Below are 230,686 nucleotides of genomic sequence, written 5' to 3' on the forward strand. Positions count from 1 at the left end.
TCAGGTCGTCCAGCCACTCGGCATTGTTCAGCATCAACGCGGCATCGGTCCCGTCGCCGTAATCGAGATACTTGGCGAAGACGCCTTTCATGCCGTCGATATTGGCGTCGATCTGCTCGGGCCCGAGCAGCGGGCGTTCATCCGACCGGAAGCTCGGATCGCCCACCTTCGTGGTGCCGCCGCCCATCAAAGTGATCGGCTTGTGCCCCGTCTTCTGCAGCCACCGCAGCATCATGATGTTGAGCAGATGGCCCACATGCAGCGACCGGGCGGTCGCGTCATAGCCGATATAGGCGGGCACGGTGCCCGCGGTCATGGCGGCGTCAAGCCCTTCGTAGTCGGTGCAATCGGCCAGGTAGCCGCGCGCGATCATCACCTGAAGGAAGTCGGATTTCGGCTGGTAGGTCATCGGATTTCGTTCCATCCTTCGCGGGCAGGTCTCCGTATATCGGGGGCTTGGTAGAAGGGAAAGCCATGTTGAAAGCTGCATTGAAAGCGGGGCCGGTCTGGGCGCTCGGCGCGATGTCCGGCACGTCGCTGGACGGAGTGGACGCGGCGATGGTGCTGACCGACGGGGCCCGGATCTTCCAGTTCGGGGCCAGCGACTATCGGCCGTATTCGAGCGATGAACGCAAGGTGTTGCGCGCTGCGATGGGCGGCTGGGACGATCTCGACGAGCCTGCCGCGGTCGTCGAGACCGCCCATGCCGAGCTTCTGTCGCAGATGACCGGTGCGCAGGTGATCGGTTTCCACGGACAGACGACGGCCCACGATCCGGGCGGTCGCGGCACCTGCCAGATCGGAGACGGGCGCATCCTGGCGCATGTGCTGGATTGCCCGGTCGTCTGGGATTTCCGCAGCGCGGATGTCGAGATGGGCGGGCAGGGCGCACCGCTTGCGCCGTTCTTCCACCATGCCTGCGCGCGGTGGATGAAGGCCGATGCGCCGCTGGCGTTCCTGAACCTCGGCGGCGTCGGCAACCTGACCTGGGTCGATCCCAGTATCGAAAGCCCGGCCGATCCGGGGGCCTGCCTGGCGTTCGACACGGGCCCCGCGAACGCGCCGCTCAATGACCTGATGCAGGCGCGTCTGGGGCGCGACATGGACGAGGATGGCGCATTGGCGTCTCAGGGATCCCCGAATGCAGCGGTGCTGGAGCGTCTGGCGGGCCACGCGTGGTTTCACAAGATGCCGCCCAAATCGCTGGACCGGGACGCGTTTTCGTGGCTGACCGACGCGGTGGCGGACCTGTCCGATGCCGATGCCGCGGCGACGCTGACCGCGGCGGCCGCGGCCTCGGTGGCGCTGGGGCTCGAGCATTGCCCGTCGCCGCCAGCGCGTGTCCTGGTGACGGGCGGTGGAAGGCTCAACCCGGTGCTGATGGAAATGCTGGCGGCGGGCTGCACGTGCCCGGTCGAGCCGGTCGAAACCGTGGGCCTGGACGGCGACATGCTGGAAGCCCAGGCCTTTGGCTACCTCGCCGTGCGCGTGGCGCGGGGCTGGCCGACCTCGGCGCCTGGCACGACCGGCGTCGTCGCTCCCGTGGGCGGCGGCGTGCTGTCGATGCCGGGGGACGCGGCGCGGATGCTCGGCGAGGCGTCCTGAACACGCGCATTGCGCTGCGTATGAATTGGGTATGCCACGTCGCTCTGACTACGGTCGTCGGGTTCAACTTTCGACGGTCGGGCTCGAAAATACGGGGCAGGGCAGGATACGGACACTGGTCAACGGCCGAGCGGCGCGATTGCTTCATTCAGCCCTGAACAGCATCACTATCGTTCTGCATCGGGATTTTGCATGGGTCGTCGATGTGCTCTGACCAGACGTCACTGCTTTGCCGTGGTCGATCGGGACTTATTGCTGCGCAGCAGCGCTTGTCCATCCTAGATCCGACAGACGATCCGGCCTTGGATTATTCGACGACGGTGGCCGTGGTCAGGGTCATCGCCAGCTCGACGCCTTCGGCATAGATGATGTGCGCGGCATCGAAGACCAGTTGGAACGTGCGCAGGGCCGATGGCGTGGCCGCTTGGCGGATGTGCTCGCCGTCGGCGATGCGGGAAGCGGGAACCAACGCGCTTTCGGCGCCGTAGAGCGCGCGGGCTTTCCAGCCACGCACGAGGATGTGCTGATCGGGCCCGACGACGATATCCTGTTCGGGACGGTCATGGGCCAGGACCGATGCGCTGATCGTCACGGCGCTCAGGGCCACGTGATTGGTCACCTTGATCCCGCGCAGAACGCTGACGCCGCCATCGCGCGTCACGATCCGGTCGCCCGGCGTCAGGAATTCGACCGGAATCATGCCATCGAGCGTCATGACCCGGGTTCCGGTGACCAAACCTGCCTCGGTCGTATCGAGCTTGGCGTGGCGTTGGGCGCTGTGGGCGGGCTGCTGATGGGACATGGTTCTGCCTTCTCGCTGTCGGTCCCCCTTCCTTGCGGCCAAATGTGTCAAAAGTTCGTTAGCAAACGGGATTTCTGTGCCTTTTTTGCAAGTCTCGCCCCTGTATTTTGGCCTCGCATCCCCGTCGCCGCTTTGCTAGGAAGGCGCGAATTTTCGGGGGTGGCCAGCGGTTGCCCCTTCGCTTTGCGGGTGTGGCGGAACTGGTAGACGCACTTGGTTTAGGTCCAAGCGCCGCAAGGCGTGGGGGTTCGAGTCCCTTCACCCGCACCAGAGAGATGAGAAGGAAGAACGGCATGCAGGTCAACGAGACCCTGAACGACGGCCTCAAGCGTGGCTACCACATCACGGTGACGGCCGATGAGTTGAACGCCAAGGTCGACGAGAAGCTGAAAGAAGCCCAGCCCGGGGTCGAGATGAAGGGCTTTCGCAAGGGCAAGGTGCCGATGGCGCTTCTGAAGAAGCAATTCGGGCAGCGCCTGATGGGCGAAGCGATGCAGGAAGCCGTCGATGGCGCCATGCAGCAGCATTTCGAAGACAGCGGCGATCGCCCGGCGATGCAGCCCGACATCAAGATGACCAACGAGAATTGGAAGGAAGGCGACGATATCGAGGTCGAGATGACCTACGAAGCGCTGCCCGAGATCCCGGATCTGGATGCCTCGAGCCTGACGCTGGAAAAGATGGTCGTCACCCCCGACGAATCCGCGGTGGACGAAGCGCTGGAAAAGCTGGCCGAGAGCGCGCAGACCTTCGCGACGAAGAAGGGCAAGGCGGCCGATGGCGACCAGGTCGTGATCGATTTCTCGGGGTCGATCGACGGCGAAAAGTTCGACGGCGGCACCGCCGAGGATTATCCGCTGGTCCTGGGCTCGAACAGTTTCATTCCCGGTTTCGAAGACCAGCTGAAAGGCGCGAAAGCCGGTGAAGAAGTCGAGGTGAAGGTGAACTTCCCCGAAGACTACCAGGCCGATCATCTGGCCGGGAAGGAAGCCGTCTTCGCCTGCACCGTCAAGGAAGTCAAAAAGCCCGCCAAGGCGGAGCTCAACGACGAGCTGGCCAAGCAGTTCGGGGCCGAGGATCTGGAAAGCCTGAAGGGCCAGATCCGCGAGCGCCTGAGCGCCGAATACGGCCAGGCCGCGCGCGCGGTGATGAAGCGCCAGCTTCTGGACCAGCTCGACAAGAAGGTCAGCTTCGATCTGCCGCCTTCGCTGGTCGAGGCCGAGGCAAGCCAGATCGCGCACCAGCTGTGGCATGAGGACAACCCGGACGTGCAGGGCCACGATCACGACAAGATCGAGCCCACCGAAGAGCACAAGACGCTGGCCGAGCGCCGCGTGCGCCTGGGTCTTCTGCTGGCCGAGCTGGGCCGCAAGAACGAGATCCAGGTGACCGACGCCGAGATGACGCAAGCGGTGATGAACCAGGCGCGCCAGTATCCCGGCCAGGAGCGCCAGTTCTTCGAATTCGTCCAGAACAACCCGCAGGCCCGCCAGCAGCTGCAGGCGCCGCTGTTCGAGGACAAGGTCGTGGACCACGTCTTCGACAGCGCCGAGGTCACCGAGAAGGAAGTGACCAAGGAGCAGCTGCAGGAAGCGGTCGAAAAGCTGGAAGAGGACGAAGCCGTCTGAGCGGACGGGCCTTCGGACTCAGAAAAACGCGCCTTCCGGGCGCGTTTTTTTTTGTGGCTCACCAGGCGGGAACTTGGCTGCGGTTTGAACACGGGGTCCGTGAAAGAAGCCGCCCATGTTTGCTATCGGGATTGCAGAAAAGCTTCCGATGAACGCGTTACGGCCAATGCCTGAGCGAATTGGTGTTGAGCTCGGGGCAGGCCCGGTCCCGGCAGCCCATAAAAAAGGACCGCACGGTCACACCATGCGGTCCTTTTTTCGATGTTTTGGACTGTCGACTAGTCTTCGTCGTCCGACAGGCGATCATCTAGTTCGGTCTTGTCCAGTGTCGCGGGCTGAGCGGTCTCTTGCTCGTCGACGGTTTCGAGCTCGTCCAGCTGGGCGGCACCGATATCGTCGAACAGCTCCTGGATCTCGAACTCGGCGGCGGCTTCTTCTTCCGCGGCCAGTTCCTGGATCGACTTGCCCTGGGCCTGAAGCTCGGCTTCTTCCTGGGACCGTGCCACGTTCAGCTGGATCGTGACGTCGACCTCGGGGTGCAGCGTGATGATCACGTCGTGCAGCCCCAACTCCTTGATCGGAGCGGCCAGCGCGACCTGCTTGCGGTCCACGTCGAAGCCGTTTTCGTGGGCGGCATCGGCCGCGTCCCGGGTCGAGACCGAGCCATAGAGCGCACCGCCGTCCGAAGCCGAACGAATCACGATGAACTGTTGGCCTTCCAGGCGGCTTGCCAGATCTTCGGACTCTTTCTTGGTCTCAAGATTGCGGGCTTCTAGCTGGGCCTTCTGGTCCTCGAAGGCCGCGACATTGGCCTTCGACGCCCAAAGCGCCTTTTTCTGGGGCAGCAGATAGTTGCGCGCGTAGCCTTCCTTGACGGACACGACATCGCCCATCTGGCCCAGCTTCGCCACGCGTTCGAGAAGAATAACGTCCATGGTCTTCCTCCTTATTTCACGGCGTAGGGCAGCAGGGCCAGGAAGCGGGCGCGCTTGATGGCGCGGGCCAGCTCGCGCTGCTTCTTGGCCGATACGGCGGTGATGCGGGACGGCACGATCTTGCCACGCTCGGAGATGTAGCGTTGCAGCAGGCGCGTGTCCTTGTAGTCGATGGCAGGTGCATTGTCGCCCGAGAAGGGGCAGACCTTGCGGCGGCGGAAGAACGGTTTTGCAGCCATTTGTCTATTCCTTTCGTGGGCTTAGCGGCGGGGGCGACGGTCGTCGCGTTCGTCGCGCTTCTGCATCTGGATGGACGGGCCTTCGGCGTGCTCGTCGACCTTGATGGTCAGCACGCGCATGACGTCGTCGTGAAGGCGCATCAGGCGCTCCATCTCTTGCACGGCGTCGGCGGGGGCATCGGTGCGCAGATAGGCGTAGTGGCCCTTGCGGTTCTTGTTGATCTTGTAGGCCATCGTCTTGACGCCCCAGTATTCCTGATCAACCAGCTTGCCGCCGTTGTCGGACAGCACGGTGCCGAAATGTTCGATGAGTCCCTCGGCCTGCGTGTTCGACAGGTCCTGACGGGAAATGAAGACATGCTCGTAAAGCGGCATGGGCATTCCAGTTCTGTTTCAGGGCGCATTTCAAAGACAGGGCATTATGGCTTCCGCGGCCCTGTCACGAGAGGCTGCGCCGTTCATCGTTCTTCGCGGAAGTCGTGTGGCTATAGAAGCAGATGGCGATGGACGCAAGCGGACCGTCGCCCCTTCACGCAAACGCGCCAAACCAGCCCCATTTCGGCCCGCTTTCGCAAGAATAGTCGCCTGGCACAGCACAGCGGAGTTTCCGGCCATGTCGTTCCCCCGGCTCAAACGTCTTACACGCCCCCTGACGCAAACGGCGCTGCGCGTCCGGGAAGAGGGCGCATGCACCTATTTCTACCGCGACACGCCGCTGGCGCGCCACGCAAGCCTGATCGAAGGCGCTCTTTGGATGGGAGCCCTTATCCTGGTCGCCTGGGCGGTCAGCTTGTGGACCACCCCGCGCGCCGGGATCGAGCCGGTGATCCTGCCGTTGAAGGTCGCGTTCAGCGCTGCCCTTCTGCTGGCCGCGACCTGCCTGGGCCGGGCGGCCGCGCAGGGCATGCGGATCGAGTTGCGGATCGATCGCGATGCCGGAACCTTGCAATGTCATCAATCCACGGCTGGCGGCAGCAGCCGCCAGGTCTTCGAGTGCCCGCTCGACCTGGTTGGCAGCTTTTACATCATGCGCGTGCCGGGGCCGCACAGCGCGTCACATTTCTACGCGCGCCTGACCGATGGCAGCGACGCGGTCTATCTGGGGTCGGACGACGATCGAAAGCTCGAACGCCTGCTGGACCGTCTGCGCAACCGCGACAGGCAAAGCGCCGCGGCACTGACGCGGGAACTGGTGGGACTGGCGCAGGTGAAGCGGCGCGGTCCGTCGGCGGCCTGACGCACGCAACTGTGTATCAGCGAGCAGACCCTGTTCGACCGTAAGCAATTGAGCGGCCTGTGCGGTGGGCTAGTTGTCTGATCGCAAGACAACATATCCTATCCGTAATCAGGAGATTTCGAATGTACCGCACGCTTATTCCCGCCGCGATGGTCCTTGGCCTGAGCGCCCCCGCGTTCGCCGAGCCGGTGACCTATAACCTGGATCCCAACCACACCGAGATCCTGTTCACCTGGACCCACGGCGGCTTTTCGACCACCCGTGGCATCTTCTTCGGCGCGGACGGCCAGTTCACCTTCGACGAAGAAGCCCCCGAAACCTCGTCGGTCAGCATCTCGGTCCCGACCGAGTCGATGCAGATCAACGCCGGGCTGAAAGAGCACCTGGCGAGCGGCGATTTCTTCGGCGAAAACTTCGCCAATGACATCACCTTCGCCAGCACGGCCATCAACGTGACGGGCGAAAACACCGCCGAGATCACGGGCGATCTGACCGTGAACGGCGTGACCAACGAAGTCGTGCTCGACGCCATGCTGAACAAGACCGGTGACGGGCCGCAGGGCGATCCGGTCGCGGGTTTCGCCGCCACCACGACGCTGCTGCGCAGCGACTACAACCTGGGCGCCTTCGCACCCTTCGTCAGCGATGAGGTCGAAGTTCAGATCTCGGTCGAGGGCTCGCCCGTCGAGGGATAAGGTCGACACTCCAAGACCAGCAAGACAGGCGCGGCCCGGTGGGTCGCGCCTTTTCGTTTCAGGCTCTGCGCCTAGCCCCCGACGCGCGTTGCCGTCAGGTCGATGGACGCGTCGACCTCGAAGCCAAGGGTCGACGGATCGCTCTGTCCTTCACCGATGCCGTAGTTTCGCCGGTCCAGCGTCGTCGACCCCTGCATTCGGGCGGTGTCGCCGTCGATTTGCAGCGTGAAGGGAAGCGACACATCGGAAGTCTGGCCCGCCAGCGACAGGGTGCCTTGGGCAAGATACCCGGTTTCGGCGGGCAGGATCGTTGCCTCGTAAGTTGAAACCGGGTGGTTCTCGGCGTCGAAATACTGCGCCGACATGGCTTGGTCGGTAACCGAGCCAAGCGTCAGGCTCGGGATCTCGATCGTGACGGTGACCGAGCCGTGGCTGCCATCCGTCGGCTCTTCGTCGAAGGTGATCTCGGCGCTCCATTCGGCGAAGCGACCTTCGATGGCCGATCCCATCTGTTGCACGGTGATCGCGATCTCGCCCTGCTCGACCTGCCAGTTTCCGCCAGTCCGCTCCGCCTGCCGTGGCCCGACCGCGGCTTCGGTCGGATCGTAGCTGAAGTAGATCACCGCCACGCCGCCGAAGACGTAGATGGCCGCGGCCAGAAGGGCGCCCGCCCCCTTGGGTTCCGCATGCGGCCGTGGATCCGCGCCCCCGCGCCCGAACCACATCCGCGCAAGCGTCCCGTCGCGGTCGATGAAGGCGTGCTTGAGCGCGCCCAGGATGTGCAGGATCAGCGATCCGATCAGCACGTTCGTAAAGACCCAGTGGGTCAGGAAGGCGGCGTGTTCGACCTCGGGCGATTTCGGCACGAAGGGCAGGCTGTCGGCGAAGGGAAGGTAGATCGGCGCGAAGCCCTCGGCCGCCGAATGCCCGATCCAGCCCGACAGCGGAACGACGATCAGCGCGCTGTAAAGGCACCAGTGGACGGCTTCGGCCAGGAACGTCTCGGCCTGTCGTTCGGGATGGACGGGGACGGGCTTGGGCTGGGTCAGCGCCCACGCGATGCGCAGGAGGGCCACGAAAAAGATCGTCACGCCAAGCGTCTTGTGGATCGAATAGACAAGCGCTTTCACCGCCACCTGGTCCGAGGTTTCCTGCGGCAATTCCTCGCCGATCAGCGCCAGCGGTATGGCGGTCAGGATCAGCAGCGCGGTCAGCCAGTGGAAGCTTTTCGTGATCGTGCCATATCTTGACGCGGAATTGGTCAGGGCCATGGGTGCGCTTTCGGTCGTTACGTGATGCCGCTGATCTAGATTTGTCGGTGTAAAGAACAATGGCGCGCTTTCATTGCGCCGCCGGGGCGATTTGGCTATGCCCCTGAAAAATGACACAACGATGGAGGCCGGCATGGGCTTGGCGCTGGTATTTCCCGGACAGGGCGCGCAGACGATCGGAATGGGGCGCGATCTGGCCGAGAGCTACCCCGAAGCGCGTGCCGTGTACGACGAGGTCGACGACGCCCTTGGCGAGCCGTTGAGCGCCTTGATCTGGGACGGGGACGCCGACACGCTGACGCTGACGGCCAATGCGCAACCCGCGCTGATGGCGACGTCGCTGGCCGCCTTTCGCGCGCTGCAATCCGAAGGCTTCGACACCGGCCGGATGCAGATGGTCGCGGGCCATTCGCTGGGCGAATACTCGGCACTGGCGGCGGCGGGGACCTTGTCCCTGGGCGATGCTGCGCGTCTGCTGCGGCTTCGCGGCCAGGTGATGCAGGACGCCGTGCCGGTCGGCGTCGGCGCGATGGCGGCGCTGCTCGGGCTGGACTTCGACACGGCGCAGGATGTGGCGCGACGGGCGGCGGGCGACCAGGTCTGCCAGGCGGCCAACGACAACGATCCCAGCCAGGTCGTGATCTCGGGGCACAAGGAAGCGGTCGAGCGCGCGGTCGAATTGGCCAAGGAGGCCGGTGCGAAACGCGCGATGCTGCTTCCGGTCTCTGCCCCGTTCCACTGCGAATTGATGGCGCCCGCGGCGGACGCGATGAAAAGGGCGCTGGCCGATGTCGAGTTGAAGGCGCCCGCCGTGCCGGTCATGGCCAATGTCACGGCCGCGCCCGTGCAGGATCCAGACGAGATCCGCAGGCTGCTGGTCGAGCAGGTCACAGGCTCGGTCCGGTGGCGCGAAAGCGTGGCCAACATGGCCGCGGCAGGCATCGACGAAATCTGGGAGGTCGGCGCGGGCAGGGCGCTGTCGGGCATGATCCGGCGCATCGACAAGACCATCACGACGCGCCAGGTCGGTACCGCCGACGATGTGCGCGCCGCGATGGAAGCATAGGGAGAGACGCCATGTTCGATCTGAGTGGGAAGGCCGCGTTGGTCACGGGTGCGTCGGGCGGGATCGGCGGTGATATCGCGCGAACCCTGCACAGGGCCGGGGCAAAGGTGGGATTGTCGGGCACACGCCGCGATCCGCTGAACGCGCTGGCCGAAGAGCTTGGCGACGGGGCGTATCCGCTGCCCTGCGATCTGAGCGACGACGACGCCATCAAGCAGCTGCCCAAGGACGCGGCCGACGCGATGGGATCCATGGATATCCTGGTCAACAATGCGGGCATCACCCGCGACGGGCTGATGATGCGGATGAGCGACGAGGATTGGGACGCGGTGCTCGACGTCAACCTGACGGCGGTGATGAAGCTGACGCGCGCAAGCCTGCGCGGCATGATGAAGGCGCGCTGGGGGCGGATCGTGAATATCTCGTCCATCGTGGGCGCGACCGGCAATCCCGGCCAGGTGAATTATGCCGCCGCGAAGGCCGGAATGGTCGGCATGTCGAAATCCCTGGCTCAGGAAGTCGCGACCCGTGGTATCACGGTGAACTGCGTCGCACCCGGCTTCATCGAGACGGCGATGACCGAGAAACTGACCGATCAGCAGCGCGAGGCGATGCTGGAGCAGATCCCGGCCGGGCGCATGGGTGCCCCCGACGAGATCGCGGCGGCCGTTCTTTACCTTGCCAGTCCCGAGGCCGGCTATGTGACAGGAGCCACCTTGCATGTGAACGGCGGGATGGCCATGCTCTGAGAAGAACGCGGGGACGAGCCCGGGCTTTTCGCAGTTGTTTGCCTTCACAAAGCTGTGTGTTATAGGCGGCGCAATTTTTCCATCCGACTCGCTCGGGCGGAAGTGAGAGTGGCCCAGAAAGGGTCGAACGAAGATCGGGCCGCGGCCCGAAACACATATAAGGACACGAGCATGAGCGAAGGCGATATTAAGGAACGCGTCAGGAAGATCGTCGTAGAGCATCTGGGCGTCGACGAAGAAAAGGTCGTCGATAACGCGTCCTTCATTGATGATCTGGGCGCCGACAGCCTGGACACCGTCGAGTTGGTCATGGCGTTCGAAGAAGAGTTCGGCATCGAGATTCCCGACGACGCCGCCGAGACGATCCAGACCTTCGGCGATGCCGTGAACTTCATCAAGGGCGCCGTCTGATCGCCTGAAGCGATCGGCAAGATGCCATGAAAAGCGCTTCGGACCCGGGTCCGAAGCGCTTTTTTATTCTGGCCTGCGGATTTAGGCCTCTGACAGATGGGCCTCGCGGCGCATCCGCTTTTGGGCGTCGCGTTCGGCCTTGGCCTGCCGCACCAGATCGCGAACCTGCCCGGCGTCAAGGCTGTCCTCGAAGCGCAGACCGATCGCGGCCTCGGACGCCCAGATCACGATCGAGCCCAGATCCAGCCCACCGACCCGAAGGCTCAGGCGATCGGCGGTATCGAACGCGGCTTCGCCGACGGCGATCTTGCAGCCGCCCTCGGACAGGTCGATCATCCGCGCCGTCACGATGCGGTCGCCAGTGCCGAGCAATTGGCAATCGATGCCGCAGGTGTGGCGTTTGTGGCGTCTGGCCAGCACAGCCGTGAAGCGAAAAGCCGCGATCAGGGCGGCGACTGCCGCGGCCACCGAGATCCCGACCGCGATCCGTTCGACCGTTTTGCGGGTCAGAAAGCTCTCGCTCTCGCGGCGCGCGTAGATCCGGCCGTCGTCGGAATTGGCACCGCCATCGCGCGTCGCCGGACCCGAGCTTCGGCGCAGGTTCGTGGACCCCACGCCACAGGCCACGCGACCCACGGCCAACGAAGCCTGGCTTGCGGACCACCGCAATTGGGGATCCACGACGTAGAAGGTCGCTTCGCTTCGCGCGCGCACCGTGCTCAGGAAATCGGTGACGGTCTTCAGCTCTGATGGCGACAGGCTGGCCTGCAGGTCGGCGCTGACATCGGCGGGCGCGAAGCGATGGCTCAGCCGATGAAGCCGGGATTGCGCGCCGGGATTGCGATGCGGGTCGCGCTGGGCGGCTTCGGCCACGGCCATGACCCAGCCCAGCGTTCCGCAGGACGTGACCTGCGCTTGCGCGACCACGGGCCATGTCATCAAGAACGCAAGCGCCACGCGCCGCCGGATTGCCGCAAACAGGGTCATCCCTTCGTGCTAGGCGATCAGCGTGAATTTTCCTTTACCATGCCATCTGTCCAGCGCACCCTTTCCACCCGGGGCGCGGCGGTGTATCGGTCGGCGACCTTGGCGGAACTTAAGGAAAAGGTGTCGGAATGCGGCGAGTTGTGGTCACCGGACTAGGAATGGTCAGCCCCCTGGCGTCTGGCGTCGATGCGACGTGGACGCGTCTGCTCGACGGCCGCTCGGGTGCGGGCACGATCCAAAGCTTTGACGCGTCGCACCTGGCCACCGATTACGCCTGCGAAGTGCCGCGCGGCAACGGCAGCGATGACAGCTTCGACGCCGACGCCTGGATGGAGCCCAAGGAACAGCGCAAGGTCGACGATTTCATCCTGTTCGGCATGGCCGCCGCCGACATGGCCATCGCGGATGCGGGCCTTGGCGATGCGACGGACGAGGACAAGCTGAAAATCGGCGTGATGATCGGATCGGGGATCGGCGGTCTTGGCTCGATCGCCGAGACGGCCGTGCTGCTGAAGGAACGCGGTCCGCGCCGGGTGTCGCCGTTCTTCATCCCGGGCGCGCTGATCAACCTGGTTTCGGGCCAGGTCAGCATCAAGCACGGCTTCAAGGGGCCGAACCACGCGGTGGTCACAGCCTGCTCGACCGGGGCGCACGCCATCGGTGACGCGGCGCGGCTGATCCAGTGGGGCGACGCGGACGTGATGATCGCGGGCGGCACCGAAAGCCCGATCACCGAGATCGGCGTCGCGGGCTTCAATGCCTGCAAGGCCTTGAGCACCCAGCACAAGGACGACCCCACCAAGGCCAGCCGCCCCTGGGATGCCGACCGCGACGGTTTCGTCATGGGCGAGGGCGCGGGCGTCGTGGTGCTGGAAGACTACGAGCGCGCCAAGGCTCGCGGCGCGCATATCTACGCCGAGATCATCGGCTACGGGCTGTCGGGCGACGCCCACCACATCACCGCGCCCCCGCCCAACCACGAGGGCGCCGAGCGGGCCATGCGGGCCGCCGTTGCGCGGGCCGGGATCGAGACCTCCGAGATCGATTACGTCAACGCCCACGGCACCAGCACCATGGCCGACACCATCGAGATGGGCGCCGTCCAGCGTCTGCTGGGCAACGCGTCGGCCAAGGCCACGATGTCGTCGACCAAGTCCGCCACCGGTCACCTGCTGGGCGCCGCGGGCGCGATCGAGGCGATCTTCTGCATCCTGGCGATCCGCGACCAGGTCGCGCCACCGACGCTGAACCTGGAGACCCCGCCCGAGGATGCGATCATCGACCTTGCGCCCTTGAAGAAGGTCGAACGCAAGATCGACATCGCGCTGTCCAACAGCTTCGGCTTCGGGGGCACCAACGCGGCCCTTCTGATGCGAAGGGTCACCGACTGATGTGGAAGCATATTGCGGCAAACGGCATTTCGCTGCTGATCGTTCTGCTGATCGCCGTGGGCGGCATGATCGCCTGGGGCAAAGCTCAGTACGAGGCCCCCGGACCGCTGGCCCAGGCGATCTGCCTCAGGGTCGAATCCGGCAGCAACCTGCGCCGTGTCAGCGAAGAGCTCGCAGGCCGCGACGCGGTCAAATACCCGCAAATCCTGCGGATGGGCGCGGATTACACCGACCGGTCGGACAAGCTGAAGGCGGGCAGTTTCCTGATCGAGGAAGGCAGCTCGATGCAGGATATCGTCGCGCTGCTGACCGGCGACGGCCAATCCACCTGTGGCACCGAGGTCGTGTATCGCATCGGCGTGACCGGCCAGGAAATGCGCGTGCGCGAGCTTGATCCGGCGACGAACCGCTTCGAAGTCGTGACCGAGTTCGACCCGCTGGCGGGGGCGGCGCCCGACCTTTACGCCGATCTTCGCAGCCTGTCGGACACGCGCTACCGCATCGCTGTGGCCGAGGGCGTGACCTCGTGGCAGGTGGTCGAGGCGCTGAAGGGCGCGGACTTCCTGGCCGGGGACGTGGCCGATGTGCCGCCCGAGGGGCTGCTGGCGCCCAACAGCTACGAGGTTGAGCCGGGAACGCTGCGGCAGGACCTGCTGGGGCACATGCAGGAAATGCAGGGCGCGCGGCTGGCCGAGGCGTGGGACAACCGCGCCGACGGGCTGCCCTATGACACGCCCGAAGAGGCGCTGATCATGGCGTCCATCGTCGAGAAGGAAACCGGCGTGCCCGAAGAACGGCGCCAGGTGGCCAGCGTCTTCGTCAACCGCCTGCGCGAGGGGATGCGGCTGCAGACCGATCCCACGGTGATCTACGGCATCACCAACGGGCAAGGCGTGCTGGGCCGTGGCCTGCGGCGCAGCGAATTGCAGCGCGCCACGCCCTACAACACCTACGAGATCGACGGCCTGCCTCCGACGCCGATCGCCAATCCGGGCCTGGCCAGCATCGAGGCCGCGCTGAACCCCGACAGCACCGACTTCCTGTTCTTCGTCGCCGACGGGTCAGGCGGGCACGCATTCGCGCAGACGCTGGCCGAGCACAACGACAACGTCGCCAGGTGGCGCGCGATCGAGGCCGAGCAGGAGACGTCGTCGAATTAACGAAATCCGTGCGCAACGGTAAGGTGCGGGCAATGCATCGGGCGTAAGCTCAACCACAGCTGGACAGAATGAGAAGCGGTAAAGGGACGCACCCTTTGCCGCTTTTTTCATGTCGCGGGCATAGCTTTTGAAATGAGGCAACGATGGCGCGAAGCGATGACCAGAAAATTAGTCGGGACAAGGCGAAGAGGGCGGACAAGCTCTTCGAGATCGCCGTGTCGAATTACGAGGACGTCCTTCTCGAGTTGCACGAAATGAAAAAGGCCGTGCGCGCCTGCGAGAAATACTCGGAAGCCGAGGCCAAGCGCATCGTCTCCATGGTCAACAGGACCATCCAGAACATCTATACCGAAAGGACCCGGCTCGATGAATTCCGCAAGAAGCAAGATGGCGAAAGCGCCGCGACCGAGCTGGACTTCGATGCAGTGCGCACTGAAATCAGGCGCCGACTTGATGAGCTCCGGGCCGCGCGAGGCCCAAGAGAAATTCCTGACGGGGCTGAGTGACGACCAGCTTCTGGCGCTGCCTTATCTCTTCGACTTCTGGGCGCTCGATCACCAGCTCCCGCCCCAGGGCGCTTGGCGCAGCTGGGTGATCCTGGGCGGGCGCGGCGCGGGCAAGACGCGCGCGGGCGCCGAATGGGTGCGCGCGCAAGTCGAAGGTCCGCGGCCCGGCGATCCGGGCCGCGCGCGGCGCATGGCGCTGGTGGGCGAGACCTTCGACCAGGTGCGCGACGTGATGATCTTCGGCGACAGCGGCATCCTGGCCTGCGCGCCGCCCGACAGGGCGCCGGAATGGCAGGCCAGCAAGCGCCGCCTGGTCTGGCCCAACGGGGCGCAGGCGCAGGCGTTTTCGGCCCACGAGCCCGAGGCTTTGCGCGGTCCGCAATTCGACGCCGCCTGGGTGGACGAGCTTGCCAAATGGAAACGGGGTCAGGATGTCTGGGACATGCTGCAATTCTGCCTGCGGCTTGGCGATGATCCGCGCCAATGCGTCACCACCACGCCGCGCAACGTGGACGTGCTGAAACAGCTTTTGGACAATGACAGCACCGTCGTCACCCGCGCCACGACCTTCGACAACCGCGCGCACCTGTCGGCCACCTTCCTGGAAGAGGTCGTGAAGCGCTACGGCCAGTCCCGACTTGGCCAGCAGGAGCTGGAAGGCAAATTGTTGCAGGACGTGGACGGAGCGCTCTGGACCCATGCGCTGCTGGACGGGAACCGTCTGCGCGATAAGCCCGACCTGGCGCGCGTGGTGGTGGCGGTGGACCCGCCCGCATCGGACGGCAAATCCGCCGATACCTGCGGCATCGTCGTGGCGGGCGTCACGCCCGATGGCGTCGGCGTCGTGCTCGAGGATTGCTCGGTGCAGGGCCTGTCGCCCAGCGGTTGGGCGCAGGCGGCGATCGCGGCCTTCCATCGCCACGACGCGGATCGCCTGATCGCCGAGGTCAACCAGGGCGGCAACATGGTCGAGCAGATCATCCGCCAGCACGACCGTACGGTGAGTTACCGCGCCGTTCACGCCTCCCGGGGTAAGTCTGTTCGTGCAGAGCCGGTGGCCGCCCTTTACGAACAGGGCCGCGTGAAACACCTGGGCCTCTTCGACAAACTGGAGCCGCAGATGACGCAGATGGCCGTTCATGGATACCAGGGCACCGGCAGCCCCGACCGCGTGGACGCGCTGGTCTGGGCGCTGTCCGAGCTGATGCTGGGCAAGGCCGCGCGCCCCAACGTGCGGCGCCTCTAGTCCAGAAAGACGACCGGCGATCCCCGAAGGGGACCGCACCCGACCTCACCACGAGCATCGTTCGCGCCCCGCCTCGCGGGACCGGGAAAGATGTGTCCGACGACGTTTCGCAAGGAGCAGGCATGTTCAAATTCCGCAAGACCAGGGACGCAGGTCCGACCGAGCAGAAGGCCTCGGCCACGGGGCCGCTGACCACGCCCGCCATCGCCTATGGCGCGGCCGGGCGCGTCGCCTGGACGCCGCGCGACACGGTTTCGATGACGCGCAACGGCTTCCAGGGCAACCCGGTGGGCTTTCGTTGCGTGAAGATGATCGCCGAAGCCGCCGCGTCGCTGCCGCTGGCGCTGTTCGGTGCGGACGGGCGCTTCGAGACGCACCCGGTCCTGCAGCTGGTCCGCAGGCCGAACGCCGCGCAGGGACGCGCGGAGCTGCTCGAGGCGCTGTTCGGCCAATTGCTGCTGTCGGGTGACGGATATCTCGAGGCCGTGGGCGATGGCGGACTGCCGCTGGAGCTGCACGTGCTGCGTTCGGACCGGATGAGCGTGATCCCCGGTGCCGATGGCTGGCCGGTGGCCTATGACTACGCGGTGGGGGGGCGCAAGCACCGCTTCCAGGTGGTCGATGGCGTGTCGCCTGTCTGCCATGTGAAATCGTTCCACCCGCAGGACGACCATTACGGCCTGTCGCCCATGCAGGCGGCGGCGACGGCGCTGGACGTGCACAACTCGGCCTCGCGCTGGTCGAAGGCGCTGCTGGACAACGCCGCGCGGCCGTCGGGGGCCATCGTCTACCAGGGCGGCGACGGGATGCTCGCGCCCGACCAGTACGACCGGCTGGTGGCCGAGATGGAGGCGCATCACCAGGGCGCGCGCAATGCCGGACGCCCGATGCTGCTGGAGGGCGGGCTGGACTGGAAGCCCATGGGATTCTCGCCTTCGGACATGGAGTTCCAGAAGACCAAGGATGCCGCGTCGCGCGAGATCGCGCTGGCCTTCGGGGTGCCGCCGATGCTGTTGGGCATCCCCGGCGATGCCACTTACGCCAATTACGCCGAAGCCAATCGCGCGTTCTTCCGGCTGACGGTTCTGCCGTTGGCCAACCGGGTCGCGGCGGCCATGAGCCACTGGCTGTCGGGCTTTGCGGGCGAAGAGTCCGAGCTGCGCGTGGACATGGATCACGTGCCCGCCCTGGCGCTGGAACGCGACGCTCAATGGCGCCGCATCGCCGAGGCAGACTTCCTGAGCAACGACGAAAAGCGCGCCATCCTGGGGTTGGCCAGTGAATAACGAAGGGGACCAAGCAATGGATCTGGAACGGAAATTCTGCGCTGTCGAGGGCGATCTGAGCCTGACCGACGGCAGCGTGATCGAAGGCTACGCGTCGCTCTTCGGCGCGCGCGACCAGGGCGGCGACACGGTCGAGCCCGGGGCCTATGCGGCGTCGCTCGACGCGCTGAAAGCGCGCGGTGGGCGGATCAAGATGCTGTGGCAGCACGATCCCGCCCAGCCCATCGGCGTGTGGGACGAGGTGCGCGAGGACGCGACCGGTCTTTACGTCAAGGGCCGGATCCTGACGGACATCGACCGGGGCCGCGAGGCCGCGTCGCTGATCGCGGCGGGCGCCATCGACGGGCTGTCCATCGGCTACCGGACCCGGCGCGCGGTGAAGGATGGCAAGGGCCGCAGGCTCTTGTCGGAACTGGAGCTTTGGGAAGTGTCGCTTGTCACCTTCCCGATGCTTCCCGAGGCGCGCCTGGGGGGCGCGAAGGCGGCCGACGCCGACACCGACCCCTTGCGCGAAATGGCGGCCATCTTCCGGACCGCCGCCCGAGAGCTGGCGGGCGGCTGAAGCCCGGCACAACCAACGCAACCACGAAGGAAATGCGAATGAGCACGACCGAGACCAAGGGATCGGGCGATGGCAGCGCCATGCCTGACGCAACCGACGAGATGCGCGCCGCCATGGCCGATTTCGTCGCCGACCTGAAGGGATTTCAGGCCGGGATCAACGACCAGATGCAACAACAGGAAAAGCGAATGACCATGCTCGATCGGAAATCACGGATCGCGGGCCGCCCCGCGCTGGCCACCTCGGCCGAAATGGAAGTCCCCCACCAGAAGGCGTTCGAGGCCTATGTGCGCTCGGGCGACGACGACGCGCTGCGCGGCCTGGTGCTGGAAGGCAAGGCGCTGAACACGGCCGTCGCCGGTGACGGCGGCTACCTGGTCGACCCGCAGACCAGCGAAACGGTTCAGTCCGTGCTGCGCTCGACCGCGTCGATCCGCCGGGTCGCCAATGTCGTGAACGTCGAAGCGACGTCCTACGACGTGCTGATCGACACCACCGATATCGGTGCGGGCTGGTCGTCCGAGACCGGCAGCGAGGCCGAGACGGGCACCCCCCAGATCGACCGGATCAGCATCCCGCTGCACGAGCTCTCGGCCCTGCCGAAAGCGTCGCAGCGCCTGCTGGACGACGCGGCCTTCGACATCGAAGGCTGGCTGGCCGGTCGCATCGCCGACAAGTTCGCCCGCGCCGAAGCGGCGGCCTTCGTCAACGGCGACGGCATCGACAAGCCGCGCGGCATACTGAACCACCCCAGCGTCGACAATGACAGCTGGACCTGGGATTCGCTGGGCTACATCGCGACGGGCGCCGATGGCGATTTCGTCGACGCGGACGCTCTGGTCGACCTGGTCTACGCGCTGGGCGCCCAGTACCGCGCCAACGGCACCTTCGTGATGAACTCGAAGACCGCCGGTGTCGTGCGCCGCATGAAGGATGCCGACGGCCGCTTCCTGTGGTCCGACGGCCTGGCCGCCGCCGAGCCCGCGCGCCTGCTGGGCTACCCGGTGCTGATCGCCGAGGACATGCCCGACATCGCGACCGGCGCCACCGCCATCGCCTTCGGTGACTTTGCCAGCGGCTACACCGTGGCCGAGCGCCCGGACCTGCGCATCCTGCGCGATCCGTTCAGCGCCAAGCCCCACGTGCTGTTCTATGCCACCAAGCGCGTCGGCGGCGACGTGAGCGATTTCGCGGCGATCAAGCTGCTGAAGTTCTCGGTGTCGTAAGGACTTCGCCGCCCGCGCGCGACCCTTGGGCGCGCGGGCGCCGTCCCCAACCATCCGCAAAGAAGAACGACCCCCGCCCGAGGAGGCAAACCGATGTTTCTGACCGAACAGACGCCCATCGCGTCCGAGGACTTGCCGATCCAGGCATTCAAAGCCCACCTGCGCCTGGGCACCGGCTTTTCCGACGACGACGTGCAGGACGCGCTGCTCGATCGGTTGCTGCGCGGTGCCATCGGGCAGGTGGAAAACCTGTGCGCCAAGGCCTTGCTGATGCGCGGGTTCACCCTGACCGTCCATGCCTGGCGCGACCTGGGCCGACAGATCCTGCCGCGCGCGCCGCTGGCGACGGTCACGCAATTTGCCATCATCGACCTGGGCGGCACGCCCAAGGTGATCGCGCCCGAGCGGTTCCACGTCGAGCGCGACGCGCAGCGCCCGTCGATCGTGGCGCGCGGCTTCACGCTGCCGCAGATCCCCGTGGGCGGCCACGCCGAGATCGCTTTCACCGCCGGCTATGGCGCGAGCTGGGACGACGTGCCCGCGGACCTCGCCAACTCGGTTCTGGCGCTGGCCGCGCTGCAGTACGAGGACCGCACCGAGCTGGGCACCATTCCGCCGAACGTGCAGACGATGCTGGCACGTTACCGGCAGCCGCGTTTGCTGGGGGGCTTCTAGGATGGCGCTTCCCGAACTGAACCGCTGCCTGAAGCTCGAAGCGCCGCTGCGCGTCGCCGACGGGCAGGGCGGCTATACCCAAGGCTGGGAAACGCTCGGCACGATCTGGGCCGAGATCGCCCCGCGCACCGGGCGCTCGGTCTCGGGGCTCGAAGTCAGCCTGTCGCGCATGAGCTACCGCATCACCGTGCGGGCCGCGCCGCAGGGCGCACCATCGCGTCCCAAGCCCGGTCAGCGTCTTCTGGACGGCGCGCGGGTGTTCGACATCCAGGCCGTGACCGAGTCTCGGGCGGGCGTGAAATACCTGGACTGCTTCGCGGAAGAGGAGCTGGCGCAATGACCTATGCCGTCTCCGAGCCGCTGCAGGCGGCGCTGTTTCAACGCCTGTCCACCGATGCCGCGCTGGCCGAGGTGGTGGGCGACGCGATCTACGACGCCGTGCCCTCGGGCAGCGTGCCATCCGTTTACGTCGTCTTGGGCGAGGAACGCGTGCGCGACCGGTCCGACAAGGACGCGGGCGGCGCATGGCACGACTTCACCGTGTCGGTGGTGTCGGATCAGCCCGGTTTCCAGACCGCGAAACGCGCGGCCGGCGCCGTGTCGGACGCGCTGCTGCAAGCGCCGCTCACCCTGTCACGCGGCAGCGTCACCGGGCTGTGGTTCCAGCGCGCGCAGGCCAGCCGCGTCGGCACCGGCGATCAAAGACGCATCGATCTGCGCTTCCGGGCGCAGGTCCAGGACGATCAACTCTGACAAGGAGCACCACCATGGCTGCACAAAACGGCAAGGACCTTCTCATCAAGCTCGACCAGACCGGGGACGAGCAGTTCGAAACCATCGCGGGGCTTCGCGCCACGCGGCTGTCGCTAAACTCGGAAAGCGTTGACGTGACCAGCATCGACAGCCCCGGCGGCTGGCGCGAGCTTCTGGGCAATGCGGGCGTGAAGACGGCGCAGATCTCGGGATCGGGCATCTTCAAGGACGCCAATACCGACGAACGCGCGCGGCAGATCTTCTTCAACGGCCTGACGCCCCGCTTCCAGGTCATCGTGCCCGACTTCGGCATCCTGGAAGGGCCGTTCCAGATCACGTCCGTCGAATATTCCGGCACCCATGACGGCGAAGCGACCTACGAGCTGTCGATGGCGTCCGCCGGGCAACTGGACTTCACGGCGCTCTGATGGCCAACCCGTACCAGGGCGAAGTGGCGCTGACACTGGATGGCGAGCGGCACGTGGCCAAGCTGACGCTTGGCGCGCTGGCCGAGCTCGAGGCGCAGCTGGGCGAAGACACGCTGGTGTCGCTGGTGACGCGCTTCGAAAGCGGCGCGTTTTCCACCCGCGACACGCTGGCCCTGATCGTCGCGGGATTGCGCGGCGGGGGTTGGCGGGGCGAGCTGGCAGATCTGCTGAGCGTCGAGATCGCGGGCGGCCCGATGGAGGCGGCGCGCGTGGCGGGCCAGCTGCTCGCCCGCGCCTTCGCCGAGCCGCGATGAGTGCGGCCGCCTTCGACTGGGCGTCCATGATGCGGGCCGGGATCAACGGCCTGGGCCTGCGCCCGACCGAGTTCTGGGCGCTGACGCCCGCGGAATTCCTGATGATGCTGGGGCGCGGCGGTGGGACCGCGCCCCTGGGACGCGACCGGCTGGCCGAGCTGGAAGCGGGCTTTCCTGACACGCGAAAGGACACGACACCATGAGCGATCCCGATTTCGACCTGCTTGAAGCCGACCTGTCGGCCTTCGAGCAAACGCTGGGTGCGACCCGCGTCGTGCTGGACGCCTTCGATGCCGAGGTGCGGGCCATGGGCTCGACCGTGGCGGATACGGGCCGCGAGGTGGGCGTGCTGTCGCGCGGGATCTCGCGCGGGCTGAAGCGCAGTTTCGAAGGGCTGGTCTTCGACGGCATGAAGCTGAGCGACGCCTTGCAGGGCGTGGCGCAATCCATGCTCGATGCCACCTACAATGCCGCGATCAACCCGGTCGCCAGGCATTTCGGCGGCGTGTTGGCCACGGGTGTGCAATCGGCGATGCAGGGCTTCCTGCCCTTCGCAGATGGCGGCGCGTTCACGCAAGGCCGCGTCATGCCTTTCGCCAAGGGCGGCGTCGTCAGCCAGGCCACGTCCTTTCCCATGCGGGGCGGCACCGGGCTGATGGGCGAAGCGGGCCCCGAGGCGATCATGCCGCTGGCGCGTGGGGCCGATGGCAAGCTCGGGGTGCAGGCGGGCGGCGGACGGCCCGTTCAGGTGGTGATGAACATCACCACGCCCGACGTGGAAGGCTTCCGCCGCTCGCAAAGCCAGATCGCCGCGCAGATGGGCCGGGCGCTGGCGCGCGGCCAGCGCAACCGCTGACCCGTTGCGCACCGTTCAAAGGCTGCGCGCGGTGGCGTGAGACGACCGTAACCCCGGTCGGGCGATGACACAGCAAGACATTCCGGGCGCCCAGGGCGCCCCAGATCCGAAAGGACCCGCCATGGCGTTTCACGAAGAGCGATTTCCCGTCAACCTGAGCTTCGGCGCGCTGGGCGGGCCCGAGCGGCGCACCCAGATCGTGACGCTGGCCAACGGCCACGAAGAGCGCAACACGCCCTGGCAGCATTCGCGCCGCCGCTACGACGCGGGGCTGGGCCTGCGCTCGCTCGACGACATGGAAAAGGTCGTCGCTTTCTTCGAGGCGCGGCGCGGCCCGCTGCACGCGTTTCGCTGGAAGGACTGGGCCGACTACAAATCGTCCCGCCCCAGCGAAGACCTGAACCACATGGACCAGGATATCGCCATCGCGGACGGCCAGACCGCCAGTTTCCAGCTGTCCAAGACCTATGGCCTGGGCCCGACCGCCTATTCCCGCCCTATCCTGAAGCCCGTCGAAGGCACCGTGACCATCGGGGTCGAGGGGGATCTGCTGCGCGAAGAGACCGATTTCACGCTCGACCTGACCACGGGGATCGTGACCCTGAATTTCGTGCCCGTCGCGGGTGCGGCGATCAGTGCAGGGTTCGAATTCGACGTGCCCGCGCGGTTCGATACCGACCGGATATCGACATCCGTGGCGACCTTCCAGGCGGGCGAGATCCCGGACATTCCCGTGGTCGAGGTGCGGCTGTGATGCAGATCCCCGCACCGCTTCTTCAGCACCTCGAGACCGGCGTCACGACGCTCTGCCGTTGCTGGCGCGTCACCCGGCGCGACGGCCGCGTCTACGGCTTCACCGACCACGACCTGGGCGTCACCTTCGATGGCACGAGCTTTCGCGCCGATGACGGTCTGAGCGCCCGCACGCTGGAGCAGAGCACCGGCCTTTCGGTGGACAACTCCGAAGCGCTCGGCGTTCTCAGCGCGGCGGGCGTGACCGAAGGCGACATCCTGGCGGGCCGTTTCGACGGTGCGAAGGTCGAGTCGTGGCTGGTGAACTGGTCCGACCCCGCGCAGCGCACGCTGCTGTTCACCGGCGAGATGGGCGAAATCCAGCGCGCGGGCGGCGCCTTCAAGGCCGAACTGCGCGGGCTGACCGAGGCGCTCAACCAGCCTCAGGGACGCACCTACCAGGAACCCTGCGCGGCCGTTCTGGGCGATGAAAGCTGCCAGGTGGACCTGGGTTTGCCGCAATTCTTCGTCGAACGCGATATCGTGGACGTGGTGGGCGGGCGCATCTTCGATCTGGGGGATCTGTCCGACTTCGACGCGCGCTGGTTCGAGCGGGGGCGGCTCGTGGTGCTGACCGGCAATTGCGCGGGCGACGTTCGGATCATCAAGTCCGACGAGCTGACCGGGGCCGACCGCCGTATCGCGCTTTGGGACACGGTGCGCGGCACGATTGCCCCCGGCGATCGGGTGCGGATCGAGGCCGGTTGCGACAAGCGCGTGGAAACCTGCCGGATGAAGTTCGCCAATATCCTGAACTTCCAGGGCTTTCCGCATCTTCCGGGCGAGGACTTCCTGATGGCGTACCCGATCAAAGGACAGGAAGGCTCAAAATGACCGATCGTATCGTTGCCGCTGCGCGGGCCTGGATCGGCACGCCCTATGTCCATCAGGCCAGCGTCCGGGGTGCGGGCACCGACTGCTTGGGCCTTGTGCGCGGGGTCTGGCGCGAAGTGGTGGGCGACGAGCCCGTCGTGCCGCCCGCTTACACCCCCGACTGGTCCGAGCCGCAGCGCGACGAGCAACTTCTGCGCGAGGCCATGCGCCACCTGCGACACGTGCCGGACGGGCCGATCCGTGCCGGGCAGGTCCTGTTGTTCCGGATGCGCGACGGGGCGGTGGCCAAGCATCTGGGCATCGTCGGCACCGGCGACCCCGCTCCCAGCGTGATCCATGCCTATTCGGGGCACGGCGTCGTCGAATCCCCCCTGAGCCGTCCCTGGCTGCGCCGCGTCATCGCGCGGTTCGAATTCCCCTAACTCGGAGACCCCTCACATGGCGACGATCATTCTTGCAGCCGCCGGAGCGGCAGCGGGCGCTTCCCTTGGGGGCGGCGTCCTGGGTCTCAGCTCGGTCGTGATCGGCCGGGCCATCGGTGCCACGGTCGGCCGCGTCATCGACCAGGCGATCATGGGCTCGGGCAGCGATCCGGTCGAAACCGGGCGCGTCGATCGCTTTCGGCTGACCAGCGCGGGGGCAGGCAGTCCCATCGCGCAGATCCATGGCCGGATGCGGATCGGCGCCCAGGTGATCTGGGCGTCCGATTTCGTCGAAGAGGTCTCGCGCTCGGGCGGTGGCGGCAAGGGGCAACCGCGCCAGCCCGAAATCCGCGAATACAGCTATTCGATCTCGCTGGCGCTGGGCCTGTGTGAGGGCGTGATCGGGCGGGTTGGCCGCGTCTGGGCCGACGGGCGAGAGATCGACCCGACCACGCTGGATCTGCGGGTCTATGACGGCGCGCCCGACCAGCAGCCCGATCCGCTGATCGAAGCCCATGAAGGGCAGGGACAGGTGCCCGCCTATCGCGGTCTGGCTTACGTGGTGATCGAGAACCTGCAGCTTGGCGACTTCGGCAACCGGGTGCCGCAATTTACCTTCGAAGTCATCCGCACGGAACAGGACTCCACCGACAAAAACCTGGTGGATATGAGCGAGCAGGTCCAGGCCGTCGCCATGCTGCCGGGAACCGGCGAATACGTCTTGGCGACAACGCCGGTGCGCCTGGGCGCGGCCGAGGGCGAAGACGCCTACATCAACGTCAACACGCCGCTCGGAAAGACCGATTTCGCCGTTTCGCTCGACGCGCTGACGGGCGAGCTTCCGCGCTGCGGGGCGACGTCGCTGATCGTGTCGTGGTTCGGCAGTGACCTGCGGTGCGGCACGTGCGACATCCGGCCGAAGGTCGAGCAAACGGCCATCGACGGCAAGGAAATGAAGTGGCGCGCGGGCGGCATCGCGCGCAGCCAGGCGCAGCCGGTCGCACGCTCGGACGGGCGCGTGGTCTATGGCGGCACGCCCGCCGACGGATCGGTGATCGAAGCCATCCGCGCGATGAACGACGCGGGACAGAAGGTGATGTTCTACCCGTTCATCCTGATGGACCAGCTGGACGGCAATACCTTGCCCGACCCCTACAGCGACAGCCCGAGCCAGCCCGCGCTGCCCTGGCGCGGCCGGATCACGCTGGACCAGGCGCCCGGGCGCCCGGGCAGCCCGGACGGCACCGCCGGGGCCGACGCGCAGGTCGCCGCGTTCTTCGGCGATGCGCAGGCCGACGACTTCTCGACCTCGAAGGGGCGGATCGTCTTCGACGGTCCGGACGGCTGGGGTTACCGCCGCTTCATCCTGCACAACGCCCATCTGTGCGCGTTGGCGGGCGGCGTGGACGCCTTCTGCATCGGCTCGGAAATGCGTGGCCTGACCACCATCCGGGGTGCCGCGGGCTTTCCGGCCGTGGCCGCCCTGCGCCAGCTGGCGGCGGACGTGCGGGCCATCCTGGGGCCCGATACGAAGATCAGCTACGCGGCGGACTGGACCGAGTATTTCGGCTACCAGCCGCAGGACGGCTCGGGGGATCTCTATTTCCACCTCGACCCGCTCTGGGCCGACGCCAACATCGACTTCATCGGCATCGACAACTACATGCCCCTGTCGGACTGGCGCGATCAGCCGGACGAGGCGGACGCGGCATACGGTGCGATCTACAACCTGGACTACCTCAAGGCCAACATCCTCGGCGGGGAAGGCTACGACTGGTACTACCCGTCGCCCGAGGCCGAGGCCCTGCAGATCCGCGCGCCCATCACCGACGGCGCCCATGGCGAGCCTTGGGTCTATCGTTACAAGGACCTGACCAACTGGTGGCGGCTGTCGCATCACGAACGCATCGGCGGCGAGCGGCAGAACACGCCCACCCCCTGGATCGCGCAAAGCAAGCCCATCTGGTTCACCGAACTCGGCTGCGCGGCCATCGACAAGGGTACCAACCAGCCCAATAAATTCCTGGACCCCAAGTCGTCGGAATCCGGTCTGCCGAAATATTCCGATGGCAGCCGCGACGACTTCATGCAGCTTCAATACCTGCGCGCGATGCACGAATTCTGGGGCGACACCGCGAACAATCCCGTGTCGGTCCAGTATGGCGGGCCGATGGTCGACATGGGCCGCGCCCATGTCTGGGCCTGGGACGCGCGGCCCTATCCCTGGTTTCCCGGCAACCCGGACCTGTGGGACGACGCCGAGAACTACAATCGCGGCCACTGGATCACCGGTCGCGCGACATCGCGCGCGCTGGCCGCCGTGGTGCGGGAAATCTGCGGCCGCTCGGGTGTCTCCGAGCTGGATACGGATGCGCTGTTCGGCGTCTTGCGCGGCTACACGATTACCGAGATCGGCGACGCCCGCCGCGCGCTGCAGCCGCTGATGCTGGCCTTCGGCTTCGACGCGATCGAACGGGGCGGCAAACTGGTGTTCCGCTCCCGCACCGGCGATCCGGATCACGCGCTCGACGCCGAGCGGGTCGCCGTCACCGACGACCTGGACGGCGATATCGTCGCGGTGCGCGCGCCCGACGCCGAGCGGGTGGGTCGCCTGAAGATCACCTTCGTGGGCGCCGATGGCGATTTCGAAACCCAAAGCGCCGAGGCGATCTTCCCCGACGCGCGCAGCCATGGCCTGTCGCAAAGCGAACTGCCGATCCTGCTGTCGCGCGGTGAGGCGCGCGAGATCGCCGAGCGCTGGCTGGCCGAGGCCCGCGTCGCGCGCGACCGGCTGCGCTTTGCCCTGCCGCCCTCGGATCTGCCGGTGGGCGCGGGCGACGTGGTCGACATCAAGGATGGACGCTACCGGGTCGATCACGTCGAGCAGGGCGAGATGCAGCTGATCGACGCCGTGCGGATCGAAAGCTCGGTCTACGATCCCGCGCGCCGTGTCGAGGGGCCGATCGAAATGCCACGCTATCGCGCGCCCACACCGCCCGTGATCGTGTTTCTCGACCTGCCGATCCTGGCCGTCGATGCCAAGCCGCATGCGCCCTATATCGCGGCTTCGGGGCGGCCGTGGGACGGCTCGGTGAACGTGCTTTCGTTGCCCGAGCGGGCGGATTACCGGCTCAACACCGTCATCGATGCGCCCACGACCCTGGGGGTGACGGAAAATTCGATGCTCGCGGCCCGACCCAGCCTGCCGGATCGCGGCCCCGCCCTGCGCGTGCGGCTTTTGCGCGGGGATCTCAGCGCCATATCGCAGGCCGCCCTTTTCGCAGGTGCCAACGCCATGGCCATCGGCCGCGACGACAGCGACACCTGGGAGATCTTTCAGTTCCGCGATGCCCAGCTTGTCGCACCGCGCACCTACGATCTGAGCTACCGTCTGCGCGGGCAGCTGGGCACGGACGGCGTGATGCCCGCGATCTGGCCGGAAGGATCGCGCGTCGTGCTGCTGGATCGGCAATTGCGCCAGATCGACATGAACCTGAACGAGCGGGGGCTGGAAAAGAGTTACCTGATCGGGCCTGCCGCGAAACCATCCAGCGATCCGTCCTACGTCGAAACCACGCGGGCGTTCGACGGGATCGGACTGCGGCCCTTCGCTCCCGTGCACCTGCGGGCCCGGCGGCAGGACGGCGACGTGCGGCTCGACTGGATCCGGCGCACCCGCATCGACGGCGACAGCTGGCAAGGCGTGGACGTTCCGCTGGGCGAGGATGTCGAAAGCTACACGATCCGCGTTCTGCAGGCCGGTGCGCAGGTCCGATCGGCCCAGTCGAGCGCACCCCGCTGGGTCTATTCGGCGGTCGACCAGGCCGCGGACGGGATCGGCGGGACCTTCGACGTGGAAGTCGCGCAGAACTCGGTCAGTTTCGGTCCCGGTCTCTTCCGCCGCCTGACCGTGACGGTCTAGTCCCCGCGCGGATCATCGCCATCGGTGATGATCCGCGCATGAAGAAGTCATTTCCAGATCGGGTCGGTCACCCTATATGATGGGCACTGACCCGCGAAGGAGATGCCGCGATGAGCGTCAAACCCAAGCCGCTGAGAACCATAGACCCGGTGTGGCAACAGATCCGCGCCGAGGCCGAAGACGCCACGCGGACCGAGCCGCTGCTGGGCGGATTGTTCCATTCGTCGATCCTGCACCATGCGTCGATGGCCAATGCGCTGGCCTTCCGCATGTCGATGAAGCTGAGCTCGGGCGAGATGTCCGAGCAGATCCTGCGCGAGATCGCCGACGACGCCTATGCCGATCAACCCGAACTGACCGATGCCGCCCGCGCCGACCTGGTCGCAACCTACGAGCGGGACCCGACCTGCCACCGGTTCCTGCAACCCTTGCTGTATTTCAAGGGCTTCCAGGCGGTCCAGGCCTATCGGATCGGCCATTGGCTGTGGCAGAAGGGCCGCTTCGATCTGGCCTATTTCATCCAGATGCGCGTCTCGGAGGTCTACGGCGTCGATATCCACCCGGCCGCCAGGATCGGCAAGGGCATCATGATCGATCACGCCCATTCCATCGTCATCGGCGAGACGGCGACCGTGGGCGACAACGTGTCGATGCTGCACTCGGTCACGCTGGGCGGGACCGGCAAGGAAGAAGAGGATCGCCACCCCAAGATCGGCGACGGCGTGCTGATCGGCGCGGGCGCGCATGTGCTGGGCAATATCCGCGTCGGACATTGCTCGCGGATTGCCGCCGGGTCGGTCGTGCTGCAGGAAGTGCCACCGATGAAGACCGTCGCGGGCGTGCCCGCCAAGATCGTGGGCGAGGCCGGATGCGCCCAGCCTTCGGTGGTGATGGACCAGCTCTTCGCCATGCGCACGGGGCGCGATCCGCTCAGCGAATGATGACCTCGTCGCTGCGCATCATCCCCAGGATGTCGCGCGCCTGTTCGTCCAACAGATCCAGGTCTAGGTAGCGGTCGGACAGGCGGCGGGTCTTGTTGCGCATCTGCGCGACCTCGTGCTTCACGACCGTCAGATCCGCCTGCAATCTCTGCCGCTCGGCCTGGATCTCCATGCGCCGCAGCAGGCCGTAATTGCCCTGCACCGACGCGAAGGCGAAATACAGCCCCAGCACCGTGGTAAGCGCAATATACGCGATCAGCCCCAAAGCCGGATATTTGCGGGGTTGTGCCATCGTCTGCCTCACACATGGCGTCCTCTGACGGGACGCCTTGCGGCGGACGATGGCACAAAGCGATTCGCTTGTGAATCCCCCGCAAGGGAAATCAGGCGCCGTTCTTGTAGATATCGACCAATTTGTCGAACATCGCCATGGCCTCGGACTTTTCCCGCTGGAAGCTGTTGCGTCCGATGATCGACCCGTTGCCGCCGCCGTCGCGAATGGCGCGCGCGTCGTCGAAGACCGCATCCTCGCCCTTCTTCGCGCCGCCCGAGAACACCACGATCCGCCGACCGTTGAAGGCCGAGCGCATGCATTCGGCCACCCGTGCGGCCTGGGTCGAGATGTCGATCTTCTGCTCCTCGAACACCTTCTTGGCCTCGGGCACTTCCAGGTGGTCGGTGCTGAGCTTGATCTTGATGACATGCGCCCCGATCAGCGCCGCGATCTGCGCGGCATAGGCGGCCACGTCGATGGCGGTCTCGCCGTCCTTGCTGATCGCCTCGCCGCGCGGATAGGACCAGATGACGGTGGGAATGCCCACGCTCGCGGCCTCGCGGCGCAGCTCGACGATCTCCTCGAACATGCCCAGCTGCGCGTCCGAGCCGGGATAGATCGTGAAGCCGATCGCCGCACAGCCCAGCCGCAGCGCGTCGTCGACGCCCGCGGTCACCGCCTGGTCCTTGCCCGCCGTGGCCGACATCAGCGAATTGGCCGAGTTCATCTTCAGGATCGTCGGGATCTGGCCCGCGAAGGTATCGGCGCCCGCTTCCAGCATTCCCAGCGGCGCGGCAAAGGCGTTGAGGCCCGCATCGATGGCCAGCTGGTAGTGATAATGCGGGTCATAGGCGGGCGCATTGGGCGCATAGGTGCGGGCCGGGCCGTGCTCGAAGCCCTGGTCCACCGGCAGGATGATCATCTTGCCGGTGCCCTTCAGCCGACCTTCCATGAGCATCCGGCACAGGTTGCCTTTCACGCCGGGGCTGTCGCCCTCGTAGTTGGACAGGATCTTCTGGACTTTGCGCGACGCCTTCATGGCACTCTCCCTTGTTTCGATTTGCGCCCATGACTAGGCCCCCGCGCGCGCCACGGCAACTCTCTCGCGCCGCGTCATCGCCGATCTGGGCCGTCATCCTTCATCTTTTTTTCAAATATCCCGGGGGGTGCGGGGGGCTGGCGCCCCGCTCACCGCTCGCCCGTGCGCGCCGCCCGTCCGCCGCGGCGCTTCTTCAGGCGGGGCGCGCGCTCGGGAAGCGCGCCCATGATCGCGGCGCGCGCGTCGTGGCTCATCCGCGACCAGGTGGTGATCTCTTCAATCGTGCGCAGGCATCCCGTGCAGATCCGCTCGGTGGGATGGATCACGCAGATGTTGATGCAGGGCGACGCGATCTGGTCGCGCGTCCAGACGGGGGGCTGATCTGTCATGGTGTATCTTTCAGGTGGCGCAGCCGGTCCAGCGCGCCTTGCAGGATGTAGCTGGCGGCGACATGGTCGATGACCTCGGCGCGGCGGCGGCGGGACGTGTCGGCCTCGAGCAGCGCGCGCTCGGCGGCGACGGTGGACAGACGCTCGTCCCAGAACGTCAGCGGCAGATCGGTCAGCCGCGCCAGGTTGCGCGCGAACGCCCGCGTCGACTGCGCGCGCGGACCTTCGCTGCCGTCCATGTTGCGCGGCAGGCCCAGCACAACGCCGCCGATCTCGCGCGCGCCCAGGATCGCCAGAAGTGCGGCGGCGTCCTTGGTGAACTTGCTGCGCTTGATCGTCTCCAGCGGGGTGGCCACGGACAAGAGCCCGTCCGACACCGCCACGCCGATCGTCACCGTGCCCAGGTCCAGACCCGCCAGCGCGCGGCGCGGCGGCAGGGACTCGGCGAAGTCGGCGATGTCGTCGTGGATCATTCGCCAAGCCCTGCGCGCTCGGCCGCCTCGTCGATACGGGCCAGGTCGCCTGCGCTTTCGGCGAAGACCTGGCGCGCCTCGCCCAGGATGGCTTGCGCGCGTTCGGTTTCGCCCAGGACGCCCAGCGCCACGATCAGCTGCGCCCAGTCGGACGACGGTCCGCCCTCGGTCGCCAGACGCTGCGACAGGCCCGAGACCATGTTGCCGATCATCGCCGCGCGGTCTTCGGCCGACATGGCGGCGGCCGCGTCCACATCCTCTGCCGACGGACCCCGCGCCGGGGCGGGCGGGTCGTACCGCACGCCCGCGCGCGTCGCCAGGTCGCCGATCTGCTGGCGGATGGGCGCGACCCAGGGCGCCGTTTCGGGGCCGCGTTCCAGCAGGCCGCGCCACAGCGCGAAGGCCTGGTCCGCGCGCCCGATCTGCGCCAGCGACAGACCCTTGTAATAGAGCGCGCGGCCGTTGGCCGGATCGGCTGTCAACGCCCGGTCGATGACGCTTTCGGCCTCGTTGGTGACGAAGCCGCCCGCCGCAAGCACCATCAGTTCGGCCAGCACGGCAAGGTCTTCGGGCTGCGCGTCGTCGCCCAGAAGGCTGACCAGACGTTCCTGGGCCGCGCGCGCGGCGCGGAAATTACCCGCGGCCGCTTCGTTCCGGGCCAGCAGGCGGAAGCCGTCCGTGTCGTCGGGGCGCTGTTCCATCACCTGCCGCAGGTCGGCCATCAGCTGGGCGAATTCGGGCTCCAGCTCGGCGGGGGGCGGCATCAGCGGCGCGGCCTGCTCCTCGGCCGCCTGCTGCGACGGGCGGCGTTCGCGCGTGTCCTCGGCCAGGGCGATGCGGGTCTTCAGCGGCAGGTCGCGATACCCCGGCGCGCCGATCGCCAGGTAGATCGCCAGCGCGCCGCCGCCCACGACCAGCGTGGCCAACCCGGCCAGGCCGTAGCGCGCCCAAGGTGGCGCGCGGCGCGGCGCGTCGTGCGCGGCGCGGTCGGCTTCCAGCAGGCGGCGCTGAACTTCGAGCCGCGTGCGCTCGGCTTCGTCTTCGGCAAGCAATCCGCGGTCCAGGTCGCGGTCGATCTCGGCAAGCTGGTCGCGATAGATCGCAAGGTCGGCATCCGCCGCGCCCGCGCCGTCGCCACGGACCAGCGCCACCACGATGGGCAGCAGCACCAGCAACGCCAGACCTGTCGCGATCGCCCAGAACATCCCTTGGTCCCCAAAACTTACGGGGCCTTCCTAGCCAAGCCGCGCGCGCAGCGAAACCCGCATTGCGCCCGCAGGCCCGCCCTTCACAGACCTTTCATGTATTCGATCAGCGCGAAGCGATCCTCGTCCGTCAGGGCTGCGTTGCCGTAGTCGTGGCCCGCGTTGGAATTGCCGGGAATGATGTTGCCCGCCGTATCGCGCACGGTGAAGATCCAGTCGTCCGCGCCGCCGCTGGCCATCACGCCGACCTTTTCGGTATCGATCAGGCCGGTGCCCACCGCGAAGGATTCGCTGCGGAACGGTCCGGTCGGCCCGGGCAGGGAAGGGAAGAATTGCGGATCGGGCTGGAAGTTGCGCGCCACGGGCGGCAGCAGAAGGTCGTAAAGGGTGGGCACCGATCCGTTGTGCAGGTAGGGCGCAGTGGCCCAGATGCCGTTCAGGGGCCGCGACTTGTAGGCCAGCAGATCGCTGTCGGCGTTCAGGCAGCGTTCGGCGCGGCGCTTCTTTTCGGGGTCCACGACGCCCGGCAGCACTTCGCCGGGCACGCCGTTGACCATGGCCATGGCCATCATCCCTTCCTCGGGCTCGGGTTCGATCTGTTCGAACAGCGACGATACCAGCTCGTCGAACTTGCCGAATATCGCGCCCACGGCGGCGTTGACCAGCATCAGGTGGGTCGAATCCTCGCTGCGGATCTTGTCGCCCACGAAGCCGAAGGTGCGCTGGCCGCGCATGTTGCCCGCCGCGGTGCGCCGCAGGTAGGTGTTGCAAGCCAGGAAGACGTCGGTGCCCGCGCGGTTCAGCGACATCATCCGGTCGTTGGCGGGGGTGCGGATGTCGGTGGGCGCCAGGTGCGCGTGACAGCTGCGGCATTTCTGCTCGAACAATTCGCCACCGCGCGCCGCCAGTTCGGTGTCGATCGGGCCCAGCACGTCCTCGGGCCATTGCGGCGATTGCAGCGACGACAGCAAGCGCTCCAGCCCGATCATCTCGCGGACCCGGACGCTGCTGTCATAGCCCAGCCCCGCATAGCCGCGATTGGCGTCGATATGGGCGAAGACGCCGATCACCTCGGATGTATTGCGCACCAGCGCGCCGATATCGGTGACGTTGCCCCGGATCGGGATCTTGATGACCTCGCCCGCGATGCCGTTCCACTGCAGCTTGCCCTGCTGGTAGGTGTTCCAGATGAACGGATAGCTCGCGGGCGCGTCCGACGCGAAGGCGGTCGACGGATCATCGGCGCCGTTGATGGCCGACACCTTGGTCAGGATATGGCCCTGCGCGTCCAGCCGGGCGGGACCGGGCGCCACGTCGCCGTGGTTGATCCTGCGCAGCTTCTCCATCCAGTCGATCTGCTCGGACATCTGCACGGCAAGCGAGCTCGTCCGCTCCCAGTCCTCGGTGCTGCCGATGACCTCGCGCGCGAAGGCCGAAAAGCGGTCGACATCGTCCAGCGTAGCGCGCAGGGCGTTCTCGGTGCCCACGACGAGCGCGTTGAAATCGGCGGCGGCGGGCGCGCCGTCGATGCGCAGCGTGCGGCCGTCATGGGTGACCTCGGCGGTGTGACAGGCCGAGCAGTTCAGGCCCAGCCACGGCTCGCGCATGGTGCGCGAGCGGCAGGTTTCCGGGAAGGTGTCGCACATCAAATCGGCGCTGCGGCGGGGATCGTGATCCACCACGAAGCCGACGGGCAGCCCATCGGGATTGTCCTGGGACACCGGATTGGCAAGATACCCGAGCAATTGCAGGTGCGGCTGGCCGAACATGGCGCCTTGCCCGTCGGCGGTCTTCAGCGCCAGCGCCCAACTGAGCGGCAAAAGCCGCGAGCCCTGGGACGTCGTGTACCACCACGACCGCTGGTTGTCGGCCCAGCCCTGGTCGAGGCAAAGCAAATCGCCCGACGCGCAGGCCGTCGCGGTTTCGGGCAGCGGTTGTGACCAGGCTGCCGACCCCACCGCCAGCGCCAGGAAAGCGACGCTGCACTCGGTAACAGTCCTAAAGGTTTTGGTCATAAAAAGAGGCATTGTGAGGATCCTCCGGCAACCTGGTCTGACACCAGGCTGGCATGAAAGGTTTCGACCGAAATCACCCATCCGGGGTATCGCGGGTCACAAATTGCGCGCCGATATGCGACGCGCGGCGGATAAACTGGGTTCTGTTGGCGCAATTCGCCTTGGAGAGCAGAGACTTCACCTGCGTGTTGATCGTGTCGACCGAACGCTCGCGGATGTCGGCGATCTGCCGGTTGGTCAGCCCGTCGGCCATCAGGCCGACCAGCGCGGCTTCGGACGCGGTCAGGCCCATCACCTTCTCGACCATGCCGACATCCAGGTCCCACGAGCGCGACGTATCGAGCCCGTAGACCATGTAGCCGTCGAGCCGCGCCTCGCCGAAGGCATTTTGCGAGCGCAGGGGCGCGACCTCGACCGCAACCGCACGGTCCGCGGCGGCCTGCGCGCCCAGGGCTTCCTTGCGGGGCCGCGCGCCGAACTTCCCGTGATTGCGGGCATCATTGGTCATCTGGGCAAACCAAGCGCGATCTTCGGGCGCGGTCGGCTCCAGCCGACCGTTCGGCGTGCGGCGAAACACCCGCAGGGCGTCGATCTGGCGACGGAATTCGTCGTTCATCGCCACGATCGCGCCATCGTGGCGGATCAGGCAGACGCCCAGCTTCAACCGATCCATCGCTTCTGCCAGATACCGGCCCTTCCGTTCCAGCTGGCGGACGGGCAGGGCGATCTCGGCCGCCTTGGCCATGTGCGGCAGGATCCGGGCCAGGATCTGCAGGTCGGCCGGGCCCAGCGGCCCGTGTCCGCGCGAAAACTGCACCGAGAAGCGGTCGCGCAGCGGCTGGTCCTTGCTCAGAAGCGCGCCCGCGCGATGCCAGATGCCTTGCTCGGCCATGGCGCGCGCGTTGGGCCGCGCCGCCAGCGCCTGCGGGCTCTCTGCCAGCACGCTGTCCGGGATGGCCTGGATGGCGTCGCCGGCCGCCGAGTGGCGCGCAAAGATCTTCTGGTCCTCGATCTCGAGCGACGAAAACGCGTTCAGGTATTGGGCGACAGCTTTGCGGTCGTAGTTCGACGACAGATGCGTCGCGTTCAGGTTCGGGGCACCGTCGGCATCGGTGTCGAGGTCGAACATGATGCAGCCGCTGGCTCCCACGGCTTCGGCCACGCTGTCCAGGACGGCGGGCCACGTGTCGGGCTCGACGACGGTGTCGTAAATCCTTAGCAGCAGGTCTTGCTCGCGTCCCATGGGGAACCTTATCGCGAATCGCTTTTCAGACAAGCGCGCGGGTCCGGTGGGACGCGTCGGTCAGTCGGCGGGTGGGCCCAGCGATCCGCGCAACATGACCTCGGTCCGAAGCTCGGTGCTGGCCGGATGGGTCCCGTTTTCCAGGATGTCGATGAGATCCCGCGCGCAGGCGCGTCCCATGTCGCGATGCGGGACGTGGACGGTGGTCAGAAGCGGGTCGAGCACGCGGGCGATCTCGATGTCGTCGAAGCCGGTGACCGACACGTCGCCGGGCACCCGCAGCCCCTTGGCGCGGGCCGCGGCGATGGCGCCGGCGGCCAGGATGTCGTTGCCGCAGATCACCGCCGTGGGCCGCGGCGTGTCGCCCATCAGCAGGTCCATCTGCGCGGCGCCGTTGTCGAAGGAATAGGGTGTTTCGACAACGCGCAGGGTGTCGGGGTCCAGCCCCGCCTCGGCCGCGGCGGCGCGCACCCCCGCCAGGCGCTCGCGGGCGCGGTCGTTCTGGGCGATCGGCGCGGTCAGCACGGCCACGCGCCGGTGACCCCGCGCGAAGACTTCGGACGCCAGCGCGCGCATCGCTTCGCGGTTGTCGAACCCCACCGACAGCGCCTTGGCGTCCGCGTCATAGGCCCAGGCGATGACATGGGGCACCGCGCGGGCTTCCAGCCATTCGGTGATGGCGGGCGCGCGGTCGAAGCCGATCAGCAGCAGCGCGTCGGCGCCGCGCGCGACAAGGGTGCGGATCTGGTCCGCCTCGCGCTCGGGCGAGTAGGACGAGCTGGCCACCAGCAGGGTGTAGCCGTGCAGCCCGAGCTCTTCCTGGAAGGCCTGCAGACCACGCGCGAAGATCGCGTTTTCCATGGTCGGCACGATGGCCCCGATGGTCCGCGTGCGCTTGGCCGCCAGCGCCCGCGCGCCGAAATTCGGCGAATAACCCAGCTCCGCGACGACCTTCAGCACGCGGGTCCGCGTGGCTTCGCCCACCTTGGCGGGCATGTTCAGGCAGCGCGACACCGTCGCGGTCGACACCCCGGCCGCGCGGGCGACGTCCTCGACGGTTGGGGCTGAGCGCTTCACCACCGCGGGGTCGGGCTGAAACTCGGGGTCGGCCAATTGTCAGAGTCCTTTAACAATGGAATTATCCTCATTTCCTTGGCAAAAATAGACGATTGCATATTAAACTGACGCTGCGTCAAAATTTTCTTGCCGAAATTAATGTAAGCGCTTACAGTTTTCGGTGACAAGTCGGTTAAGGGGGGAGCCTGAACCGTGTTCCTATATATCGCCGCCGCGCTGTTCGGGGCATTCGTCGTGAATGTCGTCCTGGGAGCCTACGCCCAAGCCAATTTCGTTGGGGACGTGGGCGAGATGGTGATCTTGTTCGCCGCATCCATTTCCTTCACCGCCGCGATCCTGCGCCGCGAGGCTGATCGCAAGGCGCGTGGCAAGGATCCAAAGGATCCCGATGAGGATCTGCACATAACCAAAACGTTCTAGGGAGGAACATACATGTCTGACACACGCGAACTCGCGTCGGCCGAGCGCCGCAATTTCCTGAAGCTCGTCGGGGGCGGCAGCTTCACCGCCGCCATGGTCGCCGGCGGCGCGGGACTGCTGTGGTCCGAAAAGGCCGCCGCGCAGACCGCCCAGGAAGAGCAGCAACGCCAGAAGGACGCCGAGTTCCAGATGACGCTGGCCACGGCCTATGTCCTGGGCGCGTCGCGCAGCTACCCGATCATGCAGCTCGACCTGAAGGAAAACATCCAGAACGCCACCAACGGCCGCGTCTACGTGAAGCTGGCACCGGGTGGACAGCTGGGTGCGGGCGGTGCTCTGGCGCAGGCGGTGCAGGGCGGCACGATCCAGTGCGCGCAGCATTCCCTGTCGAATTTCGCGCCCTATGCCAGTGCCGTGGACCTGATCAACCTGCCGTATTTCTGTGGTTCGAACCAGCGCTTCACCAACCTGGTGAATTCCGACGCGTGGAAGTCGGAAGTCCATCCCAAGATCGAAAGCTCGGGCTTCAAGGCGCTGTTCTACGTCGTCATCGACCCGCGCGTCGTTGCCGTGCGCAAGGGCGGCTCCGGACCCGTCCTGTCGCCCTCGGATCTGAGCGGCGTGAAGTTCCGCGTTCCCGGCTCGCAGATGCTGCAGCAATATTACCGCATGGTCGGTGCGAACCCGACGCCCGTGGCCTGGGGTGAAACCCCGTCGGCCATCAAGCAGGGTGTCGCGGACGCGCTGGATCCGTCGGTGGGCGCGCTCTACGTGTTCGGCTTCGCCGATATCCTGAGCCACGTCACCTTCACCCAGGCCGTGCCGGACAGCCAGGTCTATTCGGTGAACCTGGAATGGTTCGAGTCGCTGCCCGAAGACGTGCAAGGCCAGATCGAATTCGCGGGCGAAATGACCGCGCACCAGAACCTGGCCAAGGTGCCGTCGGCGCGGGCCTATGCCATGTCCGAGCTCGCCAAGGCGGGCGTCGAGTTCCACACGCTCACCGACGACCAGCTGGCCGTATGGAAAGAGACCGGCGGCTACCAACTGCCCGACTGGGACAACTTCAAGACGGAACTTGCGGGTTCCATGGAAACCTTCGCCAAGCTCGAAGAAGCTGCCGGCACCATGGGCCGCTATTACGTGCACGACGCTTAAGCGCGTCGGGACCGGCGCCCATGCGCCGGTCCGCTTATTCAAACGGACAAATGTAATCAGCACCGATCGGCTGGGGCATGACGCTTGCCAGCCCAAGGGAGGCGTGCATGAAATTCCTGAATGCCCTGAACAAGAACGGAGAACGATGGGCGCTGCTCGTGTTCTACGTCATGCTCGTGACGACGATGTTCATCGAAGTCCTGCGGCGGGAACTCTTTTCCTACTCGTCGATCTGGGGCGAGGAAATCGTTCGGTATTCCTTCATTTACCTGGCCTGGATCGGCGCGGCGGCAGCGGTCAAAGAGCGCGGTCACATCCGCATCGACGTCATCATGGAATATGTCGGGCCGCGGCCGAAGGCGATCCTGTACATCTTCGGCGACCTCATCATGTTCGTGGTGTCGATCATCGCGTTCTACTGGTCGCTCGAGTCCGTCTTGGTGTCCGCGAAATTCGGGTCGGTGACCCATGGACTTCGCATCAGCCAGGTCTGGTTCCTGTCGGCAGTTCCCATCGGCTTCGCCCTGGTTCTGCTGCGACTGGTCCAATCGTTCCTTCGTGACATCCAAGATCTTCGAGCCGGGCGACCGGTCTTCGAAGGCGACAAGCTGTTTGATTGAGGATCTGAAAAATGCTTTGGAATCAGCTTAATCAAACCATCGAGCTCGGCTGGGACTTCTACGGACCGGTGCTCATCTTCGTGGCGCTCGTAGCCCTGGCGGTGCCGGTCTGGGCGGCCATCGGGGCGTCGGCCATCCTGCTTCTCATGTGGTCCGGGGCGCTGCCACTCAGCCTGGTGGGCGAAAGCCTGTTCCACGGGATCGACCACTTCGCGCTGACGGCCGTGCCGCTCTTCATCCTGACCGGAGACGTTCTGGTGCGCACCGGCCTGAGCCGCAAGTTCCTGGACGTGGCCGAGGCGCTGACCCAGTTCGCCAAGGGCGGGTTCGGATCGGCCACCGTTCTGGTCTGCGGCATGTTCGCCGCGATCTCGGGCTCGGACGCCGCGGGCGCGGCGGCGGTGGGTCGCATGACCATCGGCCGCCTGGTCGAAGCGGGCTATCCGCGCCCCTATGCCTGTGCGCTGGTCGCCGCGGGTGCCTGTACCGGCATCCTGATCCCGCCCTCGATCGCCTACATCATCATCGGCCTGGTGCTGGGGATCTCGGCCTCGACCCTGTTCCTGGCGGCTGTCATTCCCGGCCTCGCGATCCTGGTGTCGATCCTGATCACCAACATCGTCATGAACCGGCTTTATGGCTGGGAAGGTGGCGGCAACATGCCCATGGGCGAGTATTTCTCGAACCTGGGCAGCGCGCTGAAATCCGGCTGGTACGCCTTCATCGTGCCCGGCATTATCTTCTACGGCATCTTCTCGGGTCGGCTGACGCCCACCGAGGCGGGCGCCACCGCCGTGGTCGTCACCATCATCATGGGCTTCATCCTGCGCACCCTCAGCTTCGCGGATTTCCCGGCGATGCTGGTCAGCTCGGCCAAGGTCAACGGTGTCATCCTGCCGATCATCGCCTTCTCGTTGCCGCTGGCGCAGGCGCTGGCGATCATGGGCGTGCCGCAGGGCTTCGTGGCGGCCGCCACCGGCGTCAGCGACGAGCCCTGGGTCCTGATCCTGATGATGGTCGGCATCCTGATCGCGGCGGGCTGCGTCATGGAGACGACGCCCAACATCGTGATCCTGGCGCCGATCCTGAAGCCGCTGGCCGACAATATCGGCATGAACGAAATCCAGTTCTGCATCATGATGATCACGGCGCTGGGCGTGGGCTTCATCACCCCGCCGCTGGGCCTGAACCTGTTCGTGGTGGCGGGGATCACCGGCGAATCGATCCTGAAGATCGCCTACCGCGCCATTCCGTTCGTGTTCTTCATGCTGATCGTCACGCTGATGATCGCTTACTTCCCGTCGATCTCGACCACATTCCTTCCCGAAATCTATAAATAGGAGACGGCCCCGATGGCACTCGAATACCTCAAGAAAGCGACCCTGACCGCCCAGAGCGATGCTGGCGAAACCCAGGCCATCGTCCGGGGCATCCTGAACGACATCGAGGCGGGCGGCGACCAGTCGGCACTGGAATACGCCAAGAAGTTCGACAAGTACGAAGGCAACGTGCTGCTGACCCAGGATGAAATCGACGCCGCCATCGACCAGGTGCCCGAGAAGCTGAAGAAGGACATCCAGTTCAGCCACGCCAACGTGAAGAAATTCGCCGAGGCCCAGAAGGCCACGGTCGCAAATTTCGAGGTCGAGATCCTGCCGGGCCTGACCGCGGGGCAAAAGGCGATCCCGGTGCAGGCGGCGGGCTGCTACGTGCCCGGCGGGCGCTACAGCCACATCGCGTCCGCGATCATGACCGTGACCACCGCCAAGGTGGCGGGCTGCAAGCACATCGTGGCCTGCTCGCCGCCGCGTCCCGGCGTGGGCGTGGCCCCTGCGATCATCTACGCCGCCCATGTCTGCGGCGCCGACAGGATCCTGGCCATGGGCGGCGTGCAGGGCGTGGCGGCGATGACCTTCGGGCTCTTCGGTCTGCCCAAGGCCAACATCCTGGTGGGCCCGGGCAACCAGTTCGTGGCCGAAGCCAAGCGCATCCTGTTCGGCCGCGTGGGCATCGACATGTTCGCGGGCCCCACCGACAGCCTTGTGCTGGCCGACAAGACCGCCGATCCCGAAGTGGTCGCCGTCGACCTGGTGGGCCAGGCCGAGCATGGCTACAACTCGCCCGTCTGGCTGGTCACCGACGACCGCGGCATCGCCGAGACGGTGATGAACCGCGTCCCCGAGCTGATCGAGGAGCTGCCCGAGCTGAACCGCGACAACGCCCGCGCCGCCTGGCGCGACTACGCCGAGGTGATCCTGTGCGCCGACCGCGACGAAATGGCGGCGACATCCGACGCCTACGCGCCCGAGCACCTGACCGTGCAGGCGCAGGACCTGGACTGGTGGCTGAACCGGCTGGAATGCTACGGCTCGCTGTTCCTGGGTGAAGAAACCACCGTGGCCTTCGGCGACAAGGCGTCGGGAACCAACCACGTGCTGCCGACCTCGGGTGCCGCGAACTACACGGGCGGGCTGTCGGTCCACAAGTACATGAAGATCGTGACCTGGCAGCGGTCCACCAAGGAAGGTGCCAAGCCCGTGGCCGAAGCCACCGCCCGGATTTCCCGTCTGGAAGGGATGGAAGGCCACGCCCGCACCGCCGACATCCGACTGAAGAAATACTTCCCCGACGAGACCTTCGATCTGACCGCCGATGCCTGATGGCGGATCCCTTCCGGGTCTGTTCGACCTGACGGGCCGGGTGGCCTGCGTGACCGGGGCCTCGTCGGGGCTTGGTCGGCGCGCGGCCACCGTGCTGGCCCGGGCGGGCGCGCAGGTGGTGGGCGTCGCCCGCCGCGCCGACGCGCTGGAGGCCTGGGCGGCCGAGGCGGGCGGGCAAACCGCGTCGGTCGCGGCCGACCTGTCGGACCGGGGCGCCATCACCGACCTTGCCGCCGAAGTGGCACAGCCCTTCGGGGCGCCAGACATCGTCGTGCACGCGGCGGGGATCAACACCCGCGAGCCTGCCGATGACGTGACGCGCGAGGGCTGGGACAAGACGCTCTGGCTGAACCTGTCGGCGCCTTTCTTCCTGTCCCAGGCGCTGGTCCCCGCCATGGCCGCGAAGGGCTGGGGCAGGGTGGTCAATTTCGCATCGCTCCAGTCGCACCGGGCCTTTCCGGGCGGCATCGCCTATGGCGCCTCGAAGGGCGGCGTGGCGCAACTGACCCGCGCCATGGCCGAGGCGTGGTCGTCCAAGGGAATCAACGCCAACGCCATCGGTCCGGGGTTCTTCCGGACCGAGCTGACGCAGGCCGTCTTCGCCGACCCCGAGCGGGCCGCGCGCAATGCCGCGCAGACCTGCATCGGACGCAACGGCGAGCCCGAGGATATCGACGGCCCGGTCCTGTTCCTGGCCTCGAAAGCGTCCGATTATGTCACCGGCCAGATCCTGATGGTCGACGGAGGATTCACCGCGAAATGAAAGCCTTGGTTTACACTGGGCCCGAGCATCTCGAAATGCGCGACGTGGCCGATCCCGCCCCGGGCGCGGGCGAGATCCGCGTGCGGGTGCGCAGCTCGGGGATTTGCGGGTCGGACATGCATGCCTTCCTGGGCCACGACGATCGGCGGCCCGCCCCCCTGACGCTGGGCCACGAGGTCGCGGGCACCACCGATGCGGGCATGCGGGTGACGGTCAATCCGCTCAACGCGTGCGGGCAATGCCCGGCCTGCCTTGCGGGCCGCGACAACCTGTGCCCGAAGCGCCAGATCATCTCGATGCCGCCGCGCGAGGGCGGGTTCGCCGAGTACATCACGCTGCCGCCGGTCAACGCCATCGCGATCCCCGACGCCATGCACACCGACCAGGCCGCCCTGGCAGAACCCATCGCCTGCGGCTGGCACGCGGTGCGGCTGGCGCTGGCGGCGGGCGGCACCGGCCCTGCGCTCGTCATCGGGGGTGGGGCCATCGGCGTCGGTGCGGCGCTGTCGCTGGTGGCCCAAGGCGTGTCCGATGTCGCCATCGTCGAGCCGTCGCAGGCGCGCCGCGACTACCTGGACGCGCGCGGCTTCGCGATGCGCGCGCCCGACACGCTGCGCGCGGGCGACCAGTTCGGCGTGGTTATCGACGCCGTGGGCATCGCGCCCACCCGCGCGCAGGCGTCGGCCCACGCGCGTCCCGGCGGCATCATCGCCCATATCGGGCTGGGATCCAGCGAAGGCGGACTGGATATCCGGCGCATGACCCTGCAGGAAATCACCTTCATCGGCACCTACACCTATACCGCGCCGGACTTCCGCGCGACGGTCGCGGCCATGGCGGACGGGCGGTTGGGGCCGCTCGACTGGACCGAGACGCGGCCCCTGACCGAAGGCGCGCGCGCCTTCGCCGATATCCGGGCAGGCAAAGTCGCCGCGCCGAAAATCATTCTGAAACCCTAAAAAAGGAGAGACAAATGGCTGAAATTCCACACCTTCTGGTCCACGAGCACGATGACAACGTGGGCGTCGTCGTCGTCGAGGGGCTGACCAAGGGCACCGACATGCTGTGCTGCGTCACCCATGACAATTCGACCTTCCGCCTGAAATCCGAGGCCGACGTGCCCATCGGTCACAAGATCGCGCTGAAGGACCTGAAGGAGGGGGACACCGCCATCAAATACGGCGAGGACATCGGCAAGATCATCGCCGACATTCCCAAGGGCCACCACGTCCACACCCACAATTGCAAAACGAAGCGCTGGTAAGGAGCCACTGAAATGGCATCGAAATATTCCAACATCACCGTCCAGGCCTACCGCCGCGAAAACGGCCGCGTGGGCGTGCGCAACCACGTCGTCATTCTGCCCGTCGACGACATCTCGAACGCCGCCTGCGAAGCGGTCGCCAACAACGTGAAGGGCACGATGGCGATCCCTCACGCCTATGGCCGCCTGCAGTTCGGCGAGGATCTCGAGGTCCATTTCCGCACCATCATCGGCGCGGGCGCCAATCCCAACGTCGCCGCCGTCGTCGTCATCGGGATCGAGCCGGGCTGGACCAAGCGCATCGCCGACGGCATCCGCGAGACCGGCAAGCCCGTGGCCGAGTTCAGCATCGAGCAGAAGGGCGATTTCGAGACGATCCGCGCAGCCAGCTGGGCCGCCAAGGACTTCGTCCACCAGGCGACCGAGATGCAGCGCGAGGAATGTTCGATCTCCGAACTGTGGGTGTCCACCAAGTGCGGCGAATCCGACACGACCACGGGCCTGGGCTCGTGCCCCACGGTCGGCAACATGTACGACAAGCTGCTGCCCGAGGGCATCACCGGCTTCTTCGGCGAGACGTCCGAGATCACCGGCGCCGAGCATATCTGCCAGAAGCGCGCCATCAACGAAGAGGTGGGCGAGCGGTGGTACAAGATGTGGAAGGCCTATTCCGAGGACGTGATCTTCGCGCACCAGACGGATGACCTGTCCGACAGCCAGCCCACCAAGGGCAACATCGAAGGCGGCCTGACCACCATCGAGGAAAAGGCGCTGGGCAACCTGGAAAAGATCGGCCGCACGTCGCAATATATTGACATCCTTGAGCCGGCCGAGGCGCCGAAATCGGGCAATGGCCTTTATTTCATGGATTCATCCTCCGCCGCGGCCGAATGCGTGACGCTCATGGCCGCCGGTGGCGCCGTGATCCACACCTTCCCCACCGGGCAGGGCAACGTGGTCGGTAACCCCATCGTGCCGGTCATCAAGATCACCGCGAACCCGCGCACCGTGCGCACCATGTCCGAGCATGTGGACGTGGACGTGTCGGGCATCCTGCGGCGCGAGATGACCATCGACGAGGCCGGTGACGAGCTGATCGAATGCATCCGCCGCACCGCCAATGGCCGCTACACGGCCGCCGAGGCGTTGGGTCACCGCGAATTCTCGATGACGAAGCTTTATCGCAGCGCCTGATTCTGGTCCCGATCGCCCCTTCGCGGGGGCGATCCACCCAACTGGAAACTCCATGCCCGAAACAGAACGCCTGAGCCTTGACGAGGCCACCGACCTGCTGACCCGCGTCTTCGCGAAATGCGGCGCGGGCGATTCCGCCGCCGCGTCCGTCGCGCGCGCGCTGGTCGCCGCCGAAGCCGAAGGCCAGTCCGGCCACGGCTTTTCGCGGGTGTCCGATTACGCGGCGCAGGCGGCGACCGGCAAGGTCGTCGCGGACGCCGTGCCCGAACTGGTCGTGTCGGAGGGCACGGCGCTGGAAATCGACGCAGGCTTCGGCTTCGCCTACCCGGCGCTGGATCTCGCCATCGACAGCGTGATCGCCGCCGCCAAGGCCCACGGCACCGCGTCCGTCGCCATCCGCCGCTCGCACCATTGCGGCGCGCTGTCGGTGCAGGTGGAAAAGATCGCGCAGGCGGGGCTGGTGGGCCTGATGGTCGCCAACGCGCCCGCCGCCATTGCGCCCTGGGGCGCGCGGATGCCGGTCTTCGGCACCAATCCCATCGCGTTTGCCGCACCGCGCAAGGGCGCGGCCCCGTTGGTCATCGATTTGTCGCTGTCGAAGGTGGCGCGCGGCAAGGTGATGCATGCCAAAAAATCCGGCCAGCCCATCCCCGAAGGCTGGGCCTTCGACGGCCAAGGAAACCCCACCACCGACGCCGAGGCCGCGCTGAAGGGCACCATGGCGCCCATCGGCGGCGCCAAGGGCACCGCGCTGGCGCTGATGGTCGAGATCCTGGCCGCCACCCTGACCGGCGCCCATGCCAGCCGCGAGGCAGGGTCGTTCTTCACCGCCGATGGCCCCCGGCCCGGCACCGGGCAATTCCTTCTGGCACTTCGCCCCGGCGACGCCGACGGCTTCGCCGCACGGCTGGAATCGCTTTTGGGCACCATCGCCGCGCTGGAAGGCGCGCGCCTTCCCGGCACCCGCCGTTTCGCCGCGCTGGCCCGCGCCACGGAACAGGGCATCGACGTGCCTGCCCAATACCTGCAAGCCGCCAGGGACCTGGCCGGAGAGTCATGACCGACGCCCCAGCACGCACTGCGCCGGACCGGATGGGCCACGCCAAGTCGCTGATCCCCGGACTGCTGATCGTCACCGTGATCGCGTTGGCCAGCAGCTTCGTGGCCGAGCATTACGGCGCGCCCGCCATGCTGCTGGCGTTGCTTTTCGGGATCGCCATGAACTTCCTGTCCGAAGATCCGCGATCGCGTCCCGGGATCGAGTTCGGCGCCAAAACCGTGCTCAGGATCGGCGTGGCGCTGCTGGGCGTGCGGATCAGCGCCGATGTGCTCGGCTCGCTTGGCTGGGCCGTGGTGGCGCTGGTCGTGGTCGCGACGGCGCTGACCATCGGCTTCGGCTTCGCCGTCTCGCGGCTCTTCGGCTTCAAGAACCGCTTCGCCTTCCTGTCTGCGGGTGCGGTCGCAATCTGTGGCGCGTCGGCCGCCATGGCCATCGCCGCGATCCTGCCCAAGGACGACAGGTCCGACGAGCGGCTGATCTTTACCGTCGTGGGCGTCACCGTGCTGTCGACGCTGGCCATGGTGATCTATCCGGTCTTGACCGGGGGTTTCGGATGGGACGACCGGCAGGCGGGCATGTTCATCGGCGCCACCGTGCATGACGTGGCGCAGGTGGTCGGCGCGGGCTACTCGATCTCGGACGAGGCAGGGGTGACGGCGACACTGGTGAAGCTTCTGCGCGTGTTGATGCTGGCACCCGTGGTGGTGATCGCGGGCCTGGTGATCCGGGCCCGCAATGTCGAGCCCGACCCCGAGGGCGGCCGTCCGCCGCTGGTGCCCACCTTCGTGGCGGGCTTCGTGGGGCTGGCCGTGCTCAATTCGCTGGGGTTGCTGCCCAGCTTCGTCGTCGCCCCGGCCTCGGCCGCGTCGGGCTGGGCGCTGCTGGCGGCCATCGCCGCCGTGGGCCTGCGCACCGTGCCGCAGCAGATCCTGAACGTGGGACCGAAAGCCGTGGGCATCCTGGCCGCCGAAACCGTGTTTCTTGCCGTCTTCATCGGGCTCGGGCTGACTTTCGCCGCGTGAGTCCGGAATAGACCGGCGGCGGTCTGTTCCGGAACATCTGTCGCGCTAGCTTGTTTCCATACTGAACCGATGTCGGCGCGCGGCCCGAAGGCCCTGCGCCCATCGCGTTGAAATCAACCCGTCAGGAGGGACACCATGGCTTTCGAACTTCCCGATCTTCCGTATTCGCACGACGCGCTGGCCGACAAGGGCATGAGCCGCGAGACGCTGGAATACCACCACGACATTCACCACAAGGCCTATGCCGACAAGACCGCCGAGATGGTCAAGGGATCCCAGTGGGAAGGCAAATCCATCGAGGAGATCATCGCCGGCACCTACGACAAGGGCGCCGTGGCGCAGTCGGGGCTGTTCAACAACGCCTCGCAATACTGGAACCACTGCCAGTTCTGGGAAATGATGAGCGGCGAGGACAGCAAGATGCCGTCCGAGGTCGAAAAGGCGCTGACCGACAGCTTCGGGTCGGTCCAGAAATTCAAGGACGACTTCGCCGCGGCCGGCGGCGGACAGTTCGGATCGGGCTGGGCCTGGCTCGTCAAGGATACCGATGGCAGCCTGAAGGTCACGTCGACCGAGAACGGCGTGAACCCGGTCTGCTTCGGCCAGACCGCGCTTCTGGGCTGTGATGTGTGGGAGCACGCCTATTACATCGACTTCCGCAACAAGCGGCCCGGTTACCTGACCAACTTCCTGGACAACCTGGTGAACTGGGAAAACGTCGCGTCGCGCATGTAGGGCGCGAATTTTCGGCGAAAATTCGGGGCGCGCCTGATGGGCGGGCCCCGCTTCGTTTCGCGGAACATATGACTGAAGGCCCGTGTTGAGCCTTTGAATCACAAGAACGAGGAGACAGGCCATGGCCGAGCGTCAACGATCCAAGGACGGCGTCAAGGAAACCGAGAAATTCACCGACGAGGCCGCGGCACCGTCGCATCAGGGCCGCTCGGACGGCGCGCTGGAGCGCAAGGTCGGCACGCGCGACCTGGAAAACACAGCCAAGCACGGCGAGGGCGCGACCCGCGTCACCAAGTCGGACGAGAAGGGCGAAGGCAACCTGGGTGGCCATCATGGCACCGGCGGGGACGACTAGTATGGCCAAGCTGACCCAAGGCACCTGGGTGCTGATCGCCGACGGTGAAAAGGCGCTGATCCTGGAAAACCAGACCGATCACGAGAACCCGTACCTGACCGTCCTGACCAAGGAAGAGCAGGAAAATCCGCCCGACCGCGAGCAATCGGCGAACCGCCGCGGCCGCATGGCCGATGGCGCGGGCGGCGCCGAGAACGCGGGCCAGCGCTCGGCCTTTGACGACACCGATTGGCACGAATTGCAAAAAGAGCGGTTCGCCAGCGACCTGGCCGACATGCTCTACAAGCGGGCCCATCGCGGCGCCTTCGACAGCATCGTTCTGGTCGCCGGGCCGAACATCTTGGGCGAGCTGCGCGACAACCTGCACCAGGAGGTCAGCAGCAAGGTCATCGCCGAGATCGACAAGACGCTGACCAATCACTCGATCGACGACATCGAGAAGATCGTGAAAGAGGAACTGGATCACGCCTGACCGGCGTGCCGCCGAAAGGTGGATATTTCCAAGAACAAAGACGGGGCAGGGCGCGCGACGCTCTGCCCTTTTCGCGTCAATCCTGGCCGCGATAGGGTGGGACGTATTGCATCGCCATGTCCCAGGGAAAGAAGATCCAGGTGTCCTGGCTGACTTCGGTGACGAAGGTATCGACCTGCTGGCGGCCGCTGGGCTTGGCGTAGACCGTCGCGAAATGGGCGTTGGGATAGAGCGCGCGCACCAGCTCCAGCGTCTTGCCGCTGTCCACAAGGTCATCGATGATCAGGATGCCGGTGCCGTCGCCCATCATCTTTGCATCTGGGGATTTCAGCACATGCGCCTCGGATTGCGCCTGGTGGTCGTAGCTTTTCACGCTGATCGTGTCGACGGTGCGGATGTCGAGCTCGCGCGCGACGATCATCGCGGGCGCCATGCCGCCGCGGGTGATCGCCACCACCGCGCGCCACCCGCCGCCCTGTTCGCCCGCCTCGCCGTCGGGCCCGAGCCCATCCAGCCGCCACGCCAGCGCGCGCGCATCGCGGTGGATCTGGTCCCACGAGACGTGAAAGCCCTTCTCATGCGGCAGCCGGTCGGTCATGGCGTTTCCCTCTTATCAGCCTGCCGCGACTTTTGCCCCCAGCGCGGCAAGGAGTCCACCGAATGTCCGGTCCAAGGCCGTCTTTGCCGAGGCATAGGCCCGCTGGGCGCGGGGCAGTGAGAACGCCCAGGCCACGACCAGGTACCAGGCGGTTTCGACCCAAAGCACGTTGACGAGGATCGCCGCCTTTTCCCAAGGCAGCGCCGTGACGGGCACGAGGCCCACGAAAACGGCGCCGAAGAAGATCGCGGGCTTGGGGTTTGCCAGCATGGCGGCGGCGCCCAGTTGCACGGCACCGAGCGTGCCGAGTGGCACCGCAGCCTCGTCGATCCGCGGCAGGGGCGCGCGGGCGTGGCGCCACATGGTGATCCCCAGATAGACCAGGAACAGCCCGCCCGCGACCTTCAACGCGATGAAGACCGGCGGCACCCGGTCGAACAGCAGCGACAGACCCGCAAGGGCCGCGAAGGCCCAGAGCGTGGCTGCCATCCCGTAGCCAAGCGCCAGCCCCGCGGCCGGGCGGAACCCTTCCGAGACCGCCGTGCGCACACTCAGAACGAAGGCCGGGCCGGGACTGATCGCCGCCAGAAGATGGGCCAGCGCGATGACCACGAAGGGCCACAGACCCACCCGGTCAGTCCTTGCTCATGTCGGGCGCGTCGACGGCCTTCATGCCCACCACGTGATAGCCCGCATCCACGTGCAGAACCTCGCCCGTGGTGCCCGAGCCCAAATCGCTGAGAAGATACAAAGCCGAGCCGCCCACGTCGTCGATGCTGACATTGCGGCGCAGGGGCGAGTTGTACTCGTTCCACTTCATGATGTAGCGGAAATCGCCGATCCCGCTGGCCGCGAGCGTCTTGATCGGTCCCGCGCTGATGGCGTTGACGCGGATGCCGTCCTTGCCCAGGTCCTCGGCCAGGTAGCGCACCGATGCTTCCAGCGCGGCCTTGGCGACGCCCATGACGTTGTAATGCGGCATGACCCGCTCGGCGCCGTAATAGGTCATGGTCAGCGCCGATCCGCCCTTGGTCATCAGCTTCTCGGCGCGCTGCATCACGGCGGTGAAGGAATAGACCGAGATGTCCATGGACATGCGGAAATTCTCGCGGCTGGTGTCGACGTAGCGTCCGCGCAGCTCCTCCTTGTCGGAAAAGCCGATGGCGTGGACGACGAAATCAAGGCTGCCCCAGCGCTCGGCAATGGCGTCGAAGGTGGCGTCGATGCTGTCCATCTCGGCCACGTTGCAGGGCACCACGAAGTCCGAGCCCAGCTTTTCGGCCAGCGGGACCACCCGCTTTTTCAACGCGTCGCCCTGGTACGAGAACGCCAGTTCGGCGCCCGCATCCGCCAGGGCCTTGGCGATGCCCCAGGCGATGGACTTGTCATTGGCCAAGCCCATGATCAGCCCGCGCTTGCCCGCCATCAAAGTGTTTGACATCCCGCTTCCCTTTGGCAATTACCTTAACTTCACTAGGGCTTAGGCCATTCGACGAATTGCTTCAAGTCACCGAGAAGGGCGCCAAGCCATGACCGCGACCGACAGCATTTTCGACGCGTCCGATCCGTTTCAGTTGACACGCGACTGGATGGCGGACGCCGAGCGGACCGAGCCCAACGACCCCAACGCCATCGCGCTGTCCACCGTCGATGCGGACGGGATGCCCAATGTGCGCATCGTGCTTCTGAAGGAAATCGCGGACGACGCCTTTGTCTTCTACACCAATTACGGATCGCAAAAGGGTGTTGAACTGGGCCATAGCGGCAAGGCAGCCTTCGTGCTACATTGGAAGACGACACGTCGGCAGGTGCGTGTAAGGGGTCTTGTCAGCCGCCAGGACGATGCTCGGGCCGATGCCTATTTCGCTTCGCGCGACCTTGGGTCCCGCTTGGGCGCCTGGGCATCACGCCAGTCGCATCCGCTTGAAGATCGTGAAACGCTCGAAGCGCGGATCGAACAGGCACGAGAACGCTTCGGCGAAGATCCGCCGCGTCCGCCCCATTGGGGCGGGTTTCGCATTCGGCCGATCGAGTTCGAGTTCTGGGCGGACGGAAAGCATCGTCTTCACGACCGGGAAAAATGGGTGAAACCTGAACATTTGGTCAGGTGGACCGCGCAACGCCTTTTCCCGTAGCGCCCTCTGCGTAAAGCTGGGGGAACAATTCCATTAGTGGTGCCGGGCTGTTCGCCCACCGAAGATCACAGTGGGACGGGCGTAAGGCCCGGTTGATTCGTATGGCCGACAAGATACACGCGGATGGGGAAATCGTCACCGGTCGGGTGAAGTGGTTCGACTCGATCAAGGGGTTCGGTTTCGTAACCTGCGATACGGTGTCGGGCGACATCCTTCTGCACGCGAATGTCCTGCGGAATTTCGGGCAGAGCTCGGTATCGGACGGCTCGCAGATCCGGATGCGCATCGTCGAAACCCACCGCGGCCACCAGGCCACCGAGATCCTGGACGTCGAAGCCGCCCCGCCCGAAGACCACGGTCACGCCGAGGGGGATCTTCCCTTCGATCACTCGCTCGAAGGCGGCCCCCTGCAGCCCGCCCGCGTCAAATGGTTCGACCGGGCCAAGGGCTTTGGGTTTGCCAATGTGTTTGGTGACAGCGAAGATGTCTTCATCCATATCGAAGTTCTGCGCCGCTCGGCGCTGGCGGATCTGCAACCGGGCGAAGCGGTGGCGATCCGCGTGGCCGAGGGCGAGCGTGGACGGTTGGCGACGCAGGTGAGTGTATGGGAAAGTGCCTATTCCGCGGATGGCTCGTCCGAGCCGTCGTCGGACTGAGTCTTGTCGGCGGCGCAGCCAGCGCCGCCTGCCGCGATGACGCGGTCGAGCTGCGCGGGGATTTCGGCCAGGCGCGCTTCCGCATCGACCTGGCCGACGATCCCGCCGAGCGCGCGCAAGGCCTGATGTTCGTCGAGGACATGCCCGCGGGGCAGGGGATGCTGTTTGTCTACGAGCGCTCCCAGCCGGTGTCTTTCTGGATGCGCAACACGCTGATTCCGCTGGACATGATCTTCATGGATGCGTCCGGAACGGTGCAGAAGGTGCACGAAAACGCCGTGCCCGGGGACCTGACGTCGATCCCGGGGGGCGACGACATCCTGGCGGTGCTGGAAATCAACGGCGGGCTGGCGCGCCAGGTGGGGATCGTCCCGGGCACCGAGCTGCGCCACCCCGCGCTGCCGCAGGATGTGGCGGCCTGGCCCTGTGACGGTGCCAAGCCCTAAGCGGGGTTTGCCAAAGCCGCGCCCCCGGTCTAAAGGGGCGCAGTCGGGGCGTGGCGCAGCCTGGTAGCGCGGCGGTTTTGGGTACCGTAGGTCGTAGGTTCGAATCCTATCGCCCCGACCATTCGTCACCCAGATTTAGCGTTGCGCACAAATTCAGCCGCAAACTGTAGATTTGCCCACAGCGTGTCGGGCCTGCATCTTTCGCACCCGCAGCATTTTTCGGACCGGCGGCGCGACCGGTAATTCGCGGACCGGCAGGATTCCGCTGATTCATAAGCCTTTTTCGGGACACGCCTCGCAGCACTTGAATTCCGGGCGGGCGACCGGATCTCCCGCCACCTCAGATTGCTGTGGAAAAGTGAAATTTCCGTGTTGACCGAATCCCGCCGAATGCGCCACCTTGTGTTGGCAAGGCAGGCGAACACCAGATATAGTGGCGCTACCTAGGGGCCGGGGTTTTCTCCCTCTCCGGCCAATGGCGCCCTTACGGTCTGCGCTCGACCGCCTTGCACGACATTTAGCGCGAAACGCGCCGTACAAACTTTGACGATGGGGCAGCTCTTATGAAAATCGACCGCAGATTCACCAAGGCCGGGCAGGACGCCTATGCCGATCTGGACTTCACGACCACCGTGTCCGAGATCCGCAATCCTGACGGCACGGTCGTCTTTCGCAACGACGCGGTCGAAGTCCCCTCCAGCTGGAGCCAGGTTGCCAGCGACGTCATCGCCCAGAAATATTTCCGCAAGGCGGGTGTCCCGTCGAACCTGAAGCGCGTGAAGGAAAAGGGCGTGCCCGAGTTCCTGTGGCGCTCGGTCCCCGAAGAGGGCGCCGTCATGGGCGGCGAGACCTCGTCGAAGCAGGTCTTCGACCGGCTGGCGGGTGCCTGGGCCTATTGGGGCTGGAAGGGCGGCTATTTCACCACCGAAGCCGACGCCCGCGCCTATTACGACGAAATGCGCTTCATGCTGGCCACCCAGAAGGCCGCGCCGAACTCGCCCCAGTGGTTCAACACCGGCCTGCACTGGGCCTACGGCATCGACGGCCCGGCCCAGGGCCACCACTATGTCGACTACAAGACCGGCAAGCTCACGAAGTCCAAGTCCTCCTACGAGCACCCGCAGCCCCATGCCTGCTTCATCCAGTCGGTCAGCGACGACCTGGTGAACGACGGCGGCATCATGGACCTCTGGGTCCGCGAGGCGCGGCTGTTCAAGTACGGCTCGGGCACCGGCACCAACTTCTCGTCCCTGCGGGCCGAGGGCGAGGCGCTGTCGGGCGGCGGCAAGTCGTCGGGCCTCATGGGATTTCTCAAGATCGGCGACCGGGCGGCCGGCGCGATCAAATCAGGCGGCACAACCCGTCGAGCAGCGAAGATGGTGATCGTGGACGCCGATCACCCCGACATCGAAGCCTTCATCGACTGGAAGGTGCTGGAAGAACAGAAAGTCGCCAGCATCGTTGCCGGATCGAAGATGCACGAGAAGTACCTCAACGACATCTTCGCCGCGTTCAAGGCCTGGGACGGGATCGAAGCCGATGCATACGACCCCAAGAAGAACGAGACCCTGAAAGCGGCGATCCGCGCCGCCAAGAAGGTGTCCATCCCCGAGACCTACATCAAGCGCGTGCTGGATTACGGCAAGCAGGGTTACGAGTCGATCGAGTTCCCGACCTACGACACGGATTGGGACTCTGAGGCCTACAACTCGGTCTCGGGGCAGAATTCCAACAACTCGATCCGCGTGACCGATGCCTTCCTGAAGGCGGTGGAAACCGACGGCGACTGGGATCTCATCAACCGCACCAGCGGCAAGGTCGCCAAGACCGTCAAGGCGCGCGACCTGTGGGAAAAGGTCGGCCACGCCGCCTGGGCCTGCGCCGATCCCGGTATCCAGTACCACGACACCGTCAACGCCTGGCACACCTGCCCCGAAGACGGCGCGATCCGCGGGTCGAACCCGTGCTCCGAGTACATGTTCCTGGACGACACCGCCTGCAACCTGGCATCCATGAACCTGCTGACTTTCCTGAAGGACGGCCAGTTCCAGTCCGACGACTACATGCACGCCACGCGGCTCTGGACCGTGACGCTGGAGATCAGCGTGCTGATGGCGCAATTCCCGTCCAAGGAAATCGCCCAGCGCAGCTATGACTTCCGCACGCTGGGCCTGGGTTACGCCAATATCGGCGGCCTGCTGATGAACATGGGCTACGGCTACGACAGCGACGAGGGCCGTGCGCTTTGCGGTGCCCTGACCGCGCTGATGACGGGCGTTTCCTACGCCACCTCGGCCGAGATGGCGGGCGAGCTGGGCGCGTTTCCCGGTTACGCCAAGAACGCCGAGCACATGCTGCGCGTCATCCGCAACCACCGCACCGCGGCCCAGGGCAAAGCGTCCGGCTACGATGCGCTGGACGTGAAGCCGGTGCCGCTGGACCACGACAACTGCCCCGACGCGTCGCTGGTGGACCTGGCGACGGCCGCCTGGGACGAGGCGCTGGCGCTGGGCGAAAAGCACGGGTTCCGCAACGCGCAGGTCAGCGTGATCGCGCCCACCGGCACCATCGGGCTGGTCATGGATTGCGACACCACCGGGATCGAGCCTGACTTCGCCCTAGTGAAGTTCAAGAAGCTCGCCGGTGGCGGCTATTTCAAGATCATCAACCAGTCCGTGCCCGCAGCACTGGAAAACCTTGGTTACGGCAGCGCCCAGATCTCCGAGATCGTCAGCCACGCCGTGGGCCACGGTACGCTGGGCAACGCGCCCGGCATCAACCACCAGGCGCTGATCGGTCACGGCTTCGGCCAGGCCGAGATCGACAGGATCGAAACCGCGCTGCCCTCGGCCTTCGACATCCGCTTCGTGATGAACCAGTGGACGCTGGGCGAAGAGTTCTGCCGCGAAACGCTGGGCATCCCGGCCGCCAAGCTGAACGATCCCGCCTTCGATCTGCTGCGGCACCTGGGCTTCACCCGCGCCGATATCGACCGCGCCAACGACCACGTCTGCGGGACCATGACGCTGGAAAACGCGCCGCACCTGAAGGTCGAGCACTACCACATCTTCGACTGTGCCAATCCCTGCGGCAAGACCGGCAAGCGGTATCTCAGCGTCGACAGCCACATCCACATGATGGCCGCCGCGCAGTCCTTCATCTCGGGCGCGATCTCCAAGACGATCAACATGCCCAACGATGCCACCATCGAGGACTGCCAGCGCGCCTACGAGCTGTCGTGGTCGCTGGGGGTGAAGGCCAACGCGCTCTACCGCGACGGCTCGAAACTCAGCCAGCCGCTGGCCTCGGCGCTGGTCGAGGATGACGAGGAAGCCGAGGAAATCCTCGCCACCGGCTCGGCGCAGGAAAAGGCGACCGTCCTGGCCGAAAAGATCGTCGAGCGGGTCGTGATGAAAGAGGTCGAAAAGGCCCGCGGCCGCGACAAGCTGCCCGAGCGTCGGCGCGGCTATACCCAGAAGGCCATCGTCGGCGGCCACAAGGTGTATCTGCGCACCGGCGAATACCGCGACGGCAAGCTGGGCGAGATCTTCATCGACATGCACAAGGAAGGTGCCGGCTTCCGCGCCATGATGAACAACTTCGCCATCGCGGTGTCGGTGGGCCTGCAATACGGCGTGCCGCTGGAAGAATTCGTCGACGCCTTCACCTTCACCCGGTTCGAGCCGGCCGGCATGGTCCAGGGCAACGAGACGATCAAGAACGCCACGTCGATCCTGGACTACATCTTCCGCGAGCTGGCGGTCAGCTACCTGGACCGCAGCGACCTGGCCCATGTGAAGCCCGAAGGCCAGTCCTTCGACGATCTCGGCCGGGGCGAGGAAGAGGGCAAGCGCAACTTCGCGGACGTGCCCGACAGCACCGGCACGTCGCCGCTGGACGTGCTGCGCCAGGTCGCGTCCACCGGCTTCCTGCGCAACCGCCCGCCGCAAGAGTTCCTGGTCATGCAGGGCGGCGCGATGGAACGCGTGATCTCGGACGTGGCCGAAGTGGTCGCGGCCAGCAGCGAAACGGCGCTCGCCACCGGCACCGTCACGATGGATGCCCGCGCCAAGGCCAAGATGCAGGGCTACGAGGGCGATCCCTGCGGCGAATGCGGCAACTACACGCTGGTGCGCAACGGCACCTGCATGAAGTGCAACACCTGCGGTGGGACGTCGGGGTGCAGCTAGGAAATACGGGCGTCGGGTCGAGATGGCCCGACGCCCGGAACGGTCACGGAGTAGGTGAGCCTACTCTGGGCGTGGATCAGGCCGCAGGCAGAAAATAAAATCGAGCGGTAACAGAATGAGCCTGATCGACGAAACTCACGGGGTCCCTTCGGGGGCCCCTTTTTACGCGTCGTCGTCCTTGGGAAAGGCGATGAAGAATTCGTAGGCGCAGAGCGCCGCCATCCCGCCCACGATCACCGCCCAGCCGTGATTGCCCTGCCACAGCTCGAACGCCGTCCAGAGCATGCAGAACCCCGTGATCGCCACGCGCCGCCAGAGCGGGCGATAGAACGGGTGACGGGTGTCGACGATCTTCATTCCGGATACATCCCCGGCACCACCTGGTCGAAATCCACGCACGCCCCGGTCATCACGCCCGCCTCGTGGCTCAGCAGGTAGGACGCCAGCCCCGCCACGTGTTCGGGCTTGACCAGCTGGCCCATGGGCCGCGACGCCTCGGCCCGCTCCAGCCAGTCGTCGCCCGCGCCGTGGAACTTGCGCTGCACCGCGTCCTCGCCCGGCGTGTCCATCCAGCCCACGTTGATCCCGTTCACCCGGATCCGGTCGGGCGCCAGCGTATGGCCCGCGTTCTTCGTCACATGCGCCAGCGCGGCTTTCGACGCGGCATAGGGCGACAGGAAGGACTGGCCGCCATGCACCACGATGGACAGGATGTTCACCACCGCCGCCGGGTGGCCCGCGGCCTTGGCCAGTTGCGCGAAGCGTTGCAGCGCGAAATAGGGCGAGCGCAGGTTGATCGTCATGATCCGGTCGAAAAGCTCGGGCGTGGTGTCCAGGATCGTGCCCCGGTCCGTCGTCGCCCCGGCCACCACCAGCGCGTCCAGCCGCCCCAGGTCGCGCGCCGCGTCCTCGACAACGCGCACCGTGTCGTCGGTGTCGATCAGGTCCGACGCGACGAAGCGTGCGCCGACGCGCGCGGCGGCCTGCGCGCCTTTCGCCTCATCCCGCCCCGTCAGCACCAGGCGCGTGCAGCCGTCGTCGCGCAGCCGCTCGGCGATGGCCAGGCCGACGCCCTGCGTTCCGCCCAGGATCAGCGCCCGCGTCTCGTCGTGTCGGCCCATGCTATCCCCCCTCGCGCAACCCAGCCCCGAGTCTAGGAAACCGCCGCCGCCGCGCAAGCTGGAAAGACGGTTGATCCTGCGTCCCGCCACGCCACATGGTCGCGCAACGCAGTCCCAAGGAGCATCCCCCGTGAGCGTCACCAAGATCGCCATCATGGGCGTGGGCAAGATCGCCCGCGACCAGCATATCCCCGCCATCGCCGCGCGCGATGATTTCGAACTGGCCGCCACGGTCAGCGGATCGGGCGGGGTGGACGGGATCGAGAACCACGACACCCTTGCCGACCTGCTGGACGCGCGCCCCGATATCTCGGCCATCGCCATGACCATGCCGCCGATGCCCCGCTTCGACGCCGCGCGCCGGGCCATCGCCGCCGGACGCCACGTGATGCTGGAAAAGCCGCCCGGCGCCACGACCAGCGAGGTGCGGCAGCTGATCGACATGGCGCGCGCCGCGGGCGTCACCTTGCACGGCACCTGGCATTCGCGCCACGCCGACGCGGTCGCGTCAGTGCGCCAGTGGCTTGCGACCCGCACGATCACCGGCGGCCATATCCTGTGGAAAGAGAACGTGCGCGAATGGCACCCGGGACAGCAATGGATATGGCAGCCCGGCGGCATGGGCGTCTTCGACACCGGCATCAACGCGCTGTCGATCCTGACCGAGATCCTTCCGGTCGATCTGCGCGTGCGGACCTCGGTGCTGTCGTTCCCCGCCAACCGCGACGCGCCCATCGCCGCCGATCTGGTCTTCGCGGGGCCCGACGGGGTCACTATAACCGCGGATATGGACTGGCGCTACGCCGACACCGCGCGCTGGGAGCAGACGATAAAGACCGAAGACGGAACAGTGAAACTGCTTGAAGGCGGTGCGCGCTGGACGCTCGATGGGGTCAAGCAGAAAGCCGAGGGCCCGGGCGAATATCCCGGTGTCTATGCGCGCTTCGCCGAGTTGCTGTCGCGCGGCGAAAGCGACGTGGACGACCGGCCGCTGCGCCACGTGGCCGACGCCTTTCTGCTGGCCAAGCACATCTCCGTCGACCCGTTCCACGACGACGCATGAACCCCTTGGGGCAGGCCAGCCGATCCCACCGGCGAGAGCCAGGGAAACCGGGCTGCCCGGACCGGCATCGGCGCAATCCCGCTGAGCGCGGCGATCCCGAAGAACCCGATGGTCGGTCCGCACGTTACGGAGTCATCACCTTTGCAATGGAGCCGAACATGCGGACTTATCTGATGACAGTGGCGGCGATCGCCGCTCTGATCGCCCCTGCCAGCGCGCAGGTCATGCCCGAAGGCAGCGTCACGGCGGGCGCCATCACCGGCGGCTCGGTCTATCAATCGGGACCCAGCGTCAGCCTGACGCCCGGCGCCACGCAGGACGCGATTTCGTCCGACTGGAACCAGATCGGCACGATCAGCGATGTCGTCCTGTCGAGCGGGGGTGAGCTGATCGGGATCCTCGCCACGCTGGAAATGGGCGAGGTCTTCCTGCCGGTCGAAAGCGCCAACCTGGTCGCGGCACCGGGGCAGGATTTCGCCTTCGTCACCGACCTGACCCTGGAAGAGCTGCAGGGACAGGCGCAGTAACCTCAGGCCCCGCGCGGGATATCGAATCCGGGCGGGGCCAGCTCGAACCCGGCGAAGTCGAATGCGGGGCTGACCGTGCAGCCCGCGAGCGTCCAGTCACCGGTGCTGCGGGCCATCTGCCAGTGATGCGCGCGCACGATGATCTGCGGTGACTGGCCCGCCGCCAGGTCCGCGCCAAGCACCACGTCGCGCGCGGGCCCATCCCGGGATTCGCTGAGCGACAGGGTCAGCGGTGCGCCGCTGTAGAAATGCCAGATCTCGGTGGCATCCACCCGGTGCCAATGACTGACCTCGTCGGCTGCGAGCAGGAAGTAGATGCAGGTGCCCGCGGTCCGGCCCGTTCCGGGCGCGATCCAGGTCTGGCGGTAATGCCCACCCTCGGGATGGGGCTGCAGGCCAAGCTGCGCGATGATCTGGTCCGCGGTCATGGCAGGGCGTCCGCCAGCGCGTTGAAGTCGGTGGCGTTGGCATCCCACGCGGCGTCGGGCTCCAGGTCGGTGACCTGGCCCGCCCCGTGCTCGGTCGGGCGGGCCACGAAGGCGGTGCGCAACCCGGCCGCGCGCGCGGCGTGCAGGTCGTCATTGTGGGCCGCGACCATCATCACCCGGTCCGGCGACAGGCGCAGGGCCGCGCAGGCGGCCAGGTAGACCTGCGGCTTCGGCTTATAGTCGCGGGCGATCTCGGCGCCGAGGATGCAGTCCCACGGAAGGCCCGCGTGGCGCGCAAGCCGCGTCATCAGCGCGATCGAGCCGTTGGAGCAGGGTGCGACGATCCGCTTTTCCCGCATCGCGGCCAGGCCGGGCACGGTGTCGGGCCACGGCGCGAGCCGCTCCCAGGCGCGGGCCAGCTGCGCGGGATCGGGACAGGTCACGCCGAAGCGGTCCAACACGATTTCCAGGTTTTCGCGGTGCAAATCGTCCAGCGCCACGTAGCCGCGCCCGCCCGAGCGGATCCGCTCCATCGCGGGCTGATACTCGGCCCGCCAGGCGTCGGCGAAGGCGAACGCGTCCACCGACGGGATCGCCACCGCCACCTCGCGCGCGACCGAGCCGCGCCAATCCACGCAGGTGCCGAACACGTCGAAGATCAGCGCGCCCAACTCCATCAGAGCATCGGAACGGCGGGCGCGGCTGCTTCGTCCAGAACCCCCATCGCGCGCGGATCCGGGAACAAGCGCACTTCGCGCCGCTCTGCGCGAAAGCCGTTCTTCAGGTAGAAGGGCAACGCCTTCGGTGCATCCAGGGTGCAGGTGTTCAGCCGGATGGTTCGTGCCCCCTGGCTGGCCATCATGTTCTGGACCTGCGCCATCAGCCAGGTGCCGATCCCGCGCCCGATGGCCGGGGGTGTCAGCCCGAAGAACGCGATCTGCGGATCGTCGCGGTCGCGGAAATCCAGCTCGACCATGCCCAGGGGTCCGTTGTCGCCGGTCAGCACGTAAAGCTCGACATCGGGGTCGAAGATGATCGCCATCAGGTCATCATCGCCCAGCATCAGCCGCGAGGTCCAAAGCCAGTCGCGCCCGATCAACTTGAAGAGATCGCGGTAAGTCGCTGTGGGCATACGGGTTTCGCGTTTCAGCACCACGCCGTCCGGGGCCGGTACGGGCGCCATGGGACGCTCGCAGACCAGGTGCGTGACGACGACGGCCAGAAGCCCGTGCGGGATGTCGTAGTGGCCTTCCTGCAGCCTCACCGCAGGATCGACTTTCCGGCGTAGATCGCCGTCTCGCCCAGGATTTCCTCGATCCGGATCAGCTGGTTGTATTTCGCCAGCCGGTCCGAGCGCGCCAGAGACCCGGTCTTGATCTGCCCACAATTGGTCGCCACGGCCAGGTCGGCGATGGTGGCGTCCTCGGTCTCGCCCGAGCGGTGCGACATGACGTTGGTGAAGCGCGCGCGATGGGCCATGTCGACGGCCTTCAGCGTCTCGGACAGGGTGCCGATCTGGTTGACCTTCACCAGCATCGAGTTCGCGCTGCCCCGCTCGATCCCCTCGGCCAAGCGCTTGGGGTTGGTGACGAACAGGTCGTCGCCCACGAGCTGCACCCGGTCGCCCAGCGCGTCGGTCAACATCTTCCAGCCGTCCCAGTCGTCTTCGGACATGCCGTCCTCGATCGACAGGATCGGGTAATCGGCCACCAGCTTTTCCAGGTAGGCTACGTTTTCTTCCGACGACAGCGACACGCCTTCGCCCTTCAGCTCGTACTTGCCGTTCTCGTAATACTCGGTCGCCGCGCAATCCATCGCCAGCATGATGTCGTCACCGGGGGTGTAGCCCGCCTTTTCCACCGATTTCAGGATGAAATCCAGCGCGTCGCGGGTGCTGCCGAGCTCGGGCGCGAAGCCGCCTTCGTCGCCGAGGCCGGTGGACATGCCCGCCGCCGACAGCTCTTTCTTCAGGGTGTGGAACACCTCGGCGCCCATGCGGACGGCGTCGCGGATATTGCCCGCGCTGACGGGCATGATCATGAATTCCTGGATGTCGATCGGATTGTCGGCATGTTCTCCGCCATTGATGATGTTCATCATCGGGACGGGCAGGGTGCGCGCGGACGTGCCACCCACGTAGCGGAACAGCGGCTGGCCGCAGAACTCGGCCGCGGCCTTGGCCGTGGCGAGCGACACGCCCAGGATCGCGTTGGCGCCAAGTCGGCCCTTGTTGTCGGTGCCGTCCATTTCGATCATCGTGGCGTCGATGGCTTCCTGTTCGGTCGCGTCCATGCCCACGAGGCCCTCGGCCAGCTCGCCGTTGACAGAGGCCACGGCCTGCAACACGCCCTTGCCCATGTAGCGGGCCTTGTCGCCGTCGCGCTTTTCCACCGCCTCGTGCTGGCCGGTGGACGCGCCCGAGGGCACGGCGGCCCGGCCCATGGTGCCGTCCTCCAGGGTCACGTCGACCTCGACCGTCGGATTGCCCCGGCTGTCCAGGATTTCGCGTGCCATGATGTCGATGATCGTGCTCATTGGTCCCTCCTTGCCTTCATTTGCGCTGAACCTAGCGCGTCGATCGGGCAGGGGGAAGGGATTGCGCTAACAGCCCGCCACCCGCGCATCCCGCCGCTCGCGCAGGACGGTGTAGATGCCGGTCACGACCACCAGCGCGGCGCCCAGCAGCGTGCGCATGGACGGGCTTTCGCCCAGCACGATGATCCCCAGACCCATCGCGAAGATCAGCCGCGTGTAGCGGAAGGGGATCACCGCGCTGACCTCGCCCAGCCGCATGGCGGCGGTCAGGCCCCAGTAGCCGAACGCACCGACCAGCGCGCCGAAGGCGACCGCGATCAGGGTCGTCGCGTCGGGGGCCACCAAGCGCGGGTCGAAGGGGACCAAAAGCGCGCCCGAGACGAAGAAGGCGCAATATCCCCAGAAGCTCAGCTGGTGGGACGGGATGCGGCCCGGGATCCGGCGCGTCGCGAGATCGCGCATCATCAGGCCCACGACGCCCAGCACGGCGAACAGCGCCTCGGGGCGGAAATCCGCGCCGGTCGGGTCTAGGATGATCAGGATGCCGCAGAGCCCCAGCACCACCGCGGCCCAACGCCGCCAGCCCACCCGCTCGCCCAAGAACAGCGCGGCCCCCGCGGTCAGGGCAAGGGGTGTGGCCTGCAGGATCGCGGTCGCCAACGACAGCGGCACCAGCGCCAGGGCGGTGACAAACCCGCAAGAGCCGACGATATCGCCCAGGTTGCGCAGGATCACCAGCGGATGCAGGAAGTCCGGCCCGAACAAGGGCAGGCCGCGCCGTCGGCAGATCGCGCCGAACAGCACCAGCCCGACGCCGCCCAGCAGCCAGAAGATCTGCCAGACCGGCAGCGTCTGGGCCAGGATCTTGATGACCAGGTCCTCGACGGCGAAACACGCCATCGCTGCGCACATGAGCGCGATGGCGCGCAGGTTGTCCATCGGCTCAGTCCTTCAGCGGAACGCCGTAAAGCTCAAGCCGGTGCCCTTTCAGCCGGTATCCAAGCCGCCGGGCGATCCGCTCCTGCAGCTCTTCGATCTCGGGGTCGACGAATTCGATCACCCGGCCCGAATGCATGTCGATCAGGTGGTCGTGGTGGTCGCGCTCGGCATCCTCGTAACGCGCGCGCCCGTCGCCGAATTCGTGCTTTTCCAGGATGCCGGTTTCTTCGAACAGCTTCACCGTCCGGTACACTGTCGCGATCGAGATGTTGGGGTCGCGCTCGGCGGCGCGGGCGTAAAGCGTGTCCACGTCGGGGTGATCGTCGCTGTCCTGCAGGACCAGCGCGATGGTGCGGCGCTGGTCGGTCATGCGCAGCCCCTGGGCGGTGCAGCGATCCAGGATCGTATCGGACATGTCTTCCCCCCGCGCGTGATGCCGCGTCCGGTCTAGCGTCCGGGGCAGGGCCGGGCCAGAGCGAATTCAGACCAGAAGCCTGCCTTCCATGACGCGCACGGCCTGCCCGCTGATCCGCACGTGATCCGCGCGCGCTTCGATCCCGATGCGCGACGGGCGACCCATGGCGACACCCTGCGAGATCTGCAGGTCCAGGTCGCGCCCCTCGGCCGCGCGCAGATGCGCGCCGAGCGCCGCCGCCGCGCTGCCGGTCGCGGGATCCTCGGGGATGTTGTCGAGCGGTGCGAACATCCGCGCTTCGATGGCATCGCCGTCGCGGGTATAGGCCAGGACGGCGAAATCGAAATCGCTGGGATAGGCGGTCTGGGCGCGGCGGAAGGCATCGGTATTGACCCATATGGCATCCAGGCACTGGGGCGAGCCGAGCTCGGCCAGACAGAACGGCAACCCGACCGACGCCATCACGGCACCCGTCACCGAATGCGGCGGCAGGCCAAGGCAGCGGGCCACCAGCGACGGGTCCGGCCGGTGCAGGATTTCAAGCGGCCTGTCGCGCAGGAAGGATGCGCGCCCGTCTTCGGCTTGCGCTCGCACCGTGCCGCCCGGCAGCGACAACGACATCTCGGCCGCCGCCCCGTCATCGGCCAGGGCGACCGCCGCGCCGATCAGGGGGTGGCCCGCGAACGGAACCTCTTGCGTCGGGGTGAAGATCCGCAGCCGTGCGGCGTGGTCGGGATCGTCGAAGAGGAACACGGTCTCCGAAAAGTTGAATTCGCGCGCGATCGACTGAAGCGCGCCCTGATCCAGCCCGTCGGCCTGAGGGAAGACGGCCAGCGGATTGCCCCCGAAGGGGCGATCCGTGAACACGTCATAGACGTAGTACCGCGCCAAGGATCAGAGCGTGTAAAGCGGCGGCTTGCCGTGCGCTGCGTGGATGTCGTTGACTTGCGCCTGGTTGATCTTCAGCGCTTGCGCCAATTGATCCAGGAAGATCGCTTCGGGGCGGTTGTCGGGCTCGATGGCCAGGACGGCGGCGGTATAGACCTCGATCTCGTGGCCCTCGGGCGTGTCATGCGCCAGCGCGACCGGATCCACCGACGCGGTCATCTGCGCCTGGATGAACGCGGTTTCCTGCGGATCGCTGTCGCCAAGGATGGCCAGCAGGCTCTCGCGCTCGGCGGGGTCGATTTCGCCATCGGCGCGCGCGGCCTGGATCATGGCGCGGATCATCAGACCCGACACCTGCTCTTCCTCGGCCGTGTCCGGCGGCGTCTCGCGTGTCGTATCCAGCAAGCCTTTCATCTTTCCGGCCCCCGCCGCGCCCGCCGATGCGCCGGCCAGGCCGCCCAGCAGACCGCCCAGCGATCCCGAGCCCATGCTGCCCGATTGCTGCGGTCCGCCCACGCCCAGCGCGCCCAGCAGGCCGCCGATGCCCCCCGCGCCGCCGATCTGGCCGGACGCGCCGCCCGAGCCTTGCTGCTGCGCGGCCAGCTTGCGTTTCACGCCTTCCAGCCCGCCCGCGTCGCGGAAAGCCTGCACGCCCTTGGCGGCGGCGAAGGCCAGTGCCATTTTGACGGCCATGTTCTTGAGCGACATCGTCACATCTCCGATACGTTGAATTCGTGCCGAGCCTACACCTTTCCGCGCCACTGTCACGGGGTGTGGGGGCCGCGTCCGCTTGACCGCCGCCGCGTTCGGCGACAGCCTGCCGGTGGCATGGGAAACGGGGGCGGGCGATGATCGAAAGCTGGCGCTGGTACGGCGAGATCGACCCGATTTCGCTGGACGAAATCGCGCAGACCGGTGCCAGCGGCATCGTCAGCGCCTTGCACCAGATCCCCTATGGCGCGGTCTGGCCGCGCGATGCCATCGCCGCGCGGCGCGCAAGGATCCGTGGGGCAGGATTTGACTGGGTGGTGGTCGAAAGCCTGCCGGTGCATGAGCGTATCAAGCAGGGCGCGGGCGACCTGGCCCCGCTTTTCGCCAATTACCGGCAATCCATGGCCAACCTCGCCGCGGAAGGCGTGCGGACGATCTGCTACAATTTTATGCCGCTGCTCGACTGGACCCGGACCGACCTGGCCGCGCCCGTGCCCGGCGGCGCCACTTGCCTGCGCTTCGATGCGGTCCGCATGGCCGCCTTCGACATCCACCTGCTGCTCAGGCCCGATGCCGAGGCTGACTGGCCCGACGCCACCTGCGCGCAGGCGCGAGCGTGGATCGGCGCTGGCAGCCCCGCCGAGCGAGAGGCGCTCTGTGCCGCGATCATGTCGGGAATGCCGGGCGCGGTGGATCGCTACGACACAGACGGGCTGCGCCGGGCGCTTGCGGACTATGACGGCATCGACGCCGCCGCCTTGCGCGCGAACCTGAAGCGCTTCCTGGCCGAAGTGGTGCCCACGGCAGATGAGCTCGGGCTGCGACTGTGCATCCATCCCGACGATCCGCCCCGCGACATCCTTGGCCTGCCGCGCGTCGTGTCGACCGCGTCCGATCTGGACTGGGTGATGGGCGCCGAGGACAGCCCGGCCAACGGCCTGACGCTCTGCTCGGGCTCGCTCGGCGCGCATCCCGATGCCGACTTGCCCGCCATCGCCGCGCGGTTCGCGCCGCGCATCCATTTCGCCCATCTGCGCAACGTCCGAAAAGAGCCCGATGGCAGCTTCGAAGAGGCCGCGCATCTGGACGGCGATACCGACATGGTGGCGCTGATCGCCGTGCTCCTGGCCGAGCGGTCCCGCCGCCGCGCCGAAGGGCGGCCGGATGCCGATATCCCGTTCCGGCCCGACCACGGCCACCACATGCTCAGCGACCGTTCGCGCGATCTGATCCCGGGCTATCCGCTGATCGGTCGCCTGCGCGGCCTGGCCGAGCTGCGCGGCGTCATCCGGGCGCTGGAGCATGGGGGATTGGAGCGGGTGAAGGGAATCGAACCCTCGTCTTAAGCTTGGGAAGCTCCTGCTCTACCATTGAGCTACACCCGCCTTGGCCGCCTGACTAAGGCGCAACGCCGTGCCTCGTCAAGCATTGCCACGCGCGATCGGACCCTAGCTGCGCTTGCGCCGTCGCTGGCGGCCGCCCTCCTGGCCCGCCTGGTTGAAGCTGACATCGGGCAGGGTGACGATCTTCGACAGTTCGGGGAACGGATCGCTGGCATGGGGCAGGGCGTTGGCGGCCACGAAATGGTCCTGGAAGCGCGGCTCGATGGCCGTTTCGACCTTCTGGATGCGGGTCACCGTCTCTTCGATCTCGGCCCGCGCGGCGCGGTTCAGAAGCGCGATGCGCGCCCCCGTGCCCGCGGCGTTGCCCGCGCTCGAGACGTCCTCAAGCCGCGCGTCGGGGATCATGCCCAGCACCATGGCGTGCAGCGGGCTGATATGCGCACCGAAGGCGCCTGCCAGCACGATCCGCTCGACCCGGTCCACGCCGCGCGCGTCCATCAGCAGGCGCGCGCCCGCATAGAGCGCCGATTTCGCCAGCTGGATCGCGCGGATGTCGCCTTGGGTGACGGTGATGCGTCGGTCGCCGTCGTCGTAGATGACGTAGACCTGCGTGCGTCCCTCGGGCTGCAACCGCGGCGTGCCCGCCTGCTCGGCACTGCCGATCAGGCCCGAGGCGTCCACCAGCCCCGCCATGCGCATCTCGGCCACGGCCTCGATGATGCCCGAGCCGCAGATACCGGTGATGCCCGTCGCCTTGGTGGCCGCGTCGAACCCGTCCTCGTCGGACCACAGATCGCAGCCGATCACGCGGAAACGGGGCTCTTTCGTGTCGGGGTCGATGCGGATCGCTTCGATCGCGCCGGGGGCGGCCCGCTGGCCGGAACTGATCTGCGCGCCCTCGAAGGCCGGGCCCGTGGGCGACGAGCAGGCCAGGACCTTCGTGCGGTCGCCCAGCAGGATCTCGGCGTTGGTGCCCACATCGACGACCAGCGTCAGCGCCTCCTGCTGGCCCGGCGCTTCGCTAAGCGCGACCGCGGCGGCATCGGCCCCCACATGGCCCGCGATGCAGGGCAACAAGTAGGCGCGTGCGGCGGGGTTGAGCGCGGTCAGCTCCAGCTCTTGCATGGCCAGCGACAGCGCCGAGGACGTGGCCAGCGCAAAGGGCGCCTGTCCCAACTCGACCGGGTCGATGCCCAGCAGCAGGTGGTGCATGACCGGGTTGCAGACGATGACGGCCTCGACGACGGCGCGCGGCTCGAGCTTTGCATCGGCGATCAGCTCTTCGATCAGGACATTCAGCGCCTCGCGCACCGCCCGCGTCATCTCCACGTCGCCGCCGGGGTTCATCATCGCGTAGCTGACCCGGCTCATCAGGTCTTCGCCGAAGCGGATCTGCGGGTTCATGATGCCCGAGCTCAGCACGACCTCGCCCGTCTGCAGGTTGCACAGATGCGCGGCGATCGTGGTCGAGCCCAGGTCGATGGCCAGCCCGTAGATCCCGCCTTCGTAGAACCCGGGCCAGACGTCCACCAGCCGCGGTGTGTCGCGGTGGTCGTGGTGGATGGCGACGGTGACGCTCCAGTCGCCCTTGCGCAACGCGCCTTGCAGCTTGGCCAGGACCGGAAGCGGCGCGGTGACACCGTCGAGGTTCCATTGCGCCTTGAGCGCACGGTTCAGACGCTCCAGGTCGCCGGTGGGCGTGTGCATGTCGGGCTCGTCGACGCTGACCAGCATCAGCCGCGTGGCGGCGTCCAGCGTGATCTCGCGGGCGGTGGCGTCCTTGCGCACGACCTGGCGGTGGACCTGCGAGCCTTCGGGCACGTCGATGACGACATCCTTCTGGATCGTCGCCTGGCAGCCAAGGCGGCGGCCCGGCTTCAAGCCGCGCTTTTCGTCGTAGCGGGCCTCGACCGCGTTCCAGGGGCTGAGCGCGTCCTCGGTGACGGTCAGGCCGAGCTTGGGAAAGCTGCCGATGCCGGGGCTGACCTGACATTTCGAGCAGATGCCGCGCCCGCCGCAGACCGAATCGAGATCCACGCCAAGGCGGCGCGCGGCCGTCAGGACCGGCGTGCCCACGGGGAAGTGGCCGCGCTTGCCGGACGGCATGAAGACGACCAGCGGATCAGCCACGATGCGACCGCGGGCGATTTTTCGACGAAAAATCGTCAGACGAATTTTCGGCGAAAATTCGTCTCAGCAGACCAGGCGGACGGGGCCGGGATTGCAGATGATGACGAACTGGCCGCCCGCCTCGAACAGGTGAAAGCCGCGCGCGCGCACCGCGTCGATCAGGGCATCGCGCCCGATCTCGGCCTCGACCCACCCAATCGAGCGGCGCACCACGCCCCCCTTCAGGACGGCCTGCGCCGAGAAGATCGCGCGCAACCAGCGGTCGCGATCGGGATGTGGAAAACCCGAAGTCATCCGGCAAGGCGTAGCAAAAGATGGTGAACACGACCTTAACCCCGCCGCCGACGGCGCCCCCCGCGCGAGCCGCCCTCTGCCATCTGCGCGCGCGACGCCTCGGCGAAGCTCTCGCCGCCCTGGACCGCGTCGAGGATGCGGCTGAACTTGATCCATTCGTAGCCGTTGTCGTCGTGGTTCATCAGGAAATTGGCGGCGCGGATCGCTTCCATCTCGACCGAGCGGATCGGGTTCATGATGGCGCTGGTCATCCCCGCGCCGATCGCCATGGGCAGGAAAGCGGCGTTGATGCCGTGGCGATGGGGCAGGCCGAAGCTGATATTGCTGGCGCCGCAGGTGGTGTTGACGCCCAGCTCGTCGCGCAGGCGGCGCACCAGCGTGAAGACCTGCTGCCCGGCGCTCGCCATTGCGCCCACGGGCATGACTAGCGGATCGACCACGATGTCATGCGCCGGGATGCCGAAATCGGCGGCCCGCTCGACGATCTTCTTGGCGACCGCGAACCGCACTTCGGGGTCTTCGCTGATGCCGGTATCGTCGTTGGAAATCGCCACGACCGGCACGTTGTATTTCTTGACAAGCGGCAGCACGAGTTCCAACCGCTCTTCTTCGCCGGTGACCGAGTTCAGCAGCGGGCGGCCTTCCGCGGCCTCCAGCCCGTTTTCCAGCGCGCCGGGCACCGAGCTGTCGATGCAGAGCGGCACGTCCACCAGCGCCTGGACGCGGCGGATGAGCTCGGGCATCAGCATCGGCTCGACGAAGTTGTTGTCGGCATAGCGCGGGTCGTCGGCCATCTTGTTGGTGAAGACCGCGCCCGAGTTCACGTCCAGCACCATGGCCCCGCAGGCGACCTGTTCCAGCGCATCCCGCTCGACGGTCGAAAAGTCGTCCATCTCGAGCTCGGCCGCCAGCTTCTTGCGGCCGGTGGGGTTGATCCGCTCGCCGATCACGCAGAACGGCTCGTCAAAGCCGATGGTGACGGTTTTCGTCTTCGATTCCAGGACCGTGCGGGTCATTCTTACCTCAATTCGCGGCGGCGCGGCGGCCGCTCATGTCCAGCGCCCATTGCGCACTCGTGGTGATGCCGCCCAGCGGGAAGAGATGGACGCTTTCGATGTTGAACTCGGGATCGGCCTGCTTGTGCGCGGCCAGGTCGGCCACGAACTCGGTGGGCTCGTAGGGCAGCAGCAGCTTGGTCACGTCCAGCGCGCGTTTTTGCAGAACGCGCAGCGACGGGCCGACGCCGCAGGCAATGGCGAACTTGATCAGCGTCTGCAGCTTGGCGGGACCGGCCACGCCGATATGGACGGGCAGATCCACGCCCGCTTCCTTGATGGCATTGGCCCACGCGATGACCGGCGCGGCCTCGAAGCAGAACTGCGTGGCGATGGCCATCTTCGCATCCGTGGTTTGCGAAAATTTCTGTTTCCAAAGAAGCGCCTGTTCGACGTTCTTGAAGCTACCATCCGCGTCGATGTCGCGGTTCCCCTCGGGGTGACCCGCCACGTGCAGGCGCTCGAAATCGCCGAACGCGCCGCTTTCCAGAAGCTGCATCGAGTCGATGAAGTCACCTTTCGGTTCGGTCACGCCGCCCGCCAGGAGCAGCGCCTGGCGCACGTCGGCTTCGCCGCGGTAGCGCGCGATCCAATCGTCCAGCGTGGCGCGATCCTTGATGATCCGGGCCGGAAAATGCGGCATGACCGGGAAGCCCGCGTCGTTCAGCCGCCTGGCCGTGGCCACCATGTCGTCGATGGGCGTGCCGTCGATATGGGCGATGTAGACCCGGGTGCCCGCGGGCAGCAGCGCGCGGAAATCCTCGACCTTCTCGGCGGTGCGCGGCATCACCTCGATCGAGAAATCGCTGAGGAAATCCTGCATGCCGGGATGCGCGACGCGGGCAGCAGGGGCAGGGCGCTTGAAGCTCAGAAGGGACATGAAGCTCTCCAGGTGGCGTTTGAGAAAGGCGGAATGGGTCACGCCCAACCGTCATTTGCGATCAGTGTCTTGATCCGGTCGGTGTCGTATTCCGCCGCCAGCCGCGCCGCTTCGGCGCGCGCCACGGCATCGTCGTCACCTTCCACCGCATAGGGCGCGGCCTTGCGCCACTCGGCCAGGTAATCGTCGGTCCCCGCCGCGCCCGACTTCATCGCGGCGCGGTCGATGGCCTGCTCGAACCGCTCGGGCAGCGGCACCTTGGTGCCACGGCGTCCCTTGCCGACGATGACCTGGGCCGGGATATCGCGCCAGTAGACGATCGTGACTTGGGCCATGTGGCGCGATTCCCCTTGCGTTGTCTTCTCATACGCGCCGCCGACCCGACGATTGTGCCGGTTTTCGACATTCAGGCCAACGGACGCGACTTCATTTAGGCGCGCGGCGGTCGCGGGGCCAGTCCGCGCGACTGTCAAACTTCTCATCATCAAGATGAATGCCCGGCGATTTCGGTGGCTGCGACGCTCAGAGCGCTTGCGCCGTGGCACCGGCCCCCGTAGTCTCGGGATAACTTCATAGGAGGGCGGCGACATGGCGCCCAAGCGTCCCATCGGTGCGGGCGTGTTCCCGAAACCGGTCGAGCCGCGGCGCACCCGACAACCTGATCCCGAGCAGCTTTACGCCGCTCTGGACCTCGGCACGAATTCGTGCCGCATGCTGATCGCCCAGCCCAAGGGCAATCAGTTTCATGTGGTTGATTCATTTGCCAAATCCGTGCAGCTTGGCCACGGGCTGGAAGCGTCGGGGCGGTTGTGCCGCGCGTCCATGGGGCGCACGATCCATGCGCTCAGGATCTGTCAGTCGAAGCTGCAGAAGCACAATGTCACCCGGATGCGCCTGGTGGCCACGGAAGCGTGTCGGCGGGCGTCGAACGCGGCCGATTTCATCCACATGGTGCAGCGCGAGACCGGGCTGCAACTGAACATCATCGAACCGGAAGAAGAGGCGCGGCTGGCGGTCATCTCCTGCGCGCCGCTGGTCAGCACCAAGACCGAGCAGCTGCTGGTCGTCGATATCGGCGGCGGCTCGACCGAGCTGGTCTGGATCGACCTGACCCGGGTGCCCAAGGTCGAGCGGCCGCGCGCGATCATGCGGCTGCACGCGGGCTTCAAGCCGGAAGACGGCTCGCCGTTTCCCGCGGCGCGCGTGGTGGACTGGATCAGCGTGCCGCTGGGCGTGGCGACGCTGCGCCAGCAATTCGACGACGTGAAGAACGACGCGGCCCGCTTCGCCCTGATGAGCTGGTTCTTCGAAGAAAACCTGGTGAATTTCGCGCCCTACGCCAAGGAGCAGAAGCGCGAGGGATTCCAGATCATCGGCACCTCGGGCACCGTGACCACAGTCGCGGCAAGCCACCTGGGGCTGCGCCGCTACGACCGCAACCGGGTGGACGGGTTGCGGATGACCAGCGACCAGATCGACGCCGTGATCCGGGACTACCTGACGCTGGGCCCAGACGGGCGGCGCAACGATCCGCGGATCGGGCGCGATCGTCACGCGCTCATCATGTCGGGCGCGGCGATCCTGCAGGCATTGCTCAGGGTCTGGCCCACCGATCGGCTGAGCGTGGCCGATCGCGGCCTGCGCGAGGGGCTGCTTTACGCGCAGATGTCGGCGGATGGCGTGTTGGAGGACGGACCCTACTAAGACGATCTGGGGCGGGTGGCTTCCCGCGCGTCCCGATCCAGCCTATGTGACGGTCAAGGAGATCATCCATGGCGAAGAAACCCGGAAACACCAGCGGACGCGGCGCTCGCGATCTGACCGTCAGGGTCAAGACCGCGCGCGGGCGACGCTCATCGTCGACCCGCTGGCTGCAACGCCAGCTGAACGATCCCTACGTCAAGCGCGCCCAGGCCGAAGGCTACCGTGGGCGCGCCGCGTTCAAGATCATGGAGCTGGATGACAAGTACCGCTTCCTCGTGCCCGGCGCCCGCGTGGTGGACCTGGGCTGCGCGCCGGGTGGCTGGATGCAGGTGGCGATCCCGCGTGTGAACGCGCTCGGCGAAAAGCCCGGCAAGGCGGTGGGCCGCGTGCTGGGCATCGATTTGCAGGAGGTCGAGCCGCTGGCGGGCGCCGAGATCCACCAGATGGATTTCATGGACGAAGGCGCCGACGAGCGGATCCGCGAGCTTGCCGGCGGTAAGGTGGATGTCGTCATGTCGGACATGGCGGCATCCTCTTCGGGCCACAAGCAGACCGACCACCTGCGCATCATTGCCCTTTGCGAAGCGGCCGCATACCTGGCCTTCGACATGCTGGACGAGGGCGGCACCTTCGTGGCCAAGGTGCTGGCGGGCGGGGCCGAGGGCGATCTTCAGAAGCTGCTGAAGCAACGCTTCACGAAGGTCTTTCACATGAAACCGCCCAGCAGCCGCTCGGACAGCTCCGAGAAATTCGTCGTGGCGCAGGGTTTCCGCGGCTGAACCGCCCGTCCCCCCGATTTCTGTCGCAGCGGCACAGTGGGACAGATTTCCGGCCTAAGGGCCCACCTTCGCCAGTGCGACACCAGCTTCGAGAAGATCGGAATAGTCGCGGTTCGACAGCGCCCCGTTGCCAAGGCGCCGCGCGGCCCGCGCCGCCAGGTCCGGCCGCTCCAGCGAATTGGCGGTCAGGATGACCAGTCCGTAGGCGGCGCGGCCTTCCCTCGTTCCCATCGTGTCTCGGGCCAGCACGTCCTCGACCGTCGCTATTATCCAGTCCCGCTGCGCCGCATCGGGCGCGTTGCGCGCAAAGCGGCTGGCGACCAGCGCCCTGAGCCGCAAGTGCTGCTCGGGGTCCAGCGCCTGTTCCGCCGCCGCCAGCAGGACCGGCAGCGCGGCGAGTGGCACGTCTTCGGGCAGTGCGTCCTGCCATGCCTGATAGGGGGCGTCGATGCCCTCCATCAGCCCCGTGGCGGCGTTGAGATCCCCGAGTGCGATCAGGATGCGGGCCAGGTCGTAGTGAGCCTGGCGGCCGATCCCGGACCCGCCCCAGGTATAGACCCCGCCGACAAGCCCGAACCCCACGGCGGTGTTCCCGCTTTCGGGGAAATCCGCGAGGGCCAGACCGATGCTGTCGCGGATCTCGGGTTCCGGTGCGCCTGCGGCTTGCAACGCCTCGGCCGCGTGAATGTGGGGAAAGACAGGGAATGGGCCGCCATTTGTGCGCGCGAGACGATCCATCCTGCGCGCCAGATCAAAAGCGCGGTCGTCGTATCCGAGTGCTGCCGCCTGGCGGACGACCCGAAGCAGGTGCGAAGAATCGGGCCACGGGCCGTCGGTGGCATAGATCGTGAAGGCCCGGTCCAGCCACGCTTCGGCGCGGGGGGCGTCATGGGTGACGCGGGCTGACTGCAGGTATTTTGGTGCCTTGCCGTAGGGCCGGTCGGTTGGAAAGTAGCGCAAGAGCAACTCCGGACCGAGCAGGCGCGCCAGGGCATCATTCGTTCCTTGCTCGGTCGCGCCTGCCGCCTCCCGTAGCCGGTCGAGATAGGCAAGCGCGCCATCGCGGTCGCCCGCCTCGGCCATCATTTCCGCCGCCGCGACCAGGTTGCTTGCGCGCGCTCTGGGTGTTTCCCCTCCGAAGGCGGACAGGACAGCGGCGAAGTCGGCCGCCTGGTCGGGGGTGAGTGCGCCGCCGACACTGGACTGACGCAGATAAATGGCCGCCGTTTCGATCTGCCTGCCTGTCCAGACGCCCGGCGTCTGGACCACGGCCGCCGCGACGGAAAGACCGCTGCGGATGGCAGCGGCGATGCGATGACTTGCCAGATACCGGTCGATCTTGGCGGGGATCGCGTCCGGCGCGATGCCTTCCGCGGCCCAGATCCGGGACAGGATATCCGCGGCATCGTCGATCCGCCCGGTCTCGACAAGGCCCTGGACCGCAGGGCTGTAGGTCGGCGCCACGGCGCGGATCATCGCAACCTCCACTCCCAGGTCCAGCAGGCACTGCGAGGTCATGGCCGCACGGCAGGTCTTGAAGGCCTGCGCGCCGGGTCCCGCGGCAGGGGCGAAGCGCGAGGACAGGTAGACGCCGCCGAGGACAAGAAACCCCAGGAGCAGGGCGGCTTTTGTCGCGGTGCGCATCCGTTGCCCCCTAACGTCCCAGCACGATATCGGCGCGCAGGCCGCCCAGCCGCTCGGACGCGTCGAGCCGCAGGATGCCGCCGTGCTGGCGCGCGATATCCATGGCAATGCTCAGCCCCAGTCCCACGCTGCCGCCCACGTTTTGATTGCGCGCCTCATCCAGCCGGGCGAAGGGCTTCATCGCCCGCTCCCGCGCGTCCTCGGGGATGCCGGGGCCATCATCCTCGACCGTGAAGACCACGGCGCGCGGCGTGATCGACAGCGACAACTCGGCGCGCGTCCCGTGGCGCACCGCGTTGCCCACAAGGTTTTCCAGCGCGCGCGTGATCGACAGCGGTTGCAGCGACGCGGTGCCATCGCCCGTGATCTGCCTGACCGACACGTCGTGCCCGGCGCGCTGCGCGTTCTGGGCCACGTGGGACAGGATCTCGGCCGGATCGACATCGGCGAAGTCGTCCAGCGCCCCATCGCGGGCGAAATCGAGAAACGCGTCCAGCATGCCCTGCATGTCGTCCACGTCGCGCAACAACTCGGACGCCTCGGGATCGTCGGACATGGACAAGGCGAGCCGCATCCGCGTCAGCGGCGTGCGCAGATCGTGGCTGACGCCGGACAGCATCAGGGTGCGCTGCTCCATCTGCCGCTCGATCCGCTGGCGCATGTCCATGAAGGCGGCGCCGGCCTGGCGCACCTCTGTCGCGCCCGTGGGACGGTAGCGGATCACGCGACCCCGTCCGAACGCCTGCGCCGCATCCGACAGCCGCTTGATCGGGCGCAGCTGGTTCTTCAGGAAAAGATAGGCGATCACCGTCATCAGCACCGACGCCAGCACCATGATGACCAGCAATTGGTGGGGGTTCTTGGCCGATACCCGCTCGCGCGCGACGGTCAATCCCAGGGGGCCCTTGTCCGTCTCGACGCTCATCCGGACGCGGTTGTCGTCGCTGGCAAGATCGATCCCGCTCAGGCCCGGCAGCGCCTCGCGCAGGGTCGGCAGCACCAGCCGCCCCGACAAGTCGTAGATCAAGCGCGAATCCCCCGTCACCGGATCCGGATCGGGCAGGGCCACGTCGATCCGGAGCGCGCGCGCCAGCGGGGTGATCTGCGCCAAAGCGGTCGCGGCATCCGGTGCCGCTTCGACCTGGTCCACCAGCCGCGCCAGTTCCAACCCTACATTGCCCGTCATCTGGACGGTCACATCCTCGAACAGCCGCTGGATGAAGACGATCGACACGACAAGCTGGATCGTGATCACCGGCAAGAGCAGGATCAGCGCGGCGCGGGCATAGAGCGACCGCGGGGCATAGCGTTTCAGCCAGTCGAATGTCATGAACGGGACGCTATCGTTTGGGCCGGGAAGGAGGAAGTGCCATGTCGACCGCCACGACGCTCGAGCCCGGTCTGCGCGTGCTGCGCGCCCCGAACCCGTCGCCCATGACCCATACGGGCACGAACACCTATCTTCTGGGCGACGGCCCCGTCGCGGTGATCGATCCCGGTCCCGACAGCGCGGCGCATCTGGGCGCGATCCTCGCCGCCGCCACCTCGGGCATCAGTCATATCCTGGTGACCCACGCGCATCTCGACCACTCGCCGCTGGCACGCGCCCTGTCATCGCGGACCGGCGCCCCGGTCCTGGCCTTCGGGGATGCGCGGGCGGGCCGGGCGATGTCCCGCGACGACCTGCCCGACATTGGCGGTGGCGAAGGGGTCGACCACGCCTTCGCGCCCGACCACGCGCTGTCGGACGGCGACGAGGTGGCCGGTTCCGGCTGGACGCTGCGCGCCCTCTGGACCCCCGGTCATTTCGGCAATCACCTGAGCTTCGCCTGGGGCGATACGGTCTTCACCGGGGACCTGGTGATGGGCTGGGCCTCGACCATGGTGTCGCCGCCCGACGGCGACCTGGGCCAATTCATGGCGTCCTGCGAGCGCCTGGCGCGCAGTGATTGGAGGCGCTTCTTCCCCGGCCACGGCGATCCGATCGACACCCCGCTCGCGCGGCTCGATTGGCTGCTGAAGCACCGGCGCGGGCGCGAGGCCGAGATCCTCGCCTGCCTCGAGGCTCGATCGGTGACGCCCATGGCCATCACCACGCGGATCTACGACGATATCTCCCCCGCTCTCAGGCCCGCCGCCCTTCGCAACGTCCTGGCGCATCTCATTGATCTCGAAGCCAGAAAAGTGATAGCGTGGCAAGGATCGCCCGGACCCGACACCCACGTCGCGCTCCGCTGAGATTTTCGACCCCGATCCCCTTGCAGCACCCGACCCCCCTTGCTATAGGCACAATCGTGTTCCGGCGTAGCTCAGCGGTAGAGCAGTTGACTGTTAATCAATTGGTCGTAGGTTCGATCCCTACCGCCGGAGCCAAATTCCATCAAAGCACTGAAATCAGGATAGCCGCTTCGGCTTCGTCGGCGGGCGTGTTGACGCGCGTTTTCGAAGACGATCTCGCATATGGGTCGATATACCCGCGCTAAGCCTTGATGGCCTCGAACCTTGTTCGGAGCGGCGCCATGGTCGGCGTCGCACATCCGGCTTCCTCGAAAACGGGTTTTCTGCTTCCTTCGCTTCGGAATGAGTCCCCCGCAACGCGTGCATCGGACACGCTCGGAATGCTGCTGACCGCGGGTCAGATCAAGGGGGAAGGGCTGCTTAGGGCGCGCCGATGGTAGCTGGAAAGCACGGACTGTTTGCAGCGACGCAGAAGATATCAGTATTTAAAGGCGAGTGTTGGTCGACTGCCGGTATAGGCCACTCAGACACCCCCTTTCGCCCGAACGGCGAACCTATTTCTATGCAATCACCCTCTGTGTCTTCGAATGAGGGGTCGTGTAGGCGCTCGGATCATCGAGTAGTGGATCGTGATCGCATTCACGGTCAATTGCGAAAGAAAGACTATCCAGCCCACTTAGCTTTTGCGACTGTCGAAAAGCTCGAAGATGGTCAATCACCCGTCCTGCGAAACAAGTACCTCGCCAACGGCGCTGCCATGATTACGGCGACAAGGGAAAAGCCGCCAAATGCGAAATAGATTTGTTCAGGCCCGACCAAGAAGCTGTTAAACTCCGTGTGCAGGAAGGCGACAAACAGCAGGAAGAGGAAGGTCGCCAAGGCTTCCTTGTCGATGCATGTCATGTACGGCACTCTGGGCGTATCCTGAGAGATCACGAATCTGACTGCGATCGTCGCCAACAACAGCGAGCCAACTATCCCGAGCGCCGAGCCATTGTCTTCGCCAGAAATTCCGAAGGTCACTACGGAAAACAACATGATTATGGCCATAGAAAGGGTCGATGAGATAAAGTAGTACCAGGGACGCCTTTTGATGAGAACTTTGTAATTGCACCTGACATTTTTTTCCGCGCTTCCCATCGAGTCTCGATCAAGCCCAAATTCGCCGACATTGAAATCAGGGAGGTCGAGACGATCGCCTCCCGGCGACTGATTCTTGGCCGACGAAACCGACCAATCTCGTTGGAAGTCCGCTTCATTCGCGCACCACAGGACGAAGTCGATCGTCAATTCGTCTGCTTCGTATGGGAATTTGCGAAGATCGAAGACCTGCTTGAAGCGCTCCTCGTAGACCTGTTCAAGCACCAAAGCTCCTTCCGATTGCCCGGCCTCGTGAAACAGTAATCCCTTTTCGGGTTGCCCGGCGTAGAAATTGGTCGGAACAATCCCGCCCGTCAGCCGATTGATGATTTCAATTGCTTGACCGGGCAGATGCTCTGCCATGTCGCTTGGTCGATAATAGGTTCGATTGCCTGCCGTCTTGAACGGCTCCGGAAGGTTCTGGACATCGACATTGAAGCGGAAAATCAGGCGAACCTTTGCGCCAAATGATGATTCTTCCACATTCACGCTATGTAGCGAGATCAACCAGGCGCCAAGCTCGGTATGATGATGATCGGTCTGGGGAGCGCTATTCTGAGAAACCTCGCCATTATCGCTATCGGTCATCTCTTTCCTCTTCAATTACAGAGCTTCTATCGATTTCCACTACAGAACAAGATTGAGCCCTTCAAGTTGAGGCTCGCCAGAGGCAGAGCAAAATCAGGTCCAGATGCTGTCAATCTTGATCAGTCGAGGTCCCTGTAATACGTGTCTCTTGGTGTCGAGTTGAGTGAGGTTTGCCGCCATGCGCCACGCTGCAAAGATGGTGAAGCCGACCGAATTTCCGCAGCGCTGCCTCAAGCGAGTATCGGGCAGTCGGCGCAGATTTGCGGCTGCGGCCCTTCCCATTGCGGGCACCCGCAACTCGGTCCGGTCAGGTCTTTGCCACCTGTTCGAGTGCAATGCTGGCGCGCGGCGAGGAATGCCGTGAGACGCAGTCCCCGCAGCTATACCGCGCTCGAGGATCTGGGCCGTGTGCGGCTGTCGCGCCATTTCCACCTGCGCGAGTTCCTGTATTCCGAAATCGCGGGGTTCTACGGCCGCACCAACATCCCCGAGGATCCGGACCTGATGATCGCCGCCGGGACCCGGCTGTGCGAAGAGTTGCTGGATCCGCTGGTCGAGACGTTCGGCCCGCTTCATATCCGGTCGTCCTACCGCGCGCCCGATCTGAACCATTTCGGCGCGACCGAAGTCCGGCCGCAGAAATGCTCGCGCAACGCCGTCAACCAAGCGGGCCACATCTGGGATCGCCGCGACGACGCGGGCCGGATGGGGGCCACGGCCTGCATCGTGGTGCCGTGGTTCGCCGATCAATACGCAAGGGGGCGCGACTGGCGGGATCTTGCGTGGTGGATCCACGACCATCTGCCCTATTCCGAGCAATACTATTTCCCCAAGCTGGCCGCGCTGAATCTGACCTGGCGCGAAGATCCGGCCCGCACGATCTCAAGCTACATCGCGCCGCGCGGCAAGCTGCTGGCCGCGGGCGCCACACCGTCCGAACCCCCGGATCAGCGCCGCGCCCGCTATGCCGATTTTCCGCCGTTCCGCGCCATCCGCTATCCACGGGTGGGCCCGTGAGCCTGCCGCGCGTCGCCGCGCCGGTCGCTGGAAAGTCCGAGGACGGCCGGGGCGCGGATCCATCACTTAGGCTGGTCCCCGTGCAAAATGTTCCCTTTGGCTGTCCTGCGAATATGCTAAGTCCCACGCAACGTCTTCTGGACGCAGATCCTGACGGCCCTGAAGTAAGGAAACACACACCGTGACCGAGCTGCCGACCACCATCCGCTATGGCGAGCTGATCGCCCGCAGCACTGCGCCCATCGACGCGCATATCCCCGGCTCGGACCAACGCCAGACCTTCGCCATCATCGGCGGCTTGTCGGGATCAGCCGACCAGCAAGCGCCTATTGCCTCGCCGCACGGTTTCAGCCTCCGGGCCGCGGGCCAGCCGCCGCGTGTGCGCAACGCGCTGCATGCCCACCGCACGGAACAGGTGCTCTTCGTCCTGTCGGGCCGCTGGCGCTTCTTCTGGGGCCTGCACGGCGACGCGGGCGACGTGATCCTGGAACGCGGCGACATCCTCAAGGTCCCGACCGGTCTCTTCCGCGGGTTCGAGAATGTGGGCGAAGACGACGCGATGATCATGGAGGTCTTGGGCGGCGGCGACGCGGGCGGCGATGTCATCTGGGCGCCGCAGGTGATCGAGGATGCGAAGGCGCACGGCCTGGTGCTGGGCGAGAACGGCAGGCTCTACGACAGCAAGAATGGCGAAAGCCTGCCCGACGGCGTCAAGCCGGTGTCACCGCTGACAGGGGACGACTTGAAGGCGTTCGCGGATCTCAGCCCCATGCAGGTCGTGGGCCAGGGTGTGCGCCGCTATAACGACATGGCAGCGCTGGCCAGGACCCGGGCCTGCAAGGTCATCGGCGAGACGGGAATCATCCGCGACGCACCGGGCTTCGAGGTCGATCTGCTCACGCGGTCCTCGGCGAAAGAGGCGATGCACGAGCACGACCGTCCGTCGGTGCTGATCCCCGTCTTCGGCCATTGGCGTGTGAACTGGCCCGGCGGGTCCGAGGTGATCGGCCCGGGCGACACCATGTCAGTGCCATCCGACCTGCCGCACAATGCGCTTCCGTCCATGCCGGGCGAGGCGGCGCTGTATCACATCATCGCCACGGACGATGCGGCCGAACCCAGCCCGCGGTAGGATGCCAGGCAACAGGGCGGACCGACCGGGTGGGCGCGCCGATCCGGGCGGCAGGCACCGGATCTCGGCCTCTGAAAACGCGCGCGCGCAGACTGTGGATGTCGATCCCAAGATCGGTTTGGCGAAACTTGGCGCCGTTTCGGCGGATGCCCGCGCAAGTCAGTGATCTGGCGACAGGATCGCGTGGGCGGATGGGACCGGAACACCAGGATTGACGCAGTCGCCCGGGCTTTCGGATGTGCGCCGAAACGGCGTATTTCCATAATCTTACGCCGCATTCATGAACCAGCTTTCTAGCGCCGAAGGACTTGCTGTTCCGGCTCACTTCAACCTTTGAAGGCCGCCGGCTCTGGATGGATCCTCGATTGGCATGATTTTGCCTATCGTCGTCGGGTCCCTGGATCGCTGCGCGGCGGTTTTATCCACAGGCGCGGCCTTAGGTGTGACGGAAAGTTCCAAAGAGAAATCGAAAAAAATATATACTTAACAGGGTGATATTGGTGACTTTTAAGAAGAAAAGAAAGTTACCGAAAAACGTTGTGACAGGTGGGCCTCCACCCTAAGCTGAACTCACATAAAATTGACGATGCCGATGGTTGCCTGTCTTTTTGCAGGCGTACGAGAATCAAGATTTACAAGTATCTTTTGTTTTCAGTGATTTGGGTGCCATCGTCGTCGCGGTCCGAGGGAGATTGATGATGGCATGTCCATTCGATTCCGGCGCTGAGCGTCGGCATAAGCGGGCTCACGCCGATTCGGCGCAAAACTTCTCCTGGTTCGACGATCTGCGCAGCGGACGCTTCCGGCGCACCAAGCGGAAATTGGCCAGTGGCGGGCCGCTGGGCCTGAAGATGGAGGCCATCGAGCCGCGCTTCCTGCTGTCAGCCGACCCCGCACCGTTCCTGGCCGACATGGACGGTCCCGACGGCAGCGATTACCTGCTGCGCTACGAGGCACTGACCCAATCCATCAACCTTTACGACAAGCAGGCGAACACCCTCATCGCCCAGCGCGTCGTGCAGGAAGTCAGCTACGTCCGCATCACCGGCACCGACCAAGACGACACGCTCGAGCTGGATTTCAGCGACGGCTTCGTGTCGCCGGTCGACATCCGGTTTGACGGCGGCGCGGGCGCGGACAGTGTGTCGATCTCGGGCGCGACGCTGGATTCGGTGTCGCTGGCGGTGACCGGCGACGGCGCGGGCACGCTCGAGATGACCGACGGCGCGCAGATCGTCACGCTGGCACTGACCGGTGCGGAAGCCGTCAGCGACCAGAACGCCGCGACCGACCGGCTGTATTCCGACGCGACCGCGTCGGGGCAGAACCTGCGGATCCAGGACAATTCCGGCGCCAGTGATGACGAAATCGGCACCATCACGGGCGACGGGCTGATCGCCTACAGCTTCACCGCGCCCACCGGCACCGTGACCGTGGACGCGGGTGAGGGCGACGACGACCTGCTCATCGAAGCCGTGGATTCCGGCCTTGCGGGCCGCGTCCTTCTGAGCGGCGGGGCGGGCACGGATGCCGTTACCGGACCACCGCGGGACCTGACGTGGAATATCACCGGCGACGGCGCCGGTGACGTTGCCGACGTGTCCTTCGTCGCGGTCGAGAACCTTCTGGGTCAGGCCGACACCGAGGACACGTTCGTCGTTTCCGAGGCGGGGCACCTGTCGGGCATCATGGATGGCGGCGCGGATGGCTTCGACAGCCTGGTGCTGGACGGCGGCACCTTCGAGCGGGTCGATTACGTGGCCTTCGACGCCCATTCAGGAACCATCACGCGCGATGGCGCGACGCTGACTTATGCCGGTCTCGAGCCGATCACCGACAGCTCGACCACCGACACCCGCAGCTTCGATCTGTCGTCCGTGTCGGACACCGCCGAGATCACCCAGGACGGCGACGGGCTGAAGATCACGTCGAAACTGCCCCTCGGCCCCGACATCCCGGCGATCCTGCCCGACACCGTGACCTTCGAGTCGATCACCATCACCAACCTTCCGGCCACGTCGCTGACCATCAACTTGGGCGAAAGCGCCGATCTGGACGGCGATGCGGTACCGTTCCTGTCGCGCGACCTGGTGACCATCTCGGGCACCGTCGATCTGGGCACCACCGACCTGATCATCGACGGCCAGGACGACAAGGATGTCGTGTCCATCGAGGGCGATCTGACCGTCGGCAATCTGACCGTCAATGCCGAGATCATCGGCGTCACCGGCACCATCACCGCGTCGGGCAATGTCGTGCTCAATGCCGATGCCGAAGACGACAGCGTGGTGATCGACGCGGACTCGCCGTCCTTCCTGCAGGGGTTGGGCCTGGAAGGCTTGTTCATCGCCGCCACCGAGGCGTCGGTGACCGTCTCGGGCACCATCACCGCCGATAGCGGCGACATCACCATGACCGCCGACGGCGTCGTCGCGGTCTCGGCCACGCCGGGCGACCTGGCGGGCGCGGGCTTTCTGGACATCACCGCCATCGCCGCCGTGCCCAACGTGGCCGTTACCCTGAGCGGCGCGACGCTAAGCGCCAACACCGTGACCGGCACCGCAACGGTCGATATCACCGCAGGCTTCGCCGACAATGCCGATGCCGGTGACGCGGCGGGCAGCACCGCTTCGGACGCCGCCGTGACCGTCGTCGTCGTGCTGGGCAGCAGCACCATGACGGTCGACGGCGCCACCGCGATCACCGCGGCGGGCAACGTCGCGCTGGGTGCCATCAGCACGCTCGACATCGACAGCAAGGCCGACGGCTCGACCGAGGCGGGCGCCAAGGGCGCGACCCTGGCCGTCACCGAGGTGGGGCTGACCACGTCGACCAGCATCGGCGGTAGCGCCGCGATCGCCGCGACCGGCGGTGACATCACCCTGTCGGCGGCCACCACCGCCGACGTGAAAACCGACGCGATTTCCACAGCCGAGGGAGCCGACCAGTCCGACGACGGCTCGAACCAGTCCGAGCAGCGGCTGCAAGACCCCAACCAGGATGGCGACACGACCGACCAGGCCGCCGCGCAGGAAGGCGCGGGCGGAAAGGTCAACTTCGCGGGCGCCGTGGTGGTGTCCGATTACCGCCCGACCACGTCCGTGTCCGTGTCGACCTCGGGCGCGATCACCACCGATCGGGCGCTGACGATCCGCGCCCAAAGCACGGATTCCGTTCAGGCCAAGGCCGACGGATCGACCACCGGCGGCACAGGCACCGGCGTCGGCGTGGCCGTGGCCCTCGGCGTGATCGAGCCCACCGTCAGCGTCGTGCTGAACGGTGGCAACCTGGATGCCGACGGCGGCATTGCGCTGGCCGCGATCATGGATGCCGATGACACCTTCACGGTGGAAGCCGTGTCGGGCGTGGGCGACGGCTCGAAAACCGGTGTCGCGGGCTCGCTCGCGATCCACGTGGCGCTGGCCCGGGTCGAAGCCACCGTGTCGGGCGCGGTTCAGCTGAACGGATCCGACCTGAGCATCACCGCCACCTCGAACACCCAAACCACCACCAGCGCGTCCCCGAACGAGGACGGCGCGACCGGCGAAAGCCTGGGCATCGGCGCTTCGGTCGCACTGGCCATCGTCGACCACTCGACGCTGGCCACCATCGCCGACGGGGCCACCGTGACCGGCGGCGCGGCGCTCACCATGGCCGCCACCAGCACCCACGGCGTGGACACCACCGCGACCGGCGGCGCGTCGGGCGCATCGGGGGCCACCGTGGTCGTGCCGGTCGCCGCGATCTCGCTGGTGTTCAGCGACACCGAGACGCGGATCGGCGCCGGCGACGCGCTCAGCTTCGCGGGCGCCATCGGCCTGAACGCGACCCACGACGCCGACATCGCCACCAAGGGCGAAGGCGATGCCGAGGGCGGCAGCACCGCGATCGGCATCTCGGTCGGCCTGACGGTGGACGAACAGACATCCTTCGTGCGGCTGCTGCGGGACCTCACGACGACGGCGGGCGCCATCGCGCTCGGCTCGACGGGCGTGCTGCGCGCGCGCACCGATGCCAAGGCCGCCGCGGCGGGCGCCGAGCAGGAAGACAGCGGCACCGCGTCCGACGGCGTGGACCAGACGGCGCAGGGACAGGCAGGCTTCGCCAACAGCCAGGCGCAGGACCGCACCGGCCAGCAATCGTCATCCAGCCAGGGACAGACGCCGCCCAGCGCGTCCAACAGCAGCGGTTCGCTGTCGGTCGCCGCTGCGCTGGCCATCAACGTCCAGGTCACCGAGATCGGCGTCGAGCTGGGCGACGCGATCACCGTCGATGCCGACGACACGCTGAGCTTGGCCGCGACCTCCAACGCCGACAGCTGGGCCAAGGGCGACGGCAGCGCGGCGAAAGGAACGGGCACGACCATCGGCGCCGCGGCATCGCTGAACTACGCGCGCACCACGACGTCCACGCAGTCCGGCACGGCGACCCTGCTTGGCGACGGCATCACCATCGAGGCGGGCAGGGCCACGCGCGAAATGGACCTGACCGCCGCCAGCGGTCCGACGGTGGATACCGGCGACGATACGATCCTTGTGGGCAAGGGCGCCGGGCTGCAAACCGGGGACGAGGTCGTCTATGCGGCGGGCGACGGCGGCTCGGCCATCGATGGCCTGACCGACGGACAGACCTACAAGGTGGTCGATCAGGGCGACGGCAAGATCAAGCTGGCGCTGCAAGCCACGGACGTGACGGTCGACAACCCCGACACCATCGACCTGACCTCGCAGGGCAGCGGCGATGCGCACACCCTGACCAAGGGCACAGACGATCCGATCACCTTCGATCCCGACAAGGATCTGCACACGCTGGACAGCGACGCCAAGGACAGCCTGCGCACCGGCGACGAGGTGATCTACGGCAATGGTGGCGGCACCGATATCGGCGGGCTGACCGATGGTAAAACCTATTTCGTCATCATCGACGAATTCGGCGATCTGCAACTGGCCGAAACCCGCGACAAGGCCGTCGCGGGCGACGCCATCGAGATCACCGATACCGGCGCGGGCGGCACGCACACGCTGACCGAAACCACCAGCCGCGCCGCGGCCGACGCGACCTCGGGCGCCAGCGCGGGCGATCTGTCCATCGCGGGGTCGCTGGCGATCAACGTGGCCGAGATCGAAACCACGGCGACCCACAGCGCGGGCGCGACCGCCACCCTGAACGATGGCTCGGACGCCGACACCGACACGGGCGCGCTGACGATCCGCGCCGCAAGCGACAGCTTCGCGGGCGTCGATGCGGGCGCCCAGCAAGAGAAGTCCGAGGCCACGGGTGTCGGTTTCTCGTTCGGGCTGAACATCGCGGATCGCACCACCTCGGCCAGCTACGAGACCGGCGCGCTGCTGAGCGCGGGGGCGCAGGACATCGCGCTCGAAGCCGACGGCAAGCACGGGATGCGTACCGACGTGACCGGCGGCGCCGAATCCACCGGCGGCACCGGCGTGACGCCGGTTCTGGGCATCTCGGTCGCGCTGAACGAAACCTCGGCGCTGGTGCATACCGGCGACGCGCTGGCCATCGGGGGCGACCTGTCGGCCACCGCGACCCACGTGGCCGAGACCGTGACCACGGCCAAGGGCGACACCAAGGGCGCAGACGCGGCCGTCGGCATCTCGTTCGGGCTGACCGTCGCCGAGGATGACGCGATCGTGCGGCTTTTGCGCGACGTGACCTCGACCGGCGGTGGCGTCACGCTACTGGCACAGGGTGCGGCGGCCAGCCGGACCGAGACCGAGGCCAGCGCCACCGGCGCGCCGCAGGACAGCAGCGGCCAGAACGTCAACGATCAGACCGCCAGCCAGTCGAACCAGGCCACCAGCCAGACCCAAAGCCGCACCAGCAGCGGCGCGACACCCGGGTCGGCCTCGACCGGGCAATCCCAATCCAGCGCGTCCAACAACGGCCAGGCCCTGACCGTCGCGGCAGCGATCAGCCTGAACATCGCCGACCTGGACGTGATCGCGACCGTCGATGGCGGGGCCACGCTGAACGTGCAGGACGCGGTTTCGGTGACGGCGCAGGGCAATCTGGACGCCGCGGCCTCGGCCGATGGCAGCGCCACGACGATCCCCGCCAGCGGCCAGAACAGCACCAATATCGGCGCTGCGGTGGCGCTGAACTGGGGCTCGGCCGATATCGACGCGGGTCTCGGCGATGCCGACGTGACCGCGGGGGGCCTGAGCGTCGCGGCCGGGATGTTCGCGCGCGGCGACGACGACACCCACAGCTTCGGCGCCTCGGCCACCTCGGGCGCGTCGGGTGGCTCGACCGGCGTGGCGGGCTCGTTCGCGCTGAACCTGCCGAGCGTCACGACCTCGGCCACGCTGTCGGACGCGGCGTCGGCGACGATCACCGGCGGCGGCGACGTGTCCGTGACGGCCGCTTCGAAGACCGACACCCAGACCGATGCGGGTGCGGCGACCGAGGCCAAGAAGGCGCAGTCAAGCGGCTCGGGCACCGGGTCAAGCGGCACCGGCACGACCGGTAGCGGCACCGGTTCGACCGGTACCGGCTCGAGCTCGACCCGCTCGGGCAGCACCATCGGCGTTGGCGTGTCCATCGGCATCGCTGTCACCGACATGCTGACCGAGGCCAGCTTGGGCGGGCAATCGGCGCTGACCGGCGCCAACGACCTGACGGTGACGGCTACGGGCACGCACGCCATTGCCACCGACGTGCAGGGCGGCGCTTCGGCGCCCGGCGGCACGGCGGTCACACCGGTCATCGGCATCAGCGTGGCCCAGAACGCCGTCACGGCCGAACTGCCTTCGGGCAGCGCGCTGAGCATCGCTGGCGACCTGGCTCTGAAGGCCACGCTCGATGCCGACACGGCGACCACCGCGAAAGGCAGCGCCGACGGCACCAAGGCCGCCATCGGCGCGTCGCTGGGCCTGACGGTCACCTTCGACAGCGCCAGCGCCGTGCTGGCGCGGTCGCTGACGGCGGGCGGCGACATCCTGGTATCGTCCAAGGCGCTCGCGACCAGCCGTACCGATGCCCGCGCGGCCGCCAAGGGCGCGCAGCAGGCCAACAGCAACGGAACGGCCCAGAACCGCAACAGCGTGCAGTCGCAGACCGACAGCCAGGTCGGCGAGGCCAACACGCGCACCGCGTCCACCGGCGGCACCAACAGCGCGACCAGCCCGTCGTCGCGCCAAAGCACCAATTCAGGCACTCTGACCGTCGCCGCAGCCATCGGCATCAACATCGCCGATACCGACACCCGCGCCGAAATCGCGGGCGCCGACGGTGCGCCGATCGCCGTCACGGCCCAGGGCGGCGCGGTCACGGTGCTGTCCGAGGCTAACGCCGACGCCAACGCACGCGCGGATGGCAAGGCGACGTTCAAGAAATCCAACACCGGCTCGAGCACGGGCGGCACGGGGACCGGTAGCGGCACCGGCTCTGGCACGGGAACGGGCAGCGGCTCGGGCGACACCACCATCGGCGCGGCCATCGCGGTCAATGTCGCCGATATCGACAACACCGCCCGCGTCGACGACGTGGCGCTCAGCGGCCAGGGCATCACCGTCGAAGCCAAGATGGCCACGCGCGAGATCGAGATCGAGGCGAGCGAGCTCGACACCGTGGTCGCCGACGACGACACCATCTTCGTGGGCGAGCCCGAAACCGCCTTCACCAGCGGCGAAAAGGTCACCTACAACGCAGGCGGCGGCACCGCCATCGATGAGCTGACCGACGGCAGCGACTACTACGTGATCCTGGGCGACAACGGCCGCATCCAGCTGGCCGAAAGCGCGACCGACGCCAACGCGGGCAATGCCATCGACCTGAAGGACCAGGGCGCGGGCGACGCGCACGAGCTGGTCCGCACGGAAGCCAGCGCCGACACCATCACCTTCGATCCCGATGACACCCGCACCGAGATCGTTTTCGACACTCCCGGCGGTTTGCAGACGGGCGAGGCGGTCGTCTACGCGACCGACGGCGCCGCGATCGGCGGTCTCACCGATGGCGAAACCTACTTCGCCATCGTCGAGGCGGACGGCAGGCTGAAGCTGGCCGAATCCCGAGACAAGGCCCTGTCGGGCGAGGCGATCGGCCTGACCGCCGCCGCGTCCTCGGCGGCGCACAAGCTGACGGAAGCCAGCCACGGCACGGGCGCCACGGCGATCTCGGGCGCGTCGGGCGGCAAGACCAGCGTGGCCGGATCGGTCGGGCTGAACTTCTCGTTCGGAACCGCGACGGCGGAATACGGCGAAGACGCCGCGCTCAGCGTAACAGGCGGCAGCGCCAGCGCCGTGACGGCGGAAAGCGCCACCTACAGCCTGGCCCGCGCGCTGCCCAGCACGACCACGGCGGGCACGTCGACCGGTGTCGGGCTGTCCTTCGCCTTTGGCCTGTCGGACCACGACGTCGCGGCCACCGTGGCGGGCGGGGCGTCGCTGGCCGATTTCGGGGATCTGATCGTCACCGCGACCGGCACCCACGTGGAAGTCGCATCCGCCAAGGCGGGCGCGCAGACCACGGCGCAGGATGGCACGTCGGTCGGCGGCTCGCTGGCGCTGGTCGTGTCGTTGAACAACACCGACGCCAGGATACCGGCCGGGGCCACCGGCCTTTCGGTCGACGGCGATCTGAAGGTGCAGGCCACCGGAAATCTGGACCTGCTGATCACGTCGGATGCCGACACCAAGGGTGGCCAGACCGGCGTGGGCATCGCGCTGGCGATGGTCTGGGCCGAAGACGACACCAGCGCGCTTCTGGCGCGCGATGTCTCGGTCACGGGCAACACCGCCGATGACGTCACCGTCGGCGCGGCCAGCACGATCACGTCGAAGGTCGTGGCCACCGGCAGCTCGGAAGGCGCCAAGAAGCAAAAGACGACCGGGGACGGCTCGACGGCAAACGAGCAAAGCCAAAGCGGCACCGGCTACGCCAATACCCAGTCCGGCTCGACCCTCAGCAACCCGCAACCGGGCAGCCAGGTCGCGGGCGCCAACAACCAGGCCGGGACGCAGACCGCCAATCCGAACGGGCAGGGCGGCAACGCGCAGCAGGGCTCGACCCGTACCAGCGGTGGCTCGGTCCGCGTCGCGGGTGCGCTGGGCATCGCGGTGATCCGCCCGGATGTCAGCGCCGAGATTGCAGACGGCGTGACCATCCGCGCCACCGGCGATATGGAGGTCAGCGCCCAGTCCCAGGCCGATTCCACGATCGAGGCGATCGGCCTGGCGCTGAACCTGACCGACGGCAAGACCGGCGTCGGCGCGGCGGTGGCCTTCAACTTCGCCGAAATGGACACGATCGCCCGGATCGGTGCGAATACCGATATCACCACCGGATCGCTGCGCGTCGCAGCTGGCACGCCGGATGGCGAACAGAGCGATTTCAAGACCCTCGCGCTGGCAGGTGCCGGTGTTAACCAGAAGTCGTCCGGCTCCACCGGCAACAGCTCGCAGGACACCACGGGCGGACTGGCCATCGCGGGGGCCGCGGGCATCAACGTGGTCATCTCCGATACCCGTGCCGAAATCGGCACCGACGCGAGCGTGACCGCCACCACCGGTGACCTGAGCGTGGCGGCAAACGATGTGTTTGGCCTGCAGAACATCGCGGGCGGCGGCTCGCTGCTGCTGAACAGCAGCGGCACCAGCGTCGGCGCCGCCATTGCGGTGAACGTGGTCACGACCGACACGACGGCCGCGATCGGCGGTGGCAGCAGCCTGACCGCCACGGCGGGTGCCATCGGCGTCACGGCCAATTTCGAAGTCAAGCCGCTGGAAATCGTGGTGCCCATCCTCGAGGATACCGGCATCGACATCACGTCCCTGGCGGCGGGTGCGGCCATCGGCTCGGGCGGCGGGCAGAACGGATCGGGCGGGGCAGGCTCGGGCGGCTCCAGCGGGTCGGGTAGCTCCGGCGCGGATGCGGGCGCAGGGTCCGGTATCGTCAATATCTTCCTGAACACCACTCGCGCCGAGGTCGGTGCGAAATCCGACCTGAAAGCCGGGACCGATGTGGCGGTCGTCGCCACGTCCAAGCTGACGATCCTGGACTTCGCAGGGGGCATCGCGCTGTCGAAGGACGGCAAGGGCGTCGGCATCGGACTGGACGTGACCGTCCACACCGGCACCACCGAGGCCATCGTCGCAGGCTCGGACGATCCGCTGGACCCCACCGTCATCGAGGCGGGCGGCAACATCACCGTCGAGGCCGACGCCGAAGAGCGGATCTTCCAGCTGACGGTCAATGTGGGCGCGGGCGACAGCACGTCCGGCGCGGGTGCGCTGAATGTTCTGGTCAACATCACGTCCACCAAGGCGCTGGTGAACGGCGACGTCTATGACCCGGTCACGCCCCCGAGCGCCACCCACGCGACGCTGGACGCCACCGGCTCGATCGAGATCGCGGCGGATTCGAAGACCGACCTGGAAACCTATGCGGGCAGCGCCGGTATCTCGCTGAGCGAATCGTCCGTGGGCATTTCGGTCGGCGTGATCGTCGATCTCGACGACACCCACGCGGTGATCGGCGACGGCGCGGACGTGACGGCGCGGGGCAATGGCGACGCGATCGACATTCGGGACGGGATCTTCGACGACGACGGCAACCAGGGCTCGGACTCCGTCCGCGGCCTGGCCGTCACGGCCACGAGCTACGACGATATCTTCCAGCTGGCCATCGCCGCGTCAGCGTCCCTGGGCCAGGATTCCAGCGGCAATTCGGGATCGGGATCGGGCGGCAGCCAAGGCTCGACCGGCGGCGGCACGGATGTGAGCATCGCGGGCGCGGTCAGCGTCGCGGTCCTGAATGGCGATACCAAGGCGATCCTGGGTGTCGACGTGGACGTGAACGACGACAACATCGGCGCCAATGCCGATCAGGGCATCCGCGTCAGCGCGGCCGACGAGACGAATGTCGAGCAGAACCTGGGCGGCCTCAGCTTCGCGCTGAACGAAGATGCGGGCGTCACGGGGTCAGTCGCCGTGGCGGTGATCACCCAGGACAACTGGGCCCTCGCGCTGGGTCAGAACACGCTGCGCAGCCGTGACGGCGGCGTGGCCTTCGACACGCACGGCGCGACCAATATCGACACGCTGGTCATCGCCGTCGCCGGCGTCATGAAAACCGGCAGCCAGTCCACCAACAACAACGGCGGCGGTGGCGGCAGCGTGATCTTCGCGGTCGCGGGTGCGGTCACCGTCAATGTGGTCACCAACACGAACCTGGCCGAAATCGGCGCGGGCAGCCTGGTGGATACGGACGGACTTCTGCGGCTGGACGCCACCGACGCGTCCAAGATCACCTCGGATGCGGGCGGCGTGTCCTTCGCGGTCTCGACGTCGAACACCGATGGCAAGACGTCGGGCTCGGTCGGGGCCTCGATCGCCGTCAACGATCTGACCCAGACGGTCCGGGCCACCGCCACCGACACGACGATCTTGGCAGGCGCCGTCGACATCGACGCGACCAACGCCGCCAATATCGACACGCTGACCATCGCGGGCTCGGCCGCGGTGTCGAAGGGCTCCAATGCGCTTGGCGGCGCGGGATCGGGATCGGGCAACTACATCAACGCCACCACCGTGGCCGCGATCCTCAATCCCAGCGCGATCCGCGTGGTCAATGCGGGTGCGGGCGACGTGTCGGTCACCGCGTCCGACACCTCGCGGGTCAAGGCCGATGCGGGCGCGGGCGCGCTGGCCGTCGCGACCAAGGGCAGCGGCAGCAGCAGCCTGGGCGCCATCGCGGTCGGTGCCGCGGCGGCCGAGAACAAGATCACAAAGTCGACCACCGCCAGCATCACGGACGCCGCCGTGACGTCGGGCGCCTTCACGGTCGAGGCGCTTTCGACGTCGGATATCGACGCCTTTACGCTGGGTATCGCCGGAACGCTGAGCACGGGCGGCACGCTGGCGCTGTCGGCGGCAGGGTCCGGTTCGGGCAACTTCGTGACCTCGAACGTCGCGGCGTCGGTGCTGGGCAGCTCGGTTGACGCCAGCGGTCCGATCCTTCTGAACGCGTCGGACGCAAGCCAGATCGACGCGCTTGCGGGCGCTGCCGCCGTGTCGATCAATGTCGGCAGCAGCGACGGCAACAACGTCGCCGTGAACCTGGGCCTTGCAATCGCGGTTAACGAAATCACCAGCAGCGCCATCGCCCTGGCCGAGGATACGACGCTGGCTTCGACCGGCCTGGTCAGCGTGACCGCCGCCAACAGCGCATCGATCGACGCCACCGCCTTCGGCGTGTCTCTGAGCGTATCCACCTCGAGCAACGGCATCGCGGTCAGTGCCAACGCCAACATCGCGGTCACGCTGAACGACATCTCTCTGACGACCCGCGCGGTCCTGTCGGATCTGGTGGACACCCCGGCCGCAGGTGGCGATCTGAACAAGGTCATCGCGGGCGGCGGACTGATCGTCCGCGCAACCGATAGCGGCAACATCGCGGCCGATGCGACCTCGGTCGGACTGGCCGTGTCCTCGTCGAGCGGCAGCCTGAGCGTGTCGGGCAACGTGAATGTCTCGGTCGCCGACAACACGATCCTCTCGACCACCGAAGCACTAATCGACAATGTCGATGCGGAAATCATCGGCAGCGTGGACATGGACGCGTCGTCGACCAAGGCGATCTCGGCCGTCGTCACGTCGGCGTCGCTCGGGGTCAGCATTGGCAGCGGCAGCGGCGCGTCGGTTTCGCTCAACGGCGGCGGCACGCGCTCCTACAATACCACCACCAACAGCGTGAACGCGATCATCCGCGACGCCCTGGTCGAGGCGACGTCCGACGTGACGCTCGACGCCGTGGACACGACCACCATCAGCGCGACGCTGGTGTCGGTGGCCGCATCCGTCGGCGTCAGCGGCGGCAGCGGGGCGTCCGCGAACCTGACTGTGACCGTCAGCGATGCGCAGAACACCATCACCAATAGCACGCGCGCGGTGGTCGAAGGTACCTCGACCGTGGATGCCGGGGGCGATCTGAGCCTCGCAGCATCGTCGGACGGTGCGATCACCGCTACGGCGGTCGCCGCGTCCATCGGCGTGGGCGTCGGCGGCGGCTCGGTGTCGCTGGGCGGCGCGGGCGCGGGGGCCAATGCGCGCAACACGATCACCAACACCGTCGAGGCGGGCGTGATCGACGGCTCGACGGCCATCGCTGACGGCGATCTGGATATCTTCGCAACCGACGTGGCGACCGTGACGGCCACCGTCGCCACCGCTGCAGTCTCGGCCAATATCGGATCGGGCTCGGCGACGATCTCGCTGGCCGCGGCGGTGTCGCTGGCCAAGAACACGATCACCAACACCGTCAGTGCCCACACGGTGGGCGCGACGCTGCAGATCGGCGGCGACACCGCGATCGTGGCCGATTCCTCGAAGACCATCACCGCGACCCAAGTGGCCGTGGCGGTGTCGGTCAGCGTTTCCTCGGGCGGCGTGTCGCTGGGCGGCGCTTTCGGCGTGGCGCAGGTCGAAAACGTGATCGGCGGCGCGACAACGGCGGGCATCTTCGGCGGCAACCTTGCCGACCTTGACGGCAGTCTTACCATCGGCGCACGTGGCGGCAGCTCCATAAAGGCAACGCTGGTGGCCGTCACGGCGTCGGTGTCCGTGGGCAGCGGCGGTGTGTCGCTGGGCATGTCGGCGGCCGTGGCGCTGGCGTCGAACACGATCACCAGCACCGTCGATGCCACGATCCGAAACGCGAGCCTCGTCGATGCCGAGGGCCTTGTTTCCGTTGCCGCGCTGAATACGAGCGAGATCGAGGCGATCTCGGTGGGCGTGGCCATCTCGGTCACCGCGGCGTCGAACGGTGTGGCGATCTCGGCCGCGCTGGCGCTGGCCCAGTCGAAGAACATCATCACCGGCAACACGAACGCGCTGATCACGAACAGCGTTGTCAGCGCCAATGGCTCCGTGGAGGTTTCGCTCGGCGACACCTCGCAGATCCTCGCCGACACAGTGGCGGCGTCGGTGTCGGTGTCGCTGTCAGGCGGAGGCGTCTCGGGCAGCCTAGCGGTGGCGGTGTCGCTGTCGGAAAACGTGATCGGCGGTACGGGCCGGGCGGCGATCGACGCTGCAACGGTTCGAGCCGAGGCGGGCGACGTGTTCGTACGGGCGTCGTCGATCAAGTCCATCGTATCCACCGGCGTGGCCGCTGCGGTCAGCGTGTCGGCCAGCGGATCGCTTGCGCTGTCGGGCGCGGGCTCGGGTGCGGATGCGCGCAACGTCATTTCCAACATTTTCGGCGCCGAGATCGTGGATGCGCCCCTGGTCGAGGCCAGCGGCCAGATCGAGGTCGGCGCCCGCGATACGTCCATCATCGTCGCGCGGCTGGTATCCGCTTCGGTCGCGGTGTCGGTGGGCGGCAGCGCGTCCATCGCGGGCGCGGTCGCGATCACTCTTGCCGAAAACGTCCTGTCGGGCGAGCTGAACGCGACCATTGCGGGTTCGAAGGTCGACGCGAAGGGCGGCGACGTTACGGTTGCGGCGCGCGCGCAGAACACAATCGATGCCAGCGCGGTCGCGGTCGGCCTGTCCGTCGGCGGCTCGGGCGGCTTCGGCGTCGCGGGCGCGGTCGCAGGCACGATCGCCACCAATTCCATGACCAACAAGGTCTCGGCCACTGTTCAAGCGAACGGGGCCGGTATCGCCAGCGACGTGGACGCGGCGGGCGCGGTGCTGGTCAGTGCCACCGACAGCTCAACCATCAAGGCCGATACCTCGGCCGCGTCGGCAGCCATCGCGTTCGGGTCCAGTGCCGCGGTGTCGGTCGCCATCGCCATCCCGATCGCCAATAACAGCATTTCCAGCGTCACGCTGGCCAGCATCGCCGACAGCACCGTCGACGGCGACAGCGTGTCCGTCACATCGCTGCGCAACGGCAGCATCCGGGCCATCGGCGCGGCCGTGTCGGTCGCCTTCTCGGGCTCGGGGTCGTTCAGCCTGGCCGCGTCGGGCGCGGGGGCCGTGGCCACCAACGTCATCGGCGGCGGCGGCGAGGCCTCGATCCGGCGCAGCACCGTGACATCCGATGTCGGCGGCATCACCGTCGAGGCGGATGACACCAACCTGATCGACTCGAAGCTGGTCGCGGTTGCGGCCTCGATCTCGGGCAGCGGTGCCGCGGCGATCAGCCTGGCGATTTCGGCCACCGTGGCCACCAACGAGCTGACGGGCACGACGCTTGCGACCATCGATAGCTCGATCATCGACGCAAAGACGCTTCTGAAGGTCGATGCGCGCAACCAGAACACCATCAACTCGCTGGCCGTTGCGGCCGCGATTTCGGTCAGTGCCGGCAGCGTGGGCATCGCGGGCGCAGGCGCGGGCGCCGTTTCGAAAAGCACGATGAGCAACTCGGTCGAGGCCTCAATCATCTCGTCCGACGATGTCGATGCGGGCACCGGTGTCGATATCGACGCCATGGACGAATCCGTCATCGACACCAAGACCGCGGCCGCGGCCCTCAGCGTCGGTGTGGGCGGGGCAGGCGGCGCGATCGCCGTCGCCGTGTCGCTGGTCGAGGTGAATTACGACACCTCCGTGACTGCCCTGATTTCGGATTCGGACGTGCAGACGAAAACTGGCGACGTCGATCTGAAGGCTATCACGACCGGCCTGATCAAGACCGAAGGCTACGGCGTGGGCGTGTCCGTCAGCGGCGGGTCGGTCGGCATCTCGGGCGCCGGTGTCGGTGTCGTCACCAAGGTCACGGCCGCAAGCGTCGTCACGGCGTCGATCACGGCCAGATCGGACGTGCGCGCCCTGGCCGGATCGGTGAAGGTCGACGCGCTGGAAGAAACCATGGTCTTCGTCGACGCGCTTGGCGTCAGCCTGTCCGTCAGCGCCGGTACCGTGTCCTTCTCGGGGGCCGTTACCGTCATCATCGCCGAAACCGACCTGTCGGGCACCATCGAAGCGTCGATCAAGGACAGCACCGTCGCCGCGTCGGGCGGCGATGTCATCGTCCGCGCGAAATCCGCGACCATTTCCAAACTGGAAGCCAACGGCATCGCGCTGTCCGCGTCGGCAAGTGGCGTCTTCGCGGGTAGCCTTGCGGTTGCCGCAGGCGTGGTGCGCAACGAGCTGGGCCAGTCGGTCCTGGCCCTGATCGAGGATGCCGAGCAGACGCCTGATCCCGCGACCACCCAGTCGGTGGGCGCCAGCGGCAGGGTGGAAGTGACGGCCCAGGATTCGGTGACGCTGAAATCGGTCGCCCGGGCCGTGTCGGGTGCTGTATCCGCATCGGCGGGCGCGTCGCTGGCCATCGCAGTGTCGTCCGCGATCGCGACGAACACGTTGAAGGGATCGACCATCGCGCGGGTCAAGAACGCGCGGGTGGACGCCGATGGCGGGCAGGTGCTGGTCAAGGCATTGTCGACCAGCGCGCTCGACACCCAGCCCATCGCCGTGGCGGTGTCGGCCGCGATCTCTCCCGCGTCCTTCTCGGCCGCCGGATCCGGTGCCGTCGGGCAGAACACGGTCACGCGTATGGTCTCGGCCACGGTCGAAGACAGCGCGGACGTCACCGCGTCAAGCTCGGTCTCGGTCGTGGCGCAGGACAATCTGACGGCCTTCGTCGAAGTGGGCTCGGTCGCCGTTACGGCGGGGGTCACCGGCCTTGCGATCAGCGTGGCCATCGGCAAGAACGTGATCGGCACCGAAGTGGTCGCCGCCATCGACGACAGCACGGTGACCGCCGAAAATGGCGGCATCCTGGTCGACGCGGACTCGATCCATGGCGATCCGTCAGTTGCCGCGACGCTCGGCAATGTCGAAACCATCGTCCGGGTCGTGGCCATTTCGGCCGCCATCGGCGGGGCCGGTGCGGGCGGCGAGGCGGTCGCGGTGCTCGAGACGGACGTCACCGCGCGGGTGCGCAACAGCGAGCTGACGGCGCAGGGCACCGGGGCGACCGTCGATATCGATGCGGACAGCGTGGATTACGCGCCCACCGAGATCATCTCGGCGGCCGGATCCGTGGGATTTGCCGTCTCGGCGCTGGTCTCGACCGCTATCGTCGAAGGGGCCACGCGCGCGTTCATCGACGGCAACAGTTCGGTCGACGCGCAGGGCCCGCTCGACGTGACTGCCGACAGCGTCGCCAAGGCGCTGCCCAACGGCACCTCGATCGCCGTGGGAGGCATTGCGGGCGCGGTGACGATCATGGACGCGCAGGTGAACCGCGTGACCGAAGCCTATGTGGGCAGCCAGGTCACGCCAGGCCTGGTCGTCGACACCCGGTTCGACCGGATCGCCCTGGCCGATCAGGACATCCCGTTGGCCGATGGCGAAATCATCACCTATATGTCGAACGGCGGCCAGGTCATCGGCGGGCTGATCAGCGGCCAGCAGTACTACGTGCTCGCTGGCGAGAACGGGCGCTTCCAACTCGCGGCCAAGCGCGACAGCGAAAGCCTGGTCGACCTGGCCGACAACTCGATCGCAGTGGGCGAGCAGGCCACGCCGCTCGTCGTGGGCGAAGCGTTGGTTTACACGTCGCTTCTTGACGACGACATGGTGCCCCTGCCGAACTCCGAGATCGGCGGGCTGACCAGTGGTCAGACCTATTACGTGGTCGATATCGACGACGGCCGGATCAAGCTGGCCACATCGCCGGGCGGCAGCGTCATCAATCTGACCTCGACCGGCGCAGCGGGTACCCACACGCTGGCACGCACCAGCGCGTCCGACATCACATTCGACCCGATCACCGTGACGTCCGACCAGGACTTCCTGTCGCGCACCGCCATCGACCTGACGTCGACGGGCACCGGCGCCAATCACTCGTTCCAACGTAGCGCGGTGGCGACCATCACGGGCTGGGATGCGGCCAAGACGCCAGACCAGCTGAGCGTCGATACGGGCGGGGTTGCCTTCCAGACCGGCGAGCTTGTGCGATACGACACCACCGGCACCGCCATTGGCGGGCTGGCCGACGGGGCGACCTACATCGTCCTGGCGCTGGATGACGGCTCGGTCAAACTGGCCGAACTTGCGCCATCGGGCGATGCCGTGCGCCTGTCCACCGACCGGATTTTCGTGGGCGACCCCGAGGTCGCCTTCGAGGATGGCGAAGTCATCACCTATGACGCCAATGGCGGCACCGCCATCGGCGGGCTGATCGATGGTGCGGATTACATGGTGATCGCGTCAGACGGCGGATACATCCAGCTCGCCCAGATCCTGCCCGAAACGGGGCTGGTCGATGCCTCTGCCGACACCATCGACCTGGGCACGCCTGCCAACCCGTTCACGACCGGCGAAGAGGTCGTTTATTCCAACGGAAGCGACGCCGACCGCGTCGCGATCAACGGCCTGGGCGATGGCGAAACATATTACGTGATCGACCTCGGCGGCGGAGTGATCCAGCTGGCGATCTCGCTCGACGATGCCGACAACGGCATCGCCATCGACCTGGCCGATAACGGCTTCGGTTCGGGCCACGAACTGGACCGAAGCGCCGCGGGCTTTGCCAGCGTCGTCTTCGACCCGCTGACCCAGCGCGCCGATCAGAACGTCATCGACGGCACCCAGATCGACCTGACCGGCACCGGCGCAGGCGGACCGCATATCCTGAAGCGCAGCGTCGCCGACGACCTGACGCTGGAGCTGACGATCCAGGTCGACCAGGCCTATTACCTTGAAACCGGTCGCACGATCGACCTGAGCAGCGCGGGCAGCGGCAGTCACAGCCTGACCCGCCTTGGCATCGTCGATGTCGGTTTCGCGCCTTCGGCCCAGACGGGCACCGATGATGTCGCGCCCGACGCGACCCAGCTCGACCTGATGGGGGCGGCGCTGAACATCAAGGCGCAGTCGAGCTACGAGGCGCGCGCCGACAGCCTGGCGGGCGGCTTCGGCCTGCTTGCGGGCGCGACGGTGACCAAATCCGTCGCCAGCATCATCGGCGACACGCTCGCCTATGTGGGCGAAAGCACGCAGGTCGACGCGGGCCAGCTGGACATCGACGCCGTGTCGAACGACGACGCCCGGTCGCTTAACGAATTCTACGCCATCGGCGGTGCGCTGTCGGTCAACGTGACCATAGCGGACGCCACCATCGACAGCCGCACCGAGGCCTTCACCGGAACCCGGGCGGGCGAGACCCCGGCCGACGGATCGACCACCCAGATCACCCTGACCGATGGCACCGGCGTCAACGGGCGCGCCACGATCCATGCAGATGGCCAGCAATATGCCCTGGCCAGCGCCGAAGGGATCGGCGCGTCCTTCGGCATCGCCGTCAACGTCCTGCTGCCCACCGCCGACGCGTCGGGCGAAATCTGGGGCTACGTGGGCGAGACCACCGTTCTGGTCGCCGACCGGCTGGAGGTGACCGCCGACGGCACCGACCTGACGGCCGAAGCCGAAGTGCGCTCGGGCACGATCTCGGGCTTCGCGTCGGTCAGCGTGCTGCAATCGCTGGCGAAGGTGACCGGCACTGTCGAAGCCTTCATCGGCGCGCAGAACGATCGCGGCGCCACCGCGGGGCGCGAGCCATCGCTGACCATCGCCGGGACCGATACCGGCGACGGCGTGGTGCGCGTCGATGCCGATGCGTCGATGCGCTCGGTCGCCGACAGCGTATTGGTCGGGGCCAGCTTCGGTCTGACTGTCAGCGTCGCCAAGCCGCGCGCCGAGGTCAGCGGCACGACCCGCGCTTATGTGCGCGACGGCGTCGACATGACCGCCGCGTCCCTTGCTATCGAGGCAGGGACCAGCGCAAATCCTGTGGACTACACCGCCACCGCCACGACGACCCTGCTGACGCTGGCGGGTCTGGCGTCGATTTCGGTGCTGCAGTCCGAATCCGTTGTCGATGGCACAGTCGAGGCTTACCTGGGCGCGCCTTTCGATGGCCCGGTGACCGGCGACAGCGGCGTGGTCGCGATCTCGAGCGACGTGACCGTCGATGCCTGGTCGGACATGGATGCCACGTCCGGCCTGGACGATCCGACCTCGGACGCGGACACCGACACCGACAACGACATCACGATCGGCGGCCTGGCGGGCATCAGTATCTTCAACACGCTGACCGACGTGGCGGGCACGACCCGCGCCTTCGTGGGACAGGGCGGCTGGCTGACGGCCAACAGCCTGACGGTGGTCGCGGATGGCGACTACGATTCGCGCTCGAACACGCTGTCCTTCACTCTGGCGGGCGTCGTTGCGGCGTCCGACATCACAGCCGACGCGCGCATCAGCGGCACGGTCGACGCGCATGTGGGCTCGGCCGCGGGCGCGACGCCCTCCGCCGGCAATATCGGCATCGTCAATATCGCGGGCCAGGTCGACATCACGGCCACCGGCCGCATGCTGGCCATGCCCACGGTCCTGTCGGCGGGCATGTCGCTGGTGACGCTGTCCTTCATCCAGCAAAGCGCGATCGTGTCCGGCGCGGTGCGGGCTTACGTGGGCCAGGGCATCGACCTGGACGCGGGCGGCCTGTCAATCCTGGCCGACGCGCCCGAGATGAAGGCCGAAGTGCAGGGCACCAGCATCAACGTGGCGGGCCTTGTGGACGCCAGCGACGTGACCTCGGTGGCCACGGTCAGCGGCACGGTCGAAGCCTTCATCGGCGCGGGCAGCGGCCAGGTCGCAAGCGACGTGACCACGGATGTGAACGTCGCGGACGGGGCCATCACGGTGGTGGCCGACAGCGACATGCACGCCATCGCCAACCTGCTGGGATTCGGCTTCGGCGGTCTGGCGTCGGTCGGCCTGTACGAGCCGACGGCGACCGTGTCGGGGGCGACCTCGGCCTTCGTGCGCGACGGTGTGAATCTGCTGGCGCAAACGTTGGATGTCAGCGCCGGTCGCCTGCCGAACGTGCCGACCGACCCGGCCGACTACGTCGAGAACAGGGCCGACGCGAAGGTGGTCAGCACCAATATCTCGTTCGTGGCGGTGCAGGACCTAACCTCGACCGCCATCACCACCGGCGTGATCGAGGCCTATATCGGTGCGGCGGACGGCATTGCCGCGGGCGGCGCCGACGATGCGAAGGTCACGGTGACCGGTGCGGCAAACAGCCTGAACGTCGAGGCTCGTGGCGATATCGACGCCGTGGCGCGGGCCGAGGGCGGCGCCGGGTCGCTGCTCGTCACCGTCGCCTTCTACAAGCCCACCGCCATCGCGGGCGGGACGACCCGCGCCTTCGTGGGTAACGGCGCCACGGTGCGCAGCAGCGATCTGAACCTCGACGCCGCGGGCGATGTGCTGGCCGACGCGCGGCTCGACAACGTGTCGCTGTCGGCGGGCGTGACCGTCACCGGGCTGTCGCCGACCGCGCTGACCTCGAACCTGGTGGACGCCTATGTTGGCCGCAGCGCCGGGATCGCCACGTCGCCGCTGGCCGTGATCGACCTGCGCAGCGTCGACGAGACGCAGCGCGGAACGCTGGACATCACCGCCACCGGAACATCCGAGGCGCGCGCCGAAAGCCGGGGCTTCAGCTTCTCGGGGCTGGTCGACGTGTCGCTGACCACCGCCATCGCCGACATGCAGGGCAAGACCCGCGCCTATATCGGCGACTACACCGATCTTTATGCCGGCGCGGTGAACTTGAAGGCGTCCGAAGCCGCCGCGGCCGCAAACGCGACCGTCACATCGACCGGGTTCGGCGTGCTGGCGGACGTGGACGATCTGGAAGCGCGGGCGACCGCCAGCCGCGTGACCGAAACCTTTGTCGGCGACAATTCCAAGGTCGATCTGGGGAACTTTGCCCTCGTTGGTGAGGCGACGACCCAGACCGGTGCGGCCATGGCCAACGCGACCGTCACCGCCACCGGCGGCTCGCTGGGCGTGTCGGCCAGCAACATCCGCACGGTCGCCATCGTCGGGGGCCCGGACGAGCTGGACGGCACGCCGCGCTCGACGACCCGCGCCTATATCGGCAACGCCACCGAGTTCGACGCGGGCGCGGTCACGCTGACCGCGACCTCGGATGTGTCGGTTAAGGCCGATATCACCTCGGCCAAGGCGGGAGGGATCGCCGCCGTGTTGATCAGCGACATCAAGGCCCGCGCCGATCACGATACGGAAGTCTTCATCGGCGACGGCTCGACAGTCACGCTGACCGGACTTCTGGCGATGACGGCGACCGGCACGTCGACCGCCGTACCGCAATCCAACAGCACCGGCATCGCCGGGGGCGTCGCGCTCGCCGAAAGCACCGTCAGCACCGAGATCGGAAGCGACACGCGCGGCTATATCGGCGAGGGCGGTTTCACCCAGGCGACAGGTATCTCGATCCAGGCGATCGGCACGAACACGGCCACCGCGGCGGCACTGAACTTCGGCGGCGCGATCCTGGCGACCGTTGACAGCCTGGACGCGCGCGCGCTGGACGAAGGCAAGGCCGAAATCCGCCTTGGTGCCGAGCAAGCCGACGGCACCCAGGGCACCACGATCATCAAGACCACCTCGGGTGGGATCGACCTGGACGCGGCGCTGACCTCGAACGTGACGGCGACGGCCAAGTCCACCGGCGTCAGCCTGGCCGTCGACAGCGGCACCACGATAACCCGCGCCGAAAACAAGGCGATCGTGACCGGACGTATCGGCGGCAATGTCCAGGTGACATCCGCTGCGGGCTTCGACATGCAGGCCAAGCTGCTCGGCAAGGCGGTCGGTACGGCAACCACCGTTTCGGTCAGCGGCGTTGCGCTGAGCAGGGCCGACACCGACGTGGATTTTGACGCCCAGGTGAATTTCACCACGGGTCGAGGCGGCTTCATCAACGCGGCCCAAAGCGTCAACCTGGCAGCCCTTCTGAACCACGATGGATCGAACTTCAAACGCACCAGCGACGGCTTCGGCGCGATCGGATCGGCCAACAACGTGACCGGTGGCCTGATCGCGTCCGGCAGGTCGGTCATCGACGTCAATTCGGGCTCGACGGCCACACTGAGCGTCGCGCGCGATCTGTCGATGACCTCGACTGCGGGCACGGTGAACCTGTCGCTGCGCCACACCAACGAAGCGTTCGGTGCGGCCAGCAACGCGGGCGGCGGCCTGGTGCGGGTTGCCAATATCGACTCGCTCGTCACGACCACGGGCGCGTCCACGCTGTCCTTCGAAGGCGACGTGGGCGATGGCACCACGGACGGTGCGGTGGGCCTGAATCTCGACGCCATCGTGATTTCGGCCACGCTGTCGACCATGTCGGCCAATGGCGGCGGGCTCGGCAACTTCTCGAACGGCCAGGCCGATGCGAACACGTCCCACACGCTGACCGCCACCTTCGGCGGCACCGGCAGCACGATGAAGGTCGAGAACGACATCACTGGCCTCGCCAAGCTGACGACCGACTCGGACAGCGCGGGACGCTCCAGCGGCGGCGGCGCCATCTCGGACAGCAGCGTCAGGACGTCGGCCAACGCGTCCGGCACGGTCAACTTCACCGTGGGCAACACCCAGTCCGTCGTCGCGGGCAACGCGATCAACCTGACCGCCCAGCACGGCGGCGAGGGCGCGGATGTCTCGGACGGCACCATCCAAAGCTTCGACGCAGGCGGTGATTTCATCGAGTTCGGCAAGCCGCACCTGCTGTCCGACGGCGCCACGGTCACCTTCACCGGCGACAGCGCGGGCGGACTGGTCCAGAACAAGGAATACACGGTCGTCACCCGCAACGCCACGTCGGTGCAGCTGGGCTCGACCTTCGGCAGCGGCGCCATCAACACGGCGCGCGACACGATCACCATCCCCGGACACGCCTTCGTGGACGGCGACAGGATCGTGTACAACTCGGGCGACAGCGACGTGGTCAACGGGCTGGTCAACGGCCAGACCTACCAGGTCAAGGTCATCGACATCGACACGATCAAGCTGCAGGCCGACGGGTTCACCGAGGTGACCGACACCTTCACGCGCGGGACCATCGACGACGCGAACAACCGGATCCTGGACGCCAGCACCCCGTTCCAGAACGGTGACGTCGTCACCTACCGTCCGGCCGAGCCGCGTCAGTTCCTGTCGTCCTTCGTCGATGCGAACGTCACGCTGGACAATCCGGACACTGACGCGAACGAATTCTCGGCCACCCAGGACTTCGCGACTTTCGGGCGCATCTTCCTGGAAAACCACGGCTTCCAGAACGGCGACGCGGTGATCTATCGCGCGCTGGATGGCGTCGAGGTGCCGGGCCTGACGAACGGGGCGACCTACTACGTCATCAACGGCGGCTCGTCCAAGGGCAGCAACGTGCTGGGCGTCGCCTACAATGCCGATGCCAACTACATCCGCCTGGCCGCCAGCGCCAACAACGCGATAGGCCGCGATCTCGACCCCGATCCCGACGAGTTCGACTACCAGGGGCCGATCATCATCGGCGTGAGCTACGAGAATTCGTTCAGCGGCCACTCGATCGAGGGCGTGGGCGAGGCCCCCTTGAGCACCCTGATCGCGGGCCAGGCCTATTACGTCGTCAACAAGAACGCGTCTGGATACCAGCTGTCCACCAGCGCGGGCGGCGCCGCCGTGGCGCTGAACCTGAACGGCAACAGCGCCGGGGGCACCCACAAGCTGGTGCAGGAAGGCAAGGATCTGCAGGATGGCGGCCCGGCGAGCGGGCAGACGCTGCTCTTCGATCTGACATCGGACCCCAACGCCGACCCCATCTCGGGCGTCTTCGATGGCGTCGGTGGGGCTGCGGCCTTCGCGGTGCCGTCCTCGGCGGACGGGATCGTCAACAGTTCGGCCGGCGGCGAAAGCATTGGTGTGGCCTGGAACAACGGCAACGCCCGGACCTCTGCCACGCAGACCGCGGCGACCAATCTCACCGTCGCGGGCGGGGCGTCGCTGAGCGCCAAGAACATAACCCTGAAGACCGAAAGCAGCATCGGCGCGGTTGCCGTTGCCGATGGCGGCGGCGGCGGATTCATTTCGCTGGACGGCGCGAATGCGACGGCCACCGGCACCAACACGTCGCTGATCAAGATCAACACCAACGCGATGATCGACGCGACCGAGACGCTGAAGATCCAGGGCAACACCACGTCCTACGTGTCGTCCGTGGCCGAGTCGTCCAGCGCCGGCCTGGGGGCCGGGACCAACGGCATCGCGTCCTCGACCCTGAACTTCGGCGTCAAGCAGATCATCGACGGCGATCTGACCGCGGGCACGGTGCTGCTGGTCGAAAACCAGATCGACAACAACGCAAACGCCAGGGCCCAGGCCTTCGGTGGCGGCCTTGGCGTGGACACCAACGTCACGGCGACGTCGACCGTGAGGGACGCGCCCACCATCGACACCGTGAACTACCTGGGCTCCGAGATCGTGCTGCAGGACGATGCCGATCTGCGCGCCGACTTCATCACCGTCAATTCCGAGGTGACGCGCAACCGCTCGAGCGCCTCGACCAACACCACTGCCGGGGGCGCCGGCGGCGTGGCAAGGGCCAATTCCACGTCGTCCATCGACAGCGCGAACGAGGTGGTGATCGAGGACGGCGTCTTCATCAAGGGCGACGAGTCCGTCCTGATCGAAGCCGCCTATACCAACACCAACAACCGCGCCACGTCGAAGGCCCGGCTCTATGCCATCGGCGGATCGACGACCGCGAATTCGACCAACTCGCTGACCCAGGACGTCAAGATTGAAGGCTACTGGGAATCGATCATCGAAACCGCGGACCTGGACGTGCGCGCCGTGGACACCAATACGTCCAACACGGCCAGACGCGATCCGGGCGGCGTCTATATCGGTCCGAAGAATCGCGGCGGCAGCAGTCCGACGACGCTGACCCGCGACATCTTCTGGGAAGCCCACGTCATCCTGGTCGGCGAGCCCGAGCCCTATCTCGAGATCAACGAGGAAGGCCGCATCGTCAAGCTGACCAACATCGAGTTCCTGGGCGTCAACAAGGACAAGACGCTCGGCAGCCTTCTGGTCGCCAAGGATCCCACGGACAAGCAGGTGGTGCTCGACGACATCATCTTCGATCGCGCCGGGCGGGCGACCTTCTATGCCAGCGACGACGCCACCTACAACTCGGTCGGACGGATCTGGGGCAACGAGGGCCTGATCGAAAGCCAGCGCTCCTGGGACAGCGTCACCATCATCAACCGCTCCGATTTCGACCTGGTCATCAACCATATCGACGCCATCGACGGTGGCGCGGTGGTCGAAGTGCAGGTCGATACGATCTATTACGACGGCGACAATTCGTCCAACAACGTCACGCTCGATGCCGACACCATCGGCGGCACCACCACCGCTGCCGACCGGACCTTCGAATTCCGTCTCAACCTGTTCTACCCGCAGACCGGCGTCGTGATCCGCAACGAAGAAGCCGTCGACGCCACGGGCGACGCGATCGCGGCCAGCGACATCATCCTGCTGGGCGGCATCGAAAACACCTTCGGATCGACCACGATCCAGAACGAGCGCGGCAATATCCGCGTGGACGAGCCCGACTTGGTGGTTGCGGATTCCGACTTCCCGACGGGCAACGCCAACCCGATCACCACGCCGATCTACGAAGAAGGACTGATCCGAACCAACACGCTGCTGGTCGAAGCGTCAGGCGATATCGGCAACCAGGATGCCACCGCGGGCCGCAAGGGCTTGGCGGTCGAGCTGCTGCGGATCGAGCACGCGGTGCTCGTGGGCGACCCGCTGGAGACCAAGGAAGTGTCGCTGGTGGCCGATGCCGGTGGCGACGCGGTGCTCGACATCACGTTCCACGATCGCTCGCGCGATCCGGCCGAAGGCACGTTGCTGACCGTCGAGATCGAGAAGATCAACGCGGGCGACGATGTGGATGTCGTCATCAACGACAGCAAGGCGGGCACGCTGCCCGGCACGCTGGAAGGCGTCACTGTGCGGACCTATGATCCGCCCAACCTGAACACCACGAAAGCCCGCACCGGCAGCTTCTTCCGCTACTGGAGCGGCGACGAAGACGGCGGCGTGGCCTATTACGGCTTCCTGGCCCGCACCCTTGGCACGGCCGCGGACCCGGTCGACTCGACCTACATCTTCGTGGAAACCCGCGCGGGCGACGACATCGATATCGGTCACGTGACCACCACCGATACGTATACCGGTGCCGACAACCGCAGCTACCGCACCACGACCATCGGCGGCACGCCCTATGGCAACCAACTGACTGCGGCGGCGGGGACCACGACCGTCAACCTGATCGCCTTCACCGATGTCGATCGCGCCAGCGGCAACAACGGCGTCGACGAAGAAGATGGCGGCGCGCAGATCTTCCTGACCACCAACGGTTTCATCACCGCGCAGGAACTGGCGGGCGACATGCTTGTGGGCCATATCCACTCGACCGACGGCGACGTCACGCTCTACTCGGGCGCGCGGATCCTCGATGCCGACGGCATCGATACCGTGGACGTCTCGGGCGTCAACATCACCCTTTATTCCGGCGTCGCGACCGGCGCGTTCAACGATCTGCTTGGCGCCGATGACGGCCTCACGGTCGGCGGGATCACCGGTGCCGGACTGGCCATTCCGAACGGTGTCGCGATCCCGGCGACGGGCGGAATCGGTCTGTCGAACGACTTCCTCGAAACGAATGTCGACGTGAAGGGGACTGACCCGGCCAAGGGCAACAACCTGGACGCCGATGACGTTTCGGCCGGGACCAATGGCGGGATCTACCTGGACGAACTGACGGGCGACATGCGCGTGGGCCTCGTGCAGACGGGCGGCGACGTGTCGCTGCGCACGGTGTCGGGCTCGATCGTGGACCGCGCCGAAGCGGATGCGGATCTGGCCCCCGGCGCACCCGAGGAGGCGACCGCGGCCGACGTGATCGGCAAAAGCATCAACCTTGACGCCAACGGCATGGGGTCGAGCATCGGCGAGCTGGGCAACGACCTGGATATCGATTCCAACAACGGCAACGCCGAGGTCGATTTCTACGACGCCGCCGCGCGCGATGCCTCCCTGAACGATCCGTCGCTGAGCGATGTGGCGCTCGAGGCGTATGCCAACATCTTCCTCGGCGAAACCGACGGTGCGCTGCGCCTGGCGCTGGCGCACGCACTGTACGGCACCATCCGGCTGACCGTGCGCGAAACCGCGGCCAAGGACGAACACCTTTACCTGATCGACAGCGGGACCGCCAATTTCGCGGAATCCGACCTGCGCGGGCCGGATCTGCAGAACGACCAGAGCCGGGCGATCCCCAACGGCACCATCTTCGCCGAGCGCGGATCGGTCACGCTGCGCGTGGGCGACAACATCGCCTTCGACGCCAATGCCGATCTCATCGCGGCCCGGGGCATCATGATCTACGGCGATGCGAATTTCGTCGATGACGGTGCCAGCGGCGCAGATCCCGACAGCGCGGGCGCCGACGATTTCGGCACCACCATCGTACTGCGCGGCCGCGTGATCGCGGGGGCCGACGTCACGACCTATGTCAACGACGGCCAGAACAGCGCCACCGACAGCGAGCTGGGCTCGGCGGTCGCGAGCTATGGCGCGCCGCAGCACCGGACGCTGATCTTCGGCAACGATGGCGTGGACCTGATCCAGTTCGGCGATCTCGGCGGCGCGGCCGCGGGCATCCAGCAAGGTGATGCGGGCTTCATCTATCTCGGCTCCGAGACGCGCGCCTACGGCTCGCAGACGCTGCCTGCCATCGGCACCGGCGTGCAGGGCAAGAACCTGAGCCTTGGCGATGATGGCGAAGACCTGTTCCGCGTCTACTACCTGCAGGACACCGCGACCGTCACGTCACCGTCGCAGCTCGACGTGCTGCAGGCGCAGGGGCGCGACACGGCAGGGCATACCCTGACGCTGGACGGCCAAGCCGATAGCGACACCTACGAGATCCACGTGCTCGGCTCGAACGCCGATGGCGGCGACTCGGTGCGCAACTTCATCGTCAACGCGCTGGATACCGGCGCCGAGGATGACGGCGTGGACGAATTGCAGATTCTGGCCCCGTTCGGATCGACCGGGAATCCCGATGGCACGGACGACATCTTCCTGCTGCGCGCCATGCAGGACATCGACGGCGAAAACGTCCATCGCGCGGGCTTCGTGGCCCTGCTGCACGGCACCGTGTCGACCTACCAGGACATCGTCCAGTTCAACGAGGACAGCGCCGAGGTCGGCCGCATCCAGTACGACAGCGGCATCAACGGCCGCCTGCTGGTCGAGGGCCGCGAAGGCGACGACAGCTTCTATTCCGACGACGTGACCGTGATCACCACGCTCGATGGCGGTGCGGGTGACGACAGCTTCCAGATCGGCCAGATCTTCGGCCAGAATCGCAGCATCGACGCCAACATGCTGCCCAACGATGTCTTCCCGGAACTGGTGGCGACGACGCGCGGCTGGCTGTCGCCGGGGTCGTCGGCGCCGCTGGTGGCGCAGGGTGGATCGGGCAACGACACGTTCCGCGTCTATTCCAACCAGTCCGAGCTGCGGCTGGAAGGCGACGACGACAACGACCTGTTCATCATCCGCGCCTTCGCACTTGCCGCGACGACCGATTTCGACTGGAACGGCGACACCTACCAGGCCGGGCTGAACGATCACGTGCCGGACAAGGCCGATCTGGACGCCGGGGTCGCGGTGATGACGGCGCTCGAAAAGCTGCGGCTCGACGGCGGGCTGGGGATCGACGCCGCCATCGACGCGCTTCAGAACGCCGATGTCGCGGGCTTCGATATCTTCATCAACGCCGACTGGCGCGCGGACCTGAAGGCGAAGATGGCCGAGAACGGCGCCACGTCCTTCAACATCAATGACGATTTCGGCATCAACTTCCTGGACCTGATGCTGACCGAACGCACCGACGACGACACCATCGTGCTGGACGAGGACGGCGTCGCGACACCGCAGATCGGACTCGGATTCTCGGTCGCGCAGGCCCCCGACATCCGCGCGGGCGGCGGCCAGGACGAGGTGCGCTACAACATTAACGCCCCGGTTTCCGTCGATGGCGGCGCAGGCTTCGACAAGATGGTGATCCTGGGCACCGAGTTCGCCGACGATATCGTCATCCGCGCCGACGGCATCTTCGGCGCCGGTCTGAACGTGCGCTACAGCACCATCGAGGTGATCGAGGTGGACGGGCTGGAAGGCGACGACGAGTTCTACGTCCAGTCCACCGCCTTCGGCGTCAGCTACCGCGTGATCGGCGGGCTTGGCTCGGACGTGATCAACGTCGGCGGCGACGTGACCGAGGACATCGTGACCCGCGAGCTCGAAGGCGCGTCGGGCACGGTGAACCACCTCGTTCGCTCGGACGACGTGCTCTACGACGGACTGCTCTTCGACGGGTTCGACTACAACGTAGCGCGTGGCGGCGAAGGGCTGGTCGTGATCAACGAAGATGCCACCGGCGACCAGTCGCCGGGCCGCACCGTCGTGGGCGAAGAGCTTCTGGCAGCCGACCAATACGCCGACTACTACACCCTGCGACTCGCGCAGATGCCGACGGACGTGGTCTATGTCACGGTCTCGGCGGCGCGCAGCTTCCAGGAAGAGCGCGGGATCGATCCGCTGACGGGCCTGCCCTACGATCTGAACCCGGGCTTCCTGGACAACGCGGCGGGCAATGACGGGCTGGGCGACACGGTCTGGCTGAGCGCAGTGGATCCCAACGGTGGCGCGACGCCGGGCGGCGCGTCCATCACCGAAGCCGACTTCCAGCGGGTGATCGTCGTGAACGGCGTCACCACCTACGTCTCGCAGCGCGCGGTGACTTTCGCCTTCACCGCGGCCAACTTCCAGAACGAGGTCGGCGTCTGGCTCTTTGCGCCCGACGATGATCGCGCCGAAGGCGACCGCGTCGTCGTGATCCAGCACAGCGTCGTGTCCAACGACGTGGCCTATGACGCCATCGATGTCCGCAATGTCGAAGCCGAGGTGCGCGACAACGACACGCCGGGTATCAAGGTCCGCGAAGTCGACGCCAGCGGGCGCGACGACGGGCGCACCGTCGTGGTCGAGGGTGAAAACGGCACGGGCCTCTCCGACGAGATCCGCCTGTCGCTGGCCAAGCCGCCAGCGGTCGGATCCGTCGTGGTCGACCTGGTGGTCGATATCGACAGCAACAACGCGCTGACCTTCACCAATATCGCGGGTGATACCAACCTGACGCTGTTCGAGACGACCAGCGTGCGCGCGGACGGCAAGGTGGCCATCGGCCAGATGACCTTCGACGCCGGGAACTGGGACACCGAGATCCGCGTCGGTGTGGAAGCGCGCACCGACTTCGTGCGCGAGGATCTGGAAATCGCCGTGCTCGAATTCGAGCGCAATGCAGCGACCGACGATGCCGATTACATCTTCCCCAACCTGCGCTCGGGCTTCCAGCTGATCGATGTCGAAGTCTTCGACGATGAGACCTCGGGCGCGGTCGTGCTCGAGACCGGCGGCGACACGGTGCTGATCCCCGACGATGGCACCGGCACCACGGGCCAGGACGACAGCTACGACATTCGCCTGACCCGCCAGCCCGATGCCGACGTGACGGTGGCGGTGCTGACCGACGGTCTGGCCGACGTGACCGATATCGACGGGGTCGCCGTGACGCCCGACGATTACGTCGAGATCGGCGGCCTGGTCGCCACGCAGGTCTTCAACGGCAACCTGATCTTCGGCATCGACGGCGGCCAGCTGACGCTGACCCGCGGTGCGGGCTCGGATTTCGGCAGCTTCCAGGACGAAGGTCTCTTCGGCCAGACGGTCGAACCTTCGGTCCGCTTCGATGGCACCGTGACCTTCGGCGACAACGGCACCAACTTGACGATCTCGGGGACCGGTGCCGGGCTCGGCTTCTCGGCGGGCGAGTTGCTGCGCGTCCGCGCGGGCTCGGTCAACGGGTTCGACGCCAACAACGACGACTACACCGTGGTGTCGGCCAGCGCCGACCAGGTAGTTCTGGCCGCGCTTCTGGCAGATAGCGACTGGGCGCAGGGCGGAACCGAGGGCGACGTGCAACTGTCGGACTTCGCGGTCGTTCCCGGCCAGCGCATCCGGCTGGCCAATGCCGAGCTGTTTGCCGGGATCTTCGACGGTGGGCTGAGCTTCGGCGACGACGGCACCAACCTGACCCTGACCGCCGATACGGCGGGCGGCCTGGCGGCCATCGTCGCGGGCGACACGATCCGTCTTGCGGCCCCCGAGGGCAGCGCCAGTGCGGGCAACGCGGGCACGTTCGACGTACTCGCCAGCGACGGCACCACGATCACCCTTGGCGCGCTGGTCGCCGATGGCTGGGACGCCGATGGCGCGTCCGACGGGGCCATCGCGGTCTCGGTCCTGCGCGATACGAACGGGGGCGACTACCAGATCCTGTCGGTTTCGGAAGATGGCCAGACCATCACGCTGACCGCGACCACGGCCGATGTTCCGGGCTGGATCGAAGGCGAAACCGACGCGCCCGCGGTCATTTCGGACCTCGCCGAGAACACGATCTTCGCGGGCACCGTGTCCTGGGGCGAAGAGACCGACGCCAGGTCCTTCCCGGGCCAGTTCCTCGACCTGGGCGTCGCGGGTGCGACCGAAGGCTGGCTGGCTGACGGTTTCCTCGAAGGCCAGTGGGTCCGGATCATCGACCTGAACGGGGTCGAGACGGATGTCGAAGCCAAGATCCAGCTGATCCGCGGCGACAATGACAGCAAGGACGCCAAGCTCCAGCTGATCCGCGTGTCGATCGGCGGCGGTGCCGAGGGCAACCTGTCCGATACCTGGCTTGGCGACGCGACGGCCGACAGCGTCAAGGTGGTCCGCATCGCTGCCGAGATGACCTTTTCCGACGGTGACTGGTTCGACCTGAAGAACGTCACGCTGACCGCTGATGCCGATTACATCGTGCCGCCGACCCGCGACGGGGTGAAGATCTTCCCGGTCTCGACCCATCTTCTGTCGAAGCTGCGCGGCCCGCTTGCGGTCGAAGGCGGCCCGGCGGGCGCCGACCGCTCGCTGACCGCGGGCGTCAAGCTGCCAGGCGAGGGCGACGATTTCCTGATCGCCATCGGCGCGCAGCCGCCCGAAAGCCAGCAGATCGACGTGCTCAACATCTTCAACGACTCGAGCCTTGCCGACACCTCGGGCGTTCTGACCCAGACCACGCTCAGCGGCTTCGGCATGGCCAAGGACCTGAAGTTCGAAAACGTCTCGGGTCCGCTCTTCGGTGAAGGTGCTGTCCCCCCGGGCGAGGAAACGACCACCATCACCGTTCCCGGCGGCATCAGCTTCGGCAAGGTGAACCTTGGCAGCGGCGGCTTCGATACCGATGGCGGACAATCGACCATCGAAGTGCTGAACATCATTCTGGGCCAGGGCAACGACAGGCTGGACATCAACGGCACGCTCGATCCCGCCCCCTTCGTGTCGGCGCAGAACGTGTTCGATCTGGCCCAGCCGGGCGCAGATCCGGACGCCGAAGGTGCCTTCGACGCCTATTACACCGTCCGCTCGGACGTGGTCGACTGGAAGGCCGAGGGCTTCCTGCCCAACCAGGCCGTCACCATCGACCAGGTGCCCGGCGTGATCTTCACCGTGGTCGCAGTGGCGGACGCCATCTACCTGGACGGCGAAGGCCAGCCCGTGTCGCAGGACGGCGCGTTCCTGCGCGACCCCAACGACAACTCGGTGCTGGTGCTGGAAGCGGTGGGCACGCTCGCCGCCGCGCAAATCGCCGACCTCGTCGCCGCCTTCGCGGGCGAAGTGCGCCTCGTGGCCGTCGATGCGCTGGTGCTCGACACCTACTCCTACGGCGTCGAAAGCACCGCCAAGGGCGCGGTGCTGACCGGCATCGACTGGACGGCCGAGGGCTTCCTGGAAGGCCATCTGATCAATATCGGCGGCCAGGACGGCCGCTTCTCGGACGCGGTGCAGTACCGCGTGCTGTCCATCGACGGCACCCGGATGGAAATCCTGGGCGATCCGCTGGATGCGGGCCCGGCGACCACCAACATCTGGGTCCAGGGACCCCATGGCGGTCTGACCGTGGTGCATGGCGGCGGCAACCTGCCAGTGCAGACCTTCGGGCTCTACACGACCGAGACCATCGACGGCGCGAACTTCCTGCTGCGCGACGATGGCCGGGACTGGGCGGGCGACGGCTTCGCGCCGGGCCAGCTGATCTATGTCGAGGGCGAAGACACCACCCGCGAAATCATCGCGATCCTCGACGCGGGCGACGTGCCCACCGGCGGCACGGCGTTCGACACGCCCGTGGGATCCGCGGCGACCTGGGGCACCGGATCGGTGCTGGTCCTCAGCGGCGATCCGATCGTGGCGGTGGATGTGGACGGGGACGGCCGGATCGACCTGCACAAGTCCATCGCCGAGCGGATCGAAGTGTCGGTGACCGTGACGCTGCTGGCCGACGCGCTGACCCGCACCGACGGCGGCAGCTGGCTGGAGGACGGCTTCGACGCCGACCAGGTGATCTATATCAAAGGCATCCCGGGCGGCTTCACCATCGACAGCGTGACCGCGACGACCATCACCCTGAAGGGCGCCGCGATCCACGATTGCGTCATCATTCCCGGCTCGGAAATCACGGTTTATCGCATCGATCTCAGCCGCGATGCCGGGGCGCAGATCGGCGGCGACCATTTCGTCATCGGACTGGCCGAAGGCGCCGATCCCGAGACCAGCGTGCTGGCCGGGGCCGAAAGCCCGCTGGTGGTCTATGGCGACACCAGTCAGGACGGCCTGTGGTACGGGGGGCGTCCGGCCGACCGGCTGGGCCTCGAGTTCGGCCCCAAGCCCTTCAACCCGTTCCCGGATCTTGCCGACGAAGAGAACGAGGATGACGAGTGGGTGTTCCCGCTTGCCAACCCGTTCGACTTCGCGGGCAATGACATCATCGACGCCAGCGCACTCTTCACCCTGCGCGACCCGCAATCGGTGGGCCTGACCGCCTATGGCGGCGCGGGCAACGACTCGATCATCGGCAGCCAGGCGGGCGACCACCTGGCGGGAGGCTCTGGCGACGACACGATCCTGGGCCAGAACGGCACCGATCACATCTACGGCGACAGCGGCGTGAACGTGGACATCCTGACCCGCGCCCTGCAGATCGCCACCGTCGACAACAGCCCCGCGCCCACCGTCGATCCGTCGACCGGCGCGTCCGACCAGACCTTCAAGCCGGTCAAGGTCGGCAGCCCCATGCGCGACGACATGGCGGCGGGCCAGGACGTGCTTTACGGCGACGACAGCATTGCCGGGGTCGATGACGAGACGACGCCGAACATCATCTTCGGCGACCACGGCGAACTGGTCATGTGGGTCGACGATCCCAACCTGCCGCCGGTGCTGCTGCAGCGCATCCAGACCACCGATCTTGGCCTGGTGCTCGAGATCAACACCAAGGAGTTCCAGAACGGGGCCGACGACGTGCTGTTCGGCTCGGCAATCGCCGATTTGCTGATCGGTGGTGCCGGAAACGACATGATCGACGGGCGCGAGGGCGACGACCTGATCTTCGGCGACCACGTGTCGTTGTCGCAGCGGTTCCTGGATGCCGCGGGCGACCGGACCGACATGCCGACCGACCGGCTGGATTTCACCAGCCTGCGCTTCCAGGCGCTGGCAGGCGTGCTGATGTATTCGCGCACCGACCGCAACGACCCGAGCCTGATGGGCAACGGGCTGACCCCCGAGACGACGCCCGAATTCCCCTATGACGCAACCGGCACGGGCCAGCTGGGCGAGACGAATTCGGGTCGCCTGCTGACCAATGGCATCGCGCAGGTCTACCGCGATCCCACGGGCGCCGAATGGTGGGCCGCGTTCGACATCGACTACGCCGACTTCCACAGCTTCGCCGTCAACGACGGCGAGATCGGCGAAGGCACGTTCGGCAACGACTACATCGCCGGTGGTGCCGGCAACGACCAGATCTTCGGCCAGCTCGGCAACGACGTGATCCAGGGCGACGGCTCGATCGACGACGCCGTGGCCGGAATCGCCCATGTGGGTGCGGCGCGCGTGCCCGACGTGGACGGCATCGGCATCGACGACGCCGTGGGCCCGCTGACCGTCGTCGCCAGCTTCGAGTCGATGACCGACGGCCAGGACTATATCGAGGGCGGCGGCGGACGCGATGTCATCTTCGGCGGTCTGGGCCAGGACGACATCGTCGGAGGCTCGTCCGACTTCTACGGCCTGGTCACGCCCGATCTGCGGCCCGACAGCGACGACTGGCTGTTCGGCGGCGCGGGCACGCAGATCGACCGCAACAACGGTTTCGACGGCTCGGAAACGGTGGACGCGGTCTATGACCAGAACGGCACGCTGATCGGCTATGGCGGCGACATCGTCACCACGGTGGCCACGGCCTATGCCGACAAGCACGGCCGCGACAGCGACGCGATCCTGGGCGACAACGGCGACATCGTGCGGATCGTCGGCGTGAACGGCGTCGACGTGAACCCGGGCGGCGATCCGGCGGCGGGCCCGCTCTACGTCACCTTCAACTACGACACCTATGGCGGCGAGAAGATCGTCGTGCGCGGCATTCGCCTGCTCGACTACACGCCGGGCGGACCCGACTATGCGCCCGACAGGTTCCAGGAAGGCGAAGGCTACCTGATGTGGTCCGAAACCTGCGATCCCACGGACGGCTTCTGGTCGCACGACATCGGTGGCCACGACGAGATCCACGGCGAAACCGGCGACGACTTCATCTATGCAGGCGGCGGCTTCGACATCGTCTTCGGCGACGCGGATGACGACGACATCATCGGCGGCTGGGGCCACGACTGGATCTCGGGCGGCACCGGCATCGACGGTGTGCTCGGCGACGACGGCCGCATCTTCACCAGCCGCAACACCAGTTCGCTGGAGCTGGCCGAAGGGATCTACGGCATCGACCCGCTTCTGGCGCGCGATCCCGACACCCGCACCAGCCAGGGCGACGTCCTGAACGAGCTGATCCGCACGCCGGGCAACGTCCAGGTCGAACTGATCAACGTGGAAGGCGCGCTGAAGAAGTCGGTGGACCTGACGCCCTTCGCGCTGCTCAGCACCTGGGTCGTCGACGATCCGCTGGGCCAGGATCCGCGGCTGGCCGATGACGTGATCTTCGGCGGTCTCGGCGTCGACTTCCTGCATGGCGGCGACGGCGACGACGCGATCTCGGGCGCCGAGGCGCGCGGGACCAGCTACGCGCCGCGCTTCGATGCCGACGGCAACCTGGTGGGCCTGTGGAAGTCCGACTTCGACAGCCCCTACAATCCCTCGGACATCCTGAAGTTCGGCGACGACACCGATCCGTGGAACGATCCCAAGCCGATCCAGCAGCGCTTGGGCGAATTCTTCCTTTACGACGAATACGATCCGCGCCGCGTCATCCTGTTCCAGGATGCCGACGGCACGGTCTGGAAGGGCGACGCCTACGACCCGAACGGGGATTTCCAGCAAGGCAACCTGCTTGAATACTTCCTCAACAACGTGGACGACGAAGGCATCAGCCGCCTGGGCTACGTGGCCTTCAAGCCCGACGGGCGCACCCCCGATCCCGACGTTCCGGCCGAGTTCCGCCAGAGCGACGGCGACGACGTGATCTTCGGCGATCTGGGCAACGACTGGCTGGTCGGCGGCACGGGCCGCGACCGGGTCTATGGCGGCTTCGGCAACGACCTGATGCAGATGGACGACCGGCTCGGCACGCTCGACCCCGACCGTCCCGCCAACAATCCCGGCCAGCTGCCGCTGGATACCACCGACCAGTCGCCCGACACGCACTGGCTTTACGAGGACCGCGCCTTCGGCGGGGCGGGCCTGGATATCCTGATCGGCAACACCAAGGGCGACCGCCTGATCGACTGGGTGGGCGAGTTCAACTCGTATATCGTGCCCTTCGCGCCCTTCGGCATCGCCACGGTCAGCCGCCAGGTGCCGCCGCACCTGTTCGACTTCCTCTACGCGCAGGCCTTCGGCGACGGCGCCGACATCACCCGCACCGCCGACGGCAACCAGCCCAACCACAAGGACAAGTATTCAAACGTGGCGCTGCTGCAGGGCGGCATCCGCGGCGAGATCGGGCTGGTCACGCAAAAGGACCAGGGCTACTGGCAGGACCAGACCGGCGGGCCCAGCGACGTGCAGGCGGGCAACGTGCCCGGCGGACGCCGCGACGTGCTGCGGACATCGGACTTCAACAACAATTCCGGCGACATCTTCATCCGCGATACCGGCAAGATGACGGTGCAGGGCGGGGCTTTGACGCTTTCGGCCGACAGCAACGACAGCCAGGCCTCGGCGGTCTACAACCTGGATGAATACCTGCCGATCTACTACGAGATCCGCGCGCAGATCTCGACCGCGAAGCCCACGGGCGGCGCCAAGGCCAACGCGTTCATCATCTTCGACTACAAGTCGGACATCGATTTCAAATACGCGGGCATCAACATCTCGAACAACAAGATCGAGATGGGCTATCGCGACGCCACCGGCTACCACGAGCTGATCCAGTCCAACAAACCGGTGCGGATCAAGCCCAACACGTTCTACGACGTGCTGGTGGCGGTGAACGGCAACAACGTGACGTTGCAGGTCAACGGCGTGAACTGGTTCAGCTACGACTACACGCCCGAGCTGGACGAAGACGGTCTGCCGATCCCGCTGAACAAGGGCTTCGTGGGCTTCGCCGTCGATGGCGGTGTCTCGACCGTGGACAACTTCACCGTGCAGGTGCTGCCGCCCGACTGGACGCTCGAGCTGGAAGACGACTTCACCGGCACCAACCGCGCGGTCACTTTCACGCCCGAGCGCGGCGACTGGCAGATCCAGTCCGGAGACTATTCCGGCGTCGCCACCGGGTCGGACGTGGCCATCAGCCTCGTGGACCTGGGCGAAGACCTGCAGGCCAGCTCGATCATCGAGCTTGAGACCACGCTGGCCAAGGGCCAGGCGGGCGGCATCGTCTTCGACTACTACGACAACACCCGCTACAAGTTCGTGCTGCTCGACCCGGCGGCCGACACCGTGCTGGTGGGCCACGTGGACGGCGACCGCGGCCTGGTCATCGACCGCAGCTTCGCTGTGTCGCTGAACGACGCCAAGGTCCAGACGTTGCGGCTGAAGACCTCGGGCGCGTCGCTGCAAATCAGCGTGAACGGAGCGACCGTGGGCAGCCACGGCTTCAACTCGGTGCTGGTGGACGGCGCGTTCGGGCTTCTCAGCTTCGACAGCAGCGCCTTCCAGGACGTGACGGTGCGCACCAACGACAGCGTCTTCGAGATCGAGGACGGTCTGCGCGTGACCCACATCCCAGCCGACACGCTGGACGTGGCGACGCTAACCCCGGATCAGGTCGCGGCGATGAAGGACGCCGCCATCGCCATCATGGTTCGCGAAATGGGCCTGTCGGCGGACCAGGAAGCCAGGCTGCGCGCCGTCGAGATCCGGATCGAGGATCTGGCGGGCACGCTTCTGGGCCAGGCCGATGCGGGCGTCATCACTTTGGATGCCGATGCCGCGGGCCATGGCTGGTTCGTCGACCTGACGCCGCTCAGCAACGAGGAATACGCCGCCGATGCCAACGGCCTGCTGCGGGCGCTGCCCGGGGCAGGGGCCGCGGGCCGCGTCGATCTGCTGAGCGTGCTGACCCACGAGCTGGATCACATGCTGGGCTCGACCCACCTGGCCCACGCCGAAGACGGCGCGCTGATGGCCGACACGCTGGCCCCCGGCACGCGTTTGTCGATCTTCGACGGGCATGACGACCACGACGCACCCCTGGCACCGGCCGCAAGCGGCGACGCCGCTCCCGCGCTGATCTACGACGACACGCTGGGCCGCTTCGTCACCGACGAAGGTCTGCGCCACATGACCACGGCGCGGCGGATGGGTCTCGACCTGGGGGCCGCGCTGCAGGACGGCGACGTGACCGTCCCGGCGGCCGAGCAGGACGCGATCCTGCTCGCGGGCGGCGCTGGCACCGGACCCGAGCGGGACGGAACGGCGCCCGAGATCGCGGCACCGGAACAGGGCGAAAGCCTGGTGGCCTGGGATTGGAGCGGTCTGCGCGGCATGAGCGACGGGCAGGATCGTCTTGACGACGCCGCGGCGCCCGGTGACGATGCCGATGCGCAGGTCGCCGAGACCGCGTCGCGGGCGAAGAAGGTCGCGGACGACACGGCCCGGGCCGCCGCCCAGGACACGGTGTCCTGGAAGGACCGCAGCGGCTTGCTGACCATGCTGAGCGGCATGTTCCGCAGGTAGTGCGCACCAGGGGACCGGAAGGATCGTTCGACAGATGAGCACGGATACTTCGACCGATCCCGTCGCCAGGCGCGACGATGCCGGCGGACAGGTCAGCTACGCGATCTTCGACCAGGCGCTCTGGACGCGCTTTTCCGAGGCCGGGTCGGTCGAGGAATTCGTGGATGCCTGGCTGGCCCTTCTGTGCCGCAACCTGTCGGGCGCCATCGCCGCCGTCACGGTGCTGGGCGATCCCGATACCGGCCCCTTCACGCCCAAGGCGCGCTGGCCCGAGGACGGCGCGATCGGTCCCGAGCTCATGGCCGCGACCGAGCGCGCGCTGGGCACGCGCCAACCGATGCTCACCCGCAGCGAAGGCCAGCACCAGGTCGCGCTGCCGCTGCTGATCGACGGCACGCTTTACGGGGCCGTGGCGGTCAGCGTCGCCATCGCGCCCGACGCCACCCCGCCGGGCGAGGCGATCCGCCACCTGCGCTGGGGTGGCGGCTGGATCGAGGTGCTGCTGCGCCGCGACCAGGGGCAGGCCTTCGAGGCTCTGCAGACCCGGACCGCGACCGCGCTGGAAATGCTGGCCACGGTGCTCGAGCAGAAGCGCTTCAACGCCGCCGCGTCGGCGCTTGTCACCGACCTGGCCCGCGCGCTCGACTGCGATCCGGTCAGCGTGGGCGTGGTTCGAAGGGGCGGCGCGCGGGTCGTGGCGCTGAGTCACGCCGCCGGTTTCGGCAAGCGGATGAGCCTGCTGCGCGACATCCGCGCCGCCATGAACGAGGCTATCGACCAGGAAGAAGTCGTGCTCTGGCCGACCGCGCCGGGCTGGGATTACCGGGTGACCCTGGCCCACGAGGAACTGGTGCGCACCCACAAGGCCGACAGCGTCCTGAGCGTGCCGATCCAGCACGAAGGCCGCCTTGTCGGCGCCCTCACCCTGGAAAAATCCGGCCCCCACGGCTTTTCGCCGGACCAGGTCGAGCTTGTCGACGCGGTGGCGACCATGGTGGGTCCGGTGCTCGAGGAAAAGCGCCGTAACGACCGCATCCTGATCGTCAAGGTCTTCGAGGTGATCGGCAACCAGCTGAAAAGCCTGCTTGGCCCGCGCCATTTCGGCCGCAAGCTGGCGACGCTGATCGTCGCGGGGCTGGTCTGGTATTTCGCCACCGCGACCGCGACCTTCACCATCGCCGCCCCGGCCGAACTTCAGGGCAAGGTGCAGCGCACGGTGGTCGCGCCCTTCAACGGTTACCTGGCCGACGAAGAGATCCAGGCGGGCGCGATCGTGACCGAAGACCAGGTGCTGGCGCGGCTCGACGACCGCGACCTGGTGCTCGAACGGCTCAGGCTTTCGACATCGCGCGGCCAGCGGCAGGCGGAATACGCGCAGGCCCTGGCCGCGCGCGAACGCGCCGAAGCCAATATCATCGAAAGCCAGATGCGCCAGATCGACAGCCAGATCGCCCTTGTGGACGAGCAGATCGCGCGCACCGAGATCCGCGCGCCCTTCGACGGCATGGTCGTGTCGGGCGATCTGAGCCAGAAGATCGGTGCAACGATCGAGCGCGGGCAGGAGCTGTTCCGGATCGCGCCGCTCGAAGGCTGGCGCGTGGTGCTCGAGGTGGACGAGCGCGACCTGGCCGAAGTGGCGCCGGGCCAAACCGGTCAGTTGCGGGTGTCGTCGCTGCCGGATGTGCCGCTGGGCTACACGGTCGAGCGGATCACGCCCGTGTCGGACCAGCGCGAGGGCCGCAATTTCTTCCGCGTCGATGCTGCGTTGGACGAAACCGATCCGCGACTGCGTCCATCAATGGAAGGCGTGGCCCGCACCAGGGTGGACGAGCGGCTTCTGATCGCCATCTGGATGCGGCCGGTGATCGACTGGGCGAAGCTGTTCGTATGGCGCTGGAGTCCCTGATCCCATGTCAAAGGCCTACTTGTCGCAGAATTGGTACCGGGTCGCCGGGCTGAAACCCCGGCTGCGCCGCCACGCCAAGCTTTACCGCACGCGCTATCGCGGCCAGCTCTGGTACGTGTTGCAGGATCGCACCTCGGGCCGGTTCCATCGCTTCTCGCCGTCGAGCCACCGGTTGATCTCGATGCTGGACGGGACGCGCACGGTCCAGGACATCTGGGACACCTTCTGCGAGCAATACGACGACGAGACGCTGACCCAAGACGAGGTCATCCGCCTTCTGGGCCAGCTTCACGCGGCCGACGTGCTGCTGGGCGACATTCCCCCCGATATCGGAGAGCTGGCCGAGCGCGGGGAAAGCCAGCGCAACCGCAAATTCCTGATGAGCTTCATGAACCCGCTCGCCGTCCGGCTGCCGGTGTTCGACCCCGACGATTTCGTGTCGGCGACGATGCCCCTGGCGCGTCCGCTGATCTCGTGGATCGGGGGCCTGATCTGGCTGGCCGTGGTGGGGTATGGCGGGTTCCTGGCCCTGTCCCACTGGAGCGAGCTGACCCAGAACGTGGTCGACCGAGTGCTGACGGCCGAAAACCTGGGTCTGCTGCTGCTCAGCTATATCTGCGTGAAGGCCGTGCACGAGATGGGCCATGCCTATGTGGTCAAGCGATGGGGCGGCGAGGTCCATGAGATCGGCGTGATGTTCCTGGTCTTCATGCCGGTGCCCTATGTGGACGCGTCGGATTCCATGCGGTTCCAGTCGAAATGGCAGCGGGCGCTGGTGGGCGGGGCCGGGATCCTGGTCGAAGCCTTCCTGGCCGCGGTTGCGATGATGGTCTGGCTGAATGCCGAAGACGGGCTGGTGCGCGCTTTCGCCTTCAACGTCATGCTGATCGGCGGCGTGTCGACGCTGCTCTTCAACGGCAATCCGCTGTTGAAATTCGATGGCTATTACGTCCTGTCGGATCTGATCGAGATCCCCAATCTCGCGCAGCGCTCGAAGACCCATTTCACCTATCTGGTCAAACGCTACGCCTTCGGGATGCGCGAGCTGGACAGCCCGGCCACCGCCCCGGGCGAGCCTGCCTGGTTCGTCTTCTACGCCGTCGCGTCCTTCATCTACCGGCTGTTCATCACCTTCGCGATCGTGCTGTTCGTCAGCAACCAGTTCTTCTTCCTGGGCATTGTCCTTGCGATCTGGGCGCTCGTGCTGATGTTCGGCTGGCCGCTGATGAAACAGGCGTGGTTCCTGCTGACCTCGCCCGCGCTGCGCCATCACCGGGGCCGCGCCTTCGCGGTGACGGGCGGCACGATCGCGTCCATCGCCGCACTTCTCTTCGCGGTGCCCCTGCCGCATGCCACCATCGCCGAAGGGGTCGTCTGGGTGCCGGGCGATCGCATCCTGCACAGCGAAGCCGACGGGATCGTGACCGAGCTCAGCGTGGTGCCGGGCGCCCAGATCGAGTCCGGCACGGCGGTGGTTCTGTTGGACGACCCGCTGATCTCGGCGCGGGTGAAACTGCTCGACGGCTTCATCGAAGAGCTGCGTCGACGCCTGGCCGCGCAGGACTTCGTCGACCGCTCGGCCGCGCGGGTGCTGCAGGAAGAGCTGCGCGCCGCGCAGGCCGATCGCGCGCTGACGCTGGCGCGGCTCGACGACCTCGTCGTGCGCGCCGCCGATCCCGGCCAGCTGATCGTGCCGCAGGGCGAAGACATCGTGGGACGGTTCGTGCGCAAGGGCGACGTCATCGGCTATGTGACGGATTTTCGCGACCCGCTGATCCGGGTGATCGTGCCCGAACGCCACAGCGATCTGGTCCGCAGCGAGACCCGGACGCTCGAGCTGCGATTCGCGTCCGACCCGAATCGGGTGCTTCCTGCCCGAATCGTGCGCGAGGTTCCCGGCATGTCGGCAGAGCTTCCGTCGATGGCCCTGTCCACCGAAGGCGGCGGCCGGATCGCGCTGGATCCCAGCGTGTCGGGCCCGGGTGGGGAACGCCAGGCACTTGCCAATCTGCTACATCTGGACGTGAGGCTGGCACCGGACACGCCATTTCGTAGTTTGGGTGAGCGGGTCTATGTCCGTTTCGACCACGGGGAAGAGCCCGCAGCCCTGCAGCTCTATCGCAGTGTGCGGCAGATCTTCCTGAATCAATTTGATATCTGATTGCCCGCGACAGGCGAAAAAACGCCAATAAAAACTTGTCGATCGGCGGTCTCTCGCTATCGTGAACGGGCTCGTCCGTTTCGAGCGCAAAAGCCATTTTAAAAGGACACGCCGCATGACCCAGTTGTTGTTTTACGAAAGCGCTGTTCCCGTCAGCTCGGACCGCCACCGCAAGATGTCCGTCAAGACCGGGGCCAATTACAAGTTCGCCGAGAAGGTGAACTCGGTCCCGCTGACGGCCATCGAGTTCGGACAGGCCGCTGTCGAATATCCGATCGTGTTTTCGGGCAACGGCGAAACCGTCATGCCCTGCGCCATCCTGGGTGCTACGGCGACCAAGAACCTGTTCGTGAAGGAAGACGGCACCTGGGGCGGCAAATACGTGCCCGCCTTCGTGCGCCGCTATCCCTTCGTCTTCGCGCAGGAACAATCCGGCAAGCAGCTGATCCTGCATATCGACGAAAGCTTCGAAGGCTGCAACGATCAGGATCGCGGCGAGCGGCTGTTCGACAGCGACGGAACGCAGACTCAGTATCTCAAGAACGTGCTGGCGTTCCTGCAGGACTACCAGCAGCGCTTCAACCGCACGCAGCTTTTCTGCAAGCGCCTGATCGAGCTGGATCTTCTGCGCCCGATGGAAGCCCAGTTCAGCCTGCCGACCGGCGAAAGCCAGTCGCTGTCGGGGTTCCAGTCCGTGGATCGCGAGAAGCTGAAGGCCGTGTCCAACGAAGACCTGGGCAAGATGATGCGCACCGACGAGCTGGAATGCCTGTTCCTGCATCTCGCCTCGCTGCGCCATTTCGGCTCGATCGCCGAGCGGTTCTCGATCGAGGATGCGGGCGGATCCGGGTCGGTGCTTTCGTCCGAAACCGCGGCCGACGCCCGTGCGGACGACGCGGAAGAGACGGCCAAGTCCCCATCCCCGTCGGATGCTTGATTTCGGCCCATCGGCCGACCCTGCCAACCAGGCCGCCCCCCGGGGCGGTCTTTCGTCCTCGCCGCCGCTGGTGCTTTATCCCGAGCGCGAGGAGGCCCGCCACCACTGGCTCGATCCGGCCGAAGGGGTCGCGCGCTACCTCGTCGGGCGCATCTCGGGACCCTTTTTCAAGCTGCGCCTCCGACGCCTTCTGTCGCAAACGCTCAAGCGCGCGGGTCCCGTCGCCGCGCTGAGCGACGCGGCGCTCGACGCTCGGCTCGAAGACGCGCGCAGGCGGGCCCGCTGCGATGGACTGTCCGACGCGACGCTCGCCGAAAGTTTCGCCCTGATCCGCGAGATCTCGCGCCGGACGCTGGGCTTGTATCACCACAAGGTGCAACTTCTGGGCGCGCTGGCCATGGCGCGCGGTGCCGTGGCGGAAATGGCCACCGGCGAAGGCAAGACGCTGACCTCGACGCTGACGGCGGGGGCGGCGGGGCTCGCGGGCATTCCGGTCCACATCGTCACCGTCAACGACTACCTGGCCGAGCGCGACGCCGAGACCATGCGCCCGCTCTACGATCGGCTTGGCCTGAGTGTTGGCGTTCTGATCCACGGCCTGCAGCCCGAAGCGCGGCGGGCGGTCTATGGCTGCGATATCGTCTATGCGTCGAACAAGGAAATCGCCTTCGACTACCTGCGCGACCGGGTGAAGCTCGACGGCGCGCCGCGCAACCTGTCGCTGAAGCTGCGCCGGTATTTCGACCCCGGCGCGAAGAACGACGCGCCCGTGATGCGCGGCTTGCCCTTCGCCATCGTGGACGAGGCCGATAGCGTCCTGATCGACGAGGCGCGCACGCCTCTGATCCTGTCGCGCGAAACCGATGCCACGGCCGAGCGTGTCTGGGCCGAAACCGCGCATCGCCTGGCCGACACCCTTCACGAGCCGCGCGACTACGTCGTGCATCCGCGCGACCGACGCGTCGAGCTGACCAAGAAGGGCAAGCTGTCGCTGGAAGAGCAGGGCACGCGCACCGGCGGGATCTGGACCAACCGCATCCGCCGGGAACAGGCGGTGCAGCAGGCGCTGACCGCGCGGCTGATGTTCCACGAAGGCGATCACTACGTCATCGACGACGGCAAGGTGGTGATCGTCGACGAATATTCGGGCCGCATCATGGAAGAGCGGTCCTGGAACGACGGAATGCATCAACTGGTCGAAGTGAAGGAAGGCGTCGAGGTCACCCCCCGCAAAGAGGTGCTGGCCCGGATCACCTACCAGCGGTTCTTCCGCCGCTACGGACGGCTGGCCGGCATGACCGGCACGGCGCGCGAGGTCTCCGCCGAGCTGTCGTCGGTCTATCGCCTGAACGTCGTGGCAATTCCGACCAATACGCCCGCGCAACGGCGTCGGCTGGGCGTGCGCGTTTTCCCCACGGCCGAGCGCCGCTGGAGCGCCGTTGCCGCCCGTGCAAACGCGTTGCGCGAAACCGGACGGCCGGTGCTGATCGGCACCCGCTCTGTCGCCGCCTCCGAACAGGCGTCGGCGGCTCTGTCGGCGCTGGATGTGCCCCACGAGCTGCTGAACGCCAAGCTTCACAAGCAAGAGGCGCAGATCATCGCGGATGCCGGCTTGGCGGGGCACGTGACGGTCGCGACCAACATGGCGGGCCGCGGCGTCGATATCGGGCTGGACCCGGATGTCGCGGCCCGTGGAGGCCTGCATGTCATCCTGACCGAACGGCACGATTCGAAGCGGATCGACCGCCAGCTGGAAGGCCGCGCCGCGCGTCGCGGCGAGCCCGGCTCGAGCGAGGTCATGCTGTCGCTCGAAGACGCGATCCTGACGCAGACCTCGGCCGGACGCGGCGCCCTGGCTCGGCTTGCGCGTCTACCCTGGCCGGTGGGCCCCGTCGCGGCCGGACGACTGTTCCGGCGGGCGCAGCGCCGCGCGGAAGCCGGTCACGCCCGCGCCCGCCGCACGCTGCTGGATCAGGACCGGCGCCTTGGAACCATGCTTGCCTTCAGCGGAAGACCGGAATGACAGGAAACCCCATGCCTCGATTCAGCTTGCGCGCCTGCGCCCTCACGTTTTGCATGACGCTGGGGGTGCCGGTCGGCCCCGCCATGGCCGACGCCTTCGATTGCGTCATAACGCCTGCCTTGACCGTCGGGATCGGATCGCCCGTGTCCGGCCTTCTGGAAGACGTCCTGGTCGCCGAAGGCGACTTCGTGGCGAAGGGCCAGGTGATTGCCCGGCTCCGTTCCGAGGTCGAGCGCAAGACGGTCGAGCTTCTGAAGGTGCAGGCGGACAGCGATGCCGAAATCGAAGCGCAGGACAGCAGGCTGGTGCTCGCGCAAAAGCGGCTTGAACGGGCGCGCGACCTGATGGCGCGGAAAGTGGGCACGCAGGAACAGCTCGAAGCGGCCGAAGCCGAGACCGAGGTCATCGCCCGCGAACGCATCATCGCCGAGATGCGCAAGAAGGTCGCCGCACTCGAATTGCAGCGCGCCTCGGCCCAGTTGGATCAACGTGTCATCCGCAGCCCGATCGACGGGATCGTCGTGACGCGGCATCTTTACTCCGGCGAATACCTCGCCGCCGAGGATCGGGTCTTCACGATCTCGCAGATCGACCCGCTGCATGTCGAGGCGTTCCTTCCGGTCTCGGTCTTCCGGGCCGTGTCGCCGGGCGCGGTCCTCGAGGTGCGGCCCGACGCCCCCGTCGACGGTGTGATGAACGCCGAAGTCGAGCTGGTGGACCGGATCTTCGATGCCGCTTCGGCCACCTTCGGGATCCGTCTGCGCCTGCCCAATCCCGACGGCGCCATCCCCGCCGGTCATCGCTGCCAGGTCGAGCTTCCGATCGTCGGCCAGTGACCCGACCGGGCCACCATAGCGCGCCAAAACAAGCGAACGGGCAATCCGAAGCCTAGAGCGCCGCTTTCCGCTCCAGCCCGCCCCGGGCAAGCCAGGCCATGCTTCCCGCCGCGGATTCGACGGGGTCGATCACGGCGCAGGGCAGGTGCTTTCGCATGGTGTCCGTCACGTGGACCATGCCCGCGCATCCCAGGACGATGGCGTCGACCCGGTCCCGGTCCACGGCCGCGCGGGCTTCGTCCAGGATCCGCGCCGACGCGTCTTGCGGGGATGTCTCGAGCGCCAGAACCGGCACGCCCGAGGCGCGCACCCTGCCAAGCAGCGTGCCATAGCCGTACGCCGCGACGTTTTCTTCCAGGATCGGCACGGAAACGGGCAGGGTCGTCACGACGCTGAACCGCCAGCCGCGCAGCGCGCAGTGGACGAAAGCCGCCTGGCCCAGTCCCATCACCGGGCACGAAGCGCGCGATCTGACCTCGGCCAGCGCGGTGTCGTCAAAGCAGCCTATGATGATCCCCGACGCCCCCGACGCCTCGGCCCGGTCGGCCAAATCCAGCAGGGGCTGCGTCGCGGCAAGGCCATCCTCGCGGCCCTGGATGGCGGGTGGCCCGTCATGGGATGTCCACCCGGTGAAGGCGATCCCGGGAGCGGTCGTCCGCGCCATCGCCACCATGGCGTCGGTCATGGCTTCGGTCCGGTTGGGGTTGATGATGATGACCGTCAAGGCTCAGGCCACGCCCTTGCCCGCGTCGGATGCCCGGCGCGCGCGGCGCCTGCCGGTCAGCCAGACGCTGAACAGGCACACCCCGATGACGACGAACGAGAACACCGTCGTCAACGTCCCGAGCGCGAATATGACGGGCGACGTCACGTTCGTCGTCATGCCGAAGATCTCCAGCGGCAGCGTATTGTAACTGCCCGCCGTCAAAAGCGTGCGGGCGAACTCGTCGTAGGACAGCGTGAAGCCGAACAGCGCGACCCCGATCAGCGACGGGGCGATGATCGGCAAAACGACGTGCCGGATCGTCTGCCACGGAGACGCGCCGAGATCGCGCGCGGCTTCCTCGTAGCTTCTGTCGAACCGGTTGAAGACGGCGAACATGATCAACAGCCCGAAGGGCAGGGTCCAGGTCAGTTGCGCTCCGAAGCCCGAGGTGGCCCAGTGGATGCCGAGGCCCGATTGCGAAAAGATCAGCCCGACCCCCAGCGACACCAGGATCGACGGGATCACCAGCGACGTGACGATCAGGTAGAAGATCACGGTCGACCCGGCGAACCGCTTGCGAAACGCCAATCCGCCCATGACCGACACCACCACCGTCGTGACCATGACCATCAGCCCCAGCACCAGCGACCGCCGGAACGAGCCCCAGATATCGCCGACGGCCTGTTGCTCGAACAGATCCCGGAACCAGTGCAGCGACACGCCGCGCATGGGAAATGTCAGCCCGCCCTGTGGTCCCTGGAAGGACAGGATCGCGATGGTGATCGTGGGTCCGTAAAGGAAGACAAGGAACAGCGCGAAGAAGGCCGACAGCAAGTAGAACGAGCGCGGGCGCGGCTCCATGTCAAAGCTCCTTCAGGATATCGACGAAGCGCAGCAGGATGCCGATCACCATCAGCACCGTGATCAGAAGGATCACCGCCGTGGCCGAGGCCGACGGGTATTGCAACAGCGCGATGTCGTTGGAAATCAGCCGACCCACATTGGCCGACTGGCTGCCGGACATGAACCGCACGGTGATGAAGTCGCCCATCACCAGCGTGATGACGAAGATCGACCCGATCATGATGCCCGGCTTCGTCAGGGGCACGATCACGTGCCAGAGCGTCTGCCAGCCCGTGGCCCCCGCATCCGCCGCCGCCTCCAGAAGCGACCGGTCGATCCGCATCATCGTGTTGAAGATCGGCACCACCATGAACAGCGTGTAAAGATGAACGAAGGCCAGTATCACGCTGAAATCGCTGAAAAGAAGCCATTCCAGCGGCGCGTCTATGACGCCCCAGGACATCAGCGTCGAATTGGCCAGCCCGTTGCGGCCCAGGAACGGGATCCACGAGATCATGCGGATGATGTTCGAGGTCCAGAACGGGATCGTGCAAAGCAGGAACAGGGCGATCTGCCAGTTCAGGCTGCGGACGTGGAAGGCCAGGAAATAGGCGACCGTGAAGCCGATCAGCAGCGTGAAGATCCAGGTGATGACCGCGTATTTCACCGTGTTGAAGAACACGCGGTAGGTCACGTCCGAGCCGAACAGGAACGCGTAATTGTCCAGTTGGAACGCCGGGTAGATCGAGAACTCGGTCGTCCCCCAAAAGCTGACGACCCCGATCATCAGGATCGGAAGCACCAGGAAGGCCGCCAGGATCAGCACCAGCGGCGTGGCCAGCAACCAGCCCGTGAGGTGCCGTGACTGTCCCGCCTTCGCGGGGGGCGTCGACAGGGCCGTGGCTGTGTCGGGCGAAGCAAGCGTCTGGTCTGTCACGGGTCCTGCCGTTCCTTCTAAGAAGTGCCCCGGCCGGGGAGGAGGATCGACCGGGGCACCCAGGGTCATCGCGGCGAACGTCTTACGCCGCGACGAACTCGTTCCATTTGCGGACCATGTACTGGTTTTCGTCCATGACCGCGTTCCAGCAGGCGACCGCGCCCATGCGTTCCTCGAACGAGCCGCCATCGCGGACCTCGCCCGCTTGGGCCAGCGTGTCGCCGGTGGGCGAAGTGATGACGTCGGTCGCCTCCTTGCCCTCGAACCAGTAGCCCCATTCGTTCTGGGTCATGAACGCCTTCGAGGTTTCGGGCACGGCCGAGTAATAGCCCTGGCGCATCAGGTAACCGCCGACCCAGCCGGCCAGATACCAGTTGATGTAGTCGTAGGCGGCGTCCAGCTCCATGCCGCTCAGGTTCTTCGACAGCCCGATGCCGCCGCCCCAGCTGCGATAGCCCTCTTCCAGCGGCTGATAAAGACACGGGATGCCGCGCGACTTCACCGCCGTGATCGCGGGCGACCACATGGACTGGATCACCACCTCGCCCGACGCCATCAGGTTGACGCTTTCGTCGAAGGTCTTCCAGAAGGCGCGGAACTGGCCGTTGCGCTTGGCCTCGGTGAAGATGCCGATGGTCTTGTCGATCTCTTCGCGGGTCATGTTGCCCTTGTCGGCATACGTGATCTCGCCCATGGACTCGCAGACCATCGCCATGTCCATGATCCCGATCGAGCTGATGTCTAGGATCGACGCCTTGCCCGCGAATTCGGGATTCAGCAGCTCGGACCAGTTCGAGATCGGGCGGTCGATCAGGTCGGGCCGGATGCCCAGCGTGTCGGCGTTGTAGATCGTGGGGATCAGCGTCATCCAGCCGGATTCCTCGTCCACGAAGGTCGTGCTGCCGGGCCCCTCGACGAAACCCACCGTGTGCGGGGCGGTGCCCTGCGCGATGCTCGAGGTCGGGTTCAGCTTGCCGGTGCGGAAGATGCCGACGATCTTGTCGTAGTTCAGGATCCGGCTGGTATCCATCGCCTGAAGGTTGCCGGTCGGCCAGACCTTCTTGCAGATCCAGTATTCGATATCGGCGATGTCGAAGCTGTCGGGCTGGGTCGCCGCGCGCTGGGTCACGCTGTCGGAATCCAGCGCCGTCATCTCCAGCGTGAAGCCCAGGTCTTCCTTCACCTTCTGCGCCACGTCGTTCAGGTTCGACACGCCTGTGCCGAACTGGCGCAGGGTGATGTTCTTGGTTTCCTGGCCCCATACCATCGGCGCGGGCAGCGTCGCCGCACCGACCGCGGCCGCACCCGATTTCAGGATGGAGCGCCGCGAGTAGCGGACCTTGGATATCGTCGTCATCTCAGTCTCCCTTTTCTGGAGGTCTTGAAGTGTCTGTCAGGCCTCGAGCGCACGTGCGGCCCGAGCGTCCCAGTCGAGGCCGACCGCCTCGCCCACATCCTTCGGCGCACCGAAGAAATCCTTGTCCGTCAGAAGCGCCGTCACGTCCTGGTTGCCCGCCACGCTCGCCGTCAGCGCCACGTGGGTGCCCTGGTATTCGACCGCCGTGATCCGTCCCTGGAGCCGTGCGCCTTCCGCCGGGCGCAGCCGCAATTCGTCCGCGCGGATCGCGATCTGGCCCTGGGGCAGGGCAATCACGTTGTGCGAGCCCAAAAAGCGCGCGACGAACGCCGTCGCCGGGGCCTCGAATACATCGCGCGTCGGCCCGGCCTGCTCGATCTTCGCGTCGTTCATCACCACGATCTCGTCGGCCAGCGCCAGTGCTTCGTCCTGTCCATGGGTGACGTGGATGAAGGTGATCTGTAGCTTGCGCTGCAATTTCCTGAGCTCGGCCCGCATGCGGACGCGCAGGAACGGGTCCAGCGCCGACAGCGGCTCGTCCAGCAGCAGGATCTGCGGCTCGGTGATGAGCGCGCGCGCCAGCGCCACGCGCTGCTGCTGCCCGCCAGACAGCTGCGCCGGAAGCCTGTCCGACAGCGCCGTCATCTCGACCAGGTCGAGCATTTCGGCCGCGCGCCGGGCGCGGGTCTTGGCATCGACACCCCGCATGCGGGGACCGAACGCCACGTTTTCCGCGACCGTCAGATGCGGAAACAGCGCGTAGCTCTGAAACATCATCGCCGTCCCGCGCAGCGCCGGTTGCAGCCGCGAGATGTCGCGCCCTCCCAGCAGGATGGCGCCATCGGTCACGCTTTCGTGCCCGGCGATCATGCGAAGCGTCGACGACTTGCCGCAGCCCGACGGCCCCAGCAGGCAGGCATAGGTGCCCGCGTGGAACAGGTGCGTGATCGCGTCGACGGCCACGGTGTCGCCATACCGTTTCGTCAGACTGACAAGTTCCAGATCCAGCTCAGACCGCATTCCATCCCCGCATACCGGCTTGAACCATCCTTGCGCAGGGCCCCGCGCGGACCGAAATCGTATCGTCCGGCGCGCCGACACAAAGCCGCGGGCTGGCGGAAAGCTGGGCAGCATCGTCGGAGAATGTCGAAAAAAGCGGCTAAAATTGTACACAATCCCGCCCGTGTCGTCGCGGAAATCTTGTGCGTCCGGATCGGGTCTGCGACAGAATCGCGTGATGAGGTATCCATGATGAACGATTTGTCGCAGACCCGACCGCCATCGGCCGAGGCGATCGCCCGCGCGCTGACGCAAGCGGTGCATGAGCATCGCGTGCTGCCCGGCATGAAACTGTCGGAAGACGAGGTGGGCGAGATTTTCGGCGTCGGCCGCACGGTCGTGCGCCAGGCCCTGAGGGCGCTGGCCCACCAGGGGCTTCTGACGATCGAGCGGAACCGGGGCGCGTTCGTCTCGCGCCCCTCGGTGAAGGAGGCGCGCGAGGTCTTCGAGGCGCGCGCCCTTCTCGAGCCACGGACGGCCCGCGCCGCGGCCGAGCGCACGACCGCCTACGACATCGCCCTTCTCGAGCGGCACATCGACCTCGAACACGCGGCACTCGACGCGGACCAGACCGGGGTCGCGTTGAACCTGTCGGGGCAGTTCCACATCGAAATCGCCCGGATCGCCGATCAGGCGACCATCGCGGATTTCATCCGGCAGCTCGTGTCCCGCTCGTCGCTGGTGATCGCGCTCTACTGGCGGCGGCGCAATGCGCTGTGCGAAAGCCATGCCCACCATGCGTTGGTGAAGGCGCTGCGCACCCGCGACGGCGCGACGGCCGAGGACTTGATGAAGGGGCATCTGCTGGACTTGCTGTCGCAACTGGATCTTCGCGCCCAGCCGGACGCCAAGCTGTCCCTGCGCGACGCGCTCGGCAGATGATCCGCAGGCCCGACAGGCCGCGCTGAACGGCGACAGCGCGCCCATCCCGAGCGCCCATGAAGCCGATGCACGAATTGTGCTCGGTCAAATCGGCGCGCGTGCGTCCTGCTAATCTTCCCGAAAGCCCGACGGGCCGCGGTGAGAGGGACCGAAGCGCATGGAATACAAGGATTACTACAAGATCTTGGGGTTGGAGCGCCAAGCCACGCAGGACGAGATCAAGCGCGCCTATCGCAAGCTGGTGCGCAAGTACCACCCGGACGTGAACACCGGCCCCGATGCCGCCGAAGCCGAGCGAAAGTTCAAGGACGTCAGCGAAGCCTACGAGGTCCTGCAAGATCCCGAAAAGCGTGCGGCCTACGACCAGCTGGGGTCCAACTGGCAGGCCGGTCAGTCCTTCCGGCCGCCGCCCGATTGGGACCAGGGGTTCGAATTTTCCGGCGGCGGCTTCACCCAGGCCGACCCCGAGCAATTCAGCTCGTTCTTCGAAGAGCTGTTTTCGCGGCATCCCGGCTTCGGCGGCGGCATGGGCGGCCGTCGGGATTATCACCCGCCGGGTCAGGACCACCACGCGAAAATCGTCATCGACCTGGACGAGGCGTATCGCGGTGGCACGCGCGACTTCGCCTTGCGCAGGCCCGAGCTGGACAAGAACGGCCATGTCGTGTTGCGCGAACGCTCGATCCGCGTGGCGATCCCGAAGGGCATCACGGAAGGCCAGCACATCCGCCTGGCGGGGCAGGGTGCACCGGCCATGGGGCAAGGCAAGGCGGGGGATCTTTTCCTGGAAATCGCGCTGAAAGAACGCCCCGGATTCCGCGTCGACGGGCGCGACGTGTACATGGATCTGCCCGTCACCCCGTGGGAGGCGGCGCTGGGCGCCAAGATCAATGTCGGCACGCCCGGCGGCAAGGTCGAATTGACCCTGCCCAAGCACGCGCAGACGGGCAAGAAGCTGCGCTTTAAGGGGCGCGGCATCCCGGGCAAGGCGCCCGGAAGTCTGTATGCCGTGGTCAAGATCGTCATTCCGCCAATCGAGACGCCGAAAGCGCGCGAGCTTTACCAGGAATTGGCCAAGGAACTGGACTACAACCCGCGCGCGGCACAGGGGGTATAGATCATGGCAAAGGAAAACACCCTGATCCCGATGAGCGAGGTGGTCGCGACGCTGTCGCTGACCGATCTGTGCCGGATCAGCGGATCCCCGGCGGACTGGATCATCGAGCTGGTCCACGAAGGCATCCTGGAGCCGGTGGGCGCGGGCAAGGCGGCGTGGCGGTTCGAAAGCTCGAGCGTCACGGTCATCCACAGGGTCCGGCGCCTGCAGGGCGATCTTGGCATCAACCTGCCCGGGGTTGCCCTGGCGTTGTCGCTTGCCGCCGAGAATGCGCAGCTCAAGCGGCGATTGTCCCAGGTCGAATCCAAGATGGCGATCCCCATCCAGATGCCGCCCGCCAAGCGCTAGCCGCACCTCCAACGCTGCCGCACCGGCCGTCCCGAGTGGGACCGCAAGCGGTGGGCGTCGACAGCTGCCTGCCGGAACCCCAACCGCCCCGCCAATCGACTTGACCGACATCAAGCGCCCCGGCGCCGTTTCTGCCAATCCTGTCTCGAGTGCTGGCTCGGCGCGCGCCCGCGAAAGCGCCGCCCGGCCCGGCAATCTCCGGGTGCCGCATTCGGCACATGATCCCGGGCACCCGCGGCGAGACAAGCGACTGCGATGGAAGGAGAAAGCGATGCCAGCCGACATCACGACCCCCATCGGGTCGGCGCAGAAGAAGACCTCGTCCGGGTCGCTGGGCCTGCTGTCCCTGACGGCGCTCGTGGTCGGATCCATGATCGGGGGCGGCGTCTTCAGCCTGCCGCAGAACATGGCCCGCGGTGCGTCGGCCGGAGCCGTCACGATCGGCTGGCTGGTCACCGGGGTCGGGATGCTGGCGCTTGCCTTCGTCTACAGGAACCTTTCGACCCGCAAACCCGCGCTGGATGCCGGGCCATATTCCTACGCGCGTGCGGGCTTCGGCAATTTCGTCGGTTTCAACAGCGCCTGGGGATACTGGCTCAGCGCGTGGCTGGGCAACGTGTCCTACGCCGTGCTGATCTTCGGCGCGCTCAGCTATTTCTACGCGCCCTTCGGCGACGAGGGGAACACCTGGCAGGCCATTGTCGGGGCGTCGATCTGCCTTTGGCTTGTCCATGCGCTGGTCCTGGCGGGCATCCGTCAGGCGGCCATCGTCAACGTCATCACCACCATCGCCAAGCTGGGGCCGATCTTCCTGTTCATCGTCCTGGCCTTCGTGGCGTTCAACATGCCGACCTTCACGCTGGATTTCTGGGGCAACGAAACGCTGGGGCTCGGCTCGATCACCGAGCAGGTCCGAAGCACCATGCTGGTGACGCTGTGGGTCTTCATCGGAATCGAAGGCGCAAGCGTGGGCTCGGGCCGGGCGCGTCGGCGCAGCGATATCGGAACCGCCACGATCCTGGGGTTCCTGAGCGTGCTCTGCGTCTATCTTCTGGTGTCTCTGCTGTCCCTCGGGGTCTTTTCGCAGCCCGAACTGGCCGCACTTCCCGACGCGGCCTCGATGGCCAACGTGCTCGAATCCATCGTTGGGCCCTGGGGGTCCGTCGTCGTGCGCGTCGGTCTGGTGATCTCGGTGGCGGGCGCCTTCCTGAGCTGGACGCTGCTGGCTGCGGAAATCCCGTTCCGGGCCGCGCAGGAAGGGATCCTGCCGGACGTCTTCGCCGTGGAGAACCAGAACGGATCGCCCGCCGGGGCGCTCTGGATCACCAATATCTGCATCCAGGTCTTCCTGGTCATCACGCTTTATTCGAACTCGACCTACCTCGCGCTCTTCTACATCGCCTCGACCGCGATCCTGGTGCCTTACGTGTTCTCAGGGGCCTACGCGCTGAAACTCGCCATGACCGGCGAAAGCTACGGCCCGCGCGAGCGGCGCGGCGGCGACTTGGCCATCGGCGCGTTGGCGACGGTCTATGGCATCTGGCTCGTCTATGCGGCGGGCCCGGCTTACCTTCTGATGTGTGCCATTCTCTACGCCGCCGGTATCCCGATCTACCTCTGGGCGCGCGGATCGCACGGCGCGCGGGCCTTCACCGCCACCGAAATTCTCATCGCGCTCGGGCTCGTCGGCGCCGCGATCCTGGCCGCGTACCTCATGTGGACCGGTGTCATCAGTGCCCTGTGACACCGGCATCGCTTCGAAGGAACATCGCCATGGATGAAGGCCGAACGCTGGGTGTGCATTCCGAAACCGGAACGCTGCGACAGGTGATCGTCTGCCGCCCGGGCCTCGCCCATCGCCGCCTCACGCCCGGAAACTGCAAGGACCTGCTCTTCGACGACGTGTTCTGGGTCAAGCAGGCGCAGAAGGATCACGCCGTCTTCGCCGCCACGATGCGCGAGGAAGGCGTCGAGGTGCTCGACGTCAACGACCTTCTGGCCGAGACGCTGGACCTGCCCGAAGGCCGGGCGTGGGTGCTGGACCACCGCATCACACCGACCCAGGTCGGCGCGGGCATGGTGACCGAGCTGCGCGCCTGGCTGGACGGCTTGCCGGGCGCGGAGCTTGCCAAGTTCCTGCTGGGCGGACTTGCCACCGACGATCTTCCCTTCGAGCCGAACGGACTGTTCCGCGGCTATCTCGGGCCCCACGGCTTCATCCTGCCGCCCTTGCCGAACGCGCTTTATACCCGCGACACCTCGGCGTGGATCTTCGGCGGCGTCTCGGTCAACCCGATGTTCTGGGCGGCGCGGCGGCCCGAGACGTTGCTCAGCACCGCGATTTACAAGTTCCATCCGAAATTCTCGGGCCGGACCACGATCCACTGGGGCGATCCCACCGTCGATCACGGGCTGGCGACCGTCGAGGGTGGCGACCTCATGCCCGTGGGCAACGGGACGGTCCTGGTCGGGATGGGCGAACGCACCTCGCCGCAGGGGATCGGGCTGCTGGCCGAAGCGCTGTTCGACACCGGCGTGGCGCAACGCATCCTGGCCTTCCGCATCCCGAAAAGCCGCGCCGCGATGCACCTGGACACGGTCTTTACCCTCTGCGGCGGCGACGTGGTCACCACCTTCAAAGAGGTGGCCGACGCCCTGGTCTGCTACGATATCCGACCGGGCGACGGACCCGAGCCGCTGCAATTCCGGCGCGATCCGCGCCCGATCTTCGAAATCGTCGCGGACGTGCTCGGCTACAAGCGGCTGCAGGTCATCCCGACGGGCGGCGACACCGCGGAAGAGCGCGCGCGCGAACAGTGGAACGACGGCAACAACGTGGTCGCCCTGCGGCCCGGCGTGGTCATCGCCTACGACCGAAACGACGACACCAACGCGGCCCTCGCGGCGGCCGGGATCGAAGTGCTGGCAATCCCCGGTGCGGAACTCGGGCGCGGCCGGGGCGGCGGCCACTGCATGAGCTGCCCCACCATCCGCGATCCGGTTTGACACGAAAGGCGATCCAGATGGCTTTCAACCTGAAGAACCGTCACTTCCTGAGCCTGCGGGATTTCTCGCCCACCGAGATCGGCTTCCTGCTGAAACTCGCGGTCGATCTGAAGACCGCCAAGTATACCGGCACCGAGGTTCCGAAACTGCAGGGCAAGGACATCGCCCTGATCTTCGAAAAGGACAGCACCCGCACCCGCGTCGGCTTCGAAGTGGCGGCCTACGACCAGGGCGCGCGCGTGACCTATCTGGGCCCGACGGGATCCCATATCGGCCACAAGGAAACGGTGAAGGACACCGCGCGCGTTTTGGGGCGGATCTACGACGCGATCGAGTATCGCGGTTTCGGCCAGGCGGTCGTCGCCGAGCTGGCCGAATTCGCGGGCGTGCCCGTCTATAACGGGCTGACCGACCAGTTCCATCCCACCCAGATCCTGGCCGATTTCCTGACCATGCAAGAGCACGTGGAAAAGCCGTTGCGCGATGTCGCCTACGCCTTCCTGGGCGATGCCGGCAACAACATGGGCGACAGCCTGCTGATCGGCGGGGCCAAGATGGGCATGGACGTGCGGCTTTGCGCGCATCAAGCCTGCTGGCCGGTCCAGCAGATCCGCGACGAGGCCGACGCCATCGCGTCCGAAACCGGTGCCCGGATCACGATCACGGAAGACGTGGACGAGGCCGTCACGGGCGTCGACTTCGTCTATACCGATGTCTGGGTGTCGATGGGCGAGCCCAAGGACAAGTGGGCCGAGCGGATCGAGCTGCTGAAGCCCTACCAGGTCAATGCGTCCGTGATGGGCAAGACCGGCAACCCCCGCGCCCGGTTCATGCATTGCCTGCCCGCCTTTCACAACGCCGACACCGTGCTGGGGGCCGAGATCAAGGCCGAGTTCGGACTGGACGCCATGGAGGTCACCGAAGATGTGTTCGAAAGCCCGGCCTCGATAGTTTTCGACCAGGCGGAAAACAGGATGCATACGATCAAGGCGATCCTCGTCGCCACCTTGGGGGCCTGAGATGCTGGTCGTCGCAGCCGTCGGGGGCAACGCGCTGTTGCAACGGGGCCAGCCCCTGACGGCCGAAGCACAGCGCGCCAATGTGCGCGAAGCCGCCGCTTCGCTCGCGCGGATCGTGCAGGCCGGGCACCGGATGATCGTGACCCACGGGAACGGCCCGCAGGTCGGTCTGCTGGCCCTGCAAGGCGCGGCCTACAAGCCCGACGAATCGTTTCCGCTGGATGTGCTGGGGGCCGAAACCGAAGGGATGATCGGCTACCTGATCGAGCAAGAGCTGGAAAACAGCCTTGGCCACGATCACGCCGTCGCCACGCTGCTGACCCAGGTCGTCGTCGACCCGAAGGATCCCACCTTCCGGACCCCGACGAAGTTCGTCGGCCCCACCTACACGGAAGACGAGGCCCGGGCCCGCGCCAGGTCGAGCGGTTGGAGCATCGCGCAGGACGGCCAGTTTTGGCGCCGCGTGGTGCCGTCGCCCCGACCGGTCGAAATCCCGGACCTGCGTGTCGTGCGTCTTTTGCTGGACCAGGGCGTGACCGTGATCTGTGCCGGCGGCGGCGGCATTCCCGTGATCCGTCGCCCCGATGACAGCATGATCGGCATCGAGGCGGTGATCGACAAGGACGACGCAAGCGCGTTGCTCGCAGCCGATATCGGCGCGGATGCCCTGCTTCTGCTCACCGATGTCGACGCGGTCTTCGACAATTTCGGAACGGATGCGGCGACGCCGATCCGCTATCTGACCCCCGATCAGGGGCGCGCGCTTGCGATGCCCCAGGGGTCCATGGGTCCGAAGATCCGCGCCGCGTGCGATTTCGCCGACCGGGGCGGGGCGTCCGGGATCGGACGCCTTGCCGACGCGCTGGCCATTCTCGAGGGCACGTCGGGCACCCGCATCGCCCAGACCCCGGCGGAGGAGCCATGAGCGTCGACGCCCCACACCGGCCCGACGCACAGGTCGACGGCCGCATTGCCGCCATCCGCGGCGGGGTCGTCGATGTCGCCTTCTCGGGCACCGTCCCGCGCATCCATGACCTGCTTTATGCCGGGACCGTGGCGATGGAAGTCGCGGCCCTGATCGGCGATGGCCTGGTCAGGGCCATGGCGCTGGCACCGGTCAGGGGCCTGGGCCTCGGCATGCCGGTCAGGTGGACCGCGGGGCCCATCGAGGTGCCGGTGGGCCCCGCGGTCCTGGGACGGATGCTCGACGTCTTCGGCGCCCCGATCGACGGCAAACCGGCGCCCGAGGCGGTCGAGCGGCGCAGCATTCACCGCAAGCCGCCGAAGCTGCGCGACCGCGTGCTTCAGTCCCGGATCATGGAGACGGGGATCAAGGCGCTCGACCTTCTGTCCCCGATCGAACGCGGCGGGAAGACCGGGCTTTTCGGTGGGGCGGGCGTCGGCAAGACGGTCCTCATCACCGAGCTCATCAACAACACGGTCCAGCATTACAAGGGCGTTAGCCTGTTCTGCGGCATCGGCGAGCGCTCGCGCGAGGCCGAAGAACTTTACCGCGAAATGGGCGAAGCGGGCGTTCGCGACAAGACCGTCATGCTGTTCGGACAGATGAACGAAGCCCCGGGCGTGCGCTTCCTGGTGGGCCAGACCGCGTTGACGATGGCCGAGTATTTCCGCGACGACCAACGCCAGGACGTGTTGCTGCTGATCGACAACATCTTCCGCTTCGTGCAGGCCGGGTCCGAGGTGTCGGGCCTGATGGGACGCATGCCGTCCCGCGTGGGCTACCAGCCGACCATGGCGTCCGAACTGGCCGGGCTGGAAGAGCGGATCACCTCGACCCGGCACGGGGCGATCACGTCGATCCAGGCGGTCTATGTGCCTGCCGACGATTTCACCGATCCGGCGGCTGCGCATATCTTTTCGCATCTGTCGGCCTCGGTCGTGCTGTCGCGCAAACGGGCGAGCGAGGGCTTGTATCCCGCGATCGATCCCCTGGCCTCGACGTCGGTGATGCTGACGCCACGGGTCGTCGGGCAACGGCATTACGACATCGCCCGCGCGGTCCGGCGCACCCTGGCCGAATACGAGGACCTGCGCGACATCATCGCGATGCTGGGGCTCGAAGAGCTTTCGTCGGCCGACCGGGCCACGGTCGCGCGGGCCAGGCGGCTCGAGCGTTTTCTGACCCAGCCCTTCTTCACGACCGAGGCGTTCAGCGGAAAGAAGGGCAAGCTGGTGCCCATCGCCGACACGCTGGACGGGTGCGAGACGATCCTGGACCAGACCCGGTTCGATCATCCCGAAAGCGCCTACTACATGATCGGCGGCCTGAAGGACCTGGAGGCCGCTCCATGACCATGAGGTCGGACATGCGCGTGATCCTTCGGCTGCCGACCCGCACGCTGTTCGACGGTCGGGCCACGGCCCTTGCGGCGGTCGCCCCGAACGGGGCCTTCGGCATCCTACCCAACCACGTGGATTTCGTCACCGCGATCGTGCCCTCGGTCCTGTCGCTGCAGCTCGTCCATGGGACCGAAGCGATCTTCGGCCTGGACGAAGGCCTTCTGGTCAAGAAGGGGCACGAAGTCGCCGTGGCCTGCCTGCGCGGGGTCCGCGGCGACGACCTGGCCACGTTGCAGGACACGGTGACCGCCAGTTTCGTCCAGACCGACGAAGAGGAACGACAGGCCCGGTCGGCCCTGTCGCGGCTCGAAGCCGACATGGTCCGCCGCTTCTCGGAGTTGCGGGGCCCACGGCCATGACGGGCAAACCGGACAAGACGGCCCGGGATATCGCCCGCCACGCGGACCGCATGAAGTCGAAGCGCGACGACCCGGGCCCCAGCCCGCTGCGGGGCATCGCCACCTTCGGCATGATCGGCTGGTCGATCGCCGTGCCGACCGTCGGGGGGGCGTTCCTGGGCCTTTGGCTGGACCGGGTCGCGCCGCAGGACTTCTCGTGGACGCTGGCGCTGATCCTGGCCGGTGTCGTCCTCGGGGCCTTCATCGCCGCGGCCCGGATCAACAAGGAAGGAGGCGGCAGATGACGCCCGTCGCTTGGACGTCGTTGGCCTGGGGCCTGGCGATCGGAACCGCCATGAGCGCGCTTTATTTCGGGGGCCTCGGGCTGGGAATCCGCATCGCGTTGCGATCGCCCAGGCCCGTGGCCGTGCTCCTGACCAGCGCTGCGATCCGGATCCTGCTGCTTCTGGGTGTCGGCTGGCTGCTGGCGGGGCAGGGCGGGCCGTGGTCCCTGGCGGGATACGCCGCCGCTTTCCTGGTCGGACGCCTCGTCGCGACCCTCGCCGCGGGCGTGGCCCCACCATCCGGAGACGCGCGATGACCTTTTCACCGGACGACAGGATCCTGTTCGAGTTGTGGGGCATCCCCCTCAACGCGACGATCTTCTACACCTGGGTCGTCATGGCGCTGCTCACGATCGCCGCCAGCCTGATCACCCGCAACCTGCGCCCCGATGTGCCGCCGAACCGCTGGCGCACGACGCTGGAAGTGATCGTGCTGGCGATCCAGGCCCAGATCGAAGAAGTGGCCGGCCGCCGCGAGAACCACCTGCTGTATTTCGCGGGCACGATCTTCCTGTTCGTCGCGGTGTCGAACCTGCTGCTGGTCATTCCGGGGTTCGAACCCCCGACCGCGTCCCTGTCGACGACCACCGCGCTGGCGTTGTCGGTGCTGGTGGCCGTGCCGATCTTCGGGATCACCAGCCGCGGCCTTGGCGGATATCTCAGGACCTATCTCGAGCCGTCCTTCGTCATGCTGCCGTTCAAGATCATCTCGGAGATGTCGCGCGCGATATCGCTCGCCATTCGCCTTTACGGAAACATCATGAGCGGCGCGGTCATCGCGGCGATCCTGCTCAGCGTCGCGCCGTTCTTCTTCCCGGTCGTCATGGATGTCCTGGGCCTGCTGACCGGTCTGATCCAGGCCTACATCTTCGCGATCCTGGCAGCGGTCTACATTTCAAGCGCCACGGCAGACGGCGCCGAACCCATTTAAAGGAAGGACGATACATGATGGAATTGGCAATCATCGCGGGCATTTCGATCTTCACCGCCGGGATCACCGTCTCTTTCGGCGCGATCGGTCCCGCGCTCGGCGAAGGGCGCTCGGCCTCGGCGGCCCTGACCGCCATCGCGCAACAACCCGACGCGGCCTCGACCATCTCGCGGACCCTGTTCGTCAGCCTGGCCATGATCGAATCGACCGCGATCTACTGCTTCGTCGTCGCCATGATCCTGATCTTCGCGAACCCGTTCTGGAACGCGGCTTTGGAAGCGGCGCGAACGGCGGCTGGCTGACGGTATGTCGATCGACTGGATCACCGTCGCGGCCCAGATCGTCAATTTCCTGGTGCTGGTCTGGCTGCTGAAGCGATTCCTGTATCGCCCGATCCTGGACGGCATCGACAGGCGCGAAGTCGAGATCACGCAGCGGATGCAGGAAGCCGCCCACGTCCGGGAACAGGCACAGGCGATGGAGCAAGCGTACCGCGACAAGGTGCAGGCCCTCGACGTCGCCCAGGCGGACCTGACCGAAACGATCCGCCGGAAAGCCGAAGAACAGCGCGATGCCCTGCTGGCCGACGCGCGCAGGAAGCTGGAAAAAGAACACGAGACATGGAGGACGCATCTGGACGACGAGGCGCGCAAGTACAAAGCCAGGCTGCACCGCGCGGGCGCCGCTTCGCTACTGGCCCTGACCGGCAAGGCGCTTGACGATCTGGCCGACGAGACGCTGGAAGAACGCATGGCCCGCCATCTTGCGCAGAAGCTCGGGCCCATGGCGCAGGATCTGCGCCGTGCGGCCGCAAAGGTGTCCGAGGCCGTCGTCACATCGCAGGGTCCCCTGTCACAGGCAGGTCGCCAGGCCGTGCAGTCCGAACTGCAAGACGTTTTCCCTGACATCTCGGTCCGCTTCGAGACGGATGAAGAGCAATCCCCGGGACTGGTCCTGCGCATGGGCGGAGCGGAAGTCGCCTGGACCGTCGAGACCTATCTCGAAGGCCTCGCGTCGATGATTGATGCCGAGCTCGTGTCGGGCAGGGACGCCCCGGGGGCCGAGCGATGAGCGATGAGACCCGGGCAGATCGCACGGACGTCGAGCCGATCCTGACCCGCCTGCTCGACAGCGCCCCGCCGGGTCCGCGCCTGAGCGAGATCGGCCGCGTGCTCGAGATCGGCGACGGCATCGCGATCATCGCGGGGCTCGAACAGGCCCTGTCCGAGGAATTGCTGCGCTTTTCCAGCGGGGTTATGGGCATCGTGCTGGATCTCGAACCCGGACGCCTGGGGGTGATCCTGCTGGGGCCATCCGATCGCGTGACCGTGGGCGAAAGCGTCATGCGCACGCGAAAGGTCGTCAGCACGAAGGTCGGCACGGCGCTTCTGGGCCGTGTCGTCGATGCGCTGGGAAATCCCCGCGACGACAAGGGCGCGGTGCAGGCCCGGGACCTGCGGCCCGTGGAAGCGGAAGCCCCCCGGATCCTGGACCGGCAGGCCATCACCCGGCCGCTTGCGACCGGCATCAAGGCGATCGACGCGGCAGTGCCCGTCGGCTTGGGACAACGTCAGCTGATCATCGGCGACCGGCAGACGGGAAAGACGTCGCTGGCGGTGGATGCGATCCTCAACCAGAAGGCCAGCGAAGTGGTCTGCATCTACTGCGCCATCGGGCAGCGGGGCGACTCGGTCGCCAAGGCCATCGGCGCGCTTGCCGAGGGGGGCGTGTTGGCACGATCGATCGTCGTCGTGGCAGGCGACGAGGACGCGGCGGCGCTGGCCTACGTGGCGCCCTATGCCGCGCTGACCATGGCCGAGTTCTTCGCAAAGCGGGCCATGGACGTCCTGGTGATCCTGGACGACCTGACCCACCACGCGCGGACCTACCGCGAGCTGGCGCTTCTGCTGCGCCGCCCGCCGGGCCGCGAGGCCTTTCCCGGCGACATCTTCTACGTCCATGCCCGGTTGCTCGAGCGCGCCGGGCAATTCACGGCGGCCGCTGGCGGCGGCTCGATCACGGTCCTGCCCGTCGTCGAGACCCAGGCCGGAAATCTTAGCGGTTATATCCCGACCAACCTGATCTCGATCACCGACGGGCAGATCTACCTGTCGCCGCGTCTGGTGCGGAAGAACCAGTTCCCGGCGGTCGATCTGGGGGTGTCGGTCAGCCGGGTGGGCGGCAAGGCGCAAAGCAAGGCGTTCCGCTCGGTGGCGGGCAATCTTCGCGTGGCCCTGTCGCAATTCGAAGAGCTCGAGGACTTCGCCCGCTTCGGCACCCGGCTGGACGAAGTGACACGCGCACGCCTGGCGCGCGGCGCTGCGGTCAGAAACGCCCTGCGCCAGGCCGAGCGCGACCCGATGTCGGCGGTCGAGCAACTGGCGGTCCTTGTCTGCGCGGTCGACGGGACCTTCGATCGCTTGGGCGAATCCGCGACGATGACCGTCATGGCGACGCTCAGGTCGGCGGTCTTGCACGAGCTTCGCGACCTCGCCGCGCGCCTGGCCCAGAACGATCCGCTCGGCGAGGACGACCGCCGCAGGATACTGGACCTTGGACGCGCCGCGCGCCGGAAGCTGGAAGGCGGCGATGACGCAAACCCTTGAATCCTTGTCGCACCGCCTGTCGAGCCTGCAGGGCATCCGCAGCATCGTTCACACGATGAAGACGCTTTCGGTGATCAATGCCGCGCCCTACGAACACGCCGCCAGCGCGATCGAGGCATACCAGGAAACGATCCTGCTGGGACTGCACGCCTTTCTCAGCCAGATCCGACCCCTTGATCCCGATCCATCGGCGAGCCGGGCACGGGCTCTGGTCGTCTTCGGCTCGGATCACGGTCTGTGCGGCAATTACAACCAGGCCCTGGCGAGCTATCTTGCCCACAATGCAGACGGGTCCGGTGGCACACAGACGATCCTGTGCGTCGGCGCCCAGATGGCAGACGCGTTGCGCGACGTGGGGCTGCCCCCCGAGGTCACCGTGTTTCCGCCGGCATCGGTGGACGGGATCGGTCGGCTCGCGAACCTGCTGACCCGACGCATCGCCGAAATCCGGCAGGACTTCGGCACAGACGACATGGACATTTCCCTGGCGTATTTCACGCGGGACGGCCAGCGCGGCCAACGCCCCGAGCTGGCGAAACTTCTGCCGCTCGATCCCGATCTCATCCGTGATCTTCAACGCAAACCGTGGAAGTCGCGCAGCTTGCCCATCTTCACGCTGCCGCGCCCCGAGCTCTTCAACGCGCTGATCCGCGGCCACGTCTTCGCCAGCATGTTCCGCGCCGCCGCCGAAGCGCTCGTCACGGAAAACGCGGCCCGGCTGGCGCAGATGCAGCAGGCCGAGCAAGCGGTCGATGACCGGCTGGAAGACCTTGCGTCGGAGATCAGGTCGGTGCGCCAGACCGAGATCACGACGGAACTGCTGGACGTGATCATCGGTTTCGAAGCCCTGAAGAAGAAACGCCGCCGACAAGGCGCGTTCGATGGCGACGCGGGTCGCGCGGCGCAGCCCGCCCCATGAACCCTCGCGGCCTTGCAGACGCGCAAAGGGCCGCTGATCGCGGCCCCTTGTCCGTAAGTCCCTGTTTCTGGCCAGATCGGCCGGAAAAGCGGCGCTACTTGTCTTTCTCGCCACCGTCGCGCCACCGGCGCAAGCGCGGCCCGATCTCGCCCACGATGCCGCGCCGGAACAGCAGCACGCAGATGACGAACACGGCCCCTTGCACGATCGTCGATAGCGAGCCGACCTGCGCCAGCTCGTTCTGCAACGACACGATGATCGTGGCCCCCAGGATGGGTCCCAGCATCGTTCCGATGCCACCCAGGACGGCCATCAGCACGACCTCGCCGCTCATCTGCCATTGCACGTCCGTCAGCGACGCAAGCTGGAACACCATGACCTTCGCGGATCCGGCCAGGCCCGAAAGCGCCGCCGACAGCACGAAGGCCAGAAGCTTGTAGCGGTCCGCGTCGTAGCCCAGCGAAATCGCGCGATCTTCATTCTCGCGGATGGATTTCAGGACCTTGCCGAAGGGCGAATGGACCGCGCGATAGATGATGAAGATGCCGATGCAGAAGATGGCAAGCACCAGGTAATAGACGTCCATGTTGGTCGACAGGTCTATGATCCCGAAAAGCGGGCGGCGCGGCACGCCCTGCAAGCCGTCCTCGCCACCGGTGAACGGGGCCTGAAGGGCCACGAAATAGACCATCTGCGACAGCGCCAGCGTAATCATCGCGAAGTAGATGCCCTGCCGCCGAATGGCGAGCAGTCCGATCACGAGACCCAGCAAGGCAGCCACGGCGACGCCCGCCAGGATGCCCAGCTCGGCCGAAAGCCGGAGCGTTTGCAGCGCGTAACCGGTGACATAGGCCGAGAAGCCGAAGAAGGCCGCGTGGCCGAACGACAAAAGCCCGGCAAAGCCCAGCAGAAGGTTGAACGCCGCGGCGAAAAGCGCGAAGCACAGGATCTTGGCGATCATGACCGGGTAGAGGAAATGCGGCAGGATCAGCAGCGCGACAAGCCCGATCGCGGCCCAGAGGCGCACGTCGGACAGCCATCCGCCCGACGACCGGGCGCTTTCGGTGGTGTTGGTCGAATCGCTCATGATGTCAGGCCGCCTTTCCGAACAGTCCCGCCGGTCGCACGATCAGTACGATGGCCATGACCACGAAGATGATGATGTTGGACGCTTCGGCATAAAAGACGCGGGTCAGACCTTCGCACAGGCCAAGAAGGAAGCCCGAGATGATCGCCCCCTTGATGGATCCCAGCCCGCCGATGACGACGATGGCGAAGACCACGATGATGATGTTCGATCCCATCAGCGGATTGACCGAATAGATCGGCGCGGCCAGCACGCCCGCGAAGGCGGCCAGTCCCACGCCCAGACCGTAGGTGAGCGTCACCAGAAGCGGCACGTTCACCCCGAAGGCCCGGACCAGATCCGCGTTCTCCACGGCCGCGCGCATGGTCGCGCCCAGCCGCGTCATCTCGATCAGGTACCAGGTGGCCGCGCAGACGACGATCGACGCCGCAAGCACCCAGGCGCGGTAGGCGGGCAGGAACATGAAGCCCAGGTTATAGCCGCCCTGCAGGGATTCGGGGATCGCGTAGGTTTCACCGGCGACGCCGTAAACCTGGCGGAACAGCCCCTCCAGAAGCAGCGCCAGCCCGAAGGTCAGCAACAGCCCGTAAAGATGATCCAGATCGGCAATGCGGCGCAGCATGAACCGCTCGATCAGCATGCCGAATATGCCCACGATGATCGGCGACAGCACCAGGGCGGGCCAGTAGCCGATGCCCAGGATATCGAGCAACAGGAACGCGACGAAGGCCCCGACCATGTAAAGCGCGCCGTGGGCGAAGTTGACGATGTTCAGCAGACCGAAAATCAGCGCAAGGCCAAGGCTCAGGACCGCGTAGAACGCCCCGTTGATCAGGCCGATCAAGAGCTGTCCCATCAGGACGGGGACCGGAATGCCAAGAAGATCCATCATCGGTGGGGCCTCAATTCAGGGGATGTGGGCGCGTGGCGGCGCAGGTGCCGCCACGCGTGGAAAGGGGGACTTAACCCTTGATCGCTTCGCAGGTGCCATCCTCGAGCGAGCGGAACGCCTCGTCGCCGGGGATCGTGCGGATGATGTTGTAGTAGTCCCAGCGGCCTTCGCTTTCCTCGGGCGTCTTCACCTGGGCCAGGAACATGTCGTGCACCATCAGACCGTCCTCGCGCACGCGGCCGTTGCGGGCGAAAGCGTCCTCGATCGGCATCTCTTTCAGCTGGGCGACGACCGTCTTGGCGTCATCGGTCCCGGCCTCCTGAACGGCCTTGAGGTAGTTCAGCGCCGAGGAATACATCCCGGCCTGCACCATGGTGGGCTTGGCGCCGTGCCGCTCTTCGAAGCGGTTGCTCCATTCGCGGGCCGCGTCGTCCTGGTCCCAGTAGAAGCCCGTGGTCAGGGTCAGGCCCTGCGCGGTGTCCAGTCCCAGCGCGTCCACGTCCGTCAGGAACAGCAGCAGCGACGCCAGCGATTGCCCGCTCTGGACCACGCCGAATTCCTGCGCCTGCTTGACCGAGTTCTGGGTGTCCGTGCCCGCGTTGGCCAGGCCGATCACCTGCGCACCCGAGGCCTGAGCCTGCAGGATGAAGGACGAAAAGTCCTGCGTCGGGAACGGGGCCGCGACGCTGCCCAGAACCTCGCCGCCATTGGCGGTGACCGCCTCGGCCGCGTTTTCTTCCAGCTTGTGGCCGAAGGTGTAGTCGGCGGTGATGAAATACCACGTCTCCTTGCCTTCCTTGACCATCGCGACCGCGGTGCCGTTGGCCAGCGCGTCGGTGTCATAGGTCCAGTGAAGACCGGTCTCGGGGGCGCAGTTCTCGTTGGTCAGCGCGGCGGTCGCGGCACCGTTGTTGATATACGCGATTTCCTTTTCGCTGGTGATGTCCTGCAGCGCGATGCCGACGCCCGAATTCGCGCCGCCGAGGATCATGTCGACGTTTTCCTGGTCGGCCCATTGGCGCGCCAGGTTCGAGCCGATATCGGCCTTGTTCTGGTGATCGGCGGTCAGCAGTTCGATGGGGGTGCCGTTGATCTCGCCACCCATCTCTTCGATCGCCATCTCGACGGCGGCGATCGAGCCTTGTCCGTCCAGCGCCGAATAGGCGCCCGACAGATCCAGGATCATCCCGATCTTCACGGTGTCGTCGCTGATCTCCTGGGCGCCCGCGGTGGTGGCAAGCACGGTCGCGGCGCTGGCAAGTAGCGTGGCTTTGGTCTTGTTCATGGTCATTCTCCCTTTGGTTTTACTGCTATGGCAGTCCCGGTCAGACCCCGAGATAGCCGGCAATCTTCTCTCTGTTCGCTTCGACTTCGCTTCGCTCGAACCGGTCGATGACCTGTCCGTGTTCCACGACGAAATGGCGGTCGCCCATGCGTTCGGCGAACCGGAAGTTCTGCTCCACCAAAAGGATGGTGAAGCCCTCGTCGCGCAGACTGCCGATGATGTCGCCGATCTGCTGGACAATCACGGGCGCAAGGCCCTCGGTCGGCTCGTCCAGAAGCAGCAGCCGCGCGCCGCTGCGCAGGATCCGCGCGATGGCCAGCATCTGCTGCTCGCCGCCCGACAACTTGGTGCCCTGCGATTTGCCCCGTTCCTTCAGGATCGGGAACAGCTCATAGATCCTCTCAAGGCTCATCCCGCCCTCGGCCACCTTGGGCGGCAGCAGCAGGTTCTCGAGAACGCTCAGCGACGAGAAAATGCCGCGTTCCTCGGGGCAAAAGGCGATGCCGCTGCGCGCGATCACGTTGGCGCTTTGACCGATCATCTCTTCACCCTTGAAGGTGATCGACCCTTCGCGCTTCTTCAAAAGCCCGATGATGCATCGCAGCGTGGTGGTCTTGCCCGCGCCATTGCGGCCCAGCAGCGTCACGATCTCGCCCTTGGGGACCTCGAAATCCATCCCGTGCAGCACGTGGCTTTCGCCGTACCAGGCGTGAAGATCCTTCACTTTCAGCATCGTTTCAGGCATCGGCCTCTCCCATATAGGCCGAACGCACGTCGGGATTTTTGCTGACTTCGTCGTAGGTGCCTTCGGCCAGGATCGCGCCCGCCTGAAGCACGCTGATCCGGTCCGAAAGCTCGGCCACGACGTTGAGATTGTGCTCGACCATCAGAACCGTGCGGTTCTTGGCCACCCGCCTGATGATATCGGCCACGCGTTTCACGTCCCCGGTGCCCATGCCCGCCATGGGCTCGTCCAGCAGCATCACCTTCGGCTCGAGCGCCAGCGTGGTGGCCAGCTCGAGCAGGCGCTTGCGCCCGTAAGGCAGCTCGGTCGCCAGGATATCTTCGGAATCGTCCAGTCCGACCTCGGCCAGGATCCTGCGGGCGTCTTCGTTCAGGGTGTCCAGCCGACGATCCGACGTCCAGAAGTTGAACGAGTTGTTCATCCGCTGCTGCAGCGAGACCCGGATATTGTCGAGCAGGCTCAGATGCGGAAACACCGACGAGATCTGGAAGGACCGGACGGCACCCTTGCGCGCGATCGCGGCCGGCTTGGCCGCGGTGACATCCTCGCCGTTCAGCAGGATCTTGCCCGCGGTCGGCTCCAGGAACTTGGTGATCAGGTTGAACATCGTGCTCTTGCCGGCCCCGTTCGGGCCGATGAGCGCATGAATCGTCCCGCGCTCGACTTGCAGGGACACGTTGTCGACCGCGGTGAATCCCGCGAACGTCTTTGTCAGGTTCGACGTCTCAATGGCGTATTCGGACTTCAACATGGGCCTCCGTCGGTCAAGCTGCGCGCGGCGTGGTTGGGTGTCAATGGGCCGTGCGAGCGAAGCGCGCTCACCGGTCGAGTTAGGTCGGTGGGACGGGATGTGAACGGCAAGGCTCGCAGTGTCTTCCTCTGGTCGAGAGCTGAAGACGCATCGCATCGCGTCACTTCGGTTGTCGGGGGGCGGTGGCGGCGCCAGGATGGTGCCAACCGTTTATTTTTTCCCCGAGCCATGAGAAGGGCAAATTGTTGCGCCTGCAAGCGGAAAATCGAAAGAATAGATGGCAGCCGCTGTCGCCCCTTGTTACACGACGTGACGCATCGCTCAGAAGACCGGGGCCGGGGCCCTGCATTGTACGGAAGAAGAAAAGGGGCTCGGCACATGAAGACACGGATCGCGCTATTGCGGGAAATGGGGCTGCCGCGGCCCTACACCGACAGCAAACCGCTCACGGTGGTGGAGGTCGATCTGGACGATCCGGGCCCGGGCGAGATGTGCGTCAAGATCGCCGCCGCGGGGCTTTGCCATTCGGACCTGTCGGTCATCAACGGCGACCGTCCCCGCGCCACGCCGCTGGCCCTGGGGCACGAGGCGGCGGGCGTGGTGGAAAGCGTCGGCGACGGGGTGACGCGGTTCGCGCCGGGCGATCACGTGGTGCTGGTCTTCGCGCCGTCCTGCGGACATTGCCTGCCCTGCGCGGAAGGCCGCCCCGCGCTGTGCGAGCCCGCTGCGGTCGCCGCCGGGGACGGCTCGCTTCTGTCGGGGGCGAAACGGATCACGCTCGACGGTCGGACCATCGACCACCATCTGGGCGTCTCGGCCTTTTCGGACCGGGTGGTCGTCGACCAGTGCAGCGCGGTCAAGATCGACCCGGCGATTCCGTTGGAACAGGCGGCGCTTCTGGGCTGCGCGGTGCTGACCGGCGCGGGCGCCACGCTTCATTCGGGCGACCTGCGCCCGGGCCAGAGCTGCGCCATCGTGGGACTGGGCGGCGTCGGCCTGTCGGGCCTGATGGCGGCGCTGGCCGCAGGCGCCAACCCGGTGATCGCCGTCGATCTGGCGCAGGACAAGCGCGACTTCGCGATGAAGCTCGGCGCCCACCACGCCATCGATCCCACCGAGGACGGCGCGATCGAGCGCATCAAGGAACTGACGGGCGGTGGCGTCGATGTCGCGGTCGAGCTTGCGGGCGCGTCGGTGGCCCTGCGCTTCGCCTATGACATCGTCAAGCGCGGCGGCACGGCGGTGACCGCCGGACTGCCCCATCCGTCCGACGACCTGTCGATCCCGGCCACGTCACTGACCGTCAGCGAAAAGACCCTGCGCGGCTCTTACGTGGGGTCCTGCGTGCCGGTGCGCGACATTCCCCGCTTCGCCCGGCTGATGCAGGCGGGGACGATGCCGATCGAGCAACTGATGACCCATCGCCTGAAGCTGGACGACATCAACCTCGGGTTCGAGCGTCTGGCGGCCGGGGACGCGATTCGCCAGGTCGTGCTCTTCGACGACGCGGAGCCGTCGGCTTGACCGATCTGCAGCAGCGTCACGCGCTGGTGACCGGTGCCTCGTCCGGGCTGGGCCGCCACATGGCCAAGACCCTGGCCGCCCACGGCGCGCGGGTCACGGTGGCCGCCCGCCGGGTCGCAAAGCTCGAAACGCTGGTGGCCGAAATCGCGGATACCGGCGGGACGGCACAGGCCATCGAGATGGACGTGAGCGCCGCGGACGACATCCAGGCGGGCTTTACCGCCGCCGCGAAAGACTTCGGGCCAGTCGCGATCTGCGTCAACAACGCGGGCGTGTCGCACATGGACCGGGCCGAAACGCTGGATGTGGACACCTGGGACAAGGTAATCGACGTCAATCTGCGCGGGGTCTTCCTGGTGGCGCAAGCCGCGGCTCGCCAGATGATCGACGCGGGCTCGGGCGGCAGCATCGTCAACATCGCGTCGATCCTGGGCGACCGGGTCGCGGGCGGCGTCGTCGCCTACGCCACGTCCAAGGCCGGCGTGTCGCACATGACCCGGGCGCTGGCCCTGGAATGGGCGCGCCACGATATCCGCGTGAACGCGCTGGCGCCCGGCTACATGCAGACCGAGCTGAACGACGATTTCTTCGCCTCGGATGCCGGGAAGGCCCTGATCCGCCGGATCCCCCAGCGGCGCCTGGGCCGACTGGACGAGCTGGACGGACCGCTGCTGCTTCTGGCGTCCGATGCCGGCAGTTTCATGACGGGCGCCGTGCTGCCCGTCGATGGCGGCCACCTGGTCGCAACGCTTTAAGGAAGGTAGAACCATGGATTTCGCGCTCAGCCCCGAGGACGACGACCTCAGACGTCGCGTCGCCGCATTCGTCAACGACGAGATATTGCCGGTCGAAGCCGACCGCGCCAACTGGGACGCGCACGAGAACATCGCCGACGCGCCGCTCGCCCGCCTGCAGCAAAAGGCCAAGGATGCGGGCCTCTGGGCGCCGCAGGTGCCGGTCGAATACGGCGGGCGGGCGCTCTCGACCGTGGCGATGGCCGCCGTCTACGAAGAGATGAACCGCTCGATCTTCGGCCCCGTCTGCTTCAACTGCGCCGCCCCCGACGACGGCAATATGTGGGTCCTGTCGAAGGTCGGCACCGAGGCGCAGAAGGAGGAATTCCTGAAGCCGATCGTGGATGGCAGCGTGCGGTCGTCCTTCGCCATGACCGAACCCGATGGCGGGTGCGGCTCGGACCCGTCGCTGACCTACACGACCGCCACCCGCGACGGCGACAAGTGGATCATCAAGGGGCGCAAGTGGTGGACCACCGGCGCGGGCGTCGCGAAGCATTTCATCGTCATCGCGCGCACCTCCGACGACGATCGCAAGGGCCTGACCGCGTTCCTGTTCCACGCCGACCAGCCGGGGTGGGAAATCGTGCGCCGGATTCCGATCATGGGCCCCGAAGAGCATGGCGGCCATTGCGAGCTGCGGTTCGACGGGCTCGAGATCCCCGATTCGAACCGCCTGCTGGAAGTGGGCGACGGGCTGAAAGTCACCCAGATCCGGCTGGGCAAGGCGCGGCTGACCCATTGCATGCGCTGGCTGGGCATGGCCAAGCGCGCGATGGAGCTTGGCATGGCCTACGTCGAGGATCGCGAAAGTTTCGGGCAGAAGCTGATCGACCGCGAAAGCGTGCAGCTGCAACTGGCCGAAGCCGCCATGGGCATCGAGATCGGGCGCTTGCTGACCATGAAGGCCGCCTGGATGATCGACCAGGGCGACTACGCCCGCAAGGAAATCTCCATGGCCAAGATCCAGGTCGCCGATATCCTGCACAAGGCCGTGGATACGTCCCTGCAACTCAATGGCGGGCTTGGATATTCCAAGGATATCCCGCTCGAGTGGATGTATCGCTACGCGCGCCAGGCCCGGCTGGTCGACGGGGCATCCGAGGTGCACAAGATGGTCATCTCGCGCACGCTGCGCGACATGCGGCGGGACTTCTGGCACTGGGGCACCCCCGATGACACTTGAAACCGCCGCGGTCGAGCGGTTCGTCGCCGAGGCCTGGAAGGCCGATGCGGTGACGGCGTCGGGCGCGTCGATGATGTCGGGCGGTGCCATCCAGGAAAACTGGGCGCTCGATCTCGCGGTGACGCGCGACGGTCGGACCGATCACCTGGAAACGGTGCTGCGCACCGATGCGCCGTCGTCGATCCCGCAAAGCCACGGCCGGGCCGAGGAATACGCCCTGTTTTCCGCCGCGCACGCGGCCGGGGTCGCGGTGCCGAAGCCGCTTCTGCTGGGACGGGACGTCGCGGGGATGGACCGCCCGTTCTTCCTGATGCAGCGCGTCGCCGGTCAGGCCGATCCGCGCAAGATCACCCGCGGCGACCTGACCGGGGCGCCGCTGGCCCGGGCGCTCGGGGCGGAACTGGCGCGGATCCATTCGATCACGCCCGGCGCCGAAGGGCTCGGGTTCCTGGACTTGCCCGATGAGTCGCCCGCCAAGGACCGCGTGGCCGAGTTTCGCGCCGCCCTGGATGCCAGCGAGCGGCCGCAGCCGGTGATCGAATGGGGCGTGCGCTGGCTGGAGCTGAACGCACCGCCTGCACCGGATGCGCTGGTGCTCTGCCACAACGATTTTCGGACCGGCAACTACATACTGGGGCCCGACGGCACGCCCGCGATCCTGGACTGGGAATTCGCGGGCTGGGGCGATCGCCACGCCGATCTGGGCTGGTTCTGCGCGAAATGCTGGCGTTTCGGCCAGGACGATCGCGAAGCGGGCGGGATCGGGCCGCGCGCCGAGTTCTACGCGGGCTACGAAGACATCGCGGGCCCCGTCATCGACCGCGACGCCGTGCCCTTCTGGGAAATGCTGGCGACCGTCCGCTGGGCCGTGATCGCGCTGCGCCAGGGGGATCGGTTCCTGCAGGACGGCGAGCGGTCGCTCGAACTCGCGTTGACCCGCCACGTGGTTCCGACCCTCGAGATCGACATCCTGGACCAGACCGGAGAGCTTCATGCGTGACGCCCCGTTCACCGCCGACCTGATCGCCACCGCCCGCGCGGAATTGAAGGCGGCGATCCTGCCCCAGCTTTCGGGCGATGCGGCCTACGCGGGCGCGATGGTGGCCAACGCCCTTGGCATCGCCCTGCGCGACCTGGAAGGCGACGACGGCGCGGACGCCGCCGAACGCGCGGCGTTGCGCGCCCTGCTGGACTGCGACACCGACGATCTGGCCAGGCTCAACGCCGATTTCGCCGACGGCTTGCGCCAGGGCCGTTTCGACCCCGGCCAGGACGGTCACGACGCCGCCCGCCGGATCCTGTGGATGCAGACCCGCGCGCGGCTGGCGCGCGTGAAACCCGCCGTGCTCGCGGCGCGCGACGAAACGTCCGCGGAGCGGTAAGATGCGCCGCCGCACCGGGCCACGGCACCCGACCAACATCCCTGCACCCACGCCCCCCATCCAAGGAGATCCCCATGTCCGATGATCTTTTCGCAGGGCTGGATAAATGCGCGGCGAATTTCGTGCCGCTGTCGCCCGTGTCGTTCCTGCAGCAGACCGCCCATACCCATGCCGACCGGACCGCGATCGTCTACCATGACCTGCGGCTGAGCTATGCCCAGATGCACGACCGGGTGGCGCGCGTGACCTCGGCGCTGGCGGCGCGCGGTATCGGGGCTGGCGACGTGGTGTCGATCATGGCCCCGAACGTGCCCGCGATGCTGGAAGCCCATTACGCGGTGCCCGCCGCGGGCGCGGTGCTCAATCCGATCAACATCCGGCTCGACGCGGCGACGGTGGCCTATATCCTCGGCCATTGCCGCGCGAAGCTGATCCTGGTCGATCCCGACTTCCTGGACGTGGTCGAGCAGGCCCGCGCCGCGATGGACGCCCCGCCCGATGTCGTCGTCGTCGCCGATCCCGCAGCCGGTGCCGGGGTGCCCGAAGGGGCCGTCACCTATGACGACCTGCTGCGGGAAGGCGATCCGGAAACAAGCCTGATGCTTCCCGCGGACGAATGGTCCCCCATCGCGATCAACTACACCTCCGGCACGACGGGCGACCCCAAGGGCGTCGTCTATTCCCATCGGGGCGCCTACCTGAACGCCACGGCCAATGCGCTGACCTTCGGGATGGACGCATGGACGAACTACCTGTGGATCCTGCCGATGTTCCATTGCTCGGGCTGGTCCCACACCTGGGCCGTGACCCTGGCGGGCGGGACCCATATCTGCCTGCGCCAGGTCGCCGCGGCCGCGATCTTCGATTTGATCGTCGACGAGCGCGTGACCCATTGCTGCGCCGCGCCCGTGGTGATGAACACCCTGATCCACGCCGACCCGTCCGTGATCCGCCGTCCCACGGCCCGGGTGAAGATCGCCACCGGCGGTGCGCCGCCGTCCTCCACGGTCATCGCCGGGATGGAGGATCTGGGGTTTTCGGTCACCCACCTTTACGGGCTGACCGAAACCTACGGACCCGCCACCATCAATGCACCGGACCCGGAATCGGACGCCCCCCTTGACGAACGCGCGCGGCAGATGGCCCGCCAGGGCATCGGTCACCCGCTGCTGACCGACTATCGCATCGCATCGCCCGAAACTGGCGCGCCGGGTGCCCGGGACGGCGACGCGCTGGGGGAGATCCAGCTGCGCTCGAACACCGTGATGATGGGGTATCTGCAAGACCCCGACGAGACCGCGCGCGCCTTCGCGGGGGGCTGGTTCCATTCCGGCGACCTGGCCGTGCACCATCCGGACGGGATGCTCGAGATCAAGGACCGCTTGAAGGACGTGATCATCTCGGGCGGCGAAAACATCAGTTCGGTCGAGATCGAAGAGATCCTGACCCGCCACGACGCGGTGATGGAAGCGGCGGTGGTCGCCGCACCGTCCGAGAAATGGGGCGAAACCCCCTGCGCGTTCGTCGCCCTGAAAGCGGGCGCGAAGGTCAGCGGCGACGACCTGGTGGACCATTGCCGGGCGCATATGGCCGGGTTCAAGGTGCCCGCGCGCGTCGTGGTGGTGGACGAGCTGCCCAAAAGCGCGACCGGCAAGATCCAGAAATACGAGCTCCGTCAGCGCGCGGCGGAAATGGTGGACGCGAAACCCTGACCGCGCGCCTTCCCGAGCGTGCGAAACCCGATCCCCGCGGACCGCGATCCCCAGGTCACGGCGGCATGACCATTCACGCTTTCTCGATCGTGAAACGAACACCCCCTTCATCGAACCGCAGGACCGACTGCCCGTCGAAATAACTCCCCGAGATCCTTTGCAGGATGATGGATCCGAACCCCTCGTTTTCGGGCGCGGCGACCTTCGGCCCCCCGGATTCGATCCATTGAAACCGGAACCGGCCCCCGTCGTTCTGCCAGTCGATCGCGACGGTGCCCACGTCGTTCGAGAACGCGCCGTATTTCGCGGCGTTCGTCGCAAGCTCGTGCAGCGCCAGGGTCAGTCCGATGACCTGCTGGGAATCCAGCGCACAGGACGGCCCCGTGATGCTGATGCGGGACCTGTCGGGAATATGCGGCGCAAGCGTCGTGTCGATCACCGAGCGGATGTCGGCGTCCTTTTCCTGCGACCGCGTCAGCACGTCCTGCGCGGATGCAAGCGCCATGAAGCGCGCCTCGATCGCCCGTTTCTGGTGTTCCACCCCCTTCACGCCGCGCAGGCTTTGCTTGACGACGATCTGCGCCATGGTCAGCACGTTCTTCATCCGATGCGCCAACTCCTCGGTCAGCGCGTCCCGCTCGGTCTCGAACCGCATGCGGTCGATCGCGGCATAGGTCCGGTCGAACATCGCGCCGAGAAAGGTGATTTCCGCTTCCGTCCAGTGCCGGACAGAGGCATCGTTCACGAACATGACCGCCTTCAGCTTGCCATGCTCCATCAGTGGCAGGTTCACCAGCGACCCCACCCCCAGCTCGGCCAGAAGATCGGGGCGGTCGACGCGGGCATCGTTGGCTGCGTCATCTATGATGACGTCGTGGCCCTGTCGCAGCGTCTCGGCGTATCTGCCGAAATCGCTGAGCGTGTGGCGCCCGGTCACGCTGACGCTGCGCGGCCCGTTCCAGTCGGCCTCGACGAAGATCGTGTCGCCGTCGTCGCCGACCAGCCCGTGCCCCACGCGATCCGCATAAATCGTCTCGGCAATGACGCGCGAGGCGAGTTTCGCGATCTCGACACGGTCGGTGATGTCGCGCACGTGATCCGCGAATTCCAGCCGGGCCTCCTGCATCCGCAGATGTTCCCGCTGCTCGGTCACATCCACCACGATGCCGATCAGGCGCTCGGGTTTGCCGTCTTCGCCGAACTGCACGGTGCCCTGGGACTGTATCCAGGTCGGCTTGGGTCCTTCGGTCGAGACGCGATAGGTCACGTCCACGTCCAGGCCCTCGTCCACGGCGGCGTCAAGGGCGCGCTGTGCTTTCGGGCGGTCCTCCTCGACGATGCCCTTCATGAAATCGGCCACCCTGGCGCCTTGTTCGGACAGGTCCACGTCCACCGAATGCAGGCGCGCGCAGGTCTCGTCGCCGACGATGATGTCCCGCTTCAGGTCGTTGTCGAAAACGCCCACCGTGCCCGAGCGCCGCATCGCCAGGCGCGCGCGGTCCTGCAGCTTGGCGATGCGGCGGCTGGCTTCGCGCTCGGCGGTCCTGTCCCGGAAAATCTTCACGAAACCGTCGATCTTGGCGGGGTTCTGAACCGCATCGCCGCCTACGTCGGTCTCTTTCAGAAGCGGCATCATCAGGCCGCTGCCCCAGAACTTCACGCCGTCCTTGCGCACGTGCCACCGCACGTCCTCGGCTCGGCCTTCCTCGAGCGCAAGGCGCATCTCGGTTTCGGCTCGGTTCCGTTCCGTGTCTTCATCCGTGAAGAACAGGTCGGCGGATTGTCCGACGATTTCCTCTTCGGACCAGCCGAGGATTCGCTCCGCCCCCTCGTTCCAACTGGTGATGATCCCGTTCGCATCCAGCGTCACGACCGCATGGTCGACGATCGATCGAAGAATGACCTTGTTCAGCGCGGCGATCTGCGCACTTTCATCGGTCTGGCTCATGTTTGCCTTCGGCACGCAGCGTGTCCCTTCAGGTGGGCGGGTCCCGGGCATCGCGAATGGGATTCACGTCGGGATGTAACCATTTGGCCCGTTGGCGCGTTGCCCACATAACAACCGTATCTCGGACACCGCAGAGTAAGGCAGTTTGTCCTGCAGTTGCCAGACCTTGTCGAAGGAAACGACCATGACCCTCCAGGGGGCGAAAATCCTGTTGATCGAGGACGAACCCTTGATCGCGCTCGATGTGATCGAGACGCTGCATGCCGCCGGTGCGACCGTTGAGGGTCCGGTGCGCTCGCGGGCCGATGCCCTGAGGCTGATAGACAGCGCGGCCCAGGGCGAAGGCTGGGATGCGGTCGTGCTGGATTACAGCCTGACCGACGGGACGACCGAGCCCGTCGCCGCAGGGCTGAAGCAGCAGGAGATCCCGTTCATCCTGCATTCCGGGCTTTCGGAAAAGCTGCGGCCCTTCGCGCGGCGGCTGGACGTGCAACTGATCGCCAAGCCCGCACCGGAAGAGGTCCTTATCCAGGCGATCCACGACGCGATGGACTGACCCAGCTCCGGACACGGGCGTCTGCCAGCGCGATTCCAGCGCGAAAAGTCCAACGCATTTGCCCGGTCCGTACGGCGCGACGCCGCCAGGCCCGAACCGTTCGGCGTTCCCCGGCGTTTCCCCGATTCGGGTCCGACGTCCTTTGCCGGATCAGTCGAGCACGCCCGGCACCTTCCAGCGCGTTTCGCCGGTAACGTTGCCTGCGATGCGCTGTACGGCGGAGACCAGCTCGTGGTCGTAGATGCGACCATAGTCGGGGCCGGTCACCGCGCGCAGTTCCGTGCGGCCATTCGCGACCTCCATGGTCTTGATCTGCTCGGTCCGGTGGTTGGTCAGGCGGTGTTGTAGGTTGATGCCCGCCAGTGGTGCAGGCAGTCGGAGCAGATAGTCCGCAGGAGCGCCCTCGAGGCTCGAGAGTTGGGCGAAGGACCAATGTGTCGAGGCAATGGGTTCGTCAGTGTCCGGCAGGATCAGACCCAGCCGCTCCGGATTGTCGCGATGCGCTTCGACCCGGATCGCGGCACTTGCAACGGTGCGCGTCCGGCTCTGCTCAGCGCGGGTTTTCACCGAGGCGAACAGATCATAGAGCGACAGATACCGTTCGTCGTCCGGTCGCGAGAACCATTCGGACGACACGCGGTCCACGTTCGCCCTGCGCGACACATCCACCTTGTAGCCGCCGCTCATGGCACGCCCGGCATCGATGATTTCGGTGTTCATTTGGAAACCTCCGCGACGGGCGTCCGGGAGCCTCTCTCTCGACCTCCAAACCCGTCAGGGGCCGGGACGGCGTCCCTTTGACTCTCCGTTCACTCGGCCGCGAGGTTCCCGGACGGGAATGGCGCGCGCGAGGCGGCCAGCCTATGCAGGGCTTCAGGCCTGATATGCGTGTAGCGGCACAGCATCTTCCAGTCCTTGTGACCGGTGACAAGGGCGACCTGTTCGATGGCAATACGGGCGTTAGGATGACCGTTGGCTATAGGTACATTGTACGGGTACGCTGATGCAAAAATAGGAGCGAGCGGATGAGTGGAGTGAAAATGATCGAGGTCAACGTCTTCGAAATTGATCGTGACGAACCCGACCAGATCAAGACTAACTTTGGAATGAAGACGTTTGGGTTCCTGACTGTCCCTGGTAAGGGCGAGCAAGTAGAACTGGAAACAGCCGAAATTGGCCGGACTGGATTATACCATGTTGAAACAGTTCGGCATCGAGGGCGAACATCTAATGCTCCGCGTGCTGCTCAGGCCGAAATTACCCTCTATGTTTCGCTTATCAGACACTTGCGAGAGTACGTCTGAGCCAAAAATTGTCCGCGAACTTCACGATCCGCGTCATGGGTGTCGTCAGGCGTTCGTTGTCATCGAAGCAACGGAACAGGCGGTTCAATTCGTCCGTATTAGGGCGCCGATCCCTCTCCGTGCCCTTGCCGATCAGCCCCAGCCTCTTCAGCGCGATATGCGCCAGATCGACGGGCTCCGGAGAGATATCGAGGCCATGCACAGCCGCCGCATGGGTGATGATCATCTTGATCACGCCGATGTCGATCCCGAGCGTCACCAAACCGTTCGGCGCTCAGATCGGTCCCCCGAACCGATTTGCAGGACGCGCCTCACCTAACTCCGCGCGCATCTTCCCGTAGTCGATAAGCTTCTGCCGATCGAGGTGCCCGATCTTCTCCTTGCCGAGATCGCGCTTGAGCGTCGTGAGCGTGGCGGCCTTGCTGCGACGCGGCGGTTTCCCTACCTCGCACATATCGGTTATATGAAGGTCGATGAGGTCGCCAAAGGTCTGGAGGCGGGAAACGGACGACTTGTTCGGCGCCAGCCCCTGATCGACCCGGGTCTCCGGCTGCCGGGCCAAGCGATGGGCGTCGTCGCGGCGGAGGAACTCCCTCTCGACTAGCGGCCCTTTCGTCTGATCTGGACGCAGGTCAGGCACCGGAGGGGAGCTTGGTTATGGAGGCCATTTTCGTGTGCGCTGTGTGTGCAATGAGTCGTCGTAGAGGGGCAAATTCGGGGATATTGGGGCGTATTCCAGCGTAGCAGCATCCGCCGCCAACAGTTTGAAGATACACAAAAAATGCAAATAAATCAACACGCTAGATTATCCTGTGCCCCTATGATGGATGGAACAGGTAGTTCGAATTTCCCGTTTTGTTCTGAAGGCTTTGCCAGGGCCTGATAGGGCATGTTGTAAAAAATGTTGTAACTTTCGGACGCCGGTTTGCCGGCCCGCTACTCTACTCAGACATGCGAGCGCTTTCGCCTCTGTATCCCTCGATCCTCCGGCCGCTGACCAAGGACGGTATAGCAGCCACTTTTTCTGGTGATCGGACCCCAGTGCGCCGCTTCTTCTGGGGCGGTTCTGCACGAGAAGGTACATCGGTTCCCTGAAGCCGTCGTTCGTTCAAACTGCGACGAATTCGTACTATGAGCCCAATTTGACCAATGCCGCAGATCGTGCGGGTGTCTGTATTGCGCGCCAAAGCCGACATATTCCAGCGAGCCAAAGTCTGTCCAATGGTTGGCGATTGGATTCAATAACAACGCCCAAGGACAAATTGATCAGTTGAGCAAGCTGCCTTGGATGCCCTGAGGGCGTGTTTCTGCAGGCGGCTCGGGTTTTCAGGCGGGCACTCTCTCGCGGCGCCAGCGCGCCGGGCCGATCTTGTGGATCGAGTTGCCTTGCGTGTCGACCGCGACCGTGACCGGCATGTCCTGGACGCGCAGCTTGTAGATCGCCTCCATCCCCAGGTCCTGAAAGGCCACCGGACGGGCTTCGCGGATCGCCTTGGACACCAGATAGGCGGCGCCGCCCACGGCGATCAGGTAGGCGGCCTGGTGCCGGGCGATGGCCTCGATGGCCTCGGGGCCGCGCTCGGCCTTGCCGATCATCAGTTTGAGCCCGGTTTCGGCCAGGATGCGGTCGGTGAACTTGTCCATGCGGGTCGAGGTGGTGGGTCCGGCGGGACCGATCACTTCGACACCCACGGCATCGACCGGCCCGACGTAATAGATCGCCCGGCCCCTCAGGTTGACGGGCAGAGGCTCGTCCTTGTCGAGCATCGCCGCCATGCGTTTGTGCGCCGCGTCGCGGCCGGTGTAGAGTGTTCCATTGAGTAGGATCGTTTCGCCCGGGGTCAGCGAGGCGATAACTTCGTCGCTCAGGTTGTCGAGGTCGATGCGCCGCGACCCGGCTCCGGCCATGTCGAGCAGGATCTCGGGCCAGTCGGACAAATCGGGCGGATCGAGCTGGGCAGGGCCGGAACCGTCGAGCGCGAAATGGACGTGCCGGGTGGCGGCGCAGTTTGGGATCAGGCCGACGGGCAGGCTGGCGGCGTGGGTCGGGAAGCTACGTATCTTCACATCGAGCACGGTGGTGACGCCGCCCAGGCCCTGCGCGCCGATGCCAAGCGCGTTGATCCGGTCGTGGATTTCCAGCCGCAGCTCTTCGGTACGGTCGTGCGGGCCGCGGCGGCGCAGGTCGGCCATGTCGATGGGGTCGTTCAAAGCCTTCTTGGCCAGGGCCATCGCCTTGTCCGCCGAGCCGCCGACGCCTATGCCGAGGATACCGGGCGGGCACCAGCCGGCGCCCAGGCCCTCGACCGTTTTCACGACCCAGTCCGCAATCGAATCCGACGGGTTCAGCACCGCGAACTTCGCCTTGTTCTCGGACCCACCGCCCTTGGCCGAGACATGGACCTCGACGGTGTCGCCCTCGGCCAGCTCGACCGAGAGCATCGCCGGCGTGTTGTCGCCGGAGTTCTTGCGCGTGCCCAGCGGGTCCACAACGACCGACGCGCGCAGTGGGTTGCTGTCGAGCATGTAGGCCAGCCGCGTCGCCTCGTCGACGACCTCCTGCAGCGGCCGCGACAGGTCGAGCCGCGCGCGGTGCCCGATCTTGATGAATACGTTGGCAGTCCCGGTGTCCTGGCAGATGGGGCGGCGGCCGAGCGCAGCCATGCGCGAGTTCACCAGGATCTGCGCCATCGCGTCCTTGGCCCCCCGGCTTTCCTCGCGCTCCCAGGCGGCGGCCATGGCTCGGATGAAATTGGGCGGGTGGTAGTACGAGACGAATTGAAGCGCATCCGCAATGCTGTCGATCAAGTCGGCTTCGCGGATCACGGTCATTGCCCTCACTCCTCGATCTGGCGCACAACGTCGGTCACGCTGCCGTCGCGGTACTCCGAGACGGCGACCACCCGGCCGGTCGCCCGCGGCGGCGTCGGGCGCGTCGCGGTGGCCGCAGCCTGCGCCGCCAGCGCGTCGATTGCCACCACCGGCAGCCCGGCCCCGCGCAGCCGCTGAGCCAGATCGGCGCGCAGCGGGTTCACGGCGATGCCGGCATCGGTCACCACAACGTCCACCGTCGCGCCGGGTGTCGTCAAGGTGCCGACGGCCGGAACTATCTTCGCGTAGCCCGCGGCGGTCAGCCGCGTCGTGACGATGGTCAGTCGGGCGCCGGCCGCTACGTCTGCATGCCCGCCCGAACCGCCAATGATCTCGCCGCCGGCCTTGGTGGTGACGTTGACGTTGAAGTCGAGATCGACCTCGGTCGCGCCCAGGATTACTGCGTCGACCCGATCGACCACCGCGCCGCCGACATGCGGACCGGCATAGATTGCGGCGGACATGGCCTGGTGGCGCGGGTCCGTCTGGTAGGATCGCACGGCCGCGAGGTCGAAGCACTGCACATCCATCAGCGTCCGGAACAGGCCCGCGTTGAGCATGTCGACGTGGAACCCGGTGATGCCGCCCGCGCAGAAGCTGCCGGTCACGCCTTTGGTCGCCATTTCCTGTCTCACGGCGGAGGCTGTGGCCAGCGAGACCCCGCCGGCGCCGGTCTGGAACGAGAAGCCTTCCCTCAGCAGACCGCTTGCCGAAATGGCGGCGGCGGCATGTTCGCCGATAGCCAGGCTCACCTTGTCTTCGGCCGGTTTCGTCGTGCCGGAGGCGATGCCGTTCGCGTCGCCGATCCGGTCAATCGCCACGACGAAATCGACCTTGCCCTGCGGGATGTCGATTGGCTGAGCCGGGAACGGAACCAGGCTGTCGGTCACGGCGACGACGTTGCGGGCAACCTCGACGTCGGCCATCGGGTATCCCAGCGTACCGCACGCAGTCCGGCCGGTGCGGCCAGAGATGTTGCCAAGCTCGTCTGCGGCCGGCGCGGCAACGAAGGCGGCATCCACCTTCAACTCGCCCTGATCCAGCACGCGGGCGCGGCCGCCATGAGTGCGCAGCACCACCGGCTCGGCAAGGGCGCCGCGGGCGACGGCCTCGCCCACGGGTCCGGAGATGAAGCTTGCGGAAATCCGGCCCACCGTTCCGTTTTCGATATGACCTACCAAGGGCGCATGCACCGGGAAGATCGAGGTGGCGGCCACGTGCAGGTTCTTCAGCCCGCGCCGCGCCAGCGCCTCCATCACCAGGTTCAGCACTTCGTCACCGTTACGCAAATGGTGGTGAAACGAGACCGTCGCGCCGTCTTTCAGCTCGCAGGCGTCGATGGCGGCGCCCAGGTCGGGGAGCAGCTTGGACCGGCGGGCGACTTTGCCGGTCTGTGGCGCGGCGTCCGCCGCGCGGTACGCGCGGATCGTGCCGTAACCCTCGATTTTTGCGGGAAGATCGAGCATTGGGGGCTCCTACAGGGTTTGCGCTTGGGAAAGTATGCGCCGGGCGGCATCTTCCACGGGTTTGTCGATCATGCGGCCGTCGAGCGCCACAGCGCCCTTTCCACCGGCCTCGAGCGTCTCGATCACGCGTCGTGCCCAGGCAAGCTGATCCGCATCAGGCGAAAAAGCCGCCCTGACCGGCCCAATCTGGTTCGGATGGATCAGCAGCTTGCCGCCGAAGCCGAGCGCACGTGCGGCCTCGGCCTCGCGCCGGGTCGTGTCTTTGTCGAGTTCCGGGGTGACGCTATCGACTGGCGCGGCCCGGCCCGCGACACGCGACCGCCAGACGAGGTGCTGCCGCGCAAGGCTCAGACTGTCCCAATCCGTGGCAGAGCCCATGTCGAGCGCGAAATCGAGATGCCCGAATGCAACCCGGCGCACGCCCGGCGCGGAAAGCAGGGCATCGACCCCGTCGAGACCTCGGGCGGTCTCGATCTGCGGCAGGATTTCGATGTCCCGGCCGATCCGCCTGCGCGCGTCGCCCAGATCCTCTGTCCGCTCTGCCTTCGGCACGATCACGGCCGCTGCGCCGGTCTTCGCCACCGCCTGCAGGTCGTCCGACCAGAAGGCCGAGCCGGCCGGGTTGACCCGCACCGCCACCCGGGTCCAGTCCAGGTCTGCCGCCACCAGCGCCTGACGCGCGGCTGGCTTGGCTTCGGGGCGCACCGCATCTTCCAGGTCGAGGATCGCCATGTCGGCGCCCGAACTCAGCGCCTTGGCGAAGCGGTCGGGCCGGTCGGCGGGCACGAAAAGATATGTGACGGGCAAGTCCATCGGCCTAGATCGTTCGCCCCCCGTCCACCTCCAGCACGACGCCGGTGATGAACTCGGCCTCGTCCGAGGCAAGGTAGAGGCAAGCCCCGGCCACGTCCTTCGGCTCGGCCAGGCGGCCCAGCGGCACGGTTGAGATGAATTTCGCGCGGTTCTCAGGGGTATCGGGCATTCCCATGAAGGACTCCAGAAGCCCCGTCGCCCCCATCACCGGCGCGACGCAGTTGACGCGGATGCGATCGGGCGCCAGTTCCACCGCCATCGAGCGGCTCAGCAGATTCACCGCACCCTTGGTGGAGTTGTACCAGGTGAGGCCCGGTCGCGGGCGGATGCCGGCAGTAGAGCCGATGTTGATCATCACCCCTCCGCCCTGCGCCCGCATCACCGGCACCGCGGCGTTGGTCATGTGGTAGAGCGACTTGACGTTGATCGCGTAGACCCGGTCGAATTCCTCTTCGGTCACGTCGAGGATCGGCTTGTTGCGATGCGTCCAGCCGGCGTTGTTCACGACGATGTCGAGACGGCCGCCGAACTCCTTCGCCGCATTCACCGCCTTCTCGATGTCGCCCGCGCGCGTCACGTCGCCGGTCACGGCGCGGGCGGCGTCGCCGACCTCCTTCGCCGTCGCCTCGGCGGCCTCGCCGTTCAGGTCGAGGATCACCACCTTCGCGCCTTCGCGGGCGAAACTGCGGACGATCTCGGCCCCGAACCCCGCGCCGCCGCCGGTCACCAGGGCAGTCTTGCCTTTCAGACGCATCGCGATGTTCTCCTTACGAGGGCAATAGGCCGATCTGCTGCTGCAGACCGATGTTGTCGATGGCCGGCCACTGCTCGGCAATTTTGCCGTTCTCCATGCGGAACAGGTCCAGCACCATCACGTCGAAGCGCTTGTTCGAGGCCGGGTAGTCGCCGAACGCGCCGGAATGCACGCCGCGGAACTGCAGCCGCACCAGCACCTTGTCGCCCTCGGCCACGGTGTCCTGGATGTCGAGGTCGATCTCCGAGAACGCGCCCAACAGCAGGTCGCCCAGCTGCAGAACGCCGTCGGGGCCCTTGACTTCGAACGGCAGGTTGGTGTCACGGCGCACGTAGCTTTTCGCCACGTTCTTCTCCAGCCAGTCGGCGTCCTTGGTGGCGAAGGCCTTGAAATAGTCCTTGGCGCGCTGGCGGTTGGCTTCGATGTCGGTCATGGGCTTCTCCTTGATTTCGGGCGTTTCAGGCGGCGCTGCGGGCGGTGGCGGCGGCCGCCAGCACCTCGAAGCCCGCGCGCGGAAAGTGGACGTGGACGGTGCCGGTCTCGGCGCTGTCGCGGGCGATCACGATCTCCTGCGCATCCGCCGCGACCAGCCTGCCCTCGACCGCGACCCGCGCGTTGTCGTTGGGGGTCACGGTGACGCGCGCGCCCGGGTTCAGGCCGGTCGGGTCGGCGTCTGCGGCGAAGCTGTCGGCGGGTTCGGCGGCCCTGGCGGCGGCCAGCGCCTCTTCCGGCGTCATGTCGCTGAATTGCCCGTGACCGACGGCGGCGATCCGGCCCATCCAGGCGGTGACCGCCGGGCTGAGCCGAAGCTGCGCGTCGATGGCCTCGGCGCCGCAATTGGCGCGCAGCAGCCACAGGGAGTGATGGCAGGTCAGGTCCGCCGCGCTAAGCTTGCCGCCGGTCAGGTAGTCGCCGTTTTCCGCCAGCATCGAGTCGAGCCATTCGGCGAAGGCCGTCATCTGCTGCACGTAGGCCGGCAGCATCGGCGCCATCGCGTCCTTGGAGATGTCGTAGCCCAGGTAGCTTTCCTTGCGGTCCTTCAGAAAGGCCTCGGGCAGGTGCTCGCCGATATAGTCGACCAGGATGCCGATGGCGGGCTTCCAGGTGGCGCGGTCCCACCAGTGCGACAGCGCCTTGGCCACACCCTCGCCCGAGGGGTAGAGCGTCGGCGCGGGCTGCAGCCGCTCGAGCGCGCGAAAGATCACCTCGCTGTCGCAATAGACGTCGGCGCCGATCTGCAGCACCGGGACCCGGCGGTAGCCGCCGGTCAGCGCGTCGAGCATCGGGCGCGGCGGCACCGCGTCGACCTTGACGGACTTCCAGGGCAGGCCCTTGAAGCCTAGTGCCAGCCGGATCTTTTCGGAGAACGGCGACAGGTCGTAGTGGTGCAGGATGATCTCGGTCATGGCTTGTTGTCCTCCGCTGGGTTGCCCTGGTGATAGCAGGGGCGCGAACGGGCGCGGAAAGAGGCATTCGGTCCAAGGGCTAGAGCGAAACGCTATGACGCGGGGGCGTCATGAGGATTGTGCGGTGCGACTCGGGCCGATTTGCTCAGCAGATTAGGGGACTTTGCCAAGTTGCCAGATGATTCTATTATGATGATCCAGGGAGGCCGCGCCGCGTGGATATCCGCCAGCTTCGATATTTCGTCGCCATTGCCGAGGAGGGCTCGCTCTCGGCTGCTGCGCTGCGCGTGAACGTGGCGCAGCCCTCGCTCAGCCAACATGTCATCGCGCTGGAACGCGAGCTTGACGTGACCCTGCTCGACCGCTCGCCGAGGGGCGTGTCGCTGACCCAGTCGGGCGAAGTGCTGCTGAGCCATGCGCGCGAGGTCATCGCCGCCCTTGACCAAGCCCGCGAGGCGGTGCGGCAATCGGGCAGCGAGCCGCTGGGCGAAGTGACCTTTGGCCTGCCAAGTTCCATCGCCATGGTGCTGTCGGTGCCGCTGGCCGAGACCGTGCGGTTGGAACTGCCCAAGGTCAGGCTGCGCGCCATCGACGCGATGAGCGGGTTCATCAAGGAATGGCTCGAGGATCAGTCGGTCGACCTCGGGATGCTTTACGACATCAGTGCGGTGCGGCACCTAAGCCATCGCCAGTTGATGACCGAGGAACTGCATTTCTTCTCGGCCCCCGACGCCTGGCCTTTTGAAACGCGCGCCGGATCGCCGGTGCCGGTAACCGACCTGCCAAAGGCGGAGCTGGTGCTGCCCTCGCCACATCACGGGCTGCGTGTGATGATCGACCGCTCGATCAAGCCGCACGGGGTAGTGCTGAACGTCGCCACCGAGATGGACGGGCTGGGCCAGATCAAGACCATGGTGGCGCGCGGCAGCGGCTACACCATCCTCGCGCCGGCCGCCGCCATCGACTATGTCGAACGCGGCGAACTGATCATGGCGCCGATCGTCGAGCCCGCGCTGGTGCGCCCGGTCTACCTGGTGCGCAACCCGGCCAAGCCGGTGACCCGGGCCAGTCAGGAGGTCGAGCGGATCACGTTGGAGGTGATCCGCGACCTCGTCGCGCGTGGCATCTGGCAGGCACTGGATCAGCCGGAGATCGCGGCCGGTTGACCTCACTGCCCGTGCGTATGGCCGCCGGCGTCTTCCGCCGCTTCCTTTGGTGGAAAGTCTTGGTGCAGGATAACCACGTCACGCCGCGGGTCGGTGATCTCCAGCCGCAGGGTCCAGCGTCCGTCCATCTCCAGCTGCAACGGTACCCGGTAGCTGCCAGGTTCTTCGGCGGCTTCGGCGGGAACTGGTCGGACGTTGTGGGCCATGGGCATCTCGGGCATGTCGGCCTTGACCTCTAAGACCGCGCCCTCGACCGGCGCGTCGCCTGCGGACAGGCGGATCACGCAATCGTATGCCAACGCGATGTCAGTGGCGGCACAGACCGCCTCGGCGTCGAAGCGCTGCGCGAGTGCGGGAGCGGCGGCGCAGAGCAGGACGAGCGGGGCGAGGATGCGTTTCATGCGTTTCAGCATATGAGTTGCTCCTGTTCGGTGTCAGCGATCAGCAAGTCCTCAAGGCGTCGGGCGTCAGGCATTGACGCCGCCGGACCCTGGCCGATGGCGCGACCGTGTCGCAGCAGCAAGACCCGGTCGGCGAGGCCGAGGGACAGGTGCAGATCCTGCTCGACTACAAGCAGCCCCAGTCCGTCACGCCGCAGCGCAGCCAGCATCTCGAACACCCGGGCGGCGGCGGCGGGCGACAGGCCCAGCGTCGGTTCGTCAAGCAGCAGCAGCCGTGGCGTGGCCATCAGCGCGCGCGCCAGAGCCAGCATCGTCGCCTCGCCGCCACTCAGCGTGCCAGCGCGCTGGTTCAGGCGCTGGCCCAGCGCCGGGAAACGGTCGAGCACCTCTGTCCGGCGCGCGTCAAGTTCTCTGGCTCTCACGCGGCCCGCGCCCAGTCGCAGCGTCTCGGCCACGGTCAGCGAAGGCGCCAGCACGCGTCCCTCGGGCACCAGCGCCACACCGTCGAGCGCGTACAGTGGATGCCCGGTGATGTCCCGACCCTCGAACGTCACCCGCCCCGCAGCCACTGGCGACAGGCCGCAGATCGCGCGTACGAGGCTCGACTTGCCGGCGCCGTTCAGCCCGGCAACGGCGAGCACCTCGTCGTGGCCCAGTGTCAGCGAAACCTCCTCAAGCGCGCGGACGCGGCCATAGCGGATCGAAAGAGCCTCTACCGCTAGCATGAAGCCGCCCCAAAGTAGCTGCGCCGCACCTCACCCTGCCCCAGCACCGCGGCCGCCGGCCCGTCGGCGATCTTGCGGCCCGCGTCCAGTACCGCGATACGCGGACACAGCGCGGTGACGAGTTGCACCTTGTGCTCGATCACGATGGCGCTGCGGCCCGGCAGCAGATGCTCGGCGATGGCCCTGATGATTCGGTCGGTCTCGGCCGGAGTCATCCCCGCCGCCGGTTCGTCCAGCAGCACCAGCTTCGGCGCTGCGGCGAGGACGCGGGCAATCTCCAGTTGCCGCATCTCCACCAGGGTCAGCGCCTCGGGCATTTCGTGCGTCTTGCTTGCAAGCCCGAACAGCGCCAGCAGCGAAATCATCGCATCCTGTTCGCGCCGCCGGGCCGCGGGCGTTTGCCAAAGCGCCTCCCGCCAGGGGGCCCGCGCGTGCCGGGCGGCGCGCAGGTTCTCGTAGACCGACAGGCGGCGCAACAGCCGCAGGTTCTGGAAGGTCCGCGCAACGCCAAGCGCAGCGATCCGAGGCGGCGGCAGTCCGGCGGTCTCATTGCCATCAAGCCGGACGGATCCGGCATCCGGCGCGTGATGGCCGGTCAGCACGTTGAACAGGCTGGTCTTGCCCGAGCCGTTCGGCCCGATCAGCCCAATCGCCTCGCCCGGCTTCAGCGCCAGATCCAGAGCGTTCAGCGCCGTCAGCCCGCCGAAACGCAAGGACAGCCCCGCGATTTCTAGCGCCGCAGCCATGCCTGTACCCTGCGCATTGTCGGCTCGTCCAGCAACCCCCGGGGCCGGACAATCAGCACCAGCACCACCAGCCCGCCGAACACGATCATCCGGTAGCCGGCGAAGACGCGAAGCGACTCCAGCAGGCCGATGTCGATCAGAACGCCCAGGATCGGCCCCAAGACCGTGCCCAGCCCGCCGATCAGACCGTAAGCCAGCGCGTGCACGCCGGTCATCACGCTGAACTGCGCGGGCTCGATATAGGTGGCCAGATGCGCGTAGAGCGCCCCGCCCAGGGCGGCGATGCCGCCCGCCAGCGACGCGGCGGCGATCTTCGTGCGGGTGACCGAAAGCCCCTGCATCGCGGCGAGGATCGGGTCCTCTCCCACGATCCGCAGCCGCGCCATGCCGCGCCCATACGACATCAGCGCCACCAGCCCGATCACCGCGCCGAGGCATCCGGCAATGATCGCGAGGTAGGCCCCGGGCTCGATCCCCGCCTCGTAGACCCAGCGAATGTCGCCGAAGCCGTTGGCCCCGTCCGGCCCTGTGGCGAAGCCCTCAATGTCGCGGCGGTAGGTGAAGACGTTGAGCGAGGCGCGGGTAAGCTCGGCGAAGGCCAGCGTCGCGATGGCGTAGTGCAGGCCCGAAAGCCGCATCGTGGGCCAGGCGACCAGCGCGCCGACTGCGGCACCCAGCGCCACGGCGATGACCACCCCCGCGGCGAAGGGCCATTGCCAGACCGCCGTGGCGATGCCCCCCGAATAGGCGCCGATGGCGAAATAGGCCTGCTGTCCGAAACTGATCTCGCCCGCGATCAGCAGGATCCAGGCCGAGATGGCGAGAAAGGCGAAAAGCCCGATATTGGACAGAACCGAGATCGTGTAGCCGTCCATCAAAGCCTCCGCCCAGCCTCGGCCCGCGCCCCGGTCTCGGCCCCTCCGGCGAGCCCAACGGGCAGAAGGATCAGTGCGACGAAGAGCAACGCGAAGGTGGTAATCTCGCGCCCCGAGGCGCCCAGGTACCATTGCGCCTGCGCCTCGACGACGCCCAGTGCCAGCCCGCCGATCAGCGCCCCGCGCATCGATCCCAGCCCGCCGATCACCATGGCGATCAGCCCCTTCATCGTGGCCCACATCCCCAGCTTGGTGCTGATCTGCCCGTCGGTGGCGGCGATAAGAAAGCCCGCGACGCCGCCGATCGCGGCGGCCAGGAGGAAAGTCAGCAAGGCGACCTGCGCGACGTTGACGCCCGAGACGCGGGCGGCCTCGCGATTGTCGGACAGTGTACGCAGGTGCAGACCGAACAGCGTGCGCGTCAGGATCACTTGCAGCCCCGCGACCAGCGCGGCGGCGGTCAGGAACATGACCAGGTATTCGGGCCGCAGGAACAGCGGCCCAAGCTCCAGCATCGGCAGGCCTTCGAAGGTCGGAAAGGCATACGTGCGCTGCGGAAACACTCGCGCCACGGCCTCTTCCAACTGCATCCAAAGCGCGAAGCTCGACGCCATCGAAGCCAGGGCCGCGTCGCCCCGGATCGCGGCAAACGACAGGCGCTCGACATAGGCCGAGGCGATGACTGCGCCGGCGAGGGTAGCAAGGAACACCGGGATCATCCCCGCCGACCAGTGCGAATGCAGCCAGGCACCGGCGAAGATGCCCACCAGGATCGACGGCCCGAACGCCATATTGAGCCGCCGCATCACCCCGAAGATCAGAGTGAAGCCAAGCGCCAGAAGGCCATAGGCCGAGCCGATGGCGAGCCCGTCCAGAGTGTTCTGAACGAAATCGATCATCGGCCCGGCACGACCTCAGCTTGCCTTGCGCGCGCCGAGATAGGCGCGGGCGATCAGCTCGTCGTGGTCGACCTCGCCGGGCTGGCCGCCGAACGTCACATGCCCCTGTTCCAGCAGGTAGAAGTGGTCGGCATAGTCGAGCGCCAGGTTGGCGTTCTGCTCGACGAGGAAGATCGTGCGACCCTCGTCGCGCAGCTTGCCGATGATCTCGAAGATTTCCTCGACGATGATCGGCGCCAGCCCGGTCGACGGCTCGTCCATCAGCAGGATCTTCGGTCGCGCCATCAGCGCCCGGCCGACCGCCAGCATCTGCTGCTCGCCGCCCGAAAGCGTGCCCGCCTCCTGGTTGGCCCGCTCGCGCAGGCGCGGGAAGCGGTCGAGAACGGATTCGAGGTCCTCCTCCACTCCGCCCTTCGCCTTGCGGCGCGAGAAGGCGCCGACGATCAGGTTGTCCTTGACGGTCATCTCCGGAAAGACCAGCCGGTTTTCCGGCACCGTCACCACGCCTTTTTCGACGATCTGGTGCGGCTTCAGCCCCGCCAGTTCCTCGCCCGCCAGCTTCATCGAGCCGGACTGCGCCTTCAAGATGCCGGAGATCGTCCAGATCAGGGTGGTCTTGCCGGCACCGTTCGGCCCCAGAAGGCAGGTCAGCCCGCCCTCGCGGATGTCGAGCGAAACGCCCTTGAGCGCGGCGATCTTGCCGTAGGTGGTCTTGATGTCACGGATCTCAAGCATGGATCAGTTCCTCATCCTTGTGCTTGCTGCCCAGATAGGCGGCGCGCACGTCGCTGTTGGCCTGCACCTCGGCAGGAGAGCCCTCGGCGATCTTGCGGCCGAAGTTCAGCACGGCGATGCGGTCGGAGATGCCCATGACCAGCTCCATCATGTGCTCGATCAGCAGCACCGTCACCCCCCGGTCGCGCACATCGCGGATGCGCTCAGCCAGAAGCTGCCCGTCCTCCAGGCTGGCGCCCGCCGCCGGCTCGTCCAGCAGCAGCACGCGCGGATTCGAGGCCAGCGCGCGCGCCATCTCCAGCCGCCGCATCTCGCCGAAGCTCAACGCGCTGGCGGGCAGGTCGCGCTTGGAATGCAGGCGCGAGAACTTTAGCAGCTCGTCGATGTCCGGGCTGTGCTCGCCACCCGCCTTGAACCAGCGCGGCAGGAAATGCGCGCGCCGCTGCTCGTGGCCGTTCTGGGCGACCCAGAGGTTCTGCGCCACGGTCAGGTTGCCGAACAGGCGGATGTTCTGGAACGTGCGCGCCACGCCCATTGCCGTGCGCTCGTGCTGCGCCATGGCGGTCAGGTCGTATCCGTCCAGCGTCACTGTCCCGGTGGTGGGCGCGTAGAGCCCGGTGATCAGGTTCACCGTGGTCGACTTGCCCGAGCCGTTGGGACCGATCAGGCCGAAGATTTCGCCTTCGTGGATCGTCAGGCTCACTCCGTCCACGGCGTGGACGCCGCCGAAGTGCTTGGAGAGGTTTTCGAGGGTCAGCATCAGTTGGCTTCCTTCGATTCTAGGGTTTCGGTTTTCCGGCCGCGCAGGCCGAGCAGGTGTTTCATGCGCGGGGCGTGCTCGCCCAGCAGGCCGGTGGGCCGCAGGTTCATCGCCAGGACGATCAGCGCGCCGAACAGCAGCGACCGCCAGTCGCCCATGAAGCGCAGGCCCTCGATCAGGAAGCCCTGGATGAACAGGACCGCGATCAGGGTGCCGAAGACCGTGCCGAGGCCGCCCAGGATCGGGTAGGCGATGGCGAAGGTTGCCAGCAGCACGCCGAAGACGCCGTGCTCGATATGGGTCACGGTATGGGCGTAGATGCCGCCGCCGAGCCCCGCGATGAAGCCGCCCGCGGTCATGGCGCCGACCTTCACGGCGGTCAGGTTGAGCCCAATCGACTGGGCCGCGATCTCGTCATGGCCCACCGCGCGCAGCACGGCGCCGGCGCGGGAGCGGTCCATCCACCAGAGCGCGGCCATGACCACGGCCACCACGATCCAGATGAACACGGTGACGTGCCAGACTTCCCAGCCGTTCTGCGGGAAGTAGCGGATTGCGCGGAACCCCTCGGCGCCGTTCGGGCCGACCAGTTCGCCGTTCCGCTCCACCTGCCAGGTGAGGTTGAAGAAGAACAGCCGCACCATTTCCCCGAAGGCCAGCGTCGCCACCACCAGCATCAGCCCCTTCACGCGCAAAGCCGGGAAGCCGACGATGCAGGCGATACCGGCACTGACGAGGCCGGCGATGACGATGGCGGGCAGGATGTGCAGCCCGAACATCGCTGTCATCGCGCCGGGGGTATAGGCGCCGATTGCGTAGAAGCCGGCCTGCGCCATGCTGACCTGTCCGGTCAGCAGAACCACGTAGGCCGAGAGCCCCAGCAGCGTGTGAACACCGATGATCTGGGCAAGTCCGAAATAGAAGTCCATTGTTGTGACCTCCTGTCAGTCGCGGCCAGCGGACGAGCCGAACAGGCCGCCGGGACGCAGGGTGAGGAAAAGGAAGAGCAGCAGCATCACGTAGATGTCGCGCTCGGTGACGCCGCGCAGCAGCAGGAACACGTTCTCCGCCGCGCCGACCAGAAGCCCGCCGATGATCGCGCCGGGGATCGAGCCAAGCCCGCCGATAACGACGGCGATCAGGCCCTTCACGGTCAGGCCCATGGCGATGATCGGGCTGATCACGCCCACCGCGGCGGCGGTCATCGCCCCGGCGATGCCGCCCAGGATGCCGGCGATGCCGAAGGTCAGCAGGTTGACGCGGGTTGGATCGATGCCGCACAGCGCGGCGGCGCGGGGCTGCTGAGACACGGCGCGCGTGGCCAGGCCCAGCGGCGTGCGGTAGAGCAGCCAGAACAGCACCGCCATCGCCACCACGCAGATGCCGAAGACGAACAGCAGGTCGCCGCGGATCCAGACGTCGCCCAGTTCGATGGTCGCGTCGCGGAAGACGGACGGATAGGGGAACGGCATGCCGTGGCTGGCATGGATCACCACCTCGTCGATGAACAGCAGCATGCCGACCGAGGCCAGCAGCGAGGCCATCGGGTAATGTGTGGGCGTGAAGCGGAAGCAGCAGTAATAGACCAGGATGCCGATCACGCCCGAGCCCAGTGCCGACAGCAGGAACACCAGCGGCGGCGGGGCGTCGAAGGCCAGCGAGGCGGCGACGCCGATATAGGTGCCGGCCAGCGCCGCGGCGCCGTAGGCCAGGTTCAGCTTGCGCATCACGCCGAAGATCAGGGTAAAGCCGATGCCGATCAGGGCGTAGGTGGTTCCGAACAGCAGCCCGTCCACGAGCGACTGCAGGAAGTCGATGATAAAGAAATAGTCCATGGATGGCTCGCCTTGGCTGTCCCGCGGCCATTCCCTGCGGAAGACCGGTTGCGGTTCGGGGTGTCAGGAAGGGGCGCGGCCTTGATCGGCCGCGCCCCGGTCTCGGCTTAGCTCGAAGGCTCGTGCAGCACTTCCCAGCCCTTGTCCTTCGCATGCACGAAGACGTAGGGCTTCACCGCCTCGCCGTCGGGCATCCGCTTGTTCTGGCCCAGCAGGCCGGGGGCCTCGGTCAGCTGCGCCAGGGCGTCGCGGATCTTGCGGCGGTCTTCCTCCAGCGATTCGGCCGTGCCCTCGATCCCGGCGGCGTTGATCACGTCGCGCAGGATGAACGCGTTCTCCCAGGCCGATGCACTGTGCAGGTCCATCTGCCCGCCCTTGGCGACGACCGCCTCGGCGGCCTCGATGGCCTCTTGGTTGACCGGCGCGAAGGAGGTCGGGATGGTCAGGCCCTGGGCCTCGGCAGCGCAGCCCGAGATGGTCTCGAGCGACGAGGACGAGGTCAGACCGACCAGCACCTCGGGCTCGATCTTCTGCCGCGCCATTTCGCGCAGCATGCCGCAGGTGGTGAACGGGTGGGCCGAGATCGCGACAACGTTCGGCTCGGCCCGGCGCATGCCGCGGGCCTGGTTCGAGAAGTTGGTATCGGACAGCAGCCACTGGGCCTCGCCGACCACCTCGAAGCCGTTGGCCTCGGCCGCCTTCTTCATCACTTCGTACCAGGTGAAGCGGGAATGGGCGAAGTCTTCCTCGACGCCGCCGTAGATGGTCTTCAGCTCGGGATGGGTCTGACGGATCCAGGCGAATAGGCTGTCGTACATCGTCGCCTCGGAGGGCGTGTTGCGGAACACCCATTCAGATATGCCGGCCAGGCCGCCCTTGATCGCCACGTCGGTGAAGACCGGGAACTGCAGCCCGGTGTCGCCGCCGTCGTCGACCTTCGCCTGCAGGATGCCGAACAGCGGTTCGGCCACGTTCGAGCAGGTCGGGCCGATGGCGACCAGCGCGTCGGTCGAGGCGATCCGGCGCAGGACCGAGATGCCTTCCTCGGCGTTGCAGCGGTCGTCATAATACTCGGTGACGATCTTCGCCTGCGAGCCGTCAGCCAGCGTCACGCCGCCTGCCTCGTTGATCTTTTCGAAAGCGGCCTGCATCGCCGCGCTCGAGTTCTGGCCGAAGATGCCGACGACGCCCGAGCTGGCGCCGAAGCCGACGATGCGGATGGTCTTGTCCTGCGCGGCGGCCGCGGTGGCCAGCGCCAAGGTCGAGACGCCCAGCAGTCCGGCGGCGAGAAGCGATTTCAGTTTCATGTGTTTTCTCCGTTGAGCTTTTCGGGACCGGTCCGGCGGAAGAAGCATCCTTCGGTGCCCAGCCCACGATCCGGCGCGTTGAAGATGCCGGAAAACGGTGCCGCTGGGGAAAGACGGAATTTCCATCCCAGCTATATGTTTTCTCTATATCGCCGCCAGGATCGGGCGACGAAAAGAACTAACACCGCGTACAGTTTGGAGAAAATTGGATTCCCGCCGACAGGCGTCACGCCGAGGATCTTGTGCTAGAAGGTCTTCCTATCGCCCATAGAGCCGCTTGGTATTTGTATCTTGTTCGGCTTTCGGTTCAGTTTGCGGCAAATCGAAACGCGGGATGGAGACAGGCACATGGCTGACCGTCTGAAGGACAAGGTGGTATTCTTTTCGGGCGCGGGCTCGATCGGGCCTGGCTGGGGCAACGGCAAGGCCGCCGCCGTGGCAATGGCGCGCGAGGGCGCGAAGATCTTCGCGCTGGACGTCAACGGCGACGCCGTCGAGGAAACCGCGAAGGTGATCCGCGAGGAAGGCGGCGCGGTGGAAACCACCACCTGCGACGTCTCCAAGGCCGACCAGGTCGAAGCGGCGGTCAAGAAGTGCATGGACGCCTTCGGCCGCATCGACGTGCTGGACAACAACGTCGGCATCATCGACCCGGGCGGCCCCGAGGAACTGAGCGAGGAACAGTGGGACCGGCTGATGGCGATCAACGTCAAGTCGATCTACCTGACCTGCCGGCACATCCTGCCGATCATGACCAAGCAGGGCGGCGGCTCGATCATCAACATCTCGTCGATCGCCTCGACCCATTCGCTGGGCTATAGCTGCATCAGCTACTCCGCCTCGAAGGGCGCGGTGAACGCGTTCACCCGTGACATCGCGCTCAATTACGGGCCGAAGGGCGTGCGCTGCAACACGATCCTGCCGGGCCTGATGAACACGCCGCTGATCCACAGGGGCAACGTCACCTCCGTCTACGGCTCGACCGAGGCGATGGTGAAGGCGCGCGACGCGCTGGTGCCGCTGAGCAAGATGGGCGACGGCTGGGACGTGGCCTGGGCCAGCGTGTTCCTGGCCTCGGACGAAGCCAAGCACATCACCGGCATCGAGCTGGTGGTCGATGGCGGCATCACGCTGAAGGTGAAATGACCATGAAGCTCTACGTCAACACCACCTCGCCCTTCGTCCGCCTGGTCCGTCTGGCCATCGAGGAAAAGGGCCTTTCCGACCGCGTCGAGCTGGAGATCGTCGACCCCTGGGCCGACCCCAAGGCGTTCCTCGCGGCCAACCCGGCGGGCCGGGTGCCCACGCTGATCACTGACGAGGGCCACGCCATCGCCGAGGCGCAGCTGATCCTGCGCTATCTCGACCAGATCGCGCAGCCTTCGGTGTTTCCCGCCGACGATCTTGCCGAGACGCTGGCCATCGCAGCCCCCGCCATCGGCGCGACCGAGGCCTCGACCGCGATTATCATTGGCCGCAAGTCCTTGCCGAACTTCGACACCGACATGGTCGGCTCGAAGCGGTTCCGCAGCATCGCCGAAGGGCTCAAGCGTCTGGACGGCAACCTGCCGCGCGACTTCGCCGACCGCCCGGACATCGCCAACTTCGCCGCGGTGACGCTGCTCGACTACGTCCTGTTCCGCTTCACCGACCGTGACTGGCTGAAGGACCTGCCCGCCTTGCGCGACTGGCGCGAGCGGCAGAAAGGCCATCCTTCCGTCGAAGCGACCATGCCCTACATCTGATCCGCGACCCGACCTTCCGGAGGCACCCATGTCCCACCAAGCAACCCTGTCCCGCACCGATCTGAAGGCACTCGATCACTGGATCGACGGCGCCTCGGCCAAACCCGCGGGCGGCAAGTACCTCGAAACCGCCAACCCGATGACCGGCCAGCCGCATATGCGCGTGGCCGCTGGCAGCGCCGAGGATGTCGAGAGCGCCGTCAAGGCTGCGGTCGAGGCCCGCGACGGCTGGCGCCGCTATGTCGCCGCCGAGCGTGGCCGCCTGATGCTGCGGCTCGCCCAGGCGATCCGCGACAACAAGGACAAGCTGGCCGAGATGGAGCGCACCGATTCGGGCAAGCCGATGGCGGGCGCCCTGGCCGAGATCGAAGGCAGCGCGCATTATTTCGAGTTCTACGGCAGCCTCGTCTACCTGCCCCAGGGTGATGTCATCGACGTCGCCCCCGACCAGCACGTCTTCACTAAGCGCGAGCCCTACGGCGTGATCGGCGTCATCACGCCGTGGAACCTACCGCTGAACCAGGCCGCGCGCGCCATCGCTCCCGCGCTGGTCGCCGGCAACGTGGTGGTGGCAAAACCGTCCGAGATCACCTCGCAGACCACCATCGAAATGGCGCGGCTGGCCAGCGAAGTCGGCTTTCCCAAGGGCGTCATCAACATCGTGCTGGGCACCGGGATCGACGTGGGCGAGGCCATCGTGCGCCATGACGAGGTGCGCAAGGTGGCCTTCACCGGCTCGGTCGGGGTTGGACGCGCCATCGGCAAGATTGCCGCCGAGCGCATTATCCCGCTGACGCTGGAGCTGGGCGGAAAATCCGCCAACATCGTCTTCGAGGACGCAGATCTCGACGTCGCCGCCGCCGAGGCCGTCAAGGGCTTCACCCTGAACGCCGGCCAGGTCTGCTCGGCCGGCACGCGCATCCTGGTGCAACGCTCGATCTACGAGGAATTCACGCAGAAACTCGCCGCCGAGACCGCCAAGATCAAGCCGGGCGAGAACCTCGGCCCGATCATCACGCCGGCGCAGTTCCAGCGCGTGCAGAGCTATTTCAAGGTGGCCGAAGAAGACGGCGCGCGGGTACTCGCGGGCGGCAAGGTGGCAAAGGTGAAGGGCCAGGAAGAGGGCTTCTACGTCGAACCCACCGTCTATGCCGATGTCGACAACGCCATGCGCATCGCCCAAGAGGAAGTCTTTGGACCGGTCGGCGTCGCGATCCCCTTCGACACCGAGGAGGACGCAATCCGCATCGCCAACGACAGCGACTACGGCCTGATCGGCACGCTCTGGTCGCGCGACATTTCCCGCGCGCTGCGGGTCGCTGACCGGATCGAGGCGGGGCAGATCTTCGTCAATATCTGGAACACGATGTCGGTCCAGACGCCCTTCGGTGGCCACAAGAATTCCGGCTACGGGCGCGAGAAGGGGATCGAGGCGATCCACCACTACTCGCACCTCAAGACCGTAACGGTTAAAATCTGACGCAATCGAATTGGCCGGACCCGCATGGGGGCCAGCCGCCGGATGAGGAGACCGTGCATGGCCTACGCAATCTTTGCCCCCGAACCCGGCGGCGCAAATGTTCTTCAGCGGCGCGACATCGAGCCGCCGACGCCCAAGTCGGGCGAGGTCCTGATCCGGCACACGGCCATCGGGGTGAACTATCTCGACATCTATTTCCGCACCGGGACCTATCCCTGGCCGGTCGAGCGGGACCTGATCCTGGGCTCGGAAGGCGCGGGCGTGGTCGAGGCGGTTGGCGAGGGCGTGGGCGGCTTCGCCAAGGGTAACCGCGTCGCCTATACCGTGGCCAATGGCGCCTATGCCTCGCACCGGATCGTCCCGGCGGCGATGCTGGTCCACCTGCCGGACGCCGTGACCGACGCGCAGGCGGCGGGCGCAATGCTGAAAGGGCTGACCGTCCACTACCTGATCCACCATTCCTATGCGGTGCAGTCTGGCGACACCGTGCTGGTCCATGCCGCCGCGGGCGGTGTCGGCCAGATCGCGGGGCAATGGCTGAAGGCCAGGGGGGTACGCGCCATCGGCACCGCAGGCGGGGCCGACAAATGCGCCCGCGCCAGGCAGAACGGCTATGCCGAGGTGATCGATTACAGCCAGGGCGACTGGGTGGAGGCGGTGAAATCCCTCACCGACGGCGCCGGCGTGGCCGCGGTCTATGACGGGGTCGGGCGCGATACGATCCTGGGCTCGGCGCAATGCTTGCGCCGCTTCGGCACGCTCGTCAGCTTTGGCCAGGCCTCGGGCGCGCCGGACCAGTTCCGCATCGCGCATCTGGCGCCGAATTCGCTGCGCCTGACCCGGCCGACGCTGTTCCACCACACCGCCTCGCGCGACTGGTACGCCAGCGCAGCCGCCGACCTCTTCGCCGCCATCGCCGACGGCAGCATCGTGATCGAGACCGGCACGCCGCAGCCGCTGGAGGAGGTGGCCGAAGTGCACCGATCGCTCGAATCGCGCAAGACCACCGGCTCGGTGATCCTTACGCCCTAGGCTGGACCCTCGGACCCAGGGAGAGCAGGCATGAACCTTGAAAGCGTTCCTCCGATCGCTGCCGCATCCGTCCCCTGCGGGGTCTTCGTCGACAATGCCTGGCGGCCCGCTGCTTCGGGCAAAACACTCGAGATGGTCGAGCCGGCGACCGGCGCTCCGTTCGCGCGCATCGCCGCCGGAGACGCGCGCGACGTCGACGCCGCGGTTCGCGCCGCGCGCCGCGCGCTGGAGGGCAGCTGGGGGCGGCTCGACGCCACAGAGCGAGGCCGCCTGCTGACCCGGCTGGGCGCGCTGATCGAAAACCAACGCGACACGCTCGCCGTGCTTGAGGCACGCGACACTGGCAAGCCCCTGAGCCAGGCGCGAACCGACATCGACGCCGCCGCGCGGTACTTCGAGTTCTACGGCGGCGCCGCCGACAAGGTCCTTGGCGCGACCATCCCCTATAGGCCCGGCAAGCTCGCCCTGACCGAGCGCGTGCCGCATGGCGTCACCGGGCACATCATCCCCTGGAACTACCCCGCCCAGATGTTTGGCCGCACGCTGGCGCCAGCGCTGGCCATGGGCAATGCCTGCGTATTGAAACCCGCCGAGGATGCCTGTCTGACCGTGTTGCACCTGGCTGAACTATCGCGCGAGGCCGGCTTTCCGCCCGGCGCGATAAACGTCGTGCCGGGACGCGGTGAGGTCGCCGGCGCGGCGTTGTCTGCGCATTCCGGCGTCGACTTCCTGTCCTTCACCGGCAGCCCCGAGGTTGGCACTCTGGTGCAGATCGCCGCCGCCCGTCGGCACGCGGGCTGCACGCTGGAGCTGGGCGGTAAGTCGCCGCAGATCGTCTTTGGCGATGCCGACCTCGACGCCGCGGTTCCGGTGATCATCGCCGCCATCGCGCAGAACGCCGGGCAGACTTGCTCGGCCGGATCGCGAGTCCTGGCCGAGGAAGGCATCGCCAAGGACCTTTCCGCGCGCCTCGCCGACGCCTTTGCCGCCCTGCGCGCCGGCCCGCCCGAGGCCGATCTCGATCTCGGCCCGGTCATCAACCCCACTCAGAAGCGTCGGGTCGAGCGGTTCTGCGGTCTCGCCGATGCAGCCGGGGTGCCGCTGATCGCCGAGGGCCGCATCGACCCCGGCGCCGTACCGCACGGCTGTTACGTCACGCCCCGCCTCTATGGCCCGGTACCGCGCGACCATCCGGTGGCGCAGCAGGAAATTTTCGGGCCCGTCCTGGCGCTGACGATCTTCGGGGATGAGGACGACGCCGTTTGCCTCGCCAACGGCACCGAGTACGGGCTGGTCGCGGGCGTCTGGTCGCGCGATGCTGCCCGCGCGGTCCGGGTGGCCCGCCGCATAGGCGCCGGCCAGGTTCACATCAACGGCTACGCCGCAGGCGGCGAGGTCGAGCTGCCTTTCGGCGGCATCAGGAAATCCGGTCATGGTCGCGAGAAGGGCCTTGCCGCGCTCGACGAGTTTTCAACAACCCTTACCCTGGTCCTCAACCACGCCTGAAACCGGAAGCACCGCCATGACACCGCAAACCGTCCCTGACGCCACCTTTCACACCCGCGTGCGCAACCCCGCCCTGGGCGGCGACAATCCGTTCGAATGGAAAGACGTCACCACCGCCGACGTCTTCTCGGGCAAACGGATCGTCGCCTTCGCTCTGCCCGGCGCCTTCACCCCGGCCTGCTCGGACAGCCACCTGCCGGGATACGAGCGGCTGCACGATGACTTTCTCGCGGCGGGCGTCGACCGTGTCGTCTGCCTGTCGGTCAACGACGCCTTCGTGATGTTTCAGTGGGCCCGCTCGCGGAACATCGAGAAGGTTCACATGCTGCCCGACGGCAATGGCGAGTTCACTCGCAAGATGGGCATGCTTGTCGACCGCTCGGCGCAGGGCATGGGTATGCGCAGCTGGCGCTATTCAATGCTGGTCGAGGACCTCGAGATCGTGAAGCTGTTCGCCGAGCCCGGCTTCCGTGACAACCCGCCAGGCGTTCCGCTTGAACATTCCGGGGCCGAGACGATGCTGGAATTTGTAAGGCCCCGAAGCTGATCCTGATGGTTTTGCGGTGCAGCAACCCTGGAACCGATAGGGCGGGGTGACCCGTCCGAATTTTTTGACCTTCGGTGCACTGGCGGGAGAACGTCTGCAAGAAAGAGAAAGCGGACCTCTGCCTCACGACCTTTAATGGCAGCTTCGTCCGCATTCTGCCAGTTCACGCGCGGCGCAGCGAATGGCGGCAAACTTGCTCGCACGGATTGGAACCTATCACCCAAAGACGAACGGAGAGGGGTAGGGCCGAGCTACAACATCGCGATTTAGGCGCAACATTTGTTGTAACTTGATCGAAAACGGGCTCGGACGAGCAATAAACGGGCCTGAAACATGCTCTGGCGGGACTGCCCAAGCTGCGATAAACGTCAGCAATGAAAAGAAAATCGCACAATATCGTACCTTGGCGTATGTCTTGCGCCCCTATGATGGATTGGACGGACCGGCATTGCCGGGTGTTTCATCGGGCGATGTCGTCGAAGGCGTTGCTTTACACGGAAATGGTGACGGCGCCCGCATTGGTGCGGGGCAGGGCGCGGCATCTGCTGGACTTCGATGGGGCCGAACATCCCGTCGCGCTGCAACTGGGGGGATCGGATCCGCAGGAATTGGCCCAGGCTGCGCGGATGGGGGCCGATCACGGGTACGACGAGATCAACCTGAACGTGGGCTGCCCGTCGGACCGGGTGCAGTCGGGATGTTTCGGCGCGGTCCTGATGGAACAACCCGCGTTGGTGGCCGACTGCTGTGCCGCGATGATCGGCGCTCAGCCAAAACCGGTCACAGTCAAGTGCCGGATCGGCGTGGACGATCAGGAACCCGCGGCGGTACTGCCCGATTTCCTTGCGCAAATTCGCGATGCCGGGGTGCGTCGCGTCGCGATCCACGCACGCAAGGCATGGCTTCAGGGGCTCAGCCCGAAAGAGAACCGCGATATCCCGCCGCTCGATTATCCGCTGGTCCACGCGATGAAAGCCGAATTCCCCGACCTGCACCTGTCGATCAATGGCGGGATCACCGATCTCGATCAGGTGGAAGCGCATCTGCGCGCTGGCCTCGACGGCGTCATGGTCGGACGCGCGGCCTATCACGATCCTGCGGCGATCCTGCTCGACGCAGATCGGCGCATATTCGGTCAGGATCGCGCACCCTTGTCGCGGGCCGAGGTCGTGGAAGCGATGCTGCCCTATATCGACCGGCACATTGCCGCAGGCGGCAAGCTGGGGCAGGTCACCCGGCATATGCTGGGTCTGTTCGCCGGGCAACCGGGTGCCCGGGCATGGCGGCGGATCCTGTCCGAAGGCGCGCACCGGCCCGGGGCGGGTCGCGGCCTGCTGCTCGATGCGCTGGACGCGACCCAGGCCGCCGCTGCGTGAGCGATACGGAGGATCGCGGCTGGCGGTTCTTCGCGCCCGATGCGGCCCTGCGGCGCTGGGGCAATGCTGCCTTGGGGCCCGCCAAGGCGGCCCTCGATGCATCCGGCGACTGGCGCTGTGGCGGCACGTGGTGTCCCGGCGTCGACGCTTTGCCCAATACAGTCGATGGCGCCATCGCGGGCGTCCCGCTGGAGGGCGCCGCGATCCGCGCCACCGGGTGGACAGGGCCGTGGCATCGCGCGCAGCTTTCATGCTGCCTGCCGGGCTATCCGTTGCAGGACGCGGACGAGAGCGACGCGCAACACCGCTACCGCATCCGCCGCGACAGCGCCCATCTGGACGGGCTGCTGCCCTTCGGACCGCGGCGCCGCCGGATGCTGCGCGAGCCCCATGCCTTCGTTCTGGGCATCGGGCTGGCAGGGCAGGGACCCGGTGCCGCACCCTTGGTGGTGTGGGAGGGCAGCCAGCATATTCTTGGCCCGGCCCTCAGCGCCGTGCTGCGTCGGCACGACCCGGCCACATGGTCCGACGTCGATCTGACGGATCTCTACCAGGCCACTCGTCGCGAGATTTTCGACCGCTGCACCCGCGTCGAGGTGCCGCTGACCGAAGGCGGTGCCGTCCTGCTGCATCGCCACCTGCTGCACGGCATCTCGCCCTGGCGCTCGGATCAGGCCGCGCCACGCACCATCGCTTATTTCCGGCCGCTTCTTGACGACATCGCCGACTGGGCTGCCTGAGGCCGTAACCGCGACCCGCTGGCACTGGCCATTTGCGGGCGGGGCGTCTATTTCGCGTCTGAACAGTCGACAGGCAAGGCGCGCGATGACCGATACGACCCACTATTCCGATGCGATTTCGTCGATCGAAGAAATCATCGACGACGCGCGCAACGGGCGCATGTTCATATTGGTCGACCACGAGGATCGCGAAAACGAGGGCGACCTGGTCATCCCCGCGCAGATGGCCACGCCGGATGCGATCAACTTCATGGCGACCCACGGGCGCGGGTTGATCTGCCTGAGCCTGACCGGCGAGCGGTGCGATGCGCTGGGGCTGCAACTGATGGCGTCGCACAATTCGTCGCGGCACGAGACCAACTTCACCATCTCGATCGAGGCGCGCGAGGGCGTCAGCACCGGCATCTCGGCCCACGACCGCGCCCGCACCGTGTCCGTGGCGATCGACAGCGCCGCGACCGGGGCCGACATCGCCACGCCCGGCCACGTCTTCCCGCTGCGCGCCCGCAAGGGTGGCGTGCTGGTGCGGGCGGGCCATACCGAGGCGGGCGTCGACATTTCGCGGCTGGCGGGCCTGAACCCGTCGAGCGTGATCTGCGAGATCATGAACGACGACGGCTCGATGGCGCGTCTGCCCGACCTCGTGGCGTTTGCTCAGCGGCACGGGCTGAAGATCGGCACCATCAGCGACCTGATCGCCTATCGCCGTCGCAACGACAACCTGGTGCGGATGCAGGACGAGCGGACCATCACGTCCGAATTCGGCGGCGAATGGAAGATGCGGATCTACACCGACGAAACCCACGGCGCCGAGCATATCGTGCTGGTCAAGGGCGACGTGACCAGCGACGAGCCGGTGCTGGTGCGGATGCACGCGATGGACCCGATGCTGGACGTGGTGGGCACCGGCGGCAAGGGCCGCGCACGCGAATTCGGCGACGCGATGAAGCTGATCGCCGAGGAAGGCCGCGGCGTGCTGGTTCTTCTGCGTGATGTGACCATGAAGATCGCGGCCCATGACGACGTGTCGCCCCAGACGCTGCGGCAATACGGGCTGGGCGCGCAGATCCTCAGCTCGCTGGGGTTGCACAAGCTGGTGCTGCTGACCAATTCCCCCAGACCGAAGGTCGTTGGGCTGGAAGCCTACGGACTTGAAATCACGGACACCCGCAAAATATCGGAGATCGGCTGATGTCAGGCGCATCCCACCATACCCCCGAAATGCCATCCTTCGATAAGCCGGTAAAACTGCTGATCGTGGTGGCACCTTACTACAAGGACATCGCCGATGACCTGGTGGCCGGTGCCAAGGCGCAGATCGAAGCTGTCGGCGGCACCTGGGAGCTGGTCGAAGTGCCCGGCGCGCTGGAGGTTCCGACCGCGATCCGTATCGCGCAGCGCACCAGCAATTTCGACGGCTTCGTGGCGCTCGGCTGCGTCATCCGGGGCGAGACGACCCATTACGACACGGTCTGCAACGACAGCAGCCGCGCGCTGACGCTTCTGGGCCTCGATGGCTGCTGCATCGGCAACGGCATCCTGACGGTCGAGACCCACGAACAGGCCGTCGTGCGCGCGGGCGATCAGAATAAGGGCGGGGGGGCCGCCGCCGCCGCGCTGCACCTCGTGGCCCTGTCGCGCAAATGGTCCGGCGCGGGCAAGGGGATCGGCTTCCGCCCCTACGGCGAAGACACGCTGCTGGCATGAGCGACAAGCGGCAAATGAAGGCTGCGGCCCGGCTTTATGCCGTGCAGGCGCTGTTCCAGATGGAGCATTCGAGCCTTTCCATCGACCGTGTCCGGGTGGAATTCGAAGACCATCGCTTCGGCGCCATCTACGACGAAGGCGAGATGGCCGAAGCCGACGTGGACCTCTTCCGCCGGATCCTGGAAGACGCGGTGAACGAGCAGGCGAAGATCGACCAGATGACCGACCGCGCGCTGGTCGCCAAATGGCCCATCGACCGGATCGATCCGACCCTGCGCGCCACCTTCCGCGCCGCCGGGGCCGAGCTGGTGGCCAGGAAGGCGCCGCCCAAGGTGGTTATCAGCGAATATGTCGACGTGGCGAAGGCCTTCTTCCCAGAGGGACGCGAGCCGAAATTCGTGAACGCCGTCCTCGACCACATGGCGCGCGAGGCGCGACCGGACGCCTTCGCATGAGTCGCCGCAGCCGCGATCCGCTGGCGACGTTCAACGAACGCGTGAAGATGACGGCGATGTTCATCAATACCGTCGCTCTGGGCATCGTTGGCTTCGCCGTTTTGCGGCCTTTGACCGAATCTTTGGCAAATTGGTCGGCAAAAACCACGTGGTGGTTGATGGCGGGGCTGGTTTTGCACGCGTTTGCGCACTATATTCTTAGATACCTGCATAAGGAGGACGCGACATGACCTTCTACGAGTTCAGCCTGCCGCTTGTTTTCATCGGCCTTGCCTGGATTGGCGTGCAATATATTCGCTACGAGGAACGCAAGCTCGACCGCAAGCTGGCCGAGCAGCGCAACCATCCGTCCAAGTAGTCACTCGGCGACCGGCTCGATCATTCCGTAGTCCCGCAATTCGTCGGGCAGCAGGATATATATCTCGTTTGGCGGCGTCAGCAGCGCAGGCTGCATGATCCGCGGATCAATCCCCATCTCGACCAGATACTCCATCACCTGACCCTGTCCGCGCTGGATGTCTTCGACAGCCATGAAGGCGGGCTGCACGCTGCTTTGGCCGAAGTAATGCTGGTGCACGCCGACCGACGCGGCCTCGTCTATCTCGCGCGTCGCGCCACCCGCCAGAAGATAGGGGCAGGCGGACAGGCAGACGTCGCCTTCGGCCAGGGCGGTGGCGATGCCTTCGTCGCGAAGAAAACGCCCCAAGTCGAGCGCGTCCAGCACCGATCCACCCGGCGAGTGCAGATAGACGCGGCGGGGCGCGTCGGCGTCCTCAAATCGTTCCGCCAGCTTCTCGGCCACCCGCGCGCCGTCTCCGGCGGCGATCCGGCCCACCAGCCGCAGCGCATCGGATCCACCGATGCTGACATCGCTTAGCACCAGGCGCGCGGGCATGTCGCCGGTGGGCGGGAAGGGGGCACCAGGGGCACCCGGGCCGAGGTCGCGCGGGCGATACCGGCGCGTCTGGTCGCCGGGCGCGACCGGCTGGTCGAGCCGGGGCGCCGAAGGTCCCAGCCGCAGCCCTTGCCAAGCGGGCGCGGCATCGCCAGCCACCAGCAGCACGCCCAGCCCGATCTGCACGCCCAGGATGATCTTCAGAATCGCGCTTGGGGACAGGCTCATTCCGCGGGCTCGCGCAGGGGTGTCGGCCGCGAAAGGGGCGGCTCGGGCGGAAGCTCGCCCTCGACCTCGCGCAGGGCGTGGACGGCGGCGCGCAGTTCCGCCAGGGTCAGGCTGTCTTCGATCGGCACGCGATCGCGGCTGTCGCGGATCGCTGCTTGCGTGACCGCAAGGATCAGGACGAGTACGGCGGGCAGAAGATCGATGGCGATGGCGCCCGCCCAGCTGGGCACGAAATTCCCGGCGTAACGGATCACCGCATCCGCCGCGGAAATCGGCGTGTAGGACACGTCTGTCGGCAGCGCCATCGACGCGACCGCCGCGGCCGCATCGTCCAGCGTGGCCGCGCGCTGGCCCAGAACGTCCAGCACCGAGCTGATCGTGGCCTGCTGGCCCGCCGCCGTGGTCGCATCGGTGTTGAGCGTGGGCAGCACCACCGACGCGGCCAGGTCCTGAGCCGCGCGGCTGACCAGCGGCGCCACCGACAGCTGCCGCAACTGGGTGATCAGGCCCGCCAGGCGCACCGCTTCTTCGCTGAACTCGACGCTGCGCGCCTCGACGGGCCCCGGCTCGACCGTCAGCGCGCGCATCCGGCTGAGGATCGCGTTGCCCTCGGCGAAGCTTTGCTCGACCGCCGGTCCCTGCGCGGCGATCTGCGCCTCGAGCGATTGCAGCTCTTCGGCCTTCTGGCGCAAAACGCGGAAGACCGCGCCACGCCCGGCGATGCCGGACAGATCACCCGTCGCCTCCTGTTCGCTGAGATCCTGGAAGGATTGGCGCACGCGGGCCACGTCCCGTTCCAGCGCCTGCGCCGCGACGGCGACGGTGTGGGCGCGTTCCAGCGCCCCTTGGTAGTCCTGCACCGTGCGCGCCAGGTGCTGCTCGACAGCCGCCGACCCGGCCAGGGCAGCCGCGTTCAGCCAGGACGACATGGCGATGATCGCCAGCGATCCCAACACCATCGCCCCGGTCAGCCCCAGCCGTGCGCGGGCCGTGCGCATGGCGGGCAGCAGGCGCAGAAGGTAGGTCCAGAAGACGAAGATGCCGACGCTGACGGCGATGGAATAGGCCAGCGCGGCAAAGACGGACAGCGCGCCCTCGTTGTCCAGAAGCGAGCGGACGCCCAGGTAAGTGTAGATCCCCGATGCCGCCGACAGCACCCCCAGCGCGGTGCCGGACAAGGTGTCGAGCACGCCAAGATGGCCTTCCAGTTCGCGGACGTGATGGGGATTGGGGGATTGATCCGACATTGCCAGCGCTCCGGTTTGCACGAAGGGCGATTATGGCGACGCGAGGTGCGAAAGCCAAATCACCGCAATGTCAGAATATCGGCGGGACCACCACGACCGTAAGGGTACGTAATTCCCGAGAACCTGTATACACAGGTGGGCGCCAGGTAGTCGAACCACGGTCCGGCCAGAGCCAGCTCCCTCGGAATTATTTAAGGCCACCGGAATTTGACCCCGGCACGAGAAGGGCAGTACCCGCCTGTTGATGCAGATAAGCCGCCCCCCGCCGGGCGGCAAGGGGACATTTCGTCTTGATTTACGTTTACCTTATGTTCACATTTGACAGATGCCCGACGATTTCCTTTCCACCGACGTGACCGGCCCGGTCCTGAAGCCCGGCCAGCTTCTGGCGCGCGGCGTCTGCCGCCATCTGGCCAGCCACGGCTTCGCCTGCGTCGAGGAACTCGTGCCCAGCCCTGGCCTGCGCGTGGACGTCATGGCGCTGGGGCCGCGGGACGAGATCTGGGTGGTCGAATGCAAGTCCAGCCGCGCCGATTTCACGTCCGACGGCAAGTGGCAGGGGTATCTTGAGTGGTGCGACCGCTATTTCTGGGCGGTGGACGAGGCCTTTCCCACCGATCTGCTGCCCGACGAGACGGGCCTGATCATCGCCGACGCCTACGACGCCGAAATCCTGTCCATCGGGCCCGAAACCAAGCTCGCCCCCGCGCGGCGCAAGGTGATAATGCGCAAATTCGCCTTCCACGCGGCGCGCCGGTTGCACTGTCTGCGCGATCCGGGCCTGTCACTGGCCTTCTAGCGCGCCTTGCCGCCCATCTGTCGCGCGCGGGCGGCGGCGGCGCGGATTTCTTCGGCGATCTCATCGGCCTCTTCGGGCTCGAAATCCATCGGCACCTCGACCCCGCCATCGGCCTCGATATAAAGGCGCACCATGCCCGCATCGGTGGGCCCGATCTGCAGGTTCGCACTGGTGTCGGACGGATCGTTGATACCCATGACGTGGCCTTTCGCTGACTGCGGCTCGTGGTAACCTGGCGCAAGCGAAGGGGCAAGCGCGGTGAAGTTCGGCATATCGCAGATCCAGGGGTCGGACCGCGATTGGGTGATCGACGCCCATGCGGACCATTATGCGCGGGTCGAGCGGTTCGACGGGACCTTCCCGATCGCGGTCGCGGCGGCCTTCGATGCCTGCCTGGCGGCGCCCGAAGGCATCGGCTGGATCGCGCGAACGGACGGTCGGCGCTGCGGCTCGCTGCTGTTGACGCCGCTGGGCCGCGACGCGCTGCAGATCCGGCTGTTCCTAGTGGTCGAAGACGCGCGCGGCCGGGGGCTCGGGCGCCGTCTGCTGACCACCGCCCGCGACGAAGGACGGGCGCGGGGTGCGCGTCGCCTGACCGTTGCCACCTTCGCCGAACACAGGGACGCCTGCGCGCTCTACTCCGCGTTTGGCTTCACCTTAGACAGCAGAGCGCCTGCCCGTGCGTTTGGGCGGGATCTGACGCTTCAGACCTGGTCCTATCCTCTTGCAATCGCGGAATCGGATCGTTAGGAACCAGCCCGAGTGCCGCCGTAGCTCAGTTGGTTAGAGCGCCTGATTGTGGATCAGGAGGTCCCCCGTTCGAGCCGGGGCGGTGGTACCATATCCTCGACTTCGACGTTGCGCCGAGGCTGCCGAGCTCGATAGGCATATTTCCAACGGTGAAGGCCTAATCGGCGTCGATTCGGATGCGCTGGCGCAGCGTCGTGCCGTCGGGATCATAGATCAGGATTTCGTCGGCGTCGGTGACGACCGCCAACCAGCCCGCGCCGCGGGTGAAGGCGGTGGGCGTCGTGCCGTCGGGCAGGGTGATCCGCTCGGGCAGGGGCGGCGTGGAGCTGGGAAAGCGGGTCACGAACAGCGTCACCAGCGTCACCAGTCCCACAAGCATGGTTGCGGTCAGCGCGATCACCAGCCATTTCAAAAGCGTTAGCGCCCCCTCGGGGGGTGGAGGAGTGTCATCCATGCCTGCCAGCCTTGTCACCGTGATCCTTGGCGACGATCCGCCGCCGCGCCTTGATAAGGCCTTGGCCCGCGACGTGCCAGAGGACGCGCATCTCAGCCGCTCGCGCCTTGCGAAACTGATCGAGGCTGGCGCAGTCAGCCGGGGCGGCGTCGTCCTGGACAGCCCGAAGGTCAAGGTGGCCGCGGGCGACACGCTTGTCGTCGAAGTGCCGCAGGAAGCCGACAGCCACATGGCGCCCGAACCGATGGGGCTGGCGATCGTGTACGAGGACGACGATCTTGCCGTGGTCGATAAGCCAGCGGGACTGGTCGTCCACCCCGCACCCGGCACACCGTCCGGCACGCTGGTGAACGGCCTGCTGGCACATTTCGGCGACGATCTGTCTGGTGTGGGCGGCGCGAAGCGACCCGGCATCGTCCACCGCATCGACAAGGACACCAGCGGCCTGCTGGTCGTGGCGAAGTCCGACCGGGCGCACCACGGACTGGCCGCGCAATTCGCCACCCACAGCGTCGAGCGTCAGTACCTGGCAATCTGCCACGGGGTGCCCGACCCGGCCGATCCGCGGCTGCGCGGCACGCCCGGCATCAGCGTCGAGCCTGGCGGGACCGTCAAGATCACCACCGGACTTGCGCGCCACCGCACCGACCGCCAGCGCCAGGCGGTGACGTTCCAGGGCGGCCGTCACGCGATCACCCGCATCCAGGTTCAACGCGTCCTTGGCGAGGCGGCGGCGCTTGTGTCGTGTCGTCTCGAGACCGGTCGCACGCATCAGATTCGCGTTCACATGCGTCACGCAGGCCATGGGTTGATCGGCGATCCGGTCTACGGCGGCGGGCGCAAGATATCTCCGAAGCTGCCCGGTGCGCAGCTGGCGATGGATTTCCCCCGACAGGCGCTGCACGCCGCGACTTTGGGCTTCCTGCATCCGGCCTCGGGCGAGAAAATGAAATTTTCCAGCGATTTGCCGAGCGATCTTGCAGCGCTCGTCGCCGCGCTGTCGGGCTGAAACACATCGCACGATGCCGCGAGACATGGAAAGTTGACTGGACCCGTGCCCGGGCGCGGGCGTTTGTTGGATGAATGAAGGGGCGACAGGTTCGCGCTTTACCCCTTGAACTAAACCGATCGGTTTACCATTTATTTAACAACAGGGCGCATAGCGCCTGCAGGAGGGACCAGAGGACATGGCGACTTACGCAAATCTACCGGCACCGTCCCCCGAACAGGGATTGAACCGTTACCTTCAGGAAATCCGGCGTTTTCCGATGCTGGAACCGGAGGAAGAATTCATGCTGGCCAAGCGCTGGGTGGATCACGAAGACACCGAAGCGGCCCACAAGATGGTCACGTCGCACCTGCGGCTCGCGGCCAAGATCGCCATGGGCTACCGCGGCTACGGGCTGCCCCAGGCCGAGGTTATCTCGGAAGCGAATGTCGGCCTCATGCAGGCCGTGAAGCGGTTCGACCCCGACAAGGGTTTCCGTTTAGCGACCTATGCCATGTGGTGGATCCGGGCGTCGATCCAGGAATATATCCTGCGGTCCTGGAGCTTGGTGAAGCTCGGCACGACCAGCGCGCAGAAGAAGCTGTTTTTCAACCTGCGCAAGGCCAAGAACCGCATCGGCGCGCTCGAGGACGGCGATATGCGTCCCGAAAACGTGCAACGGATCGCCACCGACCTGGGCGTGACCGAGGCGGAAGTCGTCTCGATGAACCGGCGGATGTCGGGCGGCGACGCGTCGCTGAACGCGACGATCAGCGCGGATGGCGAAGGGTCGGCCCAATGGCAGGACTGGCTTGAGGACGAAGATGCGGACCAGGCTTCGGATTACGCCGAGAAGGACGAACTGCAGATCCGCCGCACCCTGCTGACCAAAGCGATGGATGTTCTGAATGACCGCGAGAAGGATATCCTGACCCAGCGCCGCTTGCAGGATCAGCCGATCACGCTGGAAGAGTTGAGCGGACAATACAACGTCAGCCGCGAACGGATCCGCCAGATCGAGGTGCGCGCCTTCGAAAAACTGCAAGAGCGCATGACCGAGCTTGCGGCCGAAAAGGGCATGCTTGAAGACGCCTGATCGTCGGGACGAGACGACGACAGGCCGGGCCCCTCGGGGGTCCGGCCTTTTTGCTGGGCGGGGACACGGACTGCCGTTAGCCTGTGCGCAATGGCACTTGGGGGCTGGGCATGGGCGACATCTTGAATTTCGGTATTCTGGGCGCATCGAGCTTCGCGCTCGACCAGATGGCGCCGGCGATCCACATGGCGCGCGGGGCGCGACTGGCGGGACTGGCGACCCGTTCGCCCGGGAAGGCGGCCCCGTTTCGCGATATCGCCCCGGACCTTGCGGTATTCGACAGCTACGATGCCTTGCTCGCATCCGACGCGATAGACGCGGTCTATATCCCGCTTCCCAATCACCTGCATCTGGACTGGAGCTTGAAGGCAATGGCGGCTGGCAGACACGTGCTCTGCGAAAAGCCGATGGCCCCGTCGGCAGAGGATTACGCGCCATTGATCGCCGCGCGGGACGCATCGGGACGGCTTGCCGCAGAAGCCTACATGATCGTGCATCACCCCCAATGGCGCATGGTCCGGGATCTGCTGGCCGACGGCACGATCGGTGATCTGCGGCACGTGAACGCGCTGTTTTGCTACAACAACGAGGACGAGCCCGAGAATATCCGCAACCAGCGGGGTATGGGCGGCGGGGGCTTGCGCGATATCGGGGTCTATACCTTTGGCTGCACCCGTTTCGCCACGGGGCAAGAGCCGTTGCGGCTGAGCGCGCGGCTGCAGACCGAACGTGATTACGACACCTATGCCCGCATCGACGCAGAGTTTCCCGGCTTCGGGTATCAGGCAATGGTTTCCATGCGCATGGCGCGGCATCAGTCCGTCAGCTTTCACGGCAGCGCCGGGACGATCCTGCTGAACGCGCCCTTCAACGGCGGCGCATACGACCAGGCCGAAATCACCATCGAGCCTTCGGGGACCGAGCGGCGCGTGATCCGCTTCCCGGAGGTCAATCAATACGTCTTGCAGGTGGAAGCGTTCTGCCGCTCGGCTTCTACCGGTGAGCCCTATGATTGGCCGTTGGAGCAGGCGCGCGGCACCCAGGCCATGATCGACGCGGCCCTGAAGGGCGATCAGACTGCGACCAGCTGAATATCATCGGGGCTCAGCCCGTCGCCGCCATTGACGATCGCGACCGCGGCGCCGCCGAAGATTACGGTGACGCCGCTGCCGTCCTCGAGTGGCGTCAGCGTGACCTCGCCGGGATCTGTCCCGGCCTCGTATTCGATGCTCAGCACATCTTCGCCCAGGGTGAAATCGGTGATCCGCGGGGGTCCACTTTCAATGGCGGGATCCTGGGCCTGCTGGGCCACGTATTCGTCCACGACAAAGGCGTCCACGCCCGCGCCGCCCGTGGCCACGTCGTCGCTTCCAAGGATCAGCCTGTCGTCGCCGTCGCCGCCGTCCAGCGTGTCGTCCAGATCGATATCGACCGTGCGCGAGCGCGTGGTGTCATCGTAAAGACCGTTCAGCGTGTCGTTGCCCGCGCCGCCCAGCAGCGTGTCGCTGCCTTCGCCGCCGTTCAGGATATCGGCGCCGTCGCCGCCATCCAGCAGGTCCTGATCCTTGCCGCCCGACAGGGTGTCGTCGCCCGCGCCCCCGGTTAGGCTGTCGTCGCCGGACTCGCCTAAGGCGCGGTCGTTGCCCGCATCGCCCGCGATGGTGTCGTCGCCGAAGCCGCCCAACCCGGTGTCATCGCCGTCGCCCAGGCTCACCAGATCATCGCCCACCCGCGCCAGCACGCTGTCATCGCCCGCACCGGCCGCGATGGTGTCGTCGAAGATCGTGGCATCCAGCGTATCGTCGCCGCCCAGAAGCTGGAAATTCCCCGGCGCATCATCGTCGGCAAGGATGTCGTCCGGCCCCTCGGTCCCGAAGATATCCCGGATCGGGGGCGTGGTCTGGGGCGTATCGGCGACACTGTCATCCTCGTCGTCATCGGACGACGAGAACAGATCGCCGATATCCAGAAAGCTCGAGCCGAAGACGGCCGCGAACAGCGCGGCATTGCCCACGAAAAGCGGATCGAACAACATTTTGGTGCCCTTGTTTCGAATACTCAGACAGTTTTATCCGAAACAAGGTTTACAGACCCTTTATGGCACGAAAGGGACCGGAATTCAGTCTTCCATGGACTCCAATTCGTCGATCATGGCTTCGATCATCGACAAGCCCTTCTGCCAGAACGCCGGGTCCGTCGCGTCCAGCCCGAACGGCTTCAGAAGCTCCGAATGATGCTTCGAGCCGCCGGCTTTCAGCATGTCGAAATACTTGTCCTGGAAGTCCGGCGTCCCGTCCCGATAGGCCGCGTAAAGCGCGTTCACCAGCCCGTCGCCGAAGGCATAGGCATAGACGTAGAACGGCGAGTGGACGAAATGGGGAATGTAGCTCCAGAAGGTTTGGTAGTCGTCCATGAAATCGAACGCGGGCCCCAGGCTTTCGGCCTGCACGCTCATCCACAGCGCGTTGATGGCATCGGGCGTCAACTCGCCGTTGCGGCGGGCGGCGTGCAGCTTGCATTCGAAATCGTAGAACGCGATTTGCCGGACGACCGTGTTGATCATGTCCTCGACCTTGCCCGCCAGCAGAACCTTGCGCTCGGCCTGGTCCTTCGCACCCGCCAGCAGCTTCTGGAAGGTCAGCATCTCGCCGAAGACCGATGCGGTTTCGGCCAGCGTCAGCGGGGTCGAGGCCAGCATTTCGCCCTGGGCGGCGGCCAGGCGTTGGTGCACGCCATGGCCCAGTTCATGGGCCAGCGTCATCACATCGCGCGGTTTGCCAAGGTAGTTCAGCATGACGTAAGGATGCACATCCGTCACCGTGGGGTGCGCGAAGGCCCCGGGCGCTTTGCCGGGGGTTACGGCCGCGTCGATCCAGCCCTTGTCGAAGAACGGCTCAGCCAGCTCCGCCAGCTGCGGTGAGAAGTCGCCGTAAGCATCCATCACCATGCCGCGCGCGGCGGGCCAGTCGATCACCCGGTCGCTGTCCATGGGAAGTGGCGCGTTGCGGTCCCAGACCTGCATCCGGTCGAGCCCAAGCCACTTGCGCTTCAGCTCGTAGTAGCGGTGCGACAGGCGCGGGTAGGCGTCGACGACCGCGTTGCGCAGCGCCTCGACCACCTCGGGCTCAACGTCGTTGGACAGGTGACGCCCGGTCTGTGGAGTGGGCATCTTGCGCCAGCGATCCTCGACCTCCTTCTCTTTGACCAGCGTATTATGAACGCGCGCGAAGGTTTTGACGTTGCTGGCAAAAACCTCGCCCAGCGCGCGGGCCGCGGCTTCACGCCGGTCACGATCGCGGTCGGTCAGCAGGTTCAGCGTGGCCTCGATGCCCAGCGGTTCGCCGTCGACGTCGAAGGTCAGTCCGGCGATGGTCTCGTCGAAGAGCTTGTTCCACGCGGTCGCGCCCACCACCGACTGGTCGTGCAGAAACTGTTCCAACTCGTCGCTCAACTGGTAGGGCCGCATGGCGCGCAGCCGGTCGAAGACGGGCTTGTAGCGCGCGATCTGGTCATTGGCCGCGAAGACCGCGTCGAGCTGGTCGTCGGGGATGCGGTTGATTTCGAGGCTGAAGAACACTAGCGGCGTCGTGAAGCCGGTGATCTTGTCCTGGCAATCGCTCAGGAACGCCGCGCGCTCGGCGTCGGTGGTCTGCTGGTAATAGCGCAGCCCCGCGAAGGACATGATGCGCCCGCCGATGCCTTCGATCTTCTCGTACCGCGCGATGCATTCCAGCCAGCCATCGGCGTTCAGGTCGGCAAGCTTGCCTTGGTAATCGGCAGCGAAATCTGCGCAAGCGCCCTCGAGCCAGGCCATGTCGCGGGTCAGCTCCGGCGCGTCGGTGGCGGTGTAAAGATCCGTCAGATCCCACTCGGGCAGATCGCCCAGATCTTTGCCCTTGGCGGGTGCGGCGGCATCGAAGACGGGGCGGGGGAAGAACATGCAGGGCTCCTGGCGAATTGGCGTCCGGTCAGACATATGGGCTCGGGGCACGGGGCGAAAGGGGTTCGCTTGCACCGGGCGGCCAAGGCGGTTGGCGTCGAAGCACCCGCCGGTCAGCCGTAGGCCGCCAACATATCCTTCAGGTCGGCAAGCGTGTTGGCTTCCGAGAGCGGCTTGTCCTGGCGCCATCGGCTCATCCGCGGGAAGCGCAGTGCGACGCCGGACTTGTGGCGGGGGCTTTCCTGGATGCCTTCGAAGGCGATTTCGAACACGTGCTCGGGACGAACCTGGCGCACGGGGCCGTAACGCTCCAGCGTGTTCTTGCGCACCCAAGCGGTGATCTTGCGGAACTCGGCGTCGGTCAGACCCGAATACGCCTTGGTAAACGGCACCAATGCATCGCCGTCCCACACCGCGAAGGTGAAATCGGTGAACAGGTTGGCGCGCCGCCCGTGGCCTTGCTGGGCATAGATCATCACCGCGTCGATGGTCAGCGGATCGACCTTCCACTTCCACCAGTCGCCTTTCTTGCGCCCGTCGCGGTAGGGGCTGTCGCGCCGCTTCAGCATGATCCCTTCGCTGGCGTGATCCCGCGACGCGTCGCGCGCCTCTGCGAGCTGCTCCCAGTCGTCGAAGCGAACCAGGGGCGACACGCGCATGGGCATGGCATCCGGCACGGACTTGGCGATTTGTTCCAGCAGATCGCGGCGCTCGGCGAAGGGGCGCGCGCGGATGTCGGTGCCCTGCCATTCCAGCAGGTCATAGGCGTAAAGGATCACCGGCGCCTCGGTCAGCAGCTTCTTCGGCACAGTCTTGCGCCCGATCCGCTTTTGCAGCGCGTTGAAGGGCAGGGGGCGCTCGTCCCGCCAGGCCAGGACCTCGCCGTCGATCACGGTGCCGGGCGGGACGTGGTCGATCAGGCGCGCGAGCTCGGGGAAACGATCGGTCATCAGCTCTTCGCCGCGCGACCACAGGTAATGGTTGGCACCCCGCAGGATCAGCTGGCCGCGGATGCCGTCCCACTTGCGCTCGGCGGCCCAGTCGGCGGGTGGCGTCTCCAGCGTTTCGGGTCCCCCGTCGAGCTGGTAGGCTAGGTAGAATGGATAGGGTTTCGACAGGTCCGCTTCGGGATCGTGGGTCAGGATCAGGGACTCGAAACTGGTCGTGTCGGGATGCCAGTCGCCCATCAGCCGGTGCGCCAGGTCCGGCTCGTCGATGCCGGTGGCGCGGCTCAGGGCGCGGGTCATCAGCTTCTGGCTGACCCCCATGCGAAAGCCGCCGGTGATCAGCTTGTTGAAGACGAATCGCTCGGTCTTGGGCAGTTGGTCCCAGATATCCAGGATGCGCGCGCGCTTTTCGTCGTCTTCAAGGCCCGCCAGGGCGCGGATCTCGTCGATCCAGTGGGTCAGGGTTTGGTCCGTGTCGCGCGCCGCGTCCGGCAGGATCAGCGCGATGGTCTCGGCCAGGTCGCCCACGATGGGGTAGCATTCCTCGAAGAGCCACAGCGGCAGCCCGGCGCGGTCGGCCGCCCATTCGCGCAGCCGGGTGGCGATGACGGTCCGTTTCGGACGCCGCCCCGACAGAAGGGCGATGGTCCAGAGCTTGTCGTGTTCCGGCGCTTCGGCGAAATAGCTGGCCAGCGCGTCGACCTTCAGCGTGGTCTTCGTCGTCTGGTCGAGCGCGGTGAAGAGGGCAGCGAACCGTTTCACGTCCGGCACCCTATTTTTCGGCGAAAAATCGTCCCCCCGGTCATGCCGCGTCCTCGGGCTCGTCGCGGTCCAGGCTTTCGCCTTCGTACTCGGTTTCGACGATGGCCGCGTCGTAGCCCTGGTCTTCCAGCCAGCGCCGGAAGATCGAGGTGTAGCCGTGGGTGACGAATATCCGCTCGGCCCCGGTTTCGCGGATCGCCGTATTCAGCCCGTCCCAATCCGCATGATCCGAGATCACGAAGCCCCGATCCGCCGCGCGCCGTCGCCGCACGCCGCGCAGCGCCATCCATCCGCTGGCGAAGGCGGTCGAAGACCGGCCGAACCTGCGCGCCCAGGGGGTGCCCAGCGCCGAAGGCGTGGCCACCACCAACGCGCCCTTGATGGATTTCAGGTCCGTGTCGGGCGTCACCCGGATCGTGTCGGGCAACGAGATGCCTTGCGCGCGCATCACCGCATTTGTGTTTTCCACGGCGCCATGGGTCAGGATCGGTCCGATGTCTGGGTCGACACTTGTCAGCAGGCGCTGTGCCTTGCCCAGCGCGTAGGCGCCAATGATCGACGTCTTGCCGTCGGCCGCGTTCTTGCGCCACCACGCGTTCAGATCGGCGCGCACATCGGCTTCGGGGGCCCACTTGAACACCGGCAGCCCGAACGTGCATTCGGTGATGAAGGCGTGGCAGGCCACCGGCTCGAACGGCTCGGACAGGCCATCGGGGCTGACCTTGTAATCGCCCGACACCACCCAGACCTCGCCGCGATGCGCGACCCGGATCTGCGCGGATCCCGGCACGTGGCCCGCAGGATGAAAGCTGACCTCGACCCCGCCCACGTCACGAGTCTCGCCGTAGCGTACGGTATCGATCGCGATATCGCCCAGGCGGTGGCGCATCACCGGCGCGGCCGCGTCGGTCGCCAGGTAGCGGCCCATGCCGGGGCGCGAATGGTCGGCGTGGCCATGGGTAATCAACGCCCGGTCCACGGGGCGCCAGGGATCGATGTAGAAATCCCCCCGCGCGCAGTAGATGCCGCGGTCGGTGAAGCTGAGAAGCGGGTCGGCCATGCCCCTGAGGTAAGGCGCAGCGGACGCATTCCAAGATGGGCGTATCGGGCGCATCTTGCGCTGGGGCTTGGGCGTTTGCAGAAAGGGGAAGCAGGGCGACGTTGCCCGGTGCCGCAATCTTGGGCATGTTGCCCATCGGGGTCGCGCGGGCTCGTCCGATTGGTTGCGCCTGCCCCCAACGCCCCTAGGATGGCGGCGACCGATCAAAGGATCTCCACACGATGGCCGACAACTTCAACGAGATGTACGAAAACGGAACGGTGCGCCCGCCTTACCAGGGGCTCGAGGCCTGGGCCCGCGACATGCCCGCCGATCTCCGCGGCATGAAGCAGTCCGAGGCCGAGGCCCTGTTCCGCCGCATCGGCATAACCTTCGCCGTTTATGGCGAAGGGGGAAGTCCAGACCGCCTGATCCCGTTCGACATGTTTCCGCGCGTCTTCTCGGCCGATGAATGGGCGCGACTGGAGCGCGGGATCAAGCAGCGCGCCCGCGCGCTGAACGCCTTCCTTTCGGATATGTACAACCGCGGCGAGATGGTGCGGGCGGGCAAGATCCCGGCCCATCTGGTTTATCAGAACGACGCCTACGAGATCGCGGTGGCGGGCTTCACCCCGCCCGGCGGCGTCTTCAGCCATATCGTGGGCATCGACCTGGTCTGCACGGGGCCGGGCGAGTTCTTCGTGCTGGAAGACAATTGCCGCACGCCCTCGGGTGTCAGCTACATGCTGCAGAACCGCGAGATCATGATGCGGATGTTTCCGCAGCTGTTCCAACAGAACCGCATCGCGCCTGTCGAGAACTACCCGACCTTGCTGAAAAAGACCCTGGCCTCGGTCGCGCCGAAGAAATGCGACGGCGATCCGCGCGTGGTGATCCTGACCCCGGGCAGCTACAACAGCGCCTATTACGAGCACAGCTTCCTTGCCGACATGATGGGGGTCGAGCTGGTAGAGGGGCACGACCTGTTCGTGGCCGGTGATTTCGTCTGGATGCGCACCACCGAGGGTCCGAAAAAGGTGGACGTGATCTATCGCCGCCTCGACGACGCGTTCATCGACCCGTTGTGTTTCCGGCCCGACAGCATGCTGGGCGTGCCTGGCTTGATGAACGTCTATCGCTCGGGCGGGGTCTCGATCGCCAGCGCGCCCGGCGCGGGCGTGGCCGACGACAAGGCGATCTACACCTACGTGCCCGAGATGATCCGGTTCTACCTGGGCGAAGAGCCGATCCTGAAGAACGTGCCGACCTACCAGTGCGCCAAGGCCAATGACTGCCAATACGTGCTGGAAAACCTGCCCGAGCTGGTGGTGAAGGAAGTGCACGGCTCGGGCGGTTACGGGATGCTGGTGGGCCCGAAATCCACCAAGTCGGAAATCGAGGCCTTCGACGCCAAGATCCGCGAGAATCCGGAAAATTACATCGCCCAGCCGACGCTGAGCCTGTCGAGTTGCCCGACCTTCGTCGACGAAGGCGTGGCGCCACGACACGTGGACCTGCGGCCCTATTGCCTGGTGGGCCAGGACGTGAACCTGGTGCCCGGCGGTCTGACGCGGGTGGCCATGACGGAAGGCTCGCTGGTGGTGAACTCGTCCCAGGGCGGCGGCGTGAAGGACACTTGGGTCATGGTGGGGAACTAGGACAATGCTTAGCAGAACCGCAGACAACCTTTACTGGATCGCCCGCTTCATCGAGCGGGCCGAAACCAACGCGCGCCTTCTGGAAGTGGGCGCGCGCAATGCCATGCTGCCCGATACCGCGGGCGGCAACCGCAACGAATGGGAATCGGTGCTGATGGCATCGGGCACCAAGCAGGCCTTCGATGCGAAATACGGCCAAGCCGTCGAGCGCAATGTGGAAACGCACCTGTTTTTCGACCAGGACAACCCGTCGTCGGTGGCCAGCTGCCTGTCTGGCGCGCGCGAGAACGGGCGCATCGTGCGCACCGCGCTGACCACGCAAGTCTGGGAGGCGCTGAACACCGCGCATTCCGAACTGGCGGACCTGGCGCGGACCGAACGCTCGCAGCTGTCGACCACGGACCTGATCGACTGGACGCTTCGGACCTGTAGCCTGATCCGCGGTGCGGGGCTGGCCACGCAGCTCAGGAACGATGGCTACGACTTCACCAATATCGGCCACTACCTGGAACGCGCCGATAGCACTGCGCGCATTCTCGACGTGAAATACTACGTGCTGCTGCCCGACGTGGCCTTCGTGGGTTCGGGACTGGACAATTACCAGTGGCGCACGGTGCTGCGCGCCATGAACGCCACGCGAGCCTTTCACTGGGTCTATGGCGGCGAGGTGAATGCCACCAAGATCGTGGACTTCCTTGTGTTGAACCGGCAGGCGCCGCGCTCGCTCATCAACGCGGCCGACGGGGTGCAGTCGCATCTGGACCGGCTGGCGAAGAACTACGGCAAGCGCACCGATGCTCAGGATCGCGCCGATGCGTTGGTCGGCAAGCTTGACACAGCCACCACGGAAAGGATCTTCGACGAAGGCCTGCACGAGTTCCTGCGGGGCGTGATCCGAGACGTGAACGCCCTGGGCCAGTCGGTCCACGAAAATTACCTGAGCGGGGACGCAAGATGAGACTGACCATCACCCACCGGACCCGCTATCGCTTCGACACGCCGAAACGCAGCCTGACGCAAAGCCTGCGGCTCTGGCCCACCGAATTCGACGGCCAAAGCGTCGAGCATTGGTCGATCGACGTCGAAGGCCACATGGCCGAGCGCGGCGCGGCCTTCCGTGACGGTGCAGGCGACTGGGTCGAAACTCTGTCCATGCGGGGCGTCAGCGACGTGACGCTGAAGGTCCACGGTACGGTCGAGACGAAGGACCTGACGGGCTTCGTGAAGGGCCTGCGCGAAAAGGTGTCGCCCATCGCCTATCTGCGGCCATCGCCCATGACCCGGCTGGACGACGCCTTGCGCGACCTGTCGGCCGACGCCGTGGCGGGCATCGACAACGCGCTGGACCGCGGCCACGCGCTGGCCCGCGCCGTCACCCAGGCGATCGCCTACACCCCCGGCAGCACCGAATCCGACACGACCGCCGCGCAGGCGCTGGAGCAGGGGCAGGGGGTCTGCCAGGACCAGACCCACGCACTGATCGCGCTGGCGCGGGCCGCGGGCATGCCCGGCCGCTACGTGACCGGCTACCTTCACGCCAGCGCTGACGGCGCCGCACACGAGGCGAGCCACGCCTGGGCCGAGCTTTGGATCGACGACATGGGCTGGGTCGGATTCGACGCGGCAAATTCGTGCTGCCCGGACGACAAGTACGTGCGTGTCGGCTCGGGGCTGGATGCGGTGGCGGCCGCCCCGATCCGCGGCATGGCCATCGGCGGCGGCACCGAGCAGCTGGACGTGGACGTCTCGGTGCAGGACGCCGGGCAGCAACAGCAGTGACCTGCGCCGTGGCGACGTAGCGTCGCCACGGGCCCGATCTTGCGGCGAGCGCGCGAAAAATGATGCGCCCGCCCGGGAATGAGAGTAGGGAACCCGCCGCAAGGGGGCCGCGTTCTAGCGCCCTCTGACATGATCTGAATCGAGTGCCCCATGACCTACTGCGTTGGACTATTGCTGAATGCCGGCATGGTGCTTCTGTCCGACACCCGCACCAATGCGGGAATCGACAATATTTCGACCTATCGCAAGATGTTCACCTTCGAAGAGCCGGGCGAACGCGTAATCGCCATTCTGACCGCAGGTTCGCTCAGCACCACCCAGACCACCATCGCCCGGCTGGAAGAGGCGATCAACGATCCCGACGCGCCGTCGATCATGACCGCGGGGACGATGCTGAACGTGGCGGAGATGGTCGGCGATACGCTTTCCGACGTCAGCAGCAAGGTCGCCGACAAGCTGGGCAGCAAGGCACAATCGGCGCGCGCGTCGATGATCGTCGCGGGCCAGCGGCGCGACGGGGCGCCGCGGATGTTCCTGGTCTATTCCGAGGGAAACTTCATCGAGGCGACGAGCGACACGCCGTTCCTGCAGATCGGCGAGCACAAGTACGGCAAGCCCATCCTTGACCGCGTGGTGAAGCCCAACACGTCTTTGGCCGAAGCGCAGAAGGCGGCGCTGCTGTCGATGGACTCGACGCTGCGCTCGAACCTGTCCGTGGGACTGCCGCTGGACCTTGCGGTGATCGAGACGGACGCATGTCGCGTGACGCGCCAGCGCCGTATTGAAGCCGATGACGAGGTCTATCAGAAGATGTCGGCGGACTGGTCCATCGCATTGCGCGAATCCTTCGCCAATATCGAGATCGAAGGCGCGCCCGGCGACTGACAGCCACCTGCGGCGTCAGCTATGGGCTGCGAAGTGGTCGCGAAACGCGTCAAAGACGCGGCTGCGACGCTCGGCGGTTTCCATCATGGTTTCGTGTCGGCCGTTTTCGATCATCAACAACTCGCCCTGCGGCCAGTCCGCCATGCGCGCCCGGATCGCGTCCGGATCGACGATCCTTTCGTCGGTGCCGAGCACCGTCAGGCAGGGCAGCTTTGGCGATTCTAACACGGACAACCCTTTGCATTCGCGCAAAGCCTCGTTCAGCCAGCGCAGGGACGGGCCGCCAAGGCCTAGCTCGGGGTGGGCATCGACCTGCCGCGCCATCCAGTTGAACTGGTCGCGGTCGCAGGTCAGCATATTGCCGTCGAAACCCACGGCGTTGGGATAGGACGCGCCCGAGGTTCCCGGCGCGTAGATATGGTCGAGCGCCACCTGCCGCGCCATCCAGCTCAGGCTCCAGGCCATCGGACGCAGGGTGGGCGACATCTGGATGCCCCACATGGGCGACGAAAACGCGCAAGATGCGACATCGAGCCCTTCGATCAGCGCCCGCAAGGCGATGCAACCGCCCATCGAGTGGCCCAAGACATGCCACGGACGCGGCAGGTCCAGTTGCGCGGCCGTTTGCAGCATGGCCACCAGGTCTTTCTGGAAGTCGCGGAACTCCAGGACGTGACCGCCCATCCTGTCCGCAAGCATCCGGTCAGCCAAGCCTTGCCCGCGCCAATCGATCGCGGCCATCGCGAAGCCCGCCTTCGCGAACTCGCCCGCCGCGGGGCCGTATTTCTCGACATATTCGGTGCGGCCCGGCAGCATCAGCACCGTGCCGCGCCCGCCTTCGCACCGCCAATGGGCCACGCGCAGACGCACGCTGTCCGACGCGTACACCCAATGGGCCAGACCGCCCTCGGGCGCGTCTGCGACATCTTCGAAAAGCGGCGCGCGCTCCACCGTTACAGGACGGTGGCCAGTTTCATCGCCTGGCCCATGTCGCCATCGACCTTCAGCTTGCCGGTCATGAAGGCGGTCGTCGGGTTCAGCTCGCCGTCGAGGATGGACTTGAACGTGTCCGCGTCCGCGGTCATCGTCACATCCGTTTCTTCATCGGCGGCGCGTGCGCCTGCATCATCCATCACGATCGTGCCTTCGCCTTCGATGACGAACTTGGCCGAGCCGTCGAAAGAGCCGCCGATCTTTTCGTTCAGTTGCGTGACGGCTTCGGAAATGACGTCGCTCATGGTGATCTTCCCTTCATTGTGAGCCCGCGCGGGGGTGTGTTCCCCGACGGGCCGCGCTAATCTTTCAGCACAGTATATGGAGCGTTGAATGCGGAACCTCAAATCTGTCGTTGCGGCACTCCTGCTGATCTGCGCCAGCCCCTCCTTCGCGCAGGACAATGGCGACGGGCTGGACGATCTGTTCACCGCGCTTGCCACCGCCGAAGGCGCGGATGCCGAAAAGATCGCCGCAAAGATTTCCAGCGAATGGTCGCAATCGGGCTCGCCCGCGATGGACGTTTTGCTGTCGCGCGGCGGCGAAGCCATGGAAGCGGGCGAGTATCGCGTCGCGGTCGAACATCTGAGCGCGCTGATCGATCATGCCCCCGAATTCCCCGAGGCGTATCATCTGCGCGCCACGGCCTATTTCAACCAACGCCGCCTGGGCCTTGCTTTGGACGATTTGCGCGTCGTCCTGGCGCTGAACCCGCGCCATTTCGGGGCCCTCTCGGGGCTTGGGGTCATCCTCGAAGAAATCGAGCGGCCCGAACAGGCCTTGCAGGCATGGCGCGAAGTCGCGCGCCTGTTTCCCGCCCACCCCGAGGCCGAGCGCGCCATCGCGCGGCTTGAACGCTTGGTCGAGGGAAGCGCGCTCTAGCCGCGTCTGACGCACGCCGGTCACAGGTCGCGGCCGAGGCCGCCCGCAGGATTGACCGAAACGGCTTGCCGGAACACAAAGACTCGAGCCCGAACGAATACGGGCAGAGGCAGTGTTCAAGGAGCAGTCATGATACTGTGGAAATATTCGGGCGCGGCATGCGTCCTGGCGATGTCGACCGGAATGGCGTCAGCGGTCGAAGTCACGGGCGGCGAGGTCGGATTGTCCTATTCCCGCTTTTTCGAGGATGTCGAGATCGACGGCGACGATGAAGCCGTTGCCAAGACCAGCCTGTCCGGCCAGGTCGAGATCGGTTTCAACCGCAACTTTGCCCTGCAGGCCGACCTGGCCCATCACAAGTTCAGTGCCAGCGACGAAGACGGCACGACGCTGACTCTGCACGGCATTTTGCACTACAACGACACCTTGTCGTTCGGTGCCTTCATCGGCCGCGATTCCGGCGACGGCGACGATCTGGACTTCTACGGCATCGAGATCGGTCAGGAATTCGAGCGGTTCGACGTGGAAGCCTATCTTTCGGACGGCGACATCGACGATATCTCTTCGGGCCTGATCTACGGGGTTTCCGGCCGCTACGTCGTCAATGACGCGCTCGAGGTCGGGCTGGACTTCGATGCGGTCGATCTGGACGAAGGCGCGGATCTGCGCCGGATCGGACTAGTCGCCGATTACAGTTTTGGGCCGTCGACCAACGTTTACGGCGAAATCGGAACGTCCGAACTCGAAAGTTCCTTCGGATCGGACAGCGAGGAATACGTCGAGCTGGGCGCGAAGTTCATGTTCGGCGCCGAGCGCGGTGCGACCTTCGACAAGCGCGGCTTCTTCTCGGTGCTGCCCGGTTTGTGATCTTTGCGGCACGGCGCCGGGCGGGATGCGCCCGCTTGGCGCCGGGCTTTGTCGCTGGTGATCCCGTGCACTTGAACAGGCGGGGGTTGCCTGCCCGGGCCTGTGCCGCCATGTAAAGGCCGACACTTTCTCGGGGCACAGGCGATGAGCATGACCACTGGGCGGATCACGGCCGTCCTAGGCCCCACCAACACCGGCAAGACCCACTACGCGATCGAGCGGATGCTGGGTTATCGCACGGGCATCATCGGCCTGCCCTTGCGGCTGCTGGCGCGCGAGGTCTACGACCGCATCGTGGCCGTGCGCGGCCCGTCCGTAGTAGCGCTTGTCACCGGCGAGGAACGCATCGTGCCCGCGCGCACCCAGTACTGGGTCTGCACGGTCGAAGCGATGCCCGATGGCATGGGCGCCGATTTCGTGGCGATCGACGAGATCCAGCTTTGCGCCGATCCCGAACGCGGCCATGTCTTCACCGACCGCCTGCTGCGCGCGCGCGGCACCCACGAGACGCTGTTTCTTGGGGCGGACACCATGCGCAGCGCCATCGCGGCCCTCGTGCCGCAGGCGCAATTCATGCGGCGCGAACGGTTCTCGACGCTGATCTACTCGGGCTCGCGCAAGATCAGCCGGATGCGCCCGCGCAGCGCGATCGTGGGGTTCTCGGTCGACAACGTCTATGCCATCGCCGAGTTGATCCGGCGCCAGAAGGGCGGGGCGGCCGTGGTGATGGGCGCGCTTTCCCCCCGCACCCGCAATGCCCAGGTCGAGATGTACCAGAACGGCGATGTCGACTACCTGGTGGCGACCGACGCCATCGGCATGGGCCTGAACCTCGACATCGACCACGTGGCCTTTTCGTCGACCACCAAGTTCGACGGGCGCCGTATGCGCGACCTGATGCCCAACGAGCTGGCCCAGATCGCGGGCCGGGCCGGGCGCTACATGACCGACGGCACCTTCGGCGTCACCGGCGAAGCGCGGCCGCTGGACGATGGCGTGGTGGACGCGATCACCAGTCACCGCTTCGCGCCGCTGAAGACCCTGCAATGGCGCAACGCCGCGCTGCAATTCGGCACCATCGACGCGCTGATCGCGTCGCTGGAAGAGAAGTCCGATCACGAACGCTTGAACCGCGCGCGCGAGGCCGACGACCTTGCCGCCCTGAAGCGCCTGCACGCCATTCCCGAGATCCGCAACGCCTGCACCCAGGCGCCCGCCGTCAAACTTCTGTGGGACGTCTGCCGGATCCCCGATTTCCGCGGCATCAGCGCGGGCGAACACGCGTCCATGCTGGAGCGGATCTTCGGTTTCCTGCACGACCTGCGCCGCGTGCCGGACGACTGGATGGCCCGCCAGGTCAAGCGCATCGACCGCACCGATGGCGACATCGACACCCTGTCGAAACGGCTGGCATATATCCGCACATGGACCTACGTGGCGCAGCGCAAGGGGTGGGTGGACGACGAAAACCATTGGCGCGGGGCGACGCGCGCTGTAGAAGACCGTCTGTCGGACGCGCTGCACGATGCTCTGACGCAAAGATTTGTGGACCGGCGGACCTCTGTCCTGCTTCGTCGGCTCAAGCAGAAGGAGAGCCTTTTGGCCGAAGTCAACGAAGCCGGTGAAGTCACTGTCGAAGGCCAGGTCCTGGGCCGTTTGGAAGGGTTCCGCTTCCGCCAGGCGCAATCCGCGTCCTCGGACGAGGCGAAGACCCTGCGCCAGGCCGCCAGCGCCGTGCTGACCCCGCAGTTCCATCTGCGCGCGGACCGCTTCTACAACGCGCCCGACACGGAAATCGACTTCACCGAGCAGGGGGGTCTCATGTGGGGCGACCAGGCCGTGGGCAAGCTGGTCAAATCCGACGACCCGCTGAAGCCCGGCGTGCAGGTCTTCGTCGACGACGAGGCGGGCCCGGACGTCTCGGAGAAGGTCCAGCGCCGCCTGCAGCATTTCATCGACCGCAAGGTGGCGGCCCTGTTCGAGCCGCTGATGGCGATGAAGAACGACGACACGCTCACGGGCCTTGCCCGCGGCTTCGCGTTCCGCATGGTCGAAGGGTTCGGCATCGTGCCGCGCGACCAGGTCGCCACGGAAGTGAAGGATCTCGACCAGGACGCCCGCGGCGCGCTGCGCAAGCACGGTGTCCGCTTCGGCCAGTTCACCATTTTCCTGCCGCTTCTGCTGAAACCCGCGCCCACCCGCCTGCGGCTGGTGCTCTGGTCGCTGACCCAAGGGCTCGACAACTTCCCCGAAAGCCCGCCGCCCGGCCTTGTCACGATCCCCGTGGACCGCGATGCGGTCGAAGGTGCGCACCTCATGTCGGGCTACAAGCCCGCGGCAAGCCGCGCGATCCGCATCGATATGCTCGAACGCCTCGCCGATATGCTGCGCAGCGAAAACAGTCGCGCCGGGTTCGAGGCCAAGGCCGACATGCTGTCGATCACCGGCATGACGCTGGAACAATTCGCCGACCTGATGGGCGGGCTGGGCTATAAAGCCGAGCGCGGCGAGCGTGAGAAGGTGAAGGCCGCCCAGCCCGATCCGCAGCCCGACACGCCGACACCCGGTCCAGATCAACCGCAAGAGGCGCCCCAGCCGTCGGACCCCGACGCCGAGCCGCCGACCGAGGCGCCCCAGCCGACGCCGGACGAAACACCGCCAAGCCCCCCATCCGAGGCGCCAGGCGACATCCCGACCGAGGTGCCCACGCAGCCCGATCCCGGCGGCCAGCCCACGATGGACGCGGCGCCCGACCACGTCGCCGCCGCGGGCTCGACCGACACGCCCGGCGACGCGGTGAAGGCCGGGGCCGACACGCTGGCCGCCGCCGCCGATGTCGACATCGCCGCAGCGCTGCCCGACGAGGCCGACAAGGCCGCGGACGCGACCCCCGAGTCCGAGGTGTTCTACACCTTCACCTGGGGCGGCAATCGTCCCAACCGCCAGGGAAACCAACGCCCGCGCGGGCAGGGGGCCAAGCCAAAGGGGCAGGGCCGCAAGCAAGGTGGCGCCAAACCCCAGAAGGGGGGCAAGCCGCAGACCCACCAGGCCAGGCCACCCAAGCGCGAAAAGGCGATCGACCCGGACAATCCTTTTGCCGCCGCCCTGATGGGGCTGAAGGACACCAAGTAGATTGGAGCCACGTTCGACGATCCGCCTGGACAAGTGGCTGTTCTACGCGCGGTTCTTCAAGACTCGCAGCGTAGCCGCGAAGGTCGTGACCTCGGGCGGCGTGCGTGTCGATGGCACGCGCGTGTCCAAGCCTTCGGCTGCCGTCGGCATCGGCGATACGCTCACCTTCGCCCAGGGCCGCGCCATCCGCGTGGTAAAGGTGCTGGCCCTGGGCGACCGGCGCGGTCCCGCCCCCGAAGCGCAGGCGCTCTACGACGACCATTCGCCACCGCCGCCCGAGCGCGTCGCACAGCCCGTCACCGACAAGGGTGGCAAGCCGTCCAAAAAGGACCGCCGCGACATGAACGCCCAGGGCTTTGGTCGCACGCTTGAATGACCCGCGCGTTGCGGCTAGACCGCGCCGCAAGACCGCCTTGAGGATGCCCATGACCTACATCGTCAACGACAATTGCATCGCCTGCAAATACACCGATTGCGTCGAAGTCTGCCCGGTGGACTGCTTCTACGAGGGCGAGAACATGCTGGTGATCCACCCCGACGAATGCATTGATTGCGGCGTCTGCGAGCCCGAGTGCCCCGCCGACGCGATCCTGCCCGACACCGAGCCCGAGGCCGAGAAGTGGGTCGAGTTCAACCGCAAGTATTCCGAAATGTGGCCCGTCATCATCACCAAGAAGGACCCGCTGCCGGGCGCCGAAGAGATGGACGGCAAGGACGGCAAGATGGAGCTCTTCTCGCCCAATCCCGGCGAAGGCGGCTGATTCGCGGATTTTCGCCGACCCTCACAGTAAATTTCCTTAACCCTCCCGGTGACTTGCTGCAGTGCGGCTTTTATTGGGCGGTATTTTGTGCTATATACTGATTAAAGGCGACACCGACGGGCGCATTCCCGTCATGGATGACAGTGTGGACGGGACAGTATGTGTGTGGTCCCGCCCCCTTATTCGTGTTGCTCCCACTGGGGTCTGAAAGGAACTTGTCTGCATGAGTAAGTCCAAGAAACTTGAATTCCGTCCGAATGAATACGTCGTCTATCCCGCCCATGGCGTGGGCCAGATCGTCAACATCGAGAAGCAGGAAATCGCGGGCATCGAGCTCGAGCTTTTCGTCATTTCGTTCGAGAAGGACAAGATGACGCTGCGGGTGCCCACCCACAAGGCGACCGAAGTCGGCATGCGCCAACTTTCCAGCCCCGACGTGGTCACGAAGGCGATGACAACGCTGAAAGGCAAGGCCAAGGTCAAGAAGGCCATGTGGTCCCGCCGCGCGCAGGAATATGAGCAGAAGATCAATTCGGGCGACCTGATCGCGATCTCGGAAGTGGTGCGCGACCTGCACCGGACCGATGACCAGCGCGAGCAGAGCTACTCCGAGCGTCAACTCTACGAGGCCGCTCTCGAGCGGTTGACCCGCGAAATTGCTGCCGTCTCGGGCGACGACGAGGTTGCAGCGCAGAACCAGATCGGTTCGGTGCTGACGAGCCGGAAGCCTGCCGCCGCCTGAAGGCGCCGAAGACGTATCATGAAGGGGCCGCCTGGATAGGGCGGCCTTTTTCGATTCTCGTTCCTGACATCCGGAGAGTGCCGGGGGTCACGTGCATTCACTGCGGCAAAGGTCTTGACTTAAGACAGGGCCACAAGGGCGGCGATTTCGGCCAGCTGTTGCGTTGCGCCCAACACGTCGCCGGTCTGTCCGCCGATCTTCCGTCGGGCCAGAGCCGCGACGCCAAGCCCGACCAGGCCGGTCAGCAGAAGAGCAAGGGCGATTCCCTGTCCTAGCAGCATGGCGGACACCCCGAACGCTATCCCGACGCCGATGGCAGCCGTCCGCTTGCCAGGCCGCCCGGTCGCGCGTGACAGGCCGTCGTCGCGCGCATGGAGCAAGGCGGCCGCGACCCCCAGCATCGCCGCGCGCGATAGCATGCCCGCCGACACGAGCGCCGCCAGCACCAGCCACGCGGGCTGCGCGAGGATCGACACCAGGACCACCCAGCGCAATCCGATTGCCAGGATCAGGGCGATGGCGCCGTAGGTCCCTAGGTGGCTGTCCCGCATGATCTCAAGCCGCCTGGCCCGATCGAAGCCGCCCCAGAATCCGTCCGCGCAGTCGGCCAACCCGTCTTCGTGCATCGCTCCGGTGACGACGATCTGCGCCGCAAGCACCAGTCCCGCCAAGACGCTTGGCGGCACGTTCAGGGCAAGCCCGACCAACGCCAGACCGGCAGCAACCGCACCCGTGACGATGCCGACAAGCGGCCAGGCCCACGCCGCCTGAGCGGTGCGATCGAAGCGCGCGCGCACGGGAAGGCGCGTCAGCAAGGTCAAGGCGGTGGCCATGTCGGAAAGGGGAAGTGGGGCGCGGGACATGGCGGTCACTTTCGGGGTTTCCACGCCACTGACAAGTCGTAAACAGGGGGCCAACCTCCTCCTGACACACCGGGGATACCCATGGCCGACATCACCTCGATCGACAGCATCCGCGCCGCCCTGCGCGATCTGCCACAGCCCGACCGGGCCGCGCAGGACGGGGCTGCCGCGCGCAACGGGCAACTTACGAAGCCGCCCGGCGCGCTGGGTCGGCTGGAAGATCTGGCGATCTGGTACGCTGGCTGGCGTGCCGATCCGCGCCCCGCGATCCACGCACCGCAGGTCCTTGTCTTCGCCGGAAACCATGGCGTGGCGGCCAGGGGCGTGTCGGCCTTTCCGCCCGAAGTCACCGTGCAGATGGTCGCCAATTTCGAAGGCGGCGGTGCCGCGATCAACCAGCTTTGCGACGCGTTCGGCGCCCACATGTCCGTCCACGCGCTGGACCTGGAGACGCCCACCGCCGATTTCACCGAAGCCCCCGCCATGGATGAGGCCGCTTTCGTCGCCGCCTTCGCCGCGGGCTGGAACGCCGTCGATCCGCAGGCCGACCTGTTGGTCACCGGGGAAATGGGGATCGGCAATACCACCTCGGCCGCGGCCATCGCCGCGGCACTTTACGGCGGCGGCGCGGCCATGTGGGTCGGACGCGGCACGGGTGTCGAGGGATCGGCGCTGGAAGGCAAGATCGCCGTGGTGGATGCAGGGCTCCGGCGCCACGCCGACAGGCTGGACGACCCGCTGGAGGTGCTGCGCTGCCTGGGCGGACGTGAGCTGGCGGCCATGGCGGGCGCCACCCTGCGCGCGCGGCACCTGTCGATCCCGGTCATCCTGGACGGCTATATCTGCTCGGCGGCCGTGGCGCCGCTGCACAGCGCCAGCCCGGCCGCGCTGGATCACGCAGTGGCGGGGCATCTTTCGGCGGAAGGCGCCCATGCAGAGCTTCTGGCCAAGCTCGGCAAGGCGCCGCTGTTGTCGCTGGGTCTGCGGCTTGGGGAAGGGTCGGGCGCGGCGCTTGCCATTGGCGTGCTGAAAGGCGCGATCGCCACGCATTCGGGCATGGCGACCTTCGCGGAAGCAGGGGTCGCCGACGGTTAGGCGACGCGATCCTCGGTCATGGGCGAGCCTGTGGCGCCCTCGGTCTCGTCTTCATCGTCCGAGACGTCGGTGTCGAGCCCGCGCATTTCGTCGTATTTCGCAGAAAGCGCGAATTCGAGATCCTTGTTCAGCGCCCGTGCGCGTTCCATGTAGGCCTCGTTGCGGGCGATGGGCACGCCAGGCTGCCACAGCTCGGCAAGTTCGCGCAGCGCCGAGCGGTCGATCTTGAAGAATGCCTTTTCCAGCTCGGACGCCTCGAATTCGGTCAGCCCGATGTTTTCCAGCACGTAGCGCCCCGCCCGGAGCGAGCTGTCGAAGACCTCGCGCACGATGTCGTTCGCGCCCGCGCGGTAGAGTTCATAGACATGGTTGCGGTCATAGGCCCGCGCGACGATGTGCAGGTCCGGACGGTGGCTGCGGGCGTATTCCACCAGCGCGGTCACATCTGCGGGACTGTCCATGGTCACGACCAGCACCTTGGCGTCGTCCAATCCCGCGGCATGCAGCAGCTCGGGGCGGGTGGGATCGCCGAAAAAGCCCTTGAAGCCGAATTTCCGCATCAGTTGGATGGTGTCCAGGTCGTTGTCCAGAACGGTCGTCTCGAACCCTGCCAATTGCAGCATCCGGTTCACCACCTGCCCGAAACGGCCGATACCCGCGATGATGATCGGCGTCTTGTGATCGATTTCGTCGGCGGGGATGGCTTCATCCTCGTCCTCTTCGGCCCAACGCGTGGACAGGAATTCCCACAAGATGAAGAAAAGCGGCGTCAGCAGCATCGAGAAGGCAACGACCAGCAGGATCCGCTCGGCCAGCGGCGTCGACAGCACGCCCGTCTGGGTCGAGAACGAGACCAGCACGAACCCGAACTCTCCCGCCCCGCACAAACCCAGCGTGAACAGCCAGCGGTCCCGGCTTTTCAGCTTGAAGATCAGGCCCAGCGCGTAAAGGATCACTCCCTTCACGGCCATGACGCCCAGCGTCAGCCCGAGCACCACGAATGGCGCGGCGAAGAAACTGGTGAACGAGATCCCGGCGCCCACCGTGATAAAGAACAGGCCCAGCAGCAGGCCCTTGAAGGGTTCGATGTCTGATTCCAGCTCGTGCCGGAATTCCGAGTTGGCCAGCACCACCCCGGCCAGGAAGGTTCCGAGCGCGGGCGACAGCCCCACCAGCGTCATCATGAACGCGATGGAGATCACGATCAGAAGCGCCAGCGCGGTATAGAGCTCGCGCAATCCCGCGCGATGGATGAAGCGGAAAACGGGGCGCATTCCGAAGACACCGCCCACGATTATGATCCCGATCGCCAAGATGGTCGCCAGCGTGATGCCCCAGCCCGGCAGTGCCTCGATCACGGAAATGGCGGCTTGCGCGTTGGCGCCTGCCGTCGTCGCGCCCTCGCTCGAGCCCGCGCCGCCGGGCGCCGTGGCTCCGCCGCCACGCACGGCCAACAGCGGCAGGAATGCCAGCATCGGGATGACGGCGATATCCTGGGTCAAGAGAACCGAAAAGGACGATCGTCCGCCGCCGGTTTGCATCAGCCGCTTTTCGTTCAATGTCTGTAGCACGATGGCGGTCGAGCTGAGCGCGAAGATCATGCCGATGGCCAGCGCCGATCCGGGCGGCTGGCCCAGCCAGATCGCGGCGCCCGAGATCAGGCCCATGGTCAGCAGGACCTGGCTGCCTCCCAGCCCGATCAGGCGGTGACGCATGTCCCAAAGCGCCTTCGGCTCGAGCTCCAGACCGATCAGGAACAGCATCATCACCACGCCGAACTCGGCGAAGTGCTGCAGGTCTTGCGTCTCGGATCCGACGAGACCCAGGACCGGGCCGATGACGATGCCGGCCGCCAGGTAGCCCAGGACCGAGCCAAATCCCAAACGTGCGGCCAACGGCACCGCGATCACCGCGGCGGCCAGATAGATCGTCGCCTGGAAAAGAAATGACTCCATGTCGGCCGGTCCTGTTTACGCAAAATATCGGTGGCATCGTCGCACGTCTTATCACGTGAGGACAACGGGGTGCCGGTTAAGTTTCCGGTGTAAAAAATGACACGGGCTAGCCCCGCGGCATGCTCAAAAGAATTTGTCGCCCGCCTTTGACGTAGCTCAGCTGTTCGGCTCCGATGGCTTGGACGCGTCCGCCATCGACCCGGTCGCCGACCTTGACCTTCACGAATCGTCCCGACGGCAAGCGCACCAGGGCACGGCGATTGGCTGCCGTTCCGTACACGCCCATCAGGTTGACCTTACCCAGGTTGATCGCATTGGCGACCGTCGCGCTTGCCGCGACGCTGCCGCGCGTGGGTCCGCTCGGGCGCGCGATGGCCGACGCGGCGGCTACGCGGACAGGCTCGGCCTGACGCTGCTGCGTGACGCGCGCGACCGTGCGGTCGAAATTGCGCGGCCGGGTCTTGGGAAGCTGCGACCGCGCGACGGCGAAGGGACTGATCTGGACTGGCGCCGCCTGGACGGCCGGAACAAGGTTTTGCAGCGCCGATGCCGCAGCGGAGGCGGCAGCGGCCCCGATCTGCGCGGCGTCGATCGTGGGCGCATCCTGCGATGGAGCATCCGCGATGGCGCCCGGGCGGGCCCGCGGCGCGAGGCGGGCAACCTCGACGGTTTCGGCCTCCTCGGTTGTCTCCGTTGCCTCGGGCGAGCTTTTTGCGGAGGCGGGACGTGGGCGCGGCGTCAGACCGGCCAGGCGGACGATGACGGACGCGGTCTCGCCATCGGACTCCACCGCGGCATCCTGCTGCAGCTCTTCGGACGGGCGGGACCGGGGGCGCAGCGCAGGCTCGCCCTGGTTGACCGGGATGACCAGGTCGGCCTCGCTCGGCGGCTCGGGCGTCGTCGCCGGACGCTCGGGTGCGGGGGGCGGGCGACGCGGCGGCAGACCTGCGGTCACAAGGACCCCTTGCGGGCTGAGTGTGCCGTCGGGCGTGGCGACGACCAGGCCGTCGGCGTTCAGCTCGAAGCGTTCGCCGGGCGGGGGCGGCGGCAAAAGCGCGCTCGGCGCGCCCGCGGGCGATACGACGGGCGCTAGCGCCGCGGCGCGATCCTGGGTCCGCAATCGACCGTCGGGCTGCGGGGTGAAAAGCTGCTCCAGCCGGTCGGCCGCCGGGGCATCGGTAATGGACGGCGGCGCGATGTCGACCCCGGTTGCCGCATAGCGACCGTCGTCGGACGCGCCTTCGGGACGGCGAAGTGGGTCGTTGGGGTCCGGGACGAGGGACGGATCGACGGCGGCAGTGTCTTCCGCGGTCTGGGTCGGCGTGTCGGCCGCGGCAGGATCCTGCGCGTCTGCCTCGGGTGTTGCGTCCAGCGGCGGCGTCGCATCTTCGGGCGGCGCGATGAGCGCCAGATCGGTGGCGTCGTCTCGTGGTGCGCCGACCGGGTCGAGGGCGTCGGCCTGGCTGTCGATCGCCGGAGCGTCGTCTTCGGTCGGCGGCACCGCCGGGGCCAGCGCCGTATCGGTGTCGGACGGCAGGACGGGTTCCGGCGCCAGCGCCTCCGCGGGATCGGATGTCGGTGCGATCAGAGCGTCTTCGGTGGGGGTGAGCAGGAAAAAAGCGCTCCAGATCCCCACGGCCAGCGCGAAGGCGACCAACAGGCCGATCAGGACCGGCAAGATCGTCAGGCCGCGTCGCGCTTGCACGTCCCGGCGGGCACCGAACACCGTCATCCGCTCGGCTTCGATGTCGGGCGTGCTGGCGGGTGCCGGGTGCGAGACGTTGGCGGGCAGGGGGACCGGCCCGGTGTCGGGTGGGGCAACCTTACGGATCGACGGCACCGGGCTGGACTTGCGCCCCGGTGGCGCGGCCGCCGGTTTTCGCGCAGCGCCGCCGCCATTGGTGACCTTCATGGCCGGGACAGGCGCATGGCGGCCGGGGCTCGGACCCGCACCACCATCGGGCATCATCGCGATGCGCGACGCGATCGAGCCCAGACGCGACGGGTCCGGTGCGCTTTTCGGGGCGGTCGGGGCCGAGCGACGCGTGGAAAAGGCCGGTGTCGGCAGGGCGCCCTCGGGCGTTGCGACCTGACTTTTCTCGGTCTGGGAAGCCGCGGGCCTCGTCTCGGTTTCTTTTTCGGACTGCACGCGCGCTTCGGCGGTCGAAAGATCCTCGGTCGTTCCCATGTCGACGGCCGCGGCGATCTCGGCCCGCGTCCTAACGCCTGCGCTTTTCGCGTCGGCCTCAGGCGTTTCGACTGGGGGCGTTGGCTTCGCCTTCGCATCCGACGCCGCATCGCCATCTTTCGACGTGGCGGCCTCCGACGTATCGACGTCTGTACGCGGTTCGTCGAGCTCCACGGTCTGCGTCGGCTCCGGTGCGTCCATCTTGGCGGGCGCAGGCTCATTTTTCAGCACATCGGCGATGCGGGTAACCGTCGGCTCGGGCGCGGCTGCGGCCGAGGCGTTACCGCCCGACGACGCGAAGACGGTCTTGCCGAAGTTTGGGTTCTTCCTAAACAGGCCCTTGCGCGGCGCCGCGACGAAGCCCTGCGGGTTGAAACCATGGGCCACCGCGAAATCCTCCGCCTGGTCCAGCGTCTCGCGGGCGACAAGGGCGACAGCCACCTGGTCCTTGGATTTCTGGGTCCAGTCGATCACCAGGTCATCCAGCGCATAGGGCGTCTGACCGTCCAGTTCCGCTTCGACCAGCTTGCGGCGCTCGTCGGCGTCCTTGACGTCTTCGGGGACATCGACCGTGGTGAACAGGATCTCGGAGTGCGGGATGCTGAGTTGGGTCTTCAGCGGACCGTCGGACAGCGCCTGCGCGTCGCGACGCATGTCTTCCAGGCGGGTTTCGAAATGCGGATCGTCGAGGGCCACCTCGCCGATGACGGGCATGTCGTTCCCGCTGCCATGGCGAAGGCGCACGCCCGAATGATCAAGGTCAAGATGAAATGTCTTCTTCATGTCAGTCGTTTACCACGCAAAGCGGGATTGCCGACACCCCTTGATGCCTAGCACCGTTCTATAGCAGCTTTTTGCCGAGGCAAACAATCGGCACGCGCCATTCCGCGCCCGGCGATATGGTGCCTAGTAGCAAAGAAAGGAATTCGCATGAAATCAATGTTCTGCAAGTCCGCGGCACTCATCCTCACGCTTTCGCTAGCCATGGGTCTGACCCCGGCCCACGCACAGGACGAAGCGACACGGGCCGCGCCCCTCCTGGAAGTGACCGGCGAAGGGAGCGTCAGCGCGGTGCCCGACATGGCGACGATCCGGCTGGGCGTCGTGGCCGAGGCGGTGATCGCGGGCGAAGCGGTGAGCGCGATGGAAGGCCCGATGACCGCGCTGTTGGGCCGACTGCAATCGCTCGGTATCGACCCACGCGACATACAGACCAGCACGCTGCGGCTCAGCCCGGTCTATGCCGACCGCCCGCCGGAAGGGGACGGCGCTCCGCGCATTGAGCGCTACGAGGCGTCCAGCGACGTGTCGGTCCAGGTGCGCGATCTGGACCTGCTTGGCGCGATCCTGGACGAAGCGGTCGGCGCTGGATCGAATCGGTTCGACGGGCTCAGCTTCGGGCTGGCCGACCCGACCGAGGTCCGCGACGCGGCACTGGCCGCGGCCATGGCGGATGCGCTGCGCAAGGCGGCCATCCTCGCGGATGCGGCAGGTGTGCAACTGGGGCCATTGGTAAGGGTGGTCGAGCAGGGCGGCAGCCGACCGCCGCAACCGATGATGATGGAAACCACGATGGACCGCTCCGCGGCCGTGGCGCCGGGTGAGGTCGAAACCGACGCCCGCGTGATGGTGCAATTCGCGCTGCAGCCCTGAGCCGCGACGGCGCAGGCCTGCAAATGCGTGCGCCACTCTTCGTCCTGAGGAAAACACGCAAGAAAAAACCGCCCGCCTGTCACCAGGCGGGCGGTTTGCCGTGTGGAGCCGGGCGCGAATGTCAGGCGGTGGCTTTCGCCAGGGCCTGGTCCAGATCGGCGATCAGATCGTCGGGATCCTCGATTCCGATGGACACGCGCACCACTTCGGGGTCGGCGCCGGCTGCGCGCTGCTGGTTCTCGTCCAACTGCCGGTGGGTGGTCGACGCCGAGTGGATGATCAGCGACCGAGTATCGCCCAGGTTGGCCACGTGGCTGAAGATCTCGAGCGAGTCGATCAGCTTCATGCACGCCTCGTAGCCGCCCTTGACCGCGAAGGTGAACAGCGACCCGGCACCGCGGGGGCAGACTTGCTCGACCCGGTTGAAATAGGGCGAGCTTTCCAGCCCCGCATAGGTCACGTAATTCACGCGATCGTCCTGCTCCAGCCAGTTGGCGATCTTGCGCGCGTTCGAGACGTGCTTCTCCATCCGCAGGCCCAGCGTCTCGATGCCCATCAGCGTGTAATGGGCCGCCTGGGGGTTCAGCGTCATGCCGAGGTCGCGCAACCCGATGGCGATGCCGTGGAAGGTGAAGGCCAGCGGGCCGAAGGTCTCGTGGAATTTCAGGCCGTGATAGGCGGGCTCGGAGGCGCTCAGGGACGGGAACTTGTCGCTGGCCGACCAGTCGAAGGTGCCGCTGTCCACGACGACGCCACCCGTGACCGACCCGTTGCCCGTCAGATACTTGGTCAGCGAATGGACGACCAGCGTGGCGCCGTGCTCGATGGGACGGCAGAGATACGGCGTGGCGGACGTGTTGTCGACGATCAGCGGCAGACCGGCGGCATCGGCGACGTCCGCGACGGCCCGCAGATCGGTGATGTAGCCGCCCGGATTGGCGATCGACTCGCAGAAGACGGCGCGGGTGTCGTCGTCGATCGCATCCCGGATGGCGTCGAGGTCGTCGAAATCCACGAACTTGGCGGACCAACCGAAGCGCTTGATGGTTTGGGTCATCTGCGTGACCGTGCCGCCGTAAAGCCGGGTGCTGACCACGACGTTCTTGCCGGGGCTCATCAGCGGGAACAGCGCCATGATCTGCGCCGCGTGGCCGGACGAGCAGCACACCGCGCCGACGCCGCCTTCCAGCGTGGCGACGCGTTCCTGCAGCACCGCGACGGTGGGGTTGGTCAGGCGCGAATAGATGAAGCCCACTTCCTGCAGGTTGAACAGTGCCGCGGCGTGGTCGGCATCGCGGAAGACATAGGCGGTAGTCTGATAGATCGGCGTGTTGCGCGCGCCGGTGGTCGGGTCGGGCCGGGCGCCCGCGTGAACGGCCAGCGTATCGAAGCCGTAGGTTGCGTCTGACATGGGTCTCTCCGGTTGGGTGGTGTCAATCCGTCGCGCGCAGGTGTAGGCCAAGGCCACTTTGTGCACAACAACGCCGGAGCCGACCGATGCCCCACCCGTTTCACCTGGCCTACCACGTCACCGACCTGGACGCCGCGCGCAAATTCTACGGCGGCGTGCTGAACTGCGCCGAGGGGCGATCGACCGAAACCTGGGTCGATTTCGACTTCTTCGGCCACCAGATCAGCCTGCACCTGGGCCAGCCCTTCGCCACGTCCGATACGGGCCAGGTCGGCGATCACATGGTGCCGATGCCGCATCTGGGCGTGGTGCTGCCTTTAGAGGACTGGAAGGTGCTGAAGGATCGACTTGAGGCCGCGGGCACCGACTGGGTGCTACCGCCGTCGGTCCGCTTCGAGGGGCAGCCGGGCGAGCAATGGACCATGTTCTTCCGCGATCCCGCGGGCAACCCCATCGAGGTGAAGGGGTTCGCGCGGATGGAGACGGTGTTCGCCGTCTGAGACGACGCACCCGGGCCGGGCGGCGCGTCAGAGGTATTTATGGACAGGTGAAGCAGGGGTCGCGCGCAGCCTTACGTTCAGCGCATCCACAGATTGTTCGATTTCAGCCGGTTGCGGATCGCGCGTTCCTTGCGGGGCAGGTCGTCGCGGTCGAACAGCGCGCGCGCCTTGTCGCCCTTGCCCTGCAGCACCATGCGCCGGATCGGTTCGTATTGCTTCAGCACCTTCTTGATCCTGTTGGGCGCCACGGCCTCGTGCAGCGTTTCGACCACGCGGTCGTCTTCGCGGGCGTAGAGCAGCGGCAGCAGACGGTAGTGGCAGCTGACCGATCCATCCAGCAGTCCCGGCGGGATCGTGTGGCGGCCGCCGCCGAAGCTGTGGATCACCAGCGGCAGCGCCACCTGGTCGAGCCAAGGATCGAGCGATTGGCATTCCAAGGCGCGCGGCGCGTCGTCTCGGACCGCCAGCGCGAAGTCCAGGAACCTTTGCCCGAATTCGGGCCCGGATCGGTGGAAGAACCAGCCCGCGTTGAAGTAGAGATACCGCTCCCAGTATTCATCCGGCTGATCCAGATCCAGCGAGCTTTCGAAATCCAGCCCGAAGGCGTCATAGAGCGATTTCCAAGTCTCGGTGTAGCCGGGGCCGTACAATTCCAGCTCGGGCCAGGTGCCTTCGCGCCGCATGGACGCACTGGGGCGGTCGAAATCGAACGGCACGTCGCTGAGCGCGCCGGTGATCAGCGTGTCGCTGTCGAAGAACACGAAGGGTCGGTCGCGGGGCAGGGCCAGCAGCGCTTCGATCTTGTTTCCGTAGGGGTAGGCGGCGCCGAAATGACGCGAGGTGAAGGGCAGGATCGTGGCGCCCAACTCGGTCTCGAGCAGCCCGCGCACCGCGCCGTCCATGCGCGAGTCGCCGGGCCAGAGCGCGCCGGGCTGCGGCTCGGCCACGTAAAGCGTGCCCGCGAAATCCGGATCCGAATGGCGCAAAGATGCGGCGAAGAGCGCGGCCTCGTAGCCCAGCCGACCGGCCTGGCCCACAATGACGATATCGAAGGGGGGTCGGGACATGCACGCTCCGCCGGGTCTGCGTGCGCGTTATTGCCAGAGCGGGAGGGCAGGAAAAAGGCCAATCCCGCACCAGGGGGTCGGCCGTGCGCCATTTGTCTGGGGGAAAGTGGTGGGCGACCCTGGAATCGAACCAGGCGTGCGTCTCCGCGAGGGAGTTACAGTCCCCTGCCACACCTTGCGGCCTGTCGCCCACTGGCGGCTGGGGTAGCCGGGCACTTGTGGGGCGTCAAGACGAAATTCGCTTGAAATTCCGCGTCCGCGCGCGCAAGGGCGGGGCATGGTGAAGAAACCGAAATGGGTGGTCGAAAAGGAACAGGCGCGCCGCGACGAGGGCCGCGCGACGTTCTGGCTGTTCGGCCTGCACGCGGTGCGCGACGCGCTGACGAACCCCGCCCGCGTGAAGCACCGGCTGGTGGTCACGCGCAACGCCGCCGACAAGCTGGCCGACGCCATCGCCGCGTCTGGCATGGCGGCGGAAGAGGCGGATCCGCGCAAGTTCCCGGCGCCGCTGGATCCCGGATCGGTTCACCAGGGGGCCGCGCTGGAAGTCCAGCCGTTGGATTGGGGACCGCTTGATCGGATCGTGACCGAAGGCGCGGGCCCGCCGCTCTTCGTGCTGCTGGATCGGGTCAGCGATCCGCACAATGTAGGCGCGATCCTGCGTTCGGCCGAGGTGTTCGGCGCGCGCGCCGTGATCGCGCCGCAGCGCCATTCGGCACCCGAGACTGGCGCGTTGGCAAAGACCGCCTCGGGCGCGCTGGAGCGGCAGCCCTACCTGCGGGTGGGCAACCTGGGCAACGCGATGACGCAGCTGCGGGACATGGGCGTGACCTTGATGGGACTGGATGGCGACGCCAAGGATACCATCGGCGATGCGGTGGCGGGGCTTGGCGACAGGCCCCTGGGACTGGTGCTGGGGGCCGAGGGGCCGGGCCTGCGCGAGCGCACGCGCAGCCTGTGCGACCGGCTGGTGCGGATCGACGCTGCTGGCGCGTTCGGATCGCTGAACGTCTCGAACGCGGCGGCGGTGGCGCTTTATGCCGCGCGGCGCTGATCACGGTTTGGCGAGCATGTCTTCCGAACTGCGAAACGCGCCCCCATTTTATGAGAGTGGCGCCGGGGCTGGAACTCCCGGCGCATCATCACTGTCCCTCGTTCCGAAACCTGGCGCCCCGGTTTTTTGCCGCGGGCGTCTTTTTATGAAGGGGATGGCGCCATGAACGACGCGGATCTCAAGCGGATTTTGCAGGGCACCAAGCGTGTGGCGTGCCTGGGAGTCTCCACCAACCCGGTGCGCCCCAGCTATTTCGTTGCACGCTACCTGTCCATGAAGGGCTTCGAGGTCTGGCCCGTAAACCCGGCCTATGCCGGTGATCGGCTGTTCGGGCGCGAGATTGCAGCCGACCTTGCGGACTTGCCGGACGGGATCGAGATGCTGGATATCTTCCGCGCGTCCGAGCATGTGCCCGGCATCGTCGATCACGCGCTTCGGGTCATGCCGGGACTGCGGGTCATCTGGATGCAGATCGGAGTGCGCCACGAGGCTGCGGCCGCCCGGGCGCGGGCCGCGGGCATCGAGGTCGTGATGGATCGCTGCCCGAAGATCGAATACCAGCGGCTGTTCGGCGAATTGCGCATGGGTGGCTTTGCCACCGGCATGATCTCGTCAAGGCGGGGCGGTTAGGCGCGCTTCGGAACAAGCAGGGGGCGCTGCTCACCTGTTGATTGTCCCGGCTATCCCGGTCGCCAGGTCCATCGATCTTTCACCGTCTTTTGTCGTGCCACAGCAAATCTACGACGTTCGGCTGACAGCCACGATCCGCAATCAGGAAGGGGAATTTCAGCGCTCGAAACAGTGGATGACCTGGTTGGTGACATTGATCGCGTCGTGCGCAACGCCTCCCGTTGATATGGATGCCAGGTGTACCGGACACCGTCTGCGAGATCGTGTTTGACTTCGAGCATTGAAGAGAAAGTGTCCGACGATTTCGGCAGGCGCCATCCGCTTTCGTTCGCGAGATCTGAGCCGCCCTTTCCATCCTTGAATGTGAGGTGCGGAGATTAAGATCTGTCGGTCCTCGCGCGAGAGCAGGGAAGTGAAGGCATCGCGTATCTCTATACCCTTGCGTGCCCAAACCGGGCGGTCATGACGCGGGTCCGACCTCGCAGCGTATTTGTGCCGTGCGAGAGATCTCGGAACAGGCGCGCGCTGGCATAGTGATTGTGCATGAGCATGACACACGCCTTTTCGCGCCCGAGAAGAAACGACAATGCGCGGGACCGAAGCGACGGTGTCTCGGTGTCGACCAACATGGGCTCCAGCACGAACCGGCAATCCTGTTGGCGCCACAGACTTCGAGCCGGACCGAAGCAAATTCGTCTGAGCGTGCCGCCGCGGACAGAACCTGCCATTTGATGACCGTACACACGGATGCGCATGTGACCCCGGAAGCGCCAGATTCTGGGCCTGCTCGAGCCAATGGAGCGCGGCTTCGGTCTGGGTCTCCTGGATCGGCGCATCGTTGTCTCCCGACGTCTTTAATAGCGCGCCAGGGAGGGGAACGGTTCGCGACGGCAATCGATCGACGACACACACACACACATACAGCGGATCCTCATCTCGGTTTCGAGCGTGTGGATCGCGATTTCGCCGGACTCGAAGCGCCGCAGGTCCATGCGCTTGCCGCGACGATATTCCGTCCTTGCCCGTCGGCGACTTCGGCTGGTCCCGTTAGGAAGATCCGGATGGATCTGGGCAGCTTGCGTTCGCGCCCGGGCCCTCAAAATCCTCGGATCTCAAGGGCAGGATCCTAACAGAGAGGACAGGAAACCTGTCCAAGATGCCCGAATTCCCCGGCGTTCGATGACCGTCGAGAAACGCGGCGCACATTGCAGATCTGTGGAACGGCGGATCCGACCCGTTCGCTAGCGGCGGGGGTAATCCCAACCGACCAAGACCACGCGCGCGCCTATGGAATTTATGCATCGCAAGATGTGTGCCGACCTTCAATTCACGCCTTTGCAACCGCAAAGCCTTCTGGCCGCGCAAGGAGGTGTACGCCAAGCAGTTCACTGCCTGGCACGCAGCGCGCGGAAAGGACTCCTCTTGGCAATCATGGCGCTTCGTATGTGATGCTCTTCGCCAGAACACTCGACGACCGGGCAAAGAGGGCTCTCTACTTTCTTGCCGTGTTAACCATGGCAGTTTCTAAACGCAAAGAAAACCAGAACCGGCGTCTCAATCGCTCGGAAGGGCCGCGCAATGCGCACCCGACGCGGACGCACCCGATCCCAGCGCGACAAGCGCCGGCGCATCGTAGATGTCGGGCGGGGCGCTCGCGGCCAGGTCCCAGGCGATGAACGCCGCAAGCGCGATCAGGCCGATGGCCGCGGTGGTCCGGCGCGTCATTTCCGCCCCTCAAGACCCAGGATCGGTCGCAGCTTGATCCCGTAATACGTGCCCGCGAAGGCCGACGCGAACCAGACCCAGCCATGCAGCGAGCCGGTCGAGATGCCGCTGAAGAACGCGCCCACGTTGCAGCCGAAGGCAAGCCGCGAGGAATAGCCCAGCAGAAAGCCCGCGATTACGGTCGCGATCCACGCGCGCGCGGGAAGGTCCGGCATGCCCTTGCCTAAGCCTCCGCGCCAGCTGGCCACCAGGAAGGCGCCGCCGATCAGGCCGATATTGGTCAGCGACGTCACATCGGTCAGAAGCGTGTTCTGCAGCCGGTCGATATTGCCGCTCGTGCCCCAGAAGCTGGACGCCGTCACATCCGCGCCCAGCGCCTGCGCGCCTTTGGCGGCCCACAGGCCCAGCCCGTAGACCACGCCCCAGGGCTGGCCCGCGACGGCGAAATTGGCAAGCGCCAGCGCCGCCAGCAGCACGGCGGCAATCACGTATCGCCGCGGGATGGCGCGCTTGCCGGGGGCGCCCAACCAGACAAGCAGGCCCGCCACCAAGGCCAGGGCCGCGACGGTCAGAAGCGCTCCGGACGTGCCCTGCAGCGCGATGACCGGCAAGGCGCCAAGGCCGGTCCACCACAGCAGGTGATAGGCCCCGGCGAAGCTGCCGATGGCGAAGACGGGCAGGGCCACCAGGCTGACGGGGTTGCCTGACCCGGCATTGATCAGCGTCCCGGACCCGCAGCCCATGACCAGCTGCATGCAGGCGCCGAAGACGAACGCCCCGGCGATCATGGCAAAGCCGACCGGCGCGCGGGCGCCCAGCAGCTCTTCGCCGTTCGTGGCCAGAAGCGGGATCGCGACGACCGCCACAAGGCCGATCGACAGCAGATGCGCCAGCACGCCGCCGGGCTCGCGCCGCACGATCATGGCCCGCCATGGGCCCGCGAAGCCGAAGCGGAACCCTTCGAGCACGACGCCGAAGCCCAGGCCGATCAGCAGCAGCAGCCCGTAGCGCGCGCCCACGAACAGCGACACGCTCAGCACAAGCGCCACGGCCGCCCCGATCAGGGCGGCCTTGCCAAGACCCGAGGTCCTGGTTTCGATATCGACGGCCGCGCTCATCGGGCTCAGAACACGCCCTTGATCTGGTTCCACAGGTTGCGGATCGGGCCCGGCACGTTGGCCATCTCGTAGCCCGCGTTGGACCAGCCGACCATGCTTTCGGGGAAAAGCTTCACGTTCTCGACGCCCGCAAGCTCGCTGAGCGCGAACCAGTTGGTCGCGGCCCAATGGCCGGTGTTGCAGAACGAGATCAGCTGATCGGCATCGGAAAAGCCCTGCTCATCCGCCAGTTGCTTGGCCGCCGCGGCGTCGATGATCGCCGGGCCGCCCGAGAACCAGCCCGCGTGTTCGAAATACT

Annotated in this window: 200 protein-coding genes, 6 tRNA genes, 1 other RNA gene and 1 pseudogene (2 of these 208 cut by a window edge); 120 read left to right on the forward strand and 88 right to left on the reverse strand. The window is 66.4% G+C overall.

Annotated features, from left to right (window positions below; genetic code table 11):
- Positions 1–409, reverse strand: partial view of a tyrosine--tRNA ligase gene (gene tyrS / locus ILP92_RS03975; RefSeq protein ID WP_198915071.1) — the 5' end (the start) only. Its footprint begins 929 nt before the window's first position; only the first 409 of its 1,338 coding nucleotides appear in the window; its start codon is at positions 407–409; its stop codon lies beyond the left edge, outside the window.
- 65 nt (positions 410–474) lie between these two features.
- On the opposite strand from tyrS, the gene ILP92_RS03980 reads away from it, so the two are divergent.
- A complete protein-coding gene (locus ILP92_RS03980; RefSeq protein ID WP_198915072.1) occupies positions 475–1,605 on the forward strand; it encodes an anhydro-N-acetylmuramic acid kinase in 1,131 nt (376 codons plus the stop codon).
- Between the two features lie 307 nt (positions 1,606–1,912).
- Here ILP92_RS03980 and ILP92_RS03985 read toward each other — a convergent pair whose 3' ends face one another.
- Complete coding sequence (locus ILP92_RS03985) at positions 1,913–2,407, reverse strand: Hint domain-containing protein (RefSeq protein ID WP_198915073.1); 495 nt, start codon at positions 2,405–2,407, stop codon at positions 1,913–1,915.
- 185 nt (positions 2,408–2,592) lie between these two features.
- On the opposite strand from ILP92_RS03985, the gene ILP92_RS03990 reads away from it, so the two are divergent.
- Positions 2,593–2,677: transfer RNA gene (locus ILP92_RS03990), tRNA-Leu, on the forward strand.
- Positions 2,678–2,700: 23 nt separating this feature from the next.
- A complete protein-coding gene (gene tig / locus ILP92_RS03995) occupies positions 2,701–4,035 on the forward strand; it encodes a trigger factor (RefSeq protein WP_198915074.1) in 1,335 nt (444 codons plus the stop codon).
- A 278-nt stretch (positions 4,036–4,313) separates the two neighbouring features.
- On the opposite strand, the gene rplI is transcribed toward tig, so the two are convergent.
- From rplI to rpsF, 3 genes are read right to left on the reverse strand one after another with little or no spacing between them, the layout of a single operon-like run.
- Positions 4,314–4,970 (reverse strand): 50S ribosomal protein L9, encoded by a 657-nt coding sequence (rplI, locus tag ILP92_RS04000; RefSeq protein WP_198915075.1) that lies wholly within the window; start codon positions 4,968–4,970, stop codon positions 4,314–4,316.
- Positions 4,971–4,981: 11 nt separating this feature from the next.
- Positions 4,982–5,209 (reverse strand): 30S ribosomal protein S18, encoded by a 228-nt coding sequence (gene rpsR, locus ILP92_RS04005; RefSeq protein ID WP_005852865.1) that lies wholly within the window; start codon positions 5,207–5,209, stop codon positions 4,982–4,984.
- 21 nt (positions 5,210–5,230) lie between these two features.
- Positions 5,231–5,584, reverse strand: a complete 354-nt coding sequence (gene rpsF, locus ILP92_RS04010; protein WP_198915279.1) for a 30S ribosomal protein S6 — start codon at positions 5,582–5,584, stop codon at positions 5,231–5,233.
- 238 nt (positions 5,585–5,822) lie between these two features.
- Between rpsF and ILP92_RS04015 the strand changes: the two genes are divergently transcribed.
- A complete protein-coding gene (locus ILP92_RS04015) occupies positions 5,823–6,446 on the forward strand; it encodes a hypothetical protein (RefSeq protein WP_198915076.1) in 624 nt (207 codons plus the stop codon).
- A 122-nt stretch (positions 6,447–6,568) separates the two neighbouring features.
- Positions 6,569–7,141: a YceI family protein gene (locus ILP92_RS04020; protein WP_198915077.1), complete on the forward strand. Its 573-nt coding sequence runs from the start codon at positions 6,569–6,571 to the stop codon at positions 7,139–7,141.
- Positions 7,142–7,212: 71 nt separating this feature from the next.
- Here the strand turns inward: ILP92_RS04020 and ILP92_RS04025 are convergent, their stop codons facing one another.
- Entirely contained in the window at positions 7,213–8,412 is a 1,200-nt protein-coding gene (locus ILP92_RS04025; RefSeq protein ID WP_198915078.1) for a cytochrome b/b6 domain-containing protein, read from the reverse strand.
- A gap of 133 nt (positions 8,413–8,545) precedes the next feature.
- On the opposite strand from ILP92_RS04025, the gene fabD reads away from it, so the two are divergent.
- The 3 genes from fabD (at position 8,546) to ILP92_RS04040 (ending at position 10,638) form a co-directional block, all read left to right on the forward strand.
- On the forward strand, positions 8,546–9,478 hold the full coding sequence (gene fabD, locus ILP92_RS04030) for an ACP S-malonyltransferase (protein ID WP_198915079.1): 933 nt from the start codon (positions 8,546–8,548) through the stop codon (positions 9,476–9,478).
- Positions 9,479–9,489: 11 nt separating this feature from the next.
- Complete coding sequence (gene fabG / locus ILP92_RS04035) at positions 9,490–10,227, forward strand: 3-oxoacyl-ACP reductase FabG (RefSeq protein ID WP_198915080.1); 738 nt, start codon at positions 9,490–9,492, stop codon at positions 10,225–10,227.
- A 171-nt stretch (positions 10,228–10,398) separates the two neighbouring features.
- The gene (locus tag ILP92_RS04040) at positions 10,399–10,638 is read left to right on the forward strand and encodes an acyl carrier protein (protein ID WP_198915081.1); all 240 of its coding nucleotides are present in this window, start codon (positions 10,399–10,401) and stop codon (positions 10,636–10,638) included.
- Positions 10,639–10,719: 81 nt separating this feature from the next.
- On the opposite strand, the gene ILP92_RS04045 is transcribed toward ILP92_RS04040, so the two are convergent.
- Positions 10,720–11,625 (reverse strand): PilZ domain-containing protein, encoded by a 906-nt coding sequence (locus ILP92_RS04045; protein WP_198915082.1) that lies wholly within the window; start codon positions 11,623–11,625, stop codon positions 10,720–10,722.
- 128 nt (positions 11,626–11,753) lie between these two features.
- Between ILP92_RS04045 and fabF the strand changes: the two genes are divergently transcribed.
- The 19 genes from fabF (at position 11,754) to cysE (ending at position 28,939) form a co-directional block, all read left to right on the forward strand.
- Positions 11,754–13,016 (forward strand): beta-ketoacyl-ACP synthase II, encoded by a 1,263-nt coding sequence (fabF, locus tag ILP92_RS04050; protein WP_198915083.1) that lies wholly within the window; start codon positions 11,754–11,756, stop codon positions 13,014–13,016.
- A complete protein-coding gene (gene mltG / locus ILP92_RS04055) occupies positions 13,016–14,176 on the forward strand; it encodes an endolytic transglycosylase MltG (protein WP_198915084.1) in 1,161 nt (386 codons plus the stop codon). The genes fabF and mltG overlap by 1 nt, the downstream gene beginning before the upstream one ends.
- 143 nt (positions 14,177–14,319) lie before the next feature.
- On the forward strand, positions 14,320–14,682 hold the full coding sequence (locus tag ILP92_RS04060; protein ID WP_198915085.1) for a hypothetical protein: 363 nt from the start codon (positions 14,320–14,322) through the stop codon (positions 14,680–14,682).
- Complete coding sequence (locus ILP92_RS04065; RefSeq protein ID WP_235971072.1) at positions 14,630–15,928, forward strand: DNA-packaging protein; 1,299 nt, start codon at positions 14,630–14,632, stop codon at positions 15,926–15,928. Before ILP92_RS04060 ends, ILP92_RS04065 begins: the two co-directional genes overlap by 53 nt.
- A gap of 122 nt (positions 15,929–16,050) precedes the next feature.
- Complete coding sequence (locus tag ILP92_RS04070; RefSeq protein WP_198915087.1) at positions 16,051–17,214, forward strand: phage portal protein; 1,164 nt, start codon at positions 16,051–16,053, stop codon at positions 17,212–17,214.
- 16 nt (positions 17,215–17,230) lie between these two features.
- Positions 17,231–17,776 carry an HK97 family phage prohead protease gene (locus ILP92_RS04075; RefSeq protein WP_198915088.1) on the forward strand — a complete coding sequence of 182 codons (546 nt, stop codon included), beginning with the start codon at positions 17,231–17,233 and terminating at the stop codon, positions 17,774–17,776.
- Between the two features lie 38 nt (positions 17,777–17,814).
- Positions 17,815–19,002, forward strand: coding sequence for a phage major capsid protein (locus ILP92_RS04080; RefSeq protein ID WP_198915089.1), 1,188 nt, complete (start codon positions 17,815–17,817; stop codon positions 19,000–19,002).
- A 93-nt stretch (positions 19,003–19,095) separates the two neighbouring features.
- Entirely contained in the window at positions 19,096–19,677 is a 582-nt protein-coding gene (locus ILP92_RS04085) for a head-tail connector protein (protein ID WP_198915090.1), read from the forward strand.
- 1 nt (position 19,678) lies between these two features.
- Complete coding sequence (locus ILP92_RS04090; RefSeq protein WP_198915091.1) at positions 19,679–20,017, forward strand: head-tail adaptor protein; 339 nt, start codon at positions 19,679–19,681, stop codon at positions 20,015–20,017.
- Positions 20,014–20,430 (forward strand): DUF3168 domain-containing protein, encoded by a 417-nt coding sequence (locus ILP92_RS04095; RefSeq protein ID WP_198915092.1) that lies wholly within the window; start codon positions 20,014–20,016, stop codon positions 20,428–20,430. The genes ILP92_RS04090 and ILP92_RS04095 overlap by 4 nt, the downstream gene beginning before the upstream one ends.
- A 14-nt stretch (positions 20,431–20,444) precedes the next feature.
- Positions 20,445–20,858: a phage major tail protein, TP901-1 family gene (locus ILP92_RS04100; RefSeq protein WP_198915093.1), complete on the forward strand. Its 414-nt coding sequence runs from the start codon at positions 20,445–20,447 to the stop codon at positions 20,856–20,858.
- On the forward strand, positions 20,858–21,172 hold the full coding sequence (locus tag ILP92_RS04105; protein ID WP_198915094.1) for a gene transfer agent family protein: 315 nt from the start codon (positions 20,858–20,860) through the stop codon (positions 21,170–21,172). The genes ILP92_RS04100 and ILP92_RS04105 overlap by 1 nt, the downstream gene beginning before the upstream one ends.
- On the forward strand, positions 21,169–21,375 hold the full coding sequence (locus tag ILP92_RS04110; protein WP_198915095.1) for a rcc01693 family protein: 207 nt from the start codon (positions 21,169–21,171) through the stop codon (positions 21,373–21,375). Before ILP92_RS04105 ends, ILP92_RS04110 begins: the two co-directional genes overlap by 4 nt.
- The gene (locus ILP92_RS04115; protein ID WP_198915096.1) at positions 21,372–22,028 is read left to right on the forward strand and encodes an RcGTA-type gene transfer agent tail tape measure protein; all 657 of its coding nucleotides are present in this window, start codon (positions 21,372–21,374) and stop codon (positions 22,026–22,028) included. The genes ILP92_RS04110 and ILP92_RS04115 overlap by 4 nt, the downstream gene beginning before the upstream one ends.
- A gap of 121 nt (positions 22,029–22,149) precedes the next feature.
- Entirely contained in the window at positions 22,150–22,782 is a 633-nt protein-coding gene (locus ILP92_RS04120) for a DUF2460 domain-containing protein (protein ID WP_198915097.1), read from the forward strand.
- Positions 22,782–23,654, forward strand: coding sequence for a phage/gene transfer agent baseplate hub protein (locus ILP92_RS04125; RefSeq protein ID WP_198915098.1), 873 nt, complete (start codon positions 22,782–22,784; stop codon positions 23,652–23,654). The genes ILP92_RS04120 and ILP92_RS04125 overlap by 1 nt, the downstream gene beginning before the upstream one ends.
- Positions 23,651–24,076 carry a C40 family peptidase gene (locus tag ILP92_RS04130; RefSeq protein ID WP_198915099.1) on the forward strand — a complete coding sequence of 142 codons (426 nt, stop codon included), beginning with the start codon at positions 23,651–23,653 and terminating at the stop codon, positions 24,074–24,076. Before ILP92_RS04125 ends, ILP92_RS04130 begins: the two co-directional genes overlap by 4 nt.
- 16 nt (positions 24,077–24,092) lie before the next feature.
- On the forward strand, positions 24,093–27,998 hold the full coding sequence (locus ILP92_RS04135) for a baseplate multidomain protein megatron (RefSeq protein ID WP_198915100.1): 3,906 nt from the start codon (positions 24,093–24,095) through the stop codon (positions 27,996–27,998).
- A 110-nt stretch (positions 27,999–28,108) separates the two neighbouring features.
- Complete coding sequence (gene cysE / locus ILP92_RS04140) at positions 28,109–28,939, forward strand: serine O-acetyltransferase (RefSeq protein ID WP_198915101.1); 831 nt, start codon at positions 28,109–28,111, stop codon at positions 28,937–28,939.
- On the opposite strand, the gene ILP92_RS04145 is transcribed toward cysE, so the two are convergent.
- The 8 genes from ILP92_RS04145 to ILP92_RS04180 all read right to left on the reverse strand — a co-directional run bounded on the left by ILP92_RS04145 (position 28,929) and on the right by ILP92_RS04180 (position 36,690).
- Positions 28,929–29,231 carry an FtsB family cell division protein gene (locus ILP92_RS04145; RefSeq protein WP_198915102.1) on the reverse strand — a complete coding sequence of 101 codons (303 nt, stop codon included), beginning with the start codon at positions 29,229–29,231 and terminating at the stop codon, positions 28,929–28,931. The genes cysE and ILP92_RS04145 overlap by 11 nt on opposite strands.
- 91 nt (positions 29,232–29,322) lie before the next feature.
- Positions 29,323–30,252, reverse strand: a complete 930-nt coding sequence (locus ILP92_RS04150) for a class I fructose-bisphosphate aldolase (RefSeq protein ID WP_198915103.1) — start codon at positions 30,250–30,252, stop codon at positions 29,323–29,325.
- Positions 30,253–30,401: 149 nt separating this feature from the next.
- Positions 30,402–30,641, reverse strand: a complete 240-nt coding sequence (locus tag ILP92_RS04155; protein ID WP_198915104.1) for a DUF1289 domain-containing protein — start codon at positions 30,639–30,641, stop codon at positions 30,402–30,404.
- Complete coding sequence (gene ruvX / locus ILP92_RS04160; RefSeq protein ID WP_198915105.1) at positions 30,638–31,114, reverse strand: Holliday junction resolvase RuvX; 477 nt, start codon at positions 31,112–31,114, stop codon at positions 30,638–30,640. The genes ILP92_RS04155 and ruvX overlap by 4 nt, the downstream gene beginning before the upstream one ends.
- Positions 31,111–32,319, reverse strand: coding sequence for a c-type cytochrome biogenesis protein CcmI (gene ccmI / locus ILP92_RS04165; protein ID WP_198915106.1), 1,209 nt, complete (start codon positions 32,317–32,319; stop codon positions 31,111–31,113). The genes ruvX and ccmI overlap by 4 nt, the downstream gene beginning before the upstream one ends.
- 83 nt (positions 32,320–32,402) lie before the next feature.
- Complete coding sequence (locus ILP92_RS04170) at positions 32,403–34,334, reverse strand: di-heme-cytochrome C peroxidase (protein WP_198915107.1); 1,932 nt, start codon at positions 34,332–34,334, stop codon at positions 32,403–32,405.
- Positions 34,335–34,407: 73 nt separating this feature from the next.
- Positions 34,408–35,577, reverse strand: coding sequence for a helix-turn-helix transcriptional regulator (locus ILP92_RS04175; RefSeq protein ID WP_198915108.1), 1,170 nt, complete (start codon positions 35,575–35,577; stop codon positions 34,408–34,410).
- A 60-nt stretch (positions 35,578–35,637) separates the two neighbouring features.
- Positions 35,638–36,690 (reverse strand): LacI family DNA-binding transcriptional regulator, encoded by a 1,053-nt coding sequence (locus ILP92_RS04180; RefSeq protein WP_198915109.1) that lies wholly within the window; start codon positions 36,688–36,690, stop codon positions 35,638–35,640.
- A gap of 156 nt (positions 36,691–36,846) precedes the next feature.
- Here ILP92_RS04180 and ILP92_RS04185 point away from each other — a divergent pair, with 156 nt between their 5' ends.
- From ILP92_RS04185 to ILP92_RS04250, 14 genes are all read left to right on the forward strand, one after another.
- The gene (locus ILP92_RS04185; protein WP_198915110.1) at positions 36,847–37,074 is read left to right on the forward strand and encodes a hypothetical protein; all 228 of its coding nucleotides are present in this window, start codon (positions 36,847–36,849) and stop codon (positions 37,072–37,074) included.
- A 12-nt stretch (positions 37,075–37,086) separates the two neighbouring features.
- Positions 37,087–38,232, forward strand: a complete 1,146-nt coding sequence (locus ILP92_RS04190; RefSeq protein WP_198915111.1) for a TRAP transporter substrate-binding protein — start codon at positions 37,087–37,089, stop codon at positions 38,230–38,232.
- 77 nt (positions 38,233–38,309) lie between these two features.
- Complete coding sequence (locus tag ILP92_RS04195; protein WP_438361544.1) at positions 38,310–38,852, forward strand: TRAP transporter small permease; 543 nt, start codon at positions 38,310–38,312, stop codon at positions 38,850–38,852.
- 11 nt (positions 38,853–38,863) lie between these two features.
- Positions 38,864–40,192 carry a TRAP transporter large permease gene (locus ILP92_RS04200; RefSeq protein ID WP_198915112.1) on the forward strand — a complete coding sequence of 443 codons (1,329 nt, stop codon included), beginning with the start codon at positions 38,864–38,866 and terminating at the stop codon, positions 40,190–40,192.
- 12 nt (positions 40,193–40,204) lie between these two features.
- Positions 40,205–41,512: a histidinol dehydrogenase gene (hisD, locus tag ILP92_RS04205; protein ID WP_198915113.1), complete on the forward strand. Its 1,308-nt coding sequence runs from the start codon at positions 40,205–40,207 to the stop codon at positions 41,510–41,512.
- A complete protein-coding gene (locus ILP92_RS04210) occupies positions 41,505–42,275 on the forward strand; it encodes an SDR family NAD(P)-dependent oxidoreductase (RefSeq protein WP_198915114.1) in 771 nt (256 codons plus the stop codon). Before hisD ends, ILP92_RS04210 begins: the two co-directional genes overlap by 8 nt.
- Positions 42,272–43,234, forward strand: a complete 963-nt coding sequence (locus tag ILP92_RS04215; RefSeq protein ID WP_198915115.1) for a zinc-dependent alcohol dehydrogenase — start codon at positions 42,272–42,274, stop codon at positions 43,232–43,234. The genes ILP92_RS04210 and ILP92_RS04215 overlap by 4 nt, the downstream gene beginning before the upstream one ends.
- 14 nt (positions 43,235–43,248) lie before the next feature.
- Complete coding sequence (locus tag ILP92_RS04220) at positions 43,249–43,539, forward strand: UxaA family hydrolase (protein WP_198915116.1); 291 nt, start codon at positions 43,249–43,251, stop codon at positions 43,537–43,539.
- 12 nt (positions 43,540–43,551) lie between these two features.
- Positions 43,552–44,733: a UxaA family hydrolase gene (locus tag ILP92_RS04225; RefSeq protein WP_198915117.1), complete on the forward strand. Its 1,182-nt coding sequence runs from the start codon at positions 43,552–43,554 to the stop codon at positions 44,731–44,733.
- Positions 44,734–44,785: 52 nt separating this feature from the next.
- Positions 44,786–45,793 (forward strand): Ldh family oxidoreductase, encoded by a 1,008-nt coding sequence (locus ILP92_RS04230; RefSeq protein ID WP_198915118.1) that lies wholly within the window; start codon positions 44,786–44,788, stop codon positions 45,791–45,793.
- Positions 45,790–46,815 carry a YeiH family protein gene (locus tag ILP92_RS04235; protein ID WP_198915119.1) on the forward strand — a complete coding sequence of 342 codons (1,026 nt, stop codon included), beginning with the start codon at positions 45,790–45,792 and terminating at the stop codon, positions 46,813–46,815. Before ILP92_RS04230 ends, ILP92_RS04235 begins: the two co-directional genes overlap by 4 nt.
- A 135-nt stretch (positions 46,816–46,950) precedes the next feature.
- A complete protein-coding gene (locus tag ILP92_RS04240) occupies positions 46,951–47,550 on the forward strand; it encodes a superoxide dismutase (protein WP_198915120.1) in 600 nt (199 codons plus the stop codon).
- A gap of 121 nt (positions 47,551–47,671) precedes the next feature.
- Positions 47,672–47,905 (forward strand): hypothetical protein, encoded by a 234-nt coding sequence (locus tag ILP92_RS04245; RefSeq protein WP_198915121.1) that lies wholly within the window; start codon positions 47,672–47,674, stop codon positions 47,903–47,905.
- Position 47,906: 1 nt separating this feature from the next.
- Positions 47,907–48,377, forward strand: a complete 471-nt coding sequence (locus ILP92_RS04250; RefSeq protein WP_198915122.1) for a host attachment family protein — start codon at positions 47,907–47,909, stop codon at positions 48,375–48,377.
- A gap of 76 nt (positions 48,378–48,453) precedes the next feature.
- On the opposite strand, the gene gpt is transcribed toward ILP92_RS04250, so the two are convergent.
- Genes gpt through fabI form a run of 3 tightly spaced genes read right to left on the reverse strand, consistent with a single transcriptional unit; the run spans position 48,454 to position 50,416 of the window.
- Entirely contained in the window at positions 48,454–48,975 is a 522-nt protein-coding gene (gene gpt / locus ILP92_RS04255; RefSeq protein ID WP_198915123.1) for a xanthine phosphoribosyltransferase, read from the reverse strand.
- Positions 48,976–48,990: 15 nt separating this feature from the next.
- On the reverse strand, positions 48,991–49,605 hold the full coding sequence (locus ILP92_RS04260; RefSeq protein ID WP_198915124.1) for a LysE family translocator: 615 nt from the start codon (positions 49,603–49,605) through the stop codon (positions 48,991–48,993).
- 4 nt (positions 49,606–49,609) lie between these two features.
- Entirely contained in the window at positions 49,610–50,416 is an 807-nt protein-coding gene (gene fabI, locus ILP92_RS04265) for an enoyl-ACP reductase FabI (RefSeq protein WP_198915125.1), read from the reverse strand.
- 88 nt (positions 50,417–50,504) lie between these two features.
- Between fabI and pdxH the strand changes: the two genes are divergently transcribed.
- The 5 genes from pdxH to ILP92_RS04290 all read left to right on the forward strand — a co-directional run bounded on the left by pdxH (position 50,505) and on the right by ILP92_RS04290 (position 56,402).
- The gene (gene pdxH / locus ILP92_RS04270) at positions 50,505–51,110 is read left to right on the forward strand and encodes a pyridoxamine 5'-phosphate oxidase (RefSeq protein ID WP_198915126.1); all 606 of its coding nucleotides are present in this window, start codon (positions 50,505–50,507) and stop codon (positions 51,108–51,110) included.
- Positions 51,111–51,211: 101 nt separating this feature from the next.
- On the forward strand, positions 51,212–51,766 hold the full coding sequence (locus tag ILP92_RS04275) for a cold-shock protein (RefSeq protein ID WP_198915127.1): 555 nt from the start codon (positions 51,212–51,214) through the stop codon (positions 51,764–51,766).
- Positions 51,715–52,212, forward strand: coding sequence for a DUF192 domain-containing protein (locus ILP92_RS04280; RefSeq protein ID WP_198915128.1), 498 nt, complete (start codon positions 51,715–51,717; stop codon positions 52,210–52,212). The genes ILP92_RS04275 and ILP92_RS04280 overlap by 52 nt, the downstream gene beginning before the upstream one ends.
- Positions 52,213–52,256: 44 nt before the next feature.
- Positions 52,257–52,333: transfer RNA gene (locus tag ILP92_RS04285), tRNA-Pro, on the forward strand.
- A 442-nt stretch (positions 52,334–52,775) separates the two neighbouring features.
- A complete protein-coding gene (locus ILP92_RS04290) occupies positions 52,776–56,402 on the forward strand; it encodes a vitamin B12-dependent ribonucleotide reductase (RefSeq protein ID WP_198915129.1) in 3,627 nt (1,208 codons plus the stop codon).
- A 162-nt stretch (positions 56,403–56,564) separates the two neighbouring features.
- On the opposite strand, the gene ILP92_RS04295 is transcribed toward ILP92_RS04290, so the two are convergent.
- Both ILP92_RS04295 and ILP92_RS04300 read right to left on the reverse strand, forming a co-directional pair.
- Positions 56,565–56,759, reverse strand: coding sequence for a hypothetical protein (locus ILP92_RS04295; protein ID WP_198915130.1), 195 nt, complete (start codon positions 56,757–56,759; stop codon positions 56,565–56,567).
- Positions 56,756–57,523 (reverse strand): SDR family oxidoreductase, encoded by a 768-nt coding sequence (locus tag ILP92_RS04300; protein WP_198915131.1) that lies wholly within the window; start codon positions 57,521–57,523, stop codon positions 56,756–56,758. Before ILP92_RS04300 ends, ILP92_RS04295 begins: the two co-directional genes overlap by 4 nt.
- Before the next feature lie 130 nt (positions 57,524–57,653).
- Between ILP92_RS04300 and ILP92_RS04305 the strand changes: the two genes are divergently transcribed.
- Together ILP92_RS04305 and ILP92_RS04310 are read left to right on the forward strand one after the other, a co-directional pair.
- Positions 57,654–58,586, forward strand: coding sequence for a Gfo/Idh/MocA family protein (locus tag ILP92_RS04305; protein ID WP_198915132.1), 933 nt, complete (start codon positions 57,654–57,656; stop codon positions 58,584–58,586).
- Positions 58,587–58,744: 158 nt separating this feature from the next.
- Positions 58,745–59,113, forward strand: a complete 369-nt coding sequence (locus tag ILP92_RS04310) for a hypothetical protein (RefSeq protein WP_198915133.1) — start codon at positions 58,745–58,747, stop codon at positions 59,111–59,113.
- 2 nt (positions 59,114–59,115) lie between these two features.
- Here ILP92_RS04310 and ILP92_RS04315 read toward each other — a convergent pair whose 3' ends face one another.
- The 8 genes from ILP92_RS04315 to ILP92_RS04350 form a co-directional block, all read right to left on the reverse strand.
- A complete protein-coding gene (locus ILP92_RS04315; RefSeq protein WP_198915134.1) occupies positions 59,116–59,541 on the reverse strand; it encodes a cupin domain-containing protein in 426 nt (141 codons plus the stop codon).
- A complete protein-coding gene (locus tag ILP92_RS04320) occupies positions 59,538–60,218 on the reverse strand; it encodes a haloacid dehalogenase type II (protein WP_198915135.1) in 681 nt (226 codons plus the stop codon). Before ILP92_RS04320 ends, ILP92_RS04315 begins: the two co-directional genes overlap by 4 nt.
- Positions 60,218–60,805, reverse strand: a complete 588-nt coding sequence (locus tag ILP92_RS04325) for a GNAT family N-acetyltransferase (RefSeq protein ID WP_198915136.1) — start codon at positions 60,803–60,805, stop codon at positions 60,218–60,220. The genes ILP92_RS04320 and ILP92_RS04325 overlap by 1 nt, the downstream gene beginning before the upstream one ends.
- A complete protein-coding gene (gene eno, locus ILP92_RS04330) occupies positions 60,802–62,076 on the reverse strand; it encodes a phosphopyruvate hydratase (RefSeq protein ID WP_198915137.1) in 1,275 nt (424 codons plus the stop codon). Before eno ends, ILP92_RS04325 begins: the two co-directional genes overlap by 4 nt.
- Before the next feature lie 66 nt (positions 62,077–62,142).
- A complete protein-coding gene (locus ILP92_RS04335) occupies positions 62,143–63,015 on the reverse strand; it encodes a DMT family transporter (protein WP_198915138.1) in 873 nt (290 codons plus the stop codon).
- Between the two features lie 4 nt (positions 63,016–63,019).
- Entirely contained in the window at positions 63,020–63,430 is a 411-nt protein-coding gene (locus ILP92_RS04340) for a Fur family transcriptional regulator (protein ID WP_198915139.1), read from the reverse strand.
- A 66-nt stretch (positions 63,431–63,496) separates the two neighbouring features.
- Positions 63,497–64,321 carry a PhzF family phenazine biosynthesis protein gene (locus tag ILP92_RS04345; protein WP_198915140.1) on the reverse strand — a complete coding sequence of 275 codons (825 nt, stop codon included), beginning with the start codon at positions 64,319–64,321 and terminating at the stop codon, positions 63,497–63,499.
- A gap of 3 nt (positions 64,322–64,324) precedes the next feature.
- Positions 64,325–65,026, reverse strand: coding sequence for a DUF533 domain-containing protein (locus ILP92_RS04350; RefSeq protein ID WP_198915141.1), 702 nt, complete (start codon positions 65,024–65,026; stop codon positions 64,325–64,327).
- Positions 65,027–65,166: 140 nt separating this feature from the next.
- Between ILP92_RS04350 and uxuA the strand changes: the two genes are divergently transcribed.
- Positions 65,167–66,375 (forward strand): mannonate dehydratase, encoded by a 1,209-nt coding sequence (gene uxuA / locus ILP92_RS04355; protein WP_198915142.1) that lies wholly within the window; start codon positions 65,167–65,169, stop codon positions 66,373–66,375.
- Here the strand turns inward: uxuA and ILP92_RS04360 are convergent.
- The 6 genes from ILP92_RS04360 to ILP92_RS04385 all read right to left on the reverse strand — a co-directional run bounded on the left by ILP92_RS04360 (position 66,341) and on the right by ILP92_RS04385 (position 71,066).
- A tRNA-Gly gene (locus tag ILP92_RS04360) sits at positions 66,341–66,414 on the reverse strand. The genes uxuA and ILP92_RS04360 overlap by 35 nt on opposite strands.
- A gap of 63 nt (positions 66,415–66,477) precedes the next feature.
- On the reverse strand, positions 66,478–68,505 hold the full coding sequence (locus ILP92_RS04365) for an ASKHA domain-containing protein (protein WP_198915281.1): 2,028 nt from the start codon (positions 68,503–68,505) through the stop codon (positions 66,478–66,480).
- A gap of 60 nt (positions 68,506–68,565) precedes the next feature.
- Positions 68,566–68,796 carry an N-(5'-phosphoribosyl)anthranilate isomerase gene (locus ILP92_RS04370; protein WP_198915143.1) on the reverse strand — a complete coding sequence of 77 codons (231 nt, stop codon included), beginning with the start codon at positions 68,794–68,796 and terminating at the stop codon, positions 68,566–68,568.
- A gap of 35 nt (positions 68,797–68,831) precedes the next feature.
- Positions 68,832–69,812, reverse strand: coding sequence for a methyltetrahydrofolate cobalamin methyltransferase (locus tag ILP92_RS04375; protein ID WP_198915144.1), 981 nt, complete (start codon positions 69,810–69,812; stop codon positions 68,832–68,834).
- A 7-nt stretch (positions 69,813–69,819) separates the two neighbouring features.
- Complete coding sequence (locus ILP92_RS04380; RefSeq protein ID WP_198915282.1) at positions 69,820–70,731, reverse strand: methylenetetrahydrofolate reductase; 912 nt, start codon at positions 70,729–70,731, stop codon at positions 69,820–69,822.
- Between the two features lie 38 nt (positions 70,732–70,769).
- A complete protein-coding gene (locus ILP92_RS04385) occupies positions 70,770–71,066 on the reverse strand; it encodes a virulence factor (RefSeq protein WP_198915145.1) in 297 nt (98 codons plus the stop codon).
- Between the two features lie 253 nt (positions 71,067–71,319).
- On the opposite strand from ILP92_RS04385, the gene ILP92_RS04390 reads away from it, so the two are divergent.
- Complete coding sequence (locus tag ILP92_RS04390; protein ID WP_198915146.1) at positions 71,320–72,435, forward strand: Ppx/GppA phosphatase family protein; 1,116 nt, start codon at positions 71,320–71,322, stop codon at positions 72,433–72,435.
- A gap of 68 nt (positions 72,436–72,503) precedes the next feature.
- Complete coding sequence (locus ILP92_RS04395) at positions 72,504–73,214, forward strand: RlmE family RNA methyltransferase (protein WP_198915147.1); 711 nt, start codon at positions 72,504–72,506, stop codon at positions 73,212–73,214.
- A gap of 54 nt (positions 73,215–73,268) precedes the next feature.
- Here ILP92_RS04395 and ILP92_RS04400 read toward each other — a convergent pair whose 3' ends face one another.
- Complete coding sequence (locus tag ILP92_RS04400) at positions 73,269–74,858, reverse strand: hypothetical protein (RefSeq protein WP_198915148.1); 1,590 nt, start codon at positions 74,856–74,858, stop codon at positions 73,269–73,271.
- A 10-nt stretch (positions 74,859–74,868) separates the two neighbouring features.
- Complete coding sequence (locus tag ILP92_RS04405; protein ID WP_198915149.1) at positions 74,869–76,188, reverse strand: ATP-binding protein; 1,320 nt, start codon at positions 76,186–76,188, stop codon at positions 74,869–74,871.
- 41 nt (positions 76,189–76,229) lie between these two features.
- On the opposite strand from ILP92_RS04405, the gene ILP92_RS04410 reads away from it, so the two are divergent.
- Together ILP92_RS04410 and ILP92_RS04415 are read left to right on the forward strand one after the other, a co-directional pair.
- The gene (locus ILP92_RS04410) at positions 76,230–77,096 is read left to right on the forward strand and encodes an MBL fold metallo-hydrolase (protein ID WP_198915150.1); all 867 of its coding nucleotides are present in this window, start codon (positions 76,230–76,232) and stop codon (positions 77,094–77,096) included.
- Positions 77,097–77,156: 60 nt separating this feature from the next.
- A tRNA-Asn gene (locus ILP92_RS04415) sits at positions 77,157–77,231 on the forward strand.
- Positions 77,232–77,807: 576 nt separating this feature from the next.
- Here the strand turns inward: ILP92_RS04415 and ILP92_RS04420 are convergent.
- The gene (locus tag ILP92_RS04420) at positions 77,808–78,824 is read right to left on the reverse strand and encodes a hypothetical protein (protein ID WP_198915151.1); all 1,017 of its coding nucleotides are present in this window, start codon (positions 78,822–78,824) and stop codon (positions 77,808–77,810) included.
- A 360-nt stretch (positions 78,825–79,184) separates the two neighbouring features.
- Here ILP92_RS04420 and ILP92_RS04425 point away from each other — a divergent pair, with 360 nt between their 5' ends.
- The 8 genes from ILP92_RS04425 (at position 79,185) to ILP92_RS04460 (ending at position 128,996) form a co-directional block, all read left to right on the forward strand.
- The gene (locus ILP92_RS04425; RefSeq protein ID WP_198915152.1) at positions 79,185–79,841 is read left to right on the forward strand and encodes a hypothetical protein; all 657 of its coding nucleotides are present in this window, start codon (positions 79,185–79,187) and stop codon (positions 79,839–79,841) included.
- 181 nt (positions 79,842–80,022) lie between these two features.
- Entirely contained in the window at positions 80,023–80,973 is a 951-nt protein-coding gene (locus tag ILP92_RS04430; RefSeq protein WP_198915153.1) for a cupin domain-containing protein, read from the forward strand.
- A 698-nt stretch (positions 80,974–81,671) separates the two neighbouring features.
- Complete coding sequence (locus tag ILP92_RS04435; RefSeq protein ID WP_198915154.1) at positions 81,672–121,133, forward strand: LEPR-XLL domain-containing protein; 39,462 nt, start codon at positions 81,672–81,674, stop codon at positions 121,131–121,133.
- A 34-nt stretch (positions 121,134–121,167) separates the two neighbouring features.
- Positions 121,168–123,039 carry a GAF domain-containing protein gene (locus ILP92_RS04440; protein WP_198915155.1) on the forward strand — a complete coding sequence of 624 codons (1,872 nt, stop codon included), beginning with the start codon at positions 121,168–121,170 and terminating at the stop codon, positions 123,037–123,039.
- A gap of 4 nt (positions 123,040–123,043) precedes the next feature.
- On the forward strand, positions 123,044–125,200 hold the full coding sequence (locus tag ILP92_RS04445) for a PqqD family peptide modification chaperone (protein ID WP_198915156.1): 2,157 nt from the start codon (positions 123,044–123,046) through the stop codon (positions 125,198–125,200).
- Positions 125,201–125,315: 115 nt separating this feature from the next.
- The gene (locus ILP92_RS04450) at positions 125,316–126,137 is read left to right on the forward strand and encodes a SapC family protein (protein WP_198915157.1); all 822 of its coding nucleotides are present in this window, start codon (positions 125,316–125,318) and stop codon (positions 126,135–126,137) included.
- Positions 126,130–128,160: a preprotein translocase subunit SecA gene (locus ILP92_RS04455; protein WP_198915158.1), complete on the forward strand. Its 2,031-nt coding sequence runs from the start codon at positions 126,130–126,132 to the stop codon at positions 128,158–128,160. The genes ILP92_RS04450 and ILP92_RS04455 overlap by 8 nt, the downstream gene beginning before the upstream one ends.
- 11 nt (positions 128,161–128,171) lie before the next feature.
- A complete protein-coding gene (locus tag ILP92_RS04460; protein ID WP_198915159.1) occupies positions 128,172–128,996 on the forward strand; it encodes an efflux RND transporter periplasmic adaptor subunit in 825 nt (274 codons plus the stop codon).
- Positions 128,997–129,048: 52 nt separating this feature from the next.
- On the opposite strand, the gene ILP92_RS04465 is transcribed toward ILP92_RS04460, so the two are convergent.
- The 5 genes from ILP92_RS04465 to ILP92_RS04485 all read right to left on the reverse strand — a co-directional run bounded on the left by ILP92_RS04465 (position 129,049) and on the right by ILP92_RS04485 (position 133,859).
- Entirely contained in the window at positions 129,049–129,720 is a 672-nt protein-coding gene (locus tag ILP92_RS04465) for an aspartate/glutamate racemase family protein (protein WP_198915160.1), read from the reverse strand.
- A 3-nt stretch (positions 129,721–129,723) separates the two neighbouring features.
- Positions 129,724–130,563 carry an ABC transporter permease gene (locus ILP92_RS04470; RefSeq protein ID WP_198915161.1) on the reverse strand — a complete coding sequence of 280 codons (840 nt, stop codon included), beginning with the start codon at positions 130,561–130,563 and terminating at the stop codon, positions 129,724–129,726.
- 1 nt (position 130,564) lies between these two features.
- Positions 130,565–131,440, reverse strand: coding sequence for an ABC transporter permease (locus ILP92_RS04475; RefSeq protein ID WP_235971109.1), 876 nt, complete (start codon positions 131,438–131,440; stop codon positions 130,565–130,567).
- A 124-nt stretch (positions 131,441–131,564) separates the two neighbouring features.
- Complete coding sequence (locus ILP92_RS04480) at positions 131,565–132,830, reverse strand: ABC transporter substrate-binding protein (RefSeq protein ID WP_198915283.1); 1,266 nt, start codon at positions 132,828–132,830, stop codon at positions 131,565–131,567.
- Positions 132,831–132,875: 45 nt separating this feature from the next.
- Positions 132,876–133,859 (reverse strand): ABC transporter ATP-binding protein, encoded by a 984-nt coding sequence (locus ILP92_RS04485; RefSeq protein ID WP_198915163.1) that lies wholly within the window; start codon positions 133,857–133,859, stop codon positions 132,876–132,878.
- Positions 133,860–134,090: 231 nt separating this feature from the next.
- Between ILP92_RS04485 and ILP92_RS04490 the strand changes: the two genes are divergently transcribed.
- The 16 genes from ILP92_RS04490 (at position 134,091) to ILP92_RS04565 (ending at position 147,772) form a co-directional block, all read left to right on the forward strand.
- Positions 134,091–134,780, forward strand: a complete 690-nt coding sequence (locus ILP92_RS04490; protein WP_198915284.1) for a GntR family transcriptional regulator — start codon at positions 134,091–134,093, stop codon at positions 134,778–134,780.
- A gap of 157 nt (positions 134,781–134,937) precedes the next feature.
- A complete protein-coding gene (locus ILP92_RS04495; protein WP_198915164.1) occupies positions 134,938–135,897 on the forward strand; it encodes a DnaJ C-terminal domain-containing protein in 960 nt (319 codons plus the stop codon).
- Positions 135,898–135,900: 3 nt separating this feature from the next.
- Positions 135,901–136,245 carry a chaperone modulator CbpM gene (locus tag ILP92_RS04500; protein WP_198915165.1) on the forward strand — a complete coding sequence of 115 codons (345 nt, stop codon included), beginning with the start codon at positions 135,901–135,903 and terminating at the stop codon, positions 136,243–136,245.
- Positions 136,246–136,516: 271 nt separating this feature from the next.
- Complete coding sequence (gene arcD, locus ILP92_RS04505) at positions 136,517–137,989, forward strand: arginine-ornithine antiporter (protein WP_198915166.1); 1,473 nt, start codon at positions 136,517–136,519, stop codon at positions 137,987–137,989.
- A 29-nt stretch (positions 137,990–138,018) separates the two neighbouring features.
- Entirely contained in the window at positions 138,019–139,251 is a 1,233-nt protein-coding gene (locus ILP92_RS04510; RefSeq protein ID WP_198915167.1) for an arginine deiminase, read from the forward strand.
- 17 nt (positions 139,252–139,268) lie between these two features.
- A complete protein-coding gene (gene argF, locus ILP92_RS04515) occupies positions 139,269–140,270 on the forward strand; it encodes an ornithine carbamoyltransferase (RefSeq protein WP_198915168.1) in 1,002 nt (333 codons plus the stop codon).
- Between the two features lies 1 nt (position 140,271).
- The gene (locus tag ILP92_RS04520; protein WP_198915169.1) at positions 140,272–141,195 is read left to right on the forward strand and encodes a carbamate kinase; all 924 of its coding nucleotides are present in this window, start codon (positions 140,272–140,274) and stop codon (positions 141,193–141,195) included.
- On the forward strand, positions 141,192–142,586 hold the full coding sequence (gene atpD / locus ILP92_RS04525; RefSeq protein ID WP_198915170.1) for a F0F1 ATP synthase subunit beta: 1,395 nt from the start codon (positions 141,192–141,194) through the stop codon (positions 142,584–142,586). Before ILP92_RS04520 ends, atpD begins: the two co-directional genes overlap by 4 nt.
- Positions 142,583–142,993, forward strand: a complete 411-nt coding sequence (locus ILP92_RS04530; RefSeq protein ID WP_198915171.1) for an ATPase — start codon at positions 142,583–142,585, stop codon at positions 142,991–142,993. Before atpD ends, ILP92_RS04530 begins: the two co-directional genes overlap by 4 nt.
- On the forward strand, positions 142,990–143,277 hold the full coding sequence (locus ILP92_RS04535; protein WP_198915172.1) for an AtpZ/AtpI family protein: 288 nt from the start codon (positions 142,990–142,992) through the stop codon (positions 143,275–143,277). Before ILP92_RS04530 ends, ILP92_RS04535 begins: the two co-directional genes overlap by 4 nt.
- Positions 143,274–143,573 (forward strand): N-ATPase subunit AtpR, encoded by a 300-nt coding sequence (locus tag ILP92_RS04540; protein ID WP_198915173.1) that lies wholly within the window; start codon positions 143,274–143,276, stop codon positions 143,571–143,573. Before ILP92_RS04535 ends, ILP92_RS04540 begins: the two co-directional genes overlap by 4 nt.
- Positions 143,570–144,247 (forward strand): F0F1 ATP synthase subunit A, encoded by a 678-nt coding sequence (locus ILP92_RS04545; protein WP_198915174.1) that lies wholly within the window; start codon positions 143,570–143,572, stop codon positions 144,245–144,247. The genes ILP92_RS04540 and ILP92_RS04545 overlap by 4 nt, the downstream gene beginning before the upstream one ends.
- 17 nt (positions 144,248–144,264) lie before the next feature.
- Positions 144,265–144,549, forward strand: a complete 285-nt coding sequence (locus ILP92_RS04550) for a F0F1 ATP synthase subunit C (RefSeq protein WP_235971111.1) — start codon at positions 144,265–144,267, stop codon at positions 144,547–144,549.
- A gap of 4 nt (positions 144,550–144,553) precedes the next feature.
- The gene (locus tag ILP92_RS04555) at positions 144,554–145,318 is read left to right on the forward strand and encodes a F0F1 ATP synthase subunit delta (protein ID WP_198915176.1); all 765 of its coding nucleotides are present in this window, start codon (positions 144,554–144,556) and stop codon (positions 145,316–145,318) included.
- Complete coding sequence (locus tag ILP92_RS04560) at positions 145,315–146,853, forward strand: F0F1 ATP synthase subunit alpha (protein ID WP_198915177.1); 1,539 nt, start codon at positions 145,315–145,317, stop codon at positions 146,851–146,853. The genes ILP92_RS04555 and ILP92_RS04560 overlap by 4 nt, the downstream gene beginning before the upstream one ends.
- A complete protein-coding gene (locus ILP92_RS04565; protein WP_198915178.1) occupies positions 146,837–147,772 on the forward strand; it encodes a F0F1 ATP synthase subunit gamma in 936 nt (311 codons plus the stop codon). The genes ILP92_RS04560 and ILP92_RS04565 overlap by 17 nt, the downstream gene beginning before the upstream one ends.
- A gap of 94 nt (positions 147,773–147,866) precedes the next feature.
- Here the strand turns inward: ILP92_RS04565 and ILP92_RS04570 are convergent, their stop codons facing one another.
- From ILP92_RS04570 to ILP92_RS04590, 5 genes are all read right to left on the reverse strand, one after another.
- Positions 147,867–148,859: a branched-chain amino acid ABC transporter permease gene (locus tag ILP92_RS04570; RefSeq protein WP_198915179.1), complete on the reverse strand. Its 993-nt coding sequence runs from the start codon at positions 148,857–148,859 to the stop codon at positions 147,867–147,869.
- Between the two features lie 4 nt (positions 148,860–148,863).
- Positions 148,864–149,751, reverse strand: a complete 888-nt coding sequence (locus ILP92_RS04575) for a branched-chain amino acid ABC transporter permease (protein ID WP_198915180.1) — start codon at positions 149,749–149,751, stop codon at positions 148,864–148,866.
- 70 nt (positions 149,752–149,821) lie between these two features.
- Positions 149,822–151,036 carry an ABC transporter substrate-binding protein gene (locus ILP92_RS04580; RefSeq protein WP_198915181.1) on the reverse strand — a complete coding sequence of 405 codons (1,215 nt, stop codon included), beginning with the start codon at positions 151,034–151,036 and terminating at the stop codon, positions 149,822–149,824.
- A 40-nt stretch (positions 151,037–151,076) separates the two neighbouring features.
- Positions 151,077–151,781 carry an ABC transporter ATP-binding protein gene (locus tag ILP92_RS04585; RefSeq protein ID WP_198915182.1) on the reverse strand — a complete coding sequence of 235 codons (705 nt, stop codon included), beginning with the start codon at positions 151,779–151,781 and terminating at the stop codon, positions 151,077–151,079.
- Positions 151,774–152,532, reverse strand: coding sequence for an ABC transporter ATP-binding protein (locus ILP92_RS04590; RefSeq protein ID WP_198915183.1), 759 nt, complete (start codon positions 152,530–152,532; stop codon positions 151,774–151,776). Before ILP92_RS04590 ends, ILP92_RS04585 begins: the two co-directional genes overlap by 8 nt.
- A 378-nt stretch (positions 152,533–152,910) precedes the next feature.
- Here ILP92_RS04590 and ILP92_RS04595 point away from each other — a divergent pair, with 378 nt between their 5' ends.
- The 6 genes from ILP92_RS04595 (at position 152,911) to ILP92_RS04620 (ending at position 159,130) form a co-directional block, all read left to right on the forward strand.
- Complete coding sequence (locus tag ILP92_RS04595; RefSeq protein WP_198915184.1) at positions 152,911–154,056, forward strand: zinc-dependent alcohol dehydrogenase family protein; 1,146 nt, start codon at positions 152,911–152,913, stop codon at positions 154,054–154,056.
- Positions 154,053–154,811, forward strand: coding sequence for an SDR family NAD(P)-dependent oxidoreductase (locus ILP92_RS04600; protein WP_198915185.1), 759 nt, complete (start codon positions 154,053–154,055; stop codon positions 154,809–154,811). Before ILP92_RS04595 ends, ILP92_RS04600 begins: the two co-directional genes overlap by 4 nt.
- 13 nt (positions 154,812–154,824) lie before the next feature.
- A complete protein-coding gene (locus ILP92_RS04605) occupies positions 154,825–156,036 on the forward strand; it encodes an acyl-CoA dehydrogenase family protein (protein WP_198915186.1) in 1,212 nt (403 codons plus the stop codon).
- Positions 156,026–157,036: a phosphotransferase family protein gene (locus tag ILP92_RS04610; protein ID WP_198915187.1), complete on the forward strand. Its 1,011-nt coding sequence runs from the start codon at positions 156,026–156,028 to the stop codon at positions 157,034–157,036. Before ILP92_RS04605 ends, ILP92_RS04610 begins: the two co-directional genes overlap by 11 nt.
- Positions 157,029–157,418 (forward strand): DUF6285 domain-containing protein, encoded by a 390-nt coding sequence (locus ILP92_RS04615; RefSeq protein ID WP_198915188.1) that lies wholly within the window; start codon positions 157,029–157,031, stop codon positions 157,416–157,418. Before ILP92_RS04610 ends, ILP92_RS04615 begins: the two co-directional genes overlap by 8 nt.
- A gap of 74 nt (positions 157,419–157,492) precedes the next feature.
- Entirely contained in the window at positions 157,493–159,130 is a 1,638-nt protein-coding gene (locus tag ILP92_RS04620; protein WP_198915189.1) for an AMP-binding protein, read from the forward strand.
- A gap of 73 nt (positions 159,131–159,203) precedes the next feature.
- On the opposite strand, the gene ILP92_RS04625 is transcribed toward ILP92_RS04620, so the two are convergent.
- Positions 159,204–161,078, reverse strand: a complete 1,875-nt coding sequence (locus ILP92_RS04625; protein ID WP_198915190.1) for a PAS domain-containing sensor histidine kinase — start codon at positions 161,076–161,078, stop codon at positions 159,204–159,206.
- Between the two features lie 184 nt (positions 161,079–161,262).
- Here ILP92_RS04625 and ILP92_RS04630 point away from each other — a divergent pair, with 184 nt between their 5' ends.
- Positions 161,263–161,634, forward strand: a complete 372-nt coding sequence (locus ILP92_RS04630; RefSeq protein WP_198915191.1) for a response regulator — start codon at positions 161,263–161,265, stop codon at positions 161,632–161,634.
- Positions 161,635–161,787: 153 nt separating this feature from the next.
- Here ILP92_RS04630 and ILP92_RS04635 read toward each other — a convergent pair.
- The 10 genes and pseudogenes from ILP92_RS04635 to ILP92_RS04675 form a co-directional block, all read right to left on the reverse strand.
- Positions 161,788–162,354: pseudogene (locus ILP92_RS04635) on the reverse strand (DUF932 domain-containing protein); the annotation flags it as partial.
- Positions 162,355–162,443: 89 nt separating this feature from the next.
- Complete coding sequence (locus ILP92_RS18395; protein ID WP_235971074.1) at positions 162,444–162,785, reverse strand: hypothetical protein; 342 nt, start codon at positions 162,783–162,785, stop codon at positions 162,444–162,446.
- Between the two features lie 127 nt (positions 162,786–162,912).
- Entirely contained in the window at positions 162,913–163,197 is a 285-nt protein-coding gene (locus ILP92_RS18400; protein ID WP_235971076.1) for a hypothetical protein, read from the reverse strand.
- A gap of 15 nt (positions 163,198–163,212) precedes the next feature.
- On the reverse strand, positions 163,213–163,578 hold the full coding sequence (locus ILP92_RS18405; RefSeq protein ID WP_235971078.1) for a hypothetical protein: 366 nt from the start codon (positions 163,576–163,578) through the stop codon (positions 163,213–163,215).
- Positions 163,579–164,264: 686 nt separating this feature from the next.
- A complete protein-coding gene (locus ILP92_RS04650) occupies positions 164,265–165,770 on the reverse strand; it encodes a fumarate hydratase (protein ID WP_198915192.1) in 1,506 nt (501 codons plus the stop codon).
- Positions 165,771–165,775: 5 nt separating this feature from the next.
- Complete coding sequence (gene citF / locus ILP92_RS04655) at positions 165,776–167,275, reverse strand: citrate lyase subunit alpha (RefSeq protein ID WP_198915193.1); 1,500 nt, start codon at positions 167,273–167,275, stop codon at positions 165,776–165,778.
- Between the two features lie 9 nt (positions 167,276–167,284).
- Positions 167,285–168,061 (reverse strand): HpcH/HpaI aldolase/citrate lyase family protein, encoded by a 777-nt coding sequence (locus ILP92_RS04660; RefSeq protein ID WP_368667837.1) that lies wholly within the window; start codon positions 168,059–168,061, stop codon positions 167,285–167,287.
- Between the two features lie 31 nt (positions 168,062–168,092).
- Complete coding sequence (locus ILP92_RS04665; protein ID WP_198915195.1) at positions 168,093–168,842, reverse strand: SDR family oxidoreductase; 750 nt, start codon at positions 168,840–168,842, stop codon at positions 168,093–168,095.
- Between the two features lie 13 nt (positions 168,843–168,855).
- Positions 168,856–169,275, reverse strand: a complete 420-nt coding sequence (locus tag ILP92_RS04670; RefSeq protein WP_198915196.1) for an ester cyclase — start codon at positions 169,273–169,275, stop codon at positions 168,856–168,858.
- A 25-nt stretch (positions 169,276–169,300) separates the two neighbouring features.
- The gene (locus ILP92_RS04675; RefSeq protein ID WP_198915197.1) at positions 169,301–170,248 is read right to left on the reverse strand and encodes a glutathione S-transferase family protein; all 948 of its coding nucleotides are present in this window, start codon (positions 170,246–170,248) and stop codon (positions 169,301–169,303) included.
- 215 nt (positions 170,249–170,463) lie between these two features.
- Between ILP92_RS04675 and ILP92_RS04680 the strand changes: the two genes are divergently transcribed.
- Positions 170,464–171,414, forward strand: coding sequence for a LysR family transcriptional regulator (locus ILP92_RS04680; protein WP_198915198.1), 951 nt, complete (start codon positions 170,464–170,466; stop codon positions 171,412–171,414).
- A 2-nt stretch (positions 171,415–171,416) separates the two neighbouring features.
- Here ILP92_RS04680 and ILP92_RS04685 read toward each other — a convergent pair whose 3' ends face one another.
- The 10 genes from ILP92_RS04685 to ILP92_RS04730 all read right to left on the reverse strand — a co-directional run bounded on the left by ILP92_RS04685 (position 171,417) and on the right by ILP92_RS04730 (position 179,697).
- On the reverse strand, positions 171,417–171,827 hold the full coding sequence (locus tag ILP92_RS04685; protein WP_198915199.1) for a FixH family protein: 411 nt from the start codon (positions 171,825–171,827) through the stop codon (positions 171,417–171,419).
- Complete coding sequence (locus ILP92_RS04690) at positions 171,821–172,540, reverse strand: ABC transporter ATP-binding protein (protein WP_198915200.1); 720 nt, start codon at positions 172,538–172,540, stop codon at positions 171,821–171,823. Before ILP92_RS04690 ends, ILP92_RS04685 begins: the two co-directional genes overlap by 7 nt.
- Entirely contained in the window at positions 172,534–173,286 is a 753-nt protein-coding gene (locus tag ILP92_RS04695) for an ABC transporter ATP-binding protein (protein WP_198915201.1), read from the reverse strand. Before ILP92_RS04695 ends, ILP92_RS04690 begins: the two co-directional genes overlap by 7 nt.
- Positions 173,271–174,161: a branched-chain amino acid ABC transporter permease gene (locus ILP92_RS04700; protein ID WP_198915202.1), complete on the reverse strand. Its 891-nt coding sequence runs from the start codon at positions 174,159–174,161 to the stop codon at positions 173,271–173,273. Before ILP92_RS04700 ends, ILP92_RS04695 begins: the two co-directional genes overlap by 16 nt.
- Positions 174,161–175,060 carry a branched-chain amino acid ABC transporter permease gene (locus ILP92_RS04705; RefSeq protein WP_198915203.1) on the reverse strand — a complete coding sequence of 300 codons (900 nt, stop codon included), beginning with the start codon at positions 175,058–175,060 and terminating at the stop codon, positions 174,161–174,163. Before ILP92_RS04705 ends, ILP92_RS04700 begins: the two co-directional genes overlap by 1 nt.
- Before the next feature lie 15 nt (positions 175,061–175,075).
- Positions 175,076–175,795, reverse strand: coding sequence for an ABC transporter ATP-binding protein (locus ILP92_RS04710; RefSeq protein ID WP_198915204.1), 720 nt, complete (start codon positions 175,793–175,795; stop codon positions 175,076–175,078).
- Positions 175,788–176,555, reverse strand: coding sequence for an ABC transporter ATP-binding protein (locus tag ILP92_RS04715; RefSeq protein ID WP_198915205.1), 768 nt, complete (start codon positions 176,553–176,555; stop codon positions 175,788–175,790). The genes ILP92_RS04710 and ILP92_RS04715 overlap by 8 nt, the downstream gene beginning before the upstream one ends.
- On the reverse strand, positions 176,555–177,484 hold the full coding sequence (locus ILP92_RS04720; RefSeq protein ID WP_198915206.1) for a branched-chain amino acid ABC transporter permease: 930 nt from the start codon (positions 177,482–177,484) through the stop codon (positions 176,555–176,557). Before ILP92_RS04720 ends, ILP92_RS04715 begins: the two co-directional genes overlap by 1 nt.
- A 15-nt stretch (positions 177,485–177,499) precedes the next feature.
- Entirely contained in the window at positions 177,500–178,390 is an 891-nt protein-coding gene (locus tag ILP92_RS04725) for a branched-chain amino acid ABC transporter permease (RefSeq protein WP_198915207.1), read from the reverse strand.
- 107 nt (positions 178,391–178,497) lie between these two features.
- Positions 178,498–179,697, reverse strand: coding sequence for an ABC transporter substrate-binding protein (locus tag ILP92_RS04730; RefSeq protein ID WP_198915208.1), 1,200 nt, complete (start codon positions 179,695–179,697; stop codon positions 178,498–178,500).
- Positions 179,698–180,045: 348 nt separating this feature from the next.
- Here ILP92_RS04730 and ILP92_RS04735 point away from each other — a divergent pair, with 348 nt between their 5' ends.
- The 13 genes from ILP92_RS04735 to ILP92_RS18680 all read left to right on the forward strand — a co-directional run bounded on the left by ILP92_RS04735 (position 180,046) and on the right by ILP92_RS18680 (position 190,643).
- Positions 180,046–180,843: an SDR family NAD(P)-dependent oxidoreductase gene (locus tag ILP92_RS04735; RefSeq protein ID WP_198915209.1), complete on the forward strand. Its 798-nt coding sequence runs from the start codon at positions 180,046–180,048 to the stop codon at positions 180,841–180,843.
- A gap of 2 nt (positions 180,844–180,845) precedes the next feature.
- Positions 180,846–181,442, forward strand: a complete 597-nt coding sequence (locus tag ILP92_RS04740; protein ID WP_198915210.1) for a glutathione S-transferase family protein — start codon at positions 180,846–180,848, stop codon at positions 181,440–181,442.
- Between the two features lie 28 nt (positions 181,443–181,470).
- Entirely contained in the window at positions 181,471–182,922 is a 1,452-nt protein-coding gene (locus ILP92_RS04745) for an aldehyde dehydrogenase family protein (protein WP_198915211.1), read from the forward strand.
- Positions 182,923–182,979: 57 nt separating this feature from the next.
- Complete coding sequence (locus tag ILP92_RS04750; RefSeq protein ID WP_198915212.1) at positions 182,980–183,954, forward strand: quinone oxidoreductase family protein; 975 nt, start codon at positions 182,980–182,982, stop codon at positions 183,952–183,954.
- 30 nt (positions 183,955–183,984) lie between these two features.
- Positions 183,985–185,460, forward strand: a complete 1,476-nt coding sequence (locus ILP92_RS04755) for an aldehyde dehydrogenase family protein (protein ID WP_198915213.1) — start codon at positions 183,985–183,987, stop codon at positions 185,458–185,460.
- Positions 185,461–185,476: 16 nt separating this feature from the next.
- On the forward strand, positions 185,477–186,007 hold the full coding sequence (locus ILP92_RS04760) for a peroxiredoxin (RefSeq protein ID WP_198915214.1): 531 nt from the start codon (positions 185,477–185,479) through the stop codon (positions 186,005–186,007).
- Positions 186,008–186,381: 374 nt separating this feature from the next.
- Positions 186,382–187,383 (forward strand): tRNA dihydrouridine(20/20a) synthase DusA, encoded by a 1,002-nt coding sequence (gene dusA / locus ILP92_RS04765; RefSeq protein ID WP_198915215.1) that lies wholly within the window; start codon positions 186,382–186,384, stop codon positions 187,381–187,383.
- A complete protein-coding gene (locus ILP92_RS04770; RefSeq protein ID WP_198915216.1) occupies positions 187,380–188,123 on the forward strand; it encodes a hypothetical protein in 744 nt (247 codons plus the stop codon). Before dusA ends, ILP92_RS04770 begins: the two co-directional genes overlap by 4 nt.
- Positions 188,124–188,208: 85 nt before the next feature.
- Positions 188,209–189,315, forward strand: coding sequence for a 3,4-dihydroxy-2-butanone-4-phosphate synthase (ribB, locus tag ILP92_RS04775; protein WP_198915217.1), 1,107 nt, complete (start codon positions 188,209–188,211; stop codon positions 189,313–189,315).
- Entirely contained in the window at positions 189,315–189,830 is a 516-nt protein-coding gene (locus ILP92_RS04780; RefSeq protein WP_198915218.1) for a 6,7-dimethyl-8-ribityllumazine synthase, read from the forward strand. Before ribB ends, ILP92_RS04780 begins: the two co-directional genes overlap by 1 nt.
- On the forward strand, positions 189,827–190,285 hold the full coding sequence (nusB, locus tag ILP92_RS04785; RefSeq protein WP_198915219.1) for a transcription antitermination factor NusB: 459 nt from the start codon (positions 189,827–189,829) through the stop codon (positions 190,283–190,285). Before ILP92_RS04780 ends, nusB begins: the two co-directional genes overlap by 4 nt.
- Positions 190,282–190,515 (forward strand): hypothetical protein, encoded by a 234-nt coding sequence (locus ILP92_RS04790; protein WP_198915220.1) that lies wholly within the window; start codon positions 190,282–190,284, stop codon positions 190,513–190,515. Before nusB ends, ILP92_RS04790 begins: the two co-directional genes overlap by 4 nt.
- On the forward strand, positions 190,512–190,643 hold the full coding sequence (locus ILP92_RS18680; protein WP_268968486.1) for a hypothetical protein: 132 nt from the start codon (positions 190,512–190,514) through the stop codon (positions 190,641–190,643). Before ILP92_RS04790 ends, ILP92_RS18680 begins: the two co-directional genes overlap by 4 nt.
- On the opposite strand, the gene ILP92_RS04795 is transcribed toward ILP92_RS18680, so the two are convergent.
- The 3 genes from ILP92_RS04795 to ssrS form a co-directional block, all read right to left on the reverse strand.
- Positions 190,644–191,408 (reverse strand): COG3904 family protein, encoded by a 765-nt coding sequence (locus tag ILP92_RS04795; protein WP_198915221.1) that lies wholly within the window; start codon positions 191,406–191,408, stop codon positions 190,644–190,646.
- Complete coding sequence (locus tag ILP92_RS04800; RefSeq protein WP_198915222.1) at positions 191,405–192,655, reverse strand: AAA family ATPase; 1,251 nt, start codon at positions 192,653–192,655, stop codon at positions 191,405–191,407. The genes ILP92_RS04795 and ILP92_RS04800 overlap by 4 nt, the downstream gene beginning before the upstream one ends.
- 80 nt (positions 192,656–192,735) lie before the next feature.
- Positions 192,736–192,892, reverse strand: a non-coding RNA gene (gene ssrS / locus ILP92_RS04805) — 6S RNA.
- 88 nt (positions 192,893–192,980) lie between these two features.
- On the opposite strand from ssrS, the gene ILP92_RS04810 reads away from it, so the two are divergent.
- Positions 192,981–193,454 carry an MmcB family DNA repair protein gene (locus ILP92_RS04810; RefSeq protein ID WP_198915223.1) on the forward strand — a complete coding sequence of 158 codons (474 nt, stop codon included), beginning with the start codon at positions 192,981–192,983 and terminating at the stop codon, positions 193,452–193,454.
- On the opposite strand, the gene ILP92_RS04815 is transcribed toward ILP92_RS04810, so the two are convergent.
- Positions 193,451–193,651, reverse strand: coding sequence for a DUF6324 family protein (locus tag ILP92_RS04815; RefSeq protein ID WP_198915224.1), 201 nt, complete (start codon positions 193,649–193,651; stop codon positions 193,451–193,453). The two genes, ILP92_RS04810 and ILP92_RS04815, sit on opposite strands and share 4 nt — an antisense overlap.
- Positions 193,652–193,712: 61 nt before the next feature.
- Between ILP92_RS04815 and ILP92_RS04820 the strand changes: the two genes are divergently transcribed.
- Together ILP92_RS04820 and ILP92_RS04825 are read left to right on the forward strand one after the other, a co-directional pair.
- Positions 193,713–194,204, forward strand: coding sequence for a GNAT family N-acetyltransferase (locus tag ILP92_RS04820; RefSeq protein ID WP_198915225.1), 492 nt, complete (start codon positions 193,713–193,715; stop codon positions 194,202–194,204).
- A gap of 14 nt (positions 194,205–194,218) precedes the next feature.
- Positions 194,219–194,295 (forward strand) — tRNA-His (locus ILP92_RS04825).
- Positions 194,296–194,361: 66 nt separating this feature from the next.
- On the opposite strand, the gene ILP92_RS04830 is transcribed toward ILP92_RS04825, so the two are convergent.
- Complete coding sequence (locus tag ILP92_RS04830) at positions 194,362–194,658, reverse strand: DUF6476 family protein (RefSeq protein ID WP_198915226.1); 297 nt, start codon at positions 194,656–194,658, stop codon at positions 194,362–194,364.
- Here ILP92_RS04830 and ILP92_RS04835 point away from each other — a divergent pair.
- The 3 genes from ILP92_RS04835 to ILP92_RS04845 all read left to right on the forward strand — a co-directional run bounded on the left by ILP92_RS04835 (position 194,657) and on the right by ILP92_RS04845 (position 197,833).
- Positions 194,657–195,667: an RluA family pseudouridine synthase gene (locus tag ILP92_RS04835; RefSeq protein ID WP_198915227.1), complete on the forward strand. Its 1,011-nt coding sequence runs from the start codon at positions 194,657–194,659 to the stop codon at positions 195,665–195,667. The two genes, ILP92_RS04830 and ILP92_RS04835, sit on opposite strands and share 2 nt — an antisense overlap.
- Positions 195,668–195,845: 178 nt before the next feature.
- On the forward strand, positions 195,846–196,742 hold the full coding sequence (gene rpoH, locus ILP92_RS04840; protein WP_198915228.1) for an RNA polymerase sigma factor RpoH: 897 nt from the start codon (positions 195,846–195,848) through the stop codon (positions 196,740–196,742).
- 110 nt (positions 196,743–196,852) lie between these two features.
- On the forward strand, positions 196,853–197,833 hold the full coding sequence (locus ILP92_RS04845; RefSeq protein ID WP_198915229.1) for a Gfo/Idh/MocA family protein: 981 nt from the start codon (positions 196,853–196,855) through the stop codon (positions 197,831–197,833).
- Here ILP92_RS04845 and ILP92_RS04850 read toward each other — a convergent pair.
- The 4 genes from ILP92_RS04850 to ILP92_RS04865 form a co-directional block, all read right to left on the reverse strand.
- Positions 197,815–198,777, reverse strand: a complete 963-nt coding sequence (locus tag ILP92_RS04850) for a calcium-binding protein (protein ID WP_198915230.1) — start codon at positions 198,775–198,777, stop codon at positions 197,815–197,817. The two genes, ILP92_RS04845 and ILP92_RS04850, sit on opposite strands and share 19 nt — an antisense overlap.
- Positions 198,778–198,861: 84 nt before the next feature.
- A complete protein-coding gene (locus ILP92_RS04855; RefSeq protein ID WP_198915231.1) occupies positions 198,862–200,682 on the reverse strand; it encodes a M3 family oligoendopeptidase in 1,821 nt (606 codons plus the stop codon).
- Positions 200,683–200,795: 113 nt separating this feature from the next.
- Positions 200,796–202,391 carry an ATP-dependent DNA ligase gene (locus tag ILP92_RS04860; protein WP_198915232.1) on the reverse strand — a complete coding sequence of 532 codons (1,596 nt, stop codon included), beginning with the start codon at positions 202,389–202,391 and terminating at the stop codon, positions 200,796–200,798.
- 40 nt (positions 202,392–202,431) lie between these two features.
- Positions 202,432–203,451, reverse strand: a complete 1,020-nt coding sequence (locus tag ILP92_RS04865; RefSeq protein WP_198915233.1) for a ligase-associated DNA damage response exonuclease — start codon at positions 203,449–203,451, stop codon at positions 202,432–202,434.
- 221 nt (positions 203,452–203,672) lie between these two features.
- Between ILP92_RS04865 and ILP92_RS04870 the strand changes: the two genes are divergently transcribed.
- The 4 genes from ILP92_RS04870 to ILP92_RS04885 all read left to right on the forward strand — a co-directional run bounded on the left by ILP92_RS04870 (position 203,673) and on the right by ILP92_RS04885 (position 207,752).
- Complete coding sequence (locus ILP92_RS04870; protein ID WP_198915234.1) at positions 203,673–205,088, forward strand: circularly permuted type 2 ATP-grasp protein; 1,416 nt, start codon at positions 203,673–203,675, stop codon at positions 205,086–205,088.
- Between the two features lie 4 nt (positions 205,089–205,092).
- Positions 205,093–206,046 (forward strand): alpha-E domain-containing protein, encoded by a 954-nt coding sequence (locus ILP92_RS04875; RefSeq protein ID WP_198915235.1) that lies wholly within the window; start codon positions 205,093–205,095, stop codon positions 206,044–206,046.
- Positions 206,043–206,867, forward strand: a complete 825-nt coding sequence (locus tag ILP92_RS04880) for a transglutaminase family protein (protein ID WP_198915236.1) — start codon at positions 206,043–206,045, stop codon at positions 206,865–206,867. The genes ILP92_RS04875 and ILP92_RS04880 overlap by 4 nt, the downstream gene beginning before the upstream one ends.
- 150 nt (positions 206,868–207,017) lie before the next feature.
- The gene (locus tag ILP92_RS04885; protein ID WP_198915237.1) at positions 207,018–207,752 is read left to right on the forward strand and encodes a proteasome-type protease; all 735 of its coding nucleotides are present in this window, start codon (positions 207,018–207,020) and stop codon (positions 207,750–207,752) included.
- A 15-nt stretch (positions 207,753–207,767) separates the two neighbouring features.
- Here the strand turns inward: ILP92_RS04885 and ILP92_RS04890 are convergent, their stop codons facing one another.
- Both ILP92_RS04890 and ILP92_RS04895 read right to left on the reverse strand, forming a co-directional pair.
- A complete protein-coding gene (locus ILP92_RS04890; protein ID WP_198915238.1) occupies positions 207,768–208,703 on the reverse strand; it encodes an alpha/beta fold hydrolase in 936 nt (311 codons plus the stop codon).
- Between the two features lie 2 nt (positions 208,704–208,705).
- Positions 208,706–208,990, reverse strand: coding sequence for an SCP2 sterol-binding domain-containing protein (locus ILP92_RS04895; protein ID WP_198915239.1), 285 nt, complete (start codon positions 208,988–208,990; stop codon positions 208,706–208,708).
- Positions 208,991–209,078: 88 nt separating this feature from the next.
- Here ILP92_RS04895 and ILP92_RS04900 point away from each other — a divergent pair, with 88 nt between their 5' ends.
- The 6 genes from ILP92_RS04900 to ILP92_RS04925 all read left to right on the forward strand — a co-directional run bounded on the left by ILP92_RS04900 (position 209,079) and on the right by ILP92_RS04925 (position 215,129).
- Entirely contained in the window at positions 209,079–209,627 is a 549-nt protein-coding gene (locus ILP92_RS04900; RefSeq protein ID WP_198915240.1) for a tetratricopeptide repeat protein, read from the forward strand.
- A 129-nt stretch (positions 209,628–209,756) separates the two neighbouring features.
- Positions 209,757–210,494: a porin gene (locus ILP92_RS04905; protein WP_198915241.1), complete on the forward strand. Its 738-nt coding sequence runs from the start codon at positions 209,757–209,759 to the stop codon at positions 210,492–210,494.
- A gap of 150 nt (positions 210,495–210,644) precedes the next feature.
- A complete protein-coding gene (locus ILP92_RS04910) occupies positions 210,645–213,626 on the forward strand; it encodes a helicase-related protein (protein ID WP_198915285.1) in 2,982 nt (993 codons plus the stop codon).
- 1 nt (position 213,627) lies between these two features.
- Positions 213,628–214,002, forward strand: coding sequence for an RNA-binding S4 domain-containing protein (locus ILP92_RS04915; RefSeq protein WP_198915242.1), 375 nt, complete (start codon positions 213,628–213,630; stop codon positions 214,000–214,002).
- A 49-nt stretch (positions 214,003–214,051) separates the two neighbouring features.
- On the forward strand, positions 214,052–214,387 hold the full coding sequence (gene fdxA / locus ILP92_RS04920; RefSeq protein WP_198915243.1) for a ferredoxin FdxA: 336 nt from the start codon (positions 214,052–214,054) through the stop codon (positions 214,385–214,387).
- Positions 214,388–214,610: 223 nt separating this feature from the next.
- Complete coding sequence (locus ILP92_RS04925) at positions 214,611–215,129, forward strand: CarD family transcriptional regulator (protein WP_198915244.1); 519 nt, start codon at positions 214,611–214,613, stop codon at positions 215,127–215,129.
- Between the two features lie 119 nt (positions 215,130–215,248).
- On the opposite strand, the gene cobS is transcribed toward ILP92_RS04925, so the two are convergent.
- A complete protein-coding gene (gene cobS / locus ILP92_RS04930; protein ID WP_235971082.1) occupies positions 215,249–215,992 on the reverse strand; it encodes an adenosylcobinamide-GDP ribazoletransferase in 744 nt (247 codons plus the stop codon).
- Positions 215,993–216,073: 81 nt separating this feature from the next.
- Here cobS and cobT point away from each other — a divergent pair, with 81 nt between their 5' ends.
- On the forward strand, positions 216,074–217,087 hold the full coding sequence (gene cobT / locus ILP92_RS04935) for a nicotinate-nucleotide--dimethylbenzimidazole phosphoribosyltransferase (protein WP_198915245.1): 1,014 nt from the start codon (positions 216,074–216,076) through the stop codon (positions 217,085–217,087).
- Here cobT and ILP92_RS04940 read toward each other — a convergent pair.
- Both ILP92_RS04940 and ILP92_RS04945 read right to left on the reverse strand, forming a co-directional pair.
- On the reverse strand, positions 217,084–219,042 hold the full coding sequence (locus ILP92_RS04940; protein WP_198915246.1) for a cation:proton antiporter domain-containing protein: 1,959 nt from the start codon (positions 219,040–219,042) through the stop codon (positions 217,084–217,086). The two genes, cobT and ILP92_RS04940, sit on opposite strands and share 4 nt — an antisense overlap.
- Before the next feature lie 106 nt (positions 219,043–219,148).
- The gene (locus tag ILP92_RS04945; RefSeq protein WP_198915247.1) at positions 219,149–221,617 is read right to left on the reverse strand and encodes a hypothetical protein; all 2,469 of its coding nucleotides are present in this window, start codon (positions 221,615–221,617) and stop codon (positions 219,149–219,151) included.
- Here ILP92_RS04945 and ILP92_RS04950 point away from each other — a divergent pair.
- Both ILP92_RS04950 and ILP92_RS04955 read left to right on the forward strand, forming a co-directional pair.
- Positions 221,609–222,064 (forward strand): hypothetical protein, encoded by a 456-nt coding sequence (locus ILP92_RS04950; protein WP_198915248.1) that lies wholly within the window; start codon positions 221,609–221,611, stop codon positions 222,062–222,064. The genes ILP92_RS04945 and ILP92_RS04950 overlap by 9 nt on opposite strands.
- Before the next feature lie 96 nt (positions 222,065–222,160).
- A complete protein-coding gene (locus ILP92_RS04955) occupies positions 222,161–222,883 on the forward strand; it encodes an SIMPL domain-containing protein (RefSeq protein ID WP_198915249.1) in 723 nt (240 codons plus the stop codon).
- Between the two features lie 121 nt (positions 222,884–223,004).
- On the opposite strand, the gene ILP92_RS04960 is transcribed toward ILP92_RS04955, so the two are convergent.
- Entirely contained in the window at positions 223,005–224,294 is a 1,290-nt protein-coding gene (locus ILP92_RS04960) for an O-acetylhomoserine aminocarboxypropyltransferase/cysteine synthase family protein (RefSeq protein WP_198915250.1), read from the reverse strand.
- 86 nt (positions 224,295–224,380) lie between these two features.
- Here ILP92_RS04960 and ILP92_RS04965 point away from each other — a divergent pair, with 86 nt between their 5' ends.
- On the forward strand, positions 224,381–224,794 hold the full coding sequence (locus ILP92_RS04965) for a VOC family protein (RefSeq protein ID WP_198915251.1): 414 nt from the start codon (positions 224,381–224,383) through the stop codon (positions 224,792–224,794).
- Between the two features lie 77 nt (positions 224,795–224,871).
- Here the strand turns inward: ILP92_RS04965 and ILP92_RS04970 are convergent, their stop codons facing one another.
- Together ILP92_RS04970 and ILP92_RS04975 are read right to left on the reverse strand one after the other, a co-directional pair.
- Entirely contained in the window at positions 224,872–225,861 is a 990-nt protein-coding gene (locus ILP92_RS04970; protein WP_198915252.1) for a GT-B fold glycosyltransferase domain-containing protein, read from the reverse strand.
- A gap of 107 nt (positions 225,862–225,968) precedes the next feature.
- Positions 225,969–226,052: transfer RNA gene (locus ILP92_RS04975), tRNA-Tyr, on the reverse strand.
- Between the two features lie 86 nt (positions 226,053–226,138).
- Here ILP92_RS04975 and rlmB point away from each other — a divergent pair.
- Positions 226,139–226,915, forward strand: coding sequence for a 23S rRNA (guanosine(2251)-2'-O)-methyltransferase RlmB (rlmB, locus tag ILP92_RS04980; protein WP_198915253.1), 777 nt, complete (start codon positions 226,139–226,141; stop codon positions 226,913–226,915).
- A gap of 162 nt (positions 226,916–227,077) precedes the next feature.
- The gene (locus ILP92_RS04985) at positions 227,078–227,545 is read left to right on the forward strand and encodes a CoA-binding protein (protein ID WP_198915254.1); all 468 of its coding nucleotides are present in this window, start codon (positions 227,078–227,080) and stop codon (positions 227,543–227,545) included.
- A gap of 1,554 nt (positions 227,546–229,099) precedes the next feature.
- Here ILP92_RS04985 and ILP92_RS04990 read toward each other — a convergent pair.
- The 3 genes in view from ILP92_RS04990 to ILP92_RS05000 are tightly spaced (at most 5 nt apart) and all read right to left on the reverse strand, a layout consistent with a single transcriptional unit that may run on beyond the window.
- Positions 229,100–229,270, reverse strand: a complete 171-nt coding sequence (locus tag ILP92_RS04990; RefSeq protein ID WP_198915255.1) for a hypothetical protein — start codon at positions 229,268–229,270, stop codon at positions 229,100–229,102.
- On the reverse strand, positions 229,267–230,388 hold the full coding sequence (locus tag ILP92_RS04995) for a YeeE/YedE family protein (protein WP_198915256.1): 1,122 nt from the start codon (positions 230,386–230,388) through the stop codon (positions 229,267–229,269). The genes ILP92_RS04990 and ILP92_RS04995 overlap by 4 nt, the downstream gene beginning before the upstream one ends.
- A gap of 5 nt (positions 230,389–230,393) precedes the next feature.
- Positions 230,394–230,686 carry the final stretch of a sulfurtransferase gene (locus ILP92_RS05000; protein WP_198915257.1) on the reverse strand. The gene runs 643 nt beyond the window's last position, so 293 of the gene's 936 nt are visible here — the last part of the coding sequence; its start codon lies off the right edge, out of view — the gene reads right to left on this strand; it ends in the stop codon at positions 230,394–230,396.

Source organism: Palleronia pontilimi, from assembly GCF_016412875.1.
Classification (GTDB): Bacteria; Pseudomonadota; Alphaproteobacteria; order Rhodobacterales; family Rhodobacteraceae; genus Palleronia; species Palleronia pontilimi.

Coding starts and splice junctions, on each gene's coding strand:
- ILP92_RS04150 (WP_198915103.1), bottom strand. CDS start 30,252: ATGAAGGCGTCGCGCAAAGTCCAGAAGATCCTGTCCAACTACGAGGGC.
- ILP92_RS04710 (WP_198915204.1), bottom strand. CDS start 175,795: ATGCTTGAGATCCGTGACATCAAGACCACCTACGGCAAGATCGCCGCG.
- ILP92_RS04815 (WP_198915224.1), bottom strand. CDS start 193,651: ATGGGTATCAACGATCCGTCCGACACCAGTGCGAACCTGCAGATCGGG.
- ILP92_RS04145 (WP_198915102.1), bottom strand. CDS start 29,231: ATGGCACAACCCCGCAAATATCCGGCTTTGGGGCTGATCGCGTATATT.
- ILP92_RS04585 (WP_198915182.1), bottom strand. CDS start 151,781: ATGCCTGAAACGATGCTGAAAGTGAAGGATCTTCACGCCTGGTACGGC.
- citF (WP_198915193.1), bottom strand. CDS start 167,275: ATGCTCGATCTTCCCGCAAAAATCGAGGGTTACGGCACGATCCGCGCG.
- ILP92_RS04320 (WP_198915135.1), bottom strand. CDS start 60,218: ATGGAGTTGGGCGCGCTGATCTTCGACGTGTTCGGCACCTGCGTGGAT.
- ILP92_RS04965 (WP_198915251.1), top strand. CDS start 224,381: ATGCCCCACCCGTTTCACCTGGCCTACCACGTCACCGACCTGGACGCC.
- ILP92_RS04905 (WP_198915241.1), top strand. CDS start 209,757: ATGATACTGTGGAAATATTCGGGCGCGGCATGCGTCCTGGCGATGTCG.
- uxuA (WP_198915142.1), top strand. CDS start 65,167: ATGATCGAAAGCTGGCGCTGGTACGGCGAGATCGACCCGATTTCGCTG.
- ILP92_RS04665 (WP_198915195.1), bottom strand. CDS start 168,842: ATGCGTCTGAAAGGCAAGACTGCCCTGGTGACCGGCGGCGGCGCGGGG.
- ILP92_RS04590 (WP_198915183.1), bottom strand. CDS start 152,532: ATGTTGAAGTCCGAATACGCCATTGAGACGTCGAACCTGACAAAGACG.
- ILP92_RS04065 (WP_235971072.1), top strand. CDS start 14,630: ATGAGCTCCGGGCCGCGCGAGGCCCAAGAGAAATTCCTGACGGGGCTG.
- ILP92_RS04705 (WP_198915203.1), bottom strand. CDS start 175,060: ATGATCGATTTCGTTCAGAACACTCTGGACGGGCTCGCCATCGGCTCG.
- cysE (WP_198915101.1), top strand. CDS start 28,109: ATGAGCGTCAAACCCAAGCCGCTGAGAACCATAGACCCGGTGTGGCAA.
- ILP92_RS04195 (WP_438361544.1), top strand. CDS start 38,310: ATGACGCTTGCCAGCCCAAGGGAGGCGTGCATGAAATTCCTGAATGCC.
- ILP92_RS04950 (WP_198915248.1), top strand. CDS start 221,609: ATGGGCCACCGCGAAATCCTCCGCCTGGTCCAGCGTCTCGCGGGCGAC.
- fdxA (WP_198915243.1), top strand. CDS start 214,052: ATGACCTACATCGTCAACGACAATTGCATCGCCTGCAAATACACCGAT.
- ILP92_RS04450 (WP_198915157.1), top strand. CDS start 125,316: ATGACCCAGTTGTTGTTTTACGAAAGCGCTGTTCCCGTCAGCTCGGAC.
- ILP92_RS04865 (WP_198915233.1), bottom strand. CDS start 203,451: ATGGCCGACCCGCTTCTCAGCTTCACCGACCGCGGCATCTACTGCGCG.
- ILP92_RS04995 (WP_198915256.1), bottom strand. CDS start 230,388: ATGAGCGCGGCCGTCGATATCGAAACCAGGACCTCGGGTCTTGGCAAG.
- ILP92_RS04960 (WP_198915250.1), bottom strand. CDS start 224,294: ATGTCAGACGCAACCTACGGCTTCGATACGCTGGCCGTTCACGCGGGC.
- ILP92_RS04835 (WP_198915227.1), top strand. CDS start 194,657: ATGCCTGCCAGCCTTGTCACCGTGATCCTTGGCGACGATCCGCCGCCG.
- ILP92_RS04880 (WP_198915236.1), top strand. CDS start 206,043: ATGAGACTGACCATCACCCACCGGACCCGCTATCGCTTCGACACGCCG.
- ILP92_RS04335 (WP_198915138.1), bottom strand. CDS start 63,015: ATGGACAACCTGCGCGCCATCGCGCTCATGTGCGCAGCGATGGCGTGT.
- ILP92_RS04210 (WP_198915114.1), top strand. CDS start 41,505: ATGCCTGATGGCGGATCCCTTCCGGGTCTGTTCGACCTGACGGGCCGG.
- ILP92_RS04830 (WP_198915226.1), bottom strand. CDS start 194,658: ATGGATGACACTCCTCCACCCCCCGAGGGGGCGCTAACGCTTTTGAAA.
- ILP92_RS04315 (WP_198915134.1), bottom strand. CDS start 59,541: ATGACCGCGGACCAGATCATCGCGCAGCTTGGCCTGCAGCCCCATCCC.
- fabG (WP_198915080.1), top strand. CDS start 9,490: ATGTTCGATCTGAGTGGGAAGGCCGCGTTGGTCACGGGTGCGTCGGGC.
- ILP92_RS04510 (WP_198915167.1), top strand. CDS start 138,019: ATGGATGAAGGCCGAACGCTGGGTGTGCATTCCGAAACCGGAACGCTG.
- ILP92_RS04435 (WP_198915154.1), top strand. CDS start 81,672: ATGGCATGTCCATTCGATTCCGGCGCTGAGCGTCGGCATAAGCGGGCT.
- ILP92_RS04395 (WP_198915147.1), top strand. CDS start 72,504: ATGGCGAAGAAACCCGGAAACACCAGCGGACGCGGCGCTCGCGATCTG.
- mltG (WP_198915084.1), top strand. CDS start 13,016: ATGTGGAAGCATATTGCGGCAAACGGCATTTCGCTGCTGATCGTTCTG.
- ILP92_RS04875 (WP_198915235.1), top strand. CDS start 205,093: ATGCTTAGCAGAACCGCAGACAACCTTTACTGGATCGCCCGCTTCATC.
- ILP92_RS04410 (WP_198915150.1), top strand. CDS start 76,230: ATGTCGACCGCCACGACGCTCGAGCCCGGTCTGCGCGTGCTGCGCGCC.
- ILP92_RS04750 (WP_198915212.1), top strand. CDS start 182,980: ATGGCCTACGCAATCTTTGCCCCCGAACCCGGCGGCGCAAATGTTCTT.
- ILP92_RS04290 (WP_198915129.1), top strand. CDS start 52,776: ATGAAAATCGACCGCAGATTCACCAAGGCCGGGCAGGACGCCTATGCC.
- ILP92_RS03980 (WP_198915072.1), top strand. CDS start 475: ATGTTGAAAGCTGCATTGAAAGCGGGGCCGGTCTGGGCGCTCGGCGCG.
- ILP92_RS04225 (WP_198915117.1), top strand. CDS start 43,552: ATGGCATCGAAATATTCCAACATCACCGTCCAGGCCTACCGCCGCGAA.
- ILP92_RS04990 (WP_198915255.1), bottom strand. CDS start 229,270: ATGACGCGCCGGACCACCGCGGCCATCGGCCTGATCGCGCTTGCGGCG.
- ILP92_RS04220 (WP_198915116.1), top strand. CDS start 43,249: ATGGCTGAAATTCCACACCTTCTGGTCCACGAGCACGATGACAACGTG.
- ILP92_RS04440 (WP_198915155.1), top strand. CDS start 121,168: ATGAGCACGGATACTTCGACCGATCCCGTCGCCAGGCGCGACGATGCC.
- ILP92_RS04870 (WP_198915234.1), top strand. CDS start 203,673: ATGGCCGACAACTTCAACGAGATGTACGAAAACGGAACGGTGCGCCCG.
- ILP92_RS04780 (WP_198915218.1), top strand. CDS start 189,315: ATGTCAGGCGCATCCCACCATACCCCCGAAATGCCATCCTTCGATAAG.
- ILP92_RS04115 (WP_198915096.1), top strand. CDS start 21,372: ATGAGCGATCCCGATTTCGACCTGCTTGAAGCCGACCTGTCGGCCTTC.
- ILP92_RS04135 (WP_198915100.1), top strand. CDS start 24,093: ATGGCGACGATCATTCTTGCAGCCGCCGGAGCGGCAGCGGGCGCTTCC.
- ILP92_RS04025 (WP_198915078.1), bottom strand. CDS start 8,412: ATGGCCCTGACCAATTCCGCGTCAAGATATGGCACGATCACGAAAAGC.
- hisD (WP_198915113.1), top strand. CDS start 40,205: ATGGCACTCGAATACCTCAAGAAAGCGACCCTGACCGCCCAGAGCGAT.
- ILP92_RS04530 (WP_198915171.1), top strand. CDS start 142,583: ATGACCATGAGGTCGGACATGCGCGTGATCCTTCGGCTGCCGACCCGC.
- rpoH (WP_198915228.1), top strand. CDS start 195,846: ATGGCGACTTACGCAAATCTACCGGCACCGTCCCCCGAACAGGGATTG.
- ILP92_RS04340 (WP_198915139.1), bottom strand. CDS start 63,430: ATGTCCGATACGATCCTGGATCGCTGCACCGCCCAGGGGCTGCGCATG.
- ILP92_RS04895 (WP_198915239.1), bottom strand. CDS start 208,990: ATGAGCGACGTCATTTCCGAAGCCGTCACGCAACTGAACGAAAAGATC.
- ILP92_RS04540 (WP_198915173.1), top strand. CDS start 143,274: ATGACGCCCGTCGCTTGGACGTCGTTGGCCTGGGGCCTGGCGATCGGA.
- ILP92_RS04855 (WP_198915231.1), bottom strand. CDS start 200,682: ATGTTCTTCCCCCGCCCCGTCTTCGATGCCGCCGCACCCGCCAAGGGC.
- ILP92_RS04985 (WP_198915254.1), top strand. CDS start 227,078: ATGAACGACGCGGATCTCAAGCGGATTTTGCAGGGCACCAAGCGTGTG.
- gpt (WP_198915123.1), bottom strand. CDS start 48,975: ATGACCGACCGGCTGCCGCATGAGAAGGGCTTTCACGTCTCGTGGGAC.
- ILP92_RS04695 (WP_198915201.1), bottom strand. CDS start 173,286: ATGGCTGCGGCGCTAGAAATCGCGGGGCTGTCCTTGCGTTTCGGCGGG.
- ILP92_RS04275 (WP_198915127.1), top strand. CDS start 51,212: ATGGCCGACAAGATACACGCGGATGGGGAAATCGTCACCGGTCGGGTG.
- nusB (WP_198915219.1), top strand. CDS start 189,827: ATGAGCGACAAGCGGCAAATGAAGGCTGCGGCCCGGCTTTATGCCGTG.
- ILP92_RS04495 (WP_198915164.1), top strand. CDS start 134,938: ATGGAATACAAGGATTACTACAAGATCTTGGGGTTGGAGCGCCAAGCC.
- ILP92_RS04170 (WP_198915107.1), bottom strand. CDS start 34,334: ATGACCAAAACCTTTAGGACTGTTACCGAGTGCAGCGTCGCTTTCCTG.
- fabD (WP_198915079.1), top strand. CDS start 8,546: ATGGGCTTGGCGCTGGTATTTCCCGGACAGGGCGCGCAGACGATCGGA.
- ILP92_RS04490 (WP_198915284.1), top strand. CDS start 134,091: ATGAACGATTTGTCGCAGACCCGACCGCCATCGGCCGAGGCGATCGCC.
- ILP92_RS04120 (WP_198915097.1), top strand. CDS start 22,150: ATGGCGTTTCACGAAGAGCGATTTCCCGTCAACCTGAGCTTCGGCGCG.
- ILP92_RS04675 (WP_198915197.1), bottom strand. CDS start 170,248: ATGACCGAGATCATCCTGCACCACTACGACCTGTCGCCGTTCTCCGAA.
- dusA (WP_198915215.1), top strand. CDS start 186,382: ATGAAAAGAAAATCGCACAATATCGTACCTTGGCGTATGTCTTGCGCC.
- ILP92_RS04385 (WP_198915145.1), bottom strand. CDS start 71,066: ATGGCCCAAGTCACGATCGTCTACTGGCGCGATATCCCGGCCCAGGTC.
- ILP92_RS04240 (WP_198915120.1), top strand. CDS start 46,951: ATGGCTTTCGAACTTCCCGATCTTCCGTATTCGCACGACGCGCTGGCC.
- ILP92_RS04735 (WP_198915209.1), top strand. CDS start 180,046: ATGGCTGACCGTCTGAAGGACAAGGTGGTATTCTTTTCGGGCGCGGGC.
- ILP92_RS04040 (WP_198915081.1), top strand. CDS start 10,399: ATGAGCGAAGGCGATATTAAGGAACGCGTCAGGAAGATCGTCGTAGAG.
- ILP92_RS04760 (WP_198915214.1), top strand. CDS start 185,477: ATGACACCGCAAACCGTCCCTGACGCCACCTTTCACACCCGCGTGCGC.
- ILP92_RS04940 (WP_198915246.1), bottom strand. CDS start 219,042: ATGGAGTCATTTCTTTTCCAGGCGACGATCTATCTGGCCGCCGCGGTG.
- ILP92_RS04845 (WP_198915229.1), top strand. CDS start 196,853: ATGGGCGACATCTTGAATTTCGGTATTCTGGGCGCATCGAGCTTCGCG.
- fabF (WP_198915083.1), top strand. CDS start 11,754: ATGCGGCGAGTTGTGGTCACCGGACTAGGAATGGTCAGCCCCCTGGCG.
- ILP92_RS04570 (WP_198915179.1), bottom strand. CDS start 148,859: ATGAGCGATTCGACCAACACCACCGAAAGCGCCCGGTCGTCGGGCGGA.
- ILP92_RS04755 (WP_198915213.1), top strand. CDS start 183,985: ATGAACCTTGAAAGCGTTCCTCCGATCGCTGCCGCATCCGTCCCCTGC.
- ILP92_RS04720 (WP_198915206.1), bottom strand. CDS start 177,484: ATGGACTTCTATTTCGGACTTGCCCAGATCATCGGTGTTCACACGCTG.
- eno (WP_198915137.1), bottom strand. CDS start 62,076: ATGAGCACGATCATCGACATCATGGCACGCGAAATCCTGGACAGCCGG.
- ILP92_RS04615 (WP_198915188.1), top strand. CDS start 157,029: ATGCGTGACGCCCCGTTCACCGCCGACCTGATCGCCACCGCCCGCGCG.
- ruvX (WP_198915105.1), bottom strand. CDS start 31,114: ATGATCCACGACGACATCGCCGACTTCGCCGAGTCCCTGCCGCCGCGC.
- ILP92_RS04790 (WP_198915220.1), top strand. CDS start 190,282: ATGAGTCGCCGCAGCCGCGATCCGCTGGCGACGTTCAACGAACGCGTG.
- ILP92_RS04545 (WP_198915174.1), top strand. CDS start 143,570: ATGACCTTTTCACCGGACGACAGGATCCTGTTCGAGTTGTGGGGCATC.
- ILP92_RS03985 (WP_198915073.1), bottom strand. CDS start 2,407: ATGTCCCATCAGCAGCCCGCCCACAGCGCCCAACGCCACGCCAAGCTC.
- ILP92_RS04700 (WP_198915202.1), bottom strand. CDS start 174,161: ATGGACGGCTACACGATCTCGGTTCTGTCCAATATCGGGCTTTTCGCC.
- ILP92_RS04885 (WP_198915237.1), top strand. CDS start 207,018: ATGACCTACTGCGTTGGACTATTGCTGAATGCCGGCATGGTGCTTCTG.
- ILP92_RS04485 (WP_198915163.1), bottom strand. CDS start 133,859: ATGCGGTCTGAGCTGGATCTGGAACTTGTCAGTCTGACGAAACGGTAT.
- ILP92_RS04575 (WP_198915180.1), bottom strand. CDS start 149,751: ATGATGGATCTTCTTGGCATTCCGGTCCCCGTCCTGATGGGACAGCTC.
- ILP92_RS04795 (WP_198915221.1), bottom strand. CDS start 191,408: ATGAGCCTGTCCCCAAGCGCGATTCTGAAGATCATCCTGGGCGTGCAG.
- ILP92_RS04565 (WP_198915178.1), top strand. CDS start 146,837: ATGACGCAAACCCTTGAATCCTTGTCGCACCGCCTGTCGAGCCTGCAG.
- ILP92_RS04470 (WP_198915161.1), bottom strand. CDS start 130,563: ATGGAGCCGCGCCCGCGCTCGTTCTACTTGCTGTCGGCCTTCTTCGCG.
- ILP92_RS04955 (WP_198915249.1), top strand. CDS start 222,161: ATGAAATCAATGTTCTGCAAGTCCGCGGCACTCATCCTCACGCTTTCG.
- rplI (WP_198915075.1), bottom strand. CDS start 4,970: ATGGACGTTATTCTTCTCGAACGCGTGGCGAAGCTGGGCCAGATGGGC.
- ILP92_RS04670 (WP_198915196.1), bottom strand. CDS start 169,275: ATGACCGACATCGAAGCCAACCGCCAGCGCGCCAAGGACTATTTCAAG.
- ILP92_RS04370 (WP_198915143.1), bottom strand. CDS start 68,796: ATGACTTCGGGTTTTCCACATCCCGATCGCGACCGCTGGTTGCGCGCG.
- ILP92_RS04605 (WP_198915186.1), top strand. CDS start 154,825: ATGGATTTCGCGCTCAGCCCCGAGGACGACGACCTCAGACGTCGCGTC.
- ILP92_RS04060 (WP_198915085.1), top strand. CDS start 14,320: ATGGCGCGAAGCGATGACCAGAAAATTAGTCGGGACAAGGCGAAGAGG.
- ILP92_RS04970 (WP_198915252.1), bottom strand. CDS start 225,861: ATGTCCCGACCCCCCTTCGATATCGTCATTGTGGGCCAGGCCGGTCGG.
- ILP92_RS04085 (WP_198915090.1), top strand. CDS start 19,096: ATGTTTCTGACCGAACAGACGCCCATCGCGTCCGAGGACTTGCCGATC.
- ILP92_RS04070 (WP_198915087.1), top strand. CDS start 16,051: ATGTTCAAATTCCGCAAGACCAGGGACGCAGGTCCGACCGAGCAGAAG.
- ILP92_RS04800 (WP_198915222.1), bottom strand. CDS start 192,655: ATGTCGGATCAATCCCCCAATCCCCATCACGTCCGCGAACTGGAAGGC.
- ILP92_RS04650 (WP_198915192.1), bottom strand. CDS start 165,770: ATGACCGTGATCCGCGAAGCCGACTTGATCGACAGCATTGCGGATGCG.
- ILP92_RS04730 (WP_198915208.1), bottom strand. CDS start 179,697: ATGAAACTGAAATCGCTTCTCGCCGCCGGACTGCTGGGCGTCTCGACC.
- ILP92_RS04230 (WP_198915118.1), top strand. CDS start 44,786: ATGCCCGAAACAGAACGCCTGAGCCTTGACGAGGCCACCGACCTGCTG.
- ILP92_RS04245 (WP_198915121.1), top strand. CDS start 47,672: ATGGCCGAGCGTCAACGATCCAAGGACGGCGTCAAGGAAACCGAGAAA.
- ILP92_RS04620 (WP_198915189.1), top strand. CDS start 157,493: ATGTCCGATGATCTTTTCGCAGGGCTGGATAAATGCGCGGCGAATTTC.
- ribB (WP_198915217.1), top strand. CDS start 188,209: ATGACCGATACGACCCACTATTCCGATGCGATTTCGTCGATCGAAGAA.
- ILP92_RS04375 (WP_198915144.1), bottom strand. CDS start 69,812: ATGACCCGCACGGTCCTGGAATCGAAGACGAAAACCGTCACCATCGGC.
- ILP92_RS04900 (WP_198915240.1), top strand. CDS start 209,079: ATGCGGAACCTCAAATCTGTCGTTGCGGCACTCCTGCTGATCTGCGCC.
- tig (WP_198915074.1), top strand. CDS start 2,701: ATGCAGGTCAACGAGACCCTGAACGACGGCCTCAAGCGTGGCTACCAC.
- ILP92_RS04455 (WP_198915158.1), top strand. CDS start 126,130: ATGCTTGATTTCGGCCCATCGGCCGACCCTGCCAACCAGGCCGCCCCC.
- cobS (WP_235971082.1), bottom strand. CDS start 215,992: ATGTCCCGCGCCCCACTTCCCCTTTCCGACATGGCCACCGCCTTGACC.
- ILP92_RS04235 (WP_198915119.1), top strand. CDS start 45,790: ATGACCGACGCCCCAGCACGCACTGCGCCGGACCGGATGGGCCACGCC.
- ILP92_RS04520 (WP_198915169.1), top strand. CDS start 140,272: ATGCTGGTCGTCGCAGCCGTCGGGGGCAACGCGCTGTTGCAACGGGGC.
- ILP92_RS04200 (WP_198915112.1), top strand. CDS start 38,864: ATGCTTTGGAATCAGCTTAATCAAACCATCGAGCTCGGCTGGGACTTC.
- ILP92_RS04015 (WP_198915076.1), top strand. CDS start 5,823: ATGTCGTTCCCCCGGCTCAAACGTCTTACACGCCCCCTGACGCAAACG.
- pdxH (WP_198915126.1), top strand. CDS start 50,505: ATGACCGCGACCGACAGCATTTTCGACGCGTCCGATCCGTTTCAGTTG.
- ILP92_RS04555 (WP_198915176.1), top strand. CDS start 144,554: ATGTCGATCGACTGGATCACCGTCGCGGCCCAGATCGTCAATTTCCTG.
- ILP92_RS04630 (WP_198915191.1), top strand. CDS start 161,263: ATGACCCTCCAGGGGGCGAAAATCCTGTTGATCGAGGACGAACCCTTG.
- ILP92_RS04405 (WP_198915149.1), bottom strand. CDS start 76,188: ATGACATTCGACTGGCTGAAACGCTATGCCCCGCGGTCGCTCTATGCC.
- ILP92_RS04300 (WP_198915131.1), bottom strand. CDS start 57,523: ATGGGCCGACACGACGAGACGCGGGCGCTGATCCTGGGCGGAACGCAG.
- ILP92_RS04810 (WP_198915223.1), top strand. CDS start 192,981: ATGCCCGACGATTTCCTTTCCACCGACGTGACCGGCCCGGTCCTGAAG.
- ILP92_RS04560 (WP_198915177.1), top strand. CDS start 145,315: ATGAGCGATGAGACCCGGGCAGATCGCACGGACGTCGAGCCGATCCTG.
- ILP92_RS04310 (WP_198915133.1), top strand. CDS start 58,745: ATGCGGACTTATCTGATGACAGTGGCGGCGATCGCCGCTCTGATCGCC.
- ILP92_RS04445 (WP_198915156.1), top strand. CDS start 123,044: ATGTCAAAGGCCTACTTGTCGCAGAATTGGTACCGGGTCGCCGGGCTG.
- ILP92_RS04910 (WP_198915285.1), top strand. CDS start 210,645: ATGACCACTGGGCGGATCACGGCCGTCCTAGGCCCCACCAACACCGGC.
- ILP92_RS04080 (WP_198915089.1), top strand. CDS start 17,815: ATGAGCACGACCGAGACCAAGGGATCGGGCGATGGCAGCGCCATGCCT.
- ILP92_RS04100 (WP_198915093.1), top strand. CDS start 20,445: ATGGCTGCACAAAACGGCAAGGACCTTCTCATCAAGCTCGACCAGACC.
- ILP92_RS04045 (WP_198915082.1), bottom strand. CDS start 11,625: ATGACCCTGTTTGCGGCAATCCGGCGGCGCGTGGCGCTTGCGTTCTTG.
- ILP92_RS04550 (WP_235971111.1), top strand. CDS start 144,265: ATGGAATTGGCAATCATCGCGGGCATTTCGATCTTCACCGCCGGGATC.
- ILP92_RS04090 (WP_198915091.1), top strand. CDS start 19,679: ATGGCGCTTCCCGAACTGAACCGCTGCCTGAAGCTCGAAGCGCCGCTG.
- ILP92_RS04925 (WP_198915244.1), top strand. CDS start 214,611: ATGAGTAAGTCCAAGAAACTTGAATTCCGTCCGAATGAATACGTCGTC.
- ILP92_RS04725 (WP_198915207.1), bottom strand. CDS start 178,390: ATGGACTATTTCTTTATCATCGACTTCCTGCAGTCGCTCGTGGACGGG.
- ILP92_RS04020 (WP_198915077.1), top strand. CDS start 6,569: ATGTACCGCACGCTTATTCCCGCCGCGATGGTCCTTGGCCTGAGCGCC.
- ILP92_RS04595 (WP_198915184.1), top strand. CDS start 152,911: ATGAAGACACGGATCGCGCTATTGCGGGAAATGGGGCTGCCGCGGCCC.
- ILP92_RS04130 (WP_198915099.1), top strand. CDS start 23,651: ATGACCGATCGTATCGTTGCCGCTGCGCGGGCCTGGATCGGCACGCCC.
- ccmI (WP_198915106.1), bottom strand. CDS start 32,319: ATGTTCTGGGCGATCGCGACAGGTCTGGCGTTGCTGGTGCTGCTGCCC.
- argF (WP_198915168.1), top strand. CDS start 139,269: ATGGCTTTCAACCTGAAGAACCGTCACTTCCTGAGCCTGCGGGATTTC.
- ILP92_RS04380 (WP_198915282.1), bottom strand. CDS start 70,731: ATGTCCCTTCTGAGCTTCAAGCGCCCTGCCCCTGCTGCCCGCGTCGCG.
- arcD (WP_198915166.1), top strand. CDS start 136,517: ATGCCAGCCGACATCACGACCCCCATCGGGTCGGCGCAGAAGAAGACC.
- rlmB (WP_198915253.1), top strand. CDS start 226,139: ATGGTGAAGAAACCGAAATGGGTGGTCGAAAAGGAACAGGCGCGCCGC.
- ILP92_RS04390 (WP_198915146.1), top strand. CDS start 71,320: ATGGCGCCCAAGCGTCCCATCGGTGCGGGCGTGTTCCCGAAACCGGTC.
- rpsF (WP_198915279.1), bottom strand. CDS start 5,584: ATGCCGCTTTACGAGCATGTCTTCATTTCCCGTCAGGACCTGTCGAAC.
- ILP92_RS04400 (WP_198915148.1), bottom strand. CDS start 74,858: ATGCGCACCGCGACAAAAGCCGCCCTGCTCCTGGGGTTTCTTGTCCTC.
- ILP92_RS04610 (WP_198915187.1), top strand. CDS start 156,026: ATGACACTTGAAACCGCCGCGGTCGAGCGGTTCGTCGCCGAGGCCTGG.
- ILP92_RS04580 (WP_198915181.1), bottom strand. CDS start 151,036: ATGAACAAGACCAAAGCCACGCTACTTGCCAGCGCCGCGACCGTGCTT.
- ILP92_RS04625 (WP_198915190.1), bottom strand. CDS start 161,078: ATGAGCCAGACCGATGAAAGTGCGCAGATCGCCGCGCTGAACAAGGTC.
- ILP92_RS04460 (WP_198915159.1), top strand. CDS start 128,172: ATGCCTCGATTCAGCTTGCGCGCCTGCGCCCTCACGTTTTGCATGACG.
- ILP92_RS04535 (WP_198915172.1), top strand. CDS start 142,990: ATGACGGGCAAACCGGACAAGACGGCCCGGGATATCGCCCGCCACGCG.
- ILP92_RS04850 (WP_198915230.1), bottom strand. CDS start 198,777: ATGTTGTTCGATCCGCTTTTCGTGGGCAATGCCGCGCTGTTCGCGGCC.
- ILP92_RS04280 (WP_198915128.1), top strand. CDS start 51,715: ATGGGAAAGTGCCTATTCCGCGGATGGCTCGTCCGAGCCGTCGTCGGA.
- ILP92_RS04420 (WP_198915151.1), bottom strand. CDS start 78,824: ATGACCGATAGCGATAATGGCGAGGTTTCTCAGAATAGCGCTCCCCAG.
- ILP92_RS04175 (WP_198915108.1), bottom strand. CDS start 35,577: ATGGGACGCGAGCAAGACCTGCTGCTAAGGATTTACGACACCGTCGTC.
- fabI (WP_198915125.1), bottom strand. CDS start 50,416: ATGTCAAACACTTTGATGGCGGGCAAGCGCGGGCTGATCATGGGCTTG.
- ILP92_RS04095 (WP_198915092.1), top strand. CDS start 20,014: ATGACCTATGCCGTCTCCGAGCCGCTGCAGGCGGCGCTGTTTCAACGC.
- ILP92_RS04105 (WP_198915094.1), top strand. CDS start 20,858: ATGGCCAACCCGTACCAGGGCGAAGTGGCGCTGACACTGGATGGCGAG.
- ILP92_RS04740 (WP_198915210.1), top strand. CDS start 180,846: ATGAAGCTCTACGTCAACACCACCTCGCCCTTCGTCCGCCTGGTCCGT.
- ILP92_RS04110 (WP_198915095.1), top strand. CDS start 21,169: ATGAGTGCGGCCGCCTTCGACTGGGCGTCCATGATGCGGGCCGGGATC.
- ILP92_RS04745 (WP_198915211.1), top strand. CDS start 181,471: ATGTCCCACCAAGCAACCCTGTCCCGCACCGATCTGAAGGCACTCGAT.
- ILP92_RS04250 (WP_198915122.1), top strand. CDS start 47,907: ATGGCCAAGCTGACCCAAGGCACCTGGGTGCTGATCGCCGACGGTGAA.
- ILP92_RS04075 (WP_198915088.1), top strand. CDS start 17,231: ATGGATCTGGAACGGAAATTCTGCGCTGTCGAGGGCGATCTGAGCCTG.
- cobT (WP_198915245.1), top strand. CDS start 216,074: ATGGCCGACATCACCTCGATCGACAGCATCCGCGCCGCCCTGCGCGAT.
- ILP92_RS04190 (WP_198915111.1), top strand. CDS start 37,087: ATGTCTGACACACGCGAACTCGCGTCGGCCGAGCGCCGCAATTTCCTG.
- ILP92_RS04690 (WP_198915200.1), bottom strand. CDS start 172,540: ATGCTAGCGGTAGAGGCTCTTTCGATCCGCTATGGCCGCGTCCGCGCG.
- ILP92_RS04295 (WP_198915130.1), bottom strand. CDS start 56,759: ATGAAGATCGTCGACACCCGTCACCCGTTCTATCGCCCGCTCTGGCGG.
- ILP92_RS04715 (WP_198915205.1), bottom strand. CDS start 176,555: ATGCTGACCCTCGAAAACCTCTCCAAGCACTTCGGCGGCGTCCACGCC.
- ILP92_RS04215 (WP_198915115.1), top strand. CDS start 42,272: ATGAAAGCCTTGGTTTACACTGGGCCCGAGCATCTCGAAATGCGCGAC.
- ILP92_RS18680 (WP_268968486.1), top strand. CDS start 190,512: ATGACCTTCTACGAGTTCAGCCTGCCGCTTGTTTTCATCGGCCTTGCC.
- ILP92_RS04500 (WP_198915165.1), top strand. CDS start 135,901: ATGGCAAAGGAAAACACCCTGATCCCGATGAGCGAGGTGGTCGCGACG.
- ILP92_RS04155 (WP_198915104.1), bottom strand. CDS start 30,641: ATGACAGATCAGCCCCCCGTCTGGACGCGCGACCAGATCGCGTCGCCC.
- ILP92_RS04125 (WP_198915098.1), top strand. CDS start 22,782: ATGCAGATCCCCGCACCGCTTCTTCAGCACCTCGAGACCGGCGTCACG.
- ILP92_RS04350 (WP_198915141.1), bottom strand. CDS start 65,026: ATGTCGCTCAAGAACATGGCCGTCAAAATGGCACTGGCCTTCGCCGCC.
- atpD (WP_198915170.1), top strand. CDS start 141,192: ATGAGCGTCGACGCCCCACACCGGCCCGACGCACAGGTCGACGGCCGC.
- ILP92_RS04685 (WP_198915199.1), bottom strand. CDS start 171,827: ATGCTGAAACGCATGAAACGCATCCTCGCCCCGCTCGTCCTGCTCTGC.
- rpsR (WP_005852865.1), bottom strand. CDS start 5,209: ATGGCTGCAAAACCGTTCTTCCGCCGCCGCAAGGTCTGCCCCTTCTCG.